Source organism: Kutzneria sp. CA-103260, from assembly GCF_018263855.1.
GTDB lineage: Bacteria > Actinomycetota > Actinomycetes > Mycobacteriales > Pseudonocardiaceae > Kutzneria.
In genome coordinates this window covers 2526272-2756957 of record NZ_CP073318.1, presented here as the reverse complement: position 1 = coordinate 2756957, position 230686 = coordinate 2526272, and the positions used below count along the sequence as shown (strand labels likewise).

Below are 230686 nucleotides of genomic sequence, written 5' to 3'. Positions count from 1 at the left end.
CGGGTGGCCGCCGATCTCCGGGACGACATCGAGCGCGTCACCGGTGTCCGACCGGAACTGCATGTCGACCACGTGCCGGCGGTGGCCGAGGTCGTGGTCATCGGTTCCCTTGACGCCAGCCCGCTCGTGCGGGCGATGGGCCTGGACACCACCGGCATCGCCGGCAAGTGGGAGACTTCGTTGACGGAGGTTGTCGCCGGGCCCGATCAGCGAACGCTGGTGATCACCGGCAGCGACCAGCGCGGCACCATCTACGGCGCGTACGACATCTCCCGGCAGATCGGCGTCTCCCCCTGGCACTGGTGGGACGACGTGCCGCCGCGACACCGGGACGAGCTGCACATCTCCCCGGGCCGGCACAGTCTCGGCACGCCGGCGGTGAAGTACCGAGGGCTGTTCATCAACGACGAGAACCCGGCGCTGGGCACGTGGGCGCCGGCCTTCTTCGGGCCGGGCCTGGCGCCCGGCTATCCCGGCGGCTTCACCAGCGGCTTCTACGAGAAGGTGTTCGAGACCATGCTGCGGCTGCGGGCCAACTACCTGTGGCCGGCGGTGTGGGGTCGGGCCTTCGCCGAGGACGATCCGCTCAATCACGCCACGGCCAAGCGGTACGGCATCGTCATGGGCACCTCGCACGAGGCGCCGATGATGCGCGGCATCGAGGAGTGGAACCGGCATGCGGTGCCGGCGGTCCGCGACACCAGCGGCGCCATCGTCACGCCCGGGCACGATCCCTATGGCGGCACCGGGGAATGGAGCTTCCGGCACAACGCCGACGCGATCAAGGCCTACTGGGCGGACGGCATCCGCCGCATGGTCACGCAGGACTTCGAGGGCGTGGTGACGGTCGGCATGCGCGGCACCGGCGACACCCGGCTGCCCGACGGCGACAGCATCGACCTGATGCGCGACATTCTCGCCGCCGAACGGACGATCCTGGCCGACGTCACCGGGCGCGACCCGGCCACGGTGCCCCAGGTCTGGACTCTGTACACCGAAGTCATGCGGTACTGGGCGGAAGGCCTGCGGCCGGCCGACGACGTGACCGTGGTGTTCCCCGACGACAACTGGGGCAACATCCGCAAGCTGCCCGATCCGGCCCTGCCGCCGCGACAAGGCGGCTACGGCCTGTACTACCACTTCGACTTCGTCGGACCCGGCCGCTGCTACAAGTGGAATGACACGAGCGTCATCGCCAACACGTGGGAACAACTCAACCAGGCCATCGAATTCGGCGTCGACCGGCTGTGGGTGGCCAACGTCGGCGACCTCAAGGGCAATGAGCTCCCGCTCCAGTTCTTCCTGGACTACGCGTGGAAACCACTGCCGCTGGCCCAGCTGTCCACCTGGGAGCGTCAGTACACGGAGCAGAACTTCGGCGCCTCGGTGGCGGCGGACCTCGCCGCCCTGCTGCACGACTACGGGAAGCTCCAAGCGCTGCGCAAGCCCGAGCTGTTGAACCGGCACAGCAGTGTCGATCCGGCCAAGAACCCCGCCACCGATCCGACCGCGATCATCTACGACGACCAGGCCAGCCCGTACAGCCTGACCGACTACGGAGAGCTCGACCGCGTGACCGAGCAGTGGCAACAGTTGGCGGTCCGGGCCCAGCAGATCGCCGACCGATTACCGGCCGCGTCGCAGGACGCCTACTTCGAGCTGGTGGGTTACGAGGTGGCGTCGACGGCCAACCTGTATGCCTTGCGGCGAGCCGAGTTCACCAACATCCTGTACGCCGCTCAGGGCCGGGCGGCGGCCAACGACCTCGCCGCCGAGGCCGAATCCCGGTTCGCCCAGGACCTCGCGCTGTCCGAGCGGTTCAACAACGACATCGCCGGCGGCAAGTGGCGTGGGTTCCAGACGCAGCCGCACATCGACTACGGCGACGTGGCCCGCTACGGCCCGGACGCCCCGTGGCAGCAGCCGCAGATCAACAACGCCGCCATCCCGGACGTGCTTTTCCCGGCAATACAACGGATCCCGCTTGCCGTCGACGGCGCGCTGGGGGTCGCCGTCGACGGCTCGTCACAAACCTGGCCGGGTGGTTCGGCAACCGCGGTGCTGCCGGAGTTCAGCCCGTTCCAGAGCCAGCCCGGCCAGTACATCGACGTGTTCAACCGGGGCAGCAAGAAGTTCACCTACCGGGTGCGGCCGGACGCGCCATGGCTGACCGCGCAGCCGGCGGCCGGCGTCGTGGACGGCCAGGTACGGGTGAAGTTCGCCGTCGACTGGAAACGGGCTCCTCGCGGGACAACTCAGGTGCCGGTGGTCGTCACCGGGGCCGGGCAGACCGTGACCGTGCTGGCGTCAGTCGTGAACCGCGAACTGCCGTCGGCGTGGCGGCAAGGATCCATCGAGGCCAACGGCTACGTGTCCGTCGACGCCGCCATTCCGACCGCGACGATCCCGGCCCACGGCATTGCCTGGCAACGCATTCCGGACATTGGCCGCCACGGCGACGGCATGAAACCCTTCCCCGTCACGGCAACCAGCCAACCCGCAGGCTCCGGGCCGCGCCTTGAGTACCGGATGACACTGTTCACTACCGGGCCTGTCACCGTCTGGGCCCACCTGTCACCACGCAACGACGTCCTGCCCACACCCGGACTCCGTTACGCCGTCTCCTTCGACGACCAGTCACCGCAAGTCGTCGACATCATCGCCGCGACCGGCTCCGACAGCACTGCCCTGAACCGCCAGTGGGAACGCAACACCTCCGACAACATCAACCTCACCTCGACTCGCCACGTCATCGCCTCCACCGGGCCGCACGTGCTGAAGTTCTGGATGGTCGATCCGACCGTCGTCGTGCAGAAGCTGGTGGTCGACACCGGCGGCCTCCGGCCCAGCTACCTCGGCCCACCGCCGAGCATGCGGCTTTGACCACCGGCCATCACTGACCGGCCCCTTGCCGCGCGGACTGGTGCCCTCCGGGTATCACACGTGCGACAAGAGGTCTTGGACGGCGGCCTCGATCCGGCCCCATGGTTGAGCCATGCGACACGACATCGAGTTCGACGCCGAGGGCGTCACCCTCCGCGGCTGGTTCTACGAGGCCGACAACGGCGATGGCCCGGCCCCGTGCGTGGTGATGGCCCATGGCTGGTCGGCCACCCGGCGCATCCATCTCGACCGGTTCGCCGAGGTGTTCGCTGCGGCCGGAATGTGTGTGCTGGTGTGGGACAACCGCGGCTTCGGCGACTCCGACACCGCGCCCGGCAAGCCCCGCTACGAGATCGACCCGTGGGAACAGATTCGCGACTACCAGCACGGGATCTCCTATGCGCAGAACCGCCCCGAGGTCGACCCGGACCGGATCGGCGTCTGGGGCAGCAGCTTCTCCGGCGGGCACGCGTTCGTGGTGGCGGCCATCGACCAACGGGTCAAGGCCGTCTGCGGGCAGGCGCCGTTCGTCAGCGGCGCGGCCACGTACGCCAACGTGGCCCGGGTCAACAACAATGTGATCGACCCCCAGCTGCTGGCCGCCGACCGTCGGGCCCGCGCCGCCGGCGAGCCGCCGGTGATGATCCCGGTCATCGGCACGGATCCCACGCAGGTCACCGGAATCCCGACCCTGGACGCGTACGAGTGGTTCACCGACGCGCACGCCACCCTCGCGCCGGAATGGCACGGCGAGGTGACCCTGCGCAGCCTGGAACTGTTGCGCGGCTACGAACCCGGCCTCCACCTGCCCTTGGTGACGCCCACCCCGTTACTGATGATCGTCGCCAGCCAGGACGGCCTGACCGGCGGCAACCTCGCCGCGTCGGCGTTCGCCACCGCGGCCGAGCCGAAGAAGGTCGTGTTCGTGCCGGGCGGCCACTTCGCCGCCTACACCGGCCCCGGCTTCGACATCGCTTCGGTCGCCGCCCGCGACTGGTTCACGCAGCACCTGTTCAGCTGACCCAACGCCCCGACTGGACGACGTCCACAAGACCTCGTCGGCTTCCAGCGGGCACACGAACGCCGGGTTGTGCACGCCGCGGGCGCCGGGCCGGTCGGAGATGAACGGGGCCCTCGACGTGGACGGCCGGATCGTTGAACGCGAGGTGCCCGTTGCCGCCGAGCCCGAGCAGCACCAGATCGAGGCGATGTGATCACACCCCGACCATGATCACACAGCTCGGACGAGCACCTCAAGCAAGCTGACCGCACAACCTGTGCCAGGACGAGGCTTTCAGTGGCGGGAGATGGCGCGCCGCAGCAGGTCCTGGAGCGCGTCTTGCTCCTGCTGGGTCAGGCCGGTCATGAGAGGTTCCTCGCCCCGTAGGGATGCCAGCAGTTCGTTCCGGCGCTGGTCGCCGCCGGGGGTGAGCATCAGCTGCTTGGCCCGGCGGTCGGTGGGGTGGGGACGGCGTTCGACCAGGTGCTGGCTCTCGAGTTGGTCGATCACGACGATGGCGTTCGACGGTTCGCAGCCCATGTGGACGGCCAGTTCCTTCAAGGTCATCGGACCCGTCAGCTCGCGTAGCGCGGAGGCCTGCCCAATGGTGAGACCGAGCTTGCCCACCCGCTCACGCTGCCGCGCGCTGCTCTGCATGTCCAGCTCGTGCACCAGCTTGGCCAGCTCCCAGTCCGCGGCCACCTGCGAATCCGAGATCGTCACAAGTCCAGTCTAGCAATCTCCTTCAAGCTATGATAGTCATGTACTGAATCATTCAGATCATAACTACATGGAGATCGGACTCATGCCGGACACGACACCGTCGCACTCACCCACCTGCACACCGACCACATCGGGTAGGCCTGGCACCCCATCGCCCCAGGCGGCCACCCGGCGACGAACGACTCCCTGAGCCGAACCGGGGCACCAGCCTGACCGACATGCTCGCTACCCATCTTCTCCACCCATAGTTCAGGAATTGGAGTTGCCGTGAATCTCAACCTCACCGACAAGACCGCCGTCGTCACCGGCTCCAGCCGGGGCATCGGCCTGGCCACCGTCCGGACCCTGATCGACGAAGGCGTCCGCGTCGTGGGCGCCGCCCGCAGCATCACACCCGAGCTGAAGGACACCGGCGCGTACGCGGTGTCGGCCGACCTGAGCACCGCGGAAGGCGTCACCGCCCTCATCGACAGCGCGCTGGACGAACTCGGCGGCATCGACCTGCTGGTGAACAACATGGGAGGCGGAGACGAGGCAGTCGTCGGCTTCCTCGACGCCGACGACGCCGCGTGGACCCGCATGTTCGACATCAACGTGCTCAGCACCGTGCGTGCCACCCGTGCGGCTCTGCCCAGCCTCATCGAGCGCCGCGGAGCGATCGTCAACATCTCGTCCATCATCGGTCGGATGCCCGGAGGTCTTCCGGCCTCCTACTGCTCGGCCAAGGCCGCGGTCACTTCGCTCGGCAAGTCCCTGGCCGAGGAATTCGGTCCCCGCGGCGTGCGCGTGAACACCATTTCCCCCGGCCTGGTCCGAACCTCCGTCTACGAGGACCCTGATGGTCCGGTCGCCCAGATGGCTGCCGCGTCCGGCATGGGCCTGGCCGAATTCGTCCAGCAGCTCGCGAAGGGCCAGAACATCACAACCGGTCGCATGACCGAGGCCGGCGAAGTGGCCAGCCTGATCGCGTTCCTGCTGTCCGAGGTTGCCGGCAACATCACCGGCGCCGACTACGTCATCGACGGCGGCACGATCAAGACGACCTGAACGGAAGCAGCCGGCGGGCTCGCCTTCAGGGGGAAGCAGCGACGAGCCCGCCTCACTACCCGGTCCGGCTGCCGGCGGCGCGCAACTCGGCGTTCTGCTCACCGCCACCGAGCCGGACGCCGAACCCGATGTGGAGCACGTCGGCGTGGCCACGGAAGTGGTGTGGCGGGGCAGCACCGGCAAGCCCCTGGACGCCGTCGGGTCGTCGGCGGAGGTCCGGGCGGTGTCCCGATGGTCGGAGCCCGAGGTCCACGCCTCGCTGGAAGCCCGGGACGTGCTCACCCACAGCGCCGAGATCGGCGACCCAGCCGACGTCCGGGGCGCCTGCGCGACGGGTCCGGCATGTTCTTCCTGGCGGCGCTGAAGTTCGGCAGCACCGGGGCCGAGCCGCAGCTGTAGTGGACCACCGCGGCGATCCCGGCAATGGTCGCCGACCGCTACCGCGGCGTGCCGACGGTCATGTACTCCAGCGGCAACGTCTACCGGCTCACGCCGCTGATCCACGGCGGCTGCACTGAGCAGGACGAGGCGCGACCGAACGGCGAGTACGCCCAGTCCTGCCTGGCCCGGGAGCGGATCTTCGCCGGCGTCTCCGAGCGCTGGGGCACGCCGACCCTGATGTTCCGCCTGAACTACGCCTGCGAGCTGCGCTACGGCGTGGTGGCGGACATCGCCATCCGGATCGCCGCAGGCCAGCCGGTGGACGTGACCGTGCTGGCGGTCAATGTGGTGTGGTAGCGGGACGTCAGCGGCTGAGTTCTCCGCGGCATACTTTCGGTCAGCACTGAAGCCACAGTGCTTAATGTCACCGGTCCCGAAACGATCCCGGCGCGGCGCATCGCCACACTGCTGGCCGAGGCCATGGGCAAGGACGTCGAATTCACCGGCGTCGAAGCGCCGGACGCCGGACGGCACCCTTCGACGACACCGCCCAGCGGGCGCTGACCAGGTACTACGTGGCGGTCGGGGTGCACACCACGCAGTTCGACCTGCACGAGGACGCCGGCGTGATCGGTGACGTCGACCAGGCGGTCCGGGAAGCTCGACTGGCAGCGGACGCCGGCTACCACGCGGCGTTGCTCTGTCCATATCGGACTACGCTGATCAACCCCGCCGCGGTGTCCACCACCTATCCCCACGGCTACACCAAGATCTATCGTGATGGCGTGCTGCGCGACCAGGACCAGTTGCAGATCAGCGGCTCCGTCGTCACGCCGCGGCACGGCACCGCGCCTTTCCGCGTGGGCACGAGGGACTTCGCGTCGTGGTTCGCCGGGGCGATCGGCAAGGTCGCCGTGTACGACGTGAAGCTGACCGCCGAACGGATCGCCGCCCACACCGCGGCCATGAAAGGGTAGAAATTGAGCAACACTCAGATCGCCTCCGCCGAGGTTCTCGTCACCTCCCCCGGCCGCAACTTCGTGACGCTGCGGCTGCGGACGGCCGACGGTGTCGAGGGCCTCGGCGACGCGACCGTCAACGGACGCGAGCTGGCCGTGGTCTCCTATCTGCGCGACCATCTGGTCCCGCTGCTGCTCGGCCGCGACGCCCACGCCATCGAGGACACCTGGCAGTACCTGTACCGCGGCGCCTACTGGCGGCGTGGCCCCATCACCATGGCCGCCATCGCCGCTGTCGACACGGCTTTGTGGGACATCAAGGCCAAGCTGGCCGGCATGCCGCTCTACCAGTTGCTGGGCGGGCACAGCCGGCGCGGCTGCCTCGCGTACGGGCACGCCAGCGGGGCCGACCTGCCCGAGCTGTTCGACTCCGTGCGCTCGCACCTGGAGCAGGGCTACCGGGCGATCCGGATCCAGACCGGTATCCCCGGGCTCGACTCCGTCTACGGCGTCGCGACCAGCCCCAACGCAGCCGTCGGCGGCGCCTCCCGCTACGACCACGAGCCCGCGCGCCGGGCCGCCGCGCCCGTCGAGGAGGAGTGGGACACCCGCGCATACCTGCGCCACATCCCCGGCGTTTTCGAGGCCGTGCGGGCGGAATTCGGCCCCGAGCTGCCGCTGCTGCACGACGCGCACCACCGGCTCGCGCCCATCCAGGCCGCGCGGCTGGGCAAGCTGCTCGAACCGTACGACCTGTTCTGGCTGGAGGACGTCACCCCGGCCGAGAACACCGCCGTGCTGCGCCGGGTCCGCGAGCACACCACCACGCCGCTGGCCATCGGCGAGGTGTTCAACACCGTCTGGGACTACCGGGAGCTGTTCGAGGAGCAGCTCATCGACTACGTCCGTTCACCCGTCACCCACGCCGGCGGCATCACCGCGCTGCGCCGGATCTTCGACTACGCCTCGATCTACCAGATCAAGTCCGGCGTGCACGGCCCCACCGACGTCTCCCCCGTCGGCCTCGCCGCCGCCCTGCACCTCGGCGTGGCCATCCCCAACTTTGGCATCCAGGAGTACATGAAGCACTCCGCCACCACCGACGAGGTGTTCCGGCCTGGTTTTGCTTTCAGCGGCGGCCTGCTCAGCCCGGGCGAGGAGCCCGGCCTCGGCGTGTCCTACGACGACGCCGTGGCCGAGGCCCACCCGTACTCCGCGGCCTACCTGCCGGTGAACCGCCTCAAGCTGGACGGCTCCATGCACGACTGGTGACCGGGCCGGCAACTTCTGGGACATCAGCCCCGGTGACGCCGGCTTCTGCTTCACTCGGACCATGGTGATCGGCAAGGTGTTGTCCGCACTGGGCCTGATCGTGGCCACCGCTGCGCCCGTGCCTGTGGCCCACGTCGACAACGGCCCGGTCGGCTGGGACGTCTACCGTCATGTCGACGCGCTGGGGCTGCCTCAGGACGGGGCCCGCAGCCAGCAGTTCTCCAGCTTCGACCGGGCCGGCGGCAACGACGACGGGTTCCAGGGCACCTACTCGTGCCTGCGCACCACCGCCGACGGCTGCGTGATCGCCGAACGGGCCGGGGCGGGCGAGCTGTCCTCGATGTGGTTCACGCGAGACAACGGCGTGATGACCGCGACCGGCCGGATCAAGATCGAACTCGACGGCCGGACCGTGCTCGCCGCGCCGCTGCAGGACGTCGTGGACGGCAAGCTCGGCGCCCCGTTCGTCTGGCCGCTCGTCGGCAACGGCGACGACACCGCCGGCGGGTCGGTCATCAAGGTACCGATGCCGTACCGGCAGTCCATGCGGGTGACCGTGCAGAACAACCCGCTCTTCTACCACGTCACCTACCGCACCTTCGCCGATCCCACCGGCGTCGCCACATTCGACCCGACCGACCACGCCCAGGACGTCATCGACCGACTGCGGGCCTTCGGTTTGCGCGACCCCAAACCTCCGCTGCCCGGCGCCAGCACCGTCACTGCGGCCGCCGACACCCTGGCCGGCAACAGCACCACCCTCGCCCAGCTGACCGGTCCCGGCGAGATCACCCAGCTTCGTCTGCGGCTGCCCCAGCTCGTGCCCAGTCCTCGGGTCGGGGACGACGGCCGGGCCTTCGGCGCCGGCGGCCACAGCTCCTTCACCGTGGCCATCGACCCGGCCAACTCCGGTGTGCGGCTGACCCGCCGCTACGACCCTGGCATCGGGAACCAGCGCGCCAATCTCGTCGTTGACGGCGTCGCCGCCGGGCAGTGGGCCAACGGCGCCGCCGGGCCCGGGCAGCAGTGGGCCGACCAGACCATCGAGCTGCCGGCCGCCCTGACCGCCGGCAAGAGCTCACTGCACGTGGAGAACGACTTCGTGTCGTCTTCCTTGGACGTCAACGAGTTCCGCTACGACGTGCACAGCGAGGTCGACCCCGACTGGAACCGCACCGATGTCGTCGACCTCGGGCCCAACCATCCCGGCGAGGAGCAGGCCCACGGCTACCAGATCGCCGCCCCCACCTGGCAGGGCACCCGTGTCTACCGGTACCCCACGGATCCCGACCAGGTCGACGCCACCAACTCCGTGCTGTCCGGCGCCAGACTGGTGATCAGCTTCGACGGCCAGACCACCGTCGACGCCCCGCTCGGCGAGTTCTTCGGCTCCGGGCTCGGGCAGTTCGACACCCGCACCCTCATGTCATCCATCGACGCCGCACCTGGTGGCTGGTACACCTCGTGGTGGCCCATGCCGTTCTCCAGCAACGCCACCGTGCAGCTCGTCAACAGCAGCGGCATCGCCGTCACCGGCGCCACCGCCGAGATCACCTCCGCTCCCGCCGCTGCCGGCCGGGATCCCTTCCATGCCACGCACATCGCCTCCACCACCCAGCCCGGCGTCGACTACCCGTTCCTCGACGTCCGTGGCCATGGCGTGTTCTACGGCGTCACCCACACCATGCGGGGGCTCATTCCCACCGGCAACCAACGGGCGTACCTGGAGGGCGACGAACGGGTTTTCGTCGACGGCTCTTCGAGTCCCTCCTGGCACGGCACCGGAACCGAGGACTTCTACGAGTCCGGCTGGTACTTCCGCGACGGCACCACCTACGCCATGCCCCTCGCCGGCAATCCCGCCTACCAGGTCGGTTCCGACGGCTGTCAGTACGACTGCACCGGCACTTACCGCCTCATGCTCCCCGACTCCGTCCCGTTCGCCACCGGTCTCCGCTTCGGCATCGAACACGGCCCTGTCGACGACGCCCCGGCTTCCTACAGCTCCACCGCCTACTGGTACGGCTCCGGCACCCTCACCGCCGTCCCCTCCGACCTCGTCGACCCCACTTCCTCAGCCAGCCGGGCCTCCCACTCCTACCAGGCTTCGTCTGAATCTGTCTCTTCGCTGTCCTCCTCCTTCGAGGGCAGCGACCGCCCCACCACCGTCACCGGTTCCGTCACCTTCACCTCGGGCCCCATCACCTTCACCACAGCCCTTTCCCCGTCCAACCACGGCTTCCGCCTCGTCCGCACCGGCAGCCAGGCTTCCCCCTACCAGTCCGCCTCCGTGTTCGTGAACGACCACCTCGTCGGCAGTTGGCTCCAACCCTTGGGCAACAGCCATTCCCAGTGGCTCACCGACTCCTTCACCGTTCCCGGCGCCTTCTCCTCCCCCATCACCGTGCGCCTGGAACCCGCCGCCGGCTCTCCCCCTTGGTCTGCCTCCCAGTACCAGGTCCTGTCCCTCCCGTGACCTCGGCACCCTTCCCCCACCTGCCCGCCACTCCCCCGCCCATTCCCACACCCGACACCAGATTTCCGCTAGTTCTGCACCACTAGCCTGTGCGCTTGGCCAGAAGCTCCGCCTGTCGTGCTGGAGGATCGATGACCGAGCGTCCCTTGATGGATTTCGACGCCCTGCACGCCGAGGGCACCACCCTCGGCCCCGACGGGCCCGTGCTCGCCGCCGCCCCCTGGCAGCTCGACGAGCCCCAGCCTCTCATCGTCGAGCTCGCCGACCAGGGCCAGTTCACCGGTCCCGTCCTGGACTGCGGCTGCTGGGTCGGCGACAACGCCCTGTTCCTGGCGTCCCGGGGCCTGTCCGTCACCGCCGTCGACATCTCCCCCTCCGCCATTTCCTCCGCCCAGGCCAAGGCTTCCGCCCGCTCCCTCCCCGTCGACTTCCTAGTCTCCGACGTCACTTCACTGGACGGTCTCACCCCCGGCTTCGCCACCGTCCTCGACAGCGCCCTCATGCACTGCCTCTCTGATTCCCAGCGGGTTTCCTACCTCTCCGCCATCCACCGCCTCGCCGCCCCCTCCGCCCGGCTCCACGTCCTCTGCTTCCCCGACTTCGTCGCCGGCGCCTTCCCCATGCCCGGCCACCTCGACGAGGCCAGCCTCCGCCGCGACATCGGCCAGCTCTGGGACATCGACCAGATGACCGTCCGGCACTACACCACCAACCTCCCTCCCTCCGCCCTCCAGTCCCTGGTCCCCACCGCCTCCATGTCCCTCGCCACCGACGACGGCCAGGGCCGCTCCCTCCTGCCCATCTGGCACATCGCCGCCACCCGCCGCGACACCTGACCCCAACCGCACTTTCGCCCCCCTTGACTTCCCCTCGCCCGTCGGCGCTGCTCCCACTTCCACTCCGCGTTATTCCCTCCTCAACAAGCCGCTCTCTCCCCCCAGCGAGCCGCTCCTTCCTCATCTCGCCCCGGCCTGTGGCTCCCCCTCCCCACCGGCCGGGCTCTCCCCCCTCGGCTCCCCTGCCCGCCATCTGCGCCACCCTCACCCCAATACCCCACCCACCCCCTGACCTGCACAAACCCTCCAACCCACCCCCGATTTGGAATCCATCGAGACGATCATGTACTCTCTGTCCTGTCAGCAACACTGACAACCCAGTCCGGGTGGCGGAATGGCAGACGCGCTAGCTTGAGGTGCTAGTGCCCGCAAGGGCGTGGGGGTTCAAGTCCCCCCTCGGACACGTAAATAGCTGAGATTTCAGCCGTGAGTTCTACGCACAGTAAGCCTAAAGATTACTGAGCGTAGAACTTTTTGGTGTCTGTGGGCGGGATGTGAACCCTCTGGCTCTTGAGAGGTAGTAGCATGTTCGATTCAGACGTGTGGACGTTGCTACAGTCCACACCACAACGGCTGATATTCCAGCCGTCCATTCGACTTGTTTGGGCGGTGCTGCGGTGACCGGCCAACCCGTGGCGCTGTTCGTGCCACCAGACATCGTCAGGCCTGCAACAGCCGGACCTGTACCGATCCCACCACCACCTTCTCCGCCGCTGCCACCTTCTCCGCCTCTGCAGGCCGGTCGTCTGATGCTCGCGGTAGCCGCTATCGATCATTCCGGACGCACAGGCGACCAATCTCTGCTCTCCGCCCTGGGCTGGCACCCAGGCGAGCGGACCGCCGCGACGGTGACTGCGGACATGGTCGTTCTCCGTCGCACTCACTCCGGGCCGTTCCGCATTGATTCCCGCCGCAAGGTCTTCATTCCCGCCGGTACACGCGCATTGTTTTCCATTGATACCGGAGATCGAGTCGTGTTGGTCGCCGCACCGGAGCACGACGTACTGATCGTCCACCCCATGGCTGTCATCGCAAATCTCATAGCCGAGCGCTATGCGTCCACGCCGGGAGGACTCGATGTCCTATGACACCGCAAGGTTAGAACTCGCACGCCAACTGATCAGAGAACTGGGAGTGCGGCCCGAGCAACTCCACACCGCCCCGGCCATGCCGACGATGGCCGCCTACATCCCGAAGGTCATCGCCGCCGCGACCGCAGGCCAACTCGCCACCTACGCGACCTACTGGAAACGCGCCGCCACAGCGTTCGCCGCCCGACCGCTCGACGACATTCGCCCATCGGACATCCTGGCACTGCAGCGTCACACCACGCGGAACGCCCGCCAGCGACGCCACGATCGCGCAGGCCGCTACGCCGGGGAGTCCTACCTACGCGCGATGCGGGCAATCTATCGGCTGGCGATGGCCGACGGCCTCATCGGCCTACCCGACAACCCCACGATCATGATCCCGCTCCCCCGCAGGCTGCCCAGTACCCGCCGCGCCTTGTCCGGCACGGAACTCACCGCCATCCACCAGGTAGTGCTCACCGGCGGCCACGACGTGCCGCTGGACAGTCTGCTGCTGCGCCTGCACTCCGAGACCGCCTGCCGACGCGGTGGTGCTCTCGGCCTGCGCCTTGCCGATCTCGACGCCACGACCTGCGCGGTGCACCTACGTGAGAAGGCCGGAACCGAGCGGTGGCAGCCGATCACCCCAACACTCGCCTGTGCGCTGGCCGTCCACGCTCAGGATCGTGGTGCCACTCACCCCAACGATGCTCTGCTGCGCCATACCGATCACAGCCCACTCACCGCTCGGCGGTACGACGCGTTGTGGTCCCGGGTTCACGGCGCGCTGCCGTGGGCGGACGCGCTGGGAGTCACCGCCCACTGGTTACGTCACACCACCCTGACCTGGGTGGAACGCCAATTCGGCTACGGCATCGCCCGCGGCTACGCCGGACACACCGACACCGAAGGCGCCTCCACCACGACCTACATCAAGGCGTTCCTGCCCGAAGTCGCCACCGCCCTGTCAGTCCTCACCGGCGAACCCCATCCCTCAGCTCTCTCGCCCTCAGTCCGTGCCTCAATGCGCTCACGGCTAGATTAGAAGCCGCGCTACCGCCGTCCGGCTGACCCTCGATCAGATCGCCGGCAAGGCCGGCAACGCCGGCTCACGCTCGCGGCACACCCACTCGAAATCCCGCCGCCGATGGACGAACTCGCGCTGCGTCTTGCCACCAACCTGCGAGGCCACGTCGCCCTGGCCCGCACCGACAACCACCCGTGACTGGTCCCCGGCGGCATTCCCCGCCCGGCCGATCACGGCCGCGCACCACAGCCACTGCGTGAAGAAGTTCAGGGTCCGGGCCCAGTCGGCGCGCAGCGCCGCACTGGTCGACATGGCCGGGCACTTCCCGGCCTCCGCGCTGGCCAAACTGGTCGGCATCCACGTCAACACCGCGGTCCGCTGGATCTACCGCGCGGGCGCCGACACCTTCGCCGCCGAGATTTCACGGGGGACGCAACCCCGTCCTGCGACTGATGGTCACTGATGAGCCTGGACTGCGCTGGGGAGATCTCACACGTGGTCTGGCCAGCTGTTTCCGACGCTCACTGGGGAATCGTCGACGCCTGCATGCCGAACTGGTGGTCCAGATCGTCAGCAAGCTGACGAGCCACCTGTCGCAGGGCGTCGACGTCACCATCGGCAGCGAACTGAGCCTCCACTGTATGCGGGTTACGGACAGCCCTTGTCGACGAAAGGACATGAAAGTCCGTGGTGAAGTGGGGTCCCATCCTGTTGTCGACAGCGACCAAAGGCCGGCTCGGCCTCGTTGGGTCCTGGAGGAACCTCGCGCAGATCTGCGTCGTCCCGGCTCCACCCAGACTGCGGACATGGGCAGCGGCTAGAGCCACTGCCTCCACCAGCATGGAATCGACCGCCGCTACGGGAACCCGATCGACCTCGCCGGCGTCCTCGCCAGCGAGACCGCCGCGCACCCAGTTGTTGAAGCCGACCGCCAGCGCCATCGAGCCATCATGGTGAAGTTCGACGTGGCCCCAGTCGGCCCGGTCCAACGGATCGGTCGAGTAAGGGTTCGATCGAATCACCCAGCGCCGCAGCCCAGCTCGCGGGTTGTTGACCGCATAGCCTTCTAGCTCACCTATTACCTTCATCCGGCCTATCCGGCCGCCCGCACTCAGCGGATAGATCTCCGAGGCCAGCTGAAGCATCTCCGTCATGGTCGCAGTGGCCTGCTCACGCCGCGGGCGACCAAACACAAGCGGCATGGACGCGACCGGGCGCGCGGAGACCGCAATCCAGACGCCGCCGTCAAGTGGCATCTCGGGCGCCAGATCGTCGATCAGCGCACCGAGAGCAGCACGATCGTCGGCCCTGCGAGCGAAGCGGTCGCGATACGCGCGCTCAAGCTGGCTCTCGGTCATCCAGCGAGTGTCGGAGCCATCCCGATACGGGACGCCCATCTCGTTCTTCTCTCCGACGACATGCGGGGAGTCCGGGCTGGCCGGGACTGACACGACGATGAGTCCTCGTTCTCCCGCCTCGTCGTTCAGCGGTTCGATCACCAGTCCATCGACCAACGGCCTCATGCGTTGCCAGGCCAGAGACCGAAGGTTCTGCCGCTCGCGCTCATCGTTCGACACGCCTGTCAGCTCGACAGCTTCCTCGTTATGCTCTCTGACCCCGAAGACGATCAGCCCGCCCCGCGTGTTGGCCATCGCCGCCACGTCCTTGGCGAACTCCCACCTCTTCTTGTCTTTCACCTCCGGAGGCAGGTCCTTCTTCCAGGCCAGGTCCCGCTTCCAATCCAGGTCTTCGTTCTCACGCAGGTTCTGGACGACGGCCTGGGTGACCATGTCGTGGGTCAGCGGCCTTGGCGACAGCCCGAGCTCGGCGTGGATCCGTGACCACATGATCGCCATCAGTCGACACTACCGTAGCTTTGCCCCCAACCGTGGAGTTGACGAGGCACGGGGATAATTGGCCGATGACTCACGAGCCCGGTCGTCCACCACGCGTCGTGGTCAACGCCGTGACGGGCAATGTGTCTGGGAGCGTAGTCCAAGCCGCCAAGGTCGAAGGTGGCCTACACCAACACCATCACCACTACGGAGCTCGTCGTCACGTTCTTGAGGAGTTCCCAGCGACCACCCCGCTTGACACGAACTGGCTGATAAACCAGCCCAGTCGCCTACTAGATGCCCGCAGCCAAGTCGTGCGATTCATCGGCCGAGACACCGAACTGACGTTCTTGCGGGGGTGGCGTGACTCCAACACCTCGCGACTATCAGTCCTCCTGCTCCACGGCCCCGGCGGGCAGGGCAAGACTCGGCTTGCTACGGAGTTCGCCGAACGCTCCCGCAGCCAAGGCCTCCCAGCTGCGCAACGATGGCGCGTCCTTCAAGCAGGCTTCCACAACAGCCCAACGCACTCGTTCAACGACGAAGAATCCCCAGCTGAGGCCGACGGTGCCGGCATGCTGCTGATCGTCGACTATGCCGACCGGTGGGCGCACAGCGAACTGGTGCGACTGTTGTCCGATCCACTTCTGCATCAGCTGCGACCTACGCGGGTCATCCTCATCGGCCGGACTGTCCGGTGGTACGCAGCTATCCGCGGCGAGCTCAGCGACAGCCGTGCCTCAGTTGGCGATCTTCCATTGCTCCCGTTGGCCGCGGACAGGCTGTTGATGTTCACCACTGCCCGGGACCGCTACTGCGAGCCTGATCTGTACGACCTGCCTGATGCCACGAGTATCCGGCCACCGGAGTCGTTGGTCCACGATGATCTCGGGCTGACGCTGACCGTGCACATGGCCGCCCTCGTCGCGGTCGACGCCCACAAACGAGGCCGGCAACCCCCCGGCAAGCCACATGAGCTATCGGCCTACCTGTTGGACCGCGAATACCAAGCGTGGCAACGGCTGTTCGACGCTGGCAGCCAGGGCCAGGACTACCGTACCCGGCCCGCCATCATGGCCAGGGTAGTATTCACCGCCGCACTCACCGGAGCGGTCAGCCACGCCACCGGCATCCAAGTCCTGCGGGCGCTGGACTTGCCCCGCCATCCGCAGGACCTCCTTCTCGATCATCGCTTTTGCTATCCACCCGCCAACCGTGAGCTGGTCCTAGAACCCCTCTATCCCGACCGGCTTGCCGAGGACTTCCTCGGCCTGCTAACCCCGGGCCACGACGTCAGCGCCTACGATCCCGACCCCTGGGCCAACACCATCCCTGCCACGTTGCTAAACGCGTCCGATGGCCTCCGGTCCGCCGCAGCCCCCCACGCGGTGACTTTCCTGGCTTCCGCCGCCACTCGCTGGCCTCATCTTGGCGCGAAGGTGTTGTACCCGCTGCTACGCGCTGACCCCAGCCTTGCACTTGACGCCGGTAGTTCCGCGTTGACCGCACTGGCTGGCATCGACGACATCCCTGATGACGTCCTGGAGCCAATTGTCAGGAGTCTTCCCGAAGGTCGGCACATCGACCTGGACGTCGGCGCTGCGGCGATCACGCTTGCCCTGGCCACCCGTCTGCTCGGCACCATCACTGGCCTGGTCAGCAAGGCTCGCCTGCATGTTCACTGCAGCAATCGTCTTGACGCGGCCGGCCGGCGCGACGAGGCCCTGGTCCACTCCCACAGCGCCCTCGACTGCTTGAATGAGCTGATCACGATCAACGTTGCCGACTCCGTTGCCTATCTGCCTGACATGGCAACGGCGACAGGCAACCACGCGCTGCAGTTGGCGAATGTCGGCAGATGGAGCGAGGCCCTGGAGTATTCCCAGAGCACTGTCGCAGTGTACGAGGTGTTTGCGAGAACCGACGCCAGCACCTATCTGGGCGCCCTCGCGGCGGCGGTAAACAATCACGCGTTGCTAGTGGCGAATACCGGTCAGCGAAGCAAGGCCCTGCACTATTCCCGCCGCGCCGTTGGGCACTACCGGAAGCTAGTGAAGGCCAACCGTGTTGCCTACCTGCCTGAGCTAGCGATGTCGCTGGCCAACCACGCGACCAACCTGAGAGATGCCGGTCAGTGGAGTAGGGCTCTGGACTGTTCCCACCGCGCTGTCGAGCACTACGACGAGCTGGCACAGGGCGACCCCGCCGCGACCTACTTGCCCCATCTGGCGGCGTCGGTAGCCAATCACGCGGCGCACTTGAAGGATGCTGGCCATCGGGACGAGGCACTCGCCCACTCCCACCGCGCCGTCACATTGCACGAGAAGCTGGCGAACGCCAACGCCGCTGCGTACCTGCCTGACCTAGCGAGGGCGTGGAGCAACCACGCGCAGCTTCTGGTTACCGCCGGTCGAGGTGATGAGGCCCTGTCTTATTCCCTCCGCGCTGTCGAGTGCTACGGCAAGTTGGTGGAGGGTAATCGCGTCACCCACCTGCCCAACCTGGCGATGTCGATGGCCACACACGCGGCCAACTTGGCGTATGCGGACAGGCGGGACGAGGCGCTCACCTACTCCCACCATGCCCTCGCGTTGCGCGAGGAGTTGGTGGCGGTCGACCGCGCCGCCAACCTCCCCAACCTGGCCGCCGTATTGTGGACGTTCACGCTCGTACGGTCGCTACTGGGCGAAGATCTGCACGCCGCTGCCGAGGTTGGCGTGCAGGCCGTGGACGTCTATCGCGAGTTGGCTGCGGGAGAACCAGCACCGTTCGCTGTCGGCCTGCACGCAGCATCGGCGACCCTGGCCAACGTGCTCAACGCCCTCAGCTCCGCCGACGAGGCCGAACAGAATCGAGACGTCCCAGGCCGTGGGCACCCACAGCCGGGGTGACGGAGCCTCTCCTCGCGTGAACGCCAGCTACTCGGCCCCACAGCCCCCACCGGGGCAGGCTGCGCTCGTGAAAGGGGGTACTGTTGGATCGTGGCTTGCTCAGCCAACTTCGACGGGCACTGACAGAGCCACAGTCGGAAGCCTCCCTCTCTGCCACCACGAGTGATCAAGTAGCGTAGAGGTCGATGGCGAACGTGATGATCACCTTCGTGCGGAAGCTCCAATTATTGCATCTGACGCACCATTGGCTACATCTCAATGCCGAGCCATTCTCGCATGTCGACGACCATTTCTGGTTGGAGCAAGATTTTGGCCGACGTGTCGCTGACCTGCGTCAACCAATGCGGATGCAACGATGTTGTGTCCGATACAACTGGAGGTTCGGATGGTCCGGCCGAGCTGGCATCAGTCCGGCGAGGCGTCGTAGACCAGGGTGAAACGCCAAAACACGCGGCGCCGGATCCGAGCGCCGGCCAGTTTCCGAGCCGCCGCAGTCCGAATGCCGGCCAGTTTCCGAGCCGCCGCAGTCCGAATGTCGGCCAGGGTCTCCTTGGCCGCGACGGTGGGTGCCGTCACATGCGGGGGGCGCGTCGGCGCGGGCAGGATGCTTAAGCAGCCCAGTGATCGGATTGGCAAGGATGGCAGGAAGCTCAACCAGCAGTCTTGCGGGACTGTCCTCACGGTAAGCCGACCACCACGAGTCGCCCGCCCGGAGCCAGGCAATCTCGAAGCTGCCGCAGGGTTTCTGGCCGCAGGGTTTCTGTCAGCGGAAGGTGGTGCAGGACGGCGACGCCCCGGCGGGCTTCAGTAGCTTCCGTCACGTTACCGTAACCGCGTTTGACGATAGTCGGGATGTCAGTCCGTCCGGCGCATGATCAAAGCGCCCTCCGGATACCCACGCCCACTCACGGTACCGCCTGTCTGCGGTGCCGGACCGCGGAAGTCGAGTGAGTAGGGCTCCAGGTCGCTGTTGATTAGCTCGTGGTGATAGCGGCGCAGTGAGACTCCTTCGGCGACCAGGCCAACGTCAGGGTCGATGAGGCGGCGGGCTACCTCGCGAAGCTGTGGCCCTTCGAACCATTCGATCTTGATGGCCGAGTCAGCGGTCCACACGTCAATCCAGCCGGCAGCGCTAAGCAGATGAAGGCGTCGCAGCACGAGGCTGGCCAACATCGGGTGCGCTCGGAGACGCTCATATTGGCGCAGGTACTGACTTTCTGTCGCCGTCAGCGCAGGCTCATGCACGAAGAAGTCTTGCGTCGTTCCAACGTACTCGTCATTCGTCCATGACATAGCCTTCGACCATTGCGTTGGCGTGACGTCCTTGAGTAGTACGTTGGCGTCAGTAGGGTGTCCGTCGCGGCTGAGCAGGCGGAGGGTAATTCCTCGGCGGCTGGAAGTCACTCGGAGACCTGGAACGCCTGCGATTTCATTGTCGTGGCTACGCGGTGCCATGCCGAATGCAAACGATCCGAGATGATGTGGCAGCAACGACAGTTCGAGCGAATGGGACTTCGGGGTGACGTATCGGAACGGATAGAAGGGCAGGTCGTGGTTGCGCAGCTGGCGTATGTCCCGAAGTGCTAGGAGGACATGTGCTTCCAGCTCCTGTTGCGCGGCCGTGGCCGCCGGTGGTATCGCCTGCTGTGACCCGCTCACCCTCGTCATGCTGGTACTGACGACCTGGTGGGGTTCGCCGGTGCAAGCCCTGCGCGCGCGCAACGCGCGGGTGTGAGCGGCAGATGTGTGCGGCATCAGGATGCATCTCCATCACGATGCCTGTGGCTGAACGACTTGCCTACGAACGCGACGGTCAGAGCGGTGAACAGACCGCCACCAATCGCTCCCGTAGCCCCCAAGACGAGCGCCAGCGGCAGGATGATTACCAACGCGAGAAAGGCTGCGCAGGCGGATGCGGTGACCATCAGCGACCTCGCCCTGCGAGTTCGGTGGTCGCAGCTGAGCATGCTGTCGAGGAAGCCCGCTGGCGTGAGCGACCGGTTGTCTCGGCGTGGTGGACGGGCGGTCATGCTCCACCCCTCCATGCAGTCGCCGCGGTGACCGTCGACGTGGCCAACTGGTGTTCATACTCGGAGCGGGGCAGCCGGGGCAGCGTCCGCAAGATCAGGCCCGGCGGGGAGCTCGACAGTTGCGATCCCCCGGCGAACGTGCTTGGCGTGGGATCGCTGTCGATGATGCGCGCGTGGGTGATGTGCTCGTGGATCGGTCCGGTGGTTGTGTCCACCGTAAACCGGCTGTGGATGACCCCGGCCAGCGGGTGCCGGAGTGCGTCCAGAACGTCGTAGATCCGTGGGCCGTCGTCTATCTCGACGTGCAGGTAGTTTCCACCATTGCCGGTCCACACGTCCAGAGCGAAGGCGCCGGCGAGCAGACCGATGCGACGCAGCATCGCGCTGCCCAACGCGATCGGCCCAGCGTGACGCCAATAGAAGTCAACCAGGCCTCGCTCGCCGCGACTCAACAGAGGTGAATGCTTGAGCAGCAGGTCAACGCAGCCGTCCTCGTATTCGATGGCGGCCTGAGCCGCCTGCCAAATGTGCTTCCAGGTCCGACCAGCGATGTTCCGAATGATGACGCACGCGTCCGTCAGGCGATCCTCTTCATCGAGGAGGTGAACACGCAGGTGCTGGCTTGTTGGGACGATGCGCAGACCCGGCACACCGTAGGTGCTGTCGCTCGGGTTGACTGGCGGAATCAGCGCACGCATGAACCGCACGATGACATCCTCGAACAGCTCGCCTGTCAGCTTGTTCGGTCGAGGATTCACCATGCGGAAGACCTGATGGCCGGCGTAGGGGGCACCCTGGAGGTCGGCGAACGTTGGCTGTGCGTCACGAATCGCCAGTAGCAGCGCTGTTTCGAGCATGCGCTGGTGGAGGCTAGTCGCATCGGGCACCACCTGCTTTGTGCCCTGCAGTTCGCTGATAGCCTGGAGGGCGAGCTGGTGCACCTCGCCGGTGTATGACCTACGCAATCGAGTTGCGCGCTTGACGGCGGCGGTGCTGTGCGTCATGAGGTCACGTCCTGTCCTCACCGCCCCGGCTCGGCGAACACATCGACATGAATAGACCTGGCATGCTACCTCGATGCCTCAAATACCAACGGTAGGCCCTAAGGACCTTGCGGTCATGGTGATCAGCAGTCCGGGTGCTGATCCGACCGGGCTCCCGTCAGAGCCACCGGAGCGCACGATAGCATCCGCGCCGATCTAGCGCAAAGCCTCTACGTACAGAGGGTTGGGGTGCGCCGCAGGCGTGACTTCTTAGCCAGCATGATTCGCAACATGCCGAAGGTCTGTCGTGCCACAGAGCGGGGCCAAGGCGTCGATGCTCAGGCAACGCAGAAACTCATGGCAAATGGGCGGCAAGTAGGACGGAAACATCGAGGCCGAACTGGCGGTGGCGTTCACTCATGCACCGAACGCACTGTATACACCCACGTTGATTGCGAATTCTCGGGAATCCTGCACCATTGTCGCGCCTCTGCAAGTTCGATGAGACGTCACTCCGCGGTGAAACCATCGCTCCGAGTGTCTTGCGGGGGCCGGCAACGATCCTGCTATCGGTAGTGTCACGGGCGTTTTGACGTTGATGTGCCCGGCTTCAAGCCGTGTTGCTCGCGCTTGGGATGCGAATAACAACAGGCCGCAAGGTATTTACGAGTCGGACACGCTGGGTGAACATGAAGTCAACAGCGGGCATCTCAAGATCCATACGCATGGGGCACGTACGATACTGTTGCACGGTGGCAAACAGCTTCGGCGAGATGATCAAACGGGCACGGAAAGGGCTCGGCTGGACCCAGCGCGACCTGGCAGATCGTCTGGGGGTCGGTCAGCAGGCAGTGAGCGGCTGGGAGCGTGGCAGGTCACGCCCATCTGTAGACATAATGAGCCGAGCCGCGGAACTGTTCGGCCTCGATGTCGATTCATTGAGCGGTAACCCGCGAGGTTCCAGCATGGCGATCGACGAGGCTGCCGGGGTGCGCCCGCCGGTTCGCCCCTTGATGACCAGGCTTCCGCTGCAGAGACTCTCACCCGATGTGTTCGAGCAGTTCAGCACCGACTTGGCCGCCGCGCTCCATCCGCAGGCACGCGTCCATCGCTTCGGGGGCCAGGGGCACACCCAAGGCGGCATTGACGTCATCGTCTACCACCCCGGAGGCTTGCCGATGGGCATCCAATGCAAGAGGGAACAGAAGTTCGGTCCGGCCAAAGTGACGAAGGCGATCGGCGAGCTGACGGTCGACGTCGGCCACTGCTACATCTTCCTCACGCGCGTGGCGACCCCGCAGGCGCGACAGGAGATCGCCAACCATTCTTCGTGGACGCTATGGGATGCCGACGACTTGTCCCGCGAGGTGCGGTCGCTACCGGACCGAGACGCCGCAGTTCGGCTCGTGGACACCTACTTCCCAGGTTGGCGGGAGTCGTTCCTGGGCGTGCCCTCTCCGGGGCCGTGGCTGACTACCGAGGAGTTCTTTCGGCCATTCGTGAAGCAGGGCATCTACTCTCACGAGTGGAACCTCGTTGGCCGCGTGGACGAGTCGACGGCGCTGCGGACCTACGCCATGGATCCCGATCGCGGCGGACAGATCGCCGTCGTCGCCGGGCGCGGTGGGATCGGAAAGAGCCGGCTGCTGCGTGCTGTTGCGCGGGAGTTGGACGCTGAGGAGCATGTGACCGTCCGGTTCCTTGCGACGGACGCCGTTGTCGAGCCACAGCACTTCGAGATGCTTCCGCCCGACGAAGGGCTGCTCGTCGTCGTAGACGACGCGCACGACCGGGCCGACGCCGCCGCGATCGTCGCTGGCATCCGGCGGTTCCGTCCGAAGACGAAGGTGCTGTTGTCGTTGCGGCCGTACGGCATGGCGCAGCTTTTCACCGACCTACGCCCGATCGGGGTGCACCCGTTGGAGGTGCCGGTCTGGGAACTCGGCGACCTGACTGTGCACGATGCTGAGAGTCTGGCGCACGCCGTCCTGGGGCCTGACATCGCCCCGCAGGTGGCGCAATGGCTTGCGGCGCTGGCGCCGGACTGCCCGCTGTTGATCGTCGTCGGCGCAACGCTCATCACGCGGGGATTATTGGATCCCGCTCGCCTGGAGGCCAGTGACGACGTTCGGACAGAGATCCTGCGGATGTTCGGGACGGTGGTAGCCGGCGCGACGGGCACCGGCGAGACCGAACTGCGGCACGAGGTTCTCAAGGCGATGGGCGTGCTCCAGCCGTTTCGGCTCAACGAGCCCGACTTCCAGGCAGCCGCGTCGACGCTGACGGGCAGACCGTTTGACCAGTTGATGCCGCACCTGCGCGTCCTGCAGGACGCCGGCGTGCTGATGCGGCGCGGCCAGTCGGTCAGGATCGTCCCTGATCTGCTCGGTGACGTGATCCTCGCCGACGCGGCCGTCGACGGCCCTTCCGCCGCGTCCACCGGATACCTGGAGCGGGTATGCAGCGCCACCTCTGGGGACACGCTCGCGCACGCCGTGGTCAACGCAGGCCGTGTGGACTGGCAGACCCGCAGCCACTGCAATGCCGCAGGTTCCGCGGTCGGGGTCCTGTGGACCGGGCTCACCGCCGAGTACACGGCCGGCACGGTGCCCTCGCGGCTTCGCATCCTCCAGGCGGTCCGCCATGTCGCCGCGTTTCAGCCGACCCACGCGATCGCCATGGTTTGCATCGCGCTAGGTGAGCTGCCGGCAACCACAGGGCCTGTCGACCCGGCGCGCCTCGCTGCGAACGACGACGTGATCCGCGACCTGCCGGGCATCCTCTACCGCGCAGCGTTCACCCTTGACCATCTAGCCGAGGCGACCGACCTCATGTGGGAACTGGCCCGCCACGACACACGACCGCCGCACCAGTACCCGGAACACCCGATACGGCTGCTGGCCGAACTCGCTCAGTACGGAATGGGCAAACCTGCGGAGTTCCAGTACGGCATGATCTCTGCGGCGCAGCGCTGGCTGCGCGACGACAACGTGGCTGGGCACGCGCACTCCCTGTTCGCTGTGCTGGAGCCCATCCTGAGCACCGAGGTGGAGCAACGACGCTTCGACGGGCTCACCATGACCCTGCGCGCTTACCCCGTCGACATCGGCGCGGTTGGTCCTCTCCGTGACCGTGTCGTTGACCTGGGCTTCACCGAAGCAGGCACCGATGATGTCCGTCGCGCTGTGCGGGCAGTCCAGGCGCTGGAGGCCGCCCTGCGCTACCCCGTAGGGATGTACGGCCGCGCGATCAGCGCCGAGGAACACGACAGGTGGACCCCCGTCTTCGTGGACATCCTCGACCGCCTCGCCGGGCTGGCCGCACATCCCGGACTTGATCCGGTCGTGGCGGTCGCGATCCGTCAGGCCGTGCAGTGGCACGCCCAGTACGCAACTGGAGAAACCACGTCGACGGCCCAGGCCGTGCTGTCCAGCCTGCCACGGGACGCCGAACACCAACTCGCGCACGTCCTGCACGACGGATGGGGACCGTCCGTACGGGAACTGGACGACTACGGCGAGTGGAGCCACCGGCAGGAAGCACACTTCGCCGTGGTCGCCGCAGACGCGTGCGACCACTGGTCACCAGACGAGCTGGTCGATCGTCTTGTCCGACGGCTGGCCGTGGACAACTATGCCTACGGCCCCGCCGTCGCCAGTCCTGGCCCGTTCGTGTGGACCCTGGTCCGCCGCCACCCCGAGGTTGGCGCCGCCCTCGTGCGCCGGACGGTCTCTGGCCGCTCGGACTCGGACACCGCGGCGTCAGCCGCCCTGGACGTGCTGCGCGGACTCGTTCCAGTGGCGCTGAGCGTCTTGGCCGAGGCGCTCCCTTCCGAAGCCATGGGCCTGGCACGAGCGCTCGTCGGTACCCCAAATGTCGTTGACACCAGGGCCGTGGCGCATGCGTTCGGCCTCGGTCGAGGCAACCGCACAACTCTGCGCGACGGTGAAGCCGACTTGCTGCGGGACTTGATCAGGCATGCCGATCCCCATGTGCGCCGACTCGCGGTGTCTGCGGCTCGGATGCTCGGTGAGGGCAACCTGGAGTTGGCGCTACAGCTGGTCACCGGTGTCCAGTTCGGCGACTCCACCGCGCTGGCCACCGAAGTTGCCGCTGTGCTCACAGCTACGGGCACCGTGTCGTGGAAGCAGTTGACCGACATACAGGCAGCCGACCTCCTTGATCAACTGCACTCCTGCCCGTCCATCGACGACTATCACATCACCCATCTCCTGGCCGAGATGTCGACGGATCGTCCCGAACAGATCCTTGATCTGCTTGTCCGCCGTGTCGAGACCTATGAGCACAACCCGTCCGCGACGGACTACAAGCCCCTTCCGTTCCGCTGGCACACGCCGCTGCGCTTCCGGGAAAGCAAGGACTTCGAGCGACTATTGCGCCGAGTGCTGGGCTGGATTGCTGAAAACCCCCAGTCCTGGATCCGCGAACGAATGGGCGCACAGATCTTCGCGGCTCTCGCCGGTCCCTACGACGAACTGATCCTACGACTGTTGTCCGAAGCCGTCACCTGCGGCAGTCGACAACATGTGCTGGCCGTTGGGAGTGTTCTCGGCTCCGCGCCACGGGACTTCGCCTGGAATCACCTCGAGTTCGTCACTCAGGCGCTGTGGGCCTCCGAGAAGCTGGGCGACGACTGCCTCCGCGCCATCGGTGGCGGTCTGCACTCGGCCGCGATGCAAGGGATGCGCACGGGCGCTCTCGGTCAGCCCTATCCAGAAGACCTTGAACAACGGGACAAGGCCACCGAGCTGGCCAAGCGTCTGTCACCAGGCTCGGTCGAGCAGCAGTTCTACCGGTCGCTCGCCTCGGCTGCGGAGTCGCAGATCAAGTGGGTGGTGGACCGGGACGCGGTCCTCGACGACCGGCGTACCTGGTAGAGACGGTGAGAACGGGGCGGAGCAAGGAACGCTAAAGCCACACTCTTTGATCAGTGACTGCCGCGTAAGAACGGATTGACGCTGGCCGAGCATGCCGGGGACGCCACACCAGATCATATGCAGCGGCTGTTCAACCACGCGGTGTGGGACCACGATGCGACACAAGCGGTGCTGCGGAATTTCGTGGGCAATCCGCTGAGCGCGTGACCGAGCCGTCCAGATTGAACCAACCGCCGCCCAGCGGCCGCCACCCCCTTTGGCCTGTTGGCCGCCGCCTCCCCTGTCCCCGCATCACCAACGACGAACTCGCCGCGATCACCTCGATCGTGCTCACCGGCAGCACCGATTTGACGGTGCAGCCGGCGACCGCATCACCGAGACAGGACAGTCAGTGACATGTCGATTCGAAACGGCACCGAAACCTTCAGCTGCTCATGAAAGATTCCGGTCAGCGTGTACGTACGTGTCGCGGGGTCAAGTTCGTAGACATACGCCACCGGCCGCCCGCCGTCATTCTCAACTCGCCAAAAGTGGCGGATGCCAGCCTCGGCGTAACGCCTAGGCTTGGTTTCCCGGTCCCGAATCTCGGACGACTTGGAGACCACTTCAACGACCAGGAGCACGTCAGCGGGCTCGTAGTAGGTGCGGTCCAGATCAGCTGCGGCCGCCGCCAGGACCACCGAGACGTCCGGACACGGACGCTGCCGCTCGCCGAGGACCACGTCCATCTCCCGGGTCGCGGTGAACTCACCCGGGGCCTGGCGCGCCAACTCGTCCCGCAGACGCTCGACGACCCGCCGGTGAAACTCCGTCTGCGGACTCATGACGATGAGGTCTCCGTCGATCAACTCGATGCGCTTGAGCGCGTCGAGCTCTCCATAGGGGCCATCCAGACTGAGCCGATCAAGATCAGCCGCTGTCCACCCGTCTGGCGGCACGTAGGGCCATTGCAGTCCGACCGTCACACCGCCAGCGTAGCCGTGACGGCACAGGCCTGTCGCCTGGACACTCGCCGCTACCTGGACTGGCGGAGGTCGGCGGTGTCGAGCGGCCCGACGCCTCTCCCACCTCACCGACACTCCCCCAGCATGCGTACGGTCGGAGTGTCAGTTCGTCCGCACTCGCCGCTACAGCTACTGCGCCTACGTGCACGACAATCCGTGGCCTTACCTCAAGACCAGACCTGTCTGAATCTCACTCCGGGCGTGTCCACACGAAAAGCTCAACCGGTTCAACACCCAGCGAATAGGCAAGCACCAGCACACGGTCCAGGCTCGGGCTGTGCCGGCCGTTCTCGATCCGGTTGATGGTCTTGCGATCGAAACCACTGGCCTCCGCCAGACGCTCCTGCGTCCACCCAGCCTGCGCGCGCAACTCGGCCACACGGTGCCCGAACAGCGCGCGGTCATCCGCAAGGCGCGGATGAACCGGTGACACAGGCACGGGGGCAACGTTGGTACGCGCCGACAGTCAAGTCCGTACCAACAGTGGTACAATATGGTGGATCGCGGTGCGACAGGCGCGGCAACGACGCTGCTGCCGCTCACATCCACCCCAACAGGGGACACCGCGCCACCTCAATGGTCACGCAGGCCCCCGGCATTCCCTCACGCCGTGCGAGGCGACCATGCCCACCACACCAGCCACCATCGCCGCAGCCCAACTGCTTCTCCGCGAACTCGGTGTCACCCCAGACCAACTCGACTGGATCCCCGTCGAGGCCCCCACCATCGCCGACTACCTCCCCCAGGTCATCTCCGCGGCAGGTCCAGGCGCCCAGCGCACCTACGGCTCCTACTGGAACCGCATCCTCACCACATGCGGCGAACGCCACCTCGACGAGATCCACACCTCCGACATCGAGGCCCTCATGCGCCATGCAGTCGCGACCCGCCGACATCGCCGCAGCGACCGAGGCGGCACCAGCAGCAGCGAACACATGCTGCGCGCCTTCCGTGCGATCTACACCCTCGCCGTCGCCGACGGCCTGCTGCCACCCCACCACAACCCAGCCGCCCAAGTCAGAAAACCCCGCCGGCCACCAAGCCAGCGGCACGGACTGTCCACAGCGGAGCTAACCGCAATCAACACCGCAGCCAGCTGCAGCGGCAACGACGTCCGCCTGGACACACTCCTGCTGCGGTTACATACCGAGACAGCCGCCCGACGCTGCGGTGCCCTGCGACTGCGCGTGGAGGACATCGACACCCACTGGTGCCTGCTCGGCCTACGGGAGAAAAACAACTCCACGCGCTGGCAACCGGCGAGCCCGCAGCTGATCGACGCACTGCTCGACCACATCAATGAGCGCGGAGACACCTCCGCCGAAAGCCCGGCACTGCGCTCCCGCGACGGCACACCTGTGACGACCCGCCGATACGATCAACTCTGGCGCCGTCTCGGCGAGCAACTCCCCTGGGTGGCTGCGCAGCACATCACCACTCACTGGCTGCGACACACCACCATCACCTGGGTCGAACGCCACTTCGGCTACGGCATCGCCCGCGCCTACGCCGGCCACACCGACACCTCCGGCGCATCCACCACCACCTACATCCAAGGACAGCTGGGCGAGGTCGCGACCGCTCTGGCGGCACTGACCGGCCTTCCCCACCCCCTCGCAGCACCGCTATCGCGCACCGGCCAACCTGACGGACCTACCGCACGTGACAGCGCGCCCCCCAGCTCGCCCTACCTGCCTCATCCCCATCCGCCCAGCCAGCCGGGATCGGAGCGAAGAGACTGACCACGCGATGGAGGGCGATCCGATGAACGACGTCCCCGTTCCATTGTTCACTCCCCCGGACATCCTCGCCCCAGTCCCTGCGGGCAGGATGTCGCTTGCACCCCTGCCCATCCGCGGGAACAGCTCCGCAGAGTTGCTCAGCGTCGCGGCCATCGATCGATCAGGTCGGTTCTCGGTGCGCCGCCACGTCGCGGCGCTGGGCTGGAAACCTGGTTTCCCTCTGGGCTTCACCGTGTTCCCCACTGCTGTCCTGATTAGACAGACCACGCTCGGGCGCTACCGGATCGACGCCCGTGGCCAGTTGTTCCTGCCCAGCGGCGCACGGGCATTTCTCGGACTGTCCGGTGGGGACCAGGTGGTCGTGGTGGCGATGCCCGACCATGGGGTGCTGCTCGTTCAGCCTGTCAACGCCGTGTTGAGCCAGATCGTCGAACACTGCTCCTTGCTCTGCGACTCGGAGCCGGCCGACACCCGTGAGGCGCACGCGGACGAATCGGTCAACAGCGACTGTGTTCCGCGGACTGGATCTCGGCACTCGTGAGCCACAGGAGCCCGCCCTCCGCGCCCGCAGGAACGGCGATGTGGACGTCGGCACCGACCATTGTCTGGGTAGGGGCGCTGACCCTACCCAGACGGCACACCGTCGGCGTCACTGCGGCGGCCTGCCACTCGCGCTGAGAGTCAGCGCCGCACACACCCTGACCTCCCCCGGCACCCCACTGAACGACCTGGCAACGCATCTGGGAGAGCTGACCGACCAGTTCGACATCGAGGACGAGCAGGACCCCTTCTCTCTGGCCGCAGCGTTCTCCTTCTCCTACAACGCCTTGCCGCCCGACTCCCAGCGATGCTTCCGGTTGCTGGCCCTGCACCCCGGCGTGGACATCACCACCAACGCCGCCGCCGCGCTGCTCGGCGAACCCCCGGTCGAGCACGACGGCACCTGCACACCCTCGCGGAAGCCAGCCTTCTCGACACTGACCGCCACGACCGCTACCGGCTGCACGACCTGCTGCGCGCCTACGCCGCTCACCGCCTGCAACTTGCCGAGCACCCGGCTGGCGAGCACGACGAGGTCATCATCCGCATCCTGGACTTCTACCTGCAGACCGCGCACAACGCGGACCGGCAACGCGCCCCGCATCGCTACGCTGTCGCCGAGTTGGACGCGACCACTCCGGTCGTGGCGCAAACCTTCGCGACCGACCGCGACGCGGCACACTGGCTGCTCACAGAACGGCACAACCTCGCCGCCGTCACCCGGCTGGCCGCCGAACACGGCCATCACCATCACGCGTGGCGCCTACCGGGCACCCTCCGCAAAGTCCTGGAACGCCACCACCTGCACGACGAATCACTCGCGCTGCACACCATCGCTCTGGCCAGCGCCCGCGCCATTGGCGACAGCTCTGGCCAGGCCAGCACCTTGAAAGACCTCGGCACCGTTCACCTGAACCTGCATCAACCCACCGAAGCAGTGCAATGCCTCAGCGAGGCTTTGACGATTGCGAGAAATACTCATCATCAGTTGGCCGAAGGCGCCTGCCTGCACAATCTTGGCCGCGCCCACCTGGCTCTCGACGACATCGAACGCGCACGCGACTACTACCGGCAGGCTCTCGCACTGCGCCGTGAGATCAACGACCAGGACGGCGTCGGGTATACCCTGCACAGACTCGGCATGAGCTACGGCCACGTCCAGGACTACGACGTGGCCGTCACCCACTTCCGCCAGGCCCTGCAGGTCCGCGAGAAAATCCAGCACTACCAGGGGCAAGCCGACACCCTGGCAGGACTGGCAACACTGCATCTGCACCAAGGCAACTTCAACCGCACCATCGAGTACGCGCAGCGGGCACTGCCGATACACGACCGGACCCTGGACCACCGAACAGCGATTGACACGTTGTTGGTGCTGGCCAGAGCCTTCTACAACCTCCACCACTACGACGACACGATCAGCGCGGCCACACGCGCCGCCGACTTGTGCTGGGAGATCAATGACCCGGCTGGTAGAGCGCAGAGCTTCGATCTGCTCAGCTGCGCCCGCAACGCGCTCGGCGAGCTAGAGCTGTCCAATCGGCTACGCCAGCAGGCCTCCGCGATCCGCGCCGCATTCGCAATCCAGGGGGATCTCAACACTGACAACGTTTCAGGGCTGTGAGACGACAGCCGCCACGTGTGGCAACGCACCTGTGCGTCTCGTGGCGAGCGCTCGGGTCTGCTTGTTCGCGGCACCAGCATTGTCCGTGGACGCCGCTGGGAGTTGACCAGTGATGACCGTGACTGTGTCGCGCTCGACCTTCTCGCGCCTAGCCACGTGGATCATCACTGGGCCCAGGCAGCTCCTTCGGTCTGCGCTCATGTCGCCTCAACGAAACGAGGGCGGCCCCAACGCTACGAACGACCACAGCGAGAGCCCGCAAGACCTGCGCACGCTTGTGTGGCGGAACACCGTGCAGTACGAGCGCGATGATGACGACCGACGCGATCGGCCACAGCTCGGTCGCGTCGGCAGAGAAACGGAACTCCAGCCCCACCAGGCTCTCCCCTCATCCACTGGTTGAGCGGGCGGCGGCCAGCCTCAGCTCAACCAGTCACCGTTGACGACTGGTCGTGCTGAGTCCGCCTCCGGCTAGGGGATCTCAGGTAGAACATGTTCAAATGCAGCGGTGGTGGGTCGCGATGGGGAGTGCCGGCCTCCGTCGCGTTCTCCGCGAACGTCAACTCCGATGTGAGCAAGGCGTCACCCTTGCCACGGCCAGCGTGCTGGCCGTGGCAAGGGTGACGCGGGCGGAGTTGCGCGCTCGTCACCCAGATCGGCCGCGACAGCGCCATCGACGACCTACATCAGCGGTCCACTTCGTTGACGGAGGCAATCGGGTCCGCGGCCCAGCGGTGCTCCAATCGCATCCGCGCGCCGAAAAACTCGATGTAATGGCGCGTCCCCTCCAACTCGAGGCGAGCACGTGCCAGGCCGGCGGCAGGGTGGGTCAACGACTGCACGAGATCCGCGGGCGCCGGGTATCCCTCCCAGCACAGTTCCCACTCATCCCCCGTGCCCCACAACCGACGTGAGTCGGGGGCGTAACCACGTGACGGGAGCTGACGGCGGAGTGGGTCATGAAACCACCTGCCGACCGCCCAGGCCCCGTCGGGGTCACGGGTGGTCATCCGGGCGACCAGAGCGGCGAGCACTCGTTCCATCGGCCCCGAACGTCGTAGCAGACCTGCCAGTTCCATCGTCTCCTGCGTCGATAGCGGGTCCGCCTCCGTCAGGAGCCGGGCGACCATCGGTTTCGGCGTGCTGCGGACGTGGGTCGCAGTGTCTCGGTCCATCCTGGTGATGGTCATGCGGCCACCGGTGGGCAGGTGGATCAGGCGCCACGTGTCCGGGGTCGGTGTGTCGAGCAGACGCAGACCCGGCACCCCCGTGGAGGTGTCGGCACCCACGAGACGCCAGGCGACGTTTGCCGGGGCTTGCGCGAGCACGACGAGTTCATCGGGGCGAGGGGACATGATCAGCTCGTAGCGAGTGATGGCGGATGCCTGCCGCGTGGTGGGCACGGCGCTGAGTGATCCGGCGTTGAACAGGTAAAGCGCCAGCAGCGCACGGAACTCCAGTTGGGCGTGCGTGCAGTCGTCCAGCCCCAAACCGGTCCTGCCGAGGACCGTGGCGACCACCCGGTGGGGCTCGCCGGTGAATGACACGCGTTGCCTGGCTAGGGACCGCTGGCTGTCGCGCGCCTGGCTGTCGCGGAGTTCGAGCACCACACGTTGCAGGGTGTCCGAGCATCTTTCCGGGTGAGCGGTGATGCCCGGGATGCCGCAGATCGGGTCACGGAGTTGGGCGGCGATGTCTGCGGCCGCCGGCCCCTGTTGCCAGTGGACCTTGATCGTGTGGCCGACAGGTCGGGTGTCGGTCCAGTCGGCGGGGCCCCACAACTGATACCGCCGCAGGATCTGGCTCATCAGTGATATCGGGTACAGCGTTCGATGTCGTTTGAAGCCCGCCTCGGCCATGTCGAGGACTGGCCCGGCCGAGGCCCAGAACGGGACTTCGGGCGATTGGTTGTCCAGGAGAGCCTGTCTGATCTGGAACCATCGCCGATGAGGCACGCCGTGCAGGCGCGCCCAGGCCCTGTGGCGACCTTCGCGCAGCACCAGGTCAAGATGCTTGCGGGCTGGGTACGGGCGTAGACCCATCACCCCGTAGGGCTCCCCATCGCCCTGCCTGGGCAGCACCTCGGCCAGCAACCCCGGCAACGCCTCGTCGGCGATGCGCAGTCCGATATGGTCGCGGAAAAGTTTGACCTCAGTGATGACCGATACCCGCCCTGAGCTGGTGCCCCGCGCGTGGTGAACGTGGTTGACCGCTTCCCCCGCAGCCAATAGCAAACCAGATTCCAGCACCTGTTGCAGCGTGGTGTCGGCAGCCGGCATCAGGGGCCCGGACTCGTCCCGGAGCTGTTGGACGATGTCACGGCGGGTCTCCCCGGTACACCGGGCACGCCACGCTACGGACTCGGACAACGTGGAACTGAAGATGCTCGACATGACTGCCCTTCCTCAGGGCGCTGCCCGGCCAGCGCCGCTGAAGACAGACCAGCCGACGTAGCAAAACCACACAGAGCAACCGACGCGGTCCCGTCCCACTGGACGGATTGGAAGACACACACTCCCAACCGGGCCGGGGAGGAGTCTCCGTGGCGGCCACCACCGCCACGGAGCACCGTCCTACACCGCCTCGACAGGGTGCACAAGCAGTAGACCCAATCGAAGTCCGTCACCTTCCCCTTGCATCCTCTGGCGTTCTTCGCGCTGTGCTGATGGCTCCGCGCATTGTTGGAGGGCCAGGCGTTCTTCAGCCGCGTACCTGGTCTTCGGTAATGTCCATGTACAAGCCCACGATCGGCGACATCCAGATGTCCAGGAGCGCGTCGAGCAGGTTCTTCCGGGTTCCTGGGTCCATGGCGCGGACCGGGCGTCGAGCTTCGCCAGGTCCTGCTCTACCTTCGCCGCCGCGTCGAGGTCCGCCTGCGTCTTGCCCCGGATCTGGTAGTCCGACGCCGACACCCAGTCGTTCAAGTCGAACGTCATCGGCGTGACGTCGTTTCGCCAGTCCAGAATCGCCTGCGGCTCGGTGGCGGCGGTCAAGTGCGAGTCCGTCTTCGAGAAGGCGTCGTCACAGCTCAAGTCCCGCTCCGGGCTCGGGTACTGGCGGTAAGTCTCGGAACCCCGCTGCGGCCGAGTTCGGTTCGTCCATCGCCACCAAGCCGGCCGAGGCGTCCGCGTACTGGGTGTGCCCGATGATCGCCTGCCCCTGGTACAACTCGTCCCGGTAGTGTTGGACGCAAACCGTGAGGATCCCGGCGGCCGCTGCCCGGTCCTGGGCTCTGACGCCCACGGGCGCCAGCGTGGTCGTCGTCGTATACATGGTCGGTGCGGCGCACATTAACTTCCCGACCTTGGGGCAAGTCCCATCCACACTGCACGCGTGCCGGGTACGGTGGATCGATATGAACGGATGCATATGGCGCGGTGATCAGATCCAGCATTGCCAGCCAGTTCGGTACACTGGCCTGTCGGCGCGTGCACACACGGGTCATGCCGATCGCATGCAGCATCGTGCTGAGCCGCATCGCTTGGACGTGTTCGACTGGTCGACGTGCTGATCTTGATGCCGAGCGAAAAAGCCGCCGCGAGCTTGACCTCTACCGCGAACGGTCTTCCGGAGCGACGGAATCCGGACGGCGACCTGCGCGCGATGCGAGCCTGCGGACACGGACACACTCGATTTGCCGGCGGAGGTCATCGCCTGTGCGCCAAGGCGTTCGGTATCGCCGACGTGGCCGTCAAGGAGCCCGAGCCATCCTGGCACCTCAGCCACGATGCCGCACTTCCGGGTCGGAACGAATTGACCATCCCCTACCCTGTAACGGTTCTGCCACGGAACCCGACATACCTGCGGAGTCATTCCGCACACGCGGAGTAACTCGCTTTTGGGGAAGGCCATGGGGCAAGTGGAGCAGCGTCGAGCACTACTGTTGAGTGTCGGGCAATTCGCACGCCGTGTTCCGGTGGACGAGGAACCTCCGCTGGACCAGCACGCCTGGGCGCAGCTCGATTTCGCAGGCGATGTGACGTCACTTGTGGACCAGGCTTTCAGCGACCTGCGTTACCGCGTCGCAGTCCTACGGGATCCCGACCGCACCAGCATGGTTGAAGCGATCGGCACGGAACTCGGTCAGGACGAGTCCTGCCTGGTCGTGCACGTCGTGTCTCATGGCGAGGCCGGCGATGACGACAACCGGCTCGACGTGGTGCCCGCTTGCGGACACACCGGACTGGGCACGAACGTGAGCGACTGGGTATCGACCGCCCAGCAACGCCGGACGCCTGTCTTGTTCCTCTTGGACCTGTGCAAGTCAGGGAGGGTCGCCCGGCTGCCCTGGCTAACGTCGCGAGCTGGGCGCGACGCTCATGCCTGGGTCATCGCAAGCGCCGGCCCCGAAGAGGACGCATTCGACGGTAGGTTCAGCAGGGCGGTCGCGTCCGTCTTGTCGCAACTCGCGAAGGACGGCCTGGGCACCGACGCCAGCGTACGGTTCGTGTCGTTCTCGACACTCGCCCGGAGGATAGCGGAACGAGTCGAGGCGATGCCCGGCGTGCCGCAACGAGTGCACGCCACACCGCTCGATCCGGCCCAGAGAGAGCCGGATCTCCCCTTCTTCCCGAACCCACTCTTCGTCAACGATCCGCAACGGCAAGCCCGCCAGGCAATCGACGCACCCCTTCGCGCATTCCTCGACGAACTCGACGACGTCTTCGACGCAGACCACTTCCTCGGCCGGGTCGGCTCGCATTTCGCCGGGCGCCGACGGCAGTTGCGCAGCCTCGCTCGATGGATGGACGGGAACGTGCCGACCCGCGGACTGCGCGTCGTCACCGGTAGTCCTGGGGTGGGCAAGTCCGCGTTGCTCGGTGCACTGGTCTGCTCCGCCCATCCAGTCCTGACCGAAGCGGTGCCCCACGTGCGAGACAGACTAGAGGAATCGTCCCGGCCGATGCGAAACGACCACCTCGGCGCGGTGCATGCCCGCCAGCGGCGCGTCGATGAGCTGATCTCCTCGCTGGCACGCCAGTTCGCCCTTCCCCACGCGGAGCAGGGACAGACGATCTCGACGCTCATCAGGGACCTGGCCGACCTTTCGACCACCCCGGTGATCGTGGTCGACGCGGTCGACGAATCGCTGGATCCCCAGCGCGTGCTGAACGACTTCCTGCTCCCGCTCGCCATGGCCAGACGGCTGGACGACTCGCCGATCTGCCGGCTGCTCGTCGGGTTCCGTCCGTGGCAGGCATTCGAAAAGCTCAGGGGGATGGCGGCCGGGGCCGGCGAGCTGATGAATCTCGACCAGGTGAGCCGGCGGCAACTGCGCGCCGACCTCAACGAGTACCTGCACGCCAAGCTCGCCGACCTACCGGGGTACGCCGGCCCAGAACAACGCAACGTGCGCAGGCGACTCGTGACGACAGTCGCCGATCGACTGGTCGGCAGCAAGCCGGTTGCCACGGACACACCTGAATGGGGCCCGTTCCTCGTGGCAGGGATGTTCGCCAGGTACCTCGAGAACGTTCCCGCCGCCACGACCGCCGCCACCGCCGCCGAACTTGGCTCCACCGTGCCGTGCAGCCTGCCCGAGGTACTGGAACTGGAGCTGAGCACCAGGCCTGACCGCACCGCACTGCGCGCGACACTGGCCGCCCTGGCCTACGCCAAGGGCGAAGGAATGCCGGCCGAAGTGGTCGGCCTCGTGGCAGCCGGCTTCTCAGCCAGCACTGGTGGCGCCTCCACACTGGCTCAGTTAGACGCCGCCCGTTTCTACCTCCGCACGACCGTCGAGCGCGACGGCACGACCCTCTACCGTCTGTTGCACCAGAGCCTCGCCGACTATCTGCGTCGCCACCCCATGACCGCCGGGGCCCAGGCCACCGAAGCCGCCTCAGGGATTCCGTCTCAGGCCGGTCTCGTACTGGAGCGAATTCTCGACGCGGTGCACGGCGGCCTGTGGGGGCGCTGGGCCTCGGTGCCTCTTTACCTGCGACGGCACGCCCTTCATCACGCGATCGAGGCAGATCGCATGGACGATCTCCTCGCCGACGTGGAGTTCCTGGTGCACGCCGACACCTTGAGTCTGCTGCCCGAGCTTTCTCGCGCAAAGTCCGCGTCAGCCCGACTCAACGCAGAGGTGTACAGCGGTGCCTTCGAACATTGGGCGTTCCGCAGCGCTGACTTCGACACACGTCGCTGGATCCTTGCGATCGAAGCGGCCCGACGCGGTGCGCATGAGCTGTCCAGGCGAACTGTCGGTGAGGCGCCTACCTCCGAGTGGATACCTCGTTGGTCGGCGACGTTCCCCTTCGACGACGCCGGCTGGGTGACCGCCACCGCGTGCACCGGCATCGACGGGGAGCTCCTCATCGCGGGCACCAGTGGCCTCGTGTGGAGGAGGAATCTCAGGTCAGGAACGGATATAGGCGTGCTAGCCGGGCACAACGGGCACGTGTCCACAGTCGCTACGACTCGAGTTGGCGGCAAGCAGTTGGTCGTGACCGGCGGAGCGGACGGAGTGGTCCGGACTTGGGATCTCACCTCTGAAACGGTAAAGAACTCAGCGCAGCCAGGTACGGGATGGATCAATGCCATCGGATGCGCCAACGTCGGTCGCCGTCCGGTCGCAGTGGTGTGCGGCGACCACTCCATCCGACTGTGGGATGTACTCGACGGTGAGGCTGTTGACACCGCGATAGGCTGGCAGCGGTGGACGAGGGCTATCGCCTGTGTCGGCCTCGGCGTAACTCCGGTCGCCGTCACTGTCAACAACGACCACGCAGTCCGGGTGTGGGATTTGACCACCGGTACCTTGATTTGCCCACCGATGCGGGACCACCGGGACCGGGTGTACGCGGTCGCCTGCACGACCATTCACGGCCTGCCAGTGGCCGTGACCGGCGGTGACGACGACGCGGTACGCCTCTGGGACCTGACGACCGGCCGCCCCCACGGAAAGCCGCTGGTCGGGCATACCGGCTGGATCGCCGGAGTCGCTTGCGCCGAGATCGACGGAAGGCCAGTCGCGTTCAGTGGTGGCTGCGACCGCACGGTCCGCGTCTGGGATCTCGTCACCGGAACATGCCGTGAAGTTCTGGTTATGCCTGCCGAGGTGCACGCGCTGGCCGTCGCCCCGGACGGCGGTCTGGTGGTGTGCACCGGCCAAGACGTGATCGTATTTGACCAACTAGCGCAAGGAAGAGCATGACCCGGATCGTTGGCGTGCACGGAGTCGGCAACTTCCGCCCTGGAGAAACCGCCGAGAAAGCCGCACAAAACCTGTCAAACTTCTGGCACCGTCGCATTTCAATGAACCTGCCAAGCATCTCCGCCGAGGCTGTCGAGGTGGCGTACTACGCGGACCAACTACACACCCCCGGGCGACAAGGCGCGGACGACCTGAATAACCTCTCCGCAGAAGCCGAAGAGATGCTGCGAGCATGGCTGGAAACACTCGACGCTCCGACGGGCATTTCACAGGGTTGGGGGACTTGGCCACTACGACAGACACTGGGATGGCTCGCCGAGCGACGGCATATATCTCCGCGACTACTAGAGTTGTTCGTAACAAGGTTTTTTAGCGAGGTTGCGACATACCTGAACCCGAATTCCCAGGCACGCGTCAAGGCACGCGACCGTGTTGTCGAAGCTCTCCGCAGACACCATCCTAACGTCGTGATCGCACACTCACTCGGCTCAGTGGTCGCTTACGAGGCGTTGTGGGCGTGCCCCGAGGCAAGACTCGACGCCCTGATTACGCTGGGGTCACCGCTGGCGCTGCCACACGCGGTTTTCCCCCGTCTCCAGCCGGTTCCACAGAACGACCGCGGCGCACGCCCTCCGGGTGTCGCCCGTTGGGTCAATCTCGCCGACCCGGGAGATCTCGTCGCGGTGCCACGGTTCGGAGTGTCGCGACGTTTTAGCGGTGTCGATCTGGATGAGCACAGCCTCGTGCACACCTTCGACTTCCACCTCGTTTCACACTACCTGACCAGCACCCGACTGATTTCGACGCTCAACGAGCACTAGTGACGATCGACACGATCGCATGTTCAGCCCCGCCAGTCTGCGGCGCTCGGTTACTCGATTGCGACTCTGACCGGCAGATCCGTGGCGGGCCGAGCCTGTCACGCGACGTTTCGCCTTCTACGGACGGATGTCCACTTCGGAGTACCAGGACCACGCTTCCTCGAAGTTGTGGCAACGAGAAATAAGCGAGCATCTGATCGCCGGCCACGGCGTCATCGTGACGGAGCACTTCGACCAGGGCGCGTGACGCCGGCGCTCCTGGTCGAACCGGCCCGCTGCGGCACGCTTCTTCAGGCGCTGGCCGACCCCGACCGCAGGTTCGACGCGATCGTGATCGGAGAGCGCGAGCGGGCGTTCTGCGGGCGCCAGTTCGACCAGTTGGCGCCGCTGCTACGCGCTGCGGCGGCGTCATCCACGCGTATCGACCTGCCGCTTGAACTGTACGGATGTGGTTTTCGGCACGCACACCGCTGGCTGCCCGCCCATTGTCAGAGCATCACCAACGACGAACCCACGCGATCACCTCGCTCGTGCTCACGGGCGGCACGTAGGGCCACTGCAGTCCGACCGTCACACCGCGGCTGGATCTGCGGCAAGCACCGAGAACACGGCGTGGCCCTTCCAGAGCCGCGCGGCCAGCACACTTGCCGATACCGCCTCGGCGATCGCCCATCTGCACAACATCGCCCTCGCGGATTGACCACGAGCAGGTCGGCGAACCACACCAGGATCAGTTACGAGACATCGTTTAGGGGCATGGTGACGCATACTCGATTACCGGAACGTACGTGCCCCAATTCTGGCTGCTCAAGGCGCCGGCGCTGTTGGCGCAGATGCCGCGGATCGCGGCTTCGACGTTCAGGTCCCAGATGGTGGCGACGCCGTCGTCGGTGGCGGCGGCCAGGGTGTGGCCGTCCGGGCTAAACGCCAGCACGGAGACGGGTCCGGTGGCGACGGTCAGCGGTTCACCGATCGCGGTCGGGTGATCGGCGTCTGTGACGTTCCACAGTGCGATGGTGCCCACGCTGGTGTGGCCTGCTGCGGCCAGGGTTTTGCCATCGGGGCTGAACGCGATCGACCAGATGCTGCCACCGGGCATGGTCAGGGGCTGGCCTCTGGGAGTGAGGTGATTGGGGTCGGTGCTGTTCCAGAGGGTGATGGTGCCGTTGCTGTTTCCGGTGGCCAGGGTGTGGCCGTCTGGGCTGAAGGCCACCCAGGTGCTGGTGCCGGTGGGTTGGGGTAGTGGTTTGCCGATGCGGACGAGTTCGGTTGTGCTCCACAGTCCGACCTCGTGAGTGCTGCTGTCGCCGCCGGTGGCCAGGGTGTGGCCGTCGGGGCTGAAGGCGATGGATTCGACGGATCTCGTGTGATCGTTGTCGATGCTGCCTACAGACGTGGGCTGCGCGGGGTTGGTGACGTCCCAGAGTGCGATGCCGCCGAACTCATACTTGTCTCCAGCTGCGGCCAGAGTGTGGCCGTCCCGGCTGAACGCGAGAGAAAAGATCTGCCCGTTGGCCCCGGTGAGTGGCTGCCCAATGGGAGTGGGGTGGTTGGGGTCGACGGTGTTCCACAAGGTGACGACGCCGCCGCTGTCGCCGGCGGCCAGAGTGCGGCCGTCAGGGCTGAACGCCACCGCGCCGATCTCCTGGGTGGGGCCGGTCAACGGCCGGCCTCTGGGAGCGGGGTGGTTGGGGTCGGCGGTGTTCCACAGACTGACGGTGTGGTTTGCGTTTCCGGCAGCCAGGGTGCGGCCGTCCGGGCTGAATGCGACCGATGCCAAAGGGCCGCCCGCGCCGATCAGTTGGGTCGGCGGCAGGTTCCACAGATCCACGTCGCCGTTGGCGTTTCCTGCCGCCAGGGTGCGGCTGTCAGGGCTGAACGCCACGGCGTCGACCGCGTTGCCAGGGCCGGCCAGCGGCCGCCCCAGCGGGACGATATCGGTGGCGTCTGTGACGTTCCACAGGTGGACAGTGTGATCGGCGCCGCCGGCAGCCAGGATGTGGCCGTCAGGGCTGAACGCCACCGACATCACAGCCTGGGCGGGTCCCGTCAGGGGTTTGCCCAATGGAGCCGGGTGCTCCGGGTCGGCAAGGTTCCACAGGTGGACGTCGAAGTCCTCGGCCCCGGCGGCCAGGGTGTGGCCATCTGGGCTGAACGCCACCGACTCGACGTTGCTACCGGCGTTCAGCGGCTGGCCTCGGCGCGTCGGGTGGCTCGGGTCGGTGGCATTCCACAGGTCGATGGTGCCGTCGCCGGGATCGGTGGCGGTACGGCAACCGGCCGCGAGTGTGCGACTGTCGGGGCTGAATGCCAAGGAGAAGAGATAAGAGGGCGAGCAGGTGTCGAAAGCCTCGCCGTCCGAGGTGACGTCGTCAGGGCGGGTGACATTCCACAGGCTCACGACTCCGACGGACCGTCCGGCGGCCAGGGTGCGGCCGTCTGGGCTGAATGCCAGGGATTCGATGGAGCTGCTGGAGTCCTCGGGACTCACGCCGGTGCTCGCCGGCCGGCCCAGCAGGACCGGGTGGCTGGGGCTCGTCAGGTTCCACAGGTCGACGAAGCCGCCGGAGCCGTTGTCGCCGATGTGGTTGGCATGGCCGCCGACCGCCAGCGTGCGTCCGTCCGGGCTGAACTTGACGGCCAGGATCGAGTCGACGGAAGCGTCTTCGGGAATTGGCTGGCCCAGTGAGACTGGGTGGCTGGGGTCGGTGACGTCCCAGAGCCGGACGACGTTCTGATAGACGTATCCGGCGGCCAGCGTGTGCCCGTCGGGGCTGTAGGCCACGGTGTAGGCCGAGCCCCTCGACCCGGGTAGTCGGATGTCCATCGGTGTGTTCTCGGTGGTGATCAGCCGGGATGTCGCCTGCGGGGTCGGGTTCATGCGGTAGGCGGTCAGGGCGAGTTGAGCGGACAGTGAGGGATCGGTGGGCGCCAGTTGCAAGGAAGCTGAGGCGACAGCGGCGTCGATGGCCTGGTCGCGAGCTTCCACGGCACGGCCGTTTTGGTAGAACGCGAACGCCGCGGCCGTAGAGGCGACCACGGCGAGCACCGTGATCGCTGCGACAGCTGACCGCCGGAGCCGCTGCCCGCGACGCTGATGGCGTCGGGCGGTGGCCAGGAACGCGCGGGCCGCGACACTGAGGTCCGGCCTGTTCTTTTCGGCCCAAGCCTGAGCGATCTCCAGGCGGTTGCCGCGATACAACGCGCCTGGCTCCCGACCGGCATGCTCCCAGGCGGCTGCGGCCTCTTCCAGATCCTGCCGGACCAGGTTGCCGTCCCGATCCTGCTCGATCCACTCCCGCAGCCGCGGCCAGGCTCGGATCAGCACCTCGTGCGTGATCGTCACCGCGTCCTGATCGCGGGTCAGGAGTCGACCGCGCGTGAAGTCGTCCACGACCGCCTTGGCAGCCTCCGGATCCGGCGCGTGTCTGAGCAGATCGGCGTATCTGGCGCGACGGCGGGTGTCGTCGGCGTCGCGTCCCACTGTGACGAGCCGCAGGAACACCCACCGCGCAATGTCGCGACTCGGCGTCGGGAGCGCGTCGAACAGCCTGTCCGCCGTTTTAGCGAGGGCGCCCTGGATCCCGCCGGTGACGCGGTATCCGTCCACGGTCAGCTTGTGGCCGCTACGTTGCTGCCAGGTCGCCCGCAGTGCGTGTGCCAGCAGTGGTAACCGGCCGGCGGAACCCGCGCCCACCAGGCCCCCGACCGCCCCGAGATCGGCTAGCAACACCTCGACCAGGCCGTCTTCGACATCGAGCGCCACGTCTTCGGCGGGTAGGCGGATCGCCTCTTTGAGTTCGTTCTCGGTCATCGGGCCCAGCAACACCGGTCCGGCCTGCAACGCCGCCCGAAGCTGCGGATAGGACGTGCAGGCGCCATAGAAGTCCGCACGCAGGCTCAGCACGACCACGCCACTGCCCGAGGGCTTGGCCAGGCGGTCCAGCACATCGACGAACCACTCGCGCTCGGCCTCATCGGCGCACGCCGTGAAGAGCTCCTCGAACTGGTCGACCACCACGATCAGGCCCGCCACGTGATGCTCCCCGACCTCCGCCGCAGCGTCAACGCTGGTCAGCTTGCGCAGATCCGCCACACACCGCGAGGGATCGGACCGCCAGGACTCCGCCGTGCGCCGGCCATCGTCGGCGTCGAGCCCAGCGGCAGCAGCCAGCGCCAGGGCGGGGGACGCCGTCGGAGTCAGCGTCAACCGCGGCCAGCTGCTTGATCCGGCCACCGGCAGCCGACCGTCGCCCACGGCTGGCAGCACCCCGGCCGCGAGGAGCGAGGACTTCCCGGCCCCCGACGGACCGATCAGCACCAGCGGGCCGCCCTCGAGTATCCGGGCGTCCATCCGCTCCAAGACCATGTGGATCATCTGGTCCCGGCCGTAGAACCAGTTCCTGTGTTCCACTCGGAACGGCATCAACCCCGGATACGGACAGGGCATTTCGCGAGCGTCAGGGCTGGGCCAGGTGCGGCGCGGCCCGTCGGGCTTGCGGATGACGGTCATGTCCCGGGCGGCTTGGTAGACACTTCCGCCGTCGGTCGCGGAGCCCTCGAGCTTTATCGGCTGCCAGGGCCGCTGTCCGCTGGATCGCGTGCAGTCGTCCCGTTCGGTCACCCTGCCTCGCCTTGGGTGATGGTCAGGTCCCGGCCCGCCAGATAGGCGTCGCCGCCGCCGGAGACTTGTGCTTCCAGCGTCATCGAGGCCGTGGTTTGCTGCCCCGTTGATCCCATGTCAGGCGGCACCTGGAGGAGCAGCGCACGAAGTTGATCGGTGATGTCCGGTCGCGTGGCGATCAGCCTGGCAAGGCGCGCCTGCCACTCGGCGACCAGCAGCCCTTGGAGTTCAACGCTGTCGCCGGCCTGTGTGGCCTGCATCAATTCACCGCGGGCCTCAGCGAGTTCGGCTTCCACGCGCTCAGGATGCGAATGCTTCCACAGCGACAGGACCGAGGCCTTGATCGCGGTCCAGCCGTCCGTGGCCAGCAGGTCGATCAAGCGCTTGGCGGCGGCCGATGCCAGCTCCCAGGCCATGTCCGAGGCAGTGTCCATGCTCCCCTCCTTGTGCTCACTGTCCGTGGGCCGAGATCGCGGTCAACGTCAGGTTTGAGGCGATGAACACGTGGTCACCACCGACTGTCCACATGAACCCGGAGTCCGGCTGCCCGGGATCGTTGTATTTCCACCGGGCTTTGCCGGTGGCCGCGTTGATGGCCCACAGATTTTTGGCCGCGTCGGTAACGAACACAGTGTCGGCCGAACACTGCGCGCTCTTAACGCCAAGACTGAGGGAGGCGTTGAACATGTTGGACGTGCCATAGGCACCGGCTCCGGTGACCGTCGCTACCCACTTGAGAGTCCCGTCGGCGGAGCTGAAGGATGCGAGATCGCTGCCGACCGGGACGTAGACCGTCGAGCCGTCCAGGCTCGCGAAAGGGTGGCCGAGCTGGACGTGGTCCCCGTTCTTCGCGTCGAAGTGCTGGTGCCACTTGACTGTGCCGGTCGCCGCGTCTACCGCGAAGAGGGTGTCGCCGGAACCGCCGGCGAAAAAGAACCGCCCGGCGGCGTAACACGTGATCGGCCAGCCGCTCTGAGCGAGGAACTCGGGGTTTGGAATAGGTATCTTCCAGCCGCGGGCGCCCTGCTTGCTGGCGTCGATCATCTGCACCTGGCCGGCTTTGGCGCTCGGGTTGCTCGAAGCCGCTAGCAGGTACGAGCCCGACGGTGGCACCAGCACGTTGTTGATGTCCGTGCCTTCAACCTGCCACAGTCCCTTGCCGGTCGTGCCGTCAAACGCGCGGATGTAACCGGTCGTCGAATCCGAAGTCGAGGACGAGTGGGTGTCCACGTCCCCGCATACATACACGGTGCTCCCGTTGACCGCCACATACCGCGCGATGGCGTCACCGCCGCCGGAATCGACCTGGGCCATGTTGTTCGCCCACTTCACATTCCCGGTAGTGCCGTCGACTGCGGCCACCATGTTGTACGCGTCCGGTGCTTCGCAGAGGTAGTAGAAGACACCGGCCGCGTACGTCGTCGGGGACCTCATGTCCGACCGGAACGTGTTCGTGGTGTTCAGCGTAGGGAGCGCGGCCTTACCCGTCGAGGCGTTCAAGAAGGCCGTGTCCTTATCCGTGACCACCATGACCACCGTGGCGGAGGCTTCCAGACACGTAGGGACACTCTGCCCGACGACGTTCCATACCTTGCTCGCGTCCGGTGCGTCCAGGATGATCGGGGTTGGTTCATTTGTCGATGACGGCGTGGGGGACACGCCCGATGGTGACGTCGGCGGTGTGGATCCACGAGGCTTTCCAGCGGTCGCCGGTGATGAGCCATTGGAGGAGAGGACGGCTGTTGCGGCCGCGCCACCGATCAGGAGCGCGCCTCCGGCCAGACCGAGGAGCAGATTCCGACGGCTGACTCGTCCGCCGACAGTTCTCGACGCGATCGCGCTCGACGGCGTTGCTGCGGTGAGCGCCTCGATGTCGGCGATGAGCGCCGCTGGCGGCCAGTCGCCGGTGGGGACCGGCTGTCCCTGACCGTCGAGGTAGTCGATGAGTTGTTGCGCGGTGGGCCGGGTTGAGGGATCCGGGTACAGACAGCCGCCGATCACCTCGCGGAGCGACGGCGGCAGGATGCTGGTCATCGTTTCCAGTTCGGCGAGACGGGTTCTCGCGTCCTCGGAAGCGCCCTCCCACTGCGGCTCACTTCCCGAGGCGGCGAACAGCACTGTTGCGCCCAGGTCGAACAGGTCGTCCATCGGTGACCCGTCGGCCTCCTTGGCCCCGGCGTGGCCGAATGCGGCCAGGTAGGGTCCGTCCACCGCCAGCAGCACTGAGTCCGGTCCTACCTCGCCGTGGATCAACCCGGCCGCGTGGATTCGGGTCATGGCCCCGGCGAGGCCGAGGGCGAGCTGTCGCAGCGCCGACTCCGGCAGTGGGCCGTACCGGTCCACTGCCTGCCGAAGCGGCAATCCCGGAACGAACGCGGTCGCCGACCAGGGGGACGGCGCGTCCGGGTCGGCGTCCACAACCGGCATGATGAAATCCCCGGACACCGCCCGGGCCGCCTCGACACCAGATCGGAACCGCTCCCGGAACTCCGGCGCCGCAGCCGCCTCAGGGTGGACCACCGTAACCGCGACGACCCGCCCATCAACCGAGCGCCCCGCGAAGATCTTCCCCGCACTGACCGTGCCCATTTTTCCGATCAGTGAATACGACCCGATCTGCTGAGGATCGCCCGCTTCGAGATTCTCCAATGCCCCACCCCTAAGCTGGTCGGATCGTCTGATCGCGAGCCGCCTGGTACGCGCTGCCGCCGCCGGACACCCGTGCCGTCATGGTCACCGTCGGTTCAGCGGCAGGCGCCGCAGCGGCCGTCGGCGACACCGACCCATGCCCGAGATCGGGCATGAGAGCTGTCACGTCGGCGCATAGTCGGTCGAGCTCGTCCGCCAGGTGAGTCTCTGGAACGCGGAGAAACTGCAGCCGCGCGAGATCTGCTATCTCGTCCGGCAACGCCGCTGCCGCGGGAAGCATCGTCGCGTCGCCCAGCAGGACGGGGACGACGCGGTTTCCCGCCTTCAGGGCCGTCGCGATCTCCACGCGGACCCAGTCGTGGGCCCGATCGATGAGCCGCACCCCGTCGTCGCCACGGATGTCGAGCCACGCCGGCCCGATGAGCACGAGCATCAGTTCACACTCGGCGGCCTGCCGCCGCAGGATCTCGGCGTAGTCGGCACCCGCTGGGATCGACCCGCCCGACTTGAAGACCTCGCTGGCCCCAAACCGGGCGGTCAAGGCCTGGTAGACGCGGTCTCGCATCCACCGCGAGTCCGCTTTTCGGAAGCTCAGGAAGACACGCGGCATGATCGCCCCTTTCCAGGCCGCTCTGACGAGAGCTCCCAGCTACCGTATCGGTCGGACACAGGGTTCGACGCATATTCGACCTGAACTGAATAGCGACGCGATGTCCTCGCTGCGTTGTTCCCACCTGCGTCACGTCATACCCTGGCTCGTGTGGGCGACTTCGGCGTCGAACTGGCGAGGCTCCGAGCACGGCGGGGGTGGACCGTGCGCGAGCTCGCACGGCGCGCGAATGTCTCCGAGGGGCAGATCTGCAATCTGGAGAGCGGGCGCCGCAACCCGACGTCCGCTGCAGCCGCAGCATGCGACGCGGCGTGCGACGCCGGCGGCGTACTGATCAAGCTCGCCGAAACCGCGCGCCGCGGCGCACCGGCTGACAGCCCCGTCGCGGTCGACTCGCTCGTTGCCGGATACGGACGGATCCTGGAGGAACTGAAGGACATCGGCAGATCCGCCGGTCCCCGATTCGTGGACGCCTCGCTGCGGTCCATCGCGCGGATCCTGACCGATACCGCTTCCCATGCCGAGGCCGACCGGCGCGACGAAATCTGGTTGCTGGCATCAAGATTTGCCGAGTACACGGGTTGGATGGCGCAGGAGGCCGGTAACTTCGCCGAGGCGTTGCGCTGGACCGATCTCGCGGTCCGCTGGGGAGCGAACGGCGGCGACGAGACCATGGCCGCGTACGCTCTCGTCCGCAAAGCGTTCATTGCCGAGCACCGCGGCGACGCCGCTACCGCGATCAGACTGGCCGGCCAGGCGGCAGGCCATCCCGCGGCCACACCACTGATCCGTGCCCACGCCGCGCGGCGCGAAGCCCAGGGGCACGCGTCCATCGGCGACTACGGGGCCTGCCACGAAGCGCTGGAACGCTCGCGAGGCCACGCCCACCAGGACAACAGACACGGAGCCCGCTGGGGCCCACGTATCGAGAACGGAAACCCGCGCCTCATCGAAGCGTCATGCATGATCAGCCTCCGGCGTTTCGAGCAGGCCGCCGACATCTTCGCCATCGAACTCGAGCGCCACCCCGCACTCCCACACGACAGCAACTCCCGCAGCCGCTTCACGATCCGGCAGGCCACAGCCATGGCTGGCATCGATCACCTCGATCAGGCGTGTCAAGTCATCGAGGCGCTCCTGCCTACGATCCTGAAACTGGACTCCGCCACCATCCGCGCAGAGCTTGGCCGTTTCGTGCAGCAGGCGCGGACCCGTCAGGCCACGCCGGGCCAGCGGAGCCTCGTCGAAACCACAGCAGCCCTCGCACACGGCCAGCGTCCGGCGTGGGCGCTGCGGCGCTGACGCAATCGGTATTCCGGCTGTCCTCCGAGGTCGCTTTTCTGGTCCGGTTCTCGCGGTGCGGCAACGGTCGCCACGCCAGTGAAGGTGGCCCAGCCGCGAGCGTAGCCGGGCCGTCGATTGCCCGGCGGCGCGCTGCGAGCCTGGCTGGACGAACGACATCAGCGCTACCACACGCCGGGCCGGGTCGCGTGCGCTCGGGACGAACGCCTCGTCCGGCGTCGGAATCCCGCTCGGCGCATGCGGCCCCCGATCGTGTTCCGCATGCGCCGAGCGTCCCCTCCCCCTGGTTTTCGCTTGCCGAATCAACTCGAGCACTCTGCTCACTACAGCGAGTCGCTCCGGCCGTGCCGTCTCCTGGAAGGAGACGGGGGATCGTAGAGGCACCAGGCTGAAGGCACCCTGCAGCTTCCTAAATCAACGCGAGGTTTCGGTGTCGAGAGATGTACCGGTCATGCGTCTGACTCTGGACTTCGCAGACCTACTCCGCGAGACTTTTAGCTGTGCCTAAACCTGAGTCACAGTCATGATCACCTGGCGGTTCACGCCCGAGGACGTCGCCCGTTGGCGATGCGGCTCGCTGTCACTCCCGGGGCGATCAGCCAACACCTCGCCGTGCTCCTGGCCAACGGACTGGTCACCCGGACCCGTGTCGGTGGATCCGTGCTGTACCACCGCACACCCCGGGCCGACGCACTCATCAACCCCACGGCCTGAGACGCCGGTAGTCACCGGGATGAGCGTGCCCACGGCGAGCAACACGATCGACACCCGACCACGATTTGAGTCACGTTGAAAAACTCAAGCCGAGGCACGGGTAGAGTTCAGCGCCAGCATGAGCCTTGCTCGGTTCACGAGTCGATGGTGGGACCACTCACTCCGAACAGGTTTACCGCCCAGACCGCTCGTCTAGGTGCCTGCTCCACAGCGGCCTCCCAGCCCCTGAACCCCATCACCATCGGCACCGCCGCCGCGACCACTGGTGCCATCCCGACCGCAGTCGCTCCGACCAGCGACTGTGACGACGTGTCAGGCCTGGCATCTGCTGCACGAAGTCCTACGTGGACACTCCTGGGCAGCGCAGACGAAACGACGTACCCGCATCACAAACGCGGTACTGCGCCCGCCCACAGGCAAATCGCACACCGACGGCGTGTAGCTCCCATGGACTCGACCAGACCACGTCCCGCGTGCAGGGCACGCAACTCCGTCGCTGTCGGCACGGACGACAGCACGCAGCTCGCCGCCTTCTACCCGAAGATCGGTCAGCACCACGTTCGCCAGGCCCAGCAACAACGTTCCCTCGCACGAGGGCAACTCCGAACACACGATCCGCAACGATATCGATCAAGAGGCAAAAGGCACTGTGATCTTCACCCGCGCCACGACGCTTCGTGACTGGACCGCTAAACAAAACTTGAGCCAGAGCCCGTCATCGTTCCTCCCTCTTCTCATGCTCGACACCGAGCGGATCCAACGGCCTTTGCCTATCCCGGCAATCTGCATCGGCTGCTGACTGCGATCGGCCCGTGTGCGTTGTCACCGTCTGCCAGCGGTCGGTTAATCCGGTAATGTGGTTCGTCAGCGATACGGCACTCTACGTCGACTGAACCCTCTACGCTGCTTGTCATGCGCGTCCTCATCATCGGGTCAGGGGCCCGCGAGCATGCTCTGGTCCTCGCCTTCTTGAAGGACCTGTCGGTTACCGCGGTGGCCTGCGCCCCCGGCAACGCTGGCACCTCGGCTGTGTGCGAGACGTACGGCATCGACCTCACTGATCCGACTGCTGTCGCCGCCCTCGCCAAGGAGTGGAACGCCGGCCTGGTAGTGATCGGGTCTGAGTTGCCGCTGGTCGCCGGTGCCGCCGACCCTGTGCGCGACGCCGGCATTCCGTGCTTCGGGCCGTCCAGGGAAGCCGCCCGCATCGAGGGCTCCAAGGCGTTCGCCAAGGATGTCATGCGGGCTGCCGACGTACCCACCGCCCGCAGCGAACTCATCGGTACGCCAGCACATCTGGACGCCGCGCTGCACCGGTTCGGACCGCCTTGGGTGGTCAAGGATGACGGGCTTGCCGCCGGCAAAGGCGTCGTCGTCACCACGGACTACGACCTCGCCCGTGCGCATGCGATGCACCTGCTCGACGGCGGGCATCCGGTGCTGGTCGAATCGTTTCTCGATGGACCTGAGGCATCCCTGTTCTGCGTGGTTGACGGGACCACCGTGGTGCCGCTGCTGCTGGCACAGGACTTCAAGCGGGTCGGTGACAAAGAGGCCGGCCCTAACACCGGGGGCATGGGGTCGTACAGCCCGCTGCCGTGGGCGCCGGAAGGGTTGACCGACGATGTCGTCGCCCGCATCGTGCAGCCTGTGGTGGACGAACTGGCCGAGCGCGGCAGTCCATTCTCCGGCGTGCTGTACGCCGGGCTAGCGCTGACCTCCGATGGCCCGCAGGTGATCGAGTTCAACTGTCGGTTCGGCGACCCCGAGACCCAATCCGTGCTGGCGTTGCTGCGCTCTCCGTTGGCCGGACTGCTGCTGGCCGCCGCTGAGGGCAGGCTGGCTGAGCACCCACCGTTGGAGTGGGACCCCGGCGCTGCGGTGACCGTGGTGATCGCCGCCGAGGGCTACCCCGGCCGGCCCCGTACCGGCGATGTGATCACCGGCGCGGACGCTGAGGGAGTGCTGCATGCCGGCACTCGTCGTCGTGACGACGGCGCGATCGTCTCGTCCGGCGGTCGAGTGCTGTCGGTAGTCGGGCTTGGTGACGACCTTGCGACCGCCAGGGACGCCGCCTACCGACGGGTGGCCTCAGTGCACCTCACCGGTTCGCACCATCGAACGGACATCGCGCTGCATGCCGTGCGCGGCGGCGAGGCAGACACCCTGGAAGACCTCGGCTACTTCGCATACCAGACAGGCGAAAGCTCTCACGCTCGGGCGCCCTATGACGATCCCCAGCGACGCGAAGCTGAGGTCGCCCACACCCTAGATCAACTGGCTGCTCTGGAGCGGACCTCTGTCGACAACGAACGGGGCAATCTGGAGGAGATCACGGTCTACACCTCCAACGACGACGGCGAGGCCTTGCGCGACGCCGTGGTCGACATTCTGGAGACCGCAGGATACGAGGTTGTCGCCCGTGACGCTCCCGAGCGCGGATCATGGTTTCAACGGTTGTTCGTCAGGCAGAAGGATTCCCAGGCAGAGGAAACCTTGAGCCAGATGCTCACGGCGGCTGTGGACAACCGGCTGACGGCCAGCAAGGTCGGCGCCGCCGTGCAGGCTCGGACCATCCGGGACATCTCACTGCACCTCGACGCGCCGCAGCCCGCGCACGATGAACTAGCGGCGAACGTGGTCGCGCGGTTGCTGGAGGCGTGCAAACCTCACGACGAAGTCGTCATCTGCACGAGCGCCATTCTCTTGATCAAGACGGCGGGCCGAATTGCCTGCTGGGAGCCCACAAGCGAAGAGATCCATATCCTTAAAGCAAATCCGCGCCTGATGCGCTCACCTCAAGACCTCATCGACGCTCTCTCGGCGGCTGGCGGGCCGAGCACGGTCGGCAGCCTACTGCCCGAAGTCGACGGCTGACACCATCGATCGAGCGACGCAGCGTCAACCGTCAGGAGCACGCCATGGCAGCCGGCCCACCCCGCTCCCAGCTCAGAGCTGCAAACCTGCGTCGACCGGTTCGCCAAGGCCCTTATCGTGCCCGCGAATGTGATGGCGCTACACCCGCGCAAACAGGACAACCCCGACGACGCACGCGCCTCGGCCCCGGCGATCACGCTCGGCGTGTTGTCCGCGTTCGAGGGTTACGTCGAAGGCTTCCTGGCTACCGCGTTCTATCTCCAGCAGCAGACATTCGGTCAGATCGCGAAGAAGCTCCACATCAACAACCCGGACGTCGAGGACATGAAACGCGATCTGGCCGCGGTCACGGCGAGGCTCACCCTGTAGCCGTATGTCGGCGGGTCCTATCGCCTCCGGGCACGACAGCGACGCCTCACGCCTCCGTTCGTCACTTCCATTCGAGACCCTCGCGACCATCCACGTGCTTGCCGTACACGACGTCGACCTCGGCCAGGATCTCTTCCAGCGCGTCCGGCGCGGACGCCAAGACTTCCGGCAAAGCCGATTGCCAGTACGTGAGCAGCAGCACCTCAGCGACGTCTCGCGGATCAGCCGGTGTCGGGCGAGCGCGCAGCACGGCCAGCAGCGCCTGCGCTCGGTGCTCCTCATCGGTGATCATGTCGGCGGTCCGCTCCGCACCAACTGTGTCGCCGGCGTTGGCCATCGCACGAGTCATGTGCAGCAATGCCTTTGCTCGGAAGTAAGGCTTCGTGATGGCGTCGGCGATCTCGACCGCATCGTCGGCATAACCTGCCGCAGCAGCAGCGGCCGCCACCCGCACGGGCGCGTCGCCGTGCCACTCGACGTTGCCGGAGTTGAGGATTCGCTTGGCCCGTACGGGATCCCCAGTCGTCGCCGCCGCCCGAGCCAGCGCCTCCCACGAATAGCCCCGCCGCCTGTCATCGTGGTCGGACCGGGTTATCGCCTCGGCAAGGCCGACGTCACCGGTGAGAGCCAACACCTCCACCAGTGCCTCGTCCGGACGGCGCGGGCCCAGGGTTTGAGCCGTCTCGTGGACGATCTGTTCGATCCATCCCGTGATCTCAGCGGCTCGGTCGGCGTCAGCTGACTGGGCCGCTGCCCTTGCCGCTGTCGCCAGAAGATCGGCCTGCAGATCGGGCCCAGGCACCGAGCGGGCGATTGCCTCTGCCGTCTCAAGGTAGCCGGCAGTCGCAAGCCCCCGCACAATCGACGCCGGTTCACTCCGTCTCCATCTGCTGGCGCCGACCCAAGAGACGAAGGGCCCGGCACGTCGGAGGGCGTCTACCACCTGAGGGCCGCACCCTGCCTCAGCCAGCCGGGTGGCGATGGACACCCACACTCCGACACGAGCCTCTTGATCAGCAAGCAACGCAATGATTCGATCGGCCCGGTCCATGTCGCCGCACAATGCCGCAACGCCCGCCGCCCAACGCACCGACAACGTATCTTCGTCAGGCATGCTGGTGCGCACCATGTCCTCGATGAGGTTGAGAACCACCAGCACCCGGTCGACGTCGCCTCGTCCTGCAAGGCGTTCAGCGGCTGTGACCAGAGCCCCGCAATGGCTGTGATGCCCGGTCCTGACGCGGGCAATCCGATCAGCGAAGACAAGAACGCTGGCCGCTGTCTCGCGCTCGCCAGCCGATGCCAAGATCTCGCCGAGCCGTGCAAGGGCGCGTCCGGACTCCCGCGCTCCTTCGATCGACAGCGCCACGCGCACCCCTCGATTGGCGTCTCCGATCTCGACGAACCCCTCGGCAACCAGTGCCAGAGCTTCGGTGTCGATCCCATCCTCGACTGAGTGTGCGACCTCTAGAGCATGGTCCAGGACCTCAACTGCTTGTCCTGCGCGTCCGGCCGCAGCCAGGCCGCATGCCAACGTGACCAGGGCCTTCGTCCGGTCGTACTCGTCCGCGATGCCGCAGGCGAGCACCGAGGCGCGGTTCAGGTCGCCGACCGTGGTCCATGCCTCAGCCAGCGGCCTCCTCAGGTGGTCGTAGTCGAGTTCGTCAAGGATCCTCTCGGCATCCCGCAGGAGATCCTCGACGTGTGCCATCGTCCCAGTCTCAGCGAGCTCGACGGCCATCGCCGCGAGCACGTCGACCTCCATGCCCGGGTTGTCCAAGGCCTCCGTGCGGACGAGATCACGGACTCGCTCGACGATATCTGCCAGGCGACCTGTTTCGCCGGATGCGCCGAAAGCTGCAGCTACCGCAGTCAAAGCCATGCACTGGTCGTAAAGGGAGTCGAAGGACTGAGCCATGACTTCGGCTCGATCGGCGGCAGCGCTCGCGACGACTGCGGTCACTTTGCGGATGATGACAGCTCGATCGTGGAACGCGCCGATGCTGCCAGCCAACGTACAGGCGCGCTCGGCGTCGCCCAGCATCGCCAACGCCGGGGCCATCGCCGCCTCCACGACCTCGCCAAACGAGTCACCGATCGCGGGCTCGGCCCGACCGAGAAGTTCGACCGCCCGGGAATAGTGCCCTGCCTCGACCCGCGCGTGGGCCACACGTGCGAATGCCTCGGCTTGTACATCCGAATTCGTGATGGACTCGGCAATGGACTCGGCACGGTCGAACCGCCCCAGGGCAGCCCACGCCGCAGGCAGCTCGGCCGTCACATCTGCGTTGCGGTCGCGTAGATGGTCCCGGTGAACGCCCAATCGCGTCAGGACAACCAAGTCCGGGGCGTCACGAGCTGCGATGACGGCCATCGTCGCAGCGATCTCGGCGAGGGCGAGAGCGTCGCCGCCCGACAGGTCGATCATCCGGTCCTGCCGACGTGGATCGGTGGCACACGCGATCATCGCCGGCAGGTCGTCGATTGTGGTCAGCATCCGGAAGTAGCCCCGCAGCAAGTACTCCGGTGTCTCCGTGGGCCACTGTCGCGATCGGTAGCGTTGGGCCCATGCGTGCAGGCCGTCTCGGTAACCGGCGAGGCGTTCCGGCCCGAGCAGTGTGACGGCCTGCCCCTGAAGTTCCTCGTGTCCCAGGAGGACCACACCTGGGCCATCTGCGACGAGCGTGGCGGGCCGGACTGAGAAACTGCGGCCGCTGACGGTGCGGAGCCGATCTTCGATCTCCCACGCCAGCAAGCCGGTCAGCTCGGCCAGGTCGGCGACCGAGAGGCCGCCGCCGGCGGCGGTCACGAAACCCAGGAGGTCCTGCTCGGACTTCGTGCCGTGCAACAGGTGCTTGAGATCCTTCATCATCTCGGCCCGGATCACTTGGGCCTGTGTGGACGGTGTTAGCGGCCGGATGATGGCGCGAGTCCGCAGCGGATGGTGCGGTGGAACGTCGTCCGGGATGGGAGGGTTCGGGCGGCCGGCGACAATGACCCGCAAGCCGGCCGGCAGGTCAATGGGCAGGAGGGCAGCGATGCTGTGCTCGTCCGAACCACGATCCTCGTCCAAGCCATCGACGAGGAGCACAAGGCGTTCGCGGCGCTCCCTGCAGGCTTCGGCGGCGTCTGCGAGGCGTGCGAGGAGGTGAGCCTCGCGGGTGGCAGCGGAGAGGAAGGGCGGCATGGGCTCGCCGAGCAGGGCCAGCAGCTGCTCCAGCACGTTCTCGACGAAGGCCCCCCGGTCGTTCTGGGCGGCGAGGCGGGCGGTGATGAAGAACGAGACGATCCGCACGCCGGGAGGTGGGTTCAGCACGAACCAGGACATCAGCGCCGATTTGCCTGACCACGCCTCTGCCCGCCACCAGGTGTAGCCGCCTTGCGCCGCGGTGCAAAAAGCGGTCAGGGCGGCGAGTTCGGACTCGCGGCCGTGCAACTCCGCGGGAACGATCCGGCGGACCTGCCGAAGGTACTGCGACCGCACGGGGGCGTTGCCGAGCTGGATGTTGATCGCGTGGGCACCGGTGGAAAGGATGCCGTGGTTGCTGCCGTCGACTGTCATCGCCGATGGGAGTTGATCGTCCCGGCGCCGGACGACGAGATGTCGGAGGAGGTTCGACCCAAGTCCATGCAGCGGACGGAAGCATCACCGGCCTGTGTCCTAAGCAACTCGACGGCAAGAACGGCGACATCCACCACGCGAGCCTGCCACGGAAACCCGTCGTGCGGCCGCAATTGAGCCCATGTCGCCGGCGATCACCCGAACAGCCCAGCGTCACATCAGCCGCGACGTATCGCCGATCCTGGTCGCCATGCGGCCGGCGCATACGAGACGATCGCCAGCAGGGCGAGTGTTCTGCTGACCTGCTGGAACAATGACAAGACACTCCCCCGCACCTCAGACGGCCTACTCGGGCCCGCTGCCTTCCGAGCCTCATGCTCGGCACAGCCGGCCCGGTCCACCGATCGTCCTCTTCCCTCACACCGTTGACAGAATCCGCCTTCAGCAAGAACAGGAATCGGCCTCTGGGAGACGGTGATAGAGCAGTTCACTCAATGGAGATGGCGCAAGCCGCACGGCTCGCTGGCCGAGCATTCCGATCCCCGGCGGATGAGCCTGTCCACACGGGTGGAGCGTGGCTGTTACGGTCCGATGCGCTCCGCGATGTACGAGCATCACGGTGACAGTGCGCCGTCGCCAGGGCGGCGTTGGATCGAGCAGACGGGCATGTAGGTATGACAGGTGTCGAGGTCGCGGTGGGGTTCTTGATCGCGTGGACAGTCAGGAAGGCCAACCGGGCAGGCAAGCAGGCAGACGAGATCGTCGACAAGGCCATCGACCTCACCCTCGAACGGGTTCACGACGTCGTCGTCACCAAACTCGGCTCGGATCCCTCACTTGAGCGACTGGAGGCGGAGGCTGCGGACACCGGACAGGTAGCCGACCGGACCAAGGCCCGGGTGCAGCTGGCGCTCGAGGATGCCGCCGAAGATGACGCTGAGTTCGCCCACCGCCTCGACAAAGTTGTTCGCCAGGCCCAGGACGCCGGCGCCGCCACAGTGCTCGCCACCGTGAGTCACGGCGGGGTCGTCGTCGGCGGGAACAACACCGGAACAATCTCCACCGGGGACAACGCGATCAACATTCATCACCGATGACCGACCGCTCGAGCAAGGAGAGCGCCGCCATGGTCGCGCCCAGACTCGAGCGTGACGGTGTTGGGGTGGGCGTCACCACCCCAACACCGTCATGAGCATCACTCACTACGTGAAATCCGGCGATCAGCCATACAAGCAGATTGCCGTACTCCAGTTGTGCGTGTCCTCAGACGGGAACGGGATGTAGCCCGGCCCGAAGACCCACTGCTGACCACCCCCGCTGGGGACGTTGTAGCACTGATTGACGTAGACATATGCGGCGCCGTTGTTGATTCCTTGCGCGGTCACGGTGACGTCGGCGGCGCAGTTGATGTACGTGACCGTGATGGGCGTGCCGCTCCCTCCTGACTGTTCGATCGTGACCGGCATCCCGAACCGGTCCCCGCCGCAGCCGCGGCTTGACAACGACATAGGGACACCCCCGCTGATCGGTCCAGCGCACGGCTGGAGACAATCTGCACGTGGACACGCTGACAGAAGTTCACAACACCGTCGACTCCAGCCAGGCAATCGGGACCGTCGTGCAAGCAGGCAGCATCGGCGCGGTCAACCTGGGCGGGTCGCCCGCGCATACAGCTGTTGCCGCAGTAACGCCGGTACATGGCCCCTCAGTGGCGAACACGGACGTCTTCGTCGGACGGAACGAGGAATCCACCCGCGTCACCTCCCTTCTGAGCCCCGATGCCGGCGCGTGCGTCTCCTACATCGCCGGAATGGGCGGCGTCGGCAAGACCGCCCTGGCGATGCGGTGCGTGCGGGCCGCAGTCGACGCCAAGAGGTTCTCCGGGGGCGCATTCTCCGTCGACATGCTGGGGTATCGCGCGGACGGCGGTCTTCGCGCCGAGGCCGTGGTACCCGCTCTGGTGCAGCTCCTGGGTCTCAACCCGCCCGACATTCCGGCCGACCCCGGCGCACGGGCGGCCGCCTACCACCAGCGACTGGACGCGTTGGGGCGGGCCGGCGACCCGGTCCTGCTGCTGTTCGACAACGTCTCCGCCGCCGACCAGATTCGCGCACTGCTCCCCACCCACGACGCACACCGGGTATTGATCACCACCCGCGACACACTGGCCCTTCCCGGGGCCCGCGGGTTCTCCCTTGACGTCCCGACCGCGGCCAACGCAACCACGCTGCTCGACAGCGCACTCTCCGATCTGGCACGGGGTGACCGGCGAATCGCCGACGATCCCGCCGGCGCACGCGAACTGGTTCGCACGTGCGGACGACTCCCACTCGCACTGCGGATCGTCGCCGCCATCCTCGCCGACGAACCCGAACTCACCGCCGGTCAGCTCGCGGCAGAACTGACCGAGGCTGGAATCGTTGGCTTTGTCCACGGCGAGCAGGCAGTAGCCGCGGTACTTGACCTGTCCTGGCACCGCTTGTTTCGCCGAAACCAGGCAGCGGCGCGACTGTTGCGGCTGCTCTGCCTGGCAGTCACACCGACATGCCCCACTTCGGTCGCCGCGGTCCTCAACGACGCGTCCGAGGGCCGCACTGTCCCGTTGCTGCGCACACTGCGCCAGGCCCACCTACTGACCCACACCGACCAGCGCTGGCACATGCACGACCTCGTGCGCGTCCACACCGCGACCCACGACGCAGGCCTCAGCTCATCCGACCTGCATGCTGCCAATCGCCGCCTGATAGATCATTACACCCGCACCGCCGAAGACGCCATGCATCACCAGACCGCACTGCCGGACAAGCCGGTTCGCAACCGCTTCACCAACAGCGACGTCGCGTTGCGGTGGCTGAACAACGAGTACGCCACGCTGCTCGCGGTCGCACACCGGGCCGCCGAATCGGGCGAATACGGCTACGCGTCAGTGCTGTGCAGTCAATTGACGTGGTACCAGGACAAGCATGGCATCATCGCCGACCGACTCGTGACCGCTCAGCTTGCGTACGCAAGCGCGTGCAGCCTGGACGACCTGGCGACGCGCGCGGACATGGCGAACAACCTCGGCCTCGCCCTCATGGAGGTCGGCCGTCCCATCGAAGCGATCGACCTCTACCGAACCGCGATCGACATACACACCAGCACCGACGACATTCACAGCGCCGCCAAGGCATGGAACAACTTGGGCACCGCACTCGGAAGAGTCGGGCGGCATGATGAAGCATTGCAGGCCAGCCGTACCGCCGTCGATTCCTACCAGCAATCGGGAAACACTCGCAAAGAAGCGGCAGCGTTAATGAATCTGGGTTGCAAGTTGAGAGATAACCGGCAGTTGGAGGAAGCAGTCGAGACTTTCTCGCGAGCCACGCAGATGTGCCGGACAATCGGGGACTACGCGACCGAGGTGCAATCGCGGCTGGGCATGACCCACGCTCTACTTGCCGCGGGCCGTAACAGTGACGCCATCGACGCAAACCGTACGGCTATCACGATCAGCCAGTCAATGGGTGACGTCACGGCCGAGATCGATGCGTGGTCGAGTCTCGGCTACGTCCACCGGCGCCTCGGGCAGCCTGAGGAGGCCGACGGGGCCTACCAGCGTAGTATCGCCCTAGGGGAGCAGAAGAAGCCAACAGGCACTGTTGCCCAGGTGTGGACCCGCCGGGCTGAAGCGAGAGAGCAGCAAGGTGATCTGGCCGGCGCTGCGGCGGCACATCGGGAAGCCGTCCGGGTCTACCGTCACATGAACGACTGCCACGGCGAGGCAATGACGTCGAACAACCTTGGGTGCGTCCTGGTGAAGCTGGGGGACCTTGCGGGTGCCTCCGCCGCGCATCAGACCGCACTCGAGTTGACCCAGGACCGTGATGACTGGTTCGGGCAAGCGATGACACTCGCGAACATCGCCGTCATGCATGCGGCGACCGGGGCCATCGACGCCGCAGTCATGTCATATCGTGAGGCGATCGCTTTGTTCCACCGTATCAGGGACACACGGCGTGAGGCCCGAGCTTGGCATCAACTTGGAATGTGCTTACGGTTCAATGCGCCGGCTGACGCCGTGAACGCGCAACGCAAGGCGTTGTCCCTTTACACCAGCCTGAACGACGATGAGGGCATGCGGGCCGCCGAGGATCACATGTGGCGGGCGTGGGTTTCCAAGACCCTCGTGCTCTGACGCGTGTTCACGAAGCGCGCGGACTCCTCGAACGCCGAGATCACGGCTTCCTGGAACCGTCTGCCGACGCAGAAGGCCCCGCCGACAAACCGGGTGCCACAGTTCAGAGCATGCGTCACGCACTTGGATCGCTGTCTGAGGAACCGTCGGACAGGTTTTCGACGTACTCGACATCCTGCTCGCTGAGCGCGACGCACTCGGCGATCAATTCCTGCAGTTCGAACACGGCTTCCCCGATCTTGGACGAGGTTGGCGCCGGGTAGCTCATGGTCATCGCGTCCACAGTGGGCACGATGTCCACCAGCACGTTCACGCCCAGCCGGGGCAACGCGTCCATGCCTTGCCAGGCGGCCGTGAGATCGGTCAGCGCGCTCCTGAGCTCGGCGTAGGCGGTGCCGTTGAAGCCCTCGTTCATCCGCAGCGCGACGGTGAACCTGTCCCACGTCACCAGCAGCCGGTCAACCTCGGCGGACATCAGTGAAGTCCAGCCGGGAGAGCGTTCGGGATCTTCGATCTGACGGTAGCCGACGCCGCTCAGCCGCAGCCGCAGCCGCTTGGAGGCAATGCGATCTTGTTGGTCGCGTGCGACCGGCGCCGAAGCTGGGCACGGGTGAACTCTCCAACCGTCACGATGGCGGGGTGCGCTGGTCGGCGGGACCGCACGACGTTCTGCGGGTGTGATCGCCGGAACCGGACGATATGGCCTGCCGCCACATCGTCAGGGTTGATGAGCTCCTCGTGCTTGGTCCATCGTCCGAACACGGCGTAGCTGGTGTAGCGGGGGTTCTGCAGGATCGCGCGGACGGTGCCATCCTGCCAACCGTCTGCGCGGCGATGCCGGTTCTGTCCTGGCCGCCTCGCCGAAGGGCAGCCAATGCCATCCTGGCTGAGACCGCGGGCGATGGTGACCTCGCCGACACGTGAGCCAAGACATGCCGCTGGGACCCGGCGCTCCCGCCGTTGTTCACCGCCTTCAGCCGTCGCCGTTTCCGACATCGACACGGCAGGATCCAATGATCCTCCACGGCTGTTTGGTGTCTCGCATGAGACGCAGGACCCGACCGGCGGGCTGAACACACAGTCGCCAGCCTGGACTTGGACATTGCACCGTCGGAGAGGTCACGACATAACCTTCACCGGGCGTGTTCACTACGTATCCGGCGCTCACGGAGAATGGCGCCGTGGTGAGTTGGCCAGCATAATACGAGCTCTCCTCACATGGCCGCGGCCCAACGCGCCCAGTCCCCTGACCACCTCGTCGACGACGAGCAGTCGGGCAGCGAACACCAGTGACCCGTTGCGGCGTGCCGAGGCGGGTGCGATGCGCGGACGGTGATGATCTCGATGGTTCGGGTCACCCTATCGGCAACGCATCGACCATGCGACGTGCGCGTGGACGAGCAATGTGCGTCTGACCGTGCCGCTCACCGAGCGGCAACAACGGGTCGTTCGCTGGATTGCCGACGGCTGCCCGGCCGGGGTCATGACGGAGCACGCCTACAAGATCACAGCCCGGGGGGTTGCAAAGCCGCCGACTCGTCGCGATCAGCACCAAGAACAGCGTGTGGGCGGCGACCGTGACTGATGCCGGGACCTCTACTCCAGCACGGCGCGTTTCCATCGAGGCGGCCGTTGTCCCCGCACACCAGCAACCATAGTCGCGCGAAAACACCGACATGAGCGCCGTCGATCACGCCGCCACGAGAACGCGCGCTCTCCCCCACGGCGCAGTTGGTGGCCGATGTGCTCGCCGCCGGCGGCCAGCTGACGGTGACCCAAGACCGGGGCTACTACCAGGAACTCGAGCGCGTGGTGAGGAGCGCCAACCGTTACCGCAAGACACCGCCCGGCACGCGCCTGGTCCACAACATCGTCTACGACAGCGAACGCTGGATAGCCAAGCGGCATCACGTAGTACAGCTAGCGGAAGGGCCTACGGGGACCGCCGCCTCCCTGCTTCCCGTGCCGGTCCCCGACGAGGTCAGAGGCTGTGGTGGAGTACCACCTCAGTTGGGCATGTAGCGGCCTTGGCCGTTACCGAGAGGCGGTCAGACACGGCGAGCTGAGGTTCCCCCGAAATCTCGGAGGGATTGGTTACCTGGCTCTTGTCGAGGTCCCAGGGATCATAGATGGCTCGCCGTGTCCGGTTTGGGTGGTGTGCCAGGCGGCTTCGTACTCGTCAGGGCTGAGCCAGCCGAGCTGCTTCTGGATACGGTCGGTGTTGTACCAGCCGTCGACATAGCCGAAGATCGCGTTCTCGGCCTCCTCGCGGGTGCGCCACGAGTGCCGATACACCAACTCGATCTTCAGCGTGGAGAAGAAGTTTTCCATCAACGCGTTGTCGTAGGAGTCACCCACCGAGCCCATCGACGGCAGAATCCCGTTGTCCGCCAAGCGTTGCGCGAACCGGAACGACGTGTAGGTCGAGCCGCGGTCGCTGTGGTGGATCAACTGGCCGTCTCGCACGTCGCGCGACCAGATCGCGTACTCCAACGCTCCCAGCACCAGATTGGTATCGCAACGGTCGCTGGTCTTCCAGCCCACGATTCGATTGGAGAACGCGTCACGGACCGCGGCCAGCCAGAACGCGCCCGCACCGGTTGGGATGCGGGTGGCGTCGGCGACCCACAGCCGGTCCGGCGCCGAGGCGGTGAAGTCCCGGTTGACCAGGTCCGGCGCCGGTGTGGCCCGAGGATCCCGCCGGGTCGAGGGGATGCGCCACTTCTTACGCAGGAACGCGCCCTGCAGTTCGTGGGCGCGCATCAGCCGCTCCACCCGCTTGCGGGACACCCGAACCCCGCGCCGGCGCAGCGTCGCGTGTACTCGCGGGCTGCCGTAGGTGCCGCCGGAGGTGGTGTGGATGCCGACGATCTCGGCGACCAGCGCCTGGTCCTGCCGCTGACGCGGCGACGGGTCGGCCTGGCGGCGTAGCCAGCCGTAGTAGGTGGACGAGGCGACGCCGAGGACCCGGAGGACGGGCTCGACCCCGAAGCGGCCACGAAGCTGACCCACGAGCTTCACGACCGTCGCCGGGTCGGGTCGAGTTCCGAGGCGAAAAAAGCGCTCGCGGCCTTAAGGATCTCGTTGGCACGCTTGAGTTCCGCGTTCTCCCGCCGCAGCCGGCGCAGTTCCTCTGACTCGCTGGTCGTGGGCCGGTCGTCCCGCTCGCCGCGGTCGGCCTCGTCCTGGCGGATCCAGTTGCGCACCGCCTCGGGGTGCACGCCGAGCTGTTCGGCCAACCGGCGGATCACCGGCTTCGGATCCGACTCCCGGTACAGCCGGACCGCGCGGGCCCTGAGCTCGTCGGGGTACTTCTTCGGTGCTGCCACGGATGACTCCCTTCAGGCCCTATCGGACCATGTTTGAAAGTCTCCGAGCTACCGGGGGAACCTCAAGCACGGCCTGGCCCTGGGTCACCGTGCTGGCGACGTGTCTGGCGAGGGGTATGCGTTGCGTTTGCTGGCACAAGTATGGCAACGGTTGGGAGAGCACGCGACGACCATCGCACTCTGCCGAGAGACGATCACCCTGGGCCGAGTCAGAGAGATCAATTTTGTCGAGCTCGTCGCCGAGCCGTTGGACATACTGGCTATGTCCCTGCAGAACACCGGGTAACGTTCTGAAGCTACCCGGTGCTGGCAGGAGGCAGCCCGCCTTTTCGACGAGTACGGTGACCCGGACCGCGCTATCCAGATCCGCGAACACCTCGACGCGCTGAGAGCAAGTCACGACTGAACCCCACAGCCTGATCCCCCTCTGCCAGTCTCGCGTGAGACACCAGTTGTTGCCTGTTACACCTGCCAGGGCGAGACGAAAGTTCCTGCTCAGTGGCCATCATCTACGGCTCCCCTGCAGCAGACGACCGAAAGGCTGTGGATGGCTGACCGGGCAATCTGGTACGTGTCCTACGGTTCCAATATGCACGCCGACCGACTGGCCATCTACTTGTCCGGCGGCACCCCACCGGGCGGAAATCGAACGTATCCGGGCGCGCGCGACCCGCGCCCACCCCGCCGTAGCGCCGCGGTCTGGCTGCCCGGCGGCGTGTACTTCGCGACCCATTCCCCCGTCTGGCACGGAGGACGCGCCTTCTACGACCCGACACTACCCGGACAGGCAGCAGCACGCGGCTGGCTGATCAGTACCCAGCAGTTCTCCGACATCACCGCGCAGGAGATGTACCGCGAGCCCGGCGTCGACCTGGACCTGGCCGACGTCTTGACCACCGGGCGCGCCCAACTCGGCGACGGCAGATACGAGACACTCCTGTGTCCCGGCTATCGCGATGGTGTGCCCATGGTGACCTTCACGGCCCCGTGGCACGCAGCCGACGTACCCACCGTCGCACCGTCGCTGCCCTACTTACGGATGCTGGGCGCAGGGCTCATCGCGGCGCACGGCTGGGATGCCCATAAGGCCGCCGTATACCTCGCTGGTCTCGACGGCGCAACTGCGTGGCGACCTGACAGCCTCGCCCACCACCTTGACGGCACACCGCGTCTCACGATGAGTCGGGAGTCAGGCACAGGGCCGTGAGTGCCAAACGTGGCCTCCTAACAGACCCCGCCGCCGACGGACAGCCAGGATGGATAGAGAGTTCGACCGCACACTGGAATGCGTCGTAGCGCACAGCCAGGCCAAGGCGCGCGTACAACGCCTCCACGGCCACGTCGTTGCCCCCGTTCAGAGTCTCTTCGACATCTCCCAACCGTGTGACAAGCCTCCGGACCTGCGACGGACTCAGGCGTGGCTGGGCGGCCGCGCTGGACAGTGCAGCCTGCGCGGCTGCTCGCTGCGCCTGCATGCGGTTGATGCCGTCCACCATCGCCACCGGGTCGACACCGCTCGCTATCGCGTTGCGAAATCGGCGCAACCCTGTCTCCGCTTCAACCAACGACCGCGAGGCGTCCTCGACCGTCGAGCTCGACGTGGCGGTGGTCTGCGAGGCCACAAGGGCCGACACGGTCTCGTCGACATGGTCGGGGGCGAACAGGGCGACCAGCCAGCGATCAATCACGTCCCGTATCAGCGACTCCCGGATGTACACCGTCACCGGATGCCACGCCCGCACTGGCGAATCCGGCCGCAGCGTGCGCACCAGACAGCGATAGAACACCTCACAGGGTCGTGTGCCCGCTTGCATCTTCCGGCCACACACCGCGCACCGCAGGCGTCCCCGCAGCACGTACACGCGTGTGGTGGTTCTACCGCTACGTTCCGACCCCGACAGCGCTGCCAGCCCGCCGGCTGCCTTCGCTCGGCGCCGCAACTGCACCAGGGTGAAGTCCTCCACGTCGATGATCGCTGGGTGTGCGCGCCGGAGGGAGCGGACCACCTTGCCCGGCTCGGAGCGGCGGAACCGCACCACACAGCCGGCGGCAACGTCGTCCGGGTCCAGGAGTTTCTCGTACTTCGTCCACCGTCCGAAGACGGCGTATCCGGTGTAGCGCGGGTTGTTCAGAATCGCCCGCACGGTACCGCCCTGCCAGCCGTCCCCGCGTCGGTGGCGGTTCTGCTCTGGCCGGCGCGCCGAGGGACACGAGACACCGTCGCGATTGAGCCCCGCCGCGATCCCCCGGTCCCCCATACCGTCCAGGCACTCGGCGAAAATCCGCCGAACCACCCGCGCCGCCGGCTTATCCAGCGCCAGCACCCGAAGACGCTGCCCCAACGCCGCCCGGCTCGGATTGGGGTGCGGACCACCGTCGACCACCACGTACCCGTAGGGCGCCCGGCCGCCCTGATGACGGCCCTCGTTGATCACCTGAGCGTCCATGGCGGCCCGCACCCGGGCCTGCACGTGTTGTCGCTCCGAGGCGCTCATCCCGCCCAGCACGCTCATCAGCATCGTGTGCGACGGGTTGCGGGCGTCGAACCGGCCGCCCAACTCCGGCACCCACAGATCCACACCATAGGCAGCCAGACGTGGAGCGGCCAGCGAGAACTGGTTACCGAACCAGCACCGCGTCCCCTCCCCCACCACCACCGCGGTCCAGCGCCGATCCGGGTCCTTCAACGCTGCCAACAACCGGGACGCGGCCGGACGCCGTTCCCACGGCACCGACCGGGACTGCCCGACATCGAAGAATTCCTCCACGACCACCGCGCCGAACGGTTCGATGAACCGCCGCGCGGCACCCACCTGCCAGCCGCGCGAGGTCCGCGGATCCTGCCTGTCCTCGGTCGAGCACCGCCCATAGAACGCCGCGGGCCCCACCGTCCCGTCCACAATGTCAACGACCTCGATACCCATGAGATCGTCCAGGGTCGCCCAAGGATCACGATGTGGAGCGAAGGCCACTTGCCCTCCCCGTCGTGAGGGGCGCCACGCTAGGTGTGGAGCGTTTACTTCTCCGGACAGCCGATGCCTGAAGCATCGGTCAGTGATACAAGGCAATTCGTGATAGCTGAGCATTGCCCATGTTCGGCGACCGGCCCTGATATCGTAGGCTATCACTGCCGCCAAGCTTGCGCACCTGAGATCGCGGTTGACTACCGCCCCCTAACATCGGGCCTATCGACCCGCTTCAGAGGCAACACGGTACCCGGGTGTTGATTTCAGCGCGCCACGAACATCGCCCTCGATGGAATAAGCCACGGTAGGCGTGCCGATACGTTGCGTCGATACGCAGCGACCCGCCGATTTCATGAGTTGAGCTCACTTGTGTCGATGCCACGTCCACCCAGCGGAGACCGAGACGAGCGGCGTACATCTACCTGCGCCGCGCCACGACCGGCAGCGTCAGGTTCTACACTGGATCGTCGATGACTGCACCGATGAGGCAGCAAGCGGTGACGCCTACCCAAATACCGCCCGAAAGCCACCGAGACGACGCCTCGTCAAGATCAGCAACCGGCATCCCTCCACCGCACCCACACAATGACACCCCCTTGATCAGTTCCGACTCGAGGGCGGAGCGATCTACAGTCCCGGAACGGGTGCATCACACAGAGACCCACGGCGTTTCGCATGCAACGAGGCAGCGTCGTCAAGCCTCGGAAGTTGACGATCATTTTCATTAAACGGCAGAGGGTGTGTTCACCTCCAAAAAGCCGGGGCAGCTCACCGAGTGTGTACTTTCCGGTTTGGAGCAACTCCAGACTCAAGACGACGAACCAGGTCTGTTCCAACGGGAGCAACTGGTGCCGGGCGTACGGGTAGCCGTCATCGGCATCAGACCACAGCTGCTGGCCCCTCAGACGCGCCAGTATAGAGGTCGGAGATCACCGTCGAGGTCGAGTGCTTGCTGTTGCGGCTGGCGGCTACTTCGATCCCGTAGTCGACCTGGCCTAGTTCGAGCTTGACGCGAAACATCGGCACCAGCACACCCGCACGGTGCAGTTCATGTAGTCCGGTCAGATCCAGGTCCTGTCCCGCATTTCCACCCATGCGCATGCGCCGGTGTCCGGCCTCCGTGAGGAACTCCTCGGGCGTCAGCAGACGGACCTGACTGAACGGCTAAGGCAGCCCGAGCAGGTCGAGGCTCAACGGCTTGTGGTCATTGCACGGACGACCGTGGGCCGGAACCTGAGCGGCGACGGACGGGTAACCCGCGCATCCTCGCTGATGGCACGGACGAGAATGCCGGTACCGCGCGGTGCGAGAGGATGATGGGCCAGCCATGGGAAGCTGTGGTGTGACCAACGGGGATACGGATCCGGAGCTGGTGCACAACACCGTAACGGGCGGGGTGTCTGGGCTAGCGGTGCAGGCCGGTGAGATTCACGGCAATGTCGTGTTCCACCACCACGAGAACTGTCCCGCGCCGAGCGTGCCGGAGGCTGGGACGGTCGTTGCCCGGCTCGCAGACCCTCCGGTCCCCGGCAACGAGGTGTTCGTCGGCCGTGACGCAGAGGTCAGTCAACTTCTCGCCGCCCTCGCGCCCTGCACCGGAGCCGAGGATGGGGCCGATCGCGCTACATCGGTGGTGGTGTCTGCGGTGGCCGGGATGGGGGGCGTCGGCAAGTCCGCCCTGGCTCGTCACTGTGCGCTAACCGCGCTGCGCTGGTTCTCTGGTGGGGTGTTCTGGATCGACTTGCAGGGCTACAGCGACGGCGGCCTCGTGACGGCGGCGGCGGTGTACTCCCCGCTGCTCCGCCGGCTGGGCGTCCCGGCCGACCGAATTCCTGACCAAACCGATGAACGCGCCGCTGTCTACGATCAGGTGCTCCGCGACCTCGGTGCCGCCGGGCGACCGGTCTTGCTTGTGTTGGACAACGCCTCGACCGCTAGCCAGCTGCAAGGGTTGCTGCCAGCCTCCGGCGGCCACCGGGTCGTGGTCACCACCCGCGACACCCTGGCGCTCCCCTCCGCCCGGCGTCTCGCGCTGGGCGTCCTGCCTCTCGAGGACGCAATCACCATGCTGGACCAGAGGTTGCGGTGGCACAACCCCGAGGACGATCGTGCCCTCACCGACCCGGTGGGCGCGGCGCGCCTGGTACGAGCCTGTGGTGCGTTGCCGTTGGCGCTACTGATCGCCGCTGGCCTGCTCAACGACGAACCACACCTCGATGCCGACACCCTGGCCGGTCAACTGGACCGCGCGAGTACCGATGGGTTCGCCCACGGCGAGACCCGACTCGACACGGTGTTGACCGCTTCCTACGAGCGAGTGCGCCGTCGGGCCCCGGACGCTGCGCGATTGCTGTCACTGATCGCGCACGCGCCCGGCATCGACGTCTCCACGGAGTCCGCCGCCGTGCTGGCCGACACCACCGTCGACCGTGCGCGGGCCTTGCTGCGGGTCCTGCTCCAGGCTTACCTGCTCACCGCTACCGTGCTTGATCGATGGCGCGTGCACGATCTGGTCCGACGCCACGCCGCCGACCACGCCCGGCCCGACGACGATGACAACATCGAGGCTGCCCTCACTCGTCTACTCGACTACTACTGCGACACCACGCGGGCTGCTGACACCCACGTGCGCATGTTGCCCGACGATGCCGTGTCGGAACGATTCGTCGACCGGGAAGAGGCACTGGCTTGGCTGGATACCGAACATCCCAACCTCGTCGCCACGGTACAGCTAGCCGCAGGCATCAACTGCCACACCCACACCATCAATCTCGCCCTCGCGCTGAACAAGTTCTTGGGCTGGCGCCGACACCTGCTCGATCTGCTCACCGTCCAGGAACTTGCCCTCGAAGCCGCCCACCACGTCGGTGATCCGTACATCCTGGCTGACGCCTGGAACGACGTTGGCTTGGCGCAGCTCAACCTGGGCCGAATCAGCCAAGCCATTTCCGCATTCCAGCAGGCCCTATGCATCTGCCTCGAACTCGGTGACAACCATGGCAGAGAAGGCGCGGTGTGGGGCCATATCGGCCTAGCCCTGTGGCATCTGGACCAGTTCGAGGAGGCTATCGCAGCACACCAGATCGCCGGCGACATCTTTCATGATCTCGGCAACCGTTATGGCGAGATCACCGCGTGGCACAACCTGGGCCTGGCGCTGGTCGGGACGGGCCGGTTTGAGCAGGCCGTCGCCGTGTTCCAGCGCGCCCTAGACGCCTGCGTCGACGACGTCGTCGTCCGCCATGACGCGGGCATGGCGTGGGGCGGCCTCGGATGGGCGCTGATCGGGCTAGGACGGCCCGAGGAAGCCGTTCTCGCACACCAAACCGCCCGTGACATCTTCGCTGAGCTCGGAGATCGCCACCATGAGAGCACTGCGTGGCACAACGTCGGGTTGGCACTGCTCAAGGCGGGGCGGTTCGGAGAGGCCCTCACCGCCTTCCAACGCGATCTGGACATCTGCCGTGAGCTCAGCGATCACGACGGTGAGGGCGTGGCATGGGGCAACATCGGTTCGGCGCTGATGGAGGCTGGCGAGTTCGACGAGGCGCGAGCGTCGTGGAACCGAGCGCTGCACACATTCCAGGGTAACAATGACACAGACGGGGCCGACTGGATCCTGCAACTTCTCGACGACCTGGACAACCGCACCGCAACGCCGCTCTCACTCTGACGCAGTCGACGGCCCGCCAATCCGCCTTCGGGCACCTCCTGCCGGCATGACAACTCTCGCTAAAGACGAGCAGGTCGCATTGGGTCTGACGCTCGCTACAGCCGCCGCAGTGCCGACCGGGTGCTCCGGTCGGTGTCCTGGGAACGCCGCCCCGAGGTCAACCGCCTTCTCACCGCATTGAAGATCCACGAGTCGGGGCTGGAGCGCGGTCCTGATCGGCGAGGGCACACGCTGCTGGTTCGGCAACCAGTTCTCGCTGTTCGCCCCCGCGCGTCGCTGCCTACGAAGTCGACCTGTGGGTGCCGCAGCTGGGCGGCCGCTTCGACGCCCGCACCCCCACACCATGCTGATGAGCGTGCTCGGCGGCATGAGCGAGTCCGAACGCCAACACGTGCAGGCCCGAGTCCGTGCCGCGATGGACAACCAGGTCATCACCGAAGGCCTGCACCAGGGCGGACGCGCCCGTACGGATACACCGTCGGCAACGATGGCCCGCACCCTAACCCGGCCAAAGCTGCGGTGGGCCAGCACCTTCGCGTGCTCGCTGTCGACCCGGCCGCCGCAATGGTAGTGGGCCGCATCTTCGCCGAGTACCTAGACGACCGCAGTCTGCAAGGGGATCGCGCCATCGCCGCCGGCCTCAACCCTGACGGCGTTCCGTGTCCGTCGGCGCATCGGCCAGAGCAGAATCAGCACCGTCCCGGAGACGGCTGGCAGGCCGGCACCGTCCGAGCGATCCTCGAAAACCCCCGATACACCGGGTACGCATTTTTTGGACGCTGGGCCACGTACGAAGCGCTGCTCGACCCCGACGATGTCGCCGCCGACTTCGTCGTGCGTTTCCGACGATCCACGCCCGGCCGGCTTGTGCGATCCCGCGTCCCGGCCCATCCCGCGATTATCGACGTCGCCGACTTCACTCTAGTCCAACTGCGACGCCGGAGCAGGGCAACCGGCGACGGCCGTGGACGCGGTGCCACCGAACGCGCCGGCAGGACAACCCAGCGGCGCTACCTGTTCCGAGGTCGGCTCCGCTGTGCCTTGTGCGGCCGCAAGATGCCGGCGAGCCCGCGCGGGGAACGCATCTACTACGGTGCAATCTGCGGACCCTCGCACCTGACGCCCACACACGCGCCCGCCATCCCCGCACGGTGAACATCCGCGAGGACGACCTCCGCAGTGCCGTCGACCGCTGGCTGACCGATCTATTCGCCCCCGCCAACGTCGAGGCCACCATTACACAGCTCGTCCGTGCCGACGAGCAGACGCAGGCCGAACGCACGATCGCCGACACACAAGCACGGCTGACACAGGCCCCAAACACGGATCCGTGAGCTTCCAGGACGCCATCGCGGCCGGTGTCTCACCAGATGCCGTCGCGGACGCAATCAACGTGGCGCAGACCCAGCGGGCAACCGCTCACGCACAGCTTGCGGCCGCGACCCGCACCCCAGTCCTCATCGCAGCCCAAGCCCGCGCACTCATCGACGACCTCGGCGACGTGCGTGCCACGCTCGACGACGTGGCACCACTGGCTGTGGACCGCCTGTACGCCACGATCGGTCTGCAGATCTGCTACGACCCGGTGTCCCAAGACGCGGAGATGGCCCTACACCTGGCAGCACGGACACAGGCAGGTCGACTGCTCGGTCCCCGCGCTGAACTCATCGCACGACGCCCAGCTGCCAACCGCGGATAGCAGCGCCATGCAATACCTCGGCGACCCATTGGCCTCAGTCAGTCATCAATGTCCTGTCCGTCAGCAAGCCGACGACGTGGGCAGGCACCGACTGCTCAGCGAGGTCAACGCCGGTGATCTCGTACTCGGCGATTGTGTCTAGCAGGTCGGCGACCCGAACCCCGAGCTCGTTGTCGATGACGGCCTCGGGTGCGCGTCCGCCGGCATCGCTTGTCTGGCTGGCCAGCCAGAAGCCGAGCTTGATGTGGACTCTGCGCAGCGTCCGCAACGCCGCTGCGACTCCATCCGTCTGCGCAAGCAGTGACTCGTCCCCGACCGCGCGGGCGAATCGCGCTAGGTCCTCACTGTCCTCCGGGCCGTACACGGTGCCACGAATCCAACTTCCAATCGTCGCGGCCGACGTAATTCGGGTACCAGTCATCCGGTCCAGGATCGCCTGCTGGGTGAGACCCGGGAGGCAGCCGGCCTTAGCGGCTCGCTCGTGCCAGAAATCGATCACCATCCGCAGCGTGCGGTACTCCATCCGTTCGGACAGCTTGTCGGTCAACGCGAAGCGGAGGTCGGTGCGCGCAGCTTGGTCGACCAGCAGCAGCCTGTCTCCGGCCGTCAGCGACTTCGCCGCTACCCGCGCCAGCGACGTGCCCCGGCGGCGAGTAAGAATGTCGTTCGCCGGTACAAACAGCAGTTTGGGCCCCTCCGTAGAGTGGACATATATCGCGATTGCCGTCACCGGACCGTCGCCTTTCACGCCATCGCTGCGCATTGGCGACTGATCCTCGTCATGCGGCGCGAGGCGTGCCAGCACGCTAGCCACATCGACGGTAAACGGCTCCCACACCTGCTCGTCCGCGCCGGTGAGCTCATCATCGGTCAGCGCCCGGCGCACTTGTCCCTCTACCACCTTGAGGCCCGCAGCCGGATCGAAGTCCGTCAGGCCGACGCGCGGTGCCATCCCGAGCCGCGGCGCAGACACCTGCACTGTCTCCCGCCGCAACGCGCCCATCCGAGCCTTCGCAGCGCTTACCTGTTGAAGAACACGGTGCCCCTCAACCGGACCGCACGCCAACACCGTCACCCCACCCGCCGGAGGTAACGCAAACACGCTCGACCGGCTGCGTGGCAGACGACCAGGCACGCACAGCTCCGCAGCCACATCGATGGCGCCGCGGCCGAGCTCAGCCAGCGTCCACACTTCGACCAGCCGGTCCCATCCGAGTGGGGTGGCCGGCGACTCATGCAGCGCCTGCACCAGAACGACCGCTGCGGTAACGCCGCGCACCAGCACGATCCCCGGTAGCCCGGACTCCACCCGTTCCCGCGCCCAGTCGACGATCTGGGCCGTACGAGGCTGAGCCTCAGCCACCTTGAGTGCGGCTGCCAACGCGTCGGCCCATCGGTGCCACGCATCCTTACCCGTCTTAGGAGAATGCTCGGCGAACGAACGTGCCGTATCGACGGCGGTATCGAACCGGATCCGGTATGGGTTCACGCCCAGATGCCGGTCGAACGCAGATGGGGCGGTCGGCAGCATCCCCAGGCCATGGAACACGCGGTACGCCCACAGCAGCCCAGTAGCCCGCCCAGACGAGCGAGCTCCTTCACTACCAAGCTCGCCGCACAGCACTCCAGTTGCCCGCCACAGCACATCGAGCATCACATCCAAGTCACCGCCGCGCTGCGGTATACGCACCTGCACCTCGGCTGCGGCCACGCCACGCAGCGCATCAGAACCTGCGAGCAGCGGGTCAGCCCCTGCAGTGCGCGGTGGGATTGCCGGCTCGGCCAGCGCGGGAAGGCATGCGGCGTCCCAGCCCCACACGACACCGCCGGCCTCCCGCACCAGGTCCAGGCCAGGGTCGTACGGATCCTCGGTGAGATATACGACCGGTACGCGGACACCAGCGCGGTGCAGCAGTCCGCGCAGCGCATCCGGCTCGACCGCGTCTGCGGTGACGATCAGGCCCTCAAGATCTTCCAACAGCACGTCGAGGCGTGCAGCTCGGCCGACAATGTACAGCCGCCCACCGGTGTCACGGCGAGGTTTCCCGATCACGAAGGCCCGGCCGTCGCCGGTGAGGCCTGCGCGCGGTACGAACGATGCCAGCTGTTCGGCCCGGAATGTCAGCTCGTCGTAGAGGCTCCGGTCGACGAAACGGGTCGATGCGACCGCGACCTCGACATCCAGCCGACCACGCTGCAGCACAGCACCAACTACGGCCGCTGCTCCCAATAGCACTGCCGAGGAGTCTGAACCTGGCGGAAGCACGACGCCGAGCGGCACCCGTGCGGTCAAGGCGGCATCCGCCGCCTCCACCAGTTCCATGTCCAGATTGGTCGGCGCAAACGGCACCCACGTGCTGTTCCGGCGCCGGCCCAACACACCGGAAGCCACCGATTCGGCCAAGCCGCTGTTTCCCGTCACTGGCACATCGAAACGGTAACTGTCCCAGGACGATGCTCACGATCGGAGGCTTGCCGACGATGAGTCACCGCGACACCATCGGAGACCGCCAGAGCTTTGACGTCGGGGGCCAGTCAGTTGCAAGGGGAGGCTGTGCGTGCACGAACCGGACATAGGTGACAGTAAAGATAACAGCGGCAAACCGCCATCGCGGCTGGCGGAGTCGGTGGGAGCGGAGGACGAGGTCGGCAACGCTGGACTCACGTCAGAGGAAGTCAACGGCCTGCGTCACGCCAAGCTTGCCCGGATCGCCGCGCGAGCCATCACGCAGGACGACCTGCTCGCAGAGCTGTCCCGACTGTCTGCCCGCGAAGGCGCCAACGTGCACCGGCAGCTGGCCATGCGCAGCAACGCGCCGCTCCCCGCGGTCGCCCGTGGCGTTCGCATGATGCTGACCAGGACCACCGAGACCGAGGCCTGCCGAATCCTCCACGACTGCTTCCACTCAGGGGTCCTGGTCACGGCCGAGACCGCCGACTTGTCCGATGAAGAACTCGCCGCACTGCTGAACGGCGAACTCGACGGGCTCAATCTCGACCCTGGTGACAACCTCCTCCAAGACCTGCGCGACGTGGAAAAGTTCGGGGTCACGCCCGCCACGCGGGCAGCTGCCTGGTCCGCGATGGTCTCCCGCGGACACGGCGGCGACATCGCCGCGCTCGCCTGGTTAGTCGCCGATCCGCCCACCGGATGGAGCGATACGCACCGAGCGGCGGTCGCGCAGGCGTGGGCCAGCGTCCGGGCTCGCAACCCACTACTGCCGGAGAATCCGCTCACCGTCGACGAACTGGTGGAACTCGCCAACGAGATCGTCGACGACGACGTCGCCAGCACTTCACCCCCGTCGGTTCTTGCCGCGCCAACCGACGCGGATGCCAGCGAAGGTGAAACGACTGAGGAACTGGACCGCGGCGGTACCGGGGAAGACGATCTGGACCGGCTGCGGATCGAGGTCGACGCGCTTGATCGACTTCGGGCAGACGTCGCTGAACGTGACCTACCAGCCTTGGCCCGAATCGTAGAAGACGCCACGGTCGGGACTGGCCAAACGCTCAGCCGGCTTGTCGAGTACTTCCAGCGACTGTCCCAGCTGGCCGACGCCGTCAGCGCCTCGGTCGGTCCGGGCGGCCCTGGAGCCCTGAGCACGCTGGCCGGATTGCGCGACACCGTCGACACTGCGATCGCGGCCCGCTCCACGAATGCACTACTCGACCGGGTACGTCGCCTAACCACGCTTCGCGCCCCGTCGTACGCCGAGCCGGATGCCCGGCGAATCGCTGAGCTCGCTGGCTCTGTCGATCAGCACACCGAGCCTGCGCTACTCGCCGCCCTAGACGCGCTTGTCACACTAATCGACCTCGGCGGAAGCGACCCGGCCCAGGACATTGAACTCGGCCGGGTGGTCAGCTCCGCGCTACCGAACACGTTGTCGCTGCTCATGCTGGCAAGCAAGCCCGGCACCCTCCAATTTGCAGGTGGCGTCCCCATAACCACCTCCAGCCGGGAACCCGACAGGGCTCACACTCCTGAGGCGGACGGCGAACCAACGGCGACCACCCTGACCACCGCGCCGTCCGCCGGCATAGAGGCCGCCGTCACGAACACGAGCCCGCATCAGAAAGACAACAACGCCCCCGCTACCAGCGAGCCCACGCCCGCCATGGGGGCCACCAATCAGGCCGCCGCGGCGGGCACACCGACTGGAACGGACGAGCCCGAGCAAGCCGAGACTCCGGCGGCCGTCGAGCCCGACCTCGCCGAAGTTCTCGCCGGACTCGACCTCACCATCCCTGCGCCCGTCGTTCCCAGATCGCCTCAGACTCGTCCCACCACCCGGTCCGCGGCTGGGATTGTCGCCGCAGAAGCACACGCGACAAGCGGCGAATCGGGAGCCACACCTGACAACGCCTGCCCACAGACCACCGACCCGGTCGAACTGCGCATCGCACTGCTCGACAACGACCAGTTCGCCCTCGCCTACTGGCTGACCGTCGCCCAGGACGCGCCCCCAGCGATGCAAGCCGCGTACCGGCTCGCCGCCCACGCCACCGCCATTAAGACTTCCACCGGCGCGAACGCCGCCGCATTCGCCGAAACGGTTAACGCGCTCAACCCAGACGAGCTGCACGACCACCTCGGCGCCCAGATGCTCGTCTACGCCGCCGCTGTCCGCGCTGGGCTGCTGTCACCCACCGCCGGTGCCGCCGGGCCCCTGCGCGACATCGCCACCAGCGTCGTGCGTACCAGCAGCGCCGTCGGTCAGCTCACCGATGTGCTGCTGACTGGCATCTACAACGGCGCATACCTGACGCCCCGCAGCGCCGACCCCCTCGCCGAACCCGCCGAGGCCGGCTCCGACCTGGACGCTCTCCCGGTCGCGGCCAGCGAGATGCTCACCAACGGCGCCGCCCGCACCATCAAGTACCAGGCCGCCACCCAACTATGGCAGAACTGGATCTCCCCCGAGGGCTACCTTGGTCGGCCCCTCGCCACCGTTGCTGCTGGCTCCACCGCGGCTGCCGACCTCGCCCTGGTCCGTGAGCGGGTCGCCGAACTGCGGTCCCGCACCGTCCTCGACGCGGCGGTGGATCGCGACGCTCCCCGGCTTCAGACCAAGCGGACCCACCGCATCGAGGCCCGGGCCCGCAGCAAGATCTTGGATTGGGCTGGTGAGGTCGCCGAACTGCTGTCCCGCTGGATCACCGCAGTCGAGGACTACACCCGGCCGGGCAGTCGCGGCACCTGGATGACCGACCCAATCACCAACCTGCGCGGCAAGGTCGCCGCCGTCCGAGACCATGCCCTCGCTGACCTGGCCGACGTGTCCGACAGTGGCCTGCCCGCTCGTAGGGCCGCACTCGACGCAGGACTACGGATACTCACCGACGCCCTCGACCTGCTCGCCGGCACCGCGGCGGTCACCGGCCCCGAACTGTCCGCCGAACGCATTCTCGGCGGCTCCCTCGTCCTAGCCGCCGACCTTCCGCTGACCAACAGCATGCAGCCGCTGCGCGCCGTCACGGTTGACGACATCGCCGTCGCCGGTGCCGCCTGGCGCGGCGGCACAGAAAGCTGGCAGGCCGTCTTCGAGCAGCGCGCTGCCCGGCACGACCATGTCGGGACTCTGCTAATCCTTGAGATGCTTCGTGGCCTCGACCCGAAACTCGCCCAGCAGTTGCGTGCCACCCGCGACCAGGCCGTCGACGAGGCCACGCGCCTGCTCGACGAGAAGGTGGCCGCCATTACCCGCCGCATCGATGCCGACAGGCGTTTCGGTCGGCTCTCCGACGACGACTGGGTCGACCTGTCCACCCTTGCGCGCGCCTACCAGCCAAGCTCGCGCGGGCCGCGCAGCGACTTCGACCGGATGCTTGTTGAACTAGAAGCGATCGAAACCGACCGGCACGAGAGCGCTGACAAGACCGTCGCCGCGTACCGCGCCAAGATCGACACCAGCACAATGTCGGACGAGGACGCTGATCGCGTCATGCGCTGCGTCGACGACGGTGATCTGTCTACAGCCGCCGAATACGTCGAGACGCTCAGCGCCGGGCATAGGCTGCCCGGTCCGGAACAGCAGATCGACCACCTGGAGTTGTTCGCCACGACATTCCCTGCGCTGTTCGGCCGGCAGCGGCCCGCGGTGGGCGCACATCCGCTGCTCGGCGAGCTGCGCGACCTGCTCAACAGCGGCACCGCCCCGCCGCAAGGCCCACTCGCCGACGCACTTGCCGCTACCGGTATCGACCTGACTGCGATGCCGCGGGGCAAGACGTCTGCCACCCGCATTGAATCGTGGCAGCAGCTGTCAGACGGCAGCACGCTCGAGGCCCGCATCGGCAAGGTGAAAGCCGTCCTCGAACAGGCCGGATTCCGGTTCGACAAGTCGACGACCCCGCCAACCCGGCGCGGCCAGGGCGGCCGGCGCGGCATCTCCTGGCTGGATCTGCACGGCGTCACCAACACTGTGGGCAAGGCCCTCATCCCAGCATTCGGCACCGGCATGAGTCCGTCGGGGGACAGCCTGCGGCTGCTGGCGGTGTGGCGTTCCCCCACACCGCACGAACTCGTTGAACTGCTTCGTAACGAGCCGCCAGACCAGTCGGTCATCGTGCTGTACTTCGGCACCCTCGACCCGACTGGCCGGCACGAGCTCGCCGAGCAATTCCGCAGCGGCCGCAAACTCCCTACGGCCGCGGTTATCGACGACGCCGCTTTCGCCTACCTCGCCTGCCAGCAGTTGGCCAGCCGCGAGACCACAATGGCGATCACGCTCCCGTACACGGCCGCCACCCCGTTCACCCCTGACGTGCCCGGCGTCAACATCCCGCAGGAGATGTTCTACGGCCGCGCCGAGGAACGCGACAAGGTCGTCAACATGATGGGCCCGTGCGTTGTGTACGGCGGGCGGCAGCTCGGCAAGTCTGCGCTGCTACGCGCGGCCGAGCGCGAGTTCGACAATGGCCGCACCAAGCACGCTCTCTACGAGTCGATCTTCAAGATCGGCCGCGCCCAGCCGGTTGACGCGGTGTGGACCACGCTGTGGCCGCTACTCGCCGCCAAAGCCATCATTCCAGCGGAGGCACCGATTCCGGCCATGGACGTGGCCAGCGCGCTGAGCAGGCACGTCAGCGACTGGATCGCCGGCCGCCCCGGACGGCAACTGCTCCTGCTCCTCGATGAATGCGATGCGTTCCTCGATCAAGACGCGGCCGCGACCTCCGGCCGGTTCACGCACGTCACCCTGTTCAAGGAGCTGATGGAACGCACCGACCGCGCGGTCAAGGTCGTCTTCGCTGGCCTGCACCAGACCGCACGGTTCGAGCGGCTGTCGAACAACCCGCTGCCGCACCTGGGCGACCCGGTCCGGGTAGGGCCCCTCGCTCCGCAGGCCGCCTACGACCTGCTCACCAAGCCGCTGCATGCCCTCGGCTACCGGTTCGCCGGCACCGACATTGCCGCCCGCGTTCTCGCCCTGGCGAACAACCAGCCGGCGCTCATCCAGCTGTTCGGCACCCGGCTGCTGCGCAATCTCGCCTCGGCGCCGCTACCGGCCACCGCCCCGCCGCGAGTCATCGCCCGCGACGACATCGAACAGGTGTGGCAAGACCCAGCGCTGCGAACCTCATTCCGGAAGCGGTTCGACTGGACCCTCGACCTGGATCCGCACTACAAAGTCATCGCCTACTGCGTCGCGCAGAACGCGCACGCGTTCGGCATAGGCGCCACGATGAGCGCGACCGAGCTACGCTCCGAGTGCGAGACGTGGTGGCCAGCCGGATTCGCAGCCAAGGACATCCGGACCAGTGAGTTTCGCGCCTTGCTCGACGAGTGCGTCGACCTCGGGGTCCTTTCCCGCACCGCACGAGGTTACCGGCTGCGGACCCCGAACGTGCTCGATCTGCTCGGCAGCCGCGAGGACGTCGACGAGGTCCTCGCCCAAGCCAAGACCCTCGATCTGCCTGAGAGCTTCGACGGTTCCCTGCTGCGTCCCGTGTTCGGGGACGGTCCGACCCGCGGGCCACTCACCAGCCAGCAGCTGGCCGACCTGCTCGCCGCCCGCAACCAGGTGCGGCTCATAGCAGGGTCGCAGGCACTCACGGTGCAGCGCTCGCCGAGGGTGGTGGAAACCGAGAACGAGCACCCGGTTGGAGCGCGACGAAAGGCATACCTGCGCCACGCCACGCCGACCACACTCGTCAGCGTCACGCGGCAGGCCGTGTTTCGGGCGGCGAGCGGACACGCGCTCGTCATCGTCGATCTGCGGGACACCAGCGTCGAAGCCGCCACATCGGTATGGCACCAGGCGCGCGAATTGATCGCCGTTGGCCGAGAAGCCGGCGGCACCCTTGGCATCGTGCTCATCAGCACCCCCGCGCAAGCTCCGCTGTGGCCGGCCGCCGCACTGGACGTGGATACCTCAGCCGGGCTGACAGAGCTGCGTCGCTACGGCACGACCGACCTGCGGCTCTGGATGACCGAGACGCATCTCCCCTTCCAGGACACCGCCTCCCGCGCCGAACTGCTCGCGACTGCCGGCGGCTGGCCGGTGCTGCTCAACCGCGTCGCCGAAGAGCTCAACGTCCGCGGTGACCAAGGCAACCCGGCCGACGCACTCGAATGGCTGCGGGCTTACCTGGCCGATCCGGCACACGCTGCCGGCCTCCTCACCGATTCCGGGGTGCGGGTTGACGCAACTCTGTCCGCCGCCTGGGATTTCCTCGTCCAACTCGTCGACGCGCCCGCCGACCTGCAGACCCTGGCCGACTATGTCGAGATGCACGCTGAGTCTGGCGAGCAGGCCGCTGTCCCACTGCACCCGCAACGGCTCCTGGAAGCCGGGTACGGGTCGGCGCTGGAGGTCGTGGAGGTGCTACGCACACTCGGTGTCCTCATCCCGACTGGCGACGGCACCCTGTTCGTGGTGGAGCCGGTGATGGCCGCTGCTACTCGACGCGAGCAGCAAGGATGACTCTCAGCCCCTCGCAGTTGGTGGACGCCATCGTGCTCGACGCCGCCCAGGCGGCGCTGCGTACCGAGGCATACGCGGCCTCCGGAGCCGACCCGAAGAGGCTGGCCGCCGCAAACCGTGGACCGCTGCTGCTGGCAATCGCGACAGCTGGCGACCTGCGCCGGGAACTGGCCAGCCGCTACGCCGACGAATTAGGTGACACACCTGCGGCCGTACAGGCGCTGCTTGGTACTGATCCAGCCGCTGCCCGAGCCGCCGCGACGCAGCTCGCCACGCCTGGGTATGTGCGACGTCTCAACCGCGAACAGTCCCGCCGGGCCAACACAACCCAGTCGCTCCCGCAGCCAGTCCAGGCGACAGCGACTCCTGACCGGCGGGCCGACCGCCGGCTGGCGGAGACCCGCGCCGCCCGCGACCGGGCGCTCGTGCAGCGTGACTACGCACAGAGCGAGCTACGGACAGCCCGCCAGGAACTCAACGAGGCCCTTTCTGACCGGGACGAGGCCCAAGCGATCGTCGACGCGCTGCGGGCCGAACTGGACACCGAACGCAGCGCCGCCGCCAAACTGGCTGGGGACCTAGACTCCGCCGCCGCACTGCTTATCCGTTTCCTCGCGGGCCGCCCGCAGGACGGCGCGGCCGAGACCGTGGCGGCGGAGGACGTCGACCCACGCGGGCGCGAGGCCGGCGCCGGCCAACCCGGCCCCGCAGACCGCGATAGCCCAGACGCCAAGCGGCTCATGGAGGCGCTGATCGGTGCTGGGATTCCCCCTGACACGCTCGCCTCCGCGCTGCAACTGATGCTGGCACCTCCCTCCCCACCACCGACACCGGCGCTCACACAGCCACGAGAGATCGCGCTGACCCCCTTGGGCGGCGGCACCGAGATCGGCGGCTCCTGCATGCTGGTCACGGCTGGCGACGCTCGCATTCTCGTCGACGCCGGCATGCGCCCCAAGACCCGGATCGACATCGCGGGCCCCGAGCACATCGACATCGCGCTGGCCGGACACCTGGACGCCATCGTGATCACCCACGCGCACAACGACCACGCCGGCTGGGTGCCGGCCCTGACCGGCGAACACAGGTACCGCAACGTGCCCGTGTACTGCACGCCGGACACCGCTGCGCTGTTGCCGATCATGTGGAACGACTCCGTCAAGGTGTTCAACCGGACGCGCGCCGACTACGTCGAGGACGGTGAACCACCAGCCGAACCGCCCTACACACAGACTCAAGCCCTGGCCGCGCAACGCCGTATCCGGGAGCTCGACTACGGCCGGGTGGTCGAGGTCGGAGACGGACTGACGATCGAACTGTTCCGCGCAGGGCACATCCTCGGCGCCGCCGGTGTCGTCGTAGCTGCGGGTCCAAATCGGGTCACGGTCACTGGCGATGTCTCCAACCTCGCGCAGCGTTCCGTGCCCGGGCTGGTTGTGCCGGACTCGGCACGCGACTCTGACCTGCTGGTCATCGAATCTACCTACTGCCATGCCGACACGAACCGAGAGGCGGAAGTCGAACGGTTTGTCCGGCTGGTGGCCGAGGTCGTCGAGAACGGACGGGTACTCGTCCCGGCCTTCGCGCTTGGCCGGGCGCAGGAAGTCGCTCTGACGCTGCGGGAACGGCTGCCCGGAGTCCCCGTCCTCATCGACGGGATGGCCAAGCAGATCAGCCGCATCTATGAGCAGCAAACCGCGGACACGTCACGGCCGCTGCGGATCTACGGTGACCAGATCCGGGAGGTCGCACCCGACATGCGGGCCCAGCACCTGCGGACGTTCCGCCGCGGCGTCATCGTCACGACCTCCGGCATGCTTGCCGCCGGGCCAGCCGTGCCATGGGCCCGGTCGATCCTTCCTGACCCGGACTCGGCGCTGCTGGTGGCCGGCTACCAGGACGAGGACGCCCCCGGACGTGACCTGCTCGACCTTGTCGAGGGACGCCGGACCGGCACGTTCTGGCTCGACGGGGCTGACATCGAGGTTCACGCCGACGTGAGGAAATTCGGTTTGTCCGCACACGCCGACCGCCGCGGGCTGCTGTCGATCATGCGTGAGGTCGCGCCACGGCAGGTGATGCTCGTGCACGGCGAGAGGTACCACCAGCGGGGCTTCGCCCGCCATCTCGAGCGGTTGCGTTATGACGTCGCTCCCACCCGCCACTGGCAAACCTGACTAGGAGCTGGGCGCGGCGCTTGCGCAGCCACACCGCCGCGGCAGCCCACGGACCAGCATCACCAAGCAGAGGAGAACGGGGTGCACGCACTACCCGTTGCAACAGCCGCCGCGACCAGCAGCCCAGCGCGACGCTACGACGAACTGCTCGGCGCCCTAGCCCGCCGTGTCGTCAGCCAAGCCACCGGCCTCACGATCCCGCAGCGGACCCGGCTGCCCGACGCCGCGCTGAAGCGGCTGTGGCTCGGCATGCTGGCCAGCGAACCAAAATTGATCGCCGAAGCCCAGGCCGGCTACACCTACGGCGAGCGGCTCGTCCCCCCGGCCCAAGGTTTCACTTTCCGGGTGCAGGCGTTGCCGGTCACCCTCACGTTCACGGTCTCCTGCGCCGCGTACCTCGCGTTGCACCCGACCCTGGCCGAACAGCAGGCCGCTGTCACCGCCGACACCGAGTCCGACCAGCCCTCCCCTGCCGTCGTCCCCGGCCCCGCCGCACCTGCGCCGCCGGCTGGGCGCGGGCACAAGCTGGCACAGGTATGGACGAAGATCGCGCCCGAGCCGGTCACCGTCACAATCACGCTCCCAAGCGGCACTCGTGGCACACTGCGAGCCGGCGAAGACACTCTGACCACGGCGCTGGCCGTCGCCACCCGGGCACCGGGCGGGTCCGAGCCGTTCCGGCCTCGCCGGCTCGCCGGCCCACCCGGGACCCTGCCCCGCGCCGATGATCTCACCGACACCACCACGTGGGCCCGGTACAGCGCACAGAACCTACTCGAGACCACCGACGTCACCCCACCGGTCTTCCAAGCCGCGCTCGAACTGGACGTGACCGACAGCGACGGCCACGTGGAAATCCTCGCCACCGTCGTCAACACAACGCCGGCGCCCGAACAGCAAACCGTCGACGGCGTCCACGCCTACGACCCGACCTACCTGGACACCCAGCTCTACGAGGTGCAGCTGATCTGCGAGACCGACGCCCCGCTCGTCCCGTACGAACTCGAGCAGGTCGCGCATTCCTACCGGTACGACCGTGACGTCACCGCGCTGGGGCACGGCTGCCCCGTCGACGCGACTACTGGCCCGACTGGCTCACGTCTGGCAACCCTCTTCGCCGCCGAGCACGCCACCTCGCGCGTCTACCCGCGCACCAGCCACACCCGCCCGAACGGCGTCACCGTCGCGATCGACACCAGTTTCACCACCGTGAAAGACGACCCGGTCACCGCCGTGCAAGCGCTGCTGGCCGCGCACCGCGAATGGATCGAGCGGGAATGGAGCCCGGCCGCCCTCGACGCCCGGGCCGCCGCCCGCGGGTGGGACGCTGCCGCCCGCGCCGACGCCAACGCCGACGCCGCCCAGGCACGCGCCGAAGTGGACTGGGTCGCCGACGGCCTCGACCTGCTGCGCCGCGATCCTGCCGTCGCCGAAGCGTTCGCCCTCGCCAACCAGGTGATCACGAAGGCGGCTGGCGGCGCGTACGACGCTTGGTACCCGTTCCAGCTCGCGTGGATCGTCGGCTGCCTGCCCGGCATGGTCGATCCCGCCAAGCACCCGTGCGTAGAGATCGTGTGGTTCGCGACCGGCGGCGGCAAGTCCGAGGCCTACCTCGGGCTGATGATCACCACCCTGTTCTACGGGCGGCTGACCGGCACCACTGCCGGCGCCCAGGTGTGGGCCCGGTTCCCGCTGCGGCTACTCGCACTGCAGCAGATGGAACGCGTCGCCGCCATGGTGTTGCAGGCTGAACTGTTGCGCCGCGACCACCCACGCATCGCCGCTGGCGACCCGTTCGGTATCGGCTACTTCGTCGGCGGCACCAACACCCCGAACCGGCTTCAGTCCCCCGACCCGACGAACCCCTTCTACAACGGGCTCGACCCACGCGACACGGCCACCGCCGAACGGTGCCGCGTGCTCGCGCACTGCCCCTTGTGCCAGACGCCGCTCGAGGTCGCGTGGAACGAGACCCGGTGGACGATGGAACACATCTGCCGCAACGCAGGCTGCCGCATGCACGGAGTGCTGCCTGTGTGGGGCATCGACGACGAGATCTACCGGCATGCGCCCGCGGTGCTGGTCGGAACTGTCGACAAGCTCGCCCAACTTGGCCAGTCCCGCGAGTTCCAGGTCCTGCTTGGCCGCGCCCACTCCCGCTGCCCGCAGCACGGCTACACGAGCAATCCCTTCTGGTGCGCGGTGTTCAACTGCCCACGCAAACAGGAGCAGCAACCGATTCCCGACGGGTTCGGGCACATCCGGCTCGAAATCGCCGACGAACTCCACCTGTTGGACGAATCCCTCGGCGCACTGGACGGTATGTACGAGACGCTGCTGCAAGCCATCAGCGAAGACCTCGGCAACTCGCCCATGCAGATCGTCGGCGCCACCGCCACCATCGAGGGCTATCAGAACCAAGTGCGGCACCTGTACCGCCGCGATGGCCACCGTTTTCCTGTCAATGGGCCCGACGTCGGCGAGACGTTCTGGTCGACCACGGTCGGCGAGGAACCGCTGCGTCGCTACCTCGGCGTCCGGCCGCGCGCCATCACCATGGTCACTGCCACGCGCGAGGTAGCCCTCACCCACGCCGGCTGGCTCGCCGATCTCCTCCTCGATCCGGGCACGGTGCTTGCCGAAGCCGGCCTCGACCCGACCGACTCAGACCTTCAAGATGACGCCCGGGCTGCCGGGCGGGATCTGTTCGAGGTGCTTGTCGCTTACGGCCTGCGGAACGAGGACCTGAACAACTTCGTTCGCGACCAGGAAGTACGAGCCCTGTTGTCCAGTCAGGACAACCTCGCGATCATCAATGGCGACGCCGAACCGGGCGACATCCGCTCCGCGGTCGCCCGCCTCGTCTGCCCACCCGACGACAATGACGACCGAGTGAAGCTGATCGCCGCTACCAGGGCCATCGGGCATGGCTTCGACGTCGCCCGCCTCGGCGTGATGGCCGTGATGGGCACCCCAACCTCGGCGGCGGAGATCATCCAGGCCTCCGCTCGGGTCGGTCGTCGCTGGCCGGGGTTGGTGGTCAACGTCATCAATCCGACACGGGACCGGGACGCGTCGGTGTTCCGGTACTACGCCGACTGGATCCGGTTTCTCGACCGGCTGGTGCACAAGGTGCCGGTCAACCGGGAATCACTGCCCGTCCTCAAGCGGGTACTGTCCGGAGGACTGATGGCCTGGCTGTTGCAGGTCCACGACCGCAGCTGGCTCACCGGCGGGCCGCGGCGACGCTCGCTGACCGACTCGATCCAGTTCAAGGATGCGTGCACCGCCGGGTACCTGGACCGGGCCCTGCTGATCGACAACCTCACCCGCGGCTTCGGGATCTCCCCGGTCAGCGTCTACCACCAGCTCCACCGGGATGCGATCACCGAATGGGTCGACAACACGCTGTCCACTTTGCCGCTGTCGGCTGAGCCCGGAAAACGGCTTCCAGACCTGCTCACCCCGGCAGTGCCGCGGTCGCTACGTGACGTGGAGGAGCCGATCACCATCTACGCCGACCTCTGACCAACCCAACACTCCCGCGCGGCTGAGCCAGCTGAAGGAGCACCGCCATGGCGATCGACACCATCAACCGCACCAACATTCAGGCGCTATGGCGCTACATGCCCGGCCAGCCGTTCAACTTCGCCGCCCGCGCCGCCGTCCTTGGTGACACGCCGCGGCAGGTCAGCGCCCTCGACGTCCCCGAAGGATGGGTCGCTGCGCCGCTGCGGCGTCTCATCCGCCCGTTCGCCGAAGCCGCGTCAGGTGTGTCGAACATCGGCCCGGAACTGGACATCATCGACCGCGGCCAGTACGAACTGGTCCGCGCCGAGGACCTGCGCGCGGTCCGCTTCCCGAACACGTATCTGTGTGGGAAATGCAACCGGTTCCGCAGTGTCCGGCCCGGCGATCGCCCGCCCGACTGTCACGAGCACGGGCCTATGGAGCAGTTTCAGTGGGCCGAGGTACACGAGTGCGGCCACATCGGGGAGGTGAACCCGCCACATTGCAGGAACAACTGCCGGGCCGGGATGCGGCTGTTCAACACCAAGTCGTTGTCCTTGTCGCGCTGGTACTGGAGATGTGTGGGGTGTGGCACCCGCTCCGACGTGCCGGTCGCGCGGGCATGCAGTGGGTGCCGGCGTGGCCGGGTCACTGTCACCCGCGTTCCGCAGACCTGGGTGTACTACCCGCAGCAAATCACCGTCCTCAACCCGCCGACGCGCAACACGTATGCATCCCTTGCCCACGAGCAAATGCACGCCGCCGCAGTCGCTCAGGCGCTTGGGATGCTGCCCCCCGGTCTGGACGGCCTGCGAGCCGCCGGCGGCGCCGATGCCGACCCAATCGCGAAAGTGCAGGCCCTCGCCGCCTCCTTCGGTTGGGAACCCGGAAATCCGCTGTATGAGCAGGTCCTCGCCGAGGCGCGCAGCAAGGCCGACTCTGCGCCAGCCTGGCGCGACGAGGTCGATGCGCTAGGCCTGGACGAGGAACATCTCGACGCACTCGGGGAGGAATGCAGGCAGCTGTCACTGGCGCGGGCCGCGACCGGGCTGACCGTCGACGACCTCACTGCGGCCGGCGGACCGCTGGCCACCTCGTACGCGGCCTACCGGCAATTATTCGACAGGTATGGGCTGTCCGACGTGACGCTGCTACGCCAACTGCCGGTGGCCTATGTTGCCGCCGGGTACACGCGGCTGTCGTCGCGGGCGTCAGCAGTCAACCGCAGCGGCGCGAGTATTACCCCTCGATTCCGGTTCTTCCCCACCGGACGGACCGGGAAGTTCCGCATGTATGGGGTGCGGACCGAAACTGAAGGGCTGTTGTTCCAGATCGATCCTCTCAAGATCGTCGAATGGCTGGTCCGCTCCAGCGTCGTCGACGACCCGGCTGTGACGGACGCCGCCGACGCACAACGCTGGCTCTTCCGGGTCACCGAACCTGTCGTCGACGTGTTCAACCCGCCCGCGAACCGGATCAGTGAGGCCGTGCTCGGGCTCACGCACTCGTTCGCGCACCGCGCGATGAAAGCTCTCGCGGCCCGGTGCGGCCTGAACGTCGACTCCCTCGCCGAGTTTCTGTTCCCGTCCAACGGAGCGTTCCTCATCTACGCGAACACACGCAGCGAGTTCATCCTCGGTGGCCTAGAGCACGTGTTCCGGTTCGACCTGCCCGACGCGCTACGTGAACTGGACGCAGAATCCCGCTGCGTCTTCGACCCGCCGTGCCGGCACCATTTCGGCGGCGCGTGCGCTGCCTGCCTGCACGTGTCAGAGGTGGCGTGCGCCCGGTTCAACACCGTGCTGAACCGCAACCTGCTGTTCGGATCACTACCACAAGCCGCCGACAGCGACGTCTCCGGAGACATCCAGTGGCACGGATACTGGACGAGCTGAGCCCGCTGGTCGCGTCTGACTCGGACGCCGCACACTACCTGGGAACCGTTACCACACAACAGGAGTTCGCCGGGCCTGGCGACACGAGTCCGCCTACGCGAACCTGCCCACGACCAGAGCGCCATCGACAAAGCACGGTCCCTTCCGCTCGAGGCAACGACGGGACCGTGCTGACGGCCGGATCGTGCTCGTGGGAATTCCGACGCGGCACACATCGCGTCAGAGCCGTCTCGACGGTCCAAATCTTGCCGTGCGCGGTGTCCGGTCAGTCGCCAGTGCCGGACTCGGCCGCGAGGTCAGACAACAGCAGAGCGAGCACACGCTCTTCGTGCACCGGAGTACGTGCGTGGTCGTAGGCGACCCGCAACTCGGTGAGGGCGGTCGCGAGGTCGCCAGAGGTGCTGCGGTGACCGCTCAGACCGCACTCGTCGGCATAGGTCCGTGCGTCGAAACGCCACGACAACGCACCGGGCGCCACCGAGAGCACTTGGTCGGCGATTGTGAACCCGGCCGGGTCGAAGTCCGCCCGCACGCGGATCGTGCTGCCCACGGCGGCGAGTCCGGCGAGGAGGTCCAGAGCGGCACCGGAGGCGATCCCGTCGGTGCACACCAACGGTGGGCAATTAGGGCCCAGCCTGTCGGCGGCGGCCTCTGCGACGGTGGGGTTTTCGCACACGAAGACCTCGCCCGCCAGAGCGGTCCATGTTCCCGCGAGCGAACGCAGGGTCAGCCAGACCGGCTCGCCGGGGGCGGCGGCACACAGCCTCGCGGCCGGGGAATCGCCGGTCAAAGGAAGGTTCAACGCCAGCACGCGGGAGGACACGCCGTCACACACCACCCCGGCACCGGCCCACGCCGCCCGCCACGCTCGGCCGGCCCGCTGCGGTCGCGGGAGTCCGTGCACGATCGCCAGCAGCCGCGCCACCCCGCGTCCCAGCTGCCGATCGGCGTCGAGCGCATGGGCGTCATGCAAAGTGTCCGCAGCGAGTTGGGCAAGCCTTGTCCCTGCGCTCGTAGTCCGCAGCCGGGTGACAACGGTCGCCACCTGTTCAGCCAAGCGCTGGAGCTCACCCGAACCGGGCCGTGGCAAGCCGGCGTCAGCCAGCCACCGTTCCACCACGGAGGCGGCCACACCCGACTCGATCAGGCACGTGGCCGCGCTCCCTCGTTCTGCCGCTGCCCTGGCTTGGACGCGGTCGCGGTGAGCCTTGTCGGGTTCGACCTGGCCGCCGCGCAGCGCCTCGACAAGTCCGCGCACGGTCAGGTGGTGCTCGGACAGCTTCGCCGCGAGGTCTTGAAGCCGGACAGGTTTGCCAGACAGTTCCCAGCGGGTGCCCAGCAGCAACGCGACTTCCCGACGCTGCTGCGCGGTCAGCACGATGCTGGTGAGCGTTCCTGTCTCGGTGCGGTGTCCGCGCCTGGCCCGGGCGTGGACGGCGTCGAGTACCGTCGCCGGTCCTGGCCGGCGCGCCCAGTCCTCGATGCCTGGCGGAATCTCGCTCGTCAATCGGTGTCCACCTCGGCGAACAGGCTGTCGGCCGACAGTAGCGTCTCGTCGGCGCGCATGTCGGCGACCGGCAGCGCGACGGCTGTCCACTCCCCACCACACCACAGGTAGGGGACCGCATCGACACCGGGCAGGCCTTTGTGTCTGGCCAGGTCGTACACGGCCACCGCCGGGACAGTGGGGTACTTGCACCATTCGTCGTGGGCGGTCAGCATCACGTCCAGGTCGAAGCTCACCGTCAACCCCATGAACGATGCCTTGATCTCCTCGTCCACGCCAGTCATCGCCTCGTCCAACCACACGCAGCGCGGCGCGATCTCACTGGCCGCGTTGTAGGCCACGACTGCGGCGGCGAACAGCGGCTGCGACAGCAACACGACCTTCTCACCGCCGGACTTGGCGCCGTGCTTGGCCGCGTCGAACGGCGCCCAGCGACTGGTCGAACCAGGCCGGTACTGCAACGAGATCTTCAGCCAACCGCGGTAGTCCAGGGCGGTGGACAACTGCTCCCGCCAGTCGGCGGAGCCTCCGGCCGCCGCGTCCGCCCTGGCGGCGTCGATCTTGCGGGCGAGAAATGAGCGCACAGTCTCTTGGCGTGCGGGTGAGAGTTGCTGGTAGCCCTGGCTCAGGGCGTCCACCACGGTGCCCGCGTCCGGGTCCGTGGGGTCGGGCTCCCACTTCAACTGCACGGCGTTGCCGTGGCGGGTCGGGTGGCTGGTCAACTGCTTGTTGATGTCGGTGAAGGTCCGAGCGGTGTAGTCCAGCCGGTCCTTGAGGTGTTCGATGAACGTCGAGCCGAGCAGGGTGGTCAACACACGTTGTTGTTCGGAGTCGAACGCGGATTCCTGCGCGCGGACCTGGTCGGCGAGCAGGTCCGCGGCGGCCGAAGGCGCCTGCCAGCCAGCCGTGCTGTCGGCCAGCACGACCACGCGCTGCACCGCGCCGTCATGGTCCGGTTCCCGGACACGGGCGTCGCGATCGGGTAGCAGTTCCTGCCGCAGCGTTTCGAGCTTGCTGTAGCAGTGCCGCCAAGCGCGGTCCTCGTCGCCGGGGTCCGGCAACTCCCTGCGTGCGGCGCGGGCCGACTCGCGGGCGGATTCCACGCTTCGGCGTTCTGGTTCCTCCAGTCCGAGGGGCTGCGCGAGGCCGGCGTCGTACACCTCCCACCACACTGCGAGCGCGGCGTCCCGTCTGTGTTCGGCGGTGCTGCGGCGATCCTCGTGCCGTGTGAGGGTTTCCTCTGCGCGGGTGACCGTGACCTGGGCGCTGGTGAGCGCGGCGGCGAGGTCATTCAGTTTCTGGTCGGCGTGCTCCACCAGGCCGTCCAGTTCGGTGCGGCGGTCCAACTGTGCGCGGACGTCGCTGGTGAGCGCCTCTTCGGCGGTGCGAAGTCGAACCTCAGCCTGCCGTTTCCGGCCGCGTAGGTCGCTGCGTTCGGTGTCGACCGCGGCGAGCCGCCGTTGTGCTGTGGCGAGGTCGCGTCGTGCTCGCGTCATGGCTGCTGTGCGCAGGTCCAGCATCTCGATCAGCCGGGCGAGGTCGTCCACGGCGTGGCGATAGGTCTGCAATGCCGTGTCGTGCGCGGCCAGGTTGTCCAATGGAAAGGCGTGCTCGCTTGCGTAGGAGGAGAAGGCAGCCCACGCGGTGTCCCGGGCGGTCTCGTTGTCGCGGTGCACTGTCCTGGCCGCGTCGGCCTTGCGTTCACTGTCGGCAACCCGTCGTTCCCGCTCCCGCAGGGTGGTGACGGCGTCAGTGACCTGGCGCTCTCCCGGAATTCTCGTGGACTCGTCAGCGAGGCGGCGCAGGTCGTCGTCGAGTCGCCCGATCCTGGATTCGATCGCGCTGATCGAGGTCTCCAGCGTCGCCAGCAGGGTCTGCAACCGACTGATCTCACGTTGCCTGGCGGCCTCACGGGCGGTGGCTCCCAGGTAGGAGGCGAGTCGGGCGACGTAGGCACGTCCGGTCAGGGCGGCACACCGCCACGTGCCGTCGGCCGCAAGCCAGGTCTGGACCGCGTCGTCGTTGTCGGGCCGGGAGCCGTACCATCCGATCGTCGCAAGCACGGCGCGGATGGCAGTCTCTGGGACACCACCGGCGGAGGTGGGTTCCAACACCGCGGTCAGGTTGGCGGCAGGCCGGGTTCCCCCTGCGCGGACGAGTGTTTCCGCCGGCTCACCGCCTGCCACGGTGGCCAGCTCTCCGTCAGCAGTCAGCCAGGCGTCCAGCACGCCCGCGGCGGCCAGGGTCGCCTCCAACTGGTCGACCTCGTCTGTCGACAACTCACTGACAGGCTGAACGCACCGCCAGAACGCCGCGCCCTGTGCGCTGTCGGGTTCGGGCCGGTCACGCCGGCGCCACGAGTCTGGCGGGTCCGGTGGACGCTCCGTCCGGTCGAGCGCGTCCGCCAGTTCCGTCGTGCGCTGTTCGCGCTCCTCCACGAGTCCGGCACGCTCGTGATTGAGCGTGTTGCGCTGCGACCTCACCCCGTCCCGAACCTGATCGACGTGACGGGCGATCGCGGCTGCGGGCGAAGCATCGCGATGTTCCGCCGGGCTGTTCGCCGGGCCCACGGCGGTCAGCTCGGCGACCAGGTCACACCAGTGCTCGACCGTCTGCTCGTCCGCCTTGGCCAGGACGGTGCCCGCGTTCCACTCCCTGATCTGTCTGCGCAGTGTGTCCACCGCGACCGCGACGCCTTCACGGGCCTGTTCCCGTTGTTCGGCGGCCTCGGTCAGATCCGACTCTCGGTCGGCGAGCGTTTCGGCCGACCGGGTGACGTCCCGGTCGGCGCGTTCGAACGTCACACGCAGCGCCTGCAACTGAGCGAAGCGTTCCCGGCGGACCGAGAAGTCGGCGCGCAACGCGGCCACATCGCGCAAGGGCAGGTGCCGGGCAGTCGAGTCGTGCAGTCCGGCGGGGTGTCCAGTGTTCTGGACGTGCTCGGACGCACGCACCACGTCTGATTCGGCTCGCTCAACGCCGCCGGTGGCCTCCTTCGCCGCTTCGGCGGCTTCCGCCACGTCCTCTGCCGCCGCCGCGCGACGGCCTTCGACCCCGCCGAGTTGCTCGGCCAGCCCATCGAGCTGTTCACGGAGCCCTTCGACACGGCTCGCAGCGCTCACAGCGTCGTGGAATGCCTGGCTGTCCAGCAGCTCGCGCAGCTCGGTGCTGAGGTCCTGCCGCTCTGAACGCGCCTGCGAGATGCGGTCGTCCAGCCGGTCAGCGTCGCCGCGGGCAGTGGTCAGGGCGGTTTCCGCTGCACGACGGTCCTTGGTGGTGCGGTCCAGCTCAGTGGTCGCCGCGGTCAGCGCGTCGGCACGGTGGCGCACCACGGTGCGTGCCCAGGGGATCCAGCCGGTGCGCACGAAGCCTGCCAACTGCACTGCGGCGTCGCGGGTCTGCTCGACCGCCGTGCGCAGCTTCTCCAGATTGTCCCACCCATCGGCGAGCTGGGTGATCTCCATGCTCGCGAGCGGAGGCAGGGCCGCGCGGAGCGTCTCGGCGAGACTGGCGGGGTTGAGCCGTTCTCCCAACTTGGGCTTCCGGAGCTGCTTGAGCAGTTCGGTCAGGTTGTCGTAGGCGTCGGAGCTCAGTCCGAACAGCTCGGAGGCCAGCTTGGTGCGGTACCGGGCAGCGCCGTCGGGCACTGTGACGCCGGCGATCTTCCTGAGCTCCTTCTGGTCGAGCGGCCGATCCGCTGTCGACAACCGCAGGTCGCGTCCCGGACGCAGCTGGGTGATGAGATGCCACGTCGTCACGGGGGAAGTGCCGCTGCCACGACGGGCGCTGACACCGAGACCGCAGACGAAGAACCGCGCCGTGCCGTCGTCATCGATCCGGCCGAACTCGGCCCAGGCGTATCCCAGACCAGCGTCCGAGGGCGGGCGCGGATCATCGTCCTCGCCCGTGGGCAGCAGGTTGAATCGCATCGTGCGGTGCTGGGAACCGAACGGGTCGAGCACCGACGCACCGATCTCCCCGCGCAGCAGCATCAAGGTGGTCAGCTCGAGCACCTTGGTCTTACCAGCCCCGTTGCCACCCCGCAGCACGAGGCGACCATCCGCGAACCAGAACTCCGCCTGGTCGTACTCCCACAGGTTGACTATGCCCACTCGCAACGGCTGCCAGCGGTGCAGGCTCGGCTCCGGCAGGCCACCCGTCATCGCTGCCGCCAGCCACTGCTCGTGGCCCCGTTCCCGGCGGGTCAACCGTTGTCCTCCTCATCCAGCCTCGCGTTCACGGCCACTACTCGCGGATCACGGTAGCGCGCTGCCGCGGCGGTCAGCCGCCATCTGTCCGGGTCCGCCGTCGGCCGCAACAGGTCCAGCGCACCGAGCAGGTCACGAGCCGTCGATTCCACAGCGCCGGCCGTACGCAGGTCATTGGTCATCGCTTTGGCGTGATGCGCCCTGACGTCGGCGGCAGCCGAGCCAATGTCGTCGGCTGTGATGACGGCACCCGCGCCGTGCGCACGCACCAGTCCGTCGAGCACCATCAGCGCGGCGAAGTCGGCCGCCCGCAGCCTCGGAAACGGCAGGTCCGTGTCTGCCTCGTCCACGGCGATGAGTGCCATTCCCTCCGCCCGCTGCTCGACCGCCCACCCCGTCATTTCCGCGCACCAGGCGAGGACGCGGTTTCGCTGACCAGTCAGGTAGAGCCGCTCGGCATCCGTGAGGTCCTCGTACAGGACGACGGGCAGCTCGACCAGTTTGCGCATCAGTCCGATGCGCGCCGACGACTCGTGAACTGGTCCGTCATCCTGCCCATCGGCGAGAGCAACGCGTAGCGAGGTGGGATCGACCAAGCGCAGCAGCAGCTCGCGGCGGACCTCATACGCGCCGCCGATCGCGTCACGGCGGTGCGCCCACCCCTCGCGCTGCTCCTCGTCGTCGCCTCCGGTCGGCCGCAACGCGCCCACGGACACCAGCAAGTGAATGGCTTTGACGAACAGCATCCGCTCGGCGAACCGGTCAGGGTCGTAGGGAGCGAGCCCGACATCGTCGTGCGTGGAGAGCACCCGAACCCGGTCGGAGAGGTCCTGGGTGGTGGTGATGTCCTCGGCATCCTCAGCCGCTGCCGCGCCAAGGACAGCCAGCACGAGCACCCGTCGGGCGGGCGGGCGGAACCGTCGGGGCGCGAGCACGACTCCGTCAACGGGCAACCGGAACAGCCTGGCCGCGGAGTCGGTCACCACCAGGCGATAGCCGAGCCGCTGGGCGAACCACTCGCCCAGCGTCGCCCGGTGCACCCGCACCAATGGCCACACCTCAGGGTGGCTGTGCCGGTCAAGCACTGGCGATCGCAGCAAGGAGGTAAACGCCCGCTGCCGCTCGGCTGCGTCGCGATTCACGCGGGCTCCATCCTGAAATGCCAGTTCAACGTCGCCATGCTGCCGCTGTCGGCGTGCAAGGTCGTGGTGTCGTGGGCGTGCGGCGGTCGGCGCAACGTGATGCGCCACCGGCCGTCGCCGGTCACCGCGGTCTCCGACCGCGTTCGCCGCACGACACCGACAAACTCCAGCAACAGGTTGAGTTCCGCGTCGGTAATCTCGCCCCAGTCGGCCAGGTTGGTTCCGGAACGCTGGCGCAACGCAGCCTGCGCGCCAGCCTGAGCGGCTTGGGCGGCGAGCCTGGCCCGTCGCGCGGCGTTCCGGCCCGTTGAGTAGTCCGGGATCTTGGTCCGTCTGCCGACCGCGGCGCGGGCGCCTTGTTCGCGGAAGCGGGCGGTGACCGGCGCAGGCTGTGCGGTGGTCCAGCTCAAGTCGCCCTCGTCGGCGGATTCCGACGTGAGCAGCAGATGGCGTGCGGAGAACGCGCCCACCGCGGTGTCCCAGATCCGCCAGGCACTTTCATCGTCGGGAGCTCGCTCGACCGCGACGGCCAAAGCCATGAGCTCCGCGCGGCGGGTGACCGCGCCGCCAGTGTCCAGCAGGAGGTTCATGTTGCGGGCCCACGGAGCGACCAGGTCTCGCAACTGGCGTCGCAACCTCCGCGCTTGGCTGTCGGTACCGCCGAACCAGGAGCCGAGCGCCTCCCACGTGTGTTGCCAGCGACGGGCCTGGGAGGCCACCACCTCGTCATCCACCTCGGTGTCCAGCGCGGCGCGAACGCACGCACGCCACACCTCTGGCGTCATCAACGGGTCCAGGTCGACCACCAGTTCCGCGATCCGCGGCGTGTGAACGTCGACCTGTTCGCCCCACATGCCGATGTAGGACCGCAACGTCTGCCACAACAGGTTCTGCTTCGCGGGGTCCGGACCGCCCGACAGGGCATGCGCCAACGTGCGCTGCCAGCCGCGGGCCGCGGTGGCCATCGCATGGTGCATGGCCCCGACCTGCTGGAACTCCGTTGCCGCGTCGGTGTACACAGCCCGGCGAATCGATTCAGCGAACGCGATCAGTCGTTCGTGAATGGCACGTGGCGCCAGCGTGAGGTCTCCCGCGGCCTCCTCGGTGTCGTCGACCGATGACCAGAAGACATGTAGGCCGGCCGCCCTCGGGGTGAGCTGGTACCGGTCGCGTCGGCGCAGGAAGTCTTCCCCGGAGCGGGCGGGTTCCTGCCAGCGGGTCACGACCCGCCACTGCACCAGCCGCTCCAGCCGCGCGTCGAGGTGTAGGACCTCCGGCGCGAGCAGGCGGTCGGCGGCTTCCACCGGCACTAATCCGGCGAGGTGAGCGCGGATTCCGGCGACTACCTCGTCGTAGGACAGACCGGTCAGGCTGGTGTCCTGCTCCGTCAGCAGGACCTCGACGATCACCCGGTACTGCGCCGCGAACCGGGACGTCAGATAGGCCGGGACGAGCTCCTGGCCCGGCAGCAGGGCCGACCACGGATCAGCGGGCTCCTCCATTTCCGGTGTCTCATCATGATCGACCACCCATCCAGGGTACGAAGGTGAGGTGCCCATCAGGGAGCAGCAGCAACACGTCACCCGTTCTGACGAATCCTTCCCATCGAACGGCACATCTGCGGTCGCGTCGAGGCCGCGCACGTGCGTACCGATTCCACGCGTACGGCCGACGTCGCGCACGCGCCTTGGCGTCACCACCTGGACCGGGGAGACCGCCACTTCGAGGCCGAGCGCAACCAGTTCGCCGACGGCAGCTGTGGCAGCGGCACCTGTTGATCACCGGCCTGTCCAACCAGGGCAAGACCGCCAGCCATCAGCCTGCTGGCGTTGGTGCTGTGACTGGCGTTGGACACGAGCATGGTGTTCCGGATCGCTGACCTGAAGGGCATCGGCGACTGGAACATGTTCAAGGGTGTGGCGTCGGTGCTGATCCAGGGGCCGACCGATGAGCACGTGATCGCCGCGACGAGGGTACTTGAAGCGGCCGTGGAGGAGATGGAACGCGGCCTGTCGGCGGTCGACCCGGACAAGTACACCAACGGGGTGAACCGCGCTCTTTCCCGTGCCGGCAAAGGGTTGCACCCGATCTTCGTGGTGGTCGATGGGGCCCAGCAGGCGTTCGTGTGCCCGACGGTCGGTGAGGACAAGCGCCCGTACGGCGGGACGAAGCCACTCTCGGTATTTCAACGCGGCCCGGAAGATCCACAACCAGCGGCGGGTGGTGAGCGTCGTGCTGTGGCAGGGCACCCAGGATCCGACCGACCAGAATCTCACGAAAATGGTCCGCGAAGGCGCGCACATCCTGGCGTCGCTGGTGGTCGGTACGGAGCAGCAGGCTCGGACGGCGTTGGGCGACAAGGCCATCAACGTCGGTGCCGCGCCGCACAAGCTGCGCCAGGGCCTCGACAAGGGCACGCTCGTGGTGGCCGGTGACGGGGTTCCGCTTCCGCCAGGGCAGTCGTCGATCACCGTCCGGGCGCACTTCATCTCCGGCAAGGACGCCATGGACATCGCCGACCGGGCAAAGACGATCAGGGGCCGGCGGGACACCGCCGACGGCACGGAGGTCGAACCGCGCGATCTTCTCACGGACGTGACCGAGGCGATGGTCGGCGTGGAGCGGGTGCGGTCGGCGGCCGTCCTGCAACAGCTGATCGAGAAATGGCCGAACACCCACGACACATGGGGTTCCCAGGACTTCGCCGCCGCCTTGCGGACATTTGACATCACCACGGCTGATGCCAAGCACTGGCTGTTCCTCGGCAAACGCCCGGCCACCCCATCGGCGATGACGCGCTGGGCAACCGCCTCCAGCGGATCGGGCTGAGTCCCCGGCAGGACCGCTCCACCGCCCTGTACGCGCTGGCCACCGAGTTGCCCGCCGCGATGCTGGCCCGGATGCTCGGCATCCACATCGCGGTGGCCGTGCAATGGCAACAAGCCAGTTCCGGCGACTGGACCGCCTACGCCGCCGGAGTCAGCCGCCGCACGCCCCACCGAGCACACCGTCCCGATGAGTTCGATCGGGTACCACCACTACCAGTGTCTCTCCAGGCGGTGGCACCCTGGGAGCGGCTGAGGGAGGACACGCATGGGCCAACAGGGGGACCAGCCGGTGGCGGAGGCCGGAAACCAGGTGTCTGGAGCAGCCGGCCAGGTGGTCCAAGCCCGGCGGGTCACCGGCGGCGTGCATCTTCATCACGGTGGGCCACCACCGCTTCCGCCTCCCCGGCAACTGCCGCCAGCGCCCATATACTTCACCGGTCGCACAGCGGAGCTGGACCGGCTCGACTCCCTGCTGGGCAGCGACGAATCTCAACGTCTGTCGACGGTGGCGGTATCGGCGATCGCCGGGGCAGCGGGTATCGGGAAAACCTCCCTGGCGGTGCACTGGGCCCACCATGCCCAGGACCGGTTCCCCGACGGCCACCTGTACGTCAACCTCCGCGGCTACGCACCCAGCCCACCGCTGACTGCCGGCCAGGCACTGGGCTACTTCCTGCGAGCGTTGGGCCTGCGCGACGAGCAGGTTCCCCAGGACCTGGAGGCCATGGCGGGGACGTACAGGTCCATACTTGCTGGCCGCAGGGTGCTGGTGGTGTTGGACAACGCCGCCACCCCGGAGCAGGTACGTCCGCTGCTGCCTAATGCCCCCGGCTGCGTGGTGCTAGTGACCAGCCGCAGCCGCCTGTCCGGACTCGTCGCCCGCGACGGCGCCCACCGCTTGACTCTCGACGTCCTCACCCCCACCGAGGCCGCCTCGCTGCTGGGGGACGTCATCGGGCACAACCGCGCCGACGGCGAGCCAGACGCCATAGAACAGCTGGCCCGGCACTGCGCCTACCTGCCGTTGGCATTGCGGGTGGCCGCCGAACGCGTGGCCGGCCGGCCCCACCTCGCCGTGAGCGACCTCGTGGAGGAGTTGACCGTCGAGCACGACCGCCTGGACGCACTGGCCGCTGACGACGATGAGGCGACCGCAGTACGGACGGTGTTCTCCTGGTCATATCACGCCTTACCTGCCGAAACTGCCCGCGTGTTCCGGCTCCTAGGCCTGCACCCCGGCTCCGACATCAGCCTCGACACCGTCGCAGCGCTCATCCATGCCACCCCGGGTGAGGCACGGCGCCAACTGGACGCGTTGGCCGCCGTGCACCTGGTGGTTGAGACCGGCCACAATCGATACCAGTTCCATGACCTGCTGCGAGCCTATGCTGCCGACCGGGCCAACGCTGATGAGCCCGACCAGCGACGCGAGGTTGCGACCCGGCGGTTGTTCGAGTGGTACCTGCACACCGCGCACGCCGCTCTGTTCGCGTTCTACCCGCAGCACCCCGAGATCCCCGTCGACCCGCTGCCCCCTGGCTGCCGGCCGCTGGGCTTCGCTGACCGGGACCAGGCCCTCGAATGGTTCACCGCCGAGCATGCCAACCTCATGGCTGTGATCCGGCACGCTCCCGCTGCCGGCCAACACACTGTCGGCTGGCAGCTCGCCAACTCCTTCGACTGCTACCTAGCCGAGCACCGCCACGTCACCGATCAGATCGCCGTCCACCAACTCGGCCTCGCCGCTGCCCAACACCTCGGCCACGAACTCGGCGAACGTTGGGCCTATGGCCACCTCGGTGAGGCGTACCAGAATGCACGTCGATACGACGAGGCGATCGCCTGCCACCAGCGTTCGCTCGAGATCTCAAGGAAGATCGGCTACACGTTCGGCGTGGGCTCCCAGCTAGTTGACCTCGCCAGCACCTACATCAAGCTCGGACGCTACCCCGAGGCGGCGGACCATGGCCGCCAAGCCTTGAGCGTCTACCGAGCCATGGGACACGAACGTAACGAGGGCCTCAGTCTGCAGACGCTCTCCCATGCCTTACAAGGCATGGGAGAGCTCGGCCAGGCCGTGTCCCATCTCCAGGATGCTTTGGACGTCTTCAACAAGATCGGAGCCGCGGGCAACCAAGCCTCGACGATGCGCTCTATGGGGAGGGTCCTCCATGAGCGAGGCCAGAGTCACGATGCCATCAGCAACCTCCAGCGAGCCGTTGCTCTATACCGACAACAGCATGTGGGCCACGCGCTCGCCGAGGCCCTCAGCGATCTCGGGGCTGTCCTGCGGGACGTCGGCCGACTGCATGAGGCGAGCGAGGCATGGGAAGAGGCGCTTGCCATCCTGACCGACCTCGACCCACAACAGGCAACCCAGGTCCGTGGGCATCTGGACAACCTCAGCTCCAACGCGCCCAGTGACGACGGCCCGAGCAATTCCACCGTCAGCGTGCAGTCGGCGGATCCGGGACTGAGCGGCGCGCACCGCGGCTGAAGCCGGGGCGTGAGTTGCACGTGACGGCGAGCGGCGTCCAACTTGGCGGCGGTGGCACCGGCGGCCACGTTTCGCTCACCAGCCAGTGTCGAGCGTTCAGACGCGCGCGCCGCACGCCGCGAGTACATCGGCTGGGGGTGAAGCAGTAGTCGCCTAGGAGGCGCAGGGCGACCAGCTCGATTCGCGGCAGTGTGCGCAGTACGGTATCGACCGTAGTCGCTGTTCACGCTGGCAGCCTCCGTCGCCGCGGCACTGGCAGTAAGCGTCTGGAGCTCGGTGCCGCGAAATTGGAGAAGTGCATGGGCTCAGCTGGCTGTGAAGGGTGAACCAATCGACCACGGTGGTGAGGTAGATCCGTCGACGGTCAGGCCGAACTCGACGACACGGTCAGCCTCCCCGTCCGGGCCCCTTTCACTGACCAAGTTGACCAAGAGCATGAACGCGTAACGATGCCCGACCGTCACCGCTCTACGCAGGTAGGTCTCAGCATCCCGCCGGCGTCCTGCGTCGCGCAGCAGTGAGTCCAATTCAGACAGTGCCCAGCTCTCGCGGAGATACACCTCACGGAGTAGGAGTTCGGCGCTATCGATCCGCCCGTCGCGCCGATACAGCGTAAGCAGGAGCATCCGGGCATCTCGATACACATCGCGATTGTCGCTGAGCAGGACTTCGGCGTCGGTCTTTCGTCCGGTGGCGAGCAGCAGCGCATTGAGTCGGCTCAGCGCGTGCGGGTGGGCGTGGTCAACCGCACGGGTAAGCAGCACTTCGACTTCGTCATACAGACGGTGCGTCTCCAGGATGTCCACGGCTGTCCAGAACTCCGTGTCGGCGTCGACGGGCAGACTAGTGACGATCTTGCGGGCTTCGGCATCGTGCCCGTTCCTGATCAGCGTGGCGATGAGCAGCCCTGCCGCGTGCGGTGCGCCCTGGTCGGCGGCGATGGTCAGGGTTTGGATCGCGGTGTCGGCCCGGTCGTGGCGTTCGAGGAAGGAGGTGAGTTGGTCGAGGGCCTCGGGGTGGTCGGCCCAGAGCGCTGCCCAGAGGATCTCCTGTGCCTCCACCAATCGGTCCTGTTCCTCGAGAAGGTCAACCAGCCAGCCCAGTGCGTGTCGGTGGCGGGCCAGGTGGAGGTCGAGCAGCGATTCCATCTCGCGGAGTCGACCCTGCTGGTGCAGTAGGTCGGCCAGCCAACCCAACGCGATTGGGTGCCCGTTGGCGAGGGCTACGCGCAGAAGTGGTTCGAATGCGGCTTGTTCGCCCCTGCCCGTCGCGACGTTCATCACTTGGTCGAGGGAGGCTGGGTATCGCAGCGCCGTCATGACGAATTGCCAGGCGTTCGCCGGGCCCACCGTGCCGTAGACTACTTCCGCAGCGGCGGCGATTTCCTGGCCGTTCGAGTCGGTGAGGGGAAGTGAGCTGACGAAGTCGTCGGTCGCGGTGGTCGGCGGTGCGGGGAGTGCCTCGTCGACGAGTTCGGTCAACTGCTGCACGACGTGCTCGCCCTGCTCGCGTAGTTGGAACCATTGCCGCCACGTCTGCGCGCCCGCGCTGGTTGACCTGTGTTCGGCGGTGGCCACGTGGTCGGGGGCGTGACGGCGCAGCAGGTCAGTGAAGGCTGACAGATCGACCGCTACCTCGTGGCGGATTAGGCGCAGCACCAGGTGGAGGCAGTAGCGGAACAGTCCTCGGGGCTTAGCCGCTATTGCGAGGGCGTGTAGGTCACGTGCGTCTGTGGTCCACTCGATCATTGCTTCCCAGGCGGCGGCGGGTACGGGTTCCTCGCATCGGACGGTGCGGCCGTGTTGGTCGAGATAGTCATGGAGTTGATAGGTGTCCGGTGCGCCCATGTCGATGCTGTGGCGTTCGGCGATCAGCGCGGCGACGCCGTGCAGGGGGCGTTGCGCGTCCGCGGTGGCACGGGCGAACCAGTCGTCGCGTTGAGCCTCGGTGGTAGCGCGCTGCTCAGCGCTCAGGTAGGCGGGTGCGCATGCGCACAGTAGCTCGGGGGTGACGGGAGCAGTGCAGCCCAGGCGCCGGATGTCCATCATCGCGGTGATCACGGCGCGGGCGTGATGGGCGAGCGGATTCGGCTCAGGGTGGTCGTAGTCGCGGGCGAGTTCGACGCCACCGGCGAGGACTTGGATCACGCGGCCGTCACGGGCGGTCGAGACCGCCGTCCTCATGCGCGGATCGTTCATGTTTTCGGTCGTGTTCTCCCCTCCTTCCTCCAGCGCAGTGGGGAGGCGGAACTGTGCGGGCACCGTGATCCGGGTGACCTGGCGACGGAGAAGCCCGCGAACGACGGCGTGTTTGTCGTGTCCGTCGACAGGGGCGGTGGCGGTCAGCCGAGCCCAGTAGGGCGATTCCCAGATCGTGCCCAGGACGACGACGGTGGTGTCGCCCCGCAGCAGGCGCCGCAGCCCGGCGGCCACGGTCGGGCCGTCTACGGTGTCCAGGTATGTCTGGGCCTCATCGAGCCACACGACGCACTGATCGGAGATCGTGCCCTGCTCGATGGAGGTGATCGTATTGAGCAGGTCGGCGGCGTCCACCGGGTGGTGAACTGGCCAGTCGGCCAGCACGGACCGTACCGCCTCCAGGGCACAGCGGGTCTTGCCCGTGGACGACTCACCGACGAGCATGACCATGATCGGACCGTGCGGTTCACGCAGCAGATCGCGGAGTTCTCGGTCGTGCGGGCGCGCGACATACGGTGTCAGCTCGGGCAGTGGCATGCGAGAACGAGGCTGTTTGACGCTGATCGCAGGATGCAGTCCCAGGTCGCCTGGCCTCCACTGGTTGACGCCGCGCGTCGCGGTTGGCTGCGTAGTCGTGCCAGACCCGCTGGGCTCACCGGTCGTGGCGCGCGCAGTGTCGCCAACGACGTCCTGGCGCGACCGCATCTCGAGGATTTGCTGCACCAAGGTGTGTCGCAGGCGCCAGGCCGCCTCATCGACGATCTGGTCGGGGACGTAACGATGGTGGTGGGCGTGTGCCGTGCAGGCGCTGACGATGCCCCACACGACTTCCCACGCCGGCACCTTCTTGATGCGTCCGTTGAGTATGTCGGAGATCTGGGACGGTTTGGGCATGCCCGGTCCGCTTAGCGACGCTTGTTTCAGGCCGTGACCACGGGCTCGGTCGACTAACGCCCGCAACGGTGCGCATAGCTCGCTCCGCAGCGCCTCCGCGGCGAGGTTGTCGAGAGGAGTTCGCACAGGTCTATGGTGGCCGACTCCGGTGCCGTCCGGAGCGGAACCTGCCATTACGACCATTGACCTGCCCAAACACGCGCGTTCGTCGGTTCGGTTCGGAAACGGACCGCGCGAGCGTCCTGCAGGGTCACGCTGGGTCCCGACAGTCTGGCCAGTCCGAGGAGGATCACGTTGCCGTTGTCGTGGAAGGCCTCTAGTCGCGTGCTGACCGGCGCCGGCGCTGGCCTTGTCGTCGCGGGTCAGCAGCTGGTGCCGTGCGTAGTCGTCGGCGCCGTGGTGTGTTTGGCCGTTCTGGTGATCGTCATCGCGCCAGCGATCTGGTCATCCAAGTCGTACCGCCGTCGCGCTGCGTTCGCCGTACTCCTCGCGGGACTGGATCTCCCGAAAAGCGGCCAGCGCACAAGGATGCCTATTGGAGGCGATATGGCAGCCTCGGCACCCCCCAGAGGAAACCATAGACCGGATGCAGGATCGGCCCGGTCGACACCTCGGTTCAGTTTCCAAGTTTCTATCACATCCCCGAATGGCCGGTCTTATTTTGCACCCATTAGCCACTCGATCACGTCGTCATCGAGCTGGTTCGGGTATACAGATCTAGGTCAAGGTCCGCATAGCGCGGCGGCCGATGCCGTTTTGCCCACACCTTAATCACCGCCTCCGCCAGGGGTTTCCGCACCAATCCAGTGACTAGCGCCATCGGGCTACCGCTGCCGACACGGCTACACCAGCGCACACGTGCGCCCCGCGGGCGCATCGAACATGCTCTACTGGCGGGAGGATCATCTGGTAGACCACATCGTCGCCGACGCCGACGCCCGCGGGCAACAGCTTCCCGACACCGCCGCCGGCGTCGCGACGTCGCTACGCAGCGCCGGCATCGTCGTTGTGTGCGGCCAGCAGACCGTTGAGCTGCGGAACGAGACAGACCAATCGTGCTATTTCGGCGTCACCGGTCGCTCGTCCAACGGCCGGCGCGCCGGCATATCAGCTGACAATCGCTGACCACCTCGTTCGTGGCCGAACCGCCTCGCTGGCCTGCTGCAGTTCGCCGTACGCGATCAAGCAGAGTGATCGCGTTCGCCCCAGCGCGGAATCGGCGATGGCACACACACGTCGGCCGCTGCCCGTGCCACAGTGGACACTCCAAGACCGGGAGGACGCGAGCCGGATCGGCTCCGCCCGGATCATCCCGAACCAGCACGGCCGCCTCGCCCAGGTGCGGCTCAGCGTGAACGCCGTCGGGTTCGCCGCCGCCCAGCAGCAGGCGCACAACGCGATGATGCCGACCCTGAGTCAGCTCGCGTTCGGCGCCGACGTGTCGCTAGAGGTGACAACCACGATCATGACCGAGCGCGCGACCGACACCCGCCGGGTCGGCACGACCCTCGCCGGCGCCGTCCAACCCGCGCCGGAGCTCAGGGGGCTGAAGCACCGTGAAGCTCGGGCCGTTCCTGTCCATCTACCGCGAGGGCCTCAACTCGAGGACGCCGTTCTACCAGGCGCTGCCCTTCTACAAGATCATCAAGGGTTCGCGAAGTTCCACACGAGGCGGGTCCGGGCAGCCGCGCGGGCAAACACCAAACCGCCGCCGGCTCCCATGACCGCGCGAATCCCGGCGAACGTCGCAGACCTCCCGCCGATGACGGAGTGGGCCCGCGACCTCTTCACACCGTTCCTCGGCCAGACCTTCAGCGAGGTGGACACCGCGACCGGCCGCACCATCCGCAATGCCGTCGCGCACCTCACTCCGGGCATGGACCCGACCGTCGCGGACTACCTCGGCGACATCCACGCATGCCAGCAGGTCGTCCCCGTGCTCCGCTACATCGCTCGCGAGCTGATCCAGGGCGAACTCGCCTACGCGGCAGCCCAGTTCGCGCCGGCGCACCCTGCGGTGATCGGAGCGAGCGAAAGCCCCTAGCCCAACGGAAACCGCCCCAACCATCGAACCGTTGTTCGAATATCCAGAAACGGATCCGCCTGCGTCGCGGAAATTCGATGCTCCGGAATTCCGGTTTACTATCCCGCGGCATCGGCGAGCGCGACCCGCCCCACGGCCGGAACCTGGCCGAACAATGCGCGGGCGACAGCCTGCTGCCCTGGGGAGGTAACGCCGGCCACCGTTCGTGCGCATATCCGTGTGGCAGTCCTCGACCGCCTCATCTGTTCGAAGCGACACGACCAGGGGGCAAGCGTGCACATCGAGAGAGTCGTGCTGACGAACTTCCAGTGCTTCGGCCCGGAAGGAACCGAGATCGGCCTCGAACCGGGTCTCACCGCTCTCATCGGCGCCAACGGCTCCGGCAAGACCGCCGCGTGCCAGGCCCTGCGACGGATGTTCGGCATCAGCGCCGAGGACCGGATGGTTCGCCCCGGCGACTTCCACGTGCCCGCGGACGAGCTCACGGAACCGAACACTCGAACCTTGAGGGTGGAGGCGTTCCTGGCCTTTCCCGAACTTGACCTCGAGCCCGTCGACGGCGTTTCCCACGCTGGCGCGGTGCCCGACTTCTTTCACCGGATGGCGGCCAAGCAGGACGGCAGACTCAAGTGCCGCATCGTGCTCGACGCGACCTGGGAACACGACGGCACCGCCGAGGGAGCCGTGACCGAGGCGCGGCGCGTGGTCAACACCTTTGAACCAGTGTACGACGACAAGGACTGCGTCGCGCTGCCGAATGCCGAACGGGCGCGGATCCAGATGCTCTACATTCCGGCTTCTCGCGACGGCGCCCGCCACGCGTCCACCTTCCTGCGCAGCCGCCTATGGCGGGCGGCACAGTGGTCGCCCGACCTCCGCGAGTTCGTGGCCTCGACCGCGGACGAGCTCGCATCGAAGTTCGGCAAGGAACAGCCGACCGCCGCGGTCGAAGCCGCCTTGGGGAAGCGGTGGGGGCAGCTGAACGACGCCGGCGTGGTCGCCAATCCACGCTTCCAGCCGCTCGAAGGGGATTTCAGCCGCCTGCTGCGAAGTGCCGAGCTCGTGTTCGAGCCGGGGCCCGACAAGAGATCGCACCCGGCTCACATGCTCAGCGACGGACAGCGCTCGCTGCTCCACCTTGCGCTCGTCGCGGCCGCGCTCGACCTCGAAGCCGAGCTCGCCGCGGGCCGGCGGACGGCGGAGTTCGACATCACCTCGACGTCGTTCCCGAACCTCACGATCGTGGCCGTCGAGGAGCCCGAGAACAACCTCTCCCCGTATTTCCTGTCTCGGATCATGGCTCAGCTGAGGGAGATCTCCGCCCAGCACCGCGGCCAGGTGCTCATCGCCAGCCACTCCCCCGGCGTGCTGCCGAGGATCGAACCGGAGCACATCCGCCACTTCCGTCTGGACCCGGCGAAGCGCACCGCGATGGTCACCCCGATCCTCCTGCCCAGCGACGGCAGCGATGCCGGCAAGTTCGTGCGGGAAGCCGTCCGCGCCCATCCGGAGCTGTACTTCGCCAAGTTCGTCATCCTCGGCGAAGGCGACTCCGAGGAGATCGTGCTGCCGCGCCTCGCGCGGGCCATGGACATCGAGCTCGATCCGTCGTTCGTCGCCATGGTCCCGATCGGCGGCCGGCACTCCAACCACTTCTTCCGGCTGCTCAACGGCCTGCGGATTCCGCACGCGACCCTGCTCGATCTCGACCACGGCAAACAGGGCGCCGGATCCGGCCGGCTCCGGGACGTCTGCACCCAACTCGAGGAGTTGGGCATCGACGTGCTGGCGGGCCTGCCCGGGTTCGACTCCGCTGCCGGCATCGCCGCTGATCTCACGCTCGACGCCATAGCGCCGATCCTGACACGTCTGCGCAGCCATGGGGTGTTCTTCTGCACGCCGCTGGATCTCGACCACAGCATGCTGACCGCGTTTCCCGACCAGTACACGAAGTTGGAGGACGGCGAGCGAGGCCCGCAACGGACCGACCCGGTCGACGCGGTGATCGGAAAAGGCGGCGCGCGGCGAGAGTTCTGGACACCGGACGACCGCGACCTCGCCGCCAGGCGCGTCGACGAGTTGAACTGGTACGGCTACCTGTTCATCACGCGTTCCAAGCCCAGCTCGCATCTGCAGGCGCTCTCGCGATTGAACGACGAGCAGCTGAGGAATGCTCCCGAACCTCTCCGGGCTCTGCTGACGCATGTCCAGCAGGAGCTCGGCCGGTGAGCGGGGTGGTGCCGAAGGACTGGCAAGAGCTGCAGGACTGGCCGCCGGTGGGGATCAGCGAGCTCGAGCCCACCGCGCGGGCGGCGTTGAGCGGCTACGGATGTCACGCGGTCACCGCCGGTCCGGGCGCCGGCAAGACGGAATTCCTCGCGCAGAAGGCCGCCTACCTGTTGCAGACCGGCTTGTGCCCGGCCCCGCAGCGCATCCTCGCGATCTCCTACAAACGCGACGCCGCACGGAATCTGCGGGAACGCGTCGCGCGCCGGCTGCCGGCCCACGCCGATCGGTTCGTGTCGATGACCTTCGACGCCTTCACCAAGAGCCTGGTCGACCGGTTCTCCTCGGCCCTGCCACCGGACTGGGCGACGACCGAACCCTACAACCTGACCTTCTGGAGCCAGCAGCAGCAATCGGACTTCGCTTTCTCGGTCGCAGCACTGGCACGGGGACCGCTTCGATCGGACCTGTTCGCCCTGCCACAGAAGACTTTCCTGGCACACGTGGTCGGCGCCTGGGACCTTCCCGTCACGCTGCTAGACGACCGCCCGTCGGACCCCGTCGGACACGCCGCGATGGCCTGGTGGAAAGCCCACTATCTCGACGCGACGCCGCCCAACGCGGACTTCGTGATGCTCAACCGACTGGCCGAACTGCTCGTCCGCACCGTGCCCCAACTTCGCCGGGCGCTGCGCCTGACCTATCCCGTCATCTTCGTCGACGAGTTCCAGGACACCAACGTCGCCCAGTTCTCCTTGCTGAGATCCGTGTTCGGCGAACACACCGCGATCACCGCGGTCGGTGACGCCAAGCAACGGATCATGGGCTTTGCCGGTGCGCTGGGCAACGCGTTCCCCGCGTTCATCGACCGGTTCGACGCCACCGAGCATCCGCTCGCGTGGAACTTCCGCTCCTCGGACGCCCTCGTCGAGTTGCAGCACGTCATCGCGCGACGACTCGATCCGACCAGCGTCGTGCCCGTCTCGAAGGCCCCTGTCGAGCACGGCCACGAGCCGGTGGCGCTGTGGATCTTCCCGGACCAGCTCTGCGAGGCGGACCACATCGCGAACAGGATCGCCCGCGACATCGCCGGGTCGCACCGCACCGCGGCCGACTTCGCGCTGGTGGCCCGCCAGAAGATCGACACCTTCGTGCAGCGTTTCGGCGATCGGCTCGCCCAACACGGGATCCGGGTGCGCAACGACGACGCCAAGGTCGGCAAGCTCCGGCTCCAGGTCCTGCTGGCCTCGGACGTCACCCGGTTGCTGATCGGCCTGCTCGGCCTGAGCGCGGACGACCACGGGCACGGGGAAGTGTGGGTCGAGGTCTCCGGCCTGCTGCAACGCATGCGTGGGGCGGCCGGCGACGAGCACGCCGAACGGGAGGTGAGCGACGACCTGGCCACCGTCGTCAGGCGCCTGCACAGCTGGTTGGACGGTCATCCCGTCGGTTCCGTCGGTGCGATCGAGGTGGTCGACCAGGTGTTGGCGTTGCTCGGCCGCGACGAGGTGGACCGCTACTTCACCGCCGCCGACCGCGGGGAGGACTTCGACGACGTGGTCGAGGCGTTCACGGCCCGGTTAGGCGAGGTGACGCATCCGAACCTGACCTGGTCGACGATCTTCGACAACTTCGAGTCCCGCGACGCAGTGACGATGCTGACGGTGCACCGCAGCAAGGGCCTCGAGTACCACACCGTCTTCTTCCTAAGCCTGGACGACGAGCAGTGGTGGTCGCACTCGCGGGACGTCGGCGGTTCGATCTCGGCGTTCTTCGTCGGGCTGTCCCGGGCGGCGCAGCGACTGGTCTTCACCACTGTGGATCACGCCCGCAAGGCCGGTATCGCCGAGCTGTACACGATGTTGGCGCAGGCCGGCGTGCCCGAACACCGCTGCCAGTGAACACCGGCGACACCGGGACTCCGTTCACGGTCCGTTTGCGGCCTGGCTGTCGTCGGTGCCGTGCACGAGATCGAGCTTGTCCACGATCTCGGTCAGGGCGTGGGGTGCGGACGTCAGGACTTTGGGCAGGGCCGACTGCCAGCCGGTCAGCAGCAGGACCTCGGCGACGTCGCGTGATGCGGGCTGGCGACGACCAAGCGCGCTGCACAGCCAACAGCGCCTTCGCTCGATGTTCCTCGTTGGTGATCAGGTCGCCGATTCGCGCGGCACGGATGGTGTCGCCGGCCTTGGCCACCGCACGAGTGATGTGTAGCAACGCCTTCATCCGGAAATAGGCCAGCGGGATGGCGTCAGCCATCTCGACCGCGTCGTCGACGTGGCCCGCGGCAGCGGCAGCTGGCACCCGCACGGACGTGATCTTGTCGCGGGCGCCTGGTCGGGCCGCTCTATCGACAGCTCAAAGCCATTGGAGGCCCTGGCAGGTCGGCGTGATCTGGGGAAAACTCGGGGATGCCGTCCGGTCGACGTCGGCCAGCCTTGGCGCGGGTGAGGTCGTCTCAAAGCCAGACACGAGGGTCTCGGGTGCCGTGAACTGCCGCTTCGAGCGCGATCTTCAGACTCCGTGATGCGAGGCCCTCCCGGACGGCCCGAGCCGGGAGGTGACGTGGTGGAACGGATCGTGGACCGGGCCGGTGGCCTGGATGTGCACAAGGATGTGATCGTCGCCGAGGCGCATCTGCCCGGCGGGGCCGTGGAGCAGGGTCGGTTCGCCACCACGACACCGGGGCTGCTGGTGTTGCGGGACTGGCTGGTCACCCATGGGGTGACCCGGGTGGGCATGGAGTCGACCGGGGTGTACTGGAAGCCCCCGTACTATCTGCTCGAAGACGTGATGCAGGTGTGGCTGCTCAACGCCCGGCACATGCGGAACATCCCGGGCCGCAAGACGGATGTGGCTGACGCCGCCTGGATCTGCCAGTTGATCGGGTTCGGGCTGGTACGCCCGTCGTTCGTGCCCCCGGCGCCGATCCGGGAGCTGCGGAACCTGACTCGTTACCGCAAGGCCCAGATCGAGGAACGTACCCGGGAAGTCCAACGCCTGGACAAGATCTTGCAGGACGCTGGGGTGAAGCTGTCCAGCGTGGCCAGCGACATCCTGGGCAAGTCCGGCCGCGCGATGCTGGCCGCGCTGGTCGCCGGCGCCACCGACACCGAGGTGCTAGCCGACCTCGCGTTGGACAGGCTGCGCGCGAAGATCCCTGCCCTGTGGGAGGCATTGACCTGTCGGTTCAGCGGACACCACGCGGTGATCGTGTCCTCGATCCTGGCCAAGCTGGACTTCCTCGACGAACTGATCACCAGCCGGTCGACCGAGATCGAGCAGGTCATCGCCCCTTTCGCCCACCAGATTGAGCTGCTGGACACCGTTCCCGGCATCGACCGGCGCACCGCCCAGGGGCTGTTGACGGAGATCGGCGCCGGACATGGGTGTGTTCGGCACGGCCTCCCGACTGGCGTCCTCGGCCGCGGTATGCCCGGGCAACCACGAGTCTGCGGGCAAGTCCACGTCCGGCAAAACCCGCAAAGGACCGAAATGGCTGGGCGTCTACCTGCACGACGCGGCGATGGGTGCGGTGCGCGTCAAGAACGGCTACCTGGCCGCCCAGTACGCCCGGTTGCGTCCTCGGCTGGGCCACGCCAAGGCCCTGGTCGCTGTCGAGCACAGCATCCTGGTGGCGGTCTTCCACATGCTCGACCGGGACCAGCCCTACCACGACCTGGCCCCTGACTACTTCGCTCGCCGCGACGACCCCGCGCGGCGAGCCCGCAAACTCGTCCGCCAGCTCGAAGCGCTCGGCTACACCGTGCACGCCGAGCCGCTACCGGCAGCAGCTTGAACACCGCGCATCAGTGACACCACGAACCCGGCTCCGCCGGGTGCCTTCGGCCTGCCCACTCATCTACGTTTTCTCTTCAGGCTGGAATCGCGAGGACACAGCCCTGGCCGACGGACCATCTTCAGACTGGCGTGCACGTACGGGATTCAGAACGTCACCGAAGGCGACGACCGTCCACAACGGGGTGCCTAGGCGTGCCGATCGGTCCGACCGCCATGCTGCCTCGGTAGCGGGATCGGTGCGCTCGGCGGCGGCGATCTACGCGTCGATTCGGTCGCAGTCAGCCGACAGTGTGTTGTGGAGCGTCATCGCGCTGGCCAGGTCCCCGGCCCGAATGGTAGAGACCTGGGACGAGACCACACGGTCCGACGGCACGGCGAACAGTCGTCGAGTGGCCGCCTGAACTGTGAAAGCCCCTGGCCACCGCTCGAGGGTAAACCTCACCTCGTAGGCGAAGGGCGCCGTGAGCAGCGGAGCGTCACGGTGCAACGCTGCGCTGATCGGACTTATTCAGCGGGCGGCCGATCTGAAGGGGGTTGACTGCTCCCGCGGCAGTCCTGTTGTTTGCAGCACCTCGGCTGGGGCCACTGTGGAAGCATAGGGCGCCAAGGAACCTGCATGGAGGCGTTGCCGTGGCCGATGAGAGCGTGCACAACCAGGTCGGCGGCACCGTCGTGGGCAACGTGGTTCAGGCGCACACCATCGGCACGGTCAGTTTCCATGGCCCCGATGCCGGCGCGTTCGAGGTCGACAGCTACCTCCGCGCCGTTCTGGGCGCAAGCGAACAGCAGCCGGTCGTCTCCAGGACCGGTTTGTCGGCCAGCCCGATCCTGCTCGGCGACGTGTACGCCGAGCAAGCCCTCCGGCTGACCGCGTCCGGACGACCCGGAAACTGGCATGACGTCATCACCGCGCATCGTGACCTGGTCATCATCGGGAGTCCGGGCGGTGGCAAGTCCAGTTTGCTTCGCCGGATCGCGTACACACTGGCCGACAACCAGCTTCATGGCGATTCGTCGGACTCCGTACCGGTCCCGGTTCACGCCCGTTCCTTCCGCGCAGGCCTGCCGATGGCCGAGGCGATCAAAGCCGGCGTGGTCGATGAGCTGGGACACTTCTTGCTGACCGATCTTCCCAAGGACCTGTTCGCCAAGGCCGCTCCGGGCAATCGGCCTTGGCTGGTCCTGGTGGACGGACTGGACGAGGTGCCAGAGATCGCCGCCCAACGAACGGCCCTCCAGGCGATCGCCCGGGGAGCGCTGCATCCCTTTCTGCGTTTTGCCGTTGCCACCAGACCCCTGCAGCCGAACGACTTCGCCGTCACCGGGGACAGGTTCGCCTCGTGTGAACTGCTGCCGTTCGACATGGCCACGCTCCAACGATTCGCCCACCGCTGGCTCGCACGCCACGACTCGCCGAATCCGGTCGAGCTGGCCGAGCGGCTGCTCGATCACGTGCGACGCACGGAGATCCAGGACTGGGCCGTGCAGCCTCTCGCCGCGACCATGCTGTGCGAGCTGCTCGCCCGCAATCCGGACCGGCAGCTGCCTGACCGACGATCCGATCTGTACGAGCAGTACGTACGCAAGCTATTCACCGGACGCGACTTCACGAACGCGGAACGAAAATTCAGCCGTGACGCCGTCGAGCTGTTGGGCGAGGTCGCCGCGACGCGACAGTTCAGCGAGCCCGAATCTTCGGTGCTCACCATCGCGACGGACCTCGTGCGCGGCACCGCGCTCGAGTCCGCCGCGGACGACCCCGACGTCCGCGCTCGTGAACTGCACGACGCGCTCTGTAGCACCGGCTTCGTCGTCTCGGCCGACAGTGGCGTGGAGTTCACTCACGCCACGCTGGAGGAGTACTTCGCGGCGCGGCAGGTCGCCAATCAGTTGGCCAACCTGTCTGACCACGATCAGAAACGCGTCATCACCGAGGTCGTCAACGCCTTCTGCGCTGAGCATTCGCCAGAGGAGTTTTACGGACTCTCCCAGCTACCGGTGTTTCTCGTCGACATCTGGGACGCCAGGGGCAACGACCCCGATGCCCTACTTGCCTATCTCGTGCGCTGGTGGCCCGACTACAGCTGGTTGCTGGTACAGCGGCTCTGGAAAGCCGAGGCGGCGATCGGACCACAAGCGGTGGCGGCACTCGCCACCGCCACCGCCGATGCCTGGCTGGAGCCCGACGAACAGGGGGCGGCGGCTGAGACTCTGCTGGGCCTCGGCCACCCGGAGGGACTCTCACGGCTGCTCGAGATGGCCGCCGACGCGGACGTGCCCGACAGCGACCGCATCACAGCTCTCAGAACGGCTAGCCACTCGTCTTCAGCGGCGGCCGCTGCTGCGAGTTTTCTGGTACGTCGCCACGACTTTCCCAGTTGGGAATTTCCCCCCAGCGCCATCGACGCACACGACGCCCTACTCGACGCAGCCGACGATGCGTTGGCGGACGGACTTAAGCTCATCGCCTACAGCACAGGCCTCACTGAGGGCACGCGGCTGCACGCCGCCGCGGCGGCCATCGATCTTGGGGACGAATCCATGTACCAATTCGTGGTCCAGGATGGTCCTCGCGGTCTCACCAAAGTAGCCAGCGAGGAGATCGACAACGGCACTGGGGAAGTGTTTTCCCTGCTGTGGCGCATGGTTAGCGACCCACACCTAGTCCCGGAGCACCGCTTCGCAGCCGCAGAGGAGCTTTCCCTGCTGAGCGATGACAGCAACGCGGCCTTCGTAACCCTTGCCAGCGACCCCGGCCTTGACGAGCACCACCGTCGACGGGCAGCAGCTGCGTTGGACGACGACATGCTCCCGCACAACGCTAATTGACATGTTTTACTCTCCACACAGCGCGCGCCTGCGAGGTTCGCTCGATGACAACCGGCGCCGACCTCGCTCTGGACGCACTGCTGTTCCGGCAGCACCTTATAGACCACCCGGCGGCACGCTAGGCCCGCGTGCGTGAGGCACGTCCACGCTGATATCGGCGTGGCAGTCTTCGCGATTCACAGGCGATGTGGTGTGGTGTTCCTGTGGTCGCCCACAGGCTCCAGCGCTACGCCGCGCCCCTCGACGAACCCGTACCCCTTGACCAGGACGGCTTCCTGGTCACGACGGGTAGATCCGGTGTTGTTCCGGTCGTGGACCTGCCTGCGGTCTCGCGCAACTTCGCCTTGCTGGCAGCCGGTGGTGCCGGCAAGACAACGGTTCTGTTCTCACACCCCGACCGACTCTTGGTCCTCCGCCACCTCGTAGCCGTGCATTACGTGCGCACCAGCCAAGTCAAGCAACTTCACTTCGCATCGCTCGCCGACCCTCTGGCCGCCGCGAGAGCCTTCTGACGCGAGCACCTCGGGCAACCCAATCACAGGGGAACCGACCGCTCGCGTGTCTTCGCCACCAGCGGTGCTAGTCGAGGCGAGCCCGCCCCTCCCCCATCTTTCGCAGCCCCATGACGGCACCGTTGATGTCCATGAACACCACTCCACCCCACTGCCGCTCGATGTCTTCCTGGCGTTCCCGCCACTGTTCGCGGAGGTCGGGCAGCGCGTGTTGACGCCCCCTGAGATCGGGCCGTTCGCTCCGCAGGAGCTCATGGAGAACCTCGGGAATCCCCGAGAAGACCTCCATCCGCTCCGACGACAGCCGAAATACGTGATCGGTGCCGACCAGGCGCAGACCGGCCAGGTCGATCCCGGTATCGAAGGCGACATGGCCGGGTCCGCTGTCCTGCTCGACGCCGAGCCTGATCCGCTGGCGCGGGGTCAGCAAGCGACCGGCGGTGTTCCGGTCCCCGGCGAAGGCCAGCAGCCCTGCGCTGGCGGTCCGCGCGAGCACCCGGGCAAACCACTCCGACCGGTCAGGCGCGATGTAGAACCCCGGGCGACGGTCGCGTTCCACTTCCTCGACGCGGACCGGGATCCCTGGGAATTCGTGCAGCTGCTCGACGGGCCCGTTTAGACCGGACGTGTGGTCCTCCACATCACCCGACAGTGCGAGCGTGCCGTCGCCGGGCGGGTCGAGGATGCGCATCTGAATGCCGCCCGTGTCGTCCAGCGACGTCGACATCATCAGCCCTGGCGGCGACACGTCCCCATGGTCGGGATCGCCGATCACGACCGCGTTCACCTGTGCGGCCGCCTTGGCCAGTTGCTTGTGCTGGGCGTCTGCGGACCCATGGGATCCCTTGCACTCCACGGTGATCACTCGTGCCGGTGAGCCGTGGCGGAAGCCGAACAGGAAGTAGTCGGGCCGGAGCCTCGTCTTCGGCTTTGCCTTCACCTCGTTGCCGCGCAGCGCCCACCCCGCCTCGAGAGCGACGTCCGCGTCGACGAGCTCGAAGCGGTAGCCCGGGTGGCGTCGCTGTGCGATCCGGAGCGCCGCGGCCAGCGCGAACGCGATGCCCAGGTCTTCTGCCTGCACCGATCTCCGGTGGTACCGAGGGTCCTTGCCGCTGTCCGACAGCTCCATCCGATCGTGGGCGTTGCGCTGAAGGGAGGTGATGTACTTCAGGCAGCCCCAGTGCTGCGCCAACGCTCGTGACGAGCCATGCCCGGACAGCACCGTGGCCCGCCCCAGCAAATGGAGCAACTCCCACGGCATGATGTTCATGTTCCCGTCATGCTCGCGTTCGGGCACGGGAGCCAACCGGGGCTTGGTCTCGTCGACCTCCTGTCCGTTGTCCCGCCGCTCGCGAGCGAGCTTCGCGGCCTTGCGCTCGACCTTGCCCACCAACTGGTCACTGGACTCGATGGCCACATCGGCCGGCTCGAGCAGCTTCTCAATCGCCTCAACCGCGTCCATCGACGGTGCTCCTCCCCATGGCACCACCTCAACGCAGATGCGAGGGCCCTGTCAGCCAGCGAACGAGTGGATCGACGACGAGCGGGGAACTTCACCCGAACGGAGATATCCGCATCGTGCGGAACCTTTTCAGCATTTCACCGCCGAGGCACCACTACAGTAGGCCGCTGACCCAGTCCCGAACCTCGGCCATGACTGCCGCGGCACGGGGTGCTGTGGCATAGACGCGCACCTCCCGGTAGCGCGGATTATCTATGCCGAGTGAAGGCAACGGGTCCTCTCGCAGACGCACGACGACGAATCCGGCGGCCAGCAGGTCCAGGCTCTTGCGTTCGTCGACGAGCATCTTGGCCGGAGCCGAGTGCCAGTACGCGCCGTCATACTCGATGCCGACCTTGTGCTCGCCGACGTCAACGCTGATGTCGACGGTCCAGGATCGCCGCGAGGTAAAAGCCGTGTCCCGCACCGTGATGCCCGATCGGGCCTTGCCGAACAGCTCTGTCGCAGCAGCATGGTAGGCGAGCTCGACCCGTGACTTGCCGACTTCTCGGCAGTCGGGGCATTCAGCGCCATTGGAACGGCTCGCCACCGACGCCCGCCACACGTGCTCCGGATTCGTCGCACATACCCACTCCGGCGTGAAGTCCGTATCAGCGTAGGGACGCACCTGCCAGGCGCTGACCGGATTGGCAGGGCTCCACTCCGCGGCGAGTCCCGGATCGCGCCAGGCCAACGAGTCAAGGATGGTTCGGCAAGCCGGGCAGCGCCACCGCGCGTACTTGTCGCGGGCGCGAACCGACTCCTGCCACTCGTGGCCGCAACAGTCGCTGCGCCACCACACGGTCCGCGTCGAGTCCCACACCACGTTCTCCGGTGTGTATCTCCCGTTGCGGTCGGGATGCCACTGGGCGGCGATCTCCGGCAAAGTGTCTGCCAGCCACCGTTTGTCTGCCTGGGACCGCCCGGTCGCGCGGCAGAACTGGCAGCCCGACTGGAGGTAGGTCAGCGGGGCGACGCGAGGAGTGTGGCCGTTTTGGCAGCGGAAGCGGCGCGGGTGTGAGGGACCGACGACCATGACGACACGCGGGTCGTCCTCCTCGGCCCAGGCGGCCGCCAGCTCCGGCACGTCGGCGATCGGTGTGAACTTCAGGCGCTCGTACTCCGCGTCCCACGCCGCACGTTCACGTTGAGCGCACGCGGGACACTCGGGACGGTCAGTCATCCGCTGGATCTTCGCTTCGAAGCGGTGGTCGCATTCCGGGCAGATCCAGTGGCACGTGCGAGTCGCGAGGACGGTCGCGGTCCTCAACGTCGCCTCGTCATTGCGTTCGTGGTCCCACCACTGCAATGCCGGCGACTCCGAGTCCGTCAGCAACATGCGCCCGGCGCGCGGGCTCGTTGGGTTTGAGGAACGGGTGTTGCGGGAGCAGATGCAGCCCCAGCCGATGTCACTGATCCGCATGACCTGATGCCGTCGGCAAGCGCGGCATCGGGCTAGCACCGGTCCATGCCGGGTGTTGCCGTCGCGCAGGATGTCCAACAGGTCGAAGCCGTTGTCGTCGAGGTGGGCGACAAGCTTGTCCGGCGGCCACCAGCCGGAGGTCAGGAACTCGGCCACCAACGGCTGCGGGTACTCACGGAGGATCTCGTCCGGAGTGTGGTCGCGCAGCAGTTCCAGCAGGACACGTTCGTAGGCGAAGTCCGGCTGGTCGAGATGCTGCCCGGCCCAGTGGCGCCAGTAGCAGGCTCGACACGTCTTCTCACCGAAGGCGTTCTTGCTGATGGTGTAGTCGAGCTTATAGTGCGCCTGCACGCCGCAGGTCAGGCAGGTAGTGAGCCGCCACCGGTTGGGCCCGGCGAACGGTTCAGCCGGTTCCAACCCGCCGTCGCGCAACATGCCGTCGATGCATGCGGTACACCATGCCGGCTTGCTGCGGGTGGTAAACGCCGCCGGGTTAGCGCAGCCACTGGTCGAGCACACCTGAGCCATCCGTCCCCTTCCCCACTCCCGACGATATCGGAATCAACTCCGGCAGTCGGCGTGCCGGAGGCGGGCATGCCGCACCGGCATGCCTGAGGATGCCGCCTGGCGGAGCGCCGAGTTCAGCCCAGCCGGGGGCTGTGCGCCGGAGACCGCCCCGACCGGCGGCCACGCATGGCTCGTCACCGACAGTGGCCACCACGCTGCGATACTGGTGCGCATGCAATCAGGAGACCGCGTGGACGTTCCGCGACAGTGAACCCGAACTCGACCTGCCCGAAGGGGACGTTGGGAAGCGTCGCCGACGTGGCCAGCCCAGACGCCGTCGGCTTCACGCTGGACGACAGCCAGGTATTCGTCACCGAGAAAGGATCTCTGCAGGTAGTCAGCCCGAGTCGTGAGCCCGATCGACCTGGTCGCTGCCCTTGAACAGCCGGTTCGGGCGCGGGCAGGGTCAACCTCGATCGGTTGATCGCCGAGTACGGCGCTCGCTGCCGTCGGCTTCTCTGCGATGAATCGCCGATGTCCATCGATCCCGATGACCGTCCTGGCCTGGGCGGGCCTGCCGACGACAGGCAGTCTCACGATGATGTCGAAGTACGCCTGAGCCGGCCCGGCGAAGGAACCGCAGCCATCGCGATCGCCACCGCGGGACAGGCCCCCGGTGTCACCACCGACCATCCCTTGTAGACGGCGCTGGACCAGTTCGGCGGTCACATCGGCTTTCCCGAGCCACCCGGGATTGGTGGCTGGTGTTTCGGGGCCTTCACCCGGGAGCGGATGGTCGGCATGCTCTACGCTTGCTCCCCGGTCACGTTCGTCGAAGCGAATCACCTCGACCACCGGGAGTACCTGGCCCAGGTTCTCATCGAGATCGAAATCCTCGCCGTCGACGCACACCACCGCGGCCAGGGCGTAGGAACGGCGTTGCTGCGCTACGCCGAGCAGCACCTCCACCGCCGCGGCATCCGGTTGGTCGTCGCGAAAGTCGACGCCGCCGACCGCCGCGTCATGCCCTGGTACCGACACCGCGGTTACACCCTCGCCCGTAACGGCGAAAGCTGCTACATCGCCACCCCGGACAAATCCGTCGGACTCAACGCTGGTCCCGCCGACGGGCCGTGGAGGCTCGCGGTCAAAGCACCCGGCGCGGCCATCACCTGGTGCGCTGGCGGCCTCTGGCCCACCGCCGGAACGAACCTTCCTGCATAGTCCTGAAGTCGAGCCGGCCTTCATCGAGGCGATAAAGCGATTCGAGGTGCCCGAGGCCGGCGTCCGCACGGATCTCGTGGCGGGCGTAGCTTGCCGTCTCACGATGAAACGGCTCGGCCAGGCTCGCATCTCGGCGTTCGGCGTGCAGAGGCGACGCCAGGCCGAACGGGATCCCGGCTGGTTCGACCGGGCCAGGATGCCATCGACGTACGCCGCCGGCCTGCTGATCTCGTCATCGTCGAACCCCTGGAAGGACGCGGGGGCCGGTGCACAGCATTCTCATGAGGTGATTGGCGGGCTGTATGAGAGTTCTCGAGCTAGGACGGTGAAGTGAGGCTGAGAGGCCCAGGCCCGGCGGTTGCCGATGACGTACAGGCGTCGTTGGGCACGGCTGACGGCGACGTTGAGCAGGTTGGGTGTGCGGGCGGCCCACGCGCGGGCGCCGGGGCGTTCGGGGTCGCTGCCCAACACCAGGATGACGATGCTGGCCTGCTTGCCTTGGGACTTGTGGACGGTGCCGGCGACCACCGCCGGATACCTCCTACAGAGCTGCTCGAGTTCACGGGCCACAGCACGGAACGGGGTGACCACCATCACCGCGGACATGTCGAAGTCGAGCTCAGCAAGTGAGCTGAGGATGCGGGTGAGTTGGGCGCCCTCGTCTGGAATCCAATGGCCGCGGTTGGCCGTCCCGGCCACGTCGATCCACTTCGACACCGGCAGCGAGGGATAGGCGGCGGTGAATTGCTCGCCCGGGCCGCTGCTGGTGCCATCGATCATGAGACCGTCGTAGGCGACGGCGTTGACGATGCCGAACATGGGCTGATCACAGCGTCGGTGCACGGTCAGGGGCACTCCGACCCAAATCTTACCCTCCTCATCGGGCAGCCAGGTGCCCAGCCTAGTCAGTCGGTCAGCCAGGCGTTGAGCAGACAGCCGGCTGGGCGACCACTGCTCGTTGACGTCGAGCTCGTTGCGGATCGCTTGCTCGGCTTTGAACGGCAGGGGCCTGATCGGCTCCAGTTGTAGGGGGTCGCCCACCATCACCGCCCGCTGGGTGCGCCACAAGGCCCCGACGGCGGCCTGCGGCGTCGCCTGGCCGGCCTCGTCGATGAGCAGCCACCCCAGTGCTTGGGTCGTGAGGTGACTGAACAGCCTGGCGTAGGAGGCGAATGTCGTCGATACGACCGGTACCACGAGGAACAGGCTCTGCCAAGCCGCCAACGCCGCGTGCTCGGGGGCATCGGCGGGGGCGTCGCCGCTGATCAGGTCCATCGCGGCCTGCAGGTTACGACGCATTGGCTGGGCGGCCAGTTGCAGGAACGTCTTGTGCAATGCCAAAGCAGCCAGGAACAGTGCACTGCGGGCCTGGTTCCACTGCGGGTCGGTCCATAGCGCGGCCAGTTCCCGACGGTCGCGGTCACTCCACCAGGTGCTGTCCGGGTACTGGAGGCCCAAGGACGCTGCTGCAGTGTCGAGCTGGCTGTCCAGTTTGGCGAGGTCGGTCTCCCGCTCCGTCAGAGCGTTCTGCCGTTCAGTCTTGACCTGCGTCGCGCCGGCAAGCTGATGCTCGGCATCGGCGGCCGCCCGACGCGCCGTCCACAGTGACGCATAGGTGGGCATCGCGTCCGGCGCGGCGGGTAGGCCAGGGGCGCGCACGGCCGCGAGCTCTCGCTGCGTTCGATCGCGTGCCTGGTGGGCGGCGTCGAGGGTCTGGCGGGCCGCGTCGATTGCGGCGTGCACCGCAGTCAGCTCGCGTTCGGCTGCGTCTACCTCGTTCTGAGCGGCACCGACCTCGGTCAGGACCTCGCGTAGGTCGGCCTCGGCCTGGTCGAGTCCGCGCTGGGCGGCGGCCGTCTCGGCGCGAGCGCTGGCGTACTCGGCTTCGGCCCTGGTCCACTCCTGCTCAGCGGCGTCCTTGTCGCGGCGCACTGCACTGTCCTGCTGGGACCAGCGTCTGCTGGCGATGCCGAAGGTGATAATCCGCAACAGCGGGGAAGGCTGGTGTTCGCTATGCGTGGCGACGGCTCGCCGGCGTTGTTCGAGTTCGACGTGGCAGGACCGCGCGACCTGCTCGCTGTGGGCCAGGCGTCCCAACCGGATGTGGTCGAGGGTGGCCTGGCGGGTGTTCACGATCCGCTGGGCTTGCCCTTGGCGGCCGCTGATGAGCCGGTCCAGCTTGGCTCGCCGGCTCGCAACAGCCTGCTCAGCGGACGCCTGCCGGCCCTGCGTCAGGCGCTCCAGTCCGGTGCGGGACTGTTCGACAGCCTGCTCCGCTTTCGCGTGCTGCTCGACGGCCACATGTTCGGCCTGGTCTCGGCGTTCGTGCGCCGCAGCTTGAGCGGCATTATGTCGTGCGTGCGCTGTCCTGGCCTGCTCGGCGGCCTGCTCCGCGCGAGATCTCAGCTCAGCGAGCTCGTCTTCCAGGCGCACGCGCCGCTGCACGCCCTCGAAGATCACGAGTCGTTCGGCGCGGAGGCTCTCCACACGTTGCTGGGCGGTGTGGAACTGCTCGACCGCCTCAGACCACAGCTGGTCGGCTCCGGCCTGCGCGTAGTCGTTGAGGACGGTGTTCAGCCCGATCCATCCGTCCTCGTCGAGGTCCTCGTCAGGGTTGTCGGGCTTGCGGTACCAGAAGATGGAGGCGAACCTGGTGCGGTTGGCCTTGTTGCCCAGTCGGGCTGCCATCAGCCCCCACGCCCGCGCCTGCCCGGTCTTCGGGTCACGCCACGACGGTTTGCTGTCGCTGTCGGGGGCCAGCAGCGCTGAGGCGATCTCCGGGAAGTAGTCCAGCTCAGCGGCGTGATCCAGCCACTGCTGATCGATCGCGCCGGCAGCCGGAATCTCGTCGGTGACGTTCTGCACCGCGGTGTTGTTGGCGGAAGCGACCACCATTTCGAACCCGGTCAGTTCAGGACGCAACACACTGATCGTGCGCGTGTACTGGCCGGCCTTCCACTGTGGCTTGTCAGTCGTGAACGCCTTGCTCGGGTCCGACAGGTCAGCGAGCCGGGTGGCACGCTCGACCACGAGGGCGGCGATGAGATCGCGCAGCATGGTGGTCTTGCCGGTGCCCGGTGGGCCGTTGACCCCCATCACCCCAGTCGAGGGCATTGACAGCGCGGTGTTGACGGCCAACTGCTGGTTGAGCGCGAGTGCGTGGTTGACGTTGCTGGGCCAGCGGCCCGCCGGCACTGTCCCCGGCGCCGTGGCCGCAAGCACCACGTGCGGGTTCTCCTGCACATCGACCCGCTCGACAGTGGGAATCGCGGCCGCGGGACGCAAGTACTCGGCCAGCGCGGCGCTGATGCTTCCCTCAGCAGCCTGCTCGGCGATTCGGTCCAGGTCGGGCAGGATCATGCTGTTGAGGAACTCGCCGCCCGAGCCGTCGGCGGCCTCCGCCTTGCGTCGGGACACTTTCTGGCTGCTGATTCGGATCTCGGTGCACGACAGCGCGTCCCCGATGCCGGCGGCCTCGATGGCGAGCTGAAGACATTGATGCAGGTCGTCTGCGGTGAGCACGCGTGGCAGAAGGCTGGTGTGTGGCGGGTCGTCGGGGTCGTGGGACGGGTCGCTCTCGGCGACGAGGTCTTTCCAGTCGGATATGAACCCGGCGTTGCCGGCAGCGAACCCGTTGACCCAGTCCTGCCTGCTGTCAGGCTGTTCCAGCAGTTGTCCTGTTGCCCAGGCACAGCTGGACAACACCGCGGACTCCAGCAATGCGCGCCCGTCGGCGCCGACCGTGAAGGCCGCGAGCGCGCTCTGCCCGGGCGGGCGTTCGTCGAAACTCTCCTCGTCCGGCTCGAAGGCCTGCGCGAGCACCTCGAACATCGCATCGAGGCGGTAGATGCCCACGTACACCACGTGGCGCCACGTCAGATGCTCGTCCAACCGCTCACGGGCCACCTCGTGTCCAGGCTGCCACGGTAAGGGCTGTCCTTTTCGTACCGCGAAGACCCGTTCGGTGCGGTCGACCTTGTCCACGCTTTGTGGACTGAACATCTCCACTGTGCGCCAGAAGCCGACGATGTCGGCGTGTCGCAGTGTGTCCTCCCCCAGTGACAAAGCGATGGCTCCGTTCGTCGGCTTGACGGCAAGCACGGGCGGCCGTAAATGCTAGCGGCCGTCCAGGGGCGCTGCATCCAGGGTTGATCAACTGGCTGTGGATTGGTCCCGTTTCACACAGATCTCTTTGACCGGGCAACGACCTGGCCTCGTGGCCACGAGGGCGGCCCTTGTATTCGTGCTCCTCCATTAGGGCTACATCTGGCCGCGCACGTAACCCTCGCGGCGGTGTGGCCGACCGACACAGCGCTGGCACACCCACGACGCGCGGGGAGGTGACGCAGATGGGTGCTCGCGGATGGGCGGCAGGCCTCTGCGCGGCCCTGACCGTCACGACGCTAGTAGCGTGTCGCTGCTTAATTGTGGTGTCCGTGACTGGGAGGCTGTTATCCGGCAGGTCCCGTTCCCTGCCGGACAAGGACTGTCGCCATGGCCTCACTGATGAAGCGGCCGGTCACGTTGTCGGCGCGGGATCGTGAAGAGTTGATCCGGCTGACTACCACGGGTGTGCATCCGGCATCGGCGATCAGGCGGGCACTGGTACTGCTGGCGCTGGATACCTCGGTGGGCGAGCCCGACCCGAAGGAAGTGATCGCGGCCCGGCTCGGAGTCTCGGGTGAGATGCTGCGGCTGGTCGCCAAGCGATTCGCTGAGACCGGCGGCGATGTCCTTGCCACGGTCTCGCGCAAAAGGCGTGACCTTCCGCCGGTGCCGTCCCCGGTGACCGGTGAGGTCGAGGCCCGGCTGATCGCCCTGGCGTGCTCGCAGCCGCCGGCGGGGCATGCCCGGTGGTCGTTACGGTTGCTGGAAAAACACGTCGAACTCACCGAGGACATCCCGAACCTGGACCACTCCACCATCGGCCGGGTCCTAAAAAAACGGAACTGCGCCCTCATCTGAGGAAGTGCTGGAACATCCCGCCACGGGCCAGCGCGGAGTTCGCCGCCCGCATGGAGGACGTGCTGGCGGTCTACGCCCGGCCGCACGACCCCGCCCGTCCCGTGGTGTGCATGGACGAGAAACCCTTCCAGCTACTCGGCCACGTCCGCGACCCGCTTCCCGCCCGGCCAGGCCGAGACGCCTGCGAGGACAGCGAATACGTCCGGTGCGGCACCTGCTCGATCTTCGTGTGGACAGAGCCCCTACGCGGGTGGCGCCGTGTCCAAGCCCTGGCCCAGCGAACCAAGATCGACTGGGCCGGGCAGGTCAAACAACTACTGACCGTGGACTATCCCGACACCGAGACCGTGGTGCTGGTCGTGGACAACCTCAACACCCACGGCATCGCCTCGCTCTACGAGGCGTTCGCGCCTGACGAGGCCTTCTCTCTCGCCCAGCGCCTAGAGATCCACCACACCCCCAAACACGGGTCCTGGCTCAACATCGCCGAGATCGAGTTGTCCGCACTGTCGCGGCAATGTCTCGACCGCCGCATCAGCGACCTCGACACCCTCAACGCCGAACTCGCCGCCTGGCAACACGCCATCAACGCCGAGCAACGCCAGGTCCGCTGGCAGTTCACCACCGACGACGCACGTGTCAAACTCCGCCACCTATACCCCAAGAGTTAGCCGCGACAATCTACTAGTGGCATGCACGTCCTCGACTGGACCTGCACCGTCCACGGAACCCGCGCCCGTCACCATCCGCCCTGGGGCGACCACCACCGTCGATCTCGGTGGCGGCGCCGACCTGATCATTCCTCCGGGCGCCATGACCGCAGGTGCGACGGTACGCGCGAATTACCCCGGCAGACCCACAGGTACGTGGACCGACATGAAGTCCGCCGGCTCTCCCGTGCAGTTGATCGCCGACCCGCCCAACGCCATCCACGGCATGCTCACGGTGGAATTCCCGGTTCCGCCGCCGGCAAAGGGAGTCGACGCCGCGTCGCTGTACGGCGTGGCGACCTACGATCCCGCGACGCGCGCGTGGACTGCGCTCCCCTCGACCTACGACGCAGCGCGTCACCCGGTCACCGCCCAGATCCCGCACTTCTCGTGGTGGAACCCGTTCACCTGGGACTGGGACAGCATCTTCGCCCGCGCCAACCAAAACATCGGACAGGCCGTCGGGGGCCGTTGCCGCCGGTGTAGGTGCTGCGCAACACCCCGCCAGCGCCCGGGAAATGGCTGTCCAGTTCCAGGCGCGCGGCCACGATGTCGTCGCGGTCGGCGACGTTGATCCAGCTGCGGACCAGCGGACGCACCGACGGCGGCTCCGGCCGCAGCAGGTCGCAAACGACGTCGACGTCGTACCCAGTAGACCGCCAAGCGCGGTTCTCACGCCGAGCCACGCGACGAGTAGCAACTAGCTACTTCCTGTCAGACTGACAGTAAGCTATGGTCAGGTTCATGCCCGACGAGTCCTGGTCACCTCCCATCGTCCTGATCGCGGTCGATCTGGTCATCCTGACCTTGCGCTCGTCCGCGCTACACGTCCTGCTCGTGGAACGTGGGATCGCGCCGTACCAGGGCGATCAGGCACTGCCCGGCGGCTTCCTCAACAACGCCGCCGAGGACATCCTGGCCGCCGCCCACCGCGAACTACGCGAGGAAGCCGACCTCGACGCCGGGCACCTACATCTCGAGCAGCTGGGCACCTACGGGGCCCCGGAACGCGATCCTCGGGGTCGCATCATCTCGGTCGCCTACCTCGCAATCGCGCCCAGCCTTCCCGAGCCGACCGCAGGCACCGACGCCGCAAGCGCCTCGTGGCGGCCAGTCGACGACATCCTGTCCGGGCACACCAAGCTGGCTTTCGACCACCACCAGATCCTCGCCGACGGGGTCGAGCGCGCCCGCACGAAGCTGGAGCACTCCGCACTGGGCACCGCGTTCTGCGACGAGACCTTCACCATCGCCGACCTCCAACAGGTCTACGAAGCGGTATGGGGCGTCCAACTCGACCCCCGCAACTTCTACCGAAAGGTCCAAGCAGTGCCCGGCTTCATCGTGCCCGCCGGCGACGAGCGAAGGACCACGAAGGGACGGCCCGCCCGACTGTTCCGACCCGGGCCACGGACCGTGCTCCACCCGCCACTGGTCCGCCCCGACCAGCAACCGATGAACCTGGGGGTTCAATGACCGACGACACGGTGGTGATCCTCACTGCCCTCAACCTCGAGTACGACGCTATCCACCAGCAACTGGCCACGCCCCATGTGCACCGCCATGAGCGAGGCACGCGGTTCGAGGTCGGCACCCTGGCCGGCACGCACGGGCAGATCGCGCTGGGGCTGACCGGCAAGGGCAACCATTCGGCAGCCGTTCTGGCCGAACGGGCGATACAACAGTTCTCGCCGCTCGCCGTGCTGTTCGTCGGCGTGGCCGGTGCGTTGTGGGATACCACCCAGCTCGGCGACGTCGTGGTGGCCACCCACGTATACGCCTACCACGGTGGCACCAGTGAGGACGACGGGCTCAAGGCGCGTCCGCGGGTCTGGGAGGTCGAGCACGGGATCCATCAGGTTGCCTCTCACGTGGGCCGGGCCGGCGACTGGGCAGCAGTCGCGCCGGGCGCGAGGAGACCGAGCGTCCACTTCGGAGCCATCGCCGCGGGTGAGATCGTGCACAACTCGCGTATCTCCTACGAAGCGGCATGGATCCGGTCCCACTACAACGACGCGCTGGCGATCGAGATGGAGGCAGCCGGCGTCGCGCAGGCCGGTCATCTGAACGGCTCGCCGGTAGCCATCGTGCGCGGCATCAGCGACCGGGCGGATGGCACCAAGAACAGCTCCGAGGATGGCGCTTGGCAGCCGCGTGCAGCGGCGAACGCGGCCGCGTTCGCTCTTCGTCTCACCGAGGAATTGTTCAAGGACAGGGAGTTCACTGCGATGACCCAGGACCGCACTGCGAAGCACGCCGGCGTCCACAACGTCGCCTACGGCCAAGTCGGCATCCAGGCCGCACACGTCACCGGCAGCCCTGTCTGGATGGGCACGGCGCCGCAGGCCGCGACCACGGTCGACCTCGCCGCACAACTGGCAGCGGTGCGTGAACAGCTCAAGCGCGAACGGACCGCTGGCTCCCTCGACGATGACACCTACAACGCAGCCCAAGCCGAACTGGACATCGCGACCACAGCTCTGGACTCGACGACATCCGAGCGCGCAAGCACATTTGTCCTGGCACTCAAGCGGCTACGCGGGCTGATCGCCGACGTCACCGACCTCGCGGCGAAGATCGCCGCCCTGATCGCCGCGGCGAAAGGGCTGTCGTGACCACCGACGAGGACGCCACAGACAGTACTACCAACACTGCCGAGCAGGGCTCCACCGTTGGCATCCAAGCAAGCCATGTCGAGAACTCCCCCGTCTTTCACGAATCTACGGTCTACTACGTGCCGCCAGACGCTTCAGCAAGCGAGCAGTACGCTGTCGGCCTGAACTACCTAGCGAATGGCGTGCCGTCCCAGGCCCGTGAGCTGATCAGCAAGGCCATCGCCCGCGGCCACGACGGTGGCGAAATACAGTTCCACTGGATGCTGGCCATGCTCAGCAAGCGTTCCTACCGCGACTTGACCACCGAAGAGCGCAACACGGTGGACCGCTTCACACAGACCGTGCACGCCTATGCCGACGACGAGTGGAAGCGCGCGCTGCAGGCGATCTGCGAGCTGTTGAGCTGCCTGACCGAAGTCGGACGCGACCCCGGCCGCGCGTTGCAGGAGCTACACGACTTGCAGCCCTTGCAGCGTGATCAAATCATCCAACACCTCGACTTGGTCCTCACTGGAGGCATCAAGGACAGCCTCTGGGCGGAAACACGCCGTATGGCGAAGGAAGGCCGATTCGGACACGACCGCCTCCAGCGGGTCTGGGCGTACTTCCACCCCGACCCGATCGGCCCGAGGGCACGGCCGCCCGCCGAGGAATCCACCACTCTTGCCGACCGGATCCGAGCTCTCGTCTGGTCGTGCATGTTCGTCACTGCAAGCGGCTACCTGGGCTGGCTTGCGCTGATCCATGCGGCGCCGCTGCCGATCCTGGCGTACCTGCTGGCCATCGTCGCAGCGTGTGTCGCAGCCCATAGCGGGAGGGAATGGCGATACCGGGTCGAACGACTGGCCGCCAAGGAACGCGCCTACCGCGGTCGCGCTGGCACCGATCGAACTCCTGACGACGGATTCGCCAGCCGCGTGAGTCGGTCGTTCGCGCACTACTTCGCGATCTACGTTCCGGACGGAACGGACCGCCCGGTGTGGCTGCACGGCACGCGCGGGATTCATAAGGCGCTGCGGGACGAGGTCGTTGAGCTTTACCGTGAGGACAGGGTCAGTGTTGACCGGGTCAATTGGCTGATCCGCCATCTGGTCAGTGACGTCAAGAGGCAGTGGAAGAACGGCAGTCTATGGGCGTTTCGCGAGCACCACCGAACCCCGACGGTGGTGAAGGTGTCCTGTGTGCTGGCGCTCCTCGCGCTGGCGCCTCTGGTAGCGGTCGTCGTCGTCGCCGTGGTACCAACTGCGCCGTTTTCTGCTGTGGTCGCGTTCCTCTTCGCGCTGGCGAGCGGACGTGCAGTGGCCGTGGGGCGGCTGCGCATCTTCTGTGAGCGGCAGCGCTACGCCGAGGAACACCAAGATCACGAACATGAAGAGCAGTCGCGCACAGACGCTTACCGGAGGTGGAAAGCGAAGCTGGAATCCACGCGACCCTCGGAGGGAGAGATGGAAGCGTGGCTGAATTGCGACAAGACGATGGTTCTCAATGACACTCTGGCGCACTACCGGTTGTCGTGGCGGGATATCATCGCCTACGCCTTCTTGCAGACGCCAACACGGGGCGCTAAGAGGGCCTGCATGCCTGACGGTCCGTGGCGCTTTTCGAAGTACGACATTCGACTTTTCCTCGTCACCCAGGACGGCGTTCGCGAAGTCGGCACCGAAATCGAATTTGAGCGTGGCATCCTCAACAACCAGGACCGCAATAACTATCGGTTCGATGCGGTTTCTTCCGTGTACGTTGCCCGAAAGAGTCCCGTCAGCTACACGTTAGAGTTGACCCTGACCAACGGGCCCACACGGAACATCCAGATCACAGATCCTGAACTACAGGCCGGATCCAAGGAAGACGTCGAGACCCTCGCGAAGATCAACCTCGACACAGCCGGCTTCACACACACTCTCCACATCCTCGAAGGGATCGCCGCAGAAGGAAAAACCTGGATCGATCGCGATCCCCGCGGTACAGGCGACAGCGATCCGGACTGCCAACCCTCGACCGTCTCTGACCTTGGCGACACACTGGCCTTTCACATCGCCAGCCGATCGGCCGAACGGCGAGACACGACCGTGTGACCGAGACGCGAACCTGCAACGCCTACCACGCCCACCGCAAGACCGCGCACTAACGGAATCTGCTATGTCCCTACGTAGCCGGCCACGTCGATAAGAAGCCGCCTAATTGGGTGCCGCAGCCACGTCAGCCGTGACGGAACGTGACACTGTGGTTCCGCCGGCTTCTTCAACCGCGTCCATCAACACGGGCAAGCTAGACTAGTTGTAGGTTGACTGTAGAGCGATCGCACTGATAGTGTCGTCCGCATGATCTCGCGTATCTCGCGGGGATCTTGCGTGTTTGTGTGGTTGAATCCCCCCTCGAACACACTCGCTAACTACACGCACGGAGATCGTGGCATCAAGAGCCCGCTCCACAGGGTGATAGTTCAACTGAAGATGCAAAGCCCGGTAGAGCCGACTCAGGTTCTCCGGGCTTCCTTGTTTCAGCGTTTCTCCCACATCACCCAATGAGTCGATCCTCGCGTACGCCTCCGCCGCCGTCATGAGGTTCGGTGCCGGCAACCCCTCCAGCTGAGCCTTTGCCGCCGCACGCTGCTCCTGCGCCTCGTTGATCGCCTCGACCAGCGCCGACGGGTCCACGCCCGCCTCGATCGCCGCCTGGAACCTCCGCAGCCGCGTCTCCGAATCGGCCAATCGCTTCTCTGTCACCGACCGACTATCCGAGCCCTTCGGGCCTTTCTGTGAACTGATCAGCGCCGTAACAGTCCGATCAACATTCGTCCGGTCGAACAGCCGCCCGAGGCCAAATGTGGTGTGTCGAGCCCGCGCAGTGACGCCAGCCCTGTCTCGTAGAGGCGCTGCGGCTGAGGTACACGGTCAGCGACACCAGTCTCAACGACGAATGCTCCGCCATCCACACGATCGCTTGCGGCCGTCCTGGACACCTGTCCGCCCAGGATGCCGGCGCTCAGCGCACCCTCGGACGTGGCGAAGACGGCTTCGACCGGCGTCAGCGTGCACCTACGCAAGGCGGACCTCACCGACGGCTTCGTCGCGTGGACAGGAGTCACCCTCGATGCCGAACCATCGTAGGGACCCTTGCCTTTCAACCTCTGTGCCGGCCGGCGCCAAATCCTGCCGGTCCCAGCCCCCGGCCAGGCGTCCAAAGCAGCACCAAAGGATCACCAAACCATCGGCACGTAGCGTGATCGAGCCTGCTCAACGGGGATCGACCTGGCGAAAGGGGAGAGTATGAAACGCGGCCTGATCAGCGTCAGCACCGCCGCACCCGTCGGTGAAGCGCTCCACTCGACCGACCGGAAGGTAGCCGGCGGCACCGGCCAGCTGAGGCTGACCCAGGCCGTCCAGGAGATCGAGGCTCAGATCCAGCGGGTGCCGGCCAGTCGGTGGTCCGAGAAGGAGGTTCCCATGGGTGAGCCGGTCACGGTGAGCGTCCTCGCGCTGGACCCGGTGCTCGAGGCAGGGGCCACGAGCACGCTCCGAGCTTGCCCGGACGTCGAACTCGTCGGGTCCGGGGAGCAGGCCGGCGTCAGTGTCGTGATCGTCGACGACCTGGACGACGCGGTGCTCGACCTGGTGCGCACGGCGCGGTCGACGCCGAGCCGTCCCGAAGTGGTGATCGTGGCGACCAACCTCGGGCCGTCCGAGGTGCTGCACGCCATCGCCGCCGGGGTGCGCGGTCTGCTGCGCCGCGGTGAAGCCAGCCCCGACCGGCTGACCCGGGCGGTCCTCACAGCGGCGAGCGGTGACTGCATGGTGTCGCCGGACATGCTGGCCACGGCGTTGCACAAGGGCACCGCCGGGCACCCCAACGCGCACGGCCACCTCAGCGAGCGCGAGCGGGCGGTCCTTGGTCTCGTCGCCGACGGCCACGAGACCAACGAGATCGCGCGGACCCTGTCGTACTCGACCCGCACTGTGACGAGCGTGATACACGACATCACCCACCGGTTCCGGTTGCGCAACCGCGCCCACGCCGTGGCCTACGCACTGCGCACCGGGTTGCTGTGACATGGTCGCCGCCTACGTCAGCGGGTCGGGCACCCGCGTGAACACCCTGGTGTCCGCCTGGCTGCGCCAGTCCAGCATCGCCCTCGCTCCCGCGCCCGGGCCCGACTCGGTGTTCATCGCGACGGGACGCACGGTGGACGAAGCACTGACCACTGTGGACACCGCCGGGCACAAGGTGATGGTTGTCGCCGACACCGTCACCAGGGCGTGCCTGGAACAGGCTGTCCGATCCGGTGTCCGCGTGCTGTTGCAGTCCAACCCGCGCGGCCCCGAGCAACTCGCCGCGGCCGTCCGGGCGGCCTGGCACGGCGACACCTGGCTGCCCTACGACCTGCTGGTTCGGGCGCTCGGCGTGGCGCGCGAGACATCCCGACCCGAGCAGGAGGTCCCGTCCGTCCGCCTGACCGCACGGGAAGCCGCCGTGCTGTCGCTGTCCGCGGACGGGTACGGGAACGCCGCGATCGCCCAGTCGCTCGCCTGCTCGGAGCACACTGTGAAGAACATCATCTACGACCTGATGGCGCGCATGCATGCCCGTAACCGCGCGCACGCGGTGGCACAGGCCGTGCGCGGCCGGCTCATCTGAGATCCGGCCGCGGGCGGGTCAGCCGCATGCGAGGGCTTCATGGAGGGCGTCGAGCCCGCGGTCCAGTCGCGGGATGGCGATCACCAGTGGCGGCAACACCTTCACGACCTCGTCGTCGCGCCCGCACAGCTCGACGATCAGGCCGGCGTCGAAGGCGCGTCGCTGCACCCGCTCGGCCCGCGGTCCACCGCCGACTCGGCCGAGGTCGATGCCCAGGGCCAGTCCCCGTCCGCGGGTGGTGACGCCGTCGTCCACGGCGTCGAGTTCGGCGCGGAACCGGTCCAGGCGACGGGCCGCGACGGCGAGGTCGGTGCGGAACTTGGTCTCCTGCCACAGTTCGCAGGCCGCGGTGGCGGCGACGAAGGCGAGCTGGTTGCCGCGGAAGGTGCCGGTGTGCTCGCCGGGTTCCCACACGTCGAGCTCGCGGCGCATGAGCGTGAGCGACAGCGGCAGGCCGATGCCACCGATCGACTTGGACAGAGTCACGATGTCCGGGACGATCCCCGCCTGCTCGAAGCAGAAGAACGTGCCCGCCCGCCCGCACCCCGCCTGGATCTCGTCGACGATGAGCAGGACGCCGTACCGCTCGGTGACAGCGCGCAGGTCTTGCAGCCACTGCGCGGAAGCCGGGTAGACGCCGCCCTCCAGCTGCATCGGTTCGACGATCACCGCGGCCGGCAGCTCGAACCCGGACGACGTGTCGGCGAGCATCCGCTCGATGAGCGCGATCGAGTCGAACGACCCCAGCGGGCCGTCCTCGTAGGGCACGAACGCGACGTCACCGCCGGCGACACCGCCGGCGCGGCGGGCGCGTCTGTTGCCGGTCACCGCGAGTGAGCCGCGGGACATGCCGTGGTACGCGCCGGCGAACGCGATGACGCCGGACCGGCGGGTCGCCTTGCGGGCGAGCTTCAGCGCGGCCTCGACGGCATCGGTCCCGGTGGGACCGCAGAACTGCACCTTGTAGTCGAGCTCGCGCGGATCCAGCACGACCCGCGCGAACGCGCTCAGGAACTCGCGCTTGGCGACGGTGTGCATGTCCAAGCCGTGCAGCACGCCGTCGCGCGCGAGGTAGTCCATCACCCGCCGCTTGATGAAGGCGTTGTTGTGCCCGTAGTTCAGGGTCCCGGCGCCGCAGAAGAAGTCGATGAACATCCGGCCGTCCTCGGTGTACAGCTCCGCTCCCTGCGCGCGGTCGAAGACGACGGGGAACTTGCGGCAGTAGAACCGCACGTTGGACTCGAGCTCGTCGAACACCGACGGCCCGCCGCCAGGGGCCTGGAGCAGCTGGTCGGAGACGATCGCCTTCATGGTTCCTCCGTGCGAGGGGCGGGACGGGGCGTGGTGGTGCCGGGGGTGCGGGCCGGTCCCGCTCAGCCGTCCGTCGCGAGCAGCGCCGCGACCTCGGCGTCGGTGAGGGCGGCGATGTCCTCCTCGACCGCCTGGGACACCGCCTCGGCGACCGCCGCGACGGTGGTCGCGTCGAAGAGTTTGCGCAGTGGGAGGTCCACCCCGAAGGCGGTGCGCAGTTGGGCCCGCACGCGGGTCGCGAGCAGCGAGTGCCCGCCCAGCCCGAAGAAGTCGTCCTCGACGCTCACGGACTCGCGGTCCAGCACCTCGCACCAGATGTCCGCGACGACCTGCTCCGCCTCGGTGCGCGGCGCGACGGCGTGCTCGGCGGTGTGCGCGACGGGAGCGGGCAGCGCCGCGCGGTTGACCTTGCCGCTGGCGGTCATCGGCAAGGTCGGGAGCACCGTCCAGAACGACGGCACCATGTACTCCGGCACCCGCTCCCGCAACACGGACCGCACCTCCGCGAGGTCCGGATCGACGCCCGCGACGCCGACCACGTACGCGGCCAGCCGCTCCCCCGCCGCCACGACCACCGCGGCCTCCACGGACGGGTGCCGCAGCAGACCGGCCTCGATCTCCCCCAGCTCGATGCGCAGTCCTCGGATCTTGACCTGGGTGTCGATCCGCCCCAGGAACTCGATCCGCCCGTCCGGCCGGTAGCGCACCAGGTCGCCCGTGCGGTAGAGCCGGGCGCCCGCGTCGCCGAAGGGATCCGGGACGAACATGCGGGCCGTCAGCTCGGGTCGGCCGAGGTAGCCGCGGGCCACCCGGACGCCGCCCAGGCACAGCTCACCCGGCACTCCGACCGCGACCGGCCGCAGTTCCGCGTCAAGCACGTAGGCGCGGGTGCCGGGCACCGCACGGCCGATGGACAGCGTGGCGGCGTCGCGCGCGCCGTCGAGGTCGCCGCGGCCGACCGGGTAGAGCAGGCACGTGACGGTGGCCTCGGTCGGACCGTAGTTGCACAGGAATCGGCCGGGCAGACCGGTCGCGGCCCAGGCGCGGGCGTCGGCGACGGTGACGACGTCACTGCCCACGTTCATCAGCCGCAGGCTGCCCAGCTGGTCGGCGCCGTAGCGCAGGCACTCGCGGTAGTAGGCGGGCGTGATCTCCATGATCGTGGCCTGGTGCTCGGCGATCCGCGTGGGCAGGTCGGGCGGTGACCACGTCGCCGGGTCCGCCACCACGATCGTCGCGCCGGCCGCGAGTGTGGCGCCGATCTGGTCCATCGCCACGTCGAAGGTCAGTGCCGACAGCAGCACGACCCGGTCGTCCGGGCCGATGTCGTAGGAGTCGGCGATGACCTGGCAGTGGTGGGCATAGGACCGGTGCTCGATCATCACGCCCTTGGGGCGGCCGGTGGAGCCCGAGGTGTAGATGATGTACGCGAGTTGGTTGCGCGGCAACAGGATGCCGAGGTTCGTCGACTCCTGGCTCTCGTCGTCGTCCACGGTGAGCACGACGCGCCCGGCGAACTGGTCCACCCGTTCCGGCGCTGCCACGACGATCCGCGCGCCCGCGTCGTCAAGCATGAAGGACAGCCGCTCCGCCGGCTGGGTCGGGTCGAACGGCGCGTACACCGCCCCGGCCTTGAGCGCCCCCAGCAGCACCGGGACCGCGTCGAGGTCGCGCTCCAGGCAGCAAGCCACCACAGTCTCCGGCTGGGCGCCGTGCGCGCGCAGGACCCGGGCGAACCGGTTGGCGTGGGCGTTGAGCTCGCCGTAGGTCAGCCGGCGCCCGCCTTGCACCACCGCGACCTTGTCCGGCTGGGCCGCGGCCCGCGCCTCGAACAATTCGGCGACAGTGCGGTCGTGCCGGTCCGGGGGGTCCAGCTCGGACAGCCGGTCGCCCTCCGGGTCGGGCCAGTCCGCCAGGAGCTGGTTCAGCTCGGCCGCGCTGGTGAGCGGGTACGACGCCGTACGCGCCGTGGGGTCGGCGACGACCGCGGCCACGAGCCGCAGGTAGTGCTCGGCGATGCGCGCGATGGTGGACTCGTCGAACAGTGCGGTCGCGTACTCGAAGACGCAGTGCAGCCCCTCGGTCCGCTGCTGCACCGACAGCGTCAGGTCGAACTTCGCAACCTGGGTGCCCGCACGCAGGTGCTCGACCTCGGCGCCGCACAGCGTGGTCGCCAGGCCCTCGAGGTGCGCCATCTCGAACATGATCTGGAACAGCGGGCTGCGCGACAGGTCGCGTTCCGGGCGCAGCGCGTCCACCAGCTGCTCGAACGGCAGGTCCTGGTTGCCGAACGCGGCCACACAGGTCGTGCGCACCCGGTCCAGCAGCTCGACGAACGTGGGGTCGCCGGCGAGGTCGGTCCGCAACACGAGTGTGTTGGTGAACAGGCCGACCAGGTCCTCGGTCTCCTCCCGCGTGCGCCCGGCGACCGGCGTGCCGACGGCGATGTCGGCCTGCCTGGTGTAGCGGGCGAGCAGCAGCTGGAACACGCCGAGCAGCAGCATGAACGGCGTCGCGCGGTGCTGGTTCGCGAGCGTCGTCACGGCCGCGCCGACCTCGGGCGGGATGGTCACGGCGAGGGTGGCGCCGCGCAGGTCTCGCTCGATCGCGCGCGGCCGGTCGGTGACCAGCTCGACCGGGGTCAGGCCGGCCAGGCGACCGGTCCAGTGCTCGAGTTGCCCGCTCAGGTCCTGGTCGCGTTGCCACGCGGCGAAGTCCGGGTACTGCACCGGCGCCGCGTCGCCCACCGCGCCGCGGTACGCCTCGTCGAGGGTGCGGAACAGGATGTCCATGGACCACGCGTCGAACGCGATGTGGTGCAGCGTCAGGGCGACGAGATGCTCGTCAGGCCGCAGCCGGACCACCGTCGTACGCAGCGAGTGCTCGACCGCGAGGTCGAACGGCGTGCTCGACGCCCGGTCGATGATCGCCTGCCCGGTCGTGCCGGCGTCCGTGCGGCCGGTCAGGTCGACCAGCTCGAAGGCGACCGGGCCGGCCGGGTCGACGACCTGCACCGGTTCGCCGTCCCGGTCGAGGTAGCGAGTGCGCAGCACCTCGTGCCGACGCGCCAGTTCGTTCACGGCCCGCCGGAACGCCGCCGGGTCGAACGGACCTCGCAGCCGCATGGCGAGCGGGATGAGGTACTCGACACTGCCGGGGTCGAGCCGGTCGAGGAACCAGAGCCGCTGTTGGGCGAACGACAGCGGCAGCGCGCCGTCCCGGGCAACCGGTTCGATGGCGGTTTCGGTCGTGATGGTGGCGAACCGGGTCGCGAGGGTGCGCGCGGTGCGGTCGGCGAACAGCTCGCCGACGGTCAGCTCGCCGCCGAAGCGCCTGCGGAGCGCGAGGACCAGCCGGATCGCGAGCAGCGAGTGGCCGCCGAGCGTGAAGAAGTCGTCGGTCGCGCCGACCTCGACGCCGAGCAGCTCGGCCATGATCTCGGTGACGGCCAGCTCGACCGGCCCTTCCGGCGCGACGCGGTCGGCCGGCTTCGGGATGGTCCGAGCTCGATCGCGCAGCGCGGTGCGGTCGACCTTCCCGGTGGGGCCCAGGGGCATCGCGTCGAGCAACGTGATCGAAGCCGGGACCGCGGGCACGGGCAGGTAGGCCGCCAGGTGGTTGAGCAGTTCGGTCTCGGTGGGTGCCGTGCTGGGCGCGGCGACCGCGAACGCCGCGAGGACCGAATCCCCGGCGGGGGTGCGCGAAGCCAGCACCGCGGCCGCGGCCACCGCGGGGTGGCCGGCCAGCACGACCTCGACCTCCGCGGGTTCGATCCGCACGCCGTTGATCTTGAGCTGGTCGTCGACACGACCGAGGAAATCCAGCACCCCGTCCGCGCGCCAGCGCACCAGGTCTCCGGTGTGGTATTGCCGCGCTCCCGCGACGTCCGGGTCCGGCCTGAACCGTTCCGCGGTGAGGTCCGGCCGCCCGATGTAGCCGCGCGCGAGACCGGCTCCGCCCACGCAGAGCTCGCCCGGCACACCGATCGGCACCCGGTGGCCTCGCTCGTCCACGACGGACACGCGGTTGCGCGACAACGGTCGGCCGATCGGCACGGTGCCGTCGCCGACCCCGGTGTGGCGGTGGGCGGTGGCGTCGATGGCGCACTCGGTCGGGCCGTACGTGTTGTCGATCTCGACATCGACGATCTTCGTGAGGGTGGCGCACAGCGCTGTGGGCAGCGGCTCACCTGCCGAACAGACCAAGCGCAGCGACGTGCACGCGGGCAGCTCCGGTTCGTCGACGACGAGGCGCAGCACCGAGGGAACGAGTTGCAGAACGGTCGCGTCGTGCCTGCGGAGCGCGGCGACCATCACCGACGGGTCGCGATGCGCGTCAGTGGGCGCCACGACGATCGCCGCACCGGCGGCCAGTGGGGCGAGCAGTTCCCACATCGCGGCGTCAAAGGCGATGGTCGTCTTGTGCAGCACGCGGTCGGTGGGCCGCAGCTGGGTGCGGACCGACCACCGCACCCGGTTGCCGATGCCCTCGTGCGTGACGGCCACGCCCTTGGGCCGCCCGGTGGAGCCAGAGGTGTAGAGGACGTAGGCGAGCTGCTCCTTGTCGATGTCGAGCGTGGGCAGCGGCGCGTTCGTCGGCCAGTCGGCCGCCGGCAATCCCGCCGGTCCGAGGACGAGCTCCACCCCGGCGTCCTCGGCGACGTACGCGACGCGCTCAGCCGGGTGGTCCACCGGCATCGGGACGACCGTGCCACCGGCGCACAGCACGGCCAGCACGGCCACGACGAGGTCGGCGCTCCGGTCCAGCGCGACGCCGACCCTGGTCTCGGTGGTGACACCGCGGGCCCGCAACGCGCCGGCGAGACCGCCGACCCGGGCAGCCAGTTCGGCGTAGGTCAGCGAGCCGTCGTCGGCGACCAGGGCGACGGCGTCCGGCGTGGCGCGCACCTGGTCGGCGAACATCTCCGGCACCGACCGTTCGTCGGTGTCGTCCGCACCGGCACCCCACTCGCGCATCACTGCCAGCTCGGACTCGGTCACGACGGTCAGCTCGGCCAGCGGGGCGTCCGGGCGGTCGGCGATGTCGGTGAGCAGACGGACGTAGTTGGCGGCCATGCGTTCGATCCGGTCCCGGTCGAACAGGCTCGCCGGGTAGATCAGCTGGCCCGCCACCGAGCCGTCCGCGTGCTGGGCGAGGTGCATCGACAGGTCGAACGCGGAACTGGCCCAGCACGGCGGCACCACCCGCACGTCGAGCCCCGGCAGCCGGAACGGCGAGCGGCGGGCGTCGTACCAGGCGAGCGCCGCCTGGAACAGCGGGTTGCGCGACGGGTCGCGGTCGGGCGCGAGCTCGGCGACCACCTCGTCGAACGGGACGTGCCGGTGCGCGAACGCGCCCACCGCCGTCGCCGCCACCCGGCGCAACAGCTCGGCGAACACCTCGTCGTCGGCCGGTTTCGCCCGCAGCACCACGGTGTTCAGATGCATGCCGATGCGGTCGAGGTCGTCGGGCGCCCGGGTCGACACCGAGACACCGAGGCTGACGTCGTCCTGGTTCGCGTACCGGGCGAGCAGCAACTCGAACGCGGCCACGTGCACCATGAAGGGCGTCGCGGCCGCCCGGCTGCCGACCTTGCGCAGCCGGCGCGCGAGGTCCGGGGCCACGGTGAAGTCGACGTAGCCGCCGTCGGCCACCCAGCCGGCGGGGCGAGGGCGGTCGGTCGGCAGCGCCAGGGGCCGGAGCCCGGCGAGTTCGTCCCGCCAGAACGCGCGATCGGCCGGCTCGACGGGGGCGTCCGGGGCCGGCTCGGGCAGCGGCGGGAGTTCTGCGGTGGTCCCGTACGACACCTCCAGGTCGCGAGCCAGTGCGCTCCAGGACATCCCGTCGAACGCGATGTGGTGCGCCACGACCAGCAGCACCCACTCCTGGTCGGCGACGCGCGCCAGCGTGATCCGCCATGGTGGCTGCTCGCCCAGGTCGATCGGCGTGCGCATCTCGCGCACGCGCAGCTCCTCCAGTTCCGCTGCCGAGCCGGTAACGTCCACTTCGGACAACGGCAGGACATCGTCGGGCACGACGACCCGGGCGACGGAGCCGTCCACCTCGCGGAACCGGGACCGCAGCACGGGGTGCCGCCGCGCGACCCGCGTCAGCGCGGTGGCGAGCGCGTCGCGATCCAGTTCCCCGCGGATCCACAGGGTGGCCGAGAACAGGTACTCGACGGCCGCGCCGGAGCGCATCCGGTCGACGAACCACAGCTGCTGCTGGGCCGCGGAAAGCAGGTGGATGTCGCCTGTGGACACTGGGCTGCGCCTCTCCTCGTTCGGGTCAGGACGGGTCGGCGCCGGAGCCGAGGTCGGGATCAGGGCCTAGGCCTCGTTCAAGACCGGGATCGTGCGGTTCGGCCATGGCGACGGCGATCTGGCGCGGCCCGGTGAACGGTTCGCGGCCGTGCGCGGAGAGCATGTTGTCCACCATCAGGACGTCGCCCTCCTCCCAGTCGAAGCGGCGCCGCGCCGTCCGGTAGCACTCCCGCAGGTGCGCCACGACGTCGTCGGGGATGCGACCGCCGTCGCCGTAGTAGGAGTTGGTCGGCAGGCCCTCCTCGCCGAGCAGGGTGCGCAGCCCTTCGCAGACGTCCTCGGCGAGCGTCGTGACGTGGAAGAACGTGATGTGGTTGAACCACAAGACCTCACCGGTCTCGGGATGCCGGTGCACGGCGGTGCGGCGGGCGCGGGTGCGCAGCGCGTCGTCCGGGAGCCACTGTGTCTCGACGCCGTTGCGGGCGCAGTAGGCGCTGACCTCGTCGCGGTCGGTCGTGCCGAACACCTGTTGCCACGGCAGCCCGAAGCCCGGGGTGTAGTTGCGTGCCACCATCCAGCCGCGCCGGGCGAACTCGTCGCGCACCGAGGGGTCGATCAGCCCGTAGATCGTCCGCGTGTCGGCGAGCGGGGTCGACCCGAGGGTCTCCGGTGCGCGGATGCAGTAGAAGAACAGCGACATCGGCCACGTCGCCTGGTAGGAGTTCTCGTTGTGCAGGAAGATCTCCTCGCTCGGCGGGTAGTCCGTCGAGGTGTAGACGTGCCCTTTGATGGTGCTGCGCGGTGAGGACCGCTCGGTGTAGGTGAGCGGCGAGCCGGCCAGCGCCCGGACCGTCTGGTCGAAGCCGTCGACGCCGTCGAGGGCGAGACCGCGCAGCAGCACGGCGCCGTGCTCGCGCAGCCGGGCGCGCAGCTCCGCGCGGTGCTCGGTCAGGTACGCCGTGGCCAGGGTCTGCTCCGGCGGTCGCACCACGAACGGCAGTTCCCGCGATGTGCTGGCGGGCAAGGAGGTCGATGGCGTCGCACCCATGCTCGTCATCGTCGTGCGCGGTAGGCGGCGTGAGCAGAGAAGAGAAGGCGGGCTGGTGCGCAGCGCCGGTGCCGGGGATTGTGCGCGTTCGTCGGTTGCCTGCGCGAACCGGGCATGGCGACGTCCCGCACGCGGTGAACCGCGTGCGGGACGTGGATCGTGTCGTGTTCAGGCCAGCACGTAGCCGTCGTCGGGCCGGTACCCGCGGGACCGCCGCAGATTCTGGACCGCGAAGGTGCGCTGCAACCAGCGATCCTGGCCGTCGTAGCGCGGTGTGAAGGCGGACCGGCCGTGCACTGTGACCCGGTTGTCGACAATGGCGAGGTCGCCGGGCACGAGCCGATGGGCCAGCGCCTGCCCGGCCAGGCAGCGCTGCAACTCCCCCATGGCCTCGGTGCCGCGCGCCGAGCAGGAGGTGGTCGCCGCGAAGTCCACGACGAGGTCGGGGTCCTCGGGCGCGCCGCTCAGCACGGCGTGCCGCAACGGCTCCACCGCCCGCGGCCCGGATGCGAACGACGGTGGCGGTTCGGTGATGAAGTCGTTGCGCCGCAACGCCTCGCACACGTCCTCGGCCAGCACCGCGAGCGCCTGCCGAACCGATGCGGTGCGCAGGCTCGCCACCCGGTCGTGGTCGGCGCGCAGGCAGAGCAGCAGGACGTAGTCCGGACGGTGGTCGTGGAAGGCGTTCTCGGTGTGCAGGGCCAGCAGGACCGACCCCTCGTTGCCCTGGAACTCCTCGCTGCCCGGCACGGGCACCACGTCCTGCACCAGCGCACCGGTCTTCTCCGGCCGGAACGCGACCGGGTAGCCGAGCAGGTGGGTGACGAGCGCCTGCATCGCGGACGGAACGCTCGCCACCCGCTGGACGGACCCGGAAACCGCCGGGGTGGCGGGCAACGACAACTCGTCGACCGGCAGTCCGCTCAACAGGAACACGCCCGACAGGCCGGGGTCCCGGCGGAAGCCGGCGAGCGCGCGGCGCAGCGACACCGGCAGGTCGTGGCTGCGGCGGCCGGCTTCCGCCTGCCAGGCGGGGTCGTCGACGCGGCCGCCGGCGACGGTCAGCAGCCCGCTGGCGACCTCGCGCAGGGCGTCGCCGTCGGCGTGGTCGAGGGTGAGCGACGCGGCGGGCGGTTCGACCCCCAGGAGCGCGGTCATCGAGGTCCTCCGTCCGTGCCGCGCTCGGCGGCGTCGAGCAACTGGGCCAGGGTCGCGGCGAGGCCCGCGACGTGGGGCGGGCGCAGCACCCCGAGGTGCGTGCCGGACACCCGGTGGATCGAGAGCCCGCCGGTGGACAGCTCCGCCCAGCGGCCGGCGTAGTCGTCGAAGGACTGGCCGTGGGCGACCTCGTGCTCGCCCGCCGCCAACTCGTCGCCGACCAGCAGGTCGAGGTGGCCCGGGTAGGGCCGGTGCCGGTAGCCGATCCGGGTCTGCAGCAGCTCACGCCACACCCTCGTGCGGGAGAGCCAGAAGTCGTCGCCGGGCCGGGGCAGGTCGACCTCGCCTTCGTCGACGATCTTCTCCAGCTCCACCTTGGCCGCCGCCCGGACGACGGGGAGCTCGTCCGGCGGCGCGTCGTCCAGCGCCTCCAGCAGCTCCTCGGCCCGGCGGAACGTCGCCATCAGGTCGAGCATGTTGTCCCGCTCGTGGGTGTCGAGCGCCGGGTCGAGCAGGAAGAAGTTGACCTGACGGCCCTCCTCGCGCAGCCGCCGCGCCATCTCGCTGGTGATCTGGCTGCCGCCGCACCAGCCCAGCAGGTTGCACGGCCCCTCGGGCACCGCGCGACGCAGCTGGGCGAGGTTCAGCTCGGCGATCTGCTCGATCGTCTCGGGCGCGGGACAGGGCCGGCTGGCGCCGGGCCACTCGAACGCGGCGACCGGGCGGTCGTCGAACTGCTCGGCGAGCGCCGCGTACCAGTGCGCGCTAGCCGGATGGATGCAGAACAGCGGCGGGCGGGAGCCCTCACGGCGCAACCACACCAGGGCGTCCCGGCCGTCCACCTCACCCATCTCCTCGGGGGCTGCGGCCGGCCGTTCCGACAGGGCGGCCGCGAGCTGCGCCACGGTGCGGTGGAGGTAGAAATCGCGGAACGAGGCGCGCACGTCGTAGCGCTCGCGCAGGTGCACGATCACCCGCATCACCACGAGGGAGTGCCCGCCGAGTTCGACGAAGCTGTCGTGGATGCCGATCGTGCGCTTGCCGAGGACCCGGCCCCACGCCTTCGCGAGCATGTTCTCCAGGGCGTTGCGCGGCGCGACGTACGGGCGGGCGGACGTCGCCGGTGCGGGCAGCGCCGCGACGTCGATCTTGCCGCTGGGCGTCATCGGCACGGCGTCCAGCACGACGTAGGCGTCCGGGATCAGGTACTGCGGCAGCACTGCGGCGAGTTGGGCGGGAAGCGCGTCGACGCCGATCGGGCGGTCGCCGGGCACCAGGTACGCGGTGAGGAACTTGGCGCCGTCAGCGCCCGCGTTGGCCCGCACGGCCACGTCGCGGGGTGCGGCCACGCGGCGCAGCGCCGCCTCGACCTCACCCACTTCGATGCGGTAGCCGCGGATCTTCACCTGGCCGTCGACCCGGCCGACGAACTCCAGCACCCCGTCGGCCCGTAGCCGGGCGAGGTCTCCGGAGCGGTACAGGCGGGCGCCTGGCGTGGTCGAGTACGGGTCGGGTACGAACCGGTCGGCGGTGAGGTCGGGCCGCGCGACGTACCCGCGAGCAAGCTGCGCGCCGCCGAGGTACAGCTCGCCGGTGACGCCGACGGGGACCAGCTGCATGTCGTGGTCGAGCACGCGCATCGTCGTGTTGTCGATCGGCCGCCCGATCGGCAGGACGCCCTCGGCCAGGTCGGCCGCCGTGCCCTCCAGGTAGGAGCAGCCGACTGTGGTCTCGGTGGGCCCGTATTCGTTGTCCACCACGGTGTCCGGCGCGTGCTCGGCCCACGTGGTGACCATCTCGCGGTTCAGCTCCTCGCCGCCGGCGATCAATCGGCCGGTGGCGACCTGAACTCCGTATGGGGTCAGCGACTGGTTGAGCACGGCCAGATGCGACGGGGTCAGCTTCAGCAAGCCGAACCCGCCGCGTTCGAGCACCGCGACGAGAGCGTCGACGCCCGGGGTGCCGTCGTCCTCGGTGATCGTGACGGCCTGCCCGGACAGCAGCGCCGGGTAGATCGAGGTGACCGGCAGGTCGAACGCGACCGAGGAGTAGAGCGGCGAGCCCGAACCGCCGAGCGGGGTGTAGGCGTGCAGCGACCAGAGCACGTAGTTGAGCAGGTTGCGATGCTCGATCAACACGCCCTTGGGGGCGCCGGTGGAGCCAGAGGTGTAGATGACGTAGGCGAGGGATTCCGGTCCGGCGGTCCGTTCCAGGTTCTCCGCCGAGTACCCGGTGAGGTCCTGGTCCAACCGGACAGGTCGGGCGGTCGCGTCCACGAGCTTGTCGCTCAGCGCCGGCTCGGTCAGCACCAGCTCCGCACCGGTCTCCGCGAGCAGCGCGGCGGTGCGTGACGCGGGATGGCCCGGATCGAGCGGCAGGTAGGCCGCGCCCGCCTTGAGCACTGCGAGAAGTGCCGTCACCAGGTCGGGGCCGCGGCGCAGCAGCACCCCGACACGCGACTCCTCCCGCACTCCGAGGGCGCGCAGGTGGCGAGCCAGCCGGTTGGCCCGCGCGTTCAGATCGGCGTAGCCAACCGTCGTGCCGTCGGCGCAGTGCAGCGCGACGGCATCCGGCGTGCGGACGACCTGCTCCTCGAACAGTTCGTGGACGGGGGCATCCGGCTGGCGCACCTCTGGGCCGAGGGCGTCGGTCAGCACCTTGGTACGTTCCTCGAGGGTCAGGACCGCGCCGCGCGCGTCACCTGTCGGGTCGGCGGCCATCGACTCCAGCACGGCGCGGTATATGCCGGCAAGGCGTTCGCCGTTGGCGCGGCTGATCCGGTCGGGTCGCCCGGCCAGGTAGACGACGCCGGGGAAGGTCCACACGTCGAGGGCGAACTCGTTCGGGCTCTCGTCCACCGCCTCGTGGGCGTCACCGCGCTGGTACTCGAGGATATGGAAGTCCAGGTAGGTGAAGGCGATCTCGGCCAGCGGCGAGCCACCGCCCCACTCGCGCTGCATCTCCGGCAGCGGGAAACGGCGGTGCGGCCAGGTCGCCACCTCCTCGGCGAAGACGTGCCGGACCAGGTCCACCCAGGTGGCCGCGCTCAGGTCCACGGCGATGGGCAACGTGTTGAGGTGCATACCCCGTACGAGGTCGCCGCCCTCGGTCTCCAGGCGGCCGTTGCTGACCAGCCCGGTGTGGAACCGGCGGCTGCCGCTCACCACACCCAGCACCTTCAGGTGCGCGGCGAGCAGCACGCTCTTCAGCGGCACCCCCGCAGCGAGGGCGAGCGCGCGCAGCGCGGGAGTCAGGTCGGCGATCGGCACCTGGTGTTCGTGGGGCCGCTCCTCGTCCGCCGGCGCCGCTGCCCACGACTCGGGCAGGCGCGCCCGCTCGTGGCGGGCGAGCCGGTCGCGCCAGAACTCGCGGTCCGGGCCGGCCCGCAGGCTGCGCTGCTCCGCCGCGACGTAGTCGACGAAGCGAACACCCGGATCCTGTCGGGGCGCGGGCGTTCCACCCGCCCGTAGGACGCGGTAGTCGGCCAGCAGTTCGGCGATGATCGAGTGGTGGCTCCAGCCGTCCAGGATCGCGTGGCACTCGATGAACGACAGTGACCACTGGTCGTCGGCGGTCTGGTGGACGTGGAAGCGCAGCAGCGGCGCGCGCGTGAGGTCGAACGGGACGCCGCGGACCTTGGCCACGAACCGCGCGACGAGGTCGGTCATCTGGTCCGCGTGCAGGTCGCGCACGTCGTCGTAGTCCACCTCGACCACGGCGTCGCGGTGCACCAGCTGCATCGGCTCGCTGAACGAGGTCAGGTCGAAGCTGGTGCGCAGGACGTCGTGCCGGCCGGCGAGCAGGGCGGCCGCGGCGCGAAACGCGGCGAGGTCGAACGGCGCGTCGTCGGCCATCGGCACGACGGTGATGTTGTGGTACGGGCTTTCCTCGGGATCGGCGACCATCTGGTAGACCATCGCGGCCTGGACCATCGCCATCGGATAGGCGTCGTCCACATCGGGCGGGAGGGCCGCCCGGTCGGCGTCGGTGAGCAAGCTGAACGGCGCGCAGCGGACGTCGTCGGCGGCTCGGGCGCCGGTCCTGTCGCCCGCGACGTGCGCCAGCTCGGCGACAGTTCGGTGCACGAGCACGTCCTGCACGCTGACCTCGACACCGCTGCGGTGCAGTGCGCCGACGACGCGGATGGCCCGGATGGAGTCGCCGCCCAGCGCGAAGAAGTTGTCGTGCACGCCGACATCGGGAACGCCGAGCGCGGTGGCCCACGCGGCGGCGATCGCCGCTTCGAGCGGAGTCCGCGGCGCGATGCGGTGCGCGGCGGTCGCGGCGGCCAGGTGCGCTTCGGGGTCCGGCAGCGCGGACCTGTCGGTCTTTCCGTTCGCGTTGACCGGGAACTCATCGATCGGCACGAACACGGCGGGCACCATGTAGCCGGGCAAGGCGCGCCCCAGGTGCTCGCGCAGCAGCGCGACGTCGACCGTGCGGCCGGGTGCGGCGGTGAGGTAGGCGACAAGCCGCGCGTCGCGCTCCCCCTCGGGCTGGTACGCGATCACCAGGCAGCGCCGCACATCGGGGTGACCACTCAGGACGGCCTCGATCTCGCCCGGTTCGATGCGGAAGCCGCGGATCTTGACCTGATGGTCGACCCGGCCCACGAACTCCAGTTCCCCGTCCCGCCTGCGGTAGGCCAGGTCGCCGGAGCGGTACATGCGTTCGCCGGGGACCGTGGCGTACGGGTCCGGACCGAAGCGGTCGGCGGTCAGCTCCGGGCGTCCCGAATAACCGAGGGTGACGCCGGGACCGCCGACGTAGATCTGTCCGGGCACCCCGACCGGCACCGGTTCCAGGTGCTCGTCGAGCAGGTACAGCCGCAGGTCGCGCAGCGCGCGTCCGATCGGGCTGCGGCGCGGGCCGGCGGCCTCGGCGGCGTCGATGCGGCGGTAGGTGGAGTGCACGGTGGTCTCGGTGATCCCGTACATGTTGACCATCGCCGGGCAGGCGTCCCCGAACGCCGTGAACCACGGTTCGAGGTCAGTGGTGTCAAGCGCCTCACCGGCGAAGACGACGGCGCGCAGCGGCAGTTCGGACGGATCCGGCGCCGCATCGACCATCGCCTCGGTCAGCGCGCGGAACGCCGATGGCGTCTGGCTCAGCACCGTGACGCGCTCGGTCGTCAACAGGTTCAGGAAATCGCGTGGGGAGCGTGCGGTCGCATGCGGAACCACGACGAGCCGCCCGCCGTGCAACAGCGCGCCCCACATCTCGAACACCGAGACGTCGAAGGCGTACGAGTGGAACATGGACCACACATCGTCGGCGCCGAATCCGTAGTCGTCGGCGCAGGAACGCAGTAGACGCAACACGTTTCCGTGGCTCACGACGACACCCTTGGGGCGGCCGGTCGAGCCGGAGGTGTAGATGACGTAGGCGGTGTCGGTCGGTCCGAGCACCGGCACGGTGTCGTCGCGGGACGGCTCGGTGTCGTCGCCCGGACGCACAACCACCACGTCAGGGCCGAATGTCCGGTCCGAAGCGGACACGACCAGCCGCACGCCCGCGTCCTCGACCATCGCGGTGAGGCGGTCGACGGGCAGCCCGGGGTCGAGCGGCAGGTAGCCCGCGCCGGAGGCGAGCACGCCGAGCAGCGCCGGGATCAGGTCGTCGCCGCGCTCCAGGCTGACGCCGACCAGTGCACCGGGCGCCGCGCCGGCGTGACGGAGGCGGCGGCCCAAGGTTCGGGCGCGGGCATCGAGTTCGGCGTAGCTGAGCGATCCGCCCGGACTGGTGAGCGCGACCGCGTCCGGCGTGCGGGCAACCTGCGCCCGGAACGCCGACACCAGCGACTCGTCGGCGCCCACCGGGACGTCTTCGGCCGGGCCGTGCGGGAACAGCAATGCGGAGCGCTCGGCCTCGGTCAGCAGCGCGACCCGGCCGATCGGGGTCTCGGGGTCGGCGGCGATGCCTTCCAGCAGGCGCAGGTAGTGCCGGACGAGGTCGCCCGCGGTTTCGGCGTCGAACAGGGCGGTGGCGAAGGTCAGGTCTCCGGCCAGCGCCCCGTCGGGCAGCGTGCTCAACGTGAGGGCCAGCTCGAACTTGGCCGCGAACGCGCCGACTGGTTCGCGGACCGCGTTGAGCCCGGGCAGTTCCGCCCGGCCCGCTTCGCCGAGCTGAAACGTCGCCTGGAACAGCGGCGTGCGCGAGGGGTCGGCCCGCGCCACCAACTCGTCCACCACCCGTTCGAACGGCACGTCCTGGTGGGCGTAGGCGTTCAGCGCGGTCTCGCGGACGCGGACCAGCAGTTCCACGAACGTCGGGTCACCGGACAGGTCGGCGCGCAGGGTCAGCATGGTGAGGAACAGGCCGACCAAGCCCTGTGTTTCGGCCCGGTCGCGGCCGGCGGACGGCGTGCCGACGGCGACGTCCCGCTGGCCGCTGTACCGGCCCAGCAACACCTGGAACGCCGCGAGCAGCACCATGAACGGGGTGGCGCCGTGCCGACGGCCGAGGTCGGTGAGAGTCCGGGCCAGCCCGGCGGGCACGGTGAAGGTCTGCGAGGCCCCCGCGTTGTCCCGCACCGGAGGACGCGGCCGGTCGGTGCGCAGGTCGAGCGGGGCGAGTCCGGCCAACGCGCCACGCCAGTGGTCCAACTGCTCGACCATGCGTGGCCCGGAGAGCTGCTTCCGTTGCCAGGCGGCGAAATCCACGTACTGGCAGGGCAGCGGCGCCAGCGCGGCCGGCTGGCCCTGGGAGTGCGCGACGTACAACGCGTCCAGTTCGGACATCAGGATGGCCTCGGACCAGCCGTCGGACGCGATGTGGTGCAGTGTCAGCACAAGCGTGTGGTCCTCGCCGGTCACGTGCACCAGCAGCGCGCGGATCGGGTGCTCCGCGGCCAGGTCGAACGGGCGGCCTCCCGCCTCGGCCACCAGCTCGTCCAGCCGCGGTCGCGCCGCGACCGCATCCAGGTCCCGCAGGTCGACCTCCTCGAACGTGGCGGCACCCGGCGGGTCGATCACCTGCACGGGCTCGCCGTTGTGCTCGGCGTAGCGGGTGCGCAGGATTTCGTGGCGGGCGACGAGGTCGTCGAGCGCTCGACGCAGCGCCACACCGTCGACGGCGCCGCTGATCCGCAGCCGGATCGCCATCAGGTACTCGACGTCGCCGGGCCGGATCCGGTCGAGAATCCACAGCCCGCGCTGGCCGGGCGACACCGGCAGCACCCCGTCGCGGGACGCCGGCGGGATGCCGTCGTCCTGGCGGCGCGGACCCTGACCGGCCAGCCGCCGTTTCAGCAGCTCCGCCCGGTCCATCGAGCTGGTCGTCATCGTCGCCCCGTCCTTCGTCGCGGTGGGTGGACCGACGCGCGCCGCCGCAGGCGGGCGCCCAGCCGAGCCTGCCCGCCCGGACCGGACCGGAGCAGGGCCAACGCGGTGCCGGTGGCGGAAGCAGGTGTGCGCGTGACACTGCTCGTCCTTCCCTGCGGTCGCGTCACCCGGCTCGCGCACCATCGGACGGTGACGACTCCCTCCGGTCCGGTCCTGCCGTTGCGCCGCAACCGGGACTTTCTGCTGCTGTGGTCCGGCACCGCGGTGTCCAACCTGGGCTCGAACTGCTCGAACGTCGCGTATCCCCTGCTCGTGCTCATGCTCACCGGCTCGGCGGCACAGGCGGGACTGACCGGGTTCGTGGCGTTGCTGCCGCAGTTGCTGTTCCAGCTGCCCGCGGGTGCGGTCGCCGACAGCTGGAACCGCAAAACCGTGATGATCTGGTGCGACGCGCTGCGCACGCTCGCGCTGGGCAGCCTGGTCGTGGCGTTGCTGGCGGGACACCTGACCCTCGGGCAGATCCTCTGTGTCGGCTTCGTGGAAGGCACCCTGACGGTGTGCCACCGGATCGCCGCCGCGGCGGCGGTGCCGAACCTGGTCCACCCAGCGCAGCTGACGCTTGCGTTGTCGCGCAACGAGGCCCGGACTCGCGGGGCGGCGATGGTCGGGCAGCCGCTCGGCGGAGCGCTGTTCGGCGTGGCGCGGATGCTCCCGTTCCTGGTCGACACGGCGTCCTACGTCGTGTCGATCGTGACCCTCGTGCTGATCAAGGGTGATTTCCAGGCGGCGCGGGCCGCGTCGCCGCGGCGGCCGTCAGCAGTGCTCCGCGACATCCGCGAGGGCGTGGAGTGGTTGTGGCGTCAGCCTTTTCTACGCATGGCGACGCTTCTCGTCGCGGGCAGCAACCTGATGTTCCAGGCGTTGGTGCTCGCGGTGATCGTGCTCTCGGAGTCGGCCGACAGCAGCGCGTCCGCGATCGGGGTGATGTTCGGCATCGCCGCCGCCGGCGGCATGCTCGGCTCCCTTGCGGCGCCCGCGCTGACCAAGCGGCTGTCGCTGCGGTCCGTGGTGGTCGGCGCGAACTGGGTGTGGGCGGTGCTGGTCCCGCTGACCGCGGTGTCGGGTGACCCCATCGTGATCGGCGCGGTGTACGCGCTGCTGTGCTTCGTCGGTCCCGTGTGGAATGTCGCCATCTCGGCCTACCAGCTCGCGCTGACCCCGGACGCCATCCGCGGCCGCGTGCTGGGCGCGTCGAGCCTGATCTCCTATGGCGCGATCCCGCTGGGTTCCCTGCTGGGCGGCCTGTTCCTGGACTGGTTCGGCGCCCGCCCCACCGTCGCGGCGCTGACCGTGTGGATGGTCGCCCTGTCGGTCACCGCGACGGTGAGCCGGGGCGTCCGCCAGGCTCCGGAGCCGGTCGCGGCCGGCGCGCGCTGAGCGCGCACCGCCGCGATCCCCGTGAGAGGTCTCGTCACTCGCTTTCGTCAGCGGCGGTGTCCACCGCGACGAACCGGAGCTCGGACGTGTAGCGGCGGCCCTGGTCGTCCCGCAGCCAGGCCTGCTCGGGCGTCGGCAGCATCTCGCTGATCGTCAGCCTCGCCGTCGGGTCGCTGCGGACCAGGCGGCGGATGGCCTTGGCCAGGATGGCGACGTAGGTCGCACTGTCCAGGTCGGCGTAGAACGGCCGGGGCTCGGCCGGCGAGACCACGAAGACAAAGCGTGGCAAGCCAAGCGCCGCACGCCACTGCGCGGCCCGGACGAACCGCCGAGCCTCGTTCCTCTCGTCGGCGAAGGTCAACTCCGCCGCCGTGAGCCGCCACGTCTCGCGCGCCACCACCAGCCGGTCGACGGTGACCCGAGGCGTGTGGTCGGCCTCGGGCAGCACCCGGAACATGTCGCGGGCGAAGTTGGTCAGCACGTGCGCGAAGACGTCGACGAGGTCGAACACCGCGCCGTCGGGCAGCACGGTCACCAACCGGCCGCCGTGGTCCTCGACCAGCACGTCGGCGCTGGGCACCGGGCGTGCGCCGTCGGGATCGGCGACGTGCTCGACGAGCGTGACCGAGTAGTCGCTCGGGCGTTCCAGGACGTAGCGCACCCGCGTGGACAGCCGAGCCCGGTGCTCCTTCGCCACCGCGGGCAGGAGGCGAGGTCCCGGGTGATCCTCGTCGATCTGCGCGAACAGCTCGTCCGGAGCCGGGTGCTGGTTGACGAACAGCGACTCACCGACGGTGTTGGCGGCCAGGTGGACCTCGCCGAGCACGAGGTCGACGTCGCCACGGGACAAGGCATCGGGGTCGGCCGCGCTCACGAGCACGTCCGGGCACAGGTGGCGCGCGGCGGTCCACGCGGCGGCCGGGGACCCGAAGGTGGCAGCCACCCGCTCGGCCAACTCGGCGCCGCTGAGTTCCACGCGCCGCGCACCGGGTTCCGGACGGAGGATCTCCTGCCACCGCGACCAGAACTCCCGCTGTAGCTCGGCCGCGTCGGCCACGGCGTCGCCGTGCAGCACGGGCATGCAAGCGAACCAGCACGTGGCCAGGTCGAGCGAGGCGGTGTGCCGTTCGTACACCGCCCGGACCCGGGTCATCACGCGATCGGCCAGCGACGAGGTCAGCCAGGCAGCGGCGGTGAACAGGTGCTCCATCGGGCTCAGCGCGTCGAGCAACCCGGTGCCGACGCGGACCGTCGCGGAGCGAATCGTGTCGCCGTAGAGCACCCCTCGGCAGGGCGCGGTGCGGCCGCTCTTGGTCCGCTGCGCCGCGGTGCTGGTCAAGGCCTCGAAGTCGGCCTCGAGTGCGGCCATCGCGGCGGTGAGCTCGCGCACGTCGTCGCGAGCCGCACGGACCCGGTCACGCCCGCGCTCCAGCACCTCGAGTGCGCCCAGAGCGCGTTCTCGCGCGTCGGTGTCGCCGACTCGCTCCAGCACGGCACACAGCCGCCGGTCCGGATGGGCCCCCAGCGGCACGTCGAGGCGCCAGGTCACCCACCGGCGCCGGACGAGATCGTCCAGCACGGCGGTGACGTCCACTCCGGGGCCGAGTTCGGCCTGGATGTCCCGCGCCGCACGGCAACCGTCGCACAGGCCGAGGACCGCCAGCTGTTCCGGCGCGGCCGGCTGCGGCGGGCGCGCCGGCAGCACGACGGCGCCGTCCGCGACCCGGAGGTAGGGCACGCGACGAGGCGGCACCCACACGTGCAGCGCTGGGTCGGCGTCGAGGACACGGGCCAGGGCGTCGATCGCCCAGCTCGCGAAATACACCTCCCCGGCCTTGACCAGGCCCTCCCCCGGCTCGACAAGCACACCCTTGACCGTGGCATCCCACGCGCCCCAGCCGACCGGCCCGAAAAAGCCGATCGAGTCGTTCTTCACGCAGAACCGTTGCCAGTACTGCGCGACGACCTCGGCGCGGCGGCGCATTTTGCTCGCCCCGCCGTCGGTGCGCGGGTCCCAGTCCAGCAGCGGCTCGATGTTGCTCTCCAGCACGGCCCGGTTCTGCCACGCCACCGCGGCCTGGAACGCCGGCTGGGCCGCCACGTCCTGAAGCTCGCGCGTGCCCTCAGCGACCACCTCGGCGAATCGTTCCTCGAAAGCGGCCCACCGCGGTCCCGACAACAGCTCCTCGGGACCGAAACCCGCGGCCGCGTCGGCCAGGCCTTCCGGGGCCAGCCGGAGCACGCCCGATGCCGGGAACCCCGGTCCCCGGAGCGCGAACTGCGGCCACAGCCGCCACCGGCCGAGCTTCGGCGCCCACGGCTCGTTCACAGCGGCTCCATCCATCCTCGTGCTCCGTCAGGCCGCGCCGACGCCGTCGACCTCGACGACCGCCGCCAGGTCCGCAGGCGTGGGGTAGGCGAAGACCAGCGCGACCGGGATCTCGGCGCCGATCCGGTCGCCGAGCAGCGCGCTGATCTGGAAAGCGGCCAACGAGTCGCCACCGGCCTCGAAGAAGTCGCTGTCGGCGTCGAGCGAGTCGTCGCACAGCACGTCGCGGTAGATGGCGGAGACGACGCCGGACAGATCCGCGGCACCGTGCAGATCCGCGGCGCCGGGCCCGATCTCGTTGGCAGACATGGCACATCAACCTTCCACAGTCGATCGGACCGCAACGGCGCCCGGGACCGGGCGCGCGAGCGCGGCTGCGGTGTTCCCGCCGGACACGATGACGGCGACCCGGCCGGGGAGCCGGAGTTGCAGCGCGCCGGCCAGGGCCACGCACCCGCTCGGCTCGGCGATGACGCCGTGGCTGTGCAACAGGCGCATGGCCTCGCCGGTCGCCTCGTCGGTGACGCCGAGCAGGTCGTCGACCCGGTCCCGGATGATGGGGTACGGCACCGCGCCCGGGCGCTGGGCGCGCAGCCCGTCCGCGATCGTGGCCGACGGCGGCAGCTCGACCGGGCGGCCCGCGTCGAGGGAGGCCGCGTAGCGGCGCGCCGTCGCGGGCTCGACGCCGATCACCCGCACCCGCCGGTTCGGCCCGGTGGCGGCAAGACAGCTGCCGGCCAACAAGCCCCCGCCGCCGGTCGGCACGTAGATCGCGACCAGGTCCGGGGCGGCGGCGAAGACCTCCAGGGCGACCGTGCCCTGGCCGGCGACCACGAGTTCGTCGTCGGCCGACGGCACATAGCTGGCATCGGTGTCCTGCGCGAGCTCGCGGGCATACCGGTCGCGGTCGGTGTTGCCACCGTCGACGGTCACGACCGTGGCGCCCAGACCGCGGATGACGTCGGCCTTGGCCGGACTGGCGCCCCGCGCCATCACGACCGTGACGTGCGCGCCGAGCGTCGCGCCGAGCGTCGCCAGGGCCATGCCGTGGTTGCCCGACGAGCCGGTCACCACTCGCCGGGCGCCGTGCGCCAGCATCGCGTTCGTGGCGCCCCGGGCCTTGAAGGAACCACCGCGCTGCATGTGCTCGGCCTTGAGCAGCACGCCGGGCACCGCGTCCAGGGTGAGCAGCGGGGTGCGGCGCACGCGTCCGGCGATCCGCTCGGCCGCGTCCAGGACGACCGGCAGCCCGGGCGAGGCGGTGGCGGCGGTCATGGAGCCACCGGGTACGGGGCGCCGGACGCGGTCAACGTCGCACGGTCGATCTTGCCGTTGCGCGTCGTGGGGAACCGGTCCAGGCGGACGAACCGGCGCGGCATCAGGTAGGGCGGCAGCGTGCGCGCGAGGTGGGCGCGCAGCTCGGCGTCCGTCGTGCCGTCGAGCACACCGACGACATGGGCGACCAGGTACTTGCGATCGCGGTCGTCTACCGCCGGGGTGACGACCGCGCCGTGTACGGCGGGGTGGGCCAACAGGGCGCCCTCGATCTCGGCCGGCTCGATCCGGTAGCCGCGGATCTTGATCTGCCGGTCGCAGCGGCCGAGGAACTCCAGCGTGCCGTCCGGCCGGCGCCGGCCGAGGTCGCCGGTGCGATAGACGCGGTCGCCGGGCGTGGCGGCGAACGGGTCGGGCACGAACTTCTCGGCGGTTTCCCTCGGGTTGCCGGCATATCCGCGCGCCACCCCGGCGCCGCCGATGTGGATCTCGCCGACGTCCCCGTCCTGCACCGCGCGCATGTCGTCGCCCAGCAGGTGCACTGTGGCGCCGTCGATCGGCGTGCCGATCAGGTCGGCGCCGGCGTCCGGCGCCGCGGGCACCTCGAAGCACGTCGCGGTGACCGTGCACTCGGTCGGCCCGTAGAGGTTCACCAGCCGTCCGGCGATCACCCGACGGTGCCCAGCGCCCAGGAACGGCCGCAAGGACTCCGCGCTCGTGGCGATCAGCCGCAGCCGGCGCAACCGCTCGGCGGCGCCGGGGTGGTTGGCCAGCGCGGTGAGGAACGTCGGCGTGGTGCTGAGGATCGTGTCGACGCCGTATTCGTCGAGAGCGTCGAACATCGCGTCCGGCCGCAGCAGCACCGAGCGCGGCAGGAGGACCAGCCGGCCGCCCGCGACGAGCGGCGCGAACGTGTCACGTACCGAAGCGTCCCAACCCAGCGGCCCCAGTTGGAGAGTGACGCCGTCGCGGTCGAGTTCGCAGTGCCGCACGACGAAGCGCAGGAAGCGGTGGAACCCGTGGTGGCGCACCATCACCGCCCTCGGCACACCCGTCGAGCCGGAGGTGTGGCTGGCGTAGGCCAGGGACGTGGACTCGATCCGGTCCGGTGGCGGCAGCTCGGGTAGCGTGTCGAGCCGGTCGAGCAGGATCGCCGGGCCGGGGACCGGCAGGCCGAGGCGTTCGGCCAGGGCCGATGTGCTGATCAGGAAGCGTGCGCAGGCCGTGCCGACCATCGCGGCGAGTCGCGGCACGGGTTGTTGGACGTCCAAGGTGACGAACGCGCCGCCGGCCCGCATCACGGCGTTCATCGCGATCACCGCGTCGGGCCCCGGCTCCAGCGCGACGACGCAGCGCTCGTCGGTCCGCATCCCGGCGCCCACGAGGATGCGGGCGAGTCGCTCGACGCGATCGGCGAGGGCGGCGTAGGTGACGGTCTCGGTGGGGCTGACGAGGGCGATCGCCTCCGGGGCCCGCGTGGCGTGATCCCTGATGTCGTCGGCGACCGTGCGGGCCGTCATGCTCCCTCGCCTTCCTGGGCGACCGCCACGAAGCGGAGCTCAGCGGTGTAGCGGCTGCCCTCGGCGTCGGTGAGCCAGGTCTGCGTCGGGTCCGGCAGCATCTCGCTGATCCGAACCTTCGCCGAGGGGTCGCGGCGCGCCAGGCGCCGGAGCGACTTGGCGAAGATCGCGACGTAGACCGGGCTGTCGAAGTCCACGTAGTACGGCCGCGGCTCGGCGGGCGAGACCACGAACACGAAGCGCGGCAAGCCGTGGCGTCGCCGCCACTGCCCGGCCCGGACGAACCGGCGCGCCTCGATCTTCTCCTCGGCGAACCCGAGGTCCTCGTCGCCCGCGGCGAAGCGCCATGTCTCACGGGCCATGGTCATCCGGTCCACGGTGATCCGCGGCGAGTGGTCCGCGTCGGGCCGAACCGTGAACTTGTCCATGACCTGGTTGGTGAGGGCATGACCGTAGGCGTGCAGCAGGTCGAACTCGGAGCCGTCGGGCAGCACCGCGGTCAGCTGCCCGTCGCGGTCCTCGACCTGGATGTCGGCGCTCATCACCGTCCGCGGCCGCAGCGGGTCGATGGTGTGGTCGACGAAGGCGACGTAGTAGTCCTGGTCGCGCATCAGGGCCTGCCGGTTGCGGACCGACCCGCGGTGCGGCAGTTCGTTGGGCAGCATCGGGGTCAGACGCGGCCCGGGGAAGTCCTGTGTGGTCTCGGCGAACAGCTCGCGGATGTCCTTGTGTTGCATCGCGAACAGCGACTGGGCGACGGTGTTCATCGCGCAGTGCAGCTCGCCGAGCACGAGCTCGTACTCGCCGCGGGCCACGGCGTTCTCGTCCTTGGCGACGATCAGCACGTCCGGGCTGTAGTAGCGGGCCATCCACCACGCCGGCGCGGGCTCGCCGAATTCATCGCGGACCTTCTCCGCGATGTCAGCCGAGCGCAGTCGCACCCGCCGGGCGCTGGGCGGCGCATCGACGATCCGCGCCCATCGCTCCCGCAGCTCGGACTGCACCTGCTCGGCGTCCGCCACGGCGTCGGGGTGCGGGGCGGGCAACGTGGCGAACCACAGGCTCGCGAGGTCGACCTGACCGTTGCGCTCGCGCAGTCGCTCGTACACCTCGCGAATGCGAGCGCCGACCACATCGGCGTAGCGCGACGTCATCCAGCGCGCCGCGGTCAGGCACAGCGCCAGCGGGGTCAGCTCGTCGACCAAGCCGGTGCCCAGGCGCACGGTCGCCGAGCGGCGGCAGTCCGAGTAGACCACCGATCGGCAAGGTGCGGTGCGCCCGCCCTTCTCTCGCTGCGCGGCGGTCCGCGTGAGCGCGGCGAAGTCCTCCTCGAGCGCGGCCATCGCCTCAACGAGCCGGTCGGCGTCGCCGTACACCTCGCGCAGCCGGTGCCGCCCGTCCTCGAGGATCTGCAACCGCTGCAACGCGCGGTCGCGCACCTCCGGGTCACCGACCCGGTCGAGCACCGCGCGCAGCTGCCGCTCCGGGTGCGCACCGGCGGGGACCTCCAGCCGCCAGACGATCCACCGGGCCCGCCGCATGCCTTCCAGCACCTCGGTGACGTCCGCCTCGGTCAGTTCCCGGCCGAGTTTGCCCGACGCCTCACGGGCGAGCACGCCCACCGGACGAGTGCCGTCGCAGAGTTCGAGCAGCTGCGCCTGCACTTCGTCGGTGGCCTGCGCCCGCAGACCGGGCATCGTCACGCTACCCCGGCCCAGCCGCAGGTAGGGCACACGCCGCGGGGCGATCCACGGGCGCAGCTCCGGGTCGGCGTCGAGGCTGCGCGCCACGGCATCCACTGCCCAGCTGGAGAAGTAGACCTCGGTCGTCGCGACGAGCCCGGTCCCGGGCTCCGTCGCGAGACCTTCGACGCCGTCGTCCCACGCACCCCAGCCGACCGGGCCGAAGAAGCCGATCGTGTCGTTCTTGACGCAGAACCGCTGCCAGTAGTGGGCGACCAGCTCGGCCCGCTGGCGCACCATGCTGGCCCGCTTCGCGGTCGCCGGGTCCCACCGCAGGAACGGCGCGACAGCGGTCTCCAGCACGGTCCGGTTCTGCCAGGCCACCGCCGAACGGAACGCAGGCGAGGCCGCCACGGTCTGCAGGTCGCGCGTCCACGCCAGCGCCTCGGCGTCGTAACGCTCCTCGAACCGCTGCCACCGCTGCCCGTCGAGCTTCGGGTCCTGGCCGAGTTCGGCAGCCAGTTCAGCGAGGCCGCGCGGCGCCAGTCGCAAGACTCCGGCAGCGGGAAAACCCGTTCCTCGCAAGGAGAACTGCGACCACAGCCGCCACCGGCCGCCGGGCAGGAGTACGTTCTCGCCGGGCACTGGACTCCCCTCCTTCCGCATGCCGTCGGATCAGCGAGCCGCGCCGGCGCACCACTCCAGGACCGCCCTGGCGCTGTGGTACTTGTTCTCGGCCTGGTCGAACGCGAGGCTGCGCGGGCCGTCGAGGACCTCGGCGGTGACCTCCTCACCGCGGTGTGCCGGGAGGTCGTGCATGAACACCGCGCCGGGGTTGGCCGTCATCACCGCGCTGTCGACCCGGTACGGCGCGAAGACCTCGCGCCAGTGCGGGTCGGGCTTCGTGGTTCCCGTCGTCTGCCACCGCGTGGTGTAGACCACGTCGACCTCGGGCAGCCGTTCCATGGTGTGACGCTGCTCGACCGTCGAGCCCGCGCGTGCCGCGTGGTCGGCCGCGCGTTCGAGGTACTGCGGCTGGACTCCGTAGCCGCGTGGTGTGCGCAGGTGCAGCTCGGTGCCGGGGTAGCGGGACAGCGCAAGGGCCAGCGCCGACGCTGTGTTGTTGCCTTCGCCGACGTACAGCACGCGAAGCCCCGCCAGGCGGCCGAAGTGGCGCAGCAAGGTCGTCAGGTCCGTCAGCGCCTGGGTGGGGTGCTCGCCCGCGCTCATCGCGTTGACGACTGCCATTCGCTCCTGGGCGGCGTAGGCGCGCAGCTCCTCTTCCGGGCCGGCGGTGCGCGCGACCAGCACGTCGAGCATCCGCGAGAGCACCCGGCCGGTGTCCGCGACCGTCTCGCCCGTGTTCTCCTGGAGGTCGGCGGCACCGTAGCTGACCAGCTGCGCGCCCAGGCGCAGCGCGCCGACCGCGAACGCCGTGCGGGTGCGCGTCGAGGTCTCGCGGAACAGCACGCCGACGACGAGGTCGCGCAGCGGGCGTTCGTCGTCGCAGCGACCGTCGGCGAACTCGGCACCCCGCCGGACGATCCGGTCGAGCTCTGCGTCGTAGAGGTCGTCGATGGACAGCAGGTGCCGCCGCGCGGTGGCCCGGACGGGCGCCCCGACCGCGCTGAGCACCGGACCGGCGAGACCGTGCGACATCGTTGCGCTGCTGCTGTCGTGCATCGCCAGCTCCCTCGTCCGTCGGGCACTACGCACCCTGTCGGGGTGTCACCGGGCGCACCAGAGAAGGAGTCGCAGCGTTGGTCCGTGGGCCGGAGTGCGCGTTCGTCTCTACACCGACGGCCCGTGGGCGGGGGATGCTCGGCGGGCCAGAGGTCCGCCCGAAGCGTAAGGAGCCCGTGATGAACGGGGAAGGCGACGACGATCAGCGCGGCTACCGCGTCGTGCGCAACGACGAGGAGCAGTACTCGATCTGGCCGGCCGACCGCGACCTCCCCCTGGGCTGGCACGCCGAGGGCACGACCGGCACCCGGACCGAGTGCCTGGACCACATCGGTCGCGTGTGGACGGACATGCGCCCGGCCAGCCTGCGACGGCGCATGGAGCAGGCGGAACAGGTCACCGGTGCGGTCTGAGCCAGCCGTGCACCCGCGAGCGCCGGCGACGCCATGCTGACCCTCGGGAGGCGCTCAGCGTGTAGTCAGACCTGCTGCGCAAGCCGCTGCTGGACCCGGCCCGCGTCGGTGGCGCGGTGCTGCGACCGGTACAGCTCGATGGCCCGCAGCCAGGCGCCCTCGGCCTGCCCGTGCTGGCCGAGGGCGGAGTGAGTGTGGCCGAGGCTGGCCAGCGTGTTGGCCTCCTCGTAGGCGTTGCCGATGTCGCGGTAGGCGGTCAGCGCCTGCTGGTAGTAGTCGGCGGCGAGTGTGAGCCCACCGGTGTGGTGGGCGATGTAGCCCAGGCTGTCCAGGGTGTCCGCCAGCCCGCCGCGGTAGTCGTGCCGACGGCACATGTCCAGGGCCTGCTCGCAGCGCTGCCTGGCCTGCTCGAAGTCGCCCAGCTTGGCCGCGTACCAGCCGATGGCGTTGAGCGCGTCGGCCTCGCCGTTGGCGACGCCCACCCTGCGGGACAGGTCCAGCGCGTGCCGGGCGTGCCTCAACGCCAGCACGTGGTCGCCCTGCGCAGCCCAGGCGAGGGCGAGAGCTCGGTGGGCGGCGCCCTGTTCGGCCTGGTTCCGCGCCAGGTCGGCGAACACGACCGACTGGTGCAGGTGTTCGACCGCGGCCGCGAACTGGCCTGTTCGCGTGTAGGCCAGACCCAGGTACCGGTGGGCGAGCGCCCGCGCGCCGTCGTCGTCGAGCAGTGCGGCCGCCGTGACGCTCGTTCGGGACACCGCGAGATCCTCATCCGGCAGACCGCGCCGCCGGCAGAAGTCGTGCAACGCCCATGCCAGCCACCACGCCCGGTCGTGCCAGCCCCGGTCGACTGTGAACCTGAGCGTGGCAAGCAGGCAGTGTCGTTCGGTCTCGAACCACTCCAGCGCGGCGGCCAGGTCCGGGAATGGCCGCGGCCGGCGGTCGTCACACGACCCGATCTCGATCATCCTCCGGTGCGGGTACAGCAGCTTCGCGGCGGCGACGGCGGTGCGGATCCGGAAGTCGGTCAGGCGCAGTTGCGCCTGCGACTGGTCGGTGTCGTCGCGGTCGGCGACGTACAGTCTGACCAGGTCATGCATCCGCCATCGGCCGGGCATGTGCTGTTGGAGCAGGCTGACCTGCTCCAGCTTCCGCAGCGTGATCGACACCGGTCCGTCCGGCCGGCCGACGAGCGCGGACGTCGCCGCCAGGTCGATGTCCGGCCCCGGCGCCTGCCCGAGCAGGCCGAGCAGTTGCGCCTGCTCCGCCGTGAGCGCGTCATACGACAGTGACAACGCAACCGGCACGCTGGCGCCCGGGTCGCCGCCGTCCAACGCGTGCAGCCGGGTCGCGGCATCTCGTAGCCCAGCGGCCAGATCCTCGAACGGGAACTGTGGATGCGCCTGCGCTCGGCCCGCGACCACGCCCAGTGCCAACGGAACGCCGCCGCACCGAGAGATCAGCTCGTCGACTGTGGCCGCCTCCGCCCGCACGCGCTGCGCCCCCAGCTGAGCCGCCAGCAGGTCCCGCGATTCGCCGTCGCTCAGCACGTCGAGCTCCACGGGTCGGGCGCCGTGCGTGGTCACCAGCCCGGCGAGGCGGTCGCGACTGGTGACCAGCGCCGTGCACGTCGCCGTGCCGGGCAGCAGGGGCGCGACCTGCGCGGAGTCGCGGGCGTTGTCCAGCACGACAAGGATGCGTTTCCCGGCCACGAGGCTGCGGTAGAGGGCAGCTTGCGAATCGAGGTCGGGTGGGTTCGCCCCGGGGGCGACGCCAAGCGCGCTGAGGAACGCGCGTAGTACGGCGCCCGGCGGCAGGGGCGGGGCCGATGGGTCGAAGCCGTGCAGGTCCGCGAACAACTGACCATCGGGGAAGCGGTCGGCGTTGCGGTGTGCCCAGTGCAGTGCGAGCCAGGTCTTGCCCATGCCGCCGGGGCCGCTGATCGCGGTTGTCGGGTGGACGCCGAGCAACGGCAGATGCGCCTGCCTGCCGATGAAGAAGATCGGTGCCGCCGGTAGTTGGCGTGGCATGGGACTGCTCGGCGTCAGCGTGAGCGACGCGTCCCCGGCGAGCATGTCGCGGTGCAGTTGGGCCAGTGGCGGGCTGGGGTCCGCGCCCAGTCCTTCCGCCAGCCTGCCGCGGAGCCGTTCGTACTGATCGAGCGCCTCGGCCTGCCGGCCGCTGCGGTACAGGGCCACCATCAGTTGCCCGGCCAGACGTTCGTCGAGCGGATGCTCGTCGGCCCGCTCCGCCAGCGCCGTGACCAACGCCGTGTGCTGGCCCTGGCGGAGTTGGATGTCGGTGAGGTCGAGCTGTGCCGCGTGCCGCAGCGAGCTCAGCCGAGTCCGCACCGCAGCCAGGTACGGCGTGTCCAGATCCCGGAACGGCTCGCCCCGCCACAACTCCAGTGCCTGTGCCAGCTGAGGTGCCGCGGCGCCGTCCGTGCCGGCCCGGTCGATCAGCCCCTGGAATCGGTGCAGATCGACCGTGTTCGGGTCGACAGCCAGTCGGTAACCGGACGACCGCCAGGTGATCGTCGGCCCGTCTGGCGCCCGCAACGCCTTGCGGAGCAGCGCGACGTAGGTCTGCAAGGTGCTGTTCGGCCGCTGCGGGAGACGTTGCCGGCCCCAGACCCGATCCACCAGTTGGTCGATCGGCACCGTGTGGTTCGCGTCAATCAGCAGCACGGCCAGCACGCAGCGCTGCCGCGCGTGCCCGATGTCGACCGGCTGCCCGTTGAGCACGGCGGACACGTCCCCCAAGACGCGAAACTCCACTGCGTACTGGTATCGATCTCGGTCGGCCGGTCTCAAGCCGTGCCCAAGCAATTACGGACGATCAGGGGCAGGGCATTGCGCCGTTGCGAAGCCGGGTGTTCGTCCCTTGAACACAGCGGGAGGCGGCGTGCGGCGGTGGCCCCAGGCGTCCGAGCACCCAAGATCAGCTCACCGCGTCCCTACCCGACCAGGTGGGAGTCACGAACCCCTTGCCGAACCGGATCGTGTGACGCGGGCGGCTGATCTGCCGGGTTGGGCCATCCTTGGCCAGGCCGGGGTCGTGCCACCACGCTGTGCCCTGACTGCACTGGTCGTCGGGCACCCAACCGATCAGCCGCTCCAAGCAGTTCCGCCGTGACCATCGTTCTGCGCGCCGAAACCCACGTCCGCGCAGGTCAAGCGGCGCGACGGTAATCGTGGACGGCGCCGCCGAGACGTTTCTTCCGGTGCATGACGAGGTGTTCGATCCGGTCAGGTTCGCCCACAACATCCCGAGCGACCTCCATCGGCACCTCGCCGACAACCGCAGCGAGACTGCGTCGATGCCGCTACCCGACACACCTAGCACAACGGACAGTTGAGCCATATGCGTTCAAGCTCAGGACACGAGACAACTGGTCCCGCATCACCTTGGCCACGGCGACCATGCCGCGCGCGGTCACGCTGGTAAGCAATTTCTCAATACCGGCCGCAGCGAGCGCCGCCACCGCGACGGTGGCGACGGCTCTACTCTTCCTGCCCAAGTCGAATCGGTACTTCACGGCCGTTGACGGAGGCTGCGGCCGGGCGCCTGGGACTCAGCGCGAAGGGCCGGCCAGACGACCGCCGCCCATGCCCGGCTGGCTGGCGGCCTGGTCGCCATGCCGCACAGCCTTTCCCCCACCAACCGCATGGCAGACCTACGCCACACCTACACCGGCGAGACCCGGTCCGCGATCATCCCTGAGATCCAGGCACGCCTGGCCACCCTCGACGCCAACGACCGCGCCCTGCTAAGGGCTGCCTTCGATGGCAACCACTCCGATACGCCCCCTCAGCGTGTCCGCTCCGCGGTGATCCCGGACGCCGCCAGCCTCGCTCAGCAGCACCTCGAAGCGTCCGCCCTCGACGCCATCGGCCGCGCCGGCTCCCACCACCCCACGCTGCTGCGCATGGTCCGCGGCGGCGACGTCATCGCGGCCAACTCCGTCACCCTGCGAGCTAGGACACGTTGTTGTCGGTCACGAAACCAACAGCGACGGACGCCGACCCGTGCACGGTCAAACAAACCCGGCAAATAGGTCTAGACATCCGAGTAATGACCAGCCGCCGGCTCGCAGTCCAGGACATTGTGCTTACAGGTCACGTATCCATCGGCCGCATGGATCGATACATCCCCTTGAGGGGCGACAAAGCTCCGATGTATAACCGGGTGCCATGAACCGTGCCGTTCTGCCCGCAGCTCTGGTGATCACGCTCGCGCTGGCCGTGACCGGCGGCCAGCCTCCGGCGGCACACGCCGCCACCACGACGTCCGTAACCGTCGACGGCAAGCAGGGCGGCCGGACCTTCGACGGGGTCGGCGCGATCAGCGGTGGCGGCGGCAACTCGCGTCTGCTGGTCGACTATCCCGAGCCCCAGCGCAGCCAGATCCTGGACTACCTGTTCAAGCCGGGCTACGGCGCGAACGTCCAACTGCTCAAGCTGGAGATCGGTGGCGACGCCAACTCCACCGACGGCGCCGAGCCCAGCGTCGAGCACGTCAAGGGCACCGTGAACTGCTCGGCCGGCTACGAGTTCTGGCTCGCCGAACAGGCTCGCGCGCGTAACCCGCACATCCAGTTCTACGGGCTGGCGTGGGCCGCGCCGGGCTGGATCGGCGGCGGCACGAACTACTGGACAAAGGACTCCGTCGACTACCTCGTCAGCTGGCTGGGCTGCGCCAAGTCGCACGGAATCACCGTGTCCTACCTGGGCGGCCGCAACGAGAAGGGCCACGACAAGGCGTGGTACGAAAGCCTGCGCTCGACGCTGAACGCCGACGGATACGGGAAGATCAAGATCGTTGGTGACGACAGCGTCGGCTGGAAGGTGGCCGATGACATGGTGGCGGACCCGGCGTTCAACGCCGCGGTCGACGTGGCCGGCTCGCATTACCCGTGCGGCTACAAGTCCGCGGCCACCACCTGCACCTCGACCGCCAACGCCCTAGCCACCGCAAAGCCGTTGTGGGCCAGCGAGAACGGCTCGCTTGACGTGGACTCCGGGGCTGCCGCCCTGGTGCGTTCGATCACTCGTGGCTACATCGACGCGAAGCTGACCGCCTACCTGAACTGGCCGCTGGTCGCCGCGATCACCCCGAACCTCCCGTTCGCCACCGTGGGCCTGGCCGTCACACCGTCACCGTGGTCGGGTTCCTACCGGCTGGGCAAGGAAACCTGGGCAATGGCGCAGTTCACCCAGTTCACCAGTCCCGGCTGGAAGTTCATCGACTCCGCCAGCGGTTACCTCGGCGGCGACCGGGCCAACGGCAGCTACGTCAGCCTGCGCTCGCCCGACGGCAAGAACTACAGCACGATCATCGAAACGCTGTCCGCGACCGCCGACCAGTCGATCCACGTCAAGGTCGCCGGCGGTCTGTCCACCGGTACCGTGCACGTGCGAGCGACGAACCTCAACTCCGCCAACGCGAGCGACTACTTCGTCCCGCTGCCCGACCTCTCGCCGTCCAACGGCGCGTTCTCGCTGACGCTGAAGCCCGGCTTCGTGTACTCGCTGTCGACCGTCGGCGGGCAGGGCAAGGGCACCTCCGCCGCCCCCGCGAACCGTGCGATGTCCTTGCCATACAACGACACCTTCGACGGCTACGTCCCCGGCACGGAAGCCAGGTACGTCGCCGACATGCAGGGCTCGTTCGAGATCCGGGCCTGCCGCAACGGCCGCACCGGCATGTGCGAGCAGCAGGTCGCGCCGGTGAAGCCGATCGAGTGGCAGGGCGACAGCGACGCCTATGCCCTGGCCGGCGACACCACTTGGCAGAACTACACCGTCTCCGTCGACGTCAACCTGCAACAAGCCGGCACTGTCGAGCTGATCGGCCGCGCCGACAAGCAAGCACGGCCACAGAACAAGCAAGCCGGCTACGAACTCCGCCTCTCCGACACCGGCTCCTGGGTGCTCGCCAAGAACGACACCACCGGCACCCTCACCACGCTGGCCAGCGGCACGACCACCGCGCCTGGCTTGAACAGTTGGCACCGGCTCAGCCTGGACCTGCGCGGCAGCACCGTCACCGCGAAGCTCGGGTCGACGGCGCTGACCACCGTCACGGACTCCTCCTACGCCTCCGGCCAGATCGGTTTCGGTGTGGTGGGCTACCAGACCGACCAGTTCGACGACCTCACGGTCACCCCCTAATCGGTCACCAGGTGATCGGCAGGGCGACCGGCCCGCGGACCGCCAGGCCGCTCTTCCACACCACCTCCGTCTCGGGCACCGCCAGCCGTAGATCCGGGAAACGCGCCAGCAGCGCGGCCAACGCGATCTGGATGTGCATCCGGGCCTGCGGTGCGCCGAGATAGTGGTCGGGGTCGGCGTATCTGCGCCGGTCGGTCTTGGCGGCGTGTTTGGCCGACAGAACCGGCTCGCCGGCCCGCACCGTGCCCCCGCTGAGTTCGACATCGGCCAGCGCGTAACCGGGGCAGCACGTCGGCGACCGCGAGCAGCGGCACCCAGCGCATCAGCTCCTGGACGGCGCCGGGCATAAGCTCGGGCCTAGACCGCAGCAGGGCAAGCTGGTCGGGGTGGGTCAGCAGGGCGTAGGTGAGGTTGGAACTGGTTGGAAGAACAGTCTCGGTCCGCGCCCTTCCGGGTCGATAACAGCGGCACGCCACTGGTCACGGGGGATGCCGCGCGCGGTGGCGAACTCCGACCAACTGGTAAAGCCGGGCGGCGGCGGGTCCAAGACGTAGCCGAGAGCCATCGCCCAGAACTCGGCCTGCTTCTGTGGGTCGCGCGCATCGAAGGTCACACCGATGGACATGGAGCCAGCCTGGCCTATCGACATACGCTGAGCAATTGCCGGGTGGAGGATTCGAATCGTGCCCCTTGTGATCGAAACCGACAAGCATGAGCCACCGGTAGCTACAACGCCAACAGCATGGTGTCAGCGTGCTCGCGGCTGGCGACAACCCGGTACCCCTCGGCGAGGTAGAGCCGGGCAGCGGGGTTGACGCGGTCGACGCTGAGGCAGATGTGACAGAACCCGCGAGCACGCGCGACATCGGCGATGGCACGCACGAGCAGGCGACCGATGCCCCGCCCACGACGCGAGGCGAGCACGCCGATGGCCAGCTCGGGCACACCGTCCCGAACGAAGCCGTAACCGGGGTCGTCGGCACCGAACAGACGCAGCCAGGCTGCACCGACGGGCTGCGAAGACTGCTCGACGGCGACGAGACCGACGTCGGCGGGCAGGTAGTGGGCAAACGACGGATCGGCGAGCGTCTCCGCCCGACTGCGCGGCACAGCGGGCGTCGTCGCGGCCTCCACCAGCATGTCGGTGAGGAACGCAGCATCGCCGGCACCGGCGGGACGGAGGACGACGTCACTCATGACAGCCAGCATCAAGGGCCCATCCCGCGCCTGGCAACCGAATTGGAGCTAGCCTCGGGGCGCTTGGTCATGCGAACAGAGGACACAGCCTTAGGCCGGCAGCATCCACGTCAGCTCGCCGTGGTGTCGGCGTCGCACAGAGGAGAAGTAGGCGTGGGCGAACGCTCGCCTAGCTGGTGCCTGATACCGCATCCCATCCCAAAGATGTGCGCCTTCTCGTAACCCAGTCCCCTGACGAGGTCCGGCCGGAAGGCGAAGCCGGCCAGCGCCCGGTCCTTGTAGCGCCAGATGGTGGCCATGTGACCCAGGAAGTTGTACACCGGGTTGAGCCGATCTGCCCGTCGTTCGCCGGGAAGTTCGGCGAGGGCGACGTACAGGCCCAGATGGCGCAGGTAGTCCTTTTCGGCGCCGAACGCCAGACAGCGCACCGCCGAGTGCTGGCCATCGGCGCCGAGCACGAGGGCGAAGCGTCCGGTACCGCCAGAGGCGAAGCGGACGTCGACGCCGGCGCCGTCGTCGGCGAGCGATTCGAGGTGCTCCCGGAGGCGGACCGTGGTGCCGGCGGGGAGCGCGTCGATCATGATCTGCGCGAGGTCCTCCCGGGCGATGTCGATGTCGTGGTCGGAGACGTCGAACTCCGACCACGACATCTGGCCGATCCCCCGGCCGTCGGCGTCGACGAACACGCTCAGTTCGGTCGCGCGAACGCGGTTCTCCTTGATCCGGGCGAGTAGGCCCATCCGGTCGGCGATATCGAGCGCGTCACCGCGGACGTCGATCGATGATCCGCTGACCCGGAACTGGTTCGCGCGCTCGACGACGGTGACGTGGTGACCGCGGCCGCCGAGGTCGAGGGCCAGCGAGAGCCCGGCGACCCGTCGCACGGTGACCGTGATCTTCCAGCAGCGCACCGACCTCGTGGCGCGACGAGTGGACAGCGCCGTCGTCCGCGGTGAGTTGCCGCGGGTCGACAGCTACCTCGTCACCCAGAAGCTGTCCGGCCCGGCCTATAGCTACGCCGACCAGGGGTTGCGGCCTTTCACCCGGACAGAGGCCGAACGGATCACTGACATCGTGCTGGCCGGGATCCGGCACACAGCCTCGTGAGCCGGTGACGTCCCGTCCTGGACCAGATCACTCCCGCTCGGTGTCGGAGTCCGGCAGGGGTTTCGTCGCAGGCTTGTCCGGCACGACAACGAGGCTGACGATGCGCCGAGTGCGGCGGCCCTCCGGGGCGTAGCCGACCCGTGAGACGACCGCGTGCTCGATCTCGTCGATCATCGCGGCGAATTCGTCGTCGCTCAGCCACACCGCCGCCTGCCGGTAGACCACGCCGTCCGCGACGGGATTGGCGTCTTCGTAGCCGAGGTAGCGGTCGAAATCCGACATCAACGATGCCGCGAACGTGGTGAACGACCGTTGGTGCTCCTCCCGCGTCATCGCCTCCCGCGCCGCGGGGTCGACCACCGCGTTCTCCGGACGCACCCGGTAGCTGCGCTCCACCGTGCCGCGCACCCGCTTCTCGGCCACGACCTCCAGCACGCCCGCGTCGGCCAACACCGCGATCTGTCGGTACATCGTCGCCGGCGCGATGTCGGGCATGCGGTCTCGCAGCTGCGTGGTGGTCATCGGGTCCGCGTCGAACAGCGTTTGCAGGATGCGCATCCGGACGGGGTGCAGGAGCAGGTCAGCGGTGGCCATGGACCAATGTTCTCACATGCGATATGGTTCTCACAGGTGATAACGTTCGCACGACTGAGAGCGACGGGAGGTCGGACCGCGAGGCAGACCCGGCCGACCCCGACACGCCGCGCGTCCTGACTGGACAGCAACGTCCTGGACAGTTTCCGCTCGTCCGCTGCTGAAGGAATTCGAAATTCCTTCATGCGACACCCGCGAAAAGGAAAAGGTGTGACTATCTCAACGCCTGTTCGCCAGCGAAGTGGCCTGGCGCTCTACTTTGCTGTCACGTTCACGACGACCTGGGCCTGCTGGCTCATCGCGATCGCACTGGGCGGATCGGCGATGAGTTCCCCCACCGCCATTCCCTACCTCCTCGGCGCCTTCGGCCCGACGATCGGCGCGATCGTGGTCCGAATCCACCGAGCCATCCGCCGCCAACCCGCCCCTGCTCGCACGGTGCGGCTCCGGCCGAGCCCACGGCTGTTCTGGATTCTGCCGATGCTGGCGCTGACCTCGGCAACCGTGCTGGCAGGCGCGCTGCTCGCGCCCGTGCTGGGCGGTCCCGCGGTGGGCCTTGCCGGGGGACAAGCGCTGATCGCCACCGTCGGCGGACCGGTGCCGTTCATCATCAGCATGCTGGTCGCCGGCCCGTTGGCCGAGGAGCCCGGCTGGCGCGGCACGGCATATCCGCGAATGCGCGCCTCGATGGGTCGAATTCAGGCCGCCCTGTTGCTCGGCGTCATCTGGGCGGCATGGCACGTGCCACTGTTCTTCATTCCCGGAACCGTCCAAGCCGGTCTCGGCCTGATCAGCTGGGGCGGCCTGGCGTTCATGGTCAGTGTCATCCCGATGGCACTGCTGACCGGCTACGCCTATGAGCGTGCCGGGGTCGCGGCGTCGATCGCGGTTCACTTCGCCGGCAATGCGACACTCGCCCTGTTGACCGTCGACTCGCCCATAACGCAGGCGTTCATCGCGGCGGTGCAGGTCATCGTCGCGATCCCGCTGCTCGTCTTGCGCCGCGACCGCCGGGCGGACCGGCCGGTTCACGCGGACCCCCAGCCACGCCAGGCCGTCACCGGCTCGTCGCCGCAGACCAGCCGCACCCAAGGTTGATCAGTTCGGACCGCTGCCAGGGGACGAGCCGATGAACCTCAGCCTTCCAGTGTCATCCGTCCAAGTCGTGGTCTCGGGCGCAGGCCCGACCGGCCTCATGCTGGCCTCACAGCCACGTGAGAAAGGTCTGCCAGGCCCCCTTCCCCGGTGACGACCCAACCTCGTATTGGGTGGTCGGGGACGTGCAGCTCGATTCGCCGCCCGACGAGGACGGAGTCTTCGGTCGAAACGAGCGGGTCGGGACCTACCAGATATCGCGGGCCGAACCAGGGTGGTTCCGCCTGAGCCTGATGCGGGCGACCCGATCATGGCTTCAGAGGTGCGATCGGCGACCCGGCCCGAAACGAATGTGTTGGCGCCGACGAAGTTCGCGGCCCACAGCGTGGCCGGCCGGTCGTAGATCTCGTCGGGCGAGCCCTGCTGCTCGACCCGGCCAGCGTTGACCACGACGATCCGGTCCGCGAGCCCGAACGCCCCGTCCTGGTCGTGGGTGATGTAGACGAAGCTGGTGCCGAACTCGCGGTGGATCCGCCGCAGTTCGGTCCGCACGTCCCCGCGCAGCTTGCGGTCCAGCGCGCCGAGTGGTTCGTCGAGCAGCAGCACCCCGGGCCGCCGCGCGAGGGCACGCGCGATCGCGACCCGCTGCTGCTGGCCTCCGGACAGCTGGTGCGGCCTGCGGTCGGCCAGACCCTCCAGTCGGACCAGCGCCAGCAACTCGTCCACCGTGGCCCGCCGCCGCGCACCCTTCACACCCCGCACCTTCAGGCCGTAGCCGACATTCCCGGCGACCGTGAGGTGTGGGAACAGGGCGTAGTTCTGGAATACGGTGTTGACGTCACGGCGCTTCGCGGGCGCCGCCGTGACGTCACGCTCCCCGATGAGCACCCGTCCACGGTCTGGCCGTTCGAAACCGGCCAATATTCGCGTCGCGGTGGTTTTGCCGCTCCCGCTGGGACCGACGATCGCGACGAACTCCCCCGCCGCCACGGTCAGGTCGAACGCGTCGAGGGCCACGACGTCGCCGAAGCGCTTCGTGACCGAGAGCAGTTCCGCGGACGCTCCATTCATCTTGCCTCCGGCAGGGCGGCGCCGAACCGTCTCCTTGTCGCCCAGCTGCGCCGCACACTGGCAGCCGGCCGCCCGCTGGTCACCGTGCACGTGCTGCATCCCGGACAGTCGATCGCCCCAGATCTGCTGGTGCCGCGGTGGTCGAACATCAGCAGGTCGTTGCCGACCAGCGCCGCCCCGAGCCGGGAGCTCCAGAACGCACCGAACAGCGCAGTTCTCATTCGCGGAGTACTGCTCACGTTCCGGCACGCTAACCAGGGTCTCGGGCCGCGTCGCCGCCCCGTGCCCTTCAGAGCCCAACTACTACACTTCCGGTCGATCACGGCGAGCTCGGTGAGGCCCTGGCGCATACTCATCGCGTGCCGCATCGCCAGCGGCGGCACCCTGCGGGTGCCGGAAACTGTGTCACATCGTCAGACGGTGGCGAGGGCCTCCGTGGGCGGGAGGCTGGACGCCCGCACGGCGGGGTGCACCCCGGCGAGCACGCCGACGAGCAGGGCGGCCCCGACACCACCGAGAACCGATCCGACCGGCACGACAGCGGGCCAGTCGCGGGACATGGCGTAACCGGTCGTGCCGAGGACGCCGACCACCGTGCCGGCGAGACCGCCGAACAGGCACAACAGCACGGACTCGGCGAGGAACTGGCCCCGGATCTGCCGCCGGGTCGCGCCGAGCGCCCGCCGCAGGCCGATCTCCCGACGGCGTTCGAGCACCGACACGATCATGGTGTTGGCCACGCCGACCGCGCCGACCAGCAGCGCCACCCCGGCCAACCCGAGGAACAGGCCGGAGAAGGCGGTTTCGGTGAGCCGCTTGGCGGCGAGCGCGTCGGAGGGGCGGGTCACGACGATCCGGCCCGGGTTCTGCGGGAACACCGTCCCGGCGAGCACGGCCTGCACGGCGTCGATCTGCGACTCCTGGGACCGCACGTACAACACGCTCGGATGGGAGTCGAAGCCCAGCCAGTGTCGAGCGGCGTCCCAGCCGACGAGCACGGAGCGCTCGATCTCCGGCGCGAGTGGAATCGGCGCCAGGACACCGATCACCGTGAACGCCTGGGATCCGATGACGATCTCCGGCGCGGGTTGCCCAGAGTCGAGCGCGGTGATGCCGAGCCTGGTCGCGGCGACGGAGCCGAGCACCACCGTGGGGAACGCCGCGGCGGCGGTGTCGAGATAGTGCCCGGCGGCGACATGGCCGCCGATCACCGGCAGCAGGCCGTCCCCCTGCACGGCCAGCGCGGTCAGGCCCGAGCCGTTCTCCGGCGGGATCGCGGGCGAGCGACGGACCTCGGCGTGCGTGTTCGCGACCGCGCTGACCTGCTGCACCGGTGGAATCCGGGCCACCATGGCGGTCGCCGACTCGGGCACGGGCGGCAACGTCTGAGTCTGCTGGTCGACCGTGGCCTCGACGCGCAGCAGATTCGTGCCGAGAGCGGAAAGCTGCTCGTCCAGCGCCTGCTGGCCAGACGCCGGGATCCCGACCACCACGACCATGGTCGCGATGCCGATCGAGATGCCCATGGCCGACAGCACTGCCCGCAGCCGGCGCGTACGGACGCCGAGCAGTCCGAGCCGGAGCAGGTCGACGGGGGCGAGGCGGCTCACCGCGGCGTCCCCTGCAGCGACGAGGAAGTCCGGTCCGAGGTGATCCGCCCGTCGAGGATCTCCACCTGTCTCGGCAGGGACGTGGCGATCTCCCGGTCGTGCGTGATCACGGCGATGGTGGTGCCGGCGTCGTTGAGGCCACGCAACAGGTCCAGCACGGCGCGGCCGGTGGCGGTGTCCAGAGCCCCGGTCGGCTCGTCGGCCAGCACCAGCGCCGGCTCGTTGACCAGCGCGCGGGCGATCGCGACCCGCTGCTTCTCCCCGCCGGACAACTGGTGCGGCTTGTGGTCGCGGCGATGGGCCAGCCCGACGCGGTCCAGGGCGGCCGCGGCCAGCGGGCGTCGGGTCCGGCGTGGCACGCCGGCGTAGAGCAGGCCGGTCTCGACGTTCTCCGTCGCCGACAGGCCCTCGATGAGCTGGAACTGCTGGAACACGAAGCCGATCTCCTTGGCCCGCAACGTCGACAGCGCCCGGTCGCCCAGCACCGTGACGTCCTGCTCGCGGACGGCCACGGTGCCGCTGGTCGGCCGGTCGAGCGTGCCCATCAGGTTGAGCAGGGTGGACTTGCCCGATCCGGACGGGCCGACGATCGCCAGCAGCTCACCGGCCTCGACGAGCAGGCTGACGTCGTCCAGCGCCCGCACGCCGCCGGGATATTCCTTGCTGGCGCGGTGAATCCGCAGCACCGGACTCACGACACGGTCACCACTTCCAGCCCGGCGGCGAGGTCCGGCCCGGACACCTCCACCAGCCCGTCGGCGAACATGCCGGTCTGCACCCCAACGAGCTTGCTGCCCGTGCCGCTGACCACTTGGACCGCGTAGCCGCCGCCCTGGACGACGACCAGCGCACCGACCGGCACGGCGAGAACTCCCTTGTGCGAACCGGTGATCACCGAGACGGCGACGGATCCGGAGTCCACATCGGACACCACGGCCTGGTCGCCGATGGCGATCGTCACCGTCGGTCCGTTCGACCGGCCGCCCACGCCACCGGTGGATCCGGCCTGGTCCTGCCCACCGGACGAGGTCACCGCGGAGATGGTTCCCGGCGCCTGTTTGCTGTTGGGCAGGGACAATGTGACGGTCTGGCCGACTGTCAGCAACGCGACGTCGACCTGGGCGGGGTCGGCGGTCGCGGTGACCAGCTTCGTGGTCGAGGTCAGGCCCATCAGGTCGGCGGTGGCCTGCGCGCCGGGCTGGGCCTTGAGGGAATCCACCCGCGCCGCGGCCGGCAGCATGGCGACGTCGCCGACCGCCAGGGCGCCGGTCTCGTCGAGCCCGTTGCGGCGCTGCCACTGCCTGAGGGCGTCGGCCGTGCCAGCGGTGAAGGTCGAACCCGTTGGCGCCGAACGGAAACCCAACGCTCGCAGGTTCGTGTTGATCTCGGCGACATCCGGGCCGGACTTGGCGGTGGCGTCGACCGTGCGATAGAGCGGGGTGTCGCCGAGGAACAGCGCCACCGGTTTGGCATCGACCGCGTACAGCCGCTGTCCCCGATCCACCACGGCGCCCACGGCCGGCAGCCAGGTGACGGTGCCGCTCTTGCGACCGGTGAAGGTCGTGGCCGTGCCGTGGCCAAGGCTGCCGTTGAGCGTGACCGATGTGGACAGATCGGTGCGCTTGACCGTGGCCTTCTGCGGCGGCGCAACCTGTCCCGCTGACGGCGGCGCGGGCCGGAAGGACAGCATGTAGACCGCTGCGCCGGCGATGGCCGCCGTGACGACGGCGCCGAGCACGGCGAGGAGCCACTTCCGCACGTCAGTGACCGATTCCCTGTCCGGCGACCTGCTTCTCGCAGTCCGGGGTGTACTGCAACCCCTTGGAGATCGAGTCGGAGTCGTTGTTGGCCCCGCCGAAGGAGAAGACGTACCGGCCGCCCTGCGGCGGCTCCTCGTCGACGTACCGGACTCCCTTGGCCCGCAGGCACTGCACGACCGCGTGCACGAAGTCGGCGCCGTGCGGGTTGCTCGCGTCCAGTTCCCACGGGGGCAGCGGATCCTTCGACTTGCACGCCGCCCTCGCCCGAGACTCGATGTCCGGCGGGATGACGGTGGGGCTCGCTCCGCTGCCGCCGGTGGGCTTGCCCTTGGGGAGGCCGTTGGCGGACAGGCACTGGTTGAACTGGTCGTACAGGGCGTTGAGCTCGTCGTTGGTCATGTCGAGGCGCTCACGCGGCTGTCCGGGATCGGCGCTCGTGGTGGCGGCGCCGGAGGTGGCCGCCGAGGAACCGGTCGCCGGCAGCATCGGCACCTGGGCCTGCGGCTGGTCCGACCCGCCGCACGCGGTCAGGACCAGCCCGGACGCGACCAGGAGGCCGACAGCGATCACGCGGGGGTTGGGGATCATGGGCACGAGCCTGTCCGGACATTGTGAAGAACTTGTGCGAACGCTATGACAGTTCCTTCGAAACCGGCAGCCGGACGGTGAAGGTGCTGCCCACCCCGGGTGTGCTGGTCACGCCGACGGCGCCGCCGTGCGCCTCGACCAGGTGACGGACGATCGCCAGCCCCAACCCGCTGCCGCCGGTGCGGCGGCTGCGGGACTTCTCGGCCCGCCAGAAGCGGTCGAACACGTGCGGCAGGTCTTCGGCGGCGATGCCGGACCCCGTGTCCGTGACGTCCACGAGCACCCAGGAGTCGTTCCGCCGGGCGGACACCGTGATCCGGCCGTCCGGCGGGGTGTGCCGTTCCGCGTTGGCCACCAGATTGCCGACCACCTGACGCAGCCGCACCGGATCCGCCACCAGCGGCAACTCGTCCGGCGCCTCGACGGTCACGCGCCCGTCGCCCGCGGCCGCGACGTGCCGCAGCAGCCCGGCCAGGTTCACCTCGACGGGATCCAGGCGCAGCTGCCCGGCGTCGGCGAGCGCGAGGTCCCCGAGATCGTCGACGAGGTGCTCCAGCAGCACGGTTTCGGCCAGCAGCGACGACACCAGGTCGTGGTCCAGGTCGGCCAGGCCGTCGTGCGCGGCGACCAGCCAGCCCCGGATCGTGCCCAGCGGCGTGCGCAACTCGTGGGAGATGTCGCTGACCAGTTCCTTGCGCTGCCGGTCGGTCCGGGCGACGTGCTCGGCCATCTCGTTGAACGCCGCGGTCAGCTCGGCGATCTCCCACCGGGCGGTCGTCGCCGCCCGGGCCTCGCCGTCGCCCGCCCGCATGCGGCGGGTCGCCTCGGTGAGCGCGTGGACCGGCCGGATCACGCGGCTGGCCAACAACATCGCCACGCCGACGGTGAGCAGGAGGACGATCGCGGCCACACCGGCGATCCGCAGCGCACCGGCGGCCGGCAGGCTCACGCTCGCCTGCGCGTTGTCGCCGAGCGGCGTGACGCTCAGGACCGCGGCCGGGGCGACGTAGGGCCGAAGCTGCTGGCGGCGCGCGTCGAGCAGGCAGGTGCGCTGCCGCGGGTCGTCCTCGGGGACGGTGGTGACCTCCCCGGTGCCGGTCAGCTGGAGCTGCACGACATCGGTGCATTCCTTCATCGACAACGACAGTTGGGTCAGCGCGGCCTGCTCGGTGCGGGTGGGCGTGATCTTGGGCGAGTCCTCGAAGCCGACGAGCCCGTTGCTGTCGGCTAGCACCACATGGCAGTCCTTCGGCGCGCGGTCCTCGGGGATGCGCAGGTAGGGGCGCCCGCTGGGCACCTCGGCGATCTGGGCCGTGAGGTGGTGGGCCTGCAGGCAGGTGACCGCCTTCTCGACCAGCACCTCCAGGTCGGCGTGCTCGGCGGTGCTCAGCTGGAACGGGCCGACGACCGAAGGGGCGATGCCGTTGGGAAAACGGCTGCCGGCCAACGTGTTGTCGACGGCCAGCGGGTCGAGGGCGACCGACGGCTCGGCGGTCTGCTGGCCGCCGGCCGGCGCCGGCGAGCTCTCGATCGGCCGGCCGCCGACCGGCGTGACCACGACCCGGGTGCCGGACTGCTGGGCCAGGTCGGTGAGCACCGGGCCGACCGAGGACCAGTCGGTGTGGGTCGCCGCGTAGTCGACCATCCCCGAGTAGGCCAGGGAGTAGCTCTCCCGGACCGAGCTCTCCTGCTGGGCGATCGAGGTCGTCGTGCCCTGCACGGCCAGCCACGAGGTCGCCGCGACCGCACCCGCCGCGACCAGCACCGTGCCGGCCAGCAGCCGGGTGCGCAGCCCCGGCCTAGGCATCCGGGCCGCCGTCGGTCATCTTGTAGCCCACGCCGTAGACCGTCCGCAGACGCGTCGGCTGGCGGGGATCCTGCTCGATCTTGCGCCGCAGGTTCTTCACGTGGGCGTCCGCGGTCCGTTCGGTGACGAAGCTGGCCGGCCCGTGCGCCTGGTCCAGCAACTGCCGGCGACTGAACACCTGGCCCGGGCTGGCCATCAGCGTCTCCAGGATCCGGAACTCGGCCGGCGTGCACTCGATTCGGCGGTCGTGCACTCGGACCTCGTGCCGGACCTGGTCCAGCGAGAGGGCGCCTACCCGCAACGGAGCCACCGTCACCCCACCCTCGGGCCGCGCACGCCGCAGCAGGGAACGCACCCGGGCCATCAACTCCCTCGGGTCGTACGGCTTGGTCAGGTAGTCGTCCGCGCCCAGGTCGAACCCGGCCAGTTTGTCCTCGGCCGTCGACCGGGCCGTCACCACCAGCACCGGCAGGTCGAAGTCGCGACGCAGCGTCCGGAGCACGTCCAGGCCGTCCAGCCCCGGCATCATCACGTCAAGGATCAGCAGGTCCGGGCGGTTGTGCCGGACCTGGTCCACGGCCGCGCGACCGTCCGACACCAGGACGACCGAATGGCCTTCGTGCCGCAGGTACCGCCGTACGAGCTCCGCCTGCTTCTCATCGTCCTCGGCGACCAGCACGAACGCACACATCAGCCACTGCTCCCCTACCGGTGTGACACAGCCGTCGACATCCGAGTATCACCCGGCCGGAGATTTGCTCGGCGTGCAGGCGGCACCGCGACCGCGGCTACCGCTTCCGTCGTCGGACAACTGGGTCCAGCGCTCCTGTTGGGCCGAGGTGATCCACTGCCAGCCGTCCACGTGCTGGCGAGAGCCGCCGAGCGCGACCCGACCACGTGACCCGACAGGCCGAAGCCGGCGCGGGAGGATACCCTGGCGCCGTTCCCGTCCGGCACACGCGGTTCAGGCGAGTTCGCCGGTCAGGAACTGGGCCCGGCCGCGTTCGGGCACCGCGAACGCCTCGACGACAGCCGCGTGCACGGCGTCGAGCAGGACACGGACCTGCTCCGGCGAACGGCCTTCGATCAGATCCACATACAGCAGAGGCATCAGAGACCTGTCCAATCAGGAAGGAGCGTTGTCCACATCGGACTTTGCGGGGTACCGTCAGCCGCGCACGGCCTTCTGGTACTGGGCGAGCTGCTCCGCCTGGTCAATGCTGCCGTGGTGGTGCACCTGCAGCCAGCGCCCGGCCTCTCGCTGGTAGCCGAAGACGCGCGTGGTCCGGATGGTCAGCGGAACAACGGCACCGTCGTGGTCGTGGTACTGCCCCACCTCCCGGCCGGCGAACACGACGGCCTCCGGCCACCAGTAGGTGGCGGCGTCGCCGAAGGTGACCGTCAGGCAGAGATCGCCGGCGAAGATGCGCCGGTAGAGGTCGGTGACCGCGGCCCCGGAGCGGAGGATCCCGCCGACGGGATTGTTGAGCTGGGCCAACTCGTCCTGCGACCACACCGCGGTCAATGCCTCGAGGTCGCGGCGGTTGAGGGCGTAGTAGAAGCTCTCCAGCGCGGCGATCGCACCGTCGCGGCCCGGCTGCGCCGATTCGTCCAACCGCCGGCGCGCTGCCGGCCCGAACTGGTAATCGACAAGTTCGATCATCTGGGACTGCCTCCCCGGGCCTGGTCCGTACGGCAGGGCAACGGTCTCGCCCGCCGCCCGCCACGCTAGGCGGCGCGGACTCGGCTGGGAAATGCCGTACGTGCCGCGTCCATGCCTGGGCGGCATGATGGACGACGTGAACGGCAAGTTCGAACTTCGCCACCTGCGCGGCTTCGAGGCCGTGGCGCGGCTGAAATCCTTCACCCAGGCCGCGAACGACCTCACCATCACCCAGCCCGCACTGAGCCGCACGATCCGGCAGCTGGAGGATGCGGTGGGCACGGCGCTGTTCGAACGTGACAGCCGACACGTCGAACTGACCGCCGCCGGGAAGACGCTGCTCGAATATGTCGAACGAGCCCTCGCCGAACTGGAGCGGGGACTGGACGCGCTTCAGCAGAGGGCCTGTGTCCGGATGGGATTCGGCTGGCTGCTGCCGGATCCGTGGGCGCAGCGGACATTGGCCCGGTTCGAGCAGGCAACCGGCACCACCGTCGACCTCGTGCGCACGGATGATCCTCTTTCGGCGGTGCAGCAGGGCAAGGTCGACGTCGCCGTGATACGCGGCCCGGTGCGTTCGTCCACTCTGCGCGTCGTGCACCTGTTCGACGAGCCCAGGGTGGCGGCGTGTTCCGTCCGGTCGGCCCTCGCCCAGCGTGCGGATCTGACCTGGCAGGAGGTTCCACGCTGGCCGCTGGTGGTCAACATCGTCAGCGGCACGACCGGGCCGTGGTCCTGGCCACGGGGCGAGGGACCGGCGACGGTCGTGGAGACCACCAACTTCGACGAGTGGATCGAATGCGTCGCCGCCAACCGCGGCATCGGTGTCGCCCCGGAGGTGGCCATGCGACGCAACCCGCACCCCGCGGTCCGGTTCATCCCGTTGCGCGGCGCGCCGCCGAGCCCTGTGGCGCTGGTCTTCCTGCCCCACGTCCGCGAGGCCGTGCTGCGGCGGTTCGTCGAGATCGCTCTCAGCGTCGGCGACGCGGGCGAGTGATGACGGACATCAGTCCACGACGGACAGTTCAACCTCGGCGGCCAGTCGCTCGATGACGGAACGGGTGTGCGCGTCCTCCGGCGCGTTCACCTGGAGTCGCAGATCCGGCGTGGCGGCCACGGCCAGCTCCTGTGCGGAGAAGGTGAGCCGGCCGAACTCCGGCAGGTCGAACACGCGCCGGCGCACGGCCGGTTCGGCCACGTCGTGTCGTTCCCACAGCCGCGCGAACTCCTCGTTGATGTCGCGCAACCGGCGGATGTCCTCCTCCCATTCCTGATCGCCGACGTGGCGGGCGTAGTCGGCGCGCATCCGGGCGACCATGTGCGCGATCTCGCTGTCGTAGTTGACGTACCAGCAACGGGCCATCGGCTCCGTCACGCAGCACCACAGCACATTGCGGTGCACGCACGAGCCGGTTCCGGTGTGCCAGTCCCGGAAGAGCCGGCGGTAGGCGTCGTTGGCCTCGAGGACGTCGAACCGGCCGTTCACCAGCGTGGCCGGCAACGGCAACGAGCGCAGCAGCGCCTCCGTCGCCGGCGCGGGCTGTGCGGCACGTTCGAAGTCGCGTCGCGGCGTCGCCTCGGCCAGTTCGTAGAGGTGTCGCCGCTCGGCGCGGTCCAACCGGAGGGTGTTGGCCACGGCGTCCAGCACCTGGGTGCTGGCGTTGATCTGCCGGCCCTGCTCCAGCCACGTGTACCAGGTGACACCGACCCCGGCGAGCAGCGCGACCTCCTCCCTGCGCAGGCCCGCCGTGCGCCGCCGCGCCCCCGGCGGCAGGCCGACGTCCTCCGGGCGAAGTCGAGCGCGGCGGGCCTTGAGGAACGCGCCGAGCTCACCGCGCCGTCGCCCCTCGACCGTCTCGGAAGTGGTCACAGCCCCATCATCCCCCAACAGGGCAGCGGATTGCGCTCCCACTTTCGCCCAGAGGGGTGGTGGCAGTACCAGCATCAGCAGGCTCTCACCGCTCACCGGCCGCCGCGCCGATCTTGGTGGACATGGAAAGCAACGCGGCCGTCGCCGCTCAGGCACCCGCGGCGGCGGGCAGCAGTGACCGACAGCGCTGGCTGATGCTGACGGTGCTGCTGGCGGGGCAGTTCATGGCTCTGCTCGGGGTCACCATCGTCAACGTCGCGACTCCGTCGATCCAGCGGGACCTGCACGCCTCCGGCTCAATGCTGCAGCTTGTGGTCGCCGGCTACACGCTGAGCTATGCGATGTTCCTGATCACCGGGGCCCGGCTGGGCGAGCTGTACGGTCGTCGCCGGATCTTCCTCGTCGGACTGGTCGGCTTCACGGTTGCCTCCCTGCTGTGCGGCCTGGCCCCGACCGCGGGCGTGCTGGTGGCGGCACGGCTGGTGCAGGGAGCCGGAGCGGCGCTGGTGATGCCGCAGATCATGAGCACCATTCAGACCGAGTTCACCGGTGCGGCGCGGGCCAAGGCGCTGTCCGCGTACGCCGCGGTCATCGCGGTCGGCGGTGTGCTGGGCATGGTGGCCGGCGGGCTGCTGGTCACCGCGAACCTGTTGGACAGCGGGTGGCGACCGGTCTTCCTGGTCAACGTGCCGATTGGCCTCGTGGTCGCGGCGCTGGTACCGCGACTGGTGCCGGCGGACGTGCCCGCCGGCGGCCGCCGGCTGGACCTGATCGGGTTGGTCATCTCCGTGCCGGCGGTATGCCTGCTCGTGCTGCCGCTGGTGCTCGGCCAGGAACAGCAGTGGCCGGCATGGACCTTGGTCAGCCTGGCGGCGGGCGCGGCGCTGGCGGTGTCGTTCGGCCTCGTCGAACGGCGAATCGAACAACCGCTGATGAACCTGGCCGTCCTGCGGGTTCCGGGGGTCACCTCCGGGCTGATCACGTTGGCCACGAACATGGTCGCCTACGGCGGCTTCCTGTTCGCCCTGCCGCTGTACCTACAGGGCCAACTCGGCGACAGCGCGCTGCGCACCGGTCTCATCTTCGCCCCGGCCGGGATCCTGTCCGGACTGTGCGGCTACCACTGGCGCCGCCTACCCGCCCGCAGCCATCACCTGCTGGTCCCGATCGGATTCACGGTGGGTTCCCTGGGCTACCTGGTCACCGCCCTCGTGTGCCTCGGCCGGCCCTCGGGCCTGGCCGTGGCCGCCAGCATGGTGGTCTTCGCGGTCGGCTTCGGCCTCGCGTTCAGTCCGCTGATGGCCCACACCCTGGTCAACGTGCCGGCTGAGGCGGCCGCGGACGCCAGCGGGCTGCTGACCACCACGCTCCAGCTCGGCCAGGTGATCGGCGTCGCGATCTTCGGCGACCTGTACCTCTCGCTCGCCGCCGACGCCCTCACCACCACCCTCTCGTGGGCGGCCGGGCTGACCCTCATCGGCGCCCTGGTGTCCATCGCCCTGGCCAGAACCGCCTGGCGTGCCACCCGCCGGCAGCAGCCGCAATGACGAGGAGAATTCGCATGGAACCCTTTCATCGGCTGATCGGGATGAACCGGCACGACATCACCGTGCACGGCAACCGGATCACCGCCTACGAGGCGGGCGACGGGCCCGAGACCATCCTGCTGGTCCACGGCATTCCCGACTCGTCCGCGGTCTACCGCCACCAGGTTCCCGGCCTGCTGGCGGCCGGTTACCGGGTGGTCGTGCCGGACCTGCTCGGCCACGGCGACTCGGACATCCCGGTCGGAACGGAGCACTACACGATCACCAGGGACGAGGAGTCGCTGTGGGCGGTCGCTGATGCCTTGGACGCCAGCACGTTCCACCTCGTCGGCCACGACCGCGGCGCGTTGTCGACCTGGTCCATGGCCGCGAGCCGACCCGACAGAGTGACGTCGTACGTGGCGATGTCCGTCGGGCATCCGGCCAACGCGAATCCGGCGAACGCGCGGGGGCCGGTCCCGCGGGTGTCCGTGTCGACTCTCGGAATCTGGCCGACGGCCGACCCGTACTGCGGTCTGGAGCAGATCGCTCGCTCCGTGGAGTGGATGGACGGGCCGTGGCGTTTCGCGCGGTTGGAGGGCGCCGGCCATTTTCTTCAGCTGGACCGGCCGGACGCCGTCACGCAGCTCATTCTCGACCACATCGCTGTCCACGCTACGGAAAGGACGCCCTGAGATGCCACGCGGCTGGTACTTCGTGAAACGGCCGGACGGGCCGGTGACCGAGGACTGCTTCGAACTCCGCGAGTTCGAGTCCGCTCCGCTGGTCGACGGTTCGGTGCGGGTCGCCAACCGCTGTTGTCGGTGGATCCCTTGACCCGCTGGCGGATGGCGGCCGACACCCCGTTACCGCCGCTGCGACTGGGCGACGTCGTCGGAGCGTTAGCACTGGGCCAGGTCGTCGAGTCGCGGGCGGACGGCGTGCACGTCGGCGACGTCGTCACCCCTCTCGGCGGGTGGTGCGAGGAGACAGTTCTGCCGGCCGGGGCGGTGCGGCGGGTGCCGGACATGCCGGTGGCGGAGTCCGCGTTCCTCAACGTCCTCGGCTATCCCGGCATCACAGCGTACTTCGGACTGTTCGACGTGGCGCGGGCGCGGCGCGGGGACGTGGTGTTCGTCTCCGGTGGCGGCGGCGCCGTCGGCACGGCCGTCATCCAGATGGCCAAGGCCGAGGGCATGACCGTGATCGCGTCGGCGGGCGGCCCCGAGAAGTGCGCGCCGGTGAGCAAGCTCGGCGCGGATATGGCGATCGATTACAAGGGTCCGCAGCCCATCGGGGACGCTCTTCGCGAGGCCGCTTCCGACGGGATCGACGTCTACTTCGCCAACGTGGGCGGAGACCATCTCGACGCAGCGCTGGCCGTCGCCCACCCGCGAGCGCGATTCGCCATGTGCGGCATGGTGAGCGGCTACAACTCCGGGTCGCGAGCTCCGATCCCGCACCTGGACCGGGTCATCTCCGCCGAGATCACCCTGCGGGGCTTCGAGGTCTTCTCGTTCCTCGACCGGCTGGCCGAGTTCCACTCCGCCGCTGGCGAGTGCGTTCTGCGTATGCGGTGACAGTCAGGAACGCGGCGGCAAGCATGGATAGCGTGGTGTGCCGGTACCAGGCGTCGTAGCGGCGGACCTGGTGGTGGTCCAAGCCGGTCTCGTTCTTGGCGAACTGGAAGGTTTCCTCGACGCCCCAACGACTTCCGGCGACCCCGGACGAGTTCGGCAGACGAGACCGGGCGGCGAGTGTGGCAGATGTAGTAAGCTAACTCCTTCGGTTTGCTGATCGAACGGCGCACCATAAGCAGGCGCTCGTCCGCACCGGGTCCAGCAGTAGCCAGTCATCCAGCCGGTGTCCCTTGCTGCCCAGGCCGGCCGACGGGCGCTGCCAGCCCTTTGCGTGGCGCGGCGCGGGCCAACTCATCCGTCCGCCCGGAGCTTTTCGGGGTGGTGAAGCGGTGTTTGTGTCCGCGGTGTGTGGTTCTGGCTCAGATTCTGCGTGGCAGCGCATCGCCGAACTGAGCGAGCGGGACGGCCGGGACCAGCGTCGGCGCATCTTGGCCATGGCGGTGTGAGTCTGACGCAAGCGCGACATCCCAAACGCCGACGCGCGTGGTTCTCGCGAGGTCGGCGAGGCGGGCTGCGGGCGAGTTCGCCCACTGCTCCATGAAGTTCTGGCTTTCGGCGACCGCGTGGGCGCCCGCCCGGACGGCGGGCGAGTTGGCCAGCTCCGTGGCGAGCCGGATCGCGGGTGTCTGTGATGTCCTGGACAAGCTTCTGCTGCCGTGCCGCGGCGTTCATCGCGGCCGGCATGCTCGGCGAGTTCACCGCCTTCAGCGCAAACCGGTAGGTCTGAGCCTGGGCTTGCATCATGTCCTGGACCGGGCGCATGGCCTCGGCAGTTCGCTGTGCCCACTCCATCGCTGGCAGCGCCGGCTCGGCGCGGTGAGCGATCACATCGTCGAGGGCTTCCGGCTCCTGGGAGTCCGAGTCGTCCGGAGGCTTGTCACCAGTCGCGTTGTCGGTGTTCATGCTGGTGAGGCTAGCCGTGCCCCCTGACAAAGCCGTCCGGCGAGCCCAGTGCCAACCTGCTCAGCCGACCTGGCCAGGCCCTTCAGACCGGGCGGTGATCCCGATGACCTTGCTAGCGGCTTCCAGTTCTCGGCGCAGCTGGCGTTCTCCACGGTCAGGCGCATGATGTTCGCCGCCGCCAGTTCCAAATGCTCACGCAGGTTTTCCTTCTCGCGGCTGCCACAACGCCGTTTCAGCTGCGACAAACTAGACTTACAGCCCATCTTCACTGTCGATCGTTCGGAGTATTCCTCCGCGAGATGCTGTCCGTCAGGTGGAGGAACTAGTACGGTGACGGATCTGTCGCGGAACGTGATGACCTTCGGGGGCGGTCATGAACTCTGGACGAGCTCAGAACACGGATGCACCTGCCCAGATCAGGGTGCGCGACGTGGTGCGTGCGGTGGTGGCCGACGTCGCAGAAGAGGAACTGGCCGTCGTGGACGGGCTTTGCGCGTTCGACGACGATACCGTCGTACGACGATTGAGCGGGCGAGGCCGGCGTCGGGAGCGGCTCGGTTTCGGCTGGGACGAGATCGTCACCGTGGCCACCCCGGTGGTGTGGCTGGCGGTGAACCAGGCCGCCCGCCAGATCGGCACCGCCGCCGGCAAAGGCGCGGCGACTGGGACGAAGGCCGTGCTACGCAAGGTCTTCCGTCGAGGCAAGGCAGCGAGGACACTGCCACCGCTGACCCCGCAGCAACTCGCCGACATCCGCGAGCAGGTGTTCCAGACGGCCCTCAAACGCGGCCTGCAGAAGAAGCGCGCGGAAGAACTCTCGGACGCCGTGTACACCCAGTTGTCCTTGAGTGCGCTGGCGAACCCCGCACCATCCACATCGGACGACAGCACTCAGTCGTGACCGCCGCCCCCTACCGGTTACGGGTCGACGAGCGGGTAATCGGTGCGGGCGCGAACGTCCGCTTCGCGCTGCTGCTCATTCTGCTGCTAGTGAGCAGCGCGTCGATGATTCTGGCGGTCATCACCGGGCTGTCCGGGGCGAACGACCAGAACGGTCACGGCTGCCAGCTCGCGGCCGGCGCGGACCCACTGCACAGCACTGAAATCGCCGTGCAGGCCCACACTGCCGCACAGAACGCCGCCTTCGAGGCATGCATCGCGCGGTACGAGGTACCGCCGCCATTGTTGGTCACCATGGGCTGGCCGATCCTGGTGTTGGTCGTGGCCGTCGCGCTGTTCTGCGGTCTGCCCGTGTGGAAACGGCGGCCCGGTCGAGTCGTGCCGCTGTCGGCGGTCGACCGCGACGACAGTATCGCCAGCGAGCTGGCCGAGCTGGCCACGGAAGTGGCCGACCTGGCTCGGACACCACGGTTTGTGATCGACCCGGCGGCGATGTCGGCCAACGCGGTGGTGTTCGGCAGCACCCGCCGCCCGACGATCTGTCTGCACGGCGGCCTGATCGTCCGCAGGGCCGCGGATCCGACCGGCTTTCGGGCGGTGGTGCTGCACGAGCTCGCCCATGTCGGCAATCGCGACGTCACCGTCACCTACCTCACGGTGGCCTTGTGGCGGGTGTTTCTCACCCTGGTGCTGCTGCCCTACCTGGTGTGGACCGCCGTGGCGTTCGTAACTGAGCCTCAATCGGTCGACTGGTCGATCGACGCCCCGAGCCTGGTCCGCAACGTCTTGTTCACGGTGCTGATGGTGACGCTGGTCTACCTCGCACGGTCGGACGTGCTGCGTAGCCGCGAAATCTACGCCGATCTGGCCGCCGCATGCTGGGGCGCCCACCAGCACGGCTGGGCGCCCCCTGCACCGCCTCCGGACCGCGGGGCGCTGTGGCGCACGCTCGGCTCGTTCGTCGAGTTGTGGCGCACCCATCCCCGATGGGATCTACGCCTGGCATCGCTCACGGATCCGGCAGTGCTGTTCGGTGTCCCGGCGTTGCCGCTGTTCCTGACCGGCGCGGCCGCCACGCTGATCCAGACCCAGGCCCGCAACTACGCGGGCCAGTACCTGCACGACGTCACCTGGTCGAGCGAGGTGATCGCGGCCGGGGTGGCGGTGCTGGTCACCGCGGCGGCTGGCACCACACTGTGGCGGGCCGTCACCCACAGCGTGCTCACGGGGCGACCGGCGCCCTCTGGCATGCGGGCGGGGCTGTGGCTCGGCGCCGGCATGGCCACTGCCGAACTGGTTGTTGACGACCTCTCGGCCTACCACTGGCTGCCCGCGCACCCCGAGGTGCTGGTGGTGGTGATCTGCGCCGGCGCGGTGTTCGCGTGCTGGACGACGCAGTGCGCGCAGCTCTGGCTGCGAGCCTGGCCCGGCCGGATGATCCGCCCGGCCGTCCTGATCGGCCTGGCCACCGGGTCTCTCGTCCTGTCGGCGTGGTTCGAGTGGTGGGCGGCCAACGGCTCGGTGTACGCGTACGGGGTGCCCGACCTGGTGACGGCCACCGCGGCCAGGTTGGTCGACGACCACACCTCCGCGTTCGTGGCGGTCCTGCCGGTGTTGGCGCATGGCGTGCTGGTGATGCCGGCGGTCGCAACCCTATGGATCGTGCCGCTGCTGATCTGGGCGGGTGGCCGGGGCGGTGCGATACCGCGCTGGGTTCGGGTGGCTCAGCAGCGAACGGGCGACGTCATGACGCCGGTGAGCGGACTGCCGTCGCTGCGTCGCACGATATTGGCCGCGGTGCCGGGCGGGGTTTTCGGTTGGATCGTGCTCGTGGGCGCCATGGCCTATCTGCACACTGTCCAGCCACCCGGCCCGCTGGGCGCCACCGAGCCCGCGGTCCCGGTCTACATGGTCTGGGTGCTGGTGGCGTGGGTCGCCGGAATGGCCGTGGCCGCCGTCATCGCCAGCGCGGCGTCCAGGGCATACGGGTTACTGGCCGCGCTGATCGCGTCGCAGACGGCCGGGCTGGTCGGCGTTGCCGGGATGTTCCCGGCGGCCGCCGTTGACGGGTGTGTGCCGGGGTTGGCCACGCTGCAGAGCTCGTGCGACTGGCGTCCCGGCACGACCTGGCCGATGTTCGCCTATCTAGTGGCGCCGGCCTGTGTTGTCGGCACGGTCGCCGCGGTCGCCGCGGCAGTGGTGGTGTCCGCAGTTCAACGGCTGCGCGGTGCGGGGCGCTCGCCCGTACCGTCCCTGGCAACGCTGCGCGGCCAGGTTGTTCGTGGTGCTGGCGCGGTCGCGTTGGGTGCGATGTTCGTCGGCCTCGTGATCGCGGGTGCGATGTCGCTGCCGAGCAACGCCAGTTCGGCGTCTGCCGCGCCCTCGTCGTCGACCGTCGCGGGCGACGCGCCGCCATCCACGCAGACCAGGGCATTCCAGGCGGGCGCCTGGGCTGGCCATGGGGGAAGCGACCTGCTGGCACGCTTCACCACCGCGGCGAACGACTACCTCACGCTGCTGGACAATGGGCACGGCGAGGTCGACGACTCACGTGTCCACCCGTTCTGCGTCGAGTTCGACCGGCTCGCGACGGACGCCGACGCGTACTTCCACGTCCCCGACCCGCAGGCGCAGTCGCTCTGGCGCACGTTCATCGCACAGACCCGAACGATCGGCCAGGACTGCGACAAGGCCGTGGCCGAGTCGAATGGTGACCTGCTCGTCAAGAGCGCGAGCGAGGCCGTTCAGGCGGCAATCACCGAAAACGCCGTGGAAATCCGCGTCATCGCGGTGATGAAGGGAGGCGGTGGGTGATGGAACAGGAACCGTCCTTGCTGGCCCGGCAGGGTTCACGCGTGCTGTTGGTCGGAATCGGCGATCCGCTCGTCGAGACGCTGCTGACGAGCCTGGCGTCGGCCTTGATCGCACAGGCCGGCGTGCCGACCGAGAACATCCGAATACTGCCGAACCCGGCTGGCGCCACGGAGGTCATCACCGCCGTGACCAACCTCGCCGCCGAGTCCCGCGAGGCGCTGTCGATCTACTACGTCGGGCCGGGCCGGCTCGGGCCGGACGGCGACCTCCACCTCGCGACAAGCGACGACGACGCGGTGCCCTGCGCGCGGCTGATGACCACGGCACGTGATCACCGTGCTGGCACCGTCGTCCTCGTCGTGGACTGTTCCCTCGACCAGCACACACACCTGTCTGCCGCGACGCTCGGCTTCAACGTTGTTCCCGAACCGGTGCCGGACAACGAATTCCTCCTGGTTTCCCTTACCACCGACGAGGGCGGCGCTTTCACCGATGCCCTGGTCAGGTTGCTGCGCAACGGCGATCGGGCCGAGTCGCCCGACCTGACGCTGGCCGACATCCACCAGCACCTGTCCCGAGTGCTCCCACCGACCAGCACCCTCCGCCACTACGGCGATCCAGCCAACAAGCTGGTCGTGGCCCGCAATCCCGCCTACCCCGCCCCGCGGCCGCGCCGCCGACGTCGCCGGCTGGTAGCGCTCGCCCTGGTCTGCGTGCTGGCCGTGGTGGTCGGGGGCGGATTCTTGTTGTGGCCGGATTCCCCCACCCAACCGGATTCCTCTGGCGCGTTCTCCGCCAACCTGGCCGCCGACGCGAACACCCTGCGGGCCACGGACCCGGGACTGGCCGCGCAACTGGCCGTCGCCGCGTACCGAGATGGCCCGACCGAGCCTGCGGCAGACCAGTTGTACGCCTCATTGAACACGCCGCTGGAGGGCCTCGTCGGCAATACCGGCAGTGCCGTGTTGCGGGTCGCCGCCGCCACGGACGCCCCGCTGGCCGTGGCCAGCGACCAGGACCAGACGCTTCGGGTCTGGAACACCGCCGATCCGGCGGCACCGGTGCTCGACGCCACCATCAAGGCGGGCGGCACCGGAGTCGCCCTCACAGCGCGCGGCACCCTACTGGCCAGCTCGTGTGGCACGTCGGGCGGCACCTGCCTGTGGGACCTGACCGACCCGCACCGGCCCACGACACTGGCGACGCTGCCCAAGCGCCCCGACGATCCCACCGGCAAACCACAGATCACGTCGATGGCCATCAGTCCGGACAGCAGCCTGCTGGCCGCCGCAGCGGAACAGGGCTTCACCCTATTGTGGTCGATCGCCGACCCCCGGCATCCCAGGTTCCTGACCACCCTGTCGAATCCGACCAGCGATGGCAGCGCCATCGCGGCAGTTGCGTTCGCATCGCACGGCAACCTGCTCGCCCAGACCGTCCTGCGTGGCAAGACAAGTCTGTGGGACGTCACCAACCCCTCGGCCCCGGCCCAGGTCGCCACGATGGACGGCGGGTACGCGGCGGTGGCGGTCAGCCCGGACGGCAGCTTGCTTGCGGCTGTCGGGGACTTCGATGTCGTGCTCTGGAATATCCAGCAGCCGGCCAAGCCGGCGCCGATCACAGTCGACCCGATCGCTGCCACCGGCACCTCCATCGATCTGAGCACGGTGACGTTCAGCAAGGACGGCAGCCAGCTCGCCTTCGCCGGCTCTGACACCAACAACGTCACCGGCGAGTTGTGCACACTCGACCTGTACCCTGCGAACCTGAACACGGATGTCACGTTCCCGACCTGTACGGCAACCGGGTTCAGCACGTTCACCATGGCCGCCACCGCGAACGGCGTCCTGTTCGCCGGTGGTTTCGATGGGGCAGTGCGGCTGTGGCGATCAGCTTTACGCAAAATCCCCGGCGCGGTCGCCGACGACTACTCCTGGGCGACGAGCCCGAACGGGCGCCTGCTGGCCGCGCCGATGACGGCCCCGAACGTACAACCACCGTCTTCCGTCGGTGTCTGGGACATCGGCGGATCCACCGGTCCGTCGCTGGACGCCACGTTGTCCACCTCGGCACATGTCACCACATTCCTGACATCGACGACGCTGCTCGTCGCCGCGGCCACCGGCACTGTCCAGCTCTGGGACCTTACCGATCCACACCACCCGGTCCAGGGCACCGCTCTGGGCACCGCATCCGTCCCGAGCTCGGCGACCGGATGGCCGCTGGCCGCTGCCGTCGGCGCTGACCGGGCCGGCGACCTGGTCACCGTCCTGGACCAGGCCGGGCTGCTCCACCTCTGGCGCGTCACCGGCGCCGCCCACGCCTCCGACGTCGGTTCCATCCAGCCAACCGCCGTCATCAACGGTCCCACGGGCGTCCTGCCCGACGGGCACACCGCGTGGTTGCTGACGTCCGCCGGGATGGACTGGTGGGATATCAGGAATCCGGCGCATCCGACACACCTCGGCACCTCACCGTTCGGCGCGGCATATGGGGTCATGGCAGGGGCCGGTCGGCTGGTAGCCAGCACCGTGCCGGAGATCAACGGTGGGAAGGCGGATCTCGATCTGTTCGACCTCTCCGGTGGTCGCCCCTCCGGCGCGACCACGGTGTCCAGTTCGGTCGACGGGATCAGCGCCATAGGCCAGGACGGTACGCTGCTCGCGGCCGGCGGTATCGGCGACAACTCCGTGATGCTATGGGACATCCGCGATCCGCGACAGCCTCATCAGCTCGCCACCGTATCGACCCTGGCCGGCACGCGGGAGATCGGTTTCGACCATGCCAACACCCGCCTGGTCGACTGGAACGAGAAGGGGCTGGAGATGTGGAACATTCACGATCCCGCCGCCCCGGTCCATGTCGCCTCGATGTCGCTGCGGCAGGAAGGGGTCGACAATCCCGGCACGATCTACACGGCCGGGTTCACCGAGCAGGACGGGCAACTCGTCGCCGTCACCGACTCGGCAATCATGCTGTTCGACGTCGACCCGGCCAAGCTTGCGGATCGGCTGTGCTCGTACACAGGCACCGCTATCACTCCCGCGCAATGGCAGAAGTACGCGCCCGGGGTTCCCTACCGGAAACCGTGCGGCTAGTTGCGGGTCCAGTTCGGCCAGCGCTGTGATGTGCCCGCGTTGGAGCTGTTCCACGGTGATCACCGCGTAGGAGCGCTGGAGAAGGTGGGCGTGCGCCGCGAGCATCACGCCATGCGTGAGGCATCGCTGAACACGTTCTTCGAGGTCGAGATCGCGAACGGCAGGCCGTACTCAGCCAGCCAGAACACGGCCGGCACCAGCCCGTCCCGACCACCGATCAGCAACCGCCGCCGTTCGCCGATGTCGAGCTAGGCGACCTTGATCCGGCGCACCCCCCGGTTGGCGCTTGCACCACCACCGGTCGCTGCGGGTCCTCGACGACCAACGGCCGGCGACGCGCACTGGTGGCCGGTGCGTGCGACCGGGGTCCACAATTGCATAGGTGATCGCATGGGAAACGAACGGTGACCGCACCGCCTCTGGTCCCGCGTGGGCGGGACCAGAGGCGGTGCTAGTGGAGTCGACACAGCGCGAGCTGTTTTTCAGGGCTGGGCTGACCTACTTAAGGTGGCGTAGGGCTCGTGCCAGCGCCGACTGCGCAGCCGTGAGCGCCACCTTGATCTCCTCTAACTCCTTTCGCAGGGCATGCTCGTTGCCGACCGGCTGAGGCAACCCGGTCACAAACGTGCCGCGCCCCTGTTCCGGCGCAATGAGTCCTTCGTCCTGCAAGATCGCCTCAGCTTGGCGGATCGTGTTCAGCCCCGGCACGTCGTACTCCTCCTGGAGCGCGGAGATGCCCGGCAGCGCGGAACCGACGGGGAACTCGCCGTCGGCCAGCCGTCTACGGAGATCGTTGGCGATCTCCTGATAGCGCGGAGTTGCTGACATGAACACAAGCCTATGCCCTCCAGACCTCATAGGCAATAGAGGGGAAGGTTCCTGGTTCCTCATCGACCGTCGGAACGAACGTGCGCCTGCCGCGAGTCCGGGTTCAGAGGAGTCGGTTTCTCACACGGCCTTCTGGCCGCACGGGCGCGACACCCGGTGCGGCGAGTGCTACTCAGCTGATGCTGCCGCGTCTTGGCCGCCCATCGAGAGGTCCCTCACCTTGGTCCTTACCTTCGACCATCGACCTCCTGCCTCGCCGACATGGGCCGCCCGACCTGATATCGGCCGTGGTGGGACCGGAGCTCGCGGGATCCCTCGACGAGTTCGGCCGACTGCAGCGAGCTCATCGGGTGTCGCACGGGCTCGGGCCCGCATCGTCGGCTGACCACGCCTCGTTCGGGTACTGCCGGACCCGGCGGTGATCAGCGCCCGGGTCACGGTCTGGCCGTGCCGGTACACGCCCACCAGAGCGGGCACACCAGCCAAGAACTGGGGGATCTGCGTGCCGGCCTCGGTGGCCGCCCGGGCCAGCCGGGGATCAGCCGCCGCGGCGGCGTCCCATTCGGTCTGGTCCGCCGCAGTGAAATCGTCCGGGATCGAGATGGGGTCGACGGGGGCAGAAGCCTGTCCTGGTCGAAAATGCTGACACCGGCTGTGAACTGGGGCTTTAGACGGCTGGTTGATAGTCGTTGAGCAGTCCCGCATGGCGTCGTGTGCGCTTGATTCGGTCCGGCGGGGTGGATGGTCGAGACCCGCTCCGCCGCCACCGCCGTCAACAAGCACAAGGTGCTCAAGCAGTTCTTCAACTGGCTGCGAGACGACGAGGGCGACATCGACCGCCACCCCATGGAACGGGTCAAGCTCCCCAAGGCACCCAAGAAGTTGGTTGGGGTGTGTCAAGAATTGTGGACAGTTCCTACGGGGTTGATCACGCGGCCAGCGCCGCTGATCCATAGCGACGCAGCGCCGCTGCGGGAGCTCGGTAACCCAGGCTGCTGTGCAACCGCTTACGGTTGTAGAACACCTCGACGTACTCCGCCACCGCGTGCCGAGCCGCAGCGCGAGTGCTGAACCGCTCCCGGTGGTACATCTCGTTCTTCAACGACGCGAGGCTGCCGCGATCCCCCACCGGTTCGCGGTTCATTCGGTCGAGTGCTTGGTGTCGGGGCTGTGTTGGTAGGTCAGGTAGGTGAGGTTGTCGCCGACAGTCCGATGGTGGACGAGGCGCAGAGGCTTCGGGTTGCTGGTCTGATCGAAGAGACGGTCGCCCGCGCCGATCACGAGCGGGAAGATCGTCAGCCGCAGCTCGTCGACGAGGTCGTGCTCGATCAGCGTGTGCACGAGCTGGGAGCTGGCGTAGACGCGGATCTCGCCGTTGACCTTCTGCTTCAGCGCCGACGCCTCGCTCACCACGTCGCCGTTCAGGACCGTCGAGTTGTTCCAGGCGTCGGCGTGGTCCAGGGTGGCGGAGACGACGTATTTGGGCAGGCTGTTCATCTTGTCCGCCAACTCGCCGGTGCGGGACGGGTACCGTCGGGCGAAGAACTCGTAGCTGCGTCGCCCCAGCAGCAGGGCCTGCGCGCCCAGCGCGTCATCGAGGATGAGCTTGTCCCATTCCTGGCGGTCGGTTGGGGCGAGCGCGGTGCGCCAGTCGCCGCTGCGGCTGAAGCCCTCGTCGCCGGTCGGGTCCTGAGTGACTCCGTCGAGCGAGACGTTCTCGAAGACGACGATCGTTCCCATGTTCGGTGCTCCTGAGGTTCGTGTGGTCGGACTGCCACTGAGGTAGACACCGAGACATCGGCGAAACTTGGCGCGCGCCGGCCGCCCAGTTCGCCGGTCGGCCGGTGTCCATACGTCGAGGGAGATGCCACGCGGCGCGCGAGAAGGAGACAGGGATGGTGACCGGCGACCTGATGTCGAAGGCGCGGGCGGGCAACGGCGACGCGTTTCACGCGCTGATCCAGCCCTACCGTGCGGAATTGCAGGTGCACTGCTATCGGGTGCTCGGATCATTGCAGGACGCGGAGGACGCGCTCCAGGACACACTGCTGGCCGCCTGGCAGGGCCTGACCGGGTTCGAGCAGCGCGCCTCGCTACGCACCTGGCTGTACCGGATCGCCACCAACCAGTGCCTCAACGCGCGCCGCGCGGCAAACCGGCGCCGGGCCAAGGAGTGGGATGTGCCGCATGTGCAACCGCCCGAGCCGACCCGGCTCGGCGAGGTCGTCTGGCTTGAGCCTTATCCCGACGCACTGCTCGAACAGGCGATCCACGTGCCGCTCGGCCCGGAAGCCCGTTACGAGCAAACTGAATCCGTCTCCCTGGCGTTCATCACCGCGTTGCAGGTGCTGCCGCCGCGCCAGCTCGCCGTCCTCGTCCTGCGTGACGTCCTCGGATTCCACGCGGCCGAGGTCGCCGACATGCTGGACTCGACCGTCGACTCCGTCACCAGCGCCCTCAAACGAGCCCGCGCCGCCCTGCAACGCCGCCAGCCGACAGCCGCGGACCCAGCGCCGGCCCCCGGCTCGGCCGCCGAGGGCGCGATCACGGCAAAGTTCGTCCGCGCGTGGGAGTCCGCCGACCTCGACACGCTGGTGGCCCTGCTGACTGACGACGTCTTCATCTCGATGCCGCCAGTGCCCTTCGAGTACGAGGGCCGAGACCTCGCCGCCCGCTTCTGCGCCGGCATCTTCGGCGCCGGTCGCAGGTTCGACCTCGTGCCGACCCGAGCCAACGGCCAGCCGGCGTTCGGAGCGTATCTGCGTGGCACCAACGGCATCAGCCACGGCACCGGCCTCTACGTCCTCGCCCTCGCCGGCGACCGCATCAGCGCCATGACCCGATTCGACAACGCCGTGCTGCCCTGGTTCGGGCTGCCACGCTCACTCCCGAGCCGATAGATCACCCGACGCCGCTGAGGCGCACACCCTGGCCGTGCCCCGAGACCAACCGCTGAGAAGTTGTCACGGAGTTGAGACCGATCTTGATGACGTCACGGTGAGACAACCGAGAAATCCCAGGTAGCACAAGATCGACATGTCACGCGCGGTGAGACCCTGCACGCCTGTAGGGTCTCGTTGATCTTGGACAATTCTCATCGTGTCCGGTGACAGTCGATGTTCCTTTTTCGCCAGTGGATCTTCCTCGACGTGGGCTCTGTGCCACTACAGTTTGCCGGCTGGTGTTCTTACCCCTCGTCGCTGAGGGATGATCACAGCGGAACCGCGGGGAAGTCTCGTAGCCGCTCGCTCAGCCCTTCCCCTCGCGGGCGAAGATCGGTTCCGCCGCTTCCAACCGCGGCACCGCGACGCCCAACCGTCGTGCTTCCGCCAGGGTGTCCCGGCAGACCTCACGCGGCTCCTGGGCCTCGGGGTCGGAGTGCGCCGCAAAATTCACGCGCGCCGGCGCGACATGAGCGATCAGCCAGGCGAGCGCGGGGGCCGTCAGCCAGGTGGGCGCACGGAACGGCAGCACACCGCCCCGGTGACGTCGCAGGTCAAGGCCGCGCGCCTCGAGGAGCGGCAGAAGCTCGCGGCTCGCCAGCAGCGCCTCGCGCAAGTCGCCCGTCGACCCGGCCAGCTTGGACAGGGAACCCAGCCTCAGGCCCTGCGAGTGCAGGCCGGCGTTCGACACGAAATGGAGCCACAGCCAGCCGCGGAAGTCGGGTTGCTCCCGACGCCTCTGCCAGCCAGCCGAGCCCGCGGCCCGGAACGGAGGTGCTACGCCAACGCCTCCAGCTACGCTCAAACCCACAAGCTGACCTACGTCTAAGGCTATGCACTGACGAACTTCGGCTTCGCTTGCGCGCACACGTGGTGCGTCGATGACCACGGCCATGTCCACGACCCCACCCGGCCCAACGGTCGCGGAACGGCCTACTTGGGGATTCCCTTCTCCACCAGCTATGTCCGAGCATTCGACGAGACGTTCAGCGACGCTTGCCAGCCACACGACGCCCACCTCGACGGGCATCGCATCCTCCGTGAGGGACTACCCGCCAATGCAATCGTGCCCATCGGCGACCCGATGACCACGCCCGCATAGCGGACCTGGCTACCCGTAAGGCCGCCACCCCGCCATTGCCGAGCGAGCACGACGAAGAGGATATAGAACGCCCTCGGGTGTATCAAAGTTCTCGGATCAGGAGTCGCTGTCCGAGAACTTTGATACCCCAGACATGGAGCAAGGGCGATTCAGCACTTGGGTTGCTCGGCAAGGCCGGCCTCTTCCAGCGCCCGTCCACTCGTCTCCGGCGCCAGCCACACGATAAAGATGATCGCGAGCACGGTGGTGGCGGCGAAGAAGCCGAACACGAAGCTCCCGCCGAGTCGGGAAACGGCCCACAGAAAGAGTTCCGCCACCACGGAGTTCGCGATCAGCGCGCTCGCCAGCATCACCGACGCGCCCAGCGCACGCAGTCGGACCGAGAACACCTCTGACGGATACACCCAGATGACGGAGCCGAATCCGCCGTTGAACGCGCCAGTGAACAAGACGACCATCGCGAATCCGAACCATGCCGACGACGAGGCGACACCGGTTGCCACGGCCAGACCTGTCGCCGCCACGGCCATCAGTGCCAGGCCGGTGAGCAAGGTGACGCGGCGGCCCAGTCGGTCGATGACCGCCAGGCCGGCGACGGTCGCGAGCACCGCGCAGAACTGGTTCGCTGTGGCCAATCCGAACGACGCATCCGCCGAGCTGAAGCCGAGGTGCGTGAAGATCGCCGGACTGTAGTACGTGATCGCGTTGATGCCGGTGATCTGCGCGAAGACGCCGAGGCAGACGATGAAGACCGTCGCTCGCCGCTGGGACGGCAGGAACAGGTGACGCAGGCGTCCACCTCGCTCACGCGCGGCGTCGGCGGTGATGGCCGTGATTGTCGAGGCCGCGTCGACGCCTGGCTCGATGTCTGCGAGCACCTGTCGGGCCTCATCGGTTCGCCCCATGAGCACCAGCCAGCGCGGACTTTCCGGCAGTGCCAGCACAACGCACAGCACGGCGAACGCCGGCACCGCGGGCAGTCCGAGCATCAGCCGCCAGTTGTCGCCGACGGCGAGGAAGTAGTCCGTCAGATAGGCCAGAAACAGGCCCCCGACGACCGCTACCTGGTACAGCGCGACCAGACGGCCCCGTTGCCGGGCCTGGGCGGTCTCGGCCACGAACAGCGGCGCGGCCACCATCGAGACGCCGACCGTGACCCCTAGCAGCGCGCGGACCACGTCCAACGCCACTATCGTCGGCGCCACCGCCTGCGCGACGGCGAGCAGCGTGTAGCCCACCGAGACCGCGGTCACCGTGCGCCGTCGGCCCAGCGCGTCGCTCAGCTTGCCGGCGAGCACCGCGCCGACGACCTGTCCCAGCACCACCACTGTGTTCACCGTTGAGGCCAACAGGTCGTCGGCTCGGAAGTCGTGCTGGATACCGGGAATGACGCCGGACACACTGCCGATGTCGTAACCGAAGATGACGCCGATGGCTCCGCCGGCGACCGCGACGAGCGTGGCGGCCCTGCTCACCGTGCGACCAGTTCCACTCCCGACGGACGCCGCTGGCACCGCACGGCGGACAGAGTGTCGACGACGAACTCCGCGCCGGCGTCGAAAAGTCCCTTGTCGGCACCGACGCCGATGCACGGCATGCCGGCATTCACGGCGGACCGGACACCGATCGTGGCGTCCTCGACCGCCACACAGCGCTCCGGCGCGAGCCCGAGGCGCCGCGCAGCGAGCAGATAGCAGTCGGGCGCGGGCTTTCCGACCCTGACATCTCCCCAGGTGACCAGCGCGTCGAAGGCGTCGCGGATGCCCATGGCATCGAGCACCGCACCGGCACGGACTGCGGAAGCGCCAGTCACCAGGGCGATTGCCGCACCAGCGGCCGACAGCGCCATGACGAGCTCGACCGCGCCAGGGATCTGCTCGTAGCCCAGCTGCGGTTCCCGCGTGCGCACGGTCGCCATCACGTCGGCCCGCACGGACTCCGACAGCTCGCCGAACAGCGTCGACACGGTGCGCTCCGGGGCGCAGCCGAGAATGTGCTGATAGAAGTCCCGATCCGAGATGCGGATCCCCAGCGGCCGGCCGATTTCGGTCCACAGCGCCCGGATCGCGCCATCGGTGCTGATCAACACACCGTCCATGTCGAACAACACGCCCCGGGCGACGATGCCGGTCACCGGTGGCACGTCGACACGGCTCGTGAGAACGAACGCTTCCCCATGCTGCGGGACCCTAGCAGCATGGTGGGCGGCCAGGGCAGTCTTGACCACAGACTTGTCCCTACCGGACTGCCTTTTTGGCCCTAGGTCTCGAAGTTCACCCTCCCCGTCCGTACGCTGACCGACCGTGAGTGGCCGCCTCAAGCCTCACGACTCGCGTGGATATGTTGCCGGGCAACGACAATCACGATTGGGGTATCGTGTTCGCGGATCAGATGCGAGACGGACAGCAGCAGACCGAATCGACGCAGGAACAGCCGTGGCTGGTGGCCGGCGGCCATGAGTTCCGGTCCAGGCTGATCCTCGGCATCGAGCAGTACACCTCACCGGAACTTGTGGGCGCCGTACTCACCGCAGGCGCCTGCGACGTTTTCATCACCACGTTCGACCAGAGCAACACCGGGACCAGCTTGCTGTTGTCCGACCTGGACAACAGCATGGACCTCTCGTCATTCGCCTGGATCGGCACAACGTCGTTCGCACGGTCCTGCGAGGAAGCCGTCGACACCGCAAGGAAACTGCGACAGTCCTTCGGTATCGACGTGATCAAACTCGACGTCCGCGATCCCGACAACATGCCCGACGGCGCACAGACCATTCGCGCCGCCGAGCAGTTGCTGGCCGAAGGCTTCGCCGTACTGCCCTTTGTCACAGCGGATGTGGACGTGACCGGGCAGCTGGCGGAGCTCGGTTGCTCGGCGATCCGCGTGATGGCGTCGCCGGTGGCGAGCGCGCGGGGAATCGTGGACGAAACAGCCGTCCGCCGAGTGATTGAGGCTCTGGACGTGCCAGTCGTGGTGGAGGGTGGGCTAGGCACACCGGAGCACGTCACGTTCGCGATGCGCCTGGGCGCTGCGGCGGTGTTGGTGAACACGGCCGTCGCTATCGCACCGGACAGCGCCCGGATGGCCGACGCCATGCGGCACGCGGTCGCCGCCGGTCGCCTTGCGGTGCAAGCCGCCGCGGCGTGACCTGGGCCTGGTCAAGGAATATCTGCGACCACTGCTGATCATCGTGCTCTGGACGTCAGCCCGACGTCCAGAGCACGTGTTTCGGCGGCACCGCCTAGCAGATCGTGGCCACCGACGACCACTGCCGGAGGAAGAATCCGTCGGCGGTGCGGGTGGTCGAGTACACAGTGGACGATCCTGGTCGCCCGGCGGCACCACGTGCACCGTCATGGTCACCAGCCGCCACCGGCTGCCCTCCCTGATCACCCGCCGCAGTGCCCTGCACCGTGCCAGAACTCAGCACTGATGCCCTGACCTGGAGTTTCCGTTCGCAGCCGAGCCCGGGCATGATCACCATCCGTAGCGTTCCGTCTCCTGTACCTGATCACTGTTCGGATGTTCGAATGGCTGACATTGCTCTCGAGCAACAGGACCGCGTTGATCACCGAGGTGTTGGCGCTGCGCCACGAGGTCGCGGTACTGCGCCGCCAGGCCAACAGGCCGCGTCCCACCTGGCCGGACCGGGCGGTCCTGCCTGCCCTCGCCGGGATGCTGCCACGCTCACTGAGAGGACGTCGGATCTTCACGCCAGCCACGTTGTTGGCCTGGCACCGGCGTCTGGTCCGCAAGAAGTGGACCTATCCACACCGGACAGGGCGCCCACCGATCACTGAGGAGATCCGTTCCCTGATTCTGCTCGTTGCACAGCAGAATCCTCGATGGGGACACCGCCGCATCCAGGGCGAACTCGCCCGGTTGGGTCATCAGGCCGGTGCCAGCACGATCCGCCGGATCCTGGACTGGGGCCGTCTGGGACCGGCGCCACGAGGCGGAGCCACAACGTGGCGAACGTTCCTCCGTAACTCAGCACGGGGCCTGTTCGCGGTCGACTTCTTCCACCTCGACACCATCAGCGTGCGCCGGCTCGACGTGCTGTTCGTGATAGAAGTGCGCACGCGCAGAGTGCACATCCTTGGTGTCACCGCACACTCGACCGCCTCCTGGGTCGTCCAACAGGCACGGCCCCTGGCAATGGACCTCACAGAACGGCTCACCTCGTTCCGGTTTCTTATCCGAGACAGAGACACGAAGTTCACTTCCGGTTCGACGCCGTGTTCACCGACGAAGGGCTCGAGATCGTGAAGATTCCACCTCGGACACCTCGAGCGGACTGCTACGCCGAGAGGTTCGTACGCAGCGTCCGGGAGGAGTGCACCGACCGGATGATGATCTACAACGAGCGAAACGCCGCCACCGTGCTGGGAGAGTACGTCCAGCACTTCAATGACCACCGGCCACATCAGGGCATCGGTCAGCGGCAACCGAAGCATGATCCCGCGAGCGCAATCCCGCTGGACGCTCCGATCACACGCCGCAAGGTCGTCGGCGGCGTGATCAACGAGTACCGGCGAGCCGCCTGACCTGACCGGCCGATATCTGGTCACCGCCCACGCGTCGACTTTTGGCACGGTACAGGGCAGCCCGCCGCCCGGCGATCGCGTCTCCGAGTCCTTACGGACGAACGCGGATGATCGTCTTTCCCTTGACCCGCTCGGTCGGGTTGAAGGCGGCGACCGCATCGTCGAGGGCCGCGATGGTGCCGATGTTGGTCCGGACTCGCCCGTCGCGCACCCGCTGGGCGATCTCGCCGAGTTGGGCGCGGTCGGACACGACGACGAAGTCGACGGTCCGGCCCTCGGAGGGCCGAGCCTCGGCCGGGCCGGTGACGGTCACCAGCGTGCCGCCGGCCCGAACCAGGCCCACGGACCGCTTCTGCACATCCCCACCGAGGACGTCGAACACGAGATCGACTCCCCCGACGTCTTCCAGGGAGTCGTTTTCGAGGTCGAGGAAGTCCTGCGCGCCGAAGTCGAGCGCGGTCTGCCGGCTGGCCGCGCGTCCGGTGCCGATGACGTGGGCGCCGGCCTCACGCGCGAGCTGAACGGCCATCGATCCGACAGCGCCCGCCGCGCCGTGCACGAGCACGGTCTGCCCCGGCCGGAGGCAGCCGTGGTCGAACAGGCCCTGCCACGCGGTCAGGCCGGTCATCGCGACGCCCGCGCCCACCGTGAAGTCCACGTCGCCCGGCAGCGGCGCAAGGTTGCGCGCCTCAACGACCGTGTACTCGGCCAAGGTGCCGTCGCGGGTCCAGTCCGTAAGGCCGAACACCCGTTGGCCCACCGACAAACCGGTTGTGCCGTAACCAAGAGCGGTCACCACCCCGGCCACCTCGTGCCCGGGAATCGACGGCCGCCGGTCATGGCCGAGCCGGTCGATCCAGGTCGAGGGCCACTCCAGCTCATCCCCGGTGAACCCCGACGCGTGCACCTCGACGATGACGTCGCCGTAGCTCGCGCCCTCCAGGCTGGCCAGCCAAGCCGCGTCCGGATCGGGCCGCTCCGCCAGCGTCATCCCAGCCGTTCCCGCGGCCCGGTCGGTCACCACGATCGCCTTCATGTGACTACCTCTCGTGTTAGTCCGGGGTTCCTTACGGGCGAACGCGAATGATGGTCTTCCCCTGGACCCGCTCGGTCGGGTTGAAGGCGGCGACCGCGTCGTCGAGGGCCGCCACGGTGCCGATGTTCGTCCGCAGCCGTCCATCCCGCACCCGTCGGACGATCTCACCCAGTTGGGCGCGATCGGCCTCGACGACGAAGTCGATCGCCAAGCCATCGGCGGGTCGCACCTCGGCCGGGCCAGCGATGGTCACCAGCGTCCCGCCGGCCCGGATCAGGCCAACGGACCGCTTCTGAACCTCCCCGCCGAGAACGTCAAACACAAGGTCGACTCCCCCGACGTCTTCCAGGGCATCGTTATCGAGGTCGACGAACTCCTGCGCGCCGAAGTCGAGCGCGGCCGCCCGATCGGCGGCATGTCCAGTGCCGATGACATACGCGCCGGCCTCACGGGCAAGCTGCGTCACCACCGAACCGACTCCACCGGCCGCACCGTGCACGAGGACACTCTGCCCCATCCGGACACGGCCGTGCACGAACAACCCCTGCCACGCGGTCAGACCCGAAATCGGCAGACTCGCGCCCACCGTGAAGTCGACATCGCCCGGCAACGGCGCGAGACTGCGCGCCTCGACAGCGACATACTCGGCCAAGGTGCCGTCGCGAGTCCAGTCCGTGAGACCGAACACCCGCTGACCCACCGACAGCCCCGCCGTGCCATAGCCGAGAGCGCTGACCACTCCGGCCAGCTCGTGCCCGGGAATCGACGGCGTCCGGTCCCGCCCGAGGCGATCGGTCCAGGTCCCGGGCCAGGTCAGTTCACCCGGGGTGAATCCCGACGCACGAACCTCAACCAGCACATCGTTGCCCGCCGCCTCGGGCTGGGGCTGCTCGACCAGCGTCATCCCGGCCGTTCCCGCGGCCTCGTTCGTCACCACGATCGCCTTCATCCGACGCCTCCCTGTATCCATCCTCGCCGCCAAACTCTAAGCGGACTATATAGTCCATCCCGACACCGCGCGCAGGTGCGCACCCCGACCAAACGAGGACGTAATGTCAGGACCATCAGACGCTTTGCTGGGCCAAACCGCCGCGAGACGACGGAGGCTGCCGATCGATGTCACGTCAGACTTGACTGGACGTGAAAGTCCAGTTCGTTAACTCGCGCGCCACGACCTCGTCGGACTCCACCATGGTGATCATGTCCACGCCCGGGGCGCACAGGCACACGGCGAGGAACCGGCTCCAGACCGCCGACTCCAGGTTCGCGACCTGGTAGTGCACCACATCCCCGCGCCCCCAGAACGCCTGGCCGGCCGAGATCTCGCGCGGAGCCTCGCCCTCGACCTCGAACAAGATCCTGCCCTCAAGGACATAGCCGAACACGGGCCCGCTGCGGCGATGGGGCCGCAGACCCTCGTCAGCCGGCGGCAGCTCGACGAGCTGGGTCACGGCACGCGCACCCTCGGGGATGGGCGGTGGGATGACGCGGAGCAGGTCGGTGACCTTGGTCTTTCCGGCAGCCAACATGACTCCGACGCTAGCCCGGGTCCGGCTCGGAATCTGGGTCCACTTGGCGTCTGGGAACGGGAACCACTCGTTCACCGAAGAGCGCGGACCAGTGCGTCCAACAGCCATGTGTCCGTCGATCGCCGATAGTGTGGTCAGAGGGTCATCCCGGCGCCCCCGGACACCACGAGCTCCTGTCCGGTGATGTACGCGGCGTCATCCGAAGCCAGGAACGCGACGGTCCCGGCGATGTCCTCAGGCACAGCAAGGCGGCCGAGCGGGTTCTTCTCCGCCATGGCCGCCATCGTCGCCGCGACGTCATCGGACTGCGCGCGGAGCGAGGTCCGCGTCATGGGGGTGTCGGTGAACCCCGGACTGACCGCGTTGACTCGGATGCCGCGTGGTGCGAGCTCGAGGGCAAGTGTTGGGATCATGCCCAGCATCGCGGCGTGTGACCCGGCCGTGACGCTGTTGCCGGTCAGGCTACGCGTCGCTCCGATACCCACGGTGACAATGACCGAAGCGCCGTCCGACAGCAGCGGCAGCGCCTTGACCAGCGTGAAGAACACCCCTTTGGTGTTGACGGCGAACACCTCGTCGTAACCGGCCTCGTCGCCGGTGTCCAGCGTCATCGGACGGCTGACGCCGGCGTTCAGGAACAGCGTCGTCAGACTCCCGAATCGTGCTCCGACTTCGGACACGACCGTGTCGGTGTCAGCGAGCGAGCGCGCGTCGGCCCGCAGGACCAGGACGTCGTCGGGAAGCTCCTCCCGCGCCCGAGCGACGCTCTCCGGACGTTGTCCGGTGACAGCGACGCGGTAACCACGGTTGTGCAGAATCTCGGCGGTCGCCTTCCCGATCCCGCTGGTACCGCCGGTGATCAGGGCCGTACGTGCCGACATGGTGATCACTCCACAGTGGTTGGTGTCCTGATTGGACAGCTCAAGCCAGACTTGCCTGGACGCGATAGTCCAGTTGGTTGACCCTAACCCGGTTGCGGCCCGGCATCTGGGTCCACTTGGCGCCCGCGAACGGGAACCACTCGGTCACCGAAGAGTGCGGACCAGCGCGTCCAACGCACCCGACCAGGAGCTGGGGGAAGGCGCGGCGAATCCGATGACCACACCGTCACGGTCCGATGTGGACCCAGGGTGCCGAAAGATGTCGAGGGGTTCGATCGTCAGCTGTTCACGGGCAGCTCGGCGCACCAGTTCCGCGCCGGTTCGACCGGACTGTTCGAGAACGACATGCAGCCCGGCGGACATCCCGACCACGCGCGCGGTGGGCGAGTGCTGGCTGATCGTCTCGACCAGCTGCCGACGTCGTCGGCTGTACTGCGAGCGCATCGCGCGGATGTGCCGGTCGTAGGCTCCCGACTCGATGAAGTCGGTCATCGCCAACTGGTTGACGAACCCGACGGTCTCCTCGGTGTCCCCTTTCTCCGCGGCGATCGCACCGACCAGGTGGTCGGGAAGGACGAGCCAGCCCAGGCGCAGTCCCGGCGCCAGGGACTTGCTCGCGGTACCCAGGTAGATCACGTGGTCGTGATCCAGCCCCTGCAGCGCGCCCACGGGAGACCGGTCGTAGCGGAACTCGCCGTCGTAGTCGTCTTCGACGATCAGCGTGCCCCGCCGGCGGGCCCAGTCCACGATCCCTGCCCGCCGGTCAGGGCGCAGCGCCACACCCAACGGGAACTGGTGCGAAGGCGTGAGCAACACCGCGCCCGGGCACGGCGCTCGGTCGAGCCTTGACAGGTCCACACCCTCGGCGTCGACCGGGATCGGGACGGCGTCGATCCCGGCTTTCACCAATGCCTGACGCTGGGTCTGCAGGCCGAACTCCTCGACCGCCACGGTCATGACTCCTGCCGTCGCGAGCGCGGCGGCCACAAGCCGCAAGCCTTCCGCGGCCCCGCTGCACACGATGACGTTGTCGGCCCGGGCACGCAGTCCCCGGGCGCGCGCGAGATAGCGGGCGAGGGCGTCACGCAGTTCACTTCGGCCGCGCGGATCGGTGTACCCGAAGGCGTCGAACGGCGCGGTGCTGACTGTCCGCTTGACCGCCCGAATCCACTCGTCCCGCGGGAAGGACGACAGATCCGGCCGGCCGGCCCGGAGATCGTGCACCGGCTCCGGGCGTGTCCCGGGTGTCCGCGGCCGCGGCCGTTCTCCCACGAGTTCCGCCGCACGCTGCGACACTTGAGTGCCGGATCCGTGCAGCCCGGTGAGCCATCCCTCGCTGATCAGCTCGGAGTAGACGCGCACGACGGTGTTGCGGCCCAGCCCGAGGTCGGTGGCCAGCACGCGGCTGGAGGGCAGCCGCGTCCCGGGCGCCAGCCGGCCGGTGCGGATCGCCTCGCGGAACGCGTCCATAAGCCCGGCGCGGACGTTGCGGCCGAGGTGGCCCACGTGCAGGTCCAGGCCTGACGTCCGACTACCGCGCCCCGCTTGCTCAGTCACATCGCAGAACGATACGGACCGCAACTGTGCCGTCGTCATCAGGATTTACGAGTGGGGATCGTTGGCTTGGAGCGGGTCTCCGGTGTCGGAGACGTAGACGACCAGCAGCTTGGCCCGTTCGGTCGTGCTGGGATTCGCGGCGACGACGTGGTGGGCGCCTGGCTGCTCGAACCAGTTCTCGCCCTGGTGGTACGTGGTCACGGGCTGGTCATCGACCTGGCTTCGCACAACGCCTTGCAGTACGTAGGCGTACACGAAAGCCTGACCGTGCCGATGCGGCGGCGCGGCTGCGCCTGGCGGGAAGTCCACGATCTGCGACGTGAACGTCTTGCCCTCAGCGTTCGGAAGGGCCTGCTGGAGCAGGATATTCACCTGGGGCGGCGACGCTGTGGGCGTGCTCGTCGCCGAGGCCGCCACGGGCATGCTCTCGTTAGCGGAGCCGCAGGCTGTTGCGCCGGCCAGCGCGGCAATGGCCAGAAGACGGCCGACGATCTGCGATGGAACCATGAGTGTCTCCACTAGCGGTCTGTGAAAAGTCGGTCGACGCTGAGGGCGAACGTGTCCACGGGCGCGAGGGCCAGCAGCAGGGCGGCGGCCGCGGCGGCGAAGACGGAGTTGCTCAGCGGCGCTTCCCAGTCCAGGAACAGCCCCATCGACAGCGCGAACCCCAGCAGCAGCGCCGCGGCGGCCCATGCGGACCAGCGCACGAGGACACCGGCCAGCAACGTCAGGCCCAGCACCGATTCCGCGGTGGTCGCGGCCCACGCGGCGGCGTCTTGGAGCCCGTCGGGCAGGTAAGGCGAGAGGGTGTGCGTGTAGGCGGTGTACGCGGCGAAATCGCCCCACCCGACCGACCCGGTGTGCGGCGGACCCCACCAGCCGAACCGATCGGCGACGGCCGAGAGGAACCCGGCGGCCAACGCGAGGCGCGCGAGCACCGTGGCGACCGACCACACAGGCTCCCGCCGGGCGACGGCCTTCAAGGACAGCTCCCCCGAACGTCCCCCCTTCCCCCGTTGGCCCTTGGCCTGCACAACCATCAGATCTCCCTTGTGGACGCTTGATCGACACCCTGGAACGGCCGCGGCACGTTCCGTGCCGACTCGGCCATGGCCAACATGACTCCGACGCTAACCCGCGTCCGGCTCGGAATCTGAGTCCACTTGGCCGCCGGGAACGGGAACCACTCGGGCGGGCGCGGGCGCCGAAGAGCGCGGACCAGCGCGTCCGACGCACCGTCTCAACCAGGAGCCGAGCAGGACCGTGTAGTCCACACGGACAGCGACGACGGTGATCAAATAGGGTACCCTAAGGCTTGTGAGCAGGCCGGAGAACGCACAGCCGGGGCGGAGGCTGACGCCCCGTGGGGCCGCCACCCGCGCGCGCATCGTCGCGGCCGCACTCGAGCTGATGTACGTGAAGGGCGTGAACGCGACCACGCTTGACGATGTCCGTGCCGCGAGCAACACCAGCAAGTCCCAGCTCTACAACCACTTCCCGGACAAGGAGGAACTGGTCCGCGCCGCCGTCGCCGAGCGGGCCGCGCAGGTCCTCGAGCGGGAACGCGGCTACCTTCAGCGCTTGAAGTCGTTCCGCGGTCTGGTCCGCTGGCGCGACGCGCTGGTGCAGCGAAACGCGTTGCAGAACGGCGCCTACGGCTGCGCGCTCGGCTCGATGGCCAGCGAGCTCGCCGACCAGGACGACCAGGCCCGCGCCACGCTCGCCGCGTCGTTCGCGGAATGGGAAGGGCTGCTCGCCGCCGGCCTGCAGCGGATGCGGGAGAGCGGGGTGCTCAGGCCCGACGCCGACCCGGAGAAGCTCGCCACGGGTCTGATGGCGGCCTTGCAGGGCGGGTACCTCCTCGCCGAGACCGCGCATGCCATCAAGCCCATGGAGATCGCCCTCGATATGGCGCTTGACCACGTGAAATCGTTCCTCACGGAGTGACGGTGTGCGCGCGGACGTAGCCGAGGGCGATGTCCAGGGCCACCTCCAACCGCCGCACGTCGCGGGTAGTGCGGGCGAGAAGCAGACCACCCTGTAGCGCGGCCATCAGGCCGGCCGCGAGCCTGTCAGGATCGGCATCCGCGGCGAGTTCGCCGTTGTCCCGAACCCGGATGATTCCGACCGCCAGCAACGACTCCCATGCCGTGAAGCACGCACGAACCGCCGACCGTCCAGCTTCGTCGCCATCGGCGAGCAGCTCAGCCAGGTCGCCCAGCGGACAGATCCCGTCGTCGCGCCTCTGCTCCAGGCGAACCACCTCATCCCGCCAGTGGGCGAGGTCCCGTAGCGAGTGCAGGTTGTTCAACACCTGTTCCTGAATCGCGAGCAGCCTACCGAGCCTGGCTTCGACGGTCTCCGCTGTCGGAAGCTCGCCGGCGCGGCCGCCGCCGTCCTGGCCAAAACGGTCCACAAGGTCCACTATAGGCAATGATCGTTGTGTTAAATGTATGACATCTGGACTATATGGTCCCGATCGAATGGTGAAGGGCGATCGTGAGCACGCGGAGTCGAGGCTGTCGAAGCAAGCGAATCGCTCGCGGCAGTGGAACGTGAGGACGCGCTCAACCCTGTAGGGCTCGAAAACTCGTCGCTGCAGCTCAGGATGCGTTCGCAGCTGCCTACGAAGTGCCGCGTACCTCGGCTGTCGCCTGCAGCGATGACTTACCGAGCCCCACAGGCATCCTCTAACGCGAGCCGGACCCGTGCCCGGGTCCGGTCAGTGACCTCACCGGTCTCTGTTGCCTCGGTCTCCAGTCGCCGCACGGCGGGATCGCTCTCGAGCTTGGCCATGACCAGCTCGTGCACGCGGTCCACAGCCGCATCCAACGACTGATCGACTACATCGTCCGCGCGCTTGCCGACCCGCCCGGCCTTCCGGATCACCCAGGTGATCAGCGCCCCGACAACGACTTCCAGTCCCGTCGCCCTGACGTTCCTCCCCATTCAACACACTGCATCCTTGCCTGCAGAGGACGGACGGCCACGAAGGCGACACTAACCAGACACAACCAGCCGCCAGCCCACGCCACACGGCGCCGTCGCGTTTTACACCCATGCAGCCCAACCGTTCTGGGGTCGTCAAACTTAGCCGAACACGGTCACTTTGCTGGCGACGGTGCATGTGCGTAGGCGCACACCTGGCCCCGCGGTGGCGTGAACGCGATGTCCGATCACCGCCAGACAGTCGGACCGGTGACGGCCAGGCTGTGTGACGTGAGCACAACACTTGACGGGAAGGTCGCACTGGTCACCGGCGGCGGCCGCGGCATTGGGGCCGCGGTTGCCCTGCGGCTGGCCCGTGACGGCGCCGACGTGGCGTTGACCTTCCAGCACAACCAACAACGCGCCGAGGACGTGGTCGAGCAGATCACTGCGATGGGGCGGCGGGCGATGGCTCTTCAGGCGGACAGCGCGGATCCGGTGGCAGTGGTCGACGCGGTGGACCGGTCCGCCGGCACCTTCGGCCGGCTGGACATCCTGGTGAACAATGCTGGCGCGTTCCTGCTCGGGCCATTGGAACAGTTGACGCTGCAGGAGTTCGAGCAAACCATCGCGGTCAATGTCCGGGCGCCGTTCGTGGCGTCACAGGCCGCGGTGAAGCACATGTCGGGCGGCGGCCGGATCATCACCATCGGCAGCAACATGGCCGAACGCTCGGTGTTCCCCGGATTCTCGTTGTACTCGACGAGCAAGACCGCGCTCATCGGCCTGACCAAGGCGCTGGGACGTGAACTGGGGCCCAGGGCGATCACGGTGAACTTGGTCAACCCAGGTCCCACCGACACCGAGCTCAATCCGGCTGACGGCGCGAACGCCGAGGGAATCGCAGGCTTCACCGCACTTGGACACTATGCGGATCCGGCTGATGTCGCTGGGGCGGTGGCGTTCCTGGCCGGTCCGGACGGCCGGTACACCACAGGGGCGACGGTCAATGTCGACGGCGGGTTCAGCATCTGACCGTCACCGTCGTACCGACACGAGGTGGAGCACGGATCGGGCCCGCCGGGTTTCACGGGTCAAACCCGGGGCCAGCCGGGCGATCCACCGCCGAGCACACCAACTCGGCAGAAGAGTGCCTTCGCGAGGGGCCGGAGCCAACCACTCGCGCTGCTCCCCGAAGTAAGTAGAGCTCACCCATCACGGCAGGAGCGGCACGTCCCGTTCAGAGCCGTTGAGCAGCGGTTCAGCGCTGTTGAGGTCCGTTGAGCGGAGTTGGAAGAGCCCCACTGTGCCAACCACGCTCCGCATATTGCTCTGACCTGCGAAAACAAGGCTCCTGCAGGTTGCCGCGGGTCCGTTGAAAGCAGTTGGATGTCGTTCAGGACAGTTGAGCGCATCCAACTGCTCCCCGGTGCTCCCACCACCTACCGACGGCACGCCTCAGCTGTGCCGGCCACTTGTTCTCGGACGCGTGTCGAAGGCCGAGCAAAACGCCCGGTTCGCGGCACGACAGCGCGTTCAACCAAGGTCGAAGGTGCGCGTGTCGGCGACGCGTGAAATTGGCACGACGTTGACAGCGCGCGCCAGACTATGAGTCGACAAGCTCTGCTGTCCACGATTTGCTGCCGTGTTCGATCTCCGACGGCGAGTTCGTTTCGGCAGCGGGCCGGCCGGCTGACCTGAGGTGGACGTCGTGCGCGTGGCCGTGTCCGCGTTCGCCGGCCTGGCGCGGCGGTTGGTCCGACAGGTGAGGGTGCGGCGGCCCGCACCGCCGACGGCTGGTGCCTGCCTTGCCGGCGCGCCGATATGATCCAGCGGTGTACTGGGGTCTCGCGGGCGCGCTGTTCTCCGCCGTGTGTTGCGGTGTCGCGTCAGCGATGCAAGCTGTTGCCGTCCAGGCGACCACGGACGGCGGACGCGGGTTTGATCCTCGGTTCCTGTGGCGGTTGCTCGGTCAGCGGCGCTATCTGGGCGGGCTCGCGCTCACCCTGGTCGGGTTGCTCGCACAGGTGGGCGCGTTGCGCTCGCTGCCGCTGTTTGTGGCCCAGGCGACCCAGTCCGCGGCGATTCCGGTGACCGCGGTGGTCGCGGTGTGGTGGTTCGGGTTGCGGATGGGCCGTGTCGAATGGATCGCGGTCGCGCTGGTGTGTGTGGGATTGTCGCTGCTCGGGGTGGCCTCGCTGGGGGCCGGCAGCGGCCAGCCGGGCATGGTCTTCCATTGGGCAGTGTTGGCCGCCGCCGGGGTGCTGCCCCTGCTCGCGCTGTGCGCGGACAAGCTGCCGGACCGGTCCCGAAGCGCCGTGCTGGGGCTGATCAGCGGCCTTGGCTTTGGTGCCACAGGTATCGCCATCCGGGTGATCCCGGGGTTCGGGCTGGCCACGATCGTGACAGATCCGGCCGCCTACGCCATTGTCGCGGCGGGTGTGATCGCCAACTGGTGCTACGCGGCGGCACTGCAACGCGGTGACGTGATCGCACCCACAGCGACGATGTTGATCGGTATGACCGTGCCCCCGGCGTTGATCGGCGAGTTGATGCTGGGCGATCAGGCACGCCCTGGCTGGGCTCCGGTGGCCTTCGTCGGGTTCGTGATCGCGTTGGCCAGCGCACTCGCCCTGGCGCGGTTCGGGCACATCGAGGTCACCGAGCGCACCGCGGCGGAGGTGAGGACGTGACCCAGCCTTCCCACCGCGCCCCTGATATCCAGGCTGTCGCCGCCCGGCTCGGATCCGCCTCGCTGTCCCCTGTCTGAACCGTGAGCAACCCCAACTCGGCAGATGGGGATGTTGGGCGATTGGCACGAACGGGAGCCGGTTGTGCGGCACCTCCCGGACATGTCCGCGACGTCCGGGTATTCCCAGCGCTTCCGCGTGGTGCTCCGACCAGCTGACGCCGAGCGGACTTGTCACCACGAATCCCGCCCAGACAATCATTCGGCCCGCCCTCGGCGGGCGGCGTTTCAGTAGCGGAAAGCACGAATCCCGGTCAGTGACCACGCGCGCGCGATCCGGCCCTCGCGCGCCGTGAGAAGGTCGACTCCACCGACGGCGACACCGTCTGCCGTGGCCTCGGCGGTCCAGAGGAACGCGACGGATCCCCGGGCGAGGTCGATGACGGGCCGCCGGTGGATCGCGATCGCGGGGGCGGCCTGGCTGTCGACCAGGGCAGCAAGCTCGGCCGGCCCATTCACGTCACCGGTCCACGTCAGGAAGCAGGAGTGCTGACCGACCACAGCACCTCGAAGAGGTTCGCCTGGGCACGGGCGTACTCGCGGCTCTCGATCATCACCACGAAGTTCTCCGTTCGCGAGGACATGATCGCCACCGCTTCTTTGCCGATGAAGGTGGTCAGGGTGAAGATGCGCCCGGGTGGGGCGAAGCGGACGTCGCGGATGTCCGTGGTGCTACTGGGCCAGTCCTGGTCGGTCTCGCGTTCCGGTGAGCGCACTACCCGCAGCGGTGTCCCGCGCTCGCGGCGGTTGGCGATGAACTCGGCCATCACGGCGGCGCCCGGAACGGCCATCAGGTCGTACATCGAGAGGATGCCGCGCAACGGGCAATCCCATTCCAACGTCTCGAACAAGGCCGCCCGCATGCCGGATTCGCCCTCCAGGTACCGCACCCGGGGACGGCTGCCCTGGGTGTCGCGCAGGGCCCGCAGCTCGGGCACGAGTCCGTCGAGCAGTTCCTTCCGGGTGGCGAGTTCATCGAGCAGCACAACCTCGGCCATGCCGATCCCTACGCGGTGTCAGTCCATCCGGTTCAAGATCTCGGAATGTAGCACCTGCACCATTCTGGTGGATGGTCACACAGTCGTTACGAGCATCGCCAAGCCTCGCAACGCCGATCCCAGTGGCGGCGTGCGCCTGACTTACTTGCGACACTGAACCCGACAGATCGACTACAGGACCGAATTATGACATGATCACGACCTAGCGCCGCCATCCATCTCAGTGCTATTGTTAGTAGTTGATCGCAGATCATAATCGAAGCCCTGGCCGTTTCCGGCTGGGACCTAGTCTTCGGGTGAAGATGGCTTGTGAAACGGAATTTTCCTTGATTGGGGGCGTCGTCCCGCCCGCTGCCCTGGCCGGCGCCGTAGACGGTTGACTGGATTTGCTTTGTGTCCACGAAGACGTTTGCCGATCGGTGTCCAAAGTGCAGCTACCGACAAGCCGAGTCCGCCAAGTACCGCGCCAATCGTGACGAGCGTACCTTTGATGCCGTTGCCAATACTGTCAAGGACGCTACCCGCGGTCTGCGACACGTCCATGGAGATCTCCACCGCGCGGTCCGCAAGTAGTGGCTGATCTGTTTCTCCTTCAAGCACCCTGAGATGCACAGTGAGCGTGAACTGCCCCGTGGAGGCAGGAGTAACACTCCACGACCACGTCGCCATGTCGGTCGCGTTGATGACCGGCTGAACCTCGCTAGACGAGGCTACGATGGTGCACTGGGGTGCGTCGGAGGTGAGACGGGCTTGTATACGAGCCCCAACCATTATTGGCGTGTTACTCCCGCGAGATGGCCGGGAATGATCTGCCGCGCAATCCGCACTTGCCACCTTGGCGCCGCACACCGTGATGGACACCGCTGAAGGCCGGCCAACTGACAGCTGGATGTGATCAGGAGCGCGGATAAACCCATTGACCAGGTCGCCACGTTCATTCGCGATCGTCACCTGGTACTGGTCCTGCGGGTCGTTACCCGTACCGACGGGTTGGCTTGGCCCAGTCGTGAACAGAATTGTGTTCGCGACGCTGAGTGCTGCGAGTATCACGACGGCCAATACCGCGACCCGGCCGAGCGGACGGCGCCAGAGTCGCGACAATAAAGAACTCCCGTCATCTGGCCCTATAGGAAACCTCTCGTCATCTGACACTGGAGATCCTTTCACCATCGCCGTCGACACATGTTGTAGCAGCCGGCAACCCTCCGTGTCAGGCGATACGGCCACGCCCACTTCGACATCCACACCCCTGTCCTGGTCGAAAACCCTGCCACCGGCTGTGATCGGGGGTTTTATGCGGCGGGCTGGTACCGGTCCGGCGTGGTGGGCAATGGGATCACCCTCGGGTCATCATCCAGCGCGCACAACCCAACGCCCCGACCTTCGTGACTGCGGCCGGCGTTGCTGTGCTCGACGTACGCGTCGAGCACAGCGCGGAGGTGGCGGCGGCCGGTGATGAGAATCCGGTCGGCGCACTCGCGGCGGACGGAGGAGATCCACCGCCCGGAGATCGCGTTCACCCGCGGCGTCTGCGACGCGGTGAGCACCACGTCGACGCCGATCACGGCGAACACCGCATCGAACGCGGTGAACTTGGCGTCGCGGTCGCGGATCAGGTGGATGAAGCGGCGTCCGGCACCGTCAAGATCCGCGGCCAGGTTGCGGGCCAGTTGGGCTACCCAGGCTCCAGTCGAATGGTCGGTGACGCCGAGCAGGTGGACCCCGCGGGTGCGGTGCTCGGCGTTCTGCGGGCGCCAGTTCGACGAGTTGGTGCCGCTGCTGCGTGCTGCGGGCGTGCAGGTCTGGCTGCCCGAGGTCGGCGGCATGGTGGATGTGGATGACGATGAACACCGCCGGCTGATGACTTTTTTGGGCGTGCAGTCCCGACCCGAGGTCATCCGGGCCCGCGCCCGGGTGACGCCGTGGGTGTCCGTGGCGTTGCCGAGGATCTCGTCAAGAACGAAGTGGGCCTCGCGTTTCGTCGCGACGAATGACCTTGGTGCCGTAGGTGGCGTGCTGGCCGGTGACGTGGGTGTAGGTCGACAGGCTTTCCGACGCAAATACCGAGACATCGCGCGGGCAGTCACCGACTTGCCCCTGACGTTCGACGGCTGCGCGGTGTGATTGGCCGAATGCCCGTGTGCCGAATAGGGGCGTTCACCGGAGGGAACCGTCCTGGTACCAGGGAGGTACCAGGGCCGGTCAGGCTGTTGTCACCATCTAGCCAGAGAAAGGGAAACGCATTAGGATCACGGCCATTGCCCCGTCGGCGATCGCCATCGCCGCGTCCGCCGGCCTGCTGTCTGCCGAACCCGGCACAATTGCTGGCCGAAGCCGCCTGTCTAGACCTGCGCGACAAACGCTTCGCAAGTCGACGACATGACTCGCGCTGAATAAGCCCGGAAGGTTCAAGCAATGAAGAAGCTCAGTAGGTTCGTCACGGCCACCGCCGCACTGACGCTCGCCTTGTTCACGTTCGCAGCGAGCCCGGCCAGCGCCGCCACCTCCGCTCAGTACTGGCAGAGCGCCCACACGTATTACTTCATCTCCTGGTCCCCGGATGCGCCGGACTCCTGTCTGGACGACTCCAACACGGGCCCCAACGGGACCGACAACCTGCGCGCCTTCACCTGCAACGGCCAGGCGTGGCAGAACTGGACTGTCATCGACTACGCCAACGGCTGGGCTCAGCTGGAGAACCAAGCCACCAAGCGCTGCCTGGACTACTCGCTTGGGTCCGGGCTGCGCACCTTCCCCTGCTACCAGAACAGCTTCAACGGCGGCTGGCAGCAGTGGGCGCTCGTCAACCGAACCACCGCGAGTGGAGGCGCAGAGCAGGTCCTCAAAAGCGCCATTAACCAGGAGAACGGTGCCAACACCTGTATCGACGTCTCCTCCGCATACGGAACCGTGGGCCTCCCCTGCGGCGGCATCCGGCAAGACGCCGGGTACCAAGGCTGGTCCGTTATGGACGACACCTTCGGCTAAGAAGCTCGAACCCCTCGGACAGGCCCTGGGCGCCCAGCACGGCGGCAAACGGCGGTCCTCGTCTGGCCGTGGACTGTCCACGGTAGGGCACACCGGTGACAGCAGGGTCAGCGACGCGCGTCGCCGGGGGCGAGCAGGCTGGTCAGCTCCGAGATCGTCTCGGGCGACGGCTTGAGGTACCGGCGGACGTTCTCCGGCTTCTTGTGCGGGGACTTCGCCATCAGCATCAGCTAAATTACTTGCCGGCATGGGGATGCCGACAGATTCACGCAGGGACCCTTAGGTATGCGGTCATATCGCAGAACACCCGCCAGGCGATTACTGGCATTAATGGCGCATGCCAAGCCCTTCGGCACACTGGAATCCGAAGCCGGCCTGGCCACAAGATACAGGAACGTCAGGCGCATCGCCCTACGTCGCCGGTGTTCGAATCCGCGTTTCCGACTTCACACATTCGGCACATGATCCTATGATGTCGAAATTACAGCTGAGCTCGATAAATCTGCGCGTTCTACCCAGTGGCAAGCCTGAAACGCCCGCATTTCGCGATCTATGCCATGCCAAGACTCGGAGACGGCGTTTAACATCGCCGATGGCACGCAGGCTGACGCGTTATTGAGCGTGACAGCCATCGAGTGCGACAGAAAAAAATAAACATGCGTTACGGGGGGAAGAATTAGTATGATGACGGATTTTGTTCGCCAGCTACCCGGTTCCCTGCCGTCTGATGTCCAGACACTGCGCGGTTTGCGGATCGCGGTGGTGTATGGCGCAGTGTCGGAAGAGGACGCGGTATATATCCACAGCGCCCCGCGCGCGGAATGGTCCCTGACCGCGATCATGCGGGTTCTCCAGGATCATGGTCTGGACGCAGAACATCTCGATCCGACTGCGCCCGACTTCGCGGAACGGGTGCGGGGCTTTGACGCCGCGTTCGTGAACGTGCACGGCCCGTATGGCGAGGACGGCCGACTGCAGGGTTTGTTGGAATATCTCAACGTGCCATACACCGGATCCGGCGTACTCGCCGGGAGCGTGGGGATGGACAAGCTGGTATGCAAGGCTATCTTTCGGCATCTGGGCCTGGCGACACCACGAGACTCGGGTCTGCTGGCGGGCCAGATACCGGCAGGCTTTCCATTGCCGGGAATGCTCAAGGCGGTGGACGGCGGCAGTAGCGTCGGTACCCGGCTGGTGGATAACAGCGCGCAGATCGCCGAGGCAATCAGGGAATTCACTGGGCGTGGCTTCCGCCGGTATTTTCTGGAGGAGTTCATCGCCGGCCGGGCGTTGACAGTAGCCGTGATCGGCGGCCCGGCCGGCTCGGTCGCCCTGGCTCCGCTCGAATTCGTCACCGAGGCAGCGTTCTACGACGAAGCAAGCAAACTCGGTGGTGCGAGCGCGCCGTCAGTGCAGTACCAGTTCCCCGAGGATCTGCCGCCGAGCGTGGTCAAAGCGATGAGCGTCGGCGCCGAGGCGGCCTATGACTTCCTGGACTGCCGCGGCGCGATCCGCGTCGACTACATCGTTGACGACGCGGAGACCGTGTATGCCTTGGAAATCAACACGATTCCCGGCCTTCAGCCGCACAGTAACCTTCCGGCGGCCTGCGCGCGTGCAGGAATCCCCTACGATGCGCTCGTCCTGCGTCTGCTCGCGCAAGCCGTGCGGGCCCACCGCCCGGTCCCCTGGGCCGCACCCGGGCGCCCGAGGCCGGAATCGGCGTAGGTCGACGCCATGGCCTTCAATACCAAGGCACAACCGTCCGAAGCAGACACTCCGACCACATCTGGGAGGCATAACCAGGGGGCATACTCGCCGCGTCCCGCTCTCCGGCGTGTCTGGAACCGCGTTGCGCCCAGAAATACGTTCGTCGGTGTGTCCAGCCTCGCCGGAATGACGTTCTCATTGATCGCGAGCGTCTGGCTGTGGACGAGCGTTCACTCGGCGGTGCTGTCCGCACTGGTGTTCGGCGGTCAGTGGGTCGGCGCCGCGGTCTTCCCATCAGGTACCGCACGCGTCATCAGGCGGTTGACCGCGTCGCGTATCGCCCCTGTCACGGAATGGTGCGGTGCCGCGCTGGTTGCGACCGCGGCAGGGTTCATCGCCGCCCAGTTGTGGATGCCGCTCGTCTGCGTCGTGCTGATCAAGGGATATGTGGACTCGGTCGGCCGCACGGCCAACACCCTGGTCGCGCGAGAGCGAGCCGACGGTCCGGGGGCGATCGAGCACGAGGTGAGCCGGATGGAGTTCTTCCGGCTCGTGGGTTCCACCAGCGCGGGCACCGCTTTCGCGGTCACCGGTCAGTACGTCGATCCGGTGATGTTCGCAATGCTGTGTGCAGCGGGGCACGGGTTCGCCGGCCTGGGACTGCGGTGGCATGGCACGCAGGGCGGCTCGGCAAGAACCGAGCGCGGCACGGCGGCTGAGCAACCAGGCGTGCGCCAACTGCGGCGCATGACGTCGATCCAGCGTGGCGCGTTGCTACAGCTCTCGCTGATCGCCGCGTATCAGGGCCTGCACAACTCAATCCGCACCGTGTACCCAATCCAGCAGTTGCACCAGGGCACAGCGGGCGTAGGGATCGTCAGCGCCGTAGCCACTGCCGGCGTTTTCGCCGGAGGTTGGATCTCGTCGCGCAAGGCCGTGCTGCCTTGGGCGATACGGTATGCGTCGCCCGCAGGATTGTGCGCTACCGCGCTTCTGGCCATCGCAGCCGTCGCATGCACGGCCGCCCTACCGAGCTATGCGCTGTACTTCCTGTTCCTCGCCGCGTTCGAGGCGGCCTTCATGGGATGCAACGCCCGCTACGTCGCATCGCTCGACGACGCGACCTCCGTGTTGTTCGTGGGGATCCGTTCGACAGCCTTGTCGCTGAGCGCCCTAGCCGGGCTGCTGGCCGCCAGCGCACTTCTCGCATTGCTGCCCCCGTCGGCGGCAGTGGCTGCCACGGCATCGGCGCTCGCAGCAGCCTCGCTTCTCTACGCGGTGGCGACGATCAAGAAAGAAAGGAGAGCACCGAATGCTGATGTCCGTCTACCGGGATGAACCCGTTGCCGTCGTCGACGCATATGGCGCTGGTCAGTTGTTCGGGCCGGCATTGCGCGCTCGCGGTGTGCACCCTGTGCACGTCGCCAACCGGCAATGCGACTGGCCAGCGCTGACCGCGACGCTCAACCGGCACGACTACGCCCTGTGCCTTGAGCACACCGGCGACATCGACGCCACCGCAGACGAACTACGCCGCGCAGGGGTGCGGCATGTGGTCGCCGGAACAGAAAGCGGTGCGCAGGTCGCCGATCAGCTCGCCCAGGCACTCGGCACGCGCACGGGAAACCGCGCCGGACTCGCCGAAGCCCGGCGCGACAAGCGGCTGATGCACCGGTTGTTGCACAGTGCTGCGGTGGAGATTCCGTGGCAGCGTCACCTCGACGCCTGCGGCCACGAGACGTGGAGCAACGGCGAGGCAGGCGAGCAGACCGTCGTGGTCAAACCCCCGCGCAGCGCGGGCACCGACTCGGTGTTCGTCGCGAAGGACGCCGAGCACCAACACCGCGCGATCGACAAAGTCCTGCGCTCAGCCACAATTTACGGCGAGCCCAACGACGGCGTGATCGTCCAGGAATTCCTTCATGGACCCGAGTACATGGTCAACACCGTGTCGGCCGACGGCTTCCACGCCTTCATCGAGATCTGGACCTCGGAAAAGAAGACAGTGGACGGGCAACTCGTCTACGACCGCCAGCGCCTGATCAGCCCGCTTGGCAAAGAAGCCGAGTCGATCCGGGGTTATGTGTGCCGGACTCTCGACGCCCTGGGCGTGCGGTGGGGCGCCGCGCACACCGAGGTCGTGGTCACCGAACGTGGTCCGCTCCTTCTGGAGACGGCCACACGGCTGCCCGGCGGGATGGACCCTGCCCTGACCCTGCGTGCGGTGGCCACCAGTCAGGTCGGGGAAACGGTGGATGCGCTGCTCTCACCTCACCTGCTCCTGGAGCGGGGCACGCTGCGCCTCATCCGCCGCCACGCCATGGGGATCAGTCTCATCTCACCGGCCGCGGGCACCCTGACCAGCGATGTGGACCTCGCGCCGATCAAGGCACTCGCCTCGTTCCACGGCTTGCGCGCGAACCTGACGGCCGGCACGCGGGTACAGCGCACGGTCGACCTGTTGACCAAGCCTGGCGGCCTGTACCTGTGCCATGAGGACCCCGACCAACTCGAAGACGATTACCAGCAAGTACGCGCCTGGGAAGCGACTGAACTACATGACGCCATCGACCGTGGCCACGACGGCTGACTGCCCGCACTTCGTGTGCGCACGGACTCCGCGCTACTCACAACGCATTGATCCGGAAAGCTGGCCAGCCGGTTTCCTGCTCGAAGATGGCAACGACGCCCATTGGAGCACCCGCGCCTGCGGGCTTGCCTGCCTCAGGTCAGTACTCGCCTTCCACGGCAAGACCGACATCCCGCTGTTCACGTTGTTGCGCGAGGCCGTGGCGGCCGGGTTCTACACAGAACGCGGCTTGCTGCACGCCGGACTGGCAACCATGGCCGTCGCGCGCGGTGTGTCTGCCACCGCTATGGCCGCACCCGACCTCACGCACGTTTCCCAGCTGCTGCACGACACCAGAGCACCGCTGATCGCTTCGGTGACCCTGCAGTTCCCGCAGGACGGACGGCGCGGCGGGCACCTTGTGGTGGTCTCGGCGCTTGATGACGAACCCGATCCGTGGATCTGCTTCCGTGACCCCTCAACTTGGGGCGAGACGAACACCCGTGTTCCAGCGGCCAGATTCGCCGCCAGCTACACCGGCCGAGTGATCGCCTTCGGGTGAGGCGGACGAGCAGACGCCTCCGCGTCGCCCCGACCCGATCGAGAGGACAGCCAGATGGACCGCGACCTGTACGTGGTGCTCAACCGATTCACCCATGAGTTCGCACGCTACGACCGCTACCTGCCCGAGCAGACCGGCCGGCTTGCGTATGTGACCACCGCCCGCTCCGCCCGCGCGCTCGACGCCGCCTGCGGGGTTGCGACCGAGACCACAGAAGACCTCGCGTATGACCAAGCAACAGCCGCTGTCGAACGGATCGTGCGTAGTCACGGAACGCCCAAGGATATCGTGGCCTTGTCGGATTACGACATCCTAACCGCAGCGAGGCTGCGAGACGCCTTCGGCGTGGCTGGCGGGCAATCCACTAACCTGGTCATGAAGTTCAAGGACAAGCCGCTGATGAAGGATGCGGTCGCAGCAGCCGGGCTGCGTATCCCCCGTTACTTGGCACTGGACCAGACAACGGACGCCGCCAAAGTCATCGCGGCCGTCGGCCTGCCGCTGGTCCTCAAACCCCGTCGAGGGGTCGCCTCCCTCGGAGTACGCCGCATCGACACGCTCAGCGAACTACAGGGCGCACTCGCCGCGATCGAACCCGCCGAGTACGAGTGCGAGGAGTTCGTCTCGGGCCGTATCCTGCACATTGACGGCATCCGCCGCGACACGAGAACCCACTTCGTTTCCGCGTCCGCATACCTCAACAGCTGCCTCGACTTCGCCAATGGCCTACCGCTGGGATCGATCATTCTCGACCGCGGCGAACACCGCACATCGGTGATCGCGTTCGCGGACCAGTGCCTGAACGCCCTCGGCCTGGCTGATGGTGCATTCCACCTCGAAGTCATCGAAGAGGCACACGGGGGCCTGTGCTTCCTTGAGGTCGGCCTACGCCCTGGCGGCGCGCAGGTCGCGTTCGTCCACCGCGATCTGTTCGGCGTCGAGCTGTTCGCTGAGGCGTTCCGCGCGAGCACCGGGTTGAGGCCTCTGAGCGATCCGCACGGAGACGTCGCCGACGCCTCCGGCGGCTGGCTGCTCATGCCCGAACCAGCAGCCCGGCCGAGCCGGCTAGTGCAGCGGACCTCACTGATCGACAGTGTCCCGGAGATCTACCACGAGGCACTGCCCGAGCCGGGACGCATCTTCCGCGGCGACGGCAGCTACGACAACCCTGGCGGGATCTTCCGGCTGCGCGGCCCCGACGCAAAGACCGTCCATCAGGCAATGCTCACCGTCATCGAGCGCTACAAGCTGGTCACAGAACCCGTATGAGTTCGCGCGACCAGCCAAGCCAAGTCGCGGCGTACGCCACGACCGGCAAGGACGCCGGACGGCCCGCCACGGCCAACGCCCAATCGAACCCGGCGGCCTCGGCATGGGGCACCGCGTCGATCGAGCGCCGCAGGGCCGCACGATCGTCCTGGCCGGGAAACCGGCTCGCCAGCGGGAAATCCCGGACGTCAGTGCCACTCACGTGTTGTCCACGCCGCCTCGGCACCAGCCCACAGGTGGACCCGTGCAGATCAGTGGCTGGGACCGGCGGCTGTCGATTCCTCGACCTGGCCCGTCCTACGGTGATCGAGGACCGGACGCTCGATTCGGTAGCGGATCAACCGAGAACTGTTGCCGACCACGGCGACCGAGGCCGCGTTGTGCAGGACGGCCGCCGCCACCGGAGACAGCGCACCGACGGCCGAGATCAGCAGCCCAACCATGTTGACCGCGATCGACATGCCGTAGTTCTGCCGGATCACGGCGATCCCCCGGCGGCTGAGGTCACGCAGGTCCACCAGCCCACGCAGATCGTCGTCGGCCAACGCCACGTCGGCGGTCTCCACGGCGATATCGGCGCCGGCCACGCCCATGGCGATACCGATGTCGGCCAGCGCGAGAGCCGGTGCGTCGTTGATCCCGTCACCGACGACCGCCACCGTGTGGCCTTCGGCGCGCAGCTGTCGCACGATGTCCTGCTTGTCCTCGGGCATGACCTGCGCCCGGAACTCGTCGATGCCCAGTTCGGCGGCGACCGCGGCGGCGGTGGTCGGGTGGTCGCCGGTCAGCAGCACCACGCGGGTGATGCCGTCGCCGCGCAGCGCGTCAAGTACCGCGCGAGATTCCCCGCGGACTGTGTCGCGCAGCGAGACCAGGCCGATCAGCGTGTTGTCGACGGCCAGCAGCAGCGGAGTCTCGGCTACCTGCCGCAGCCTGCGGACCCAGCCGTCGGCGACCTGGCTGATCGGCACGTTCTGGTCGCGAAGCAGGTCGCCGCTGCCGATGAGGATGACTCGACCATCGCTGTGCACCCGCATGCCCTGGCCCACCAGGACCTCGCACTCCTCATGCGGCGGGATCTGGATACGCCGTTCTTCCGTCGATCGGATCACCGCCTGGGCCAGCGGGTGCCGCGAGTGGATTTCCGAGCTGGCCGCGTAGGCCAGCACCCGCTCGGGCGCCCATTCCTCATCGAAGGACACGACATTGGTCACCACCGGCCGTCCCGCCGTGAGCGTGCCGGTCTTGTCGAACACGATCGCATCCACCCGGCCGGCCGCTTCCAGGTGCGCTCCACCCTTGATCAGGACACCGCGGCGGGCGCCGTTGCCGATCGCGGCGCTGATCGCGGTCGGTGTGGACAGCCCGACCGCGCAGGGGCAAGCGACCAGTAGCATCGTCATCGCCCGCCGGACATCCCTGGTGACCACCAAGGTCAACGCTGAGAGCGCGAAGGAGACCGGCACGAAACGGCGAGAGAAGTTCTCCCCGACAGTCTGGATGGGTGCCCGGTCTACTCGGGCCTGTTCGACCCGGGCGATGATCCGACCAATGGCAGTGTCGGGCCCCACCGCGCTGGCCCGAACGACGATTCGCCCCTGCACCAGCACCGACCCCGCAGGCATTCGCTTGCCGACGCCGACGGCGACCGGCAACTGCTCACCGGTGACCGCGGACTGGTCAGCGATGCCGTCGCCGGCGACGACCACACCGTCCACCGGCAGCACCACCTGCTCGTGGACAACGATCTCGTCGCCGATGCTGACATCGGCGATGTCGACCTCGACCTCGGTGCCGTCGGCCAACCGCCGCCAGGTACGGGCCTGCGCGCCGACGAGCAATTCGGACAACGCGCGGCGGCTACGGCGCAAAGTGAGGTCCTGGAGGTATTCGCCGATGTTGAGCAGCCACAGCACCGTCAACGCGACGACGTTCTCCCGCAGCACCAGGCTCGCCACGGTGGCGGCGGTGACCAGCGCATCGGTACCCACACCACGACCGCCGGTCAGCGACCTCAACGCACCGCGCAGGAAGGGACCGCCGGTGAAGACCGCCACGCCGGTGGCCACCATGCGGCCGGTGGAGCCGAGCACGGGCGGTCGGCGCAGCCCGTAGCGGCGGATGCCAAGCCCGGCCAGCGCGACGCCACCGACCACCATCCTGACCAAGTCGGCAGTGCGCGCCTCCGTCGACCGGGGCGGGCGGGCGGGGGTCGCGGCGGAATCGGTCTCGAGCCCGCGGCGGATCGCGGCGGCGAGGTCGTCGTGCCGGCAGCGGGTGGCGTCGTACCAGACAACGATGCTGCCGGTGCGTGGATAGGCGTACACCTGACGCACGGCCGGCACACGGTCGAGGGCGTCCTCGACGGCGACCGCCAGCACTGCCGACCCGCGGAGCCGGGAGCTGACGAACCGAGCCCGGCCGGCGGCGTCCGCGACGAGCCGCAGACGCGCCGAGGCCGTCATCGGTGCTCGTGCCCACTCGCCGCGCCGGGCGCCGGCGCCTGTTCGCCGATCCGGGCACGCGCCTCAGCGACGACGTCCCCGACGGCCAGCCGCATCCGCTCGGCGCCTATTTCGGCAGCCCGCACGCCGCGCAAGCCCCACACGGCGGCCGTGACCGTCGCGCCTCGCAGCGCGCCGGATCGGGATATCCGCTTCATGCCGTCGTAGGCGATCGCACCGACCACGCCGATCGCCACCGCACGTGCCGCATTGACCATCACACCGCCTAGCACCGGACCACCTCCGAAGGCCGTCGACAGCCCCCTTCCACCGATTTACGTCCCAGCACACCAGCGCCTGACGAACATGCCGTGGGCGCCCGGCGACCTGATGGAACTAGTGCTGCCGCCGCCGGCGAAGACTCGGCCCGACCGAGTTCTACCGCCGCGCCACCCTGCTCGGCCGCGAAGCCGCCTGATACCGCTCCGCTTGACCTGCGTCGGCCACCTGGCTTTCCGGCCGTTTCCACGAAAAGCAGGCAGCGAGCAACAACGCGCCCAGCAGCCCCACAGCGAGGTGTCCGCTGACCGCGCACGCCAGGCAAATCACGCCCCACACGACGGCCCTCATCACACCAGTTTAGGAAGGTCGACGTCCGCGGTCCTCCGAATTTGCAGGTCTCCGGTCGACCGCTGCGCCCTGTTCTGCGCCAGTCAACCCTTGGCGACCGACGACGACTGACCCGGTGCACTACCGGGCAAGCCGATCTTCACCCCCTGACCCGCAGACCATTTGCATGTGATATTCATTTTCATATAGCGTCACGGCTTCGCGCAGTCCCCAGGAGGTGTCATCCATGGTCGTTCCCGAGCGCACGATGCCCTCGCCGGCGAACGCGGCCTTCTCCCGCCACCCCTGCACTGACGGCCCGCTTCCCCCGCCCCCAGCCGCCACCGTACGAACAGGAACATTCACCGTGTCTGCCCCTGTCACTCCACCTCGCCGCCTGCCCGTCACCGTGCTCTCCGGATTCCTGGGCGCGGGCAAGACCACGCTGCTCAACCACGTCCTGCACAATCGAGCGGGACTGCGCGTCGCGGTGATCGTCAACGACATGAGCGAAGTCAACATCGACGCGACCCTGGTGCGCGACGGCGGGTCCGCGCTTTCCCGCACGGAGGAGCGGCTGGTGGAGATGACCAACGGCTGCATCTGCTGCACGTTGCGGGACGATCTACTGGAGGAGGTGGACCGGCTGGCCCGAGCGGGCCGGTTCGACTACCTGCTCATCGAGTCCAGCGGCATCTCCGAGCCGATGCCGGTGGCCGCCACCTTCTCCTTCGCCCGCGACGACGGCGCCACCCTCGGCGATGTCGCGGCCCTGGACACCATGGTCACCGTCGTGGACGCCGCGAACTTCCTCGTCGAACTGGCGCGCGGCGACGAACTGACCGAGCGCGGCCTCGACCAGTACGAGGCCGACGAACGCACCGTCAGCGACCTGCTGATGGACCAGGTCGAATTCGCCGACGTGATCGTGTTGAACAAGCTCGACCTCGTCACGGACTCGGAGGCCGGCCAGCTGCGAGCCGCCCTCACTCGGCTCAGCCCGTCGGCCCGCGTCGTGTCGGCCCGGCACGGACAGGTGGACCCGGCGGAAGTCCTCGACACCGGCCGCTTCGACGTGGAACGGGCCCAGCAAGCACCAGGCTGGGTAGCCGAACTCAACGGCGACCACATCCCCGAGACCGAGGAGTACGGAATCTCCAGCATCGTCTTTCGATCCGACCGTCCCTTCCACCCGGGCCGGCTGTAGTTAGTGTTCATCGGCACCGCCCTGCGCAAGGACGCCTTGGCAGACCGGCTCACCACCTGCCTGCTCCAGATCGATGAGTCCACGCACGCGATGAACGACCCGTTCCCACCATGGGACACCCACGGCATCGACGATTCCTGCGAACATGAAGGCGCTTACTGAGCCGAACCGTCACACACCATCGCCGCCGTCGTTCCCACTGTGCAGCCTTCCTTCGGTCCCAGGCCGAGGCGATCCTGGCGGACGCGACTACCAGCGCATTCCCTCAGCGGGCGGGCTTGAGACCGCGCAGGATCTTGCCCTCGGTCGACAGGTAGCCGGTGGCGTAGTCATACCGCGGGGTGTCGGTGGCGAAAATCAGGTACAGGTACTTGAAGTTCGCCGCGAAGGAGTACGCGGGGAAGTTGTGGCCGCGCACCATCGGCCGTGTGGTGACGTCGTCGACGACCGTGTAGCCGTTGGTCACCCTGCTGTACTGCTTCATTTTTTGGCTCTGCCCCCTGGATGATTGGCCGCCTGCTCGCGATCAACGGTCGCGCGCCTGTTGTCGTAATGCCCCCTGGAAGGAGCCGGGCTTACACGTCCGGGCAGTAGCCTGTCTGCTCGCCGCCCAGCGGAGTGCCGGTGCGGTAGGCCCAGTAGGTGCCCTGGGCGTAGTCGCCACAGCCGTTGAGAGCGGCCCTCGCCTGCCAGTTGTCGGGGTTCGCCTGGTGGATCTCGACCGGATACGAGTAAGCGTCCTTGCTGTACGTGTAGTACCACTGCGAACCGGTGTCGTTGGAGTAGGGCGAGTACTCCCAGACGTCGACTTCGTCCCCCGGGTGGGAATTCTGGAAGGAGCCGGCCCACTGGAAGTGCGATCGTGCGTTGACGACTCCGCCCCCGCAGTTCTGGTACTGCTGCTCGACCTGGCCGACGTAGGTGATGCCATCGGTGAGGTACATGTTGGCGGGCGAGCCGACGTTGTTCCAGGACGCCCCGCAATCGCCGTCCGCGTACGCCGCGGCGACGCCGAGACCGACGGTCGCGCCACCCGCCAGGGCGATGGCAGAGGCGGCCAACGCGACGGTACGCCGGGCATTTCCGAGTTCCAGCATGACTGTTCCCCCGTTGGTTCGGCTTTGGTGTTGGCCGACGACTGTCAGCCTGTCCGCGCGCGGTACCCGGTCGGTACCCGACGGGTTCCCTCGGCCCGGTCACGTGGGGGGGTTATGGGGTCGGTGGGTGCTCGGACAGCCGGACGCGCAGGACGTCGGCGTCGGGGTGGTGCAAGTCGTCGAGGATTGGCAGGGCCTGCCGCCAGCAGTGGCGCGCGGCCTGGACGTCGCCGGCGGCCTGGTGGGTGTCGCCGAGGCGGATGAGGGTGTCGGCCTGGGGATGGCGGCTGCCCAACTTCTCATACAGGTCAAGGGCGTTGTGGTAGCAGACGATGGCCCGCTGGTGCTCGCCGAGGTTGTGGTGGGCGCAGCCGAGGCTGTCCCACGTGTCGGCCTCGCCGTGCCGGCTGCCGACGGCCCGGTGCAGGTCGAGCGCCCGGGTGCAGTAGCGCAGGGCTTCGGTGTGCTGGCCCAGTTGGGTCTGCATCCAGCCGATCGCGTTGAGCGCGTCGGCCTCGCCGGGCCGATACCCGGCGGCGCGGAACAGGGCGTAGGCGGCCTGGCCGTGCTTGAGTGCCGTCGGATGGTCGCCCTGCGCGTAGGACACGATGCCGAGGTTGTTGTAACTGCGGGCCTGGCCGATCAGGTCGCCCAGCTGCTCATCCAGTTCCAGCGCGCGGCACAGGGCGGCCTGCGCGTCGGGGTAGCGGCTGAGCCGGATGTAGGCCCGGCCCAGCTCGCACAGGGATCTTGCCTGCCCACGGGGGTCATCCTCGCGTTCGGCGGCGGCGATGGCGACGAGCTGGGTGGTGACCATCTGCGTCCAGTGCCCGGCGCGGATGCAGAAATTGGCCACGCTCCAGGCGATTCGCCAGGCATGGGTGTCGAAACCGGCCCCAGCGGCACGGTCGATAGCCGCCGCGAACACCGGGCGCTCGACGGTGAACCACCGCCAGGCCTGTTCGTCGTCGGCGAGCTCGTCAACGACGGCGCCCGGCTGGGGTTCGCCCAGGGACAGCCGGTCGTTGGGCGGGTTGAGCAGCAGCGCGGCGGTGTGCGCGGTGTGCAGGTAGTGGTCGAGCATGCGGTGCAGGGCGGCCTGGCGCGCCTGCTCGGTCTCGTCCTGGTGTGCCTTGCCGGCCGAGTAGGCCCGCAGCAGATCGTGGTACGCGAATCGGCCGGTACTGGGCTCGGTGAGCAACTGCGCCCTGGTCAGCTCGGCCAGCGCCACGCGGGCCTGGTCACGGTCGGTTCCGACCAGGCTGGCCGCGGCGGACACCGAGATGACCGGGCCTGGGTGCAGGCTCAGTAATCGGAACATCCGTGCCCCCGCGGCGCTCAAGGTCCGGTAGGACCAGGAGAACACCGCGCCGAGGTCGACGCTGGTGTCACCGATGTCCAAGGCGTGCAGACGATCGCGGACATCACGCAGCTGCGCGGCCAACTCGCTCAACGACAAGGCCGGAGTGAGGGTCGCGCGCGCGGCGACAATGCTCAACGCCAGCGGCAGATGCACCGACAACTCGATCAGGTCGTCGACGGCCTGCGGTTCGGCGGCCAGCCGTTCCGGGCCCAGCCGACTCGCCAGCAGGTCGTAGGCTTCGGCGGTGGTCATCAGGTCCAGCGGTACGGGGCGTGCGCCCTCGCTGACGATCAGCCCGCCGAGGTGATCACGGCTCGTGACCACGGTCAGGCACTGGGCCGAGCCCGGCAGCAGCGGCCGGACCTGGCCGGTGTCGCGGGCGTTGTCCAACACCACCAGTATCCGCCGGTCGGCCAGCTGGGACCGGTACAGCGCCGCCTGCTCGGCCAGACCGGCCGGTATCCGCTGCGCCGGCACGCCGAGCGCGTCGAGGAACCCCCGGATCGCCTCGGCCGGCGGGACTGGCTGGCCGCCGGGGTCGAAACCCCGCAGGTTCACGTAGAGCTGCCCGTCGGGAAACCGGTCCGCGACCTGATGCGACCAGTGCACAGCGAGTGCTGTCTTGCCGACGCCCGCCGTGCCGTTGATCGTCGAGATCACCACCGTGCCAGTGCGGTCCAGCAAGCCGGTGAGCTCCTTGAGCTGGGACGCCCGGCCGGCGAAACCCGCCACCGCGCAGGGCAGCTGTCGGGGTATCGCCACGCTCAGCCGGGTGGCCGGGGGCGAGATCGGCGTGGTGGGGGTGGCATCGTCGCGCAGGATCGCCATGTGCAGCTGTTGCAGCTCCGCACCGGGCGCCAGCGCGAAATCGTCGGCCAGCCGCTCGTGGGTGCGGCGGTAGACCTCCAGTGCCTCGGTGGTGCGCCCCGACCGGTGCAGGGCCAGCATGAGCTGGCCGACCAGTCGTTCCCGCAACGGATGCTCGGTGACCAGCACGGTCAACTCGGCCACCAAGGCCGCATGGCCGCCGGTGGCCAGTTCCCAGTCGACGCCGTCCTCCAGCGCGGTGAGGCGGCTCTCCTCCAACCGCGTCGCCTGCGCCGCGAGTCCCGGCGTGACTCCGCTCAGCGCCGGGCCCCGCCACAGCCGAAGGGCCTGCCGCACCGCTCCGGCCGCACCCGACGGGTCCGTGGCCGACAGTTGCCGGGCGCCGGCCACCGACACGTCGAAAACACCGACGTCCACCTGGTCCGGCTCGGCATTCAGGATGTAGTCACCTGCCCTGGTGGTGATCGCGTCGCCGAGCGTGCCGCGGAGCCGGGACACGAGCTTGATCACCTGACGGCGCGCGGACGGCGGCGGTTCCTCTTCCCACACCGCGTCGACCAGCGCGCTGACGGACACCACGCGCCCCGGACACAGGGCCAGTGCGGCCAGCACGGAACGTTGGTGCCGGCTGGAAACTGCCAGCCGCTCCGGTCCGCGCCAGACCTCCACCGGCCCCAGCAACCGAAATTCCAGACGATCGGCAACGCCCAACGCTCCCCCTCGTTGCGCCTACCTGGGTCCTTCCCCCCTGCGCCGGCACACCGAACTGACGCCGGCCATCAGCAGGAGCAGCTGATCAGCGACCAGATACGGTCCACTCGGGTCAATCCGGCGCCGCTCTTGCGGACACTGCCGACACAGCACGCAAAACGGCAGCGGTGCGAGAGAACAGCCGGTGGATCCACCCCATTCAGACCTCACGACCAGGTTCATCATCTCCGGCGGGCGCACGCGGTGCGAACGTTTCGGACTCGACCGAACTGTCTTGACACAACCGGCCGCCGGCGAGGGGGTAACGCCACGATCCCCGGCTACGACGGTCCAGTTGCATCGTCCGGCTTGGGGGCCAGCCATGCTGCGAGTGCATCTGCGAGCCGAGGACCTCGCGCGCGTCCGCTTCGCCACCGCGCCGGCGCCGATCCTCGAAACGGTGATGATGCTGCTCGAACTCCGGAACCGTCCGCACCCGCGCGGCCGCGGTCCCCACGACTGGCGGCCGCGGGCACGCTCGGCCATCTCGTCCAGCGCTCGGCCGCTCGTGCAACTGGTGGCGCACCAACACCATGCGCTGTACCTCGACGTCCTGACCGACGACGCGGAACAGGCATTCCAAGTCGTCCGCGACACCGCCACGTCGGTGCACGCCGAGAACCTGGCTCGCATCGAGCAGACCGCCACCGTCCCGATCCCCGCCTGGCTTCGTCGCTACGCCGACGGCGACGCCGCTGTCCTTGACGTCCTCGACGACGCGCTTCGCGCCTTCCACGCCACTTGTCTGGCTCCGCAGTGGTCTTCGGTGACCGCCCGGTTCCACGACGACATCGGCCACCGTATGAACACGCTCGGCACCCACGGGCTTGCCGCCATGATCAACG

168 protein-coding genes, 1 tRNA gene and 8 pseudogenes (2 of these 177 cut by a window edge) are annotated in these 230686 nt (G+C 68.1%); 91 read left to right on the top strand and 86 right to left on the bottom strand.

Annotated features, from left to right (window positions below; translation table 11 throughout):
• Together JJ691_RS11815 and JJ691_RS11810 are read left to right on the top strand one after the other, a co-directional pair.
• A protein-coding gene (locus JJ691_RS11815) for a glycosyl hydrolase 115 family protein (RefSeq protein ID WP_249227846.1) crosses the window boundary here: on the top strand, nt 1–2883 show its 3' portion. 159 nt of this gene lie to the left of the window's left edge; only the last 2883 of its 3042 coding nucleotides appear in the window; its start codon lies off the left edge, out of view; it ends in the stop codon at nt 2881–2883.
• 112 nt (nt 2884–2995) lie between these two features.
• Nucleotides 2996–3904 (top strand): alpha/beta hydrolase, encoded by a 909-nt coding sequence (locus JJ691_RS11810; RefSeq protein ID WP_211768821.1) that lies wholly within the window; start codon nt 2996–2998, stop codon nt 3902–3904.
• A gap of 273 nt (nt 3905–4177) precedes the next feature.
• Here the strand turns inward: JJ691_RS11810 and JJ691_RS11805 are convergent, their stop codons facing one another.
• Nucleotides 4178–4606, bottom strand: coding sequence for a MarR family winged helix-turn-helix transcriptional regulator (locus JJ691_RS11805; protein WP_249227845.1), 429 nt, complete (start codon nt 4604–4606; stop codon nt 4178–4180).
• A 267-nt stretch (nt 4607–4873) separates the two neighbouring features.
• Here JJ691_RS11805 and JJ691_RS11800 point away from each other — a divergent pair, with 267 nt between their 5' ends.
• From JJ691_RS11800 to JJ691_RS11750, 11 genes are all read left to right on the top strand, one after another.
• Nucleotides 4874–5653, top strand: coding sequence for an oxidoreductase (locus tag JJ691_RS11800; RefSeq protein WP_211768820.1), 780 nt, complete (start codon nt 4874–4876; stop codon nt 5651–5653).
• A gap of 145 nt (nt 5654–5798) precedes the next feature.
• Entirely contained in the window at nt 5799–6017 is a 219-nt protein-coding gene (locus JJ691_RS11795; protein WP_211768819.1) for a hypothetical protein, read from the top strand.
• 59 nt (nt 6018–6076) lie between these two features.
• Entirely contained in the window at nt 6077–6391 is a 315-nt protein-coding gene (locus JJ691_RS11790; RefSeq protein WP_211768818.1) for a hypothetical protein, read from the top strand.
• A 57-nt stretch (nt 6392–6448) separates the two neighbouring features.
• Nucleotides 6449–6598, top strand: a complete 150-nt coding sequence (locus JJ691_RS11785) for a hypothetical protein (RefSeq protein ID WP_211768817.1) — start codon at nt 6449–6451, stop codon at nt 6596–6598.
• An 11-nt stretch (nt 6599–6609) separates the two neighbouring features.
• Entirely contained in the window at nt 6610–7011 is a 402-nt protein-coding gene (locus JJ691_RS11780) for a LamG-like jellyroll fold domain-containing protein (protein ID WP_211768816.1), read from the top strand.
• Nucleotides 7012–7014: 3 nt separating this feature from the next.
• The gene (gene manD / locus JJ691_RS11775) at nt 7015–8265 is read left to right on the top strand and encodes a D-mannonate dehydratase ManD (protein ID WP_211768815.1); all 1251 of its coding nucleotides are present in this window, start codon (nt 7015–7017) and stop codon (nt 8263–8265) included.
• A 61-nt stretch (nt 8266–8326) separates the two neighbouring features.
• Nucleotides 8327–10741 (top strand): glycoside hydrolase family 172 protein, encoded by a 2415-nt coding sequence (locus JJ691_RS11770; RefSeq protein WP_211768814.1) that lies wholly within the window; start codon nt 8327–8329, stop codon nt 10739–10741.
• A gap of 131 nt (nt 10742–10872) precedes the next feature.
• Nucleotides 10873–11577 carry a class I SAM-dependent methyltransferase gene (locus JJ691_RS11765; protein WP_211768813.1) on the top strand — a complete coding sequence of 235 codons (705 nt, stop codon included), beginning with the start codon at nt 10873–10875 and terminating at the stop codon, nt 11575–11577.
• Nucleotides 11578–11897: 320 nt separating this feature from the next.
• Nucleotides 11898–11980, top strand: a tRNA-Leu gene (locus JJ691_RS11760).
• 229 nt (nt 11981–12209) lie between these two features.
• A complete protein-coding gene (locus JJ691_RS11755) occupies nt 12210–12665 on the top strand; it encodes a hypothetical protein (protein ID WP_211768812.1) in 456 nt (151 codons plus the stop codon).
• Nucleotides 12655–13692: a tyrosine-type recombinase/integrase gene (locus JJ691_RS11750; protein ID WP_211768811.1), complete on the top strand. Its 1038-nt coding sequence runs from the start codon at nt 12655–12657 to the stop codon at nt 13690–13692. Before JJ691_RS11755 ends, JJ691_RS11750 begins: the two co-directional genes overlap by 11 nt.
• A 33-nt stretch (nt 13693–13725) precedes the next feature.
• Here JJ691_RS11750 and JJ691_RS11745 read toward each other — a convergent pair whose 3' ends face one another.
• Complete coding sequence (locus tag JJ691_RS11745) at nt 13726–13986, bottom strand: hypothetical protein (protein WP_211768810.1); 261 nt, start codon at nt 13984–13986, stop codon at nt 13726–13728.
• Here JJ691_RS11745 and JJ691_RS11740 point away from each other — a divergent pair.
• Nucleotides 13985–14137: a hypothetical protein gene (locus tag JJ691_RS11740; protein ID WP_211768809.1), complete on the top strand. Its 153-nt coding sequence runs from the start codon at nt 13985–13987 to the stop codon at nt 14135–14137. The genes JJ691_RS11745 and JJ691_RS11740 overlap by 2 nt on opposite strands.
• A gap of 58 nt (nt 14138–14195) precedes the next feature.
• On the opposite strand, the gene JJ691_RS11735 is transcribed toward JJ691_RS11740, so the two are convergent.
• Nucleotides 14196–15530 (bottom strand): AlbA family DNA-binding domain-containing protein, encoded by a 1335-nt coding sequence (locus JJ691_RS11735; RefSeq protein WP_211768808.1) that lies wholly within the window; start codon nt 15528–15530, stop codon nt 14196–14198.
• Between the two features lie 554 nt (nt 15531–16084).
• Between JJ691_RS11735 and JJ691_RS11730 the strand changes: the two genes are divergently transcribed.
• Nucleotides 16085–18400, top strand: coding sequence for a tetratricopeptide repeat protein (locus tag JJ691_RS11730; protein ID WP_211768807.1), 2316 nt, complete (start codon nt 16085–16087; stop codon nt 18398–18400).
• An 855-nt stretch (nt 18401–19255) separates the two neighbouring features.
• On the opposite strand, the gene JJ691_RS11725 is transcribed toward JJ691_RS11730, so the two are convergent.
• The 3 genes from JJ691_RS11725 to JJ691_RS11715 all read right to left on the bottom strand — a co-directional run bounded on the left by JJ691_RS11725 (nt 19256) and on the right by JJ691_RS11715 (nt 21434).
• Nucleotides 19256–20059: a hypothetical protein gene (locus JJ691_RS11725; protein ID WP_211768806.1), complete on the bottom strand. Its 804-nt coding sequence runs from the start codon at nt 20057–20059 to the stop codon at nt 19256–19258.
• A 95-nt stretch (nt 20060–20154) separates the two neighbouring features.
• Nucleotides 20155–20325, bottom strand: coding sequence for a hypothetical protein (locus JJ691_RS11720; RefSeq protein ID WP_211768805.1), 171 nt, complete (start codon nt 20323–20325; stop codon nt 20155–20157).
• Nucleotides 20326–20426: 101 nt separating this feature from the next.
• The gene (locus JJ691_RS11715; protein WP_211768804.1) at nt 20427–21434 is read right to left on the bottom strand and encodes a hypothetical protein; all 1008 of its coding nucleotides are present in this window, start codon (nt 21432–21434) and stop codon (nt 20427–20429) included.
• Between the two features lie 731 nt (nt 21435–22165).
• On the opposite strand from JJ691_RS11715, the gene JJ691_RS11710 reads away from it, so the two are divergent.
• Nucleotides 22166–26311, top strand: a complete 4146-nt coding sequence (locus JJ691_RS11710; protein WP_211768803.1) for a helix-turn-helix domain-containing protein — start codon at nt 22166–22168, stop codon at nt 26309–26311.
• Nucleotides 26312–26682: 371 nt separating this feature from the next.
• Here the strand turns inward: JJ691_RS11710 and JJ691_RS11705 are convergent, their stop codons facing one another.
• The gene (locus JJ691_RS11705; protein WP_249227844.1) at nt 26683–27276 is read right to left on the bottom strand and encodes a Uma2 family endonuclease; all 594 of its coding nucleotides are present in this window, start codon (nt 27274–27276) and stop codon (nt 26683–26685) included.
• A 229-nt stretch (nt 27277–27505) separates the two neighbouring features.
• Nucleotides 27506–27754 (bottom strand): helix-turn-helix transcriptional regulator, encoded by a 249-nt coding sequence (locus JJ691_RS11700; RefSeq protein ID WP_211768802.1) that lies wholly within the window; start codon nt 27752–27754, stop codon nt 27506–27508.
• 184 nt (nt 27755–27938) lie between these two features.
• On the opposite strand from JJ691_RS11700, the gene JJ691_RS11695 reads away from it, so the two are divergent.
• The 3 genes from JJ691_RS11695 to JJ691_RS11685 all read left to right on the top strand — a co-directional run bounded on the left by JJ691_RS11695 (nt 27939) and on the right by JJ691_RS11685 (nt 31221).
• The gene (locus JJ691_RS11695) at nt 27939–29057 is read left to right on the top strand and encodes a tyrosine-type recombinase/integrase (RefSeq protein WP_211768801.1); all 1119 of its coding nucleotides are present in this window, start codon (nt 27939–27941) and stop codon (nt 29055–29057) included.
• A 22-nt stretch (nt 29058–29079) separates the two neighbouring features.
• On the top strand, nt 29080–29598 hold the full coding sequence (locus JJ691_RS11690; protein WP_211768800.1) for an AbrB/MazE/SpoVT family DNA-binding domain-containing protein: 519 nt from the start codon (nt 29080–29082) through the stop codon (nt 29596–29598).
• Nucleotides 29599–29904: 306 nt separating this feature from the next.
• Nucleotides 29905–31221 carry a tetratricopeptide repeat protein gene (locus JJ691_RS11685; protein ID WP_211768799.1) on the top strand — a complete coding sequence of 439 codons (1317 nt, stop codon included), beginning with the start codon at nt 29905–29907 and terminating at the stop codon, nt 31219–31221.
• Between the two features lie 686 nt (nt 31222–31907).
• On the opposite strand, the gene JJ691_RS11680 is transcribed toward JJ691_RS11685, so the two are convergent.
• Complete coding sequence (locus tag JJ691_RS11680; RefSeq protein WP_211768798.1) at nt 31908–33614, bottom strand: hypothetical protein; 1707 nt, start codon at nt 33612–33614, stop codon at nt 31908–31910.
• 547 nt (nt 33615–34161) lie between these two features.
• On the opposite strand from JJ691_RS11680, the gene JJ691_RS52915 reads away from it, so the two are divergent.
• The 3 genes from JJ691_RS52915 (at nt 34162) to JJ691_RS11670 (ending at nt 39201) form a co-directional block, all read left to right on the top strand.
• Nucleotides 34162–34284: a hypothetical protein gene (locus JJ691_RS52915; RefSeq protein WP_256449380.1), complete on the top strand. Its 123-nt coding sequence runs from the start codon at nt 34162–34164 to the stop codon at nt 34282–34284.
• 853 nt (nt 34285–35137) lie between these two features.
• The gene (locus tag JJ691_RS11675) at nt 35138–38380 is read left to right on the top strand and encodes a hypothetical protein (protein ID WP_211768797.1); all 3243 of its coding nucleotides are present in this window, start codon (nt 35138–35140) and stop codon (nt 38378–38380) included.
• Nucleotides 38377–39201, top strand: a complete 825-nt coding sequence (locus JJ691_RS11670) for a serine peptidase (protein WP_211768796.1) — start codon at nt 38377–38379, stop codon at nt 39199–39201. Before JJ691_RS11675 ends, JJ691_RS11670 begins: the two co-directional genes overlap by 4 nt.
• Nucleotides 39202–39949: 748 nt before the next feature.
• Here JJ691_RS11670 and JJ691_RS11665 read toward each other — a convergent pair.
• The 4 genes from JJ691_RS11665 to JJ691_RS11650 are packed head-to-tail and all read right to left on the bottom strand — an operon-like array spanning nt 39950 to nt 47084.
• Nucleotides 39950–43825: an NACHT and WD repeat domain-containing protein gene (locus JJ691_RS11665; RefSeq protein WP_211768795.1), complete on the bottom strand. Its 3876-nt coding sequence runs from the start codon at nt 43823–43825 to the stop codon at nt 39950–39952.
• Complete coding sequence (locus JJ691_RS11660; RefSeq protein WP_211768794.1) at nt 43822–44259, bottom strand: hypothetical protein; 438 nt, start codon at nt 44257–44259, stop codon at nt 43822–43824. Before JJ691_RS11660 ends, JJ691_RS11665 begins: the two co-directional genes overlap by 4 nt.
• A 16-nt stretch (nt 44260–44275) precedes the next feature.
• Nucleotides 44276–46474: an outer membrane protein assembly factor BamB family protein gene (locus tag JJ691_RS11655; RefSeq protein WP_211768793.1), complete on the bottom strand. Its 2199-nt coding sequence runs from the start codon at nt 46472–46474 to the stop codon at nt 44276–44278.
• Nucleotides 46475–46484: 10 nt separating this feature from the next.
• Nucleotides 46485–47084, bottom strand: coding sequence for a toll/interleukin-1 receptor domain-containing protein (locus JJ691_RS11650; RefSeq protein WP_211768792.1), 600 nt, complete (start codon nt 47082–47084; stop codon nt 46485–46487).
• Nucleotides 47085–47234: 150 nt separating this feature from the next.
• Here JJ691_RS11650 and JJ691_RS11645 point away from each other — a divergent pair, with 150 nt between their 5' ends.
• A complete protein-coding gene (locus JJ691_RS11645; RefSeq protein ID WP_211768791.1) occupies nt 47235–48386 on the top strand; it encodes a helix-turn-helix domain-containing protein in 1152 nt (383 codons plus the stop codon).
• A gap of 567 nt (nt 48387–48953) precedes the next feature.
• Entirely contained in the window at nt 48954–49100 is a 147-nt protein-coding gene (locus JJ691_RS11640) for a helix-turn-helix domain-containing protein (RefSeq protein WP_211768790.1), read from the top strand.
• A gap of 312 nt (nt 49101–49412) precedes the next feature.
• On the opposite strand, the gene JJ691_RS53325 is transcribed toward JJ691_RS11640, so the two are convergent.
• Nucleotides 49413–49655, bottom strand: coding sequence for a transposase family protein (locus JJ691_RS53325; protein WP_442912772.1), 243 nt, complete (start codon nt 49653–49655; stop codon nt 49413–49415).
• Between the two features lie 357 nt (nt 49656–50012).
• Between JJ691_RS53325 and purD the strand changes: the two are divergent.
• Together purD and JJ691_RS11630 are read left to right on the top strand one after the other, a co-directional pair.
• Nucleotides 50013–51251: pseudogene (purD, locus tag JJ691_RS52200) on the top strand (phosphoribosylamine--glycine ligase); the annotation flags it as partial.
• A gap of 843 nt (nt 51252–52094) precedes the next feature.
• Nucleotides 52095–52346, top strand: a complete 252-nt coding sequence (locus tag JJ691_RS11630) for a hypothetical protein (protein WP_211768788.1) — start codon at nt 52095–52097, stop codon at nt 52344–52346.
• Nucleotides 52347–52407: 61 nt separating this feature from the next.
• Here the strand turns inward: JJ691_RS11630 and JJ691_RS11625 are convergent, their stop codons facing one another.
• Entirely contained in the window at nt 52408–55908 is a 3501-nt protein-coding gene (locus JJ691_RS11625; RefSeq protein ID WP_211768787.1) for a hypothetical protein, read from the bottom strand.
• A gap of 674 nt (nt 55909–56582) precedes the next feature.
• Between JJ691_RS11625 and JJ691_RS11620 the strand changes: the two genes are divergently transcribed.
• Entirely contained in the window at nt 56583–57005 is a 423-nt protein-coding gene (locus tag JJ691_RS11620; protein WP_211768786.1) for a hypothetical protein, read from the top strand.
• 123 nt (nt 57006–57128) lie between these two features.
• Here JJ691_RS11620 and JJ691_RS11615 read toward each other — a convergent pair whose 3' ends face one another.
• Nucleotides 57129–57374 carry a hypothetical protein gene (locus tag JJ691_RS11615; RefSeq protein ID WP_211768785.1) on the bottom strand — a complete coding sequence of 82 codons (246 nt, stop codon included), beginning with the start codon at nt 57372–57374 and terminating at the stop codon, nt 57129–57131.
• 92 nt (nt 57375–57466) lie between these two features.
• Here JJ691_RS11615 and JJ691_RS11610 point away from each other — a divergent pair, with 92 nt between their 5' ends.
• Nucleotides 57467–60085, top strand: coding sequence for a tetratricopeptide repeat protein (locus JJ691_RS11610; RefSeq protein ID WP_211768784.1), 2619 nt, complete (start codon nt 57467–57469; stop codon nt 60083–60085).
• A 115-nt stretch (nt 60086–60200) separates the two neighbouring features.
• Here JJ691_RS11610 and JJ691_RS11605 read toward each other — a convergent pair whose 3' ends face one another.
• The 4 genes from JJ691_RS11605 to JJ691_RS11590 all read right to left on the bottom strand — a co-directional run bounded on the left by JJ691_RS11605 (nt 60201) and on the right by JJ691_RS11590 (nt 63414).
• The gene (locus JJ691_RS11605; RefSeq protein WP_211768783.1) at nt 60201–60560 is read right to left on the bottom strand and encodes a hypothetical protein; all 360 of its coding nucleotides are present in this window, start codon (nt 60558–60560) and stop codon (nt 60201–60203) included.
• 59 nt (nt 60561–60619) lie between these two features.
• Nucleotides 60620–61099, bottom strand: a complete 480-nt coding sequence (locus JJ691_RS11600; RefSeq protein WP_249227843.1) for a recombinase family protein — start codon at nt 61097–61099, stop codon at nt 60620–60622.
• A 1080-nt stretch (nt 61100–62179) separates the two neighbouring features.
• The gene (locus tag JJ691_RS11595; RefSeq protein WP_211768578.1) at nt 62180–63097 is read right to left on the bottom strand and encodes an IS3 family transposase; all 918 of its coding nucleotides are present in this window, start codon (nt 63095–63097) and stop codon (nt 62180–62182) included.
• A gap of 5 nt (nt 63098–63102) precedes the next feature.
• Nucleotides 63103–63414 (bottom strand): transposase, encoded by a 312-nt coding sequence (locus JJ691_RS11590; protein ID WP_211768579.1) that lies wholly within the window; start codon nt 63412–63414, stop codon nt 63103–63105.
• Between the two features lie 589 nt (nt 63415–64003).
• Between JJ691_RS11590 and JJ691_RS11585 the strand changes: the two genes are divergently transcribed.
• A complete protein-coding gene (locus JJ691_RS11585) occupies nt 64004–64621 on the top strand; it encodes a histone deacetylase (RefSeq protein ID WP_211768782.1) in 618 nt (205 codons plus the stop codon).
• Here the strand turns inward: JJ691_RS11585 and JJ691_RS11580 are convergent.
• Both JJ691_RS11580 and JJ691_RS11575 read right to left on the bottom strand, forming a co-directional pair.
• Entirely contained in the window at nt 64587–66338 is a 1752-nt protein-coding gene (locus JJ691_RS11580) for a recombinase family protein (protein WP_249227842.1), read from the bottom strand. The genes JJ691_RS11585 and JJ691_RS11580 overlap by 35 nt on opposite strands.
• A 921-nt stretch (nt 66339–67259) precedes the next feature.
• Complete coding sequence (locus tag JJ691_RS11575; protein WP_211768780.1) at nt 67260–67412, bottom strand: hypothetical protein; 153 nt, start codon at nt 67410–67412, stop codon at nt 67260–67262.
• A 310-nt stretch (nt 67413–67722) separates the two neighbouring features.
• Between JJ691_RS11575 and JJ691_RS11570 the strand changes: the two genes are divergently transcribed.
• The 5 genes from JJ691_RS11570 to JJ691_RS11550 all read left to right on the top strand — a co-directional run bounded on the left by JJ691_RS11570 (nt 67723) and on the right by JJ691_RS11550 (nt 71752).
• Complete coding sequence (locus JJ691_RS11570) at nt 67723–70053, top strand: tetratricopeptide repeat protein (protein ID WP_211768779.1); 2331 nt, start codon at nt 67723–67725, stop codon at nt 70051–70053.
• Nucleotides 70054–70396: 343 nt separating this feature from the next.
• Nucleotides 70397–70624, top strand: a complete 228-nt coding sequence (locus JJ691_RS11565; RefSeq protein ID WP_211768778.1) for a hypothetical protein — start codon at nt 70397–70399, stop codon at nt 70622–70624.
• Complete coding sequence (locus JJ691_RS11560; RefSeq protein ID WP_249228217.1) at nt 70618–71208, top strand: recombinase family protein; 591 nt, start codon at nt 70618–70620, stop codon at nt 71206–71208. Before JJ691_RS11565 ends, JJ691_RS11560 begins: the two co-directional genes overlap by 7 nt.
• Nucleotides 71205–71387: a hypothetical protein gene (locus tag JJ691_RS11555; RefSeq protein WP_211768776.1), complete on the top strand. Its 183-nt coding sequence runs from the start codon at nt 71205–71207 to the stop codon at nt 71385–71387. The genes JJ691_RS11560 and JJ691_RS11555 overlap by 4 nt, the downstream gene beginning before the upstream one ends.
• A complete protein-coding gene (locus JJ691_RS11550) occupies nt 71384–71752 on the top strand; it encodes a hypothetical protein (protein ID WP_211768775.1) in 369 nt (122 codons plus the stop codon). The genes JJ691_RS11555 and JJ691_RS11550 overlap by 4 nt, the downstream gene beginning before the upstream one ends.
• A gap of 34 nt (nt 71753–71786) precedes the next feature.
• Here the strand turns inward: JJ691_RS11550 and JJ691_RS11545 are convergent, their stop codons facing one another.
• Nucleotides 71787–74180: a DISARM anti-phage system protein DrmE domain-containing protein gene (locus JJ691_RS11545; protein ID WP_211768774.1), complete on the bottom strand. Its 2394-nt coding sequence runs from the start codon at nt 74178–74180 to the stop codon at nt 71787–71789.
• Between the two features lie 130 nt (nt 74181–74310).
• Between JJ691_RS11545 and JJ691_RS11540 the strand changes: the two genes are divergently transcribed.
• The 4 genes from JJ691_RS11540 (at nt 74311) to JJ691_RS11525 (ending at nt 88267) form a co-directional block, all read left to right on the top strand.
• Nucleotides 74311–80685 (top strand): hypothetical protein, encoded by a 6375-nt coding sequence (locus JJ691_RS11540; RefSeq protein WP_211768773.1) that lies wholly within the window; start codon nt 74311–74313, stop codon nt 80683–80685.
• Nucleotides 80682–82862 carry an MBL fold metallo-hydrolase gene (locus JJ691_RS11535; RefSeq protein WP_211768772.1) on the top strand — a complete coding sequence of 727 codons (2181 nt, stop codon included), beginning with the start codon at nt 80682–80684 and terminating at the stop codon, nt 82860–82862. The genes JJ691_RS11540 and JJ691_RS11535 overlap by 4 nt, the downstream gene beginning before the upstream one ends.
• Nucleotides 82863–82943: 81 nt before the next feature.
• On the top strand, nt 82944–86390 hold the full coding sequence (locus JJ691_RS11530; protein ID WP_211768771.1) for a hypothetical protein: 3447 nt from the start codon (nt 82944–82946) through the stop codon (nt 86388–86390).
• Between the two features lie 47 nt (nt 86391–86437).
• On the top strand, nt 86438–88267 hold the full coding sequence (locus tag JJ691_RS11525) for a hypothetical protein (RefSeq protein ID WP_211768770.1): 1830 nt from the start codon (nt 86438–86440) through the stop codon (nt 88265–88267).
• Between the two features lie 265 nt (nt 88268–88532).
• Here JJ691_RS11525 and JJ691_RS11520 read toward each other — a convergent pair whose 3' ends face one another.
• The 4 genes from JJ691_RS11520 to JJ691_RS11505 are packed head-to-tail and all read right to left on the bottom strand — an operon-like array spanning nt 88533 to nt 96806.
• On the bottom strand, nt 88533–89774 hold the full coding sequence (locus JJ691_RS11520) for a DUF2399 domain-containing protein (protein ID WP_211768769.1): 1242 nt from the start codon (nt 89772–89774) through the stop codon (nt 88533–88535).
• Nucleotides 89771–93982 carry a TIGR02680 family protein gene (locus tag JJ691_RS11515; RefSeq protein ID WP_211768768.1) on the bottom strand — a complete coding sequence of 1404 codons (4212 nt, stop codon included), beginning with the start codon at nt 93980–93982 and terminating at the stop codon, nt 89771–89773. The genes JJ691_RS11520 and JJ691_RS11515 overlap by 4 nt, the downstream gene beginning before the upstream one ends.
• Nucleotides 93979–95124 carry a DUF2398 family protein gene (locus JJ691_RS11510; protein WP_211768767.1) on the bottom strand — a complete coding sequence of 382 codons (1146 nt, stop codon included), beginning with the start codon at nt 95122–95124 and terminating at the stop codon, nt 93979–93981. The genes JJ691_RS11515 and JJ691_RS11510 overlap by 4 nt, the downstream gene beginning before the upstream one ends.
• Nucleotides 95121–96806: a DUF2397 domain-containing protein gene (locus JJ691_RS11505; RefSeq protein WP_211768766.1), complete on the bottom strand. Its 1686-nt coding sequence runs from the start codon at nt 96804–96806 to the stop codon at nt 95121–95123. Before JJ691_RS11505 ends, JJ691_RS11510 begins: the two co-directional genes overlap by 4 nt.
• 541 nt (nt 96807–97347) lie before the next feature.
• On the opposite strand from JJ691_RS11505, the gene JJ691_RS11500 reads away from it, so the two are divergent.
• Nucleotides 97348–97953: a hypothetical protein gene (locus JJ691_RS11500; RefSeq protein WP_211768765.1), complete on the top strand. Its 606-nt coding sequence runs from the start codon at nt 97348–97350 to the stop codon at nt 97951–97953.
• Nucleotides 97954–98217: 264 nt separating this feature from the next.
• Nucleotides 98218–100449, top strand: coding sequence for an ATP-binding protein (locus JJ691_RS11495; protein ID WP_211768764.1), 2232 nt, complete (start codon nt 98218–98220; stop codon nt 100447–100449).
• A 305-nt stretch (nt 100450–100754) separates the two neighbouring features.
• Here JJ691_RS11495 and JJ691_RS11490 read toward each other — a convergent pair whose 3' ends face one another.
• Nucleotides 100755–103541, bottom strand: a complete 2787-nt coding sequence (locus JJ691_RS11490) for a tetratricopeptide repeat protein (RefSeq protein WP_211768763.1) — start codon at nt 103539–103541, stop codon at nt 100755–100757.
• 882 nt (nt 103542–104423) lie between these two features.
• Between JJ691_RS11490 and JJ691_RS11485 the strand changes: the two genes are divergently transcribed.
• The 10 genes and pseudogenes from JJ691_RS11485 (at nt 104424) to JJ691_RS11450 (ending at nt 114953) form a co-directional block, all read left to right on the top strand.
• Nucleotides 104424–104666, top strand: coding sequence for a hypothetical protein (locus tag JJ691_RS11485; protein ID WP_211768762.1), 243 nt, complete (start codon nt 104424–104426; stop codon nt 104664–104666).
• A 214-nt stretch (nt 104667–104880) separates the two neighbouring features.
• Nucleotides 104881–105585 (top strand): hypothetical protein, encoded by a 705-nt coding sequence (locus JJ691_RS11480; protein WP_211768761.1) that lies wholly within the window; start codon nt 104881–104883, stop codon nt 105583–105585.
• A 219-nt stretch (nt 105586–105804) separates the two neighbouring features.
• Nucleotides 105805–105984, top strand: a pseudogene (locus tag JJ691_RS53320) (AAA family ATPase); the annotation flags it as partial.
• A 111-nt stretch (nt 105985–106095) separates the two neighbouring features.
• On the top strand, nt 106096–107814 hold the full coding sequence (locus tag JJ691_RS11475) for an ATP-dependent nuclease (protein ID WP_331474374.1): 1719 nt from the start codon (nt 106096–106098) through the stop codon (nt 107812–107814).
• Nucleotides 107811–109712, top strand: a complete 1902-nt coding sequence (locus JJ691_RS11470; protein WP_211768759.1) for a UvrD-helicase domain-containing protein — start codon at nt 107811–107813, stop codon at nt 109710–109712. The genes JJ691_RS11475 and JJ691_RS11470 overlap by 4 nt, the downstream gene beginning before the upstream one ends.
• A gap of 625 nt (nt 109713–110337) precedes the next feature.
• Nucleotides 110338–111186, top strand: a pseudogene (locus JJ691_RS11465) (IS110 family transposase); the annotation flags it as partial.
• A gap of 10 nt (nt 111187–111196) precedes the next feature.
• A pseudogene (locus JJ691_RS53315) lies at nt 111197–111322 on the top strand (hypothetical protein); the annotation flags it as partial.
• A gap of 138 nt (nt 111323–111460) precedes the next feature.
• Nucleotides 111461–111610: a hypothetical protein gene (locus JJ691_RS11460; RefSeq protein ID WP_211768757.1), complete on the top strand. Its 150-nt coding sequence runs from the start codon at nt 111461–111463 to the stop codon at nt 111608–111610.
• A 632-nt stretch (nt 111611–112242) separates the two neighbouring features.
• Complete coding sequence (locus JJ691_RS11455; protein WP_211768756.1) at nt 112243–114441, top strand: NACHT domain-containing protein; 2199 nt, start codon at nt 112243–112245, stop codon at nt 114439–114441.
• A 203-nt stretch (nt 114442–114644) separates the two neighbouring features.
• On the top strand, nt 114645–114953 hold the full coding sequence (locus JJ691_RS11450) for a hypothetical protein (protein ID WP_211768755.1): 309 nt from the start codon (nt 114645–114647) through the stop codon (nt 114951–114953).
• Nucleotides 114954–115020: 67 nt separating this feature from the next.
• On the opposite strand, the gene JJ691_RS11445 is transcribed toward JJ691_RS11450, so the two are convergent.
• Both JJ691_RS11445 and JJ691_RS11440 read right to left on the bottom strand, forming a co-directional pair.
• Nucleotides 115021–116415 (bottom strand): hypothetical protein, encoded by a 1395-nt coding sequence (locus tag JJ691_RS11445; RefSeq protein ID WP_211768754.1) that lies wholly within the window; start codon nt 116413–116415, stop codon nt 115021–115023.
• A gap of 154 nt (nt 116416–116569) precedes the next feature.
• Nucleotides 116570–118405 (bottom strand): zinc-ribbon domain-containing protein, encoded by a 1836-nt coding sequence (locus JJ691_RS11440; RefSeq protein ID WP_211768753.1) that lies wholly within the window; start codon nt 118403–118405, stop codon nt 116570–116572.
• A 459-nt stretch (nt 118406–118864) separates the two neighbouring features.
• On the opposite strand from JJ691_RS11440, the gene JJ691_RS11435 reads away from it, so the two are divergent.
• Both JJ691_RS11435 and JJ691_RS11430 read left to right on the top strand, forming a co-directional pair.
• Nucleotides 118865–119086 carry a hypothetical protein gene (locus tag JJ691_RS11435; RefSeq protein ID WP_211768752.1) on the top strand — a complete coding sequence of 74 codons (222 nt, stop codon included), beginning with the start codon at nt 118865–118867 and terminating at the stop codon, nt 119084–119086.
• A 90-nt stretch (nt 119087–119176) separates the two neighbouring features.
• The gene (locus JJ691_RS11430; RefSeq protein ID WP_249227841.1) at nt 119177–119608 is read left to right on the top strand and encodes a GNAT family N-acetyltransferase; all 432 of its coding nucleotides are present in this window, start codon (nt 119177–119179) and stop codon (nt 119606–119608) included.
• Nucleotides 119609–119887: 279 nt separating this feature from the next.
• On the opposite strand, the gene JJ691_RS11425 is transcribed toward JJ691_RS11430, so the two are convergent.
• Nucleotides 119888–123709 carry a DEAD/DEAH box helicase gene (locus JJ691_RS11425; protein ID WP_249227840.1) on the bottom strand — a complete coding sequence of 1274 codons (3822 nt, stop codon included), beginning with the start codon at nt 123707–123709 and terminating at the stop codon, nt 119888–119890.
• A gap of 393 nt (nt 123710–124102) precedes the next feature.
• On the opposite strand from JJ691_RS11425, the gene JJ691_RS11420 reads away from it, so the two are divergent.
• The 5 genes from JJ691_RS11420 (at nt 124103) to JJ691_RS11400 (ending at nt 129973) form a co-directional block, all read left to right on the top strand.
• A complete protein-coding gene (locus tag JJ691_RS11420; protein ID WP_211768751.1) occupies nt 124103–124573 on the top strand; it encodes a helix-turn-helix domain-containing protein in 471 nt (156 codons plus the stop codon).
• Nucleotides 124462–125244: an IS630 family transposase gene (locus JJ691_RS11415; protein ID WP_211768750.1), complete on the top strand. Its 783-nt coding sequence runs from the start codon at nt 124462–124464 to the stop codon at nt 125242–125244. The genes JJ691_RS11420 and JJ691_RS11415 overlap by 112 nt, the downstream gene beginning before the upstream one ends.
• A 783-nt stretch (nt 125245–126027) precedes the next feature.
• Nucleotides 126028–126759, top strand: coding sequence for an NUDIX hydrolase (locus JJ691_RS11410; protein ID WP_211768749.1), 732 nt, complete (start codon nt 126028–126030; stop codon nt 126757–126759).
• Entirely contained in the window at nt 126756–127898 is a 1143-nt protein-coding gene (locus tag JJ691_RS11405) for a 5'-methylthioadenosine/S-adenosylhomocysteine nucleosidase family protein (RefSeq protein WP_211768748.1), read from the top strand. The genes JJ691_RS11410 and JJ691_RS11405 overlap by 4 nt, the downstream gene beginning before the upstream one ends.
• Nucleotides 127895–129973 (top strand): hypothetical protein, encoded by a 2079-nt coding sequence (locus tag JJ691_RS11400; RefSeq protein ID WP_211768747.1) that lies wholly within the window; start codon nt 127895–127897, stop codon nt 129971–129973. The genes JJ691_RS11405 and JJ691_RS11400 overlap by 4 nt, the downstream gene beginning before the upstream one ends.
• Before the next feature lie 198 nt (nt 129974–130171).
• On the opposite strand, the gene JJ691_RS11395 is transcribed toward JJ691_RS11400, so the two are convergent.
• Nucleotides 130172–130624 carry a hypothetical protein gene (locus JJ691_RS11395; RefSeq protein WP_211768746.1) on the bottom strand — a complete coding sequence of 151 codons (453 nt, stop codon included), beginning with the start codon at nt 130622–130624 and terminating at the stop codon, nt 130172–130174.
• A gap of 543 nt (nt 130625–131167) precedes the next feature.
• On the opposite strand from JJ691_RS11395, the gene JJ691_RS11390 reads away from it, so the two are divergent.
• Both JJ691_RS11390 and JJ691_RS11385 read left to right on the top strand, forming a co-directional pair.
• The gene (locus JJ691_RS11390) at nt 131168–131947 is read left to right on the top strand and encodes a response regulator transcription factor (RefSeq protein WP_249227839.1); all 780 of its coding nucleotides are present in this window, start codon (nt 131168–131170) and stop codon (nt 131945–131947) included.
• 1 nt (nt 131948) lies between these two features.
• Nucleotides 131949–132533, top strand: coding sequence for a helix-turn-helix transcriptional regulator (locus JJ691_RS11385; protein ID WP_211768745.1), 585 nt, complete (start codon nt 131949–131951; stop codon nt 132531–132533).
• Between the two features lie 18 nt (nt 132534–132551).
• Here JJ691_RS11385 and ectB read toward each other — a convergent pair whose 3' ends face one another.
• The 5 genes from ectB to JJ691_RS11360 all read right to left on the bottom strand — a co-directional run bounded on the left by ectB (nt 132552) and on the right by JJ691_RS11360 (nt 149596).
• Nucleotides 132552–133844 carry a diaminobutyrate--2-oxoglutarate transaminase gene (gene ectB / locus JJ691_RS11380; protein ID WP_211768744.1) on the bottom strand — a complete coding sequence of 431 codons (1293 nt, stop codon included), beginning with the start codon at nt 133842–133844 and terminating at the stop codon, nt 132552–132554.
• Nucleotides 133845–133906: 62 nt separating this feature from the next.
• On the bottom strand, nt 133907–140107 hold the full coding sequence (locus tag JJ691_RS11375; protein WP_211768743.1) for a non-ribosomal peptide synthetase: 6201 nt from the start codon (nt 140105–140107) through the stop codon (nt 133907–133909).
• Nucleotides 140108–140132: 25 nt separating this feature from the next.
• Nucleotides 140133–141155: a TauD/TfdA family dioxygenase gene (locus JJ691_RS11370; protein WP_306291364.1), complete on the bottom strand. Its 1023-nt coding sequence runs from the start codon at nt 141153–141155 to the stop codon at nt 140133–140135.
• A 168-nt stretch (nt 141156–141323) separates the two neighbouring features.
• The gene (locus tag JJ691_RS11365; RefSeq protein ID WP_211768741.1) at nt 141324–142313 is read right to left on the bottom strand and encodes a TauD/TfdA family dioxygenase; all 990 of its coding nucleotides are present in this window, start codon (nt 142311–142313) and stop codon (nt 141324–141326) included.
• Nucleotides 142310–149596 carry a non-ribosomal peptide synthetase gene (locus JJ691_RS11360; protein ID WP_211768740.1) on the bottom strand — a complete coding sequence of 2429 codons (7287 nt, stop codon included), beginning with the start codon at nt 149594–149596 and terminating at the stop codon, nt 142310–142312. The genes JJ691_RS11365 and JJ691_RS11360 overlap by 4 nt, the downstream gene beginning before the upstream one ends.
• A gap of 189 nt (nt 149597–149785) precedes the next feature.
• Here JJ691_RS11360 and JJ691_RS11355 point away from each other — a divergent pair, with 189 nt between their 5' ends.
• Nucleotides 149786–151033, top strand: a complete 1248-nt coding sequence (locus JJ691_RS11355) for an MFS transporter (RefSeq protein ID WP_249227838.1) — start codon at nt 149786–149788, stop codon at nt 151031–151033.
• 34 nt (nt 151034–151067) lie between these two features.
• On the opposite strand, the gene JJ691_RS11350 is transcribed toward JJ691_RS11355, so the two are convergent.
• From JJ691_RS11350 to JJ691_RS11325, 6 genes are read right to left on the bottom strand one after another with little or no spacing between them, the layout of a single operon-like run.
• A complete protein-coding gene (locus JJ691_RS11350; RefSeq protein ID WP_249227837.1) occupies nt 151068–153362 on the bottom strand; it encodes a lantibiotic dehydratase in 2295 nt (764 codons plus the stop codon).
• A 27-nt stretch (nt 153363–153389) separates the two neighbouring features.
• Nucleotides 153390–153671: an acyl carrier protein gene (locus tag JJ691_RS11345; RefSeq protein ID WP_211768738.1), complete on the bottom strand. Its 282-nt coding sequence runs from the start codon at nt 153669–153671 to the stop codon at nt 153390–153392.
• A gap of 6 nt (nt 153672–153677) precedes the next feature.
• On the bottom strand, nt 153678–154637 hold the full coding sequence (locus JJ691_RS11340) for a threonine ammonia-lyase (protein ID WP_211768737.1): 960 nt from the start codon (nt 154635–154637) through the stop codon (nt 153678–153680).
• Entirely contained in the window at nt 154634–156157 is a 1524-nt protein-coding gene (locus JJ691_RS11335) for an amino acid adenylation domain-containing protein (protein WP_211768736.1), read from the bottom strand. Before JJ691_RS11335 ends, JJ691_RS11340 begins: the two co-directional genes overlap by 4 nt.
• Nucleotides 156154–158484 (bottom strand): lantibiotic dehydratase, encoded by a 2331-nt coding sequence (locus JJ691_RS11330; RefSeq protein ID WP_249227836.1) that lies wholly within the window; start codon nt 158482–158484, stop codon nt 156154–156156. Before JJ691_RS11330 ends, JJ691_RS11335 begins: the two co-directional genes overlap by 4 nt.
• A 30-nt stretch (nt 158485–158514) precedes the next feature.
• Entirely contained in the window at nt 158515–159522 is a 1008-nt protein-coding gene (locus tag JJ691_RS11325; protein ID WP_306291363.1) for an ornithine carbamoyltransferase, read from the bottom strand.
• Nucleotides 159523–159701: 179 nt separating this feature from the next.
• Here JJ691_RS11325 and JJ691_RS11320 point away from each other — a divergent pair, with 179 nt between their 5' ends.
• The gene (locus JJ691_RS11320; protein ID WP_211768734.1) at nt 159702–159935 is read left to right on the top strand and encodes an MbtH family protein; all 234 of its coding nucleotides are present in this window, start codon (nt 159702–159704) and stop codon (nt 159933–159935) included.
• 65 nt (nt 159936–160000) lie between these two features.
• On the opposite strand, the gene JJ691_RS11315 is transcribed toward JJ691_RS11320, so the two are convergent.
• The gene (locus JJ691_RS11315) at nt 160001–162709 is read right to left on the bottom strand and encodes an AfsR/SARP family transcriptional regulator (protein WP_211768733.1); all 2709 of its coding nucleotides are present in this window, start codon (nt 162707–162709) and stop codon (nt 160001–160003) included.
• Nucleotides 162710–163569: 860 nt separating this feature from the next.
• Between JJ691_RS11315 and JJ691_RS11310 the strand changes: the two genes are divergently transcribed.
• Complete coding sequence (locus JJ691_RS11310; RefSeq protein WP_211768732.1) at nt 163570–163989, top strand: hypothetical protein; 420 nt, start codon at nt 163570–163572, stop codon at nt 163987–163989.
• Nucleotides 163990–164125: 136 nt separating this feature from the next.
• Complete coding sequence (locus tag JJ691_RS11305; protein ID WP_211768731.1) at nt 164126–166105, top strand: galactosylceramidase; 1980 nt, start codon at nt 164126–164128, stop codon at nt 166103–166105.
• Nucleotides 166106–166109: 4 nt separating this feature from the next.
• On the opposite strand, the gene JJ691_RS11300 is transcribed toward JJ691_RS11305, so the two are convergent.
• The 4 genes from JJ691_RS11300 to JJ691_RS11285 all read right to left on the bottom strand — a co-directional run bounded on the left by JJ691_RS11300 (nt 166110) and on the right by JJ691_RS11285 (nt 168186).
• A complete protein-coding gene (locus JJ691_RS11300; protein ID WP_211768730.1) occupies nt 166110–166346 on the bottom strand; it encodes a hypothetical protein in 237 nt (78 codons plus the stop codon).
• Nucleotides 166347–166496: 150 nt separating this feature from the next.
• Nucleotides 166497–166730 carry a VOC family protein gene (locus tag JJ691_RS11295; protein ID WP_211768729.1) on the bottom strand — a complete coding sequence of 78 codons (234 nt, stop codon included), beginning with the start codon at nt 166728–166730 and terminating at the stop codon, nt 166497–166499.
• Nucleotides 166731–166831: 101 nt separating this feature from the next.
• Nucleotides 166832–167302: a GNAT family N-acetyltransferase gene (locus tag JJ691_RS11290; RefSeq protein WP_211768728.1), complete on the bottom strand. Its 471-nt coding sequence runs from the start codon at nt 167300–167302 to the stop codon at nt 166832–166834.
• A 110-nt stretch (nt 167303–167412) separates the two neighbouring features.
• Nucleotides 167413–168186: an FAD-dependent monooxygenase gene (locus tag JJ691_RS11285; RefSeq protein ID WP_211768727.1), complete on the bottom strand. Its 774-nt coding sequence runs from the start codon at nt 168184–168186 to the stop codon at nt 167413–167415.
• Between the two features lies 1 nt (nt 168187).
• On the opposite strand from JJ691_RS11285, the gene JJ691_RS11280 reads away from it, so the two are divergent.
• Entirely contained in the window at nt 168188–168409 is a 222-nt protein-coding gene (locus JJ691_RS11280; protein ID WP_211768726.1) for a hypothetical protein, read from the top strand.
• A gap of 27 nt (nt 168410–168436) precedes the next feature.
• On the opposite strand, the gene JJ691_RS11275 is transcribed toward JJ691_RS11280, so the two are convergent.
• Nucleotides 168437–169003 carry a helix-turn-helix domain-containing protein gene (locus JJ691_RS11275; RefSeq protein WP_211768725.1) on the bottom strand — a complete coding sequence of 189 codons (567 nt, stop codon included), beginning with the start codon at nt 169001–169003 and terminating at the stop codon, nt 168437–168439.
• 183 nt (nt 169004–169186) lie between these two features.
• Here JJ691_RS11275 and JJ691_RS11270 point away from each other — a divergent pair, with 183 nt between their 5' ends.
• Nucleotides 169187–170101, top strand: coding sequence for a CPBP family intramembrane glutamic endopeptidase (locus tag JJ691_RS11270; RefSeq protein WP_249227835.1), 915 nt, complete (start codon nt 169187–169189; stop codon nt 170099–170101).
• On the opposite strand, the gene JJ691_RS11265 is transcribed toward JJ691_RS11270, so the two are convergent.
• The 10 genes from JJ691_RS11265 to JJ691_RS11220 all read right to left on the bottom strand — a co-directional run bounded on the left by JJ691_RS11265 (nt 170102) and on the right by JJ691_RS11220 (nt 178597).
• On the bottom strand, nt 170102–171169 hold the full coding sequence (locus JJ691_RS11265) for an ABC transporter ATP-binding protein (RefSeq protein ID WP_211768724.1): 1068 nt from the start codon (nt 171167–171169) through the stop codon (nt 170102–170104). It lies immediately after the preceding gene.
• Nucleotides 171166–171390, bottom strand: coding sequence for a hypothetical protein (locus tag JJ691_RS11260; RefSeq protein ID WP_211768723.1), 225 nt, complete (start codon nt 171388–171390; stop codon nt 171166–171168). Before JJ691_RS11260 ends, JJ691_RS11265 begins: the two co-directional genes overlap by 4 nt.
• 192 nt (nt 171391–171582) lie before the next feature.
• The gene (locus JJ691_RS11255; RefSeq protein WP_249227834.1) at nt 171583–172779 is read right to left on the bottom strand and encodes an ABC transporter permease; all 1197 of its coding nucleotides are present in this window, start codon (nt 172777–172779) and stop codon (nt 171583–171585) included.
• The gene (locus tag JJ691_RS11250; protein ID WP_211768722.1) at nt 172776–173474 is read right to left on the bottom strand and encodes an ABC transporter ATP-binding protein; all 699 of its coding nucleotides are present in this window, start codon (nt 173472–173474) and stop codon (nt 172776–172778) included. The genes JJ691_RS11255 and JJ691_RS11250 overlap by 4 nt, the downstream gene beginning before the upstream one ends.
• The gene (locus JJ691_RS11245) at nt 173471–174538 is read right to left on the bottom strand and encodes a peptidoglycan-binding protein (protein ID WP_249227833.1); all 1068 of its coding nucleotides are present in this window, start codon (nt 174536–174538) and stop codon (nt 173471–173473) included. Before JJ691_RS11245 ends, JJ691_RS11250 begins: the two co-directional genes overlap by 4 nt.
• 1 nt (nt 174539) lies before the next feature.
• Nucleotides 174540–175127, bottom strand: coding sequence for a hypothetical protein (locus tag JJ691_RS11240; RefSeq protein WP_211768721.1), 588 nt, complete (start codon nt 175125–175127; stop codon nt 174540–174542).
• A gap of 43 nt (nt 175128–175170) precedes the next feature.
• Entirely contained in the window at nt 175171–176934 is a 1764-nt protein-coding gene (locus tag JJ691_RS11235; RefSeq protein ID WP_211768720.1) for a sensor histidine kinase, read from the bottom strand.
• The gene (locus JJ691_RS11230) at nt 176927–177625 is read right to left on the bottom strand and encodes a response regulator transcription factor (protein WP_211768719.1); all 699 of its coding nucleotides are present in this window, start codon (nt 177623–177625) and stop codon (nt 176927–176929) included. The genes JJ691_RS11235 and JJ691_RS11230 overlap by 8 nt, the downstream gene beginning before the upstream one ends.
• Before the next feature lie 273 nt (nt 177626–177898).
• Entirely contained in the window at nt 177899–178045 is a 147-nt protein-coding gene (locus tag JJ691_RS11225; protein ID WP_211768718.1) for a tautomerase family protein, read from the bottom strand.
• Between the two features lie 57 nt (nt 178046–178102).
• Nucleotides 178103–178597 (bottom strand): YybH family protein, encoded by a 495-nt coding sequence (locus JJ691_RS11220; RefSeq protein ID WP_211768717.1) that lies wholly within the window; start codon nt 178595–178597, stop codon nt 178103–178105.
• Between the two features lie 100 nt (nt 178598–178697).
• Between JJ691_RS11220 and JJ691_RS11215 the strand changes: the two genes are divergently transcribed.
• Nucleotides 178698–179594 carry a LysR family transcriptional regulator gene (locus JJ691_RS11215; RefSeq protein ID WP_211768716.1) on the top strand — a complete coding sequence of 299 codons (897 nt, stop codon included), beginning with the start codon at nt 178698–178700 and terminating at the stop codon, nt 179592–179594.
• A gap of 9 nt (nt 179595–179603) precedes the next feature.
• Here the strand turns inward: JJ691_RS11215 and JJ691_RS11210 are convergent, their stop codons facing one another.
• Nucleotides 179604–180467, bottom strand: coding sequence for a helix-turn-helix transcriptional regulator (locus tag JJ691_RS11210; RefSeq protein WP_249227832.1), 864 nt, complete (start codon nt 180465–180467; stop codon nt 179604–179606).
• A gap of 122 nt (nt 180468–180589) precedes the next feature.
• On the opposite strand from JJ691_RS11210, the gene JJ691_RS11205 reads away from it, so the two are divergent.
• Genes JJ691_RS11205 through JJ691_RS11190 form a run of 4 tightly spaced genes read left to right on the top strand, consistent with a single transcriptional unit; the run spans nt 180590 to nt 183573 of the window.
• Nucleotides 180590–182014, top strand: a complete 1425-nt coding sequence (locus tag JJ691_RS11205; protein WP_211768715.1) for an MFS transporter — start codon at nt 180590–180592, stop codon at nt 182012–182014.
• A gap of 14 nt (nt 182015–182028) precedes the next feature.
• Nucleotides 182029–182688 (top strand): alpha/beta fold hydrolase, encoded by a 660-nt coding sequence (locus JJ691_RS11200; RefSeq protein WP_211768714.1) that lies wholly within the window; start codon nt 182029–182031, stop codon nt 182686–182688.
• A 1-nt stretch (nt 182689) separates the two neighbouring features.
• Nucleotides 182690–182830 (top strand): hypothetical protein, encoded by a 141-nt coding sequence (locus tag JJ691_RS11195; protein WP_211768713.1) that lies wholly within the window; start codon nt 182690–182692, stop codon nt 182828–182830.
• Nucleotides 182827–183573 carry an MDR family NADP-dependent oxidoreductase gene (locus tag JJ691_RS11190; protein ID WP_211768712.1) on the top strand — a complete coding sequence of 249 codons (747 nt, stop codon included), beginning with the start codon at nt 182827–182829 and terminating at the stop codon, nt 183571–183573. The genes JJ691_RS11195 and JJ691_RS11190 overlap by 4 nt, the downstream gene beginning before the upstream one ends.
• Here the strand turns inward: JJ691_RS11190 and JJ691_RS52195 are convergent.
• A pseudogene (locus JJ691_RS52195) lies at nt 183482–183904 on the bottom strand (transposase); the annotation flags it as partial. The gene JJ691_RS11190 and the pseudogene JJ691_RS52195 sit on opposite strands and share 92 nt — an antisense overlap.
• Before the next feature lie 1062 nt (nt 183905–184966).
• Here JJ691_RS52195 and JJ691_RS11185 point away from each other — a divergent pair.
• Nucleotides 184967–185437, top strand: a complete 471-nt coding sequence (locus tag JJ691_RS11185) for a hypothetical protein (protein WP_211768711.1) — start codon at nt 184967–184969, stop codon at nt 185435–185437.
• The gene (locus JJ691_RS11180; RefSeq protein ID WP_211768710.1) at nt 185434–188250 is read left to right on the top strand and encodes a M56 family metallopeptidase; all 2817 of its coding nucleotides are present in this window, start codon (nt 185434–185436) and stop codon (nt 188248–188250) included. The genes JJ691_RS11185 and JJ691_RS11180 overlap by 4 nt, the downstream gene beginning before the upstream one ends.
• A 35-nt stretch (nt 188251–188285) precedes the next feature.
• On the opposite strand, the gene JJ691_RS11175 is transcribed toward JJ691_RS11180, so the two are convergent.
• Nucleotides 188286–188819, bottom strand: coding sequence for a hypothetical protein (locus JJ691_RS11175; RefSeq protein WP_211768709.1), 534 nt, complete (start codon nt 188817–188819; stop codon nt 188286–188288).
• A 66-nt stretch (nt 188820–188885) separates the two neighbouring features.
• Here JJ691_RS11175 and JJ691_RS11170 point away from each other — a divergent pair, with 66 nt between their 5' ends.
• Entirely contained in the window at nt 188886–191348 is a 2463-nt protein-coding gene (locus tag JJ691_RS11170) for a WD40 repeat domain-containing protein (RefSeq protein ID WP_211768708.1), read from the top strand.
• Complete coding sequence (locus JJ691_RS11165; RefSeq protein WP_211768707.1) at nt 191349–191600, top strand: hypothetical protein; 252 nt, start codon at nt 191349–191351, stop codon at nt 191598–191600.
• 246 nt (nt 191601–191846) lie between these two features.
• Here the strand turns inward: JJ691_RS11165 and JJ691_RS11160 are convergent, their stop codons facing one another.
• The 3 genes and pseudogenes from JJ691_RS11160 to JJ691_RS11150 form a co-directional block, all read right to left on the bottom strand.
• Nucleotides 191847–192176, bottom strand: a complete 330-nt coding sequence (locus JJ691_RS11160) for a GntR family transcriptional regulator (protein ID WP_211768706.1) — start codon at nt 192174–192176, stop codon at nt 191847–191849.
• A gap of 928 nt (nt 192177–193104) precedes the next feature.
• Nucleotides 193105–193278, bottom strand: a pseudogene (locus tag JJ691_RS11155) (IS3 family transposase); the annotation flags it as partial.
• Nucleotides 193279–193316: 38 nt separating this feature from the next.
• Nucleotides 193317–193916 (bottom strand): dihydrofolate reductase family protein, encoded by a 600-nt coding sequence (locus tag JJ691_RS11150; protein ID WP_211768705.1) that lies wholly within the window; start codon nt 193914–193916, stop codon nt 193317–193319.
• Between the two features lie 155 nt (nt 193917–194071).
• On the opposite strand from JJ691_RS11150, the gene JJ691_RS11145 reads away from it, so the two are divergent.
• Nucleotides 194072–195076, top strand: a complete 1005-nt coding sequence (locus tag JJ691_RS11145) for an RNA polymerase subunit sigma-70 (protein ID WP_211768704.1) — start codon at nt 194072–194074, stop codon at nt 195074–195076.
• Nucleotides 195077–195425: 349 nt separating this feature from the next.
• Here JJ691_RS11145 and JJ691_RS11140 read toward each other — a convergent pair.
• The 3 genes and pseudogenes from JJ691_RS11140 to JJ691_RS11130 form a co-directional block, all read right to left on the bottom strand.
• A pseudogene (locus JJ691_RS11140) lies at nt 195426–195887 on the bottom strand (ketopantoate reductase family protein); the annotation flags it as partial.
• Between the two features lie 482 nt (nt 195888–196369).
• Complete coding sequence (locus JJ691_RS11135; RefSeq protein WP_211768703.1) at nt 196370–197695, bottom strand: sugar porter family MFS transporter; 1326 nt, start codon at nt 197693–197695, stop codon at nt 196370–196372.
• Nucleotides 197692–198354, bottom strand: a complete 663-nt coding sequence (locus JJ691_RS11130) for an HAD family hydrolase (RefSeq protein ID WP_211768702.1) — start codon at nt 198352–198354, stop codon at nt 197692–197694. Before JJ691_RS11130 ends, JJ691_RS11135 begins: the two co-directional genes overlap by 4 nt.
• A gap of 206 nt (nt 198355–198560) precedes the next feature.
• On the opposite strand from JJ691_RS11130, the gene JJ691_RS11125 reads away from it, so the two are divergent.
• The 3 genes from JJ691_RS11125 (at nt 198561) to JJ691_RS52190 (ending at nt 200767) form a co-directional block, all read left to right on the top strand.
• Complete coding sequence (locus tag JJ691_RS11125; protein WP_249228215.1) at nt 198561–199367, top strand: HisA/HisF-related TIM barrel protein; 807 nt, start codon at nt 198561–198563, stop codon at nt 199365–199367.
• A 375-nt stretch (nt 199368–199742) separates the two neighbouring features.
• Entirely contained in the window at nt 199743–200489 is a 747-nt protein-coding gene (locus JJ691_RS11120) for a hypothetical protein (protein ID WP_249227831.1), read from the top strand.
• A complete protein-coding gene (locus JJ691_RS52190; RefSeq protein WP_306291362.1) occupies nt 200459–200767 on the top strand; it encodes an integrase core domain-containing protein in 309 nt (102 codons plus the stop codon). The genes JJ691_RS11120 and JJ691_RS52190 overlap by 31 nt, the downstream gene beginning before the upstream one ends.
• A gap of 91 nt (nt 200768–200858) precedes the next feature.
• Here the strand turns inward: JJ691_RS52190 and JJ691_RS11115 are convergent, their stop codons facing one another.
• The 7 genes from JJ691_RS11115 to JJ691_RS11085 all read right to left on the bottom strand — a co-directional run bounded on the left by JJ691_RS11115 (nt 200859) and on the right by JJ691_RS11085 (nt 206753).
• On the bottom strand, nt 200859–201803 hold the full coding sequence (locus tag JJ691_RS11115; RefSeq protein WP_211768700.1) for an NADP-dependent oxidoreductase: 945 nt from the start codon (nt 201801–201803) through the stop codon (nt 200859–200861).
• 31 nt (nt 201804–201834) lie between these two features.
• A complete protein-coding gene (locus tag JJ691_RS11110) occupies nt 201835–202752 on the bottom strand; it encodes an NADP-dependent oxidoreductase (protein ID WP_211768699.1) in 918 nt (305 codons plus the stop codon).
• A gap of 175 nt (nt 202753–202927) precedes the next feature.
• Complete coding sequence (locus tag JJ691_RS11105; RefSeq protein WP_211768698.1) at nt 202928–203332, bottom strand: cupin domain-containing protein; 405 nt, start codon at nt 203330–203332, stop codon at nt 202928–202930.
• A 134-nt stretch (nt 203333–203466) separates the two neighbouring features.
• Nucleotides 203467–204213: an SDR family oxidoreductase gene (locus tag JJ691_RS11100; RefSeq protein WP_211771399.1), complete on the bottom strand. Its 747-nt coding sequence runs from the start codon at nt 204211–204213 to the stop codon at nt 203467–203469.
• Between the two features lie 144 nt (nt 204214–204357).
• Entirely contained in the window at nt 204358–205770 is a 1413-nt protein-coding gene (pdxR, locus tag JJ691_RS11095; RefSeq protein ID WP_249227830.1) for a MocR-like pyridoxine biosynthesis transcription factor PdxR, read from the bottom strand.
• 45 nt (nt 205771–205815) lie between these two features.
• Nucleotides 205816–206277 carry a cupin domain-containing protein gene (locus tag JJ691_RS11090; RefSeq protein ID WP_211768696.1) on the bottom strand — a complete coding sequence of 154 codons (462 nt, stop codon included), beginning with the start codon at nt 206275–206277 and terminating at the stop codon, nt 205816–205818.
• Nucleotides 206278–206288: 11 nt separating this feature from the next.
• Nucleotides 206289–206753, bottom strand: coding sequence for a DoxX family membrane protein (locus tag JJ691_RS11085; RefSeq protein WP_211768695.1), 465 nt, complete (start codon nt 206751–206753; stop codon nt 206289–206291).
• 334 nt (nt 206754–207087) lie between these two features.
• On the opposite strand from JJ691_RS11085, the gene JJ691_RS11080 reads away from it, so the two are divergent.
• The gene (locus JJ691_RS11080) at nt 207088–207717 is read left to right on the top strand and encodes a TetR/AcrR family transcriptional regulator (RefSeq protein WP_211768694.1); all 630 of its coding nucleotides are present in this window, start codon (nt 207088–207090) and stop codon (nt 207715–207717) included.
• Here JJ691_RS11080 and JJ691_RS11075 read toward each other — a convergent pair.
• Both JJ691_RS11075 and JJ691_RS11070 read right to left on the bottom strand, forming a co-directional pair.
• On the bottom strand, nt 207707–208186 hold the full coding sequence (locus JJ691_RS11075) for a TetR family transcriptional regulator C-terminal domain-containing protein (RefSeq protein ID WP_211768693.1): 480 nt from the start codon (nt 208184–208186) through the stop codon (nt 207707–207709). The genes JJ691_RS11080 and JJ691_RS11075 overlap by 11 nt on opposite strands.
• 251 nt (nt 208187–208437) lie before the next feature.
• Complete coding sequence (locus JJ691_RS11070) at nt 208438–208719, bottom strand: hypothetical protein (RefSeq protein WP_211768692.1); 282 nt, start codon at nt 208717–208719, stop codon at nt 208438–208440.
• A 219-nt stretch (nt 208720–208938) separates the two neighbouring features.
• On the opposite strand from JJ691_RS11070, the gene JJ691_RS11065 reads away from it, so the two are divergent.
• Complete coding sequence (locus JJ691_RS11065) at nt 208939–209733, top strand: SDR family NAD(P)-dependent oxidoreductase (RefSeq protein WP_211768691.1); 795 nt, start codon at nt 208939–208941, stop codon at nt 209731–209733.
• Between the two features lie 800 nt (nt 209734–210533).
• Entirely contained in the window at nt 210534–211391 is an 858-nt protein-coding gene (locus JJ691_RS11060) for a hypothetical protein (protein ID WP_249227828.1), read from the top strand.
• A 284-nt stretch (nt 211392–211675) separates the two neighbouring features.
• Here JJ691_RS11060 and JJ691_RS11055 read toward each other — a convergent pair whose 3' ends face one another.
• From JJ691_RS11055 to JJ691_RS11045, 3 genes are all read right to left on the bottom strand, one after another.
• Nucleotides 211676–211948: a hypothetical protein gene (locus tag JJ691_RS11055; protein ID WP_211768690.1), complete on the bottom strand. Its 273-nt coding sequence runs from the start codon at nt 211946–211948 to the stop codon at nt 211676–211678.
• Nucleotides 211921–212445, bottom strand: coding sequence for a hypothetical protein (locus tag JJ691_RS11050; protein ID WP_211768689.1), 525 nt, complete (start codon nt 212443–212445; stop codon nt 211921–211923). The genes JJ691_RS11055 and JJ691_RS11050 overlap by 28 nt, the downstream gene beginning before the upstream one ends.
• Nucleotides 212446–213737: 1292 nt before the next feature.
• On the bottom strand, nt 213738–214271 hold the full coding sequence (locus JJ691_RS11045) for an integrase core domain-containing protein (protein ID WP_211768688.1): 534 nt from the start codon (nt 214269–214271) through the stop codon (nt 213738–213740).
• Between JJ691_RS11045 and JJ691_RS11040 the strand changes: the two genes are divergently transcribed.
• The 7 genes from JJ691_RS11040 (at nt 214240) to JJ691_RS11005 (ending at nt 221543) form a co-directional block, all read left to right on the top strand.
• The gene (locus JJ691_RS11040) at nt 214240–214569 is read left to right on the top strand and encodes a hypothetical protein (protein WP_211768687.1); all 330 of its coding nucleotides are present in this window, start codon (nt 214240–214242) and stop codon (nt 214567–214569) included. The two genes, JJ691_RS11045 and JJ691_RS11040, sit on opposite strands and share 32 nt — an antisense overlap.
• Nucleotides 214570–214860: 291 nt before the next feature.
• Nucleotides 214861–215433: an RICIN domain-containing protein gene (locus JJ691_RS11035; protein ID WP_211768686.1), complete on the top strand. Its 573-nt coding sequence runs from the start codon at nt 214861–214863 to the stop codon at nt 215431–215433.
• A 684-nt stretch (nt 215434–216117) separates the two neighbouring features.
• Nucleotides 216118–217161, top strand: a complete 1044-nt coding sequence (locus JJ691_RS11025) for a D-alanine--D-alanine ligase family protein (protein WP_211768685.1) — start codon at nt 216118–216120, stop codon at nt 217159–217161.
• 150 nt (nt 217162–217311) lie between these two features.
• Nucleotides 217312–218481, top strand: coding sequence for a hypothetical protein (locus JJ691_RS11020; RefSeq protein ID WP_211768684.1), 1170 nt, complete (start codon nt 217312–217314; stop codon nt 218479–218481).
• A complete protein-coding gene (locus JJ691_RS11015; protein WP_211768683.1) occupies nt 218456–219733 on the top strand; it encodes an ATP-grasp domain-containing protein in 1278 nt (425 codons plus the stop codon). Before JJ691_RS11020 ends, JJ691_RS11015 begins: the two co-directional genes overlap by 26 nt.
• The gene (locus JJ691_RS11010) at nt 219702–220274 is read left to right on the top strand and encodes a cysteine peptidase family C39 domain-containing protein (RefSeq protein WP_211768682.1); all 573 of its coding nucleotides are present in this window, start codon (nt 219702–219704) and stop codon (nt 220272–220274) included. Before JJ691_RS11015 ends, JJ691_RS11010 begins: the two co-directional genes overlap by 32 nt.
• A 54-nt stretch (nt 220275–220328) precedes the next feature.
• Nucleotides 220329–221543, top strand: coding sequence for an ATP-grasp domain-containing protein (locus JJ691_RS11005; RefSeq protein ID WP_211768681.1), 1215 nt, complete (start codon nt 220329–220331; stop codon nt 221541–221543).
• Here the strand turns inward: JJ691_RS11005 and JJ691_RS11000 are convergent.
• Genes JJ691_RS11000 through JJ691_RS10990 form a run of 3 tightly spaced genes read right to left on the bottom strand, consistent with a single transcriptional unit; the run spans nt 221527 to nt 224280 of the window.
• On the bottom strand, nt 221527–221745 hold the full coding sequence (locus JJ691_RS11000) for a hypothetical protein (RefSeq protein ID WP_211768680.1): 219 nt from the start codon (nt 221743–221745) through the stop codon (nt 221527–221529). The two genes, JJ691_RS11005 and JJ691_RS11000, sit on opposite strands and share 17 nt — an antisense overlap.
• Nucleotides 221746–221794: 49 nt before the next feature.
• Nucleotides 221795–224008 carry a heavy metal translocating P-type ATPase gene (locus JJ691_RS10995; protein ID WP_211768679.1) on the bottom strand — a complete coding sequence of 738 codons (2214 nt, stop codon included), beginning with the start codon at nt 224006–224008 and terminating at the stop codon, nt 221795–221797.
• Complete coding sequence (locus JJ691_RS10990; RefSeq protein WP_249227827.1) at nt 224005–224280, bottom strand: DUF1490 family protein; 276 nt, start codon at nt 224278–224280, stop codon at nt 224005–224007. Before JJ691_RS10990 ends, JJ691_RS10995 begins: the two co-directional genes overlap by 4 nt.
• Nucleotides 224281–224993: 713 nt before the next feature.
• Between JJ691_RS10990 and JJ691_RS10985 the strand changes: the two are divergent.
• Together JJ691_RS10985 and JJ691_RS10980 are read left to right on the top strand one after the other, a co-directional pair.
• A pseudogene (locus tag JJ691_RS10985) lies at nt 224994–225800 on the top strand (GTP-binding protein); the annotation flags it as partial.
• 6 nt (nt 225801–225806) lie between these two features.
• A complete protein-coding gene (locus tag JJ691_RS10980) occupies nt 225807–225965 on the top strand; it encodes a hypothetical protein (RefSeq protein WP_211768678.1) in 159 nt (52 codons plus the stop codon).
• Between the two features lie 103 nt (nt 225966–226068).
• Here JJ691_RS10980 and JJ691_RS10975 read toward each other — a convergent pair whose 3' ends face one another.
• The 3 genes from JJ691_RS10975 to JJ691_RS10965 all read right to left on the bottom strand — a co-directional run bounded on the left by JJ691_RS10975 (nt 226069) and on the right by JJ691_RS10965 (nt 229760).
• Nucleotides 226069–226287, bottom strand: a complete 219-nt coding sequence (locus JJ691_RS10975; RefSeq protein WP_211768677.1) for a glycoside hydrolase family 47 protein — start codon at nt 226285–226287, stop codon at nt 226069–226071.
• Nucleotides 226288–226378: 91 nt separating this feature from the next.
• Nucleotides 226379–226900, bottom strand: a complete 522-nt coding sequence (locus tag JJ691_RS10970) for a hypothetical protein (RefSeq protein ID WP_211768676.1) — start codon at nt 226898–226900, stop codon at nt 226379–226381.
• Nucleotides 226901–227012: 112 nt separating this feature from the next.
• Nucleotides 227013–229760: an AfsR/SARP family transcriptional regulator gene (locus JJ691_RS10965; RefSeq protein ID WP_249227826.1), complete on the bottom strand. Its 2748-nt coding sequence runs from the start codon at nt 229758–229760 to the stop codon at nt 227013–227015.
• 403 nt (nt 229761–230163) lie between these two features.
• Between JJ691_RS10965 and JJ691_RS10960 the strand changes: the two genes are divergently transcribed.
• Nucleotides 230164–230686, top strand: partial view of an ArsR/SmtB family transcription factor gene (locus tag JJ691_RS10960; protein WP_211768674.1) — the 5' portion only. The gene runs 449 nt beyond the window's last position; the window shows 523 of its 972 coding nt (coding positions 1–523); the start codon lies at nt 230164–230166; its stop codon lies off the right edge, out of view.

What these genes read in the sequence shown, in the direction of transcription:
- JJ691_RS11125 (WP_249228215.1), top strand. Translation starts at nt 198,561, where the DNA reads ATGTTGCCGGGCAACGACAATCACGATTGGGGTATCGTGTTCGCGGAT.
- JJ691_RS11195 (WP_211768713.1), top strand. Translation starts at nt 182,690, where the DNA reads ATGCCACGCGGCTGGTACTTCGTGAAACGGCCGGACGGGCCGGTGACC.
- JJ691_RS11685 (WP_211768799.1), top strand. Translation starts at nt 29,905, where the DNA reads ATGCTTCCGGTTGCTGGCCCTGCACCCCGGCGTGGACATCACCACCAA.
- JJ691_RS11045 (WP_211768688.1), bottom strand. Translation starts at nt 214,271, where the DNA reads ATGCCGCCGACCTCGGGCAGCCAGACCTGCACGCCCGCAGCACGCAGC.
- JJ691_RS11305 (WP_211768731.1), top strand. Translation starts at nt 164,126, where the DNA reads ATGAACCGTGCCGTTCTGCCCGCAGCTCTGGTGATCACGCTCGCGCTG.
- ectB (WP_211768744.1), bottom strand. Translation starts at nt 133,844, where the DNA reads ATGAAGGCGATCGTCTCCGACCAGCTGCTCCAGGCCCCTGGCGGCGGG.
- JJ691_RS11265 (WP_211768724.1), bottom strand. Translation starts at nt 171,169, where the DNA reads ATGAATGGAGCGTCCGCGGAACTGCTCTCGGTCACGAAGCGCTTCGGC.
- JJ691_RS11695 (WP_211768801.1), top strand. Translation starts at nt 27,939, where the DNA reads ATGCCCACCACACCAGCCACCATCGCCGCAGCCCAACTGCTTCTCCGC.
- JJ691_RS11070 (WP_211768692.1), bottom strand. Translation starts at nt 208,719, where the DNA reads ATGGGGAGGAACGTCAGGGCGACGGGACTGGAAGTCGTTGTCGGGGCG.
- JJ691_RS11150 (WP_211768705.1), bottom strand. Translation starts at nt 193,916, where the DNA reads ATGGGAACGATCGTCGTCTTCGAGAACGTCTCGCTCGACGGAGTCACT.
- JJ691_RS11420 (WP_211768751.1), top strand. Translation starts at nt 124,103, where the DNA reads ATGGCCTCACTGATGAAGCGGCCGGTCACGTTGTCGGCGCGGGATCGT.
- JJ691_RS11115 (WP_211768700.1), bottom strand. Translation starts at nt 201,803, where the DNA reads ATGAAGGCGATCGTGGTGACCGACCGGGCCGCGGGAACGGCTGGGATG.
- JJ691_RS11445 (WP_211768754.1), bottom strand. Translation starts at nt 116,415, where the DNA reads ATGGACGCGGTTGAGGCGATTGAGAAGCTGCTCGAGCCGGCCGATGTG.
- JJ691_RS10975 (WP_211768677.1), bottom strand. Translation starts at nt 226,287, where the DNA reads ATGAAGCAGTACAGCAGGGTGACCAACGGCTACACGGTCGTCGACGAC.
- JJ691_RS11065 (WP_211768691.1), top strand. Translation starts at nt 208,939, where the DNA reads ATGTCCGATCACCGCCAGACAGTCGGACCGGTGACGGCCAGGCTGTGT.
- JJ691_RS11560 (WP_249228217.1), top strand. Translation starts at nt 70,618, where the DNA reads ATGGTAGTGGGCCGCATCTTCGCCGAGTACCTAGACGACCGCAGTCTG.
- JJ691_RS11405 (WP_211768748.1), top strand. Translation starts at nt 126,756, where the DNA reads ATGACCGACGACACGGTGGTGATCCTCACTGCCCTCAACCTCGAGTAC.
- JJ691_RS11100 (WP_211771399.1), bottom strand. Translation starts at nt 204,213, where the DNA reads ATGTCGGCACGTACGGCCCTGATCACCGGCGGTACCAGCGGGATCGGG.
- JJ691_RS10995 (WP_211768679.1), bottom strand. Translation starts at nt 224,008, where the DNA reads ATGACGGCCTCGGCGCGTCTGCGGCTCGTCGCGGACGCCGCCGGCCGG.
- JJ691_RS11690 (WP_211768800.1), top strand. Translation starts at nt 29,080, where the DNA reads ATGAACGACGTCCCCGTTCCATTGTTCACTCCCCCGGACATCCTCGCC.
- JJ691_RS11310 (WP_211768732.1), top strand. Translation starts at nt 163,570, where the DNA reads ATGCCGCACAGCCTTTCCCCCACCAACCGCATGGCAGACCTACGCCAC.
- JJ691_RS11275 (WP_211768725.1), bottom strand. Translation starts at nt 169,003, where the DNA reads ATGGCCACCGCTGACCTGCTCCTGCACCCCGTCCGGATGCGCATCCTG.
- JJ691_RS11410 (WP_211768749.1), top strand. Translation starts at nt 126,028, where the DNA reads ATGCCCGACGAGTCCTGGTCACCTCCCATCGTCCTGATCGCGGTCGAT.
- JJ691_RS11090 (WP_211768696.1), bottom strand. Translation starts at nt 206,277, where the DNA reads ATGGTTCCATCGCAGATCGTCGGCCGTCTTCTGGCCATTGCCGCGCTG.
- JJ691_RS11565 (WP_211768778.1), top strand. Translation starts at nt 70,397, where the DNA reads ATGCTGATGAGCGTGCTCGGCGGCATGAGCGAGTCCGAACGCCAACAC.
- JJ691_RS11200 (WP_211768714.1), top strand. Translation starts at nt 182,029, where the DNA reads ATGGAACCCTTTCATCGGCTGATCGGGATGAACCGGCACGACATCACC.
- JJ691_RS11625 (WP_211768787.1), bottom strand. Translation starts at nt 55,908, where the DNA reads ATGACAGTCGACGGCAGCAACCACGGCATCCTTTCCACCGGTGCCCAC.
- JJ691_RS11120 (WP_249227831.1), top strand. Translation starts at nt 199,743, where the DNA reads ATGTTCGAATGGCTGACATTGCTCTCGAGCAACAGGACCGCGTTGATC.
- JJ691_RS11320 (WP_211768734.1), top strand. Translation starts at nt 159,702, where the DNA reads ATGAACGGGGAAGGCGACGACGATCAGCGCGGCTACCGCGTCGTGCGC.
- JJ691_RS11740 (WP_211768809.1), top strand. Translation starts at nt 13,985, where the DNA reads ATGGCCGGGCACTTCCCGGCCTCCGCGCTGGCCAAACTGGTCGGCATC.
- JJ691_RS11035 (WP_211768686.1), top strand. Translation starts at nt 214,861, where the DNA reads ATGAAGAAGCTCAGTAGGTTCGTCACGGCCACCGCCGCACTGACGCTC.
- JJ691_RS11235 (WP_211768720.1), bottom strand. Translation starts at nt 176,934, where the DNA reads ATGCCTAGGCCGGGGCTGCGCACCCGGCTGCTGGCCGGCACGGTGCTG.
- JJ691_RS11230 (WP_211768719.1), bottom strand. Translation starts at nt 177,625, where the DNA reads ATGTGTGCGTTCGTGCTGGTCGCCGAGGACGATGAGAAGCAGGCGGAG.
- JJ691_RS11225 (WP_211768718.1), bottom strand. Translation starts at nt 178,045, where the DNA reads ATGCCTCTGCTGTATGTGGATCTGATCGAAGGCCGTTCGCCGGAGCAG.
- JJ691_RS11240 (WP_211768721.1), bottom strand. Translation starts at nt 175,127, where the DNA reads ATGATCCCCAACCCCCGCGTGATCGCTGTCGGCCTCCTGGTCGCGTCC.
- JJ691_RS11145 (WP_211768704.1), top strand. Translation starts at nt 194,072, where the DNA reads ATGGTGACCGGCGACCTGATGTCGAAGGCGCGGGCGGGCAACGGCGAC.
- JJ691_RS11460 (WP_211768757.1), top strand. Translation starts at nt 111,461, where the DNA reads ATGCTCGACCGGGACCAGCCCTACCACGACCTGGCCCCTGACTACTTC.
- JJ691_RS11335 (WP_211768736.1), bottom strand. Translation starts at nt 156,157, where the DNA reads ATGACGGCCCGCACGGTCGCCGACGACATCAGGGATCACGCCACGCGG.
- JJ691_RS11535 (WP_211768772.1), top strand. Translation starts at nt 80,682, where the DNA reads ATGACTCTCAGCCCCTCGCAGTTGGTGGACGCCATCGTGCTCGACGCC.
- JJ691_RS11650 (WP_211768792.1), bottom strand. Translation starts at nt 47,084, where the DNA reads ATGCCGCGTGTCTTCCTGAGCTTCCGAAAAGCGGACTCGCGGTGGATG.
- JJ691_RS11525 (WP_211768770.1), top strand. Translation starts at nt 86,438, where the DNA reads ATGGCGATCGACACCATCAACCGCACCAACATTCAGGCGCTATGGCGC.
- JJ691_RS11670 (WP_211768796.1), top strand. Translation starts at nt 38,377, where the DNA reads ATGACCCGGATCGTTGGCGTGCACGGAGTCGGCAACTTCCGCCCTGGA.
- JJ691_RS11620 (WP_211768786.1), top strand. Translation starts at nt 56,583, where the DNA reads ATGACAGGTGTCGAGGTCGCGGTGGGGTTCTTGATCGCGTGGACAGTC.
- JJ691_RS11745 (WP_211768810.1), bottom strand. Translation starts at nt 13,986, where the DNA reads ATGTCGACCAGTGCGGCGCTGCGCGCCGACTGGGCCCGGACCCTGAAC.
- JJ691_RS11050 (WP_211768689.1), bottom strand. Translation starts at nt 212,445, where the DNA reads ATGGCCGAGGTTGTGCTGCTCGATGAACTCGCCACCCGGAAGGAACTG.
- JJ691_RS10970 (WP_211768676.1), bottom strand. Translation starts at nt 226,900, where the DNA reads ATGCTGGAACTCGGAAATGCCCGGCGTACCGTCGCGTTGGCCGCCTCT.
- JJ691_RS11735 (WP_211768808.1), bottom strand. Translation starts at nt 15,530, where the DNA reads ATGGCGATCATGTGGTCACGGATCCACGCCGAGCTCGGGCTGTCGCCA.
- JJ691_RS11750 (WP_211768811.1), top strand. Translation starts at nt 12,655, where the DNA reads ATGTCCTATGACACCGCAAGGTTAGAACTCGCACGCCAACTGATCAGA.
- JJ691_RS11295 (WP_211768729.1), bottom strand. Translation starts at nt 166,730, where the DNA reads ATGTCCATCGGTGTGACCTTCGATGCGCGCGACCCACAGAAGCAGGCC.
- JJ691_RS11680 (WP_211768798.1), bottom strand. Translation starts at nt 33,614, where the DNA reads ATGTCGAGCATCTTCAGTTCCACGTTGTCCGAGTCCGTAGCGTGGCGT.
- JJ691_RS11015 (WP_211768683.1), top strand. Translation starts at nt 218,456, where the DNA reads ATGCTGATGTCCGTCTACCGGGATGAACCCGTTGCCGTCGTCGACGCA.
- JJ691_RS11430 (WP_249227841.1), top strand. Translation starts at nt 119,177, where the DNA reads ATGGTCGGCATGCTCTACGCTTGCTCCCCGGTCACGTTCGTCGAAGCG.
- JJ691_RS11490 (WP_211768763.1), bottom strand. Translation starts at nt 103,541, where the DNA reads ATGCCCAAACCGTCCCAGATCTCCGACATACTCAACGGACGCATCAAG.
- JJ691_RS11790 (WP_211768818.1), top strand. Translation starts at nt 6,077, where the DNA reads ATGGTCGCCGACCGCTACCGCGGCGTGCCGACGGTCATGTACTCCAGC.
- JJ691_RS11770 (WP_211768814.1), top strand. Translation starts at nt 8,327, where the DNA reads ATGGTGATCGGCAAGGTGTTGTCCGCACTGGGCCTGATCGTGGCCACC.
- JJ691_RS11485 (WP_211768762.1), top strand. Translation starts at nt 104,424, where the DNA reads ATGCTCTACTGGCGGGAGGATCATCTGGTAGACCACATCGTCGCCGAC.
- JJ691_RS11715 (WP_211768804.1), bottom strand. Translation starts at nt 21,434, where the DNA reads ATGACGCACAGCACCGCCGCCGTCAAGCGCGCAACTCGATTGCGTAGG.
- JJ691_RS11585 (WP_211768782.1), top strand. Translation starts at nt 64,004, where the DNA reads ATGCACGCCGACCGACTGGCCATCTACTTGTCCGGCGGCACCCCACCG.
- JJ691_RS11290 (WP_211768728.1), bottom strand. Translation starts at nt 167,302, where the DNA reads ATGAGTGACGTCGTCCTCCGTCCCGCCGGTGCCGGCGATGCTGCGTTC.
- JJ691_RS11260 (WP_211768723.1), bottom strand. Translation starts at nt 171,390, where the DNA reads ATGAGAACTGCGCTGTTCGGTGCGTTCTGGAGCTCCCGGCTCGGGGCG.
- JJ691_RS11005 (WP_211768681.1), top strand. Translation starts at nt 220,329, where the DNA reads ATGGACCGCGACCTGTACGTGGTGCTCAACCGATTCACCCATGAGTTC.
- JJ691_RS11495 (WP_211768764.1), top strand. Translation starts at nt 98,218, where the DNA reads ATGGGCCAACAGGGGGACCAGCCGGTGGCGGAGGCCGGAAACCAGGTG.
- JJ691_RS11730 (WP_211768807.1), top strand. Translation starts at nt 16,085, where the DNA reads ATGCTGCTGATCGTCGACTATGCCGACCGGTGGGCGCACAGCGAACTG.
- JJ691_RS11325 (WP_306291363.1), bottom strand. Translation starts at nt 159,522, where the DNA reads ATGCACGACAGCAGCAGCGCAACGATGTCGCACGGTCTCGCCGGTCCG.
- JJ691_RS11270 (WP_249227835.1), top strand. Translation starts at nt 169,187, where the DNA reads ATGCGACACCCGCGAAAAGGAAAAGGTGTGACTATCTCAACGCCTGTT.
- JJ691_RS11010 (WP_211768682.1), top strand. Translation starts at nt 219,702, where the DNA reads ATGACGCCATCGACCGTGGCCACGACGGCTGACTGCCCGCACTTCGTG.
- JJ691_RS11160 (WP_211768706.1), bottom strand. Translation starts at nt 192,176, where the DNA reads ATGTCAGCAACTCCGCGCTATCAGGAGATCGCCAACGATCTCCGTAGA.
- JJ691_RS11640 (WP_211768790.1), top strand. Translation starts at nt 48,954, where the DNA reads ATGCGGCTCGCTGTCACTCCCGGGGCGATCAGCCAACACCTCGCCGTG.
- JJ691_RS11205 (WP_211768715.1), top strand. Translation starts at nt 180,590, where the DNA reads ATGGAAAGCAACGCGGCCGTCGCCGCTCAGGCACCCGCGGCGGCGGGC.
- JJ691_RS11390 (WP_249227839.1), top strand. Translation starts at nt 131,168, where the DNA reads ATGAAACGCGGCCTGATCAGCGTCAGCACCGCCGCACCCGTCGGTGAA.
- JJ691_RS11220 (WP_211768717.1), bottom strand. Translation starts at nt 178,597, where the DNA reads ATGATCGAACTTGTCGATTACCAGTTCGGGCCGGCAGCGCGCCGGCGG.
- JJ691_RS11615 (WP_211768785.1), bottom strand. Translation starts at nt 57,374, where the DNA reads ATGCCGGTCACGATCGAACAGTCAGGAGGGAGCGGCACGCCCATCACG.
- JJ691_RS11360 (WP_211768740.1), bottom strand. Translation starts at nt 149,596, where the DNA reads ATGACGACCAGCTCGATGGACCGGGCGGAGCTGCTGAAACGGCGGCTG.
- JJ691_RS11765 (WP_211768813.1), top strand. Translation starts at nt 10,873, where the DNA reads ATGACCGAGCGTCCCTTGATGGATTTCGACGCCCTGCACGCCGAGGGC.
- JJ691_RS11810 (WP_211768821.1), top strand. Translation starts at nt 2,996, where the DNA reads ATGCGACACGACATCGAGTTCGACGCCGAGGGCGTCACCCTCCGCGGC.
- JJ691_RS11340 (WP_211768737.1), bottom strand. Translation starts at nt 154,637, where the DNA reads ATGACCGCCGCCACCGCCTCGCCCGGGCTGCCGGTCGTCCTGGACGCG.
- JJ691_RS11720 (WP_211768805.1), bottom strand. Translation starts at nt 20,325, where the DNA reads ATGGTCACCGCATCCGCCTGCGCAGCCTTTCTCGCGTTGGTAATCATC.
- JJ691_RS11365 (WP_211768741.1), bottom strand. Translation starts at nt 142,313, where the DNA reads ATGACCGCGCTCCTGGGGGTCGAACCGCCCGCCGCGTCGCTCACCCTC.
- JJ691_RS11370 (WP_306291364.1), bottom strand. Translation starts at nt 141,155, where the DNA reads ATGGGTGCGACGCCATCGACCTCCTTGCCCGCCAGCACATCGCGGGAA.
- JJ691_RS11110 (WP_211768699.1), bottom strand. Translation starts at nt 202,752, where the DNA reads ATGAAGGCGATCGTGGTGACGAACGAGGCCGCGGGAACGGCCGGGATG.
- JJ691_RS11660 (WP_211768794.1), bottom strand. Translation starts at nt 44,259, where the DNA reads ATGGACACTGCCTCGGACATGGCCTGGGAGCTGGCATCGGCCGCCGCC.
- JJ691_RS11580 (WP_249227842.1), bottom strand. Translation starts at nt 66,338, where the DNA reads ATGGGTATCGAGGTCGTTGACATTGTGGACGGGACGGTGGGGCCCGCG.
- JJ691_RS11605 (WP_211768783.1), bottom strand. Translation starts at nt 60,560, where the DNA reads ATGTCCGCCGAGGTTGACCGGCTGCTGGTGACGTGGGACAGGTTCACC.
- JJ691_RS11345 (WP_211768738.1), bottom strand. Translation starts at nt 153,671, where the DNA reads ATGTCTGCCAACGAGATCGGGCCCGGCGCCGCGGATCTGCACGGTGCC.
- JJ691_RS11385 (WP_211768745.1), top strand. Translation starts at nt 131,949, where the DNA reads ATGGTCGCCGCCTACGTCAGCGGGTCGGGCACCCGCGTGAACACCCTG.
- JJ691_RS11440 (WP_211768753.1), bottom strand. Translation starts at nt 118,405, where the DNA reads ATGGCTCAGGTGTGCTCGACCAGTGGCTGCGCTAACCCGGCGGCGTTT.
- JJ691_RS11025 (WP_211768685.1), top strand. Translation starts at nt 216,118, where the DNA reads ATGACGGATTTTGTTCGCCAGCTACCCGGTTCCCTGCCGTCTGATGTC.
- JJ691_RS11105 (WP_211768698.1), bottom strand. Translation starts at nt 203,332, where the DNA reads ATGTTGGCTGCCGGAAAGACCAAGGTCACCGACCTGCTCCGCGTCATC.